The organism is Tardiphaga sp. OK246, assembly GCF_900188215.1.
Taxonomy (GTDB): domain Bacteria; phylum Pseudomonadota; class Alphaproteobacteria; order Rhizobiales; family Xanthobacteraceae; genus Tardiphaga; species Tardiphaga robiniae.
The window spans coordinates 284,573-508,208 of the sequence record NZ_FZOX01000001.1 but is presented as its reverse complement, the minus strand read 5'-3'; the positions used below and the strand labels follow the sequence as shown (position 1 = coordinate 508,208).

Annotated in this window: 219 protein-coding genes, 1 pseudogene and 1 riboswitch (1 of these 221 only partly in view); of the genes and pseudogenes, 121 read left to right on the top strand and 99 right to left on the bottom strand. The window is 62.3% G+C overall.

What is annotated here, in order from left to right; all coding sequences use genetic code 11:
• Positions 1–250: the final stretch of an aldo/keto reductase gene (locus CHC01_RS02455; protein ID WP_089262129.1), read on the top strand. It extends 569 nt beyond the left edge of the window; 250 of the gene's 819 nt are visible here — the last part of the coding sequence; its start codon lies beyond the left edge, outside the window; the stop codon is at positions 248–250.
• Between the two features lie 66 nt (positions 251–316).
• On the opposite strand, the gene nikR is transcribed toward CHC01_RS02455, so the two are convergent.
• Positions 317–754, bottom strand: coding sequence for a nickel-responsive transcriptional regulator NikR (nikR, locus tag CHC01_RS02450; protein WP_089262127.1), 438 nt, complete (start codon positions 752–754; stop codon positions 317–319).
• A gap of 96 nt (positions 755–850) precedes the next feature.
• Between nikR and CHC01_RS02445 the strand changes: the two genes are divergently transcribed.
• Both CHC01_RS02445 and CHC01_RS02440 read left to right on the top strand, forming a co-directional pair.
• Positions 851–3,148, top strand: coding sequence for a TonB-dependent receptor (locus CHC01_RS02445; protein WP_089262125.1), 2,298 nt, complete (start codon positions 851–853; stop codon positions 3,146–3,148).
• A gap of 92 nt (positions 3,149–3,240) precedes the next feature.
• Complete coding sequence (locus CHC01_RS02440; protein WP_176454473.1) at positions 3,241–4,392, top strand: lactonase family protein; 1,152 nt, start codon at positions 3,241–3,243, stop codon at positions 4,390–4,392.
• Positions 4,393–4,457: 65 nt separating this feature from the next.
• On the opposite strand, the gene CHC01_RS02435 is transcribed toward CHC01_RS02440, so the two are convergent.
• The 6 genes from CHC01_RS02435 to CHC01_RS02410 all read right to left on the bottom strand — a co-directional run bounded on the left by CHC01_RS02435 (position 4,458) and on the right by CHC01_RS02410 (position 11,708).
• Positions 4,458–5,393 (bottom strand): MBL fold metallo-hydrolase, encoded by a 936-nt coding sequence (locus tag CHC01_RS02435; protein ID WP_089262123.1) that lies wholly within the window; start codon positions 5,391–5,393, stop codon positions 4,458–4,460.
• A gap of 269 nt (positions 5,394–5,662) precedes the next feature.
• Entirely contained in the window at positions 5,663–6,562 is a 900-nt protein-coding gene (locus CHC01_RS02430; protein ID WP_089262121.1) for an NAD(P)/FAD-dependent oxidoreductase, read from the bottom strand.
• A complete protein-coding gene (locus tag CHC01_RS02425; RefSeq protein ID WP_089262119.1) occupies positions 6,559–7,026 on the bottom strand; it encodes an Rrf2 family transcriptional regulator in 468 nt (155 codons plus the stop codon). Before CHC01_RS02425 ends, CHC01_RS02430 begins: the two co-directional genes overlap by 4 nt.
• 250 nt (positions 7,027–7,276) lie before the next feature.
• The gene (locus tag CHC01_RS02420) at positions 7,277–8,491 is read right to left on the bottom strand and encodes an acyl-CoA dehydrogenase (protein ID WP_089262117.1); all 1,215 of its coding nucleotides are present in this window, start codon (positions 8,489–8,491) and stop codon (positions 7,277–7,279) included.
• A gap of 124 nt (positions 8,492–8,615) precedes the next feature.
• The gene (gene ribB, locus CHC01_RS02415; RefSeq protein WP_089263618.1) at positions 8,616–9,707 is read right to left on the bottom strand and encodes a 3,4-dihydroxy-2-butanone-4-phosphate synthase; all 1,092 of its coding nucleotides are present in this window, start codon (positions 9,705–9,707) and stop codon (positions 8,616–8,618) included.
• 273 nt (positions 9,708–9,980) lie between these two features.
• Positions 9,981–11,708 carry a cation:proton antiporter gene (locus tag CHC01_RS02410; RefSeq protein ID WP_089262115.1) on the bottom strand — a complete coding sequence of 576 codons (1,728 nt, stop codon included), beginning with the start codon at positions 11,706–11,708 and terminating at the stop codon, positions 9,981–9,983.
• Between the two features lie 154 nt (positions 11,709–11,862).
• Between CHC01_RS02410 and CHC01_RS02405 the strand changes: the two are divergent.
• Positions 11,863–13,103, top strand: a pseudogene (locus tag CHC01_RS02405) (aminotransferase-like domain-containing protein).
• Between the two features lie 25 nt (positions 13,104–13,128).
• Here the strand turns inward: CHC01_RS02405 and CHC01_RS02400 are convergent.
• Positions 13,129–13,974, bottom strand: coding sequence for a DUF1499 domain-containing protein (locus tag CHC01_RS02400; RefSeq protein ID WP_089262113.1), 846 nt, complete (start codon positions 13,972–13,974; stop codon positions 13,129–13,131).
• A gap of 276 nt (positions 13,975–14,250) precedes the next feature.
• Between CHC01_RS02400 and CHC01_RS02395 the strand changes: the two genes are divergently transcribed.
• Positions 14,251–15,861, top strand: a complete 1,611-nt coding sequence (locus tag CHC01_RS02395; RefSeq protein WP_089262111.1) for an acyl-CoA synthetase — start codon at positions 14,251–14,253, stop codon at positions 15,859–15,861.
• A 234-nt stretch (positions 15,862–16,095) separates the two neighbouring features.
• Here the strand turns inward: CHC01_RS02395 and CHC01_RS02390 are convergent, their stop codons facing one another.
• Positions 16,096–16,617, bottom strand: a complete 522-nt coding sequence (locus CHC01_RS02390) for an SRPBCC family protein (protein ID WP_502695612.1) — start codon at positions 16,615–16,617, stop codon at positions 16,096–16,098.
• Positions 16,618–16,834: 217 nt separating this feature from the next.
• Here CHC01_RS02390 and CHC01_RS02385 point away from each other — a divergent pair, with 217 nt between their 5' ends.
• Together CHC01_RS02385 and CHC01_RS02380 are read left to right on the top strand one after the other, a co-directional pair.
• Positions 16,835–17,452 (top strand): LysE family translocator, encoded by a 618-nt coding sequence (locus CHC01_RS02385; RefSeq protein ID WP_089262109.1) that lies wholly within the window; start codon positions 16,835–16,837, stop codon positions 17,450–17,452.
• A gap of 80 nt (positions 17,453–17,532) precedes the next feature.
• Positions 17,533–18,369 (top strand): DUF3592 domain-containing protein, encoded by an 837-nt coding sequence (locus CHC01_RS02380; RefSeq protein ID WP_244558185.1) that lies wholly within the window; start codon positions 17,533–17,535, stop codon positions 18,367–18,369.
• Between the two features lie 39 nt (positions 18,370–18,408).
• Here the strand turns inward: CHC01_RS02380 and CHC01_RS02375 are convergent, their stop codons facing one another.
• Positions 18,409–19,230, bottom strand: coding sequence for an N-formylglutamate amidohydrolase (locus CHC01_RS02375; protein ID WP_089262105.1), 822 nt, complete (start codon positions 19,228–19,230; stop codon positions 18,409–18,411).
• 97 nt (positions 19,231–19,327) lie between these two features.
• Here CHC01_RS02375 and CHC01_RS02370 point away from each other — a divergent pair, with 97 nt between their 5' ends.
• The gene (locus CHC01_RS02370) at positions 19,328–20,236 is read left to right on the top strand and encodes a transglutaminase family protein (protein ID WP_089263616.1); all 909 of its coding nucleotides are present in this window, start codon (positions 19,328–19,330) and stop codon (positions 20,234–20,236) included.
• 8 nt (positions 20,237–20,244) lie between these two features.
• The gene (locus CHC01_RS02365) at positions 20,245–20,640 is read left to right on the top strand and encodes a gamma-glutamylcyclotransferase family protein (protein ID WP_089262103.1); all 396 of its coding nucleotides are present in this window, start codon (positions 20,245–20,247) and stop codon (positions 20,638–20,640) included.
• On the opposite strand, the gene CHC01_RS02360 is transcribed toward CHC01_RS02365, so the two are convergent.
• The 4 genes from CHC01_RS02360 to CHC01_RS02345 all read right to left on the bottom strand — a co-directional run bounded on the left by CHC01_RS02360 (position 20,637) and on the right by CHC01_RS02345 (position 23,376).
• Positions 20,637–21,854, bottom strand: a complete 1,218-nt coding sequence (locus tag CHC01_RS02360; RefSeq protein ID WP_089263615.1) for an MFS transporter — start codon at positions 21,852–21,854, stop codon at positions 20,637–20,639. The two genes, CHC01_RS02365 and CHC01_RS02360, sit on opposite strands and share 4 nt — an antisense overlap.
• 277 nt (positions 21,855–22,131) lie before the next feature.
• Positions 22,132–22,452, bottom strand: a complete 321-nt coding sequence (locus CHC01_RS02355; protein ID WP_089262101.1) for a BrnA antitoxin family protein — start codon at positions 22,450–22,452, stop codon at positions 22,132–22,134.
• Positions 22,421–22,720 (bottom strand): BrnT family toxin, encoded by a 300-nt coding sequence (locus CHC01_RS33425; protein ID WP_089262099.1) that lies wholly within the window; start codon positions 22,718–22,720, stop codon positions 22,421–22,423. The genes CHC01_RS02355 and CHC01_RS33425 overlap by 32 nt, the downstream gene beginning before the upstream one ends.
• Positions 22,721–22,821: 101 nt before the next feature.
• Positions 22,822–23,376 (bottom strand): chlorite dismutase family protein, encoded by a 555-nt coding sequence (locus CHC01_RS02345; RefSeq protein WP_089262097.1) that lies wholly within the window; start codon positions 23,374–23,376, stop codon positions 22,822–22,824.
• A 380-nt stretch (positions 23,377–23,756) separates the two neighbouring features.
• Between CHC01_RS02345 and dnaG the strand changes: the two genes are divergently transcribed.
• Complete coding sequence (gene dnaG / locus CHC01_RS02340) at positions 23,757–25,787, top strand: DNA primase (protein WP_089262095.1); 2,031 nt, start codon at positions 23,757–23,759, stop codon at positions 25,785–25,787.
• Positions 25,788–26,067: 280 nt separating this feature from the next.
• Entirely contained in the window at positions 26,068–28,197 is a 2,130-nt protein-coding gene (gene rpoD / locus CHC01_RS02335) for an RNA polymerase sigma factor RpoD (protein ID WP_089262093.1), read from the top strand.
• A gap of 191 nt (positions 28,198–28,388) precedes the next feature.
• Here rpoD and CHC01_RS02330 read toward each other — a convergent pair whose 3' ends face one another.
• Positions 28,389–29,213, bottom strand: a complete 825-nt coding sequence (locus CHC01_RS02330) for a LytTR family DNA-binding domain-containing protein (RefSeq protein ID WP_089262091.1) — start codon at positions 29,211–29,213, stop codon at positions 28,389–28,391.
• A gap of 120 nt (positions 29,214–29,333) precedes the next feature.
• Between CHC01_RS02330 and CHC01_RS02325 the strand changes: the two genes are divergently transcribed.
• From CHC01_RS02325 to CHC01_RS02300, 6 genes are all read left to right on the top strand, one after another.
• Positions 29,334–30,305: an alpha/beta hydrolase family protein gene (locus tag CHC01_RS02325; RefSeq protein ID WP_089262089.1), complete on the top strand. Its 972-nt coding sequence runs from the start codon at positions 29,334–29,336 to the stop codon at positions 30,303–30,305.
• A gap of 195 nt (positions 30,306–30,500) precedes the next feature.
• The gene (gene ku, locus CHC01_RS02320; RefSeq protein WP_089262087.1) at positions 30,501–31,436 is read left to right on the top strand and encodes a non-homologous end joining protein Ku; all 936 of its coding nucleotides are present in this window, start codon (positions 30,501–30,503) and stop codon (positions 31,434–31,436) included.
• The gene (locus tag CHC01_RS02315) at positions 31,433–31,780 is read left to right on the top strand and encodes a hypothetical protein (protein ID WP_089262085.1); all 348 of its coding nucleotides are present in this window, start codon (positions 31,433–31,435) and stop codon (positions 31,778–31,780) included. Before ku ends, CHC01_RS02315 begins: the two co-directional genes overlap by 4 nt.
• A 382-nt stretch (positions 31,781–32,162) precedes the next feature.
• The gene (locus tag CHC01_RS02310; protein WP_089262083.1) at positions 32,163–32,573 is read left to right on the top strand and encodes a DUF4345 domain-containing protein; all 411 of its coding nucleotides are present in this window, start codon (positions 32,163–32,165) and stop codon (positions 32,571–32,573) included.
• A gap of 147 nt (positions 32,574–32,720) precedes the next feature.
• Entirely contained in the window at positions 32,721–34,367 is a 1,647-nt protein-coding gene (locus CHC01_RS02305) for an anti-phage phosphoesterase (RefSeq protein ID WP_141137022.1), read from the top strand.
• Positions 34,349–35,239: an HAD family hydrolase gene (locus tag CHC01_RS02300; RefSeq protein WP_089262079.1), complete on the top strand. Its 891-nt coding sequence runs from the start codon at positions 34,349–34,351 to the stop codon at positions 35,237–35,239. The genes CHC01_RS02305 and CHC01_RS02300 overlap by 19 nt, the downstream gene beginning before the upstream one ends.
• A gap of 109 nt (positions 35,240–35,348) precedes the next feature.
• On the opposite strand, the gene CHC01_RS02295 is transcribed toward CHC01_RS02300, so the two are convergent.
• Complete coding sequence (locus CHC01_RS02295; RefSeq protein ID WP_068733419.1) at positions 35,349–35,585, bottom strand: hypothetical protein; 237 nt, start codon at positions 35,583–35,585, stop codon at positions 35,349–35,351.
• A gap of 912 nt (positions 35,586–36,497) precedes the next feature.
• On the opposite strand from CHC01_RS02295, the gene CHC01_RS02290 reads away from it, so the two are divergent.
• Both CHC01_RS02290 and CHC01_RS02285 read left to right on the top strand, forming a co-directional pair.
• Positions 36,498–37,325: a lytic murein transglycosylase gene (locus tag CHC01_RS02290; protein ID WP_176454472.1), complete on the top strand. Its 828-nt coding sequence runs from the start codon at positions 36,498–36,500 to the stop codon at positions 37,323–37,325.
• Between the two features lie 272 nt (positions 37,326–37,597).
• Positions 37,598–38,827, top strand: a complete 1,230-nt coding sequence (locus CHC01_RS02285; protein ID WP_089262077.1) for a GGDEF domain-containing protein — start codon at positions 37,598–37,600, stop codon at positions 38,825–38,827.
• Positions 38,828–38,832: 5 nt separating this feature from the next.
• On the opposite strand, the gene CHC01_RS02280 is transcribed toward CHC01_RS02285, so the two are convergent.
• The gene (locus CHC01_RS02280; RefSeq protein ID WP_176454471.1) at positions 38,833–39,324 is read right to left on the bottom strand and encodes a PAS domain-containing protein; all 492 of its coding nucleotides are present in this window, start codon (positions 39,322–39,324) and stop codon (positions 38,833–38,835) included.
• A gap of 194 nt (positions 39,325–39,518) precedes the next feature.
• Between CHC01_RS02280 and CHC01_RS02275 the strand changes: the two genes are divergently transcribed.
• Complete coding sequence (locus tag CHC01_RS02275; protein WP_502695636.1) at positions 39,519–40,037, top strand: DUF4112 domain-containing protein; 519 nt, start codon at positions 39,519–39,521, stop codon at positions 40,035–40,037.
• Positions 40,038–40,075: 38 nt separating this feature from the next.
• Here the strand turns inward: CHC01_RS02275 and CHC01_RS02270 are convergent, their stop codons facing one another.
• The 6 genes from CHC01_RS02270 to CHC01_RS02245 form a co-directional block, all read right to left on the bottom strand.
• Positions 40,076–40,360 carry a hypothetical protein gene (locus CHC01_RS02270; RefSeq protein ID WP_068733430.1) on the bottom strand — a complete coding sequence of 95 codons (285 nt, stop codon included), beginning with the start codon at positions 40,358–40,360 and terminating at the stop codon, positions 40,076–40,078.
• A gap of 246 nt (positions 40,361–40,606) precedes the next feature.
• Complete coding sequence (locus tag CHC01_RS02265) at positions 40,607–40,987, bottom strand: hypothetical protein (protein WP_139285870.1); 381 nt, start codon at positions 40,985–40,987, stop codon at positions 40,607–40,609.
• 165 nt (positions 40,988–41,152) lie between these two features.
• Positions 41,153–41,566 (bottom strand): peptide-methionine (R)-S-oxide reductase MsrB, encoded by a 414-nt coding sequence (gene msrB, locus CHC01_RS02260; RefSeq protein ID WP_089262071.1) that lies wholly within the window; start codon positions 41,564–41,566, stop codon positions 41,153–41,155.
• Positions 41,567–41,607: 41 nt separating this feature from the next.
• Entirely contained in the window at positions 41,608–42,324 is a 717-nt protein-coding gene (gene msrA, locus CHC01_RS02255) for a peptide-methionine (S)-S-oxide reductase MsrA (RefSeq protein WP_089262069.1), read from the bottom strand.
• Positions 42,325–42,539: 215 nt separating this feature from the next.
• Positions 42,540–42,929, bottom strand: a complete 390-nt coding sequence (locus CHC01_RS02250) for a BA14K family protein (RefSeq protein ID WP_068733438.1) — start codon at positions 42,927–42,929, stop codon at positions 42,540–42,542.
• A gap of 117 nt (positions 42,930–43,046) precedes the next feature.
• On the bottom strand, positions 43,047–44,156 hold the full coding sequence (locus CHC01_RS02245) for an ATP-dependent DNA helicase (protein WP_068733440.1): 1,110 nt from the start codon (positions 44,154–44,156) through the stop codon (positions 43,047–43,049).
• 175 nt (positions 44,157–44,331) lie between these two features.
• Here CHC01_RS02245 and CHC01_RS02240 point away from each other — a divergent pair, with 175 nt between their 5' ends.
• Together CHC01_RS02240 and CHC01_RS02235 are read left to right on the top strand one after the other, a co-directional pair.
• Positions 44,332–44,718, top strand: a complete 387-nt coding sequence (locus CHC01_RS02240; protein WP_158596755.1) for a DUF4345 domain-containing protein — start codon at positions 44,332–44,334, stop codon at positions 44,716–44,718.
• Positions 44,715–44,897 carry a hypothetical protein gene (locus CHC01_RS02235; protein WP_089262065.1) on the top strand — a complete coding sequence of 61 codons (183 nt, stop codon included), beginning with the start codon at positions 44,715–44,717 and terminating at the stop codon, positions 44,895–44,897. The genes CHC01_RS02240 and CHC01_RS02235 overlap by 4 nt, the downstream gene beginning before the upstream one ends.
• Here the strand turns inward: CHC01_RS02235 and flbD are convergent, their stop codons facing one another.
• The 8 genes from flbD to CHC01_RS02195 form a co-directional block, all read right to left on the bottom strand.
• Positions 44,898–46,283, bottom strand: a complete 1,386-nt coding sequence (gene flbD, locus CHC01_RS02230) for a sigma-54-dependent transcriptional regulator FlbD (protein WP_068733445.1) — start codon at positions 46,281–46,283, stop codon at positions 44,898–44,900. It lies immediately after the preceding gene.
• 53 nt (positions 46,284–46,336) lie between these two features.
• Positions 46,337–46,681 carry a flagellar motor switch protein FliN gene (fliN, locus tag CHC01_RS02225; protein ID WP_089262063.1) on the bottom strand — a complete coding sequence of 115 codons (345 nt, stop codon included), beginning with the start codon at positions 46,679–46,681 and terminating at the stop codon, positions 46,337–46,339.
• Between the two features lie 21 nt (positions 46,682–46,702).
• A complete protein-coding gene (locus CHC01_RS02220; protein WP_089262061.1) occupies positions 46,703–47,323 on the bottom strand; it encodes a FliH/SctL family protein in 621 nt (206 codons plus the stop codon).
• The gene (fliG, locus tag CHC01_RS02215; protein ID WP_089262059.1) at positions 47,323–48,414 is read right to left on the bottom strand and encodes a flagellar motor switch protein FliG; all 1,092 of its coding nucleotides are present in this window, start codon (positions 48,412–48,414) and stop codon (positions 47,323–47,325) included. Before fliG ends, CHC01_RS02220 begins: the two co-directional genes overlap by 1 nt.
• A 5-nt stretch (positions 48,415–48,419) precedes the next feature.
• Positions 48,420–50,033, bottom strand: a complete 1,614-nt coding sequence (gene fliF / locus CHC01_RS02210; RefSeq protein ID WP_089263612.1) for a flagellar basal-body MS-ring/collar protein FliF — start codon at positions 50,031–50,033, stop codon at positions 48,420–48,422.
• A 171-nt stretch (positions 50,034–50,204) separates the two neighbouring features.
• Positions 50,205–50,480: a CtrA inhibitor SciP gene (gene sciP / locus CHC01_RS02205; protein ID WP_002714638.1), complete on the bottom strand. Its 276-nt coding sequence runs from the start codon at positions 50,478–50,480 to the stop codon at positions 50,205–50,207.
• Between the two features lie 146 nt (positions 50,481–50,626).
• A complete protein-coding gene (locus CHC01_RS02200) occupies positions 50,627–51,352 on the bottom strand; it encodes a flagellar hook assembly protein FlgD (RefSeq protein ID WP_089262057.1) in 726 nt (241 codons plus the stop codon).
• Between the two features lie 10 nt (positions 51,353–51,362).
• Positions 51,363–52,886, bottom strand: a complete 1,524-nt coding sequence (locus tag CHC01_RS02195; RefSeq protein WP_176454470.1) for a flagellar hook-length control protein FliK — start codon at positions 52,884–52,886, stop codon at positions 51,363–51,365.
• Between the two features lie 320 nt (positions 52,887–53,206).
• Between CHC01_RS02195 and mnmA the strand changes: the two genes are divergently transcribed.
• From mnmA to CHC01_RS02180, 3 genes are read left to right on the top strand one after another with little or no spacing between them, the layout of a single operon-like run.
• Complete coding sequence (gene mnmA / locus CHC01_RS02190) at positions 53,207–54,403, top strand: tRNA 2-thiouridine(34) synthase MnmA (RefSeq protein ID WP_089263611.1); 1,197 nt, start codon at positions 53,207–53,209, stop codon at positions 54,401–54,403.
• 17 nt (positions 54,404–54,420) lie between these two features.
• Positions 54,421–55,059 carry a class I SAM-dependent methyltransferase gene (locus CHC01_RS02185; protein ID WP_089262053.1) on the top strand — a complete coding sequence of 213 codons (639 nt, stop codon included), beginning with the start codon at positions 54,421–54,423 and terminating at the stop codon, positions 55,057–55,059.
• A 50-nt stretch (positions 55,060–55,109) separates the two neighbouring features.
• The gene (locus CHC01_RS02180; protein ID WP_089263610.1) at positions 55,110–55,481 is read left to right on the top strand and encodes a hypothetical protein; all 372 of its coding nucleotides are present in this window, start codon (positions 55,110–55,112) and stop codon (positions 55,479–55,481) included.
• A gap of 15 nt (positions 55,482–55,496) precedes the next feature.
• Here the strand turns inward: CHC01_RS02180 and CHC01_RS02175 are convergent, their stop codons facing one another.
• The 9 genes from CHC01_RS02175 to CHC01_RS02135 all read right to left on the bottom strand — a co-directional run bounded on the left by CHC01_RS02175 (position 55,497) and on the right by CHC01_RS02135 (position 65,083).
• Positions 55,497–57,356 carry a bifunctional sugar phosphate isomerase/epimerase/4-hydroxyphenylpyruvate dioxygenase family protein gene (locus tag CHC01_RS02175; protein WP_089262051.1) on the bottom strand — a complete coding sequence of 620 codons (1,860 nt, stop codon included), beginning with the start codon at positions 57,354–57,356 and terminating at the stop codon, positions 55,497–55,499.
• Positions 57,353–58,408 carry a Gfo/Idh/MocA family protein gene (locus CHC01_RS02170; RefSeq protein WP_089262049.1) on the bottom strand — a complete coding sequence of 352 codons (1,056 nt, stop codon included), beginning with the start codon at positions 58,406–58,408 and terminating at the stop codon, positions 57,353–57,355. Before CHC01_RS02170 ends, CHC01_RS02175 begins: the two co-directional genes overlap by 4 nt.
• Positions 58,405–59,145, bottom strand: a complete 741-nt coding sequence (locus tag CHC01_RS02165) for an ABC transporter ATP-binding protein (RefSeq protein WP_089262047.1) — start codon at positions 59,143–59,145, stop codon at positions 58,405–58,407. Before CHC01_RS02165 ends, CHC01_RS02170 begins: the two co-directional genes overlap by 4 nt.
• A 10-nt stretch (positions 59,146–59,155) precedes the next feature.
• Positions 59,156–59,899 (bottom strand): ABC transporter ATP-binding protein, encoded by a 744-nt coding sequence (locus tag CHC01_RS02160; RefSeq protein WP_089262045.1) that lies wholly within the window; start codon positions 59,897–59,899, stop codon positions 59,156–59,158.
• Positions 59,896–60,891 carry a branched-chain amino acid ABC transporter permease gene (locus CHC01_RS02155; RefSeq protein WP_089262043.1) on the bottom strand — a complete coding sequence of 332 codons (996 nt, stop codon included), beginning with the start codon at positions 60,889–60,891 and terminating at the stop codon, positions 59,896–59,898. Before CHC01_RS02155 ends, CHC01_RS02160 begins: the two co-directional genes overlap by 4 nt.
• Positions 60,888–61,763: a branched-chain amino acid ABC transporter permease gene (locus CHC01_RS02150; protein ID WP_068733471.1), complete on the bottom strand. Its 876-nt coding sequence runs from the start codon at positions 61,761–61,763 to the stop codon at positions 60,888–60,890. Before CHC01_RS02150 ends, CHC01_RS02155 begins: the two co-directional genes overlap by 4 nt.
• Positions 61,764–61,947: 184 nt before the next feature.
• Positions 61,948–63,090 (bottom strand): ABC transporter substrate-binding protein, encoded by a 1,143-nt coding sequence (locus tag CHC01_RS02145; RefSeq protein ID WP_089262041.1) that lies wholly within the window; start codon positions 63,088–63,090, stop codon positions 61,948–61,950.
• A gap of 60 nt (positions 63,091–63,150) precedes the next feature.
• The gene (locus CHC01_RS02140; RefSeq protein WP_089263609.1) at positions 63,151–64,041 is read right to left on the bottom strand and encodes a shikimate dehydrogenase; all 891 of its coding nucleotides are present in this window, start codon (positions 64,039–64,041) and stop codon (positions 63,151–63,153) included.
• Positions 64,042–64,144: 103 nt separating this feature from the next.
• Positions 64,145–65,083, bottom strand: a complete 939-nt coding sequence (locus tag CHC01_RS02135) for a LysR family transcriptional regulator (RefSeq protein WP_089262039.1) — start codon at positions 65,081–65,083, stop codon at positions 64,145–64,147.
• A gap of 264 nt (positions 65,084–65,347) precedes the next feature.
• On the opposite strand from CHC01_RS02135, the gene CHC01_RS02130 reads away from it, so the two are divergent.
• The gene (locus tag CHC01_RS02130) at positions 65,348–66,559 is read left to right on the top strand and encodes a glycosyltransferase (RefSeq protein ID WP_089262037.1); all 1,212 of its coding nucleotides are present in this window, start codon (positions 65,348–65,350) and stop codon (positions 66,557–66,559) included.
• A 10-nt stretch (positions 66,560–66,569) separates the two neighbouring features.
• Here CHC01_RS02130 and CHC01_RS02125 read toward each other — a convergent pair whose 3' ends face one another.
• Positions 66,570–66,992, bottom strand: coding sequence for a hypothetical protein (locus tag CHC01_RS02125; protein WP_089262035.1), 423 nt, complete (start codon positions 66,990–66,992; stop codon positions 66,570–66,572).
• A 95-nt stretch (positions 66,993–67,087) separates the two neighbouring features.
• On the bottom strand, positions 67,088–67,768 hold the full coding sequence (locus CHC01_RS02120) for a TetR/AcrR family transcriptional regulator (RefSeq protein WP_089262033.1): 681 nt from the start codon (positions 67,766–67,768) through the stop codon (positions 67,088–67,090).
• 199 nt (positions 67,769–67,967) lie between these two features.
• Between CHC01_RS02120 and CHC01_RS02115 the strand changes: the two genes are divergently transcribed.
• The 6 genes from CHC01_RS02115 to zigA all read left to right on the top strand — a co-directional run bounded on the left by CHC01_RS02115 (position 67,968) and on the right by zigA (position 78,009).
• Positions 67,968–69,176: an efflux RND transporter periplasmic adaptor subunit gene (locus CHC01_RS02115; RefSeq protein ID WP_089263608.1), complete on the top strand. Its 1,209-nt coding sequence runs from the start codon at positions 67,968–67,970 to the stop codon at positions 69,174–69,176.
• Positions 69,177–69,180: 4 nt separating this feature from the next.
• On the top strand, positions 69,181–72,333 hold the full coding sequence (locus tag CHC01_RS02110) for an efflux RND transporter permease subunit (protein ID WP_089262031.1): 3,153 nt from the start codon (positions 69,181–69,183) through the stop codon (positions 72,331–72,333).
• Positions 72,334–72,420: 87 nt separating this feature from the next.
• The gene (locus CHC01_RS02105; RefSeq protein WP_089263607.1) at positions 72,421–73,434 is read left to right on the top strand and encodes an NAD(P)H-dependent flavin oxidoreductase; all 1,014 of its coding nucleotides are present in this window, start codon (positions 72,421–72,423) and stop codon (positions 73,432–73,434) included.
• A gap of 219 nt (positions 73,435–73,653) precedes the next feature.
• Entirely contained in the window at positions 73,654–75,231 is a 1,578-nt protein-coding gene (gene ggt, locus CHC01_RS02100) for a gamma-glutamyltransferase (protein ID WP_089262029.1), read from the top strand.
• Positions 75,232–75,467: 236 nt separating this feature from the next.
• Positions 75,468–76,616 (top strand): GGDEF domain-containing protein, encoded by a 1,149-nt coding sequence (locus CHC01_RS02095; RefSeq protein WP_089262027.1) that lies wholly within the window; start codon positions 75,468–75,470, stop codon positions 76,614–76,616.
• Positions 76,617–76,797: 181 nt separating this feature from the next.
• Positions 76,798–78,009 (top strand): zinc metallochaperone GTPase ZigA, encoded by a 1,212-nt coding sequence (gene zigA, locus CHC01_RS02090; protein ID WP_089262025.1) that lies wholly within the window; start codon positions 76,798–76,800, stop codon positions 78,007–78,009.
• Positions 78,010–78,013: 4 nt separating this feature from the next.
• Here zigA and CHC01_RS02085 read toward each other — a convergent pair whose 3' ends face one another.
• From CHC01_RS02085 to CHC01_RS02075, 3 genes are all read right to left on the bottom strand, one after another.
• Positions 78,014–78,715, bottom strand: a complete 702-nt coding sequence (locus CHC01_RS02085) for a DUF1045 domain-containing protein (RefSeq protein ID WP_089263606.1) — start codon at positions 78,713–78,715, stop codon at positions 78,014–78,016.
• A gap of 80 nt (positions 78,716–78,795) precedes the next feature.
• Positions 78,796–79,983 (bottom strand): alpha-D-ribose 1-methylphosphonate 5-triphosphate diphosphatase, encoded by a 1,188-nt coding sequence (locus tag CHC01_RS02080; RefSeq protein ID WP_089262023.1) that lies wholly within the window; start codon positions 79,981–79,983, stop codon positions 78,796–78,798.
• Positions 79,980–80,630 carry an LbetaH domain-containing protein gene (locus tag CHC01_RS02075; RefSeq protein ID WP_089262021.1) on the bottom strand — a complete coding sequence of 217 codons (651 nt, stop codon included), beginning with the start codon at positions 80,628–80,630 and terminating at the stop codon, positions 79,980–79,982. The genes CHC01_RS02080 and CHC01_RS02075 overlap by 4 nt, the downstream gene beginning before the upstream one ends.
• 244 nt (positions 80,631–80,874) lie before the next feature.
• On the opposite strand from CHC01_RS02075, the gene phnC reads away from it, so the two are divergent.
• The 4 genes from phnC (at position 80,875) to phnE (CHC01_RS02055) (ending at position 84,546) form a co-directional block, all read left to right on the top strand.
• Positions 80,875–81,684, top strand: a complete 810-nt coding sequence (gene phnC, locus CHC01_RS02070) for a phosphonate ABC transporter ATP-binding protein (RefSeq protein WP_089262019.1) — start codon at positions 80,875–80,877, stop codon at positions 81,682–81,684.
• Between the two features lie 113 nt (positions 81,685–81,797).
• Positions 81,798–82,736, top strand: a complete 939-nt coding sequence (gene phnD / locus CHC01_RS02065; protein ID WP_089262017.1) for a phosphonate ABC transporter substrate-binding protein — start codon at positions 81,798–81,800, stop codon at positions 82,734–82,736.
• Positions 82,737–82,816: 80 nt separating this feature from the next.
• On the top strand, positions 82,817–83,701 hold the full coding sequence (gene phnE, locus CHC01_RS02060; RefSeq protein WP_089262015.1) for a phosphonate ABC transporter, permease protein PhnE: 885 nt from the start codon (positions 82,817–82,819) through the stop codon (positions 83,699–83,701).
• The gene (gene phnE, locus CHC01_RS02055) at positions 83,698–84,546 is read left to right on the top strand and encodes a phosphonate ABC transporter, permease protein PhnE (RefSeq protein WP_089262013.1); all 849 of its coding nucleotides are present in this window, start codon (positions 83,698–83,700) and stop codon (positions 84,544–84,546) included. Before phnE (CHC01_RS02060) ends, phnE (CHC01_RS02055) begins: the two co-directional genes overlap by 4 nt.
• Here the strand turns inward: phnE (CHC01_RS02055) and CHC01_RS02050 are convergent, their stop codons facing one another.
• Complete coding sequence (locus CHC01_RS02050) at positions 84,547–85,197, bottom strand: glutathione binding-like protein (RefSeq protein ID WP_089262011.1); 651 nt, start codon at positions 85,195–85,197, stop codon at positions 84,547–84,549. It lies immediately after the preceding gene.
• A gap of 99 nt (positions 85,198–85,296) precedes the next feature.
• Between CHC01_RS02050 and CHC01_RS02045 the strand changes: the two genes are divergently transcribed.
• From CHC01_RS02045 to CHC01_RS02015, 7 genes are all read left to right on the top strand, one after another.
• Entirely contained in the window at positions 85,297–85,959 is a 663-nt protein-coding gene (locus CHC01_RS02045; protein ID WP_089262009.1) for a TetR/AcrR family transcriptional regulator, read from the top strand.
• A gap of 90 nt (positions 85,960–86,049) precedes the next feature.
• Positions 86,050–86,415 (top strand): YciI family protein, encoded by a 366-nt coding sequence (locus CHC01_RS02040; protein ID WP_089262007.1) that lies wholly within the window; start codon positions 86,050–86,052, stop codon positions 86,413–86,415.
• Complete coding sequence (locus CHC01_RS02035; protein WP_089262005.1) at positions 86,412–87,746, top strand: RNA polymerase sigma factor; 1,335 nt, start codon at positions 86,412–86,414, stop codon at positions 87,744–87,746. The genes CHC01_RS02040 and CHC01_RS02035 overlap by 4 nt, the downstream gene beginning before the upstream one ends.
• A 171-nt stretch (positions 87,747–87,917) precedes the next feature.
• A complete protein-coding gene (locus CHC01_RS02030; RefSeq protein WP_089262003.1) occupies positions 87,918–88,319 on the top strand; it encodes a DoxX family protein in 402 nt (133 codons plus the stop codon).
• Positions 88,320–88,334: 15 nt separating this feature from the next.
• Positions 88,335–88,742 carry a VOC family protein gene (locus CHC01_RS02025; RefSeq protein WP_068733526.1) on the top strand — a complete coding sequence of 136 codons (408 nt, stop codon included), beginning with the start codon at positions 88,335–88,337 and terminating at the stop codon, positions 88,740–88,742.
• Positions 88,743–88,996: 254 nt separating this feature from the next.
• On the top strand, positions 88,997–90,196 hold the full coding sequence (locus CHC01_RS02020; RefSeq protein WP_089262001.1) for a multidrug effflux MFS transporter: 1,200 nt from the start codon (positions 88,997–88,999) through the stop codon (positions 90,194–90,196).
• A 40-nt stretch (positions 90,197–90,236) separates the two neighbouring features.
• Positions 90,237–90,719: an anthrone oxygenase family protein gene (locus tag CHC01_RS02015; protein WP_089261999.1), complete on the top strand. Its 483-nt coding sequence runs from the start codon at positions 90,237–90,239 to the stop codon at positions 90,717–90,719.
• 30 nt (positions 90,720–90,749) lie between these two features.
• On the opposite strand, the gene CHC01_RS02010 is transcribed toward CHC01_RS02015, so the two are convergent.
• The 3 genes from CHC01_RS02010 to CHC01_RS02000 form a co-directional block, all read right to left on the bottom strand.
• Positions 90,750–92,999, bottom strand: coding sequence for a TonB-dependent siderophore receptor (locus CHC01_RS02010; protein WP_089261997.1), 2,250 nt, complete (start codon positions 92,997–92,999; stop codon positions 90,750–90,752).
• 182 nt (positions 93,000–93,181) lie between these two features.
• Positions 93,182–93,985 carry an SDR family NAD(P)-dependent oxidoreductase gene (locus tag CHC01_RS02005; protein ID WP_089261995.1) on the bottom strand — a complete coding sequence of 268 codons (804 nt, stop codon included), beginning with the start codon at positions 93,983–93,985 and terminating at the stop codon, positions 93,182–93,184.
• 99 nt (positions 93,986–94,084) lie between these two features.
• Positions 94,085–96,259 carry a TonB-dependent siderophore receptor gene (locus CHC01_RS02000; protein WP_089261993.1) on the bottom strand — a complete coding sequence of 725 codons (2,175 nt, stop codon included), beginning with the start codon at positions 96,257–96,259 and terminating at the stop codon, positions 94,085–94,087.
• Positions 96,260–96,590: 331 nt separating this feature from the next.
• On the opposite strand from CHC01_RS02000, the gene CHC01_RS01995 reads away from it, so the two are divergent.
• On the top strand, positions 96,591–97,238 hold the full coding sequence (locus CHC01_RS01995; RefSeq protein WP_089261991.1) for a glutathione S-transferase family protein: 648 nt from the start codon (positions 96,591–96,593) through the stop codon (positions 97,236–97,238).
• Between the two features lie 5 nt (positions 97,239–97,243).
• Positions 97,244–97,609: a nuclear transport factor 2 family protein gene (locus CHC01_RS01990; protein ID WP_089261989.1), complete on the top strand. Its 366-nt coding sequence runs from the start codon at positions 97,244–97,246 to the stop codon at positions 97,607–97,609.
• A 99-nt stretch (positions 97,610–97,708) separates the two neighbouring features.
• Here CHC01_RS01990 and CHC01_RS01985 read toward each other — a convergent pair whose 3' ends face one another.
• Together CHC01_RS01985 and CHC01_RS01980 are read right to left on the bottom strand one after the other, a co-directional pair.
• Positions 97,709–98,470: a pirin family protein gene (locus CHC01_RS01985; RefSeq protein WP_089261987.1), complete on the bottom strand. Its 762-nt coding sequence runs from the start codon at positions 98,468–98,470 to the stop codon at positions 97,709–97,711.
• Positions 98,471–98,606: 136 nt separating this feature from the next.
• Positions 98,607–99,200 carry an isochorismatase family protein gene (locus CHC01_RS01980; RefSeq protein WP_089261985.1) on the bottom strand — a complete coding sequence of 198 codons (594 nt, stop codon included), beginning with the start codon at positions 99,198–99,200 and terminating at the stop codon, positions 98,607–98,609.
• Between the two features lie 76 nt (positions 99,201–99,276).
• Between CHC01_RS01980 and CHC01_RS01975 the strand changes: the two genes are divergently transcribed.
• The 16 genes from CHC01_RS01975 (at position 99,277) to CHC01_RS01900 (ending at position 116,848) form a co-directional block, all read left to right on the top strand.
• Positions 99,277–100,218: a LysR family transcriptional regulator gene (locus CHC01_RS01975; RefSeq protein WP_244558182.1), complete on the top strand. Its 942-nt coding sequence runs from the start codon at positions 99,277–99,279 to the stop codon at positions 100,216–100,218.
• Positions 100,219–100,476: 258 nt separating this feature from the next.
• Positions 100,477–100,893, top strand: coding sequence for a YciI family protein (locus tag CHC01_RS01970; protein WP_089261983.1), 417 nt, complete (start codon positions 100,477–100,479; stop codon positions 100,891–100,893).
• A gap of 27 nt (positions 100,894–100,920) precedes the next feature.
• Positions 100,921–101,346 carry a YciI family protein gene (locus CHC01_RS01965; RefSeq protein WP_089261981.1) on the top strand — a complete coding sequence of 142 codons (426 nt, stop codon included), beginning with the start codon at positions 100,921–100,923 and terminating at the stop codon, positions 101,344–101,346.
• Positions 101,347–101,509: 163 nt separating this feature from the next.
• The gene (locus CHC01_RS01960) at positions 101,510–102,214 is read left to right on the top strand and encodes a TetR/AcrR family transcriptional regulator (protein WP_089261979.1); all 705 of its coding nucleotides are present in this window, start codon (positions 101,510–101,512) and stop codon (positions 102,212–102,214) included.
• Positions 102,215–102,321: 107 nt separating this feature from the next.
• Entirely contained in the window at positions 102,322–102,801 is a 480-nt protein-coding gene (locus CHC01_RS01955; protein ID WP_089263604.1) for a DUF2852 domain-containing protein, read from the top strand.
• A gap of 388 nt (positions 102,802–103,189) precedes the next feature.
• Positions 103,190–103,903: a protein TolQ gene (gene tolQ, locus CHC01_RS01950; RefSeq protein WP_089261977.1), complete on the top strand. Its 714-nt coding sequence runs from the start codon at positions 103,190–103,192 to the stop codon at positions 103,901–103,903.
• A gap of 37 nt (positions 103,904–103,940) precedes the next feature.
• Positions 103,941–104,414, top strand: a complete 474-nt coding sequence (locus CHC01_RS01945; protein ID WP_068733551.1) for a biopolymer transporter ExbD — start codon at positions 103,941–103,943, stop codon at positions 104,412–104,414.
• A 46-nt stretch (positions 104,415–104,460) separates the two neighbouring features.
• Positions 104,461–105,498, top strand: coding sequence for a cell envelope integrity protein TolA (gene tolA, locus CHC01_RS01940; RefSeq protein ID WP_502695635.1), 1,038 nt, complete (start codon positions 104,461–104,463; stop codon positions 105,496–105,498).
• Positions 105,499–105,574: 76 nt separating this feature from the next.
• Positions 105,575–106,900, top strand: coding sequence for a Tol-Pal system beta propeller repeat protein TolB (gene tolB, locus CHC01_RS01935; RefSeq protein ID WP_068733785.1), 1,326 nt, complete (start codon positions 105,575–105,577; stop codon positions 106,898–106,900).
• Positions 106,901–107,086: 186 nt separating this feature from the next.
• Entirely contained in the window at positions 107,087–109,414 is a 2,328-nt protein-coding gene (locus tag CHC01_RS01930) for a putative bifunctional diguanylate cyclase/phosphodiesterase (RefSeq protein ID WP_089261975.1), read from the top strand.
• A gap of 161 nt (positions 109,415–109,575) precedes the next feature.
• Positions 109,576–110,316, top strand: a complete 741-nt coding sequence (locus CHC01_RS01925) for an N-acyl amino acid synthase FeeM domain-containing protein (protein WP_502695609.1) — start codon at positions 109,576–109,578, stop codon at positions 110,314–110,316.
• Positions 110,317–110,586: 270 nt separating this feature from the next.
• On the top strand, positions 110,587–111,081 hold the full coding sequence (pal, locus tag CHC01_RS01920; RefSeq protein WP_089261973.1) for a peptidoglycan-associated lipoprotein Pal: 495 nt from the start codon (positions 110,587–110,589) through the stop codon (positions 111,079–111,081).
• A gap of 162 nt (positions 111,082–111,243) precedes the next feature.
• A complete protein-coding gene (gene ybgF, locus CHC01_RS01915; RefSeq protein ID WP_089263601.1) occupies positions 111,244–112,257 on the top strand; it encodes a tol-pal system protein YbgF in 1,014 nt (337 codons plus the stop codon).
• Positions 112,258–112,304: 47 nt separating this feature from the next.
• On the top strand, positions 112,305–113,336 hold the full coding sequence (tilS, locus tag CHC01_RS01910; RefSeq protein ID WP_089261971.1) for a tRNA lysidine(34) synthetase TilS: 1,032 nt from the start codon (positions 112,305–112,307) through the stop codon (positions 113,334–113,336).
• 233 nt (positions 113,337–113,569) lie between these two features.
• Positions 113,570–115,486 (top strand): ATP-dependent zinc metalloprotease FtsH, encoded by a 1,917-nt coding sequence (ftsH, locus tag CHC01_RS01905; RefSeq protein ID WP_089261969.1) that lies wholly within the window; start codon positions 113,570–113,572, stop codon positions 115,484–115,486.
• A 165-nt stretch (positions 115,487–115,651) separates the two neighbouring features.
• Positions 115,652–116,848 carry a glycosyltransferase family 87 protein gene (locus CHC01_RS01900; RefSeq protein ID WP_176454469.1) on the top strand — a complete coding sequence of 399 codons (1,197 nt, stop codon included), beginning with the start codon at positions 115,652–115,654 and terminating at the stop codon, positions 116,846–116,848.
• Here CHC01_RS01900 and CHC01_RS01895 read toward each other — a convergent pair.
• On the bottom strand, positions 116,820–117,461 hold the full coding sequence (locus tag CHC01_RS01895; protein ID WP_089261965.1) for an HD domain-containing protein: 642 nt from the start codon (positions 117,459–117,461) through the stop codon (positions 116,820–116,822). The genes CHC01_RS01900 and CHC01_RS01895 overlap by 29 nt on opposite strands.
• Positions 117,462–117,633: 172 nt before the next feature.
• Between CHC01_RS01895 and CHC01_RS01890 the strand changes: the two genes are divergently transcribed.
• Entirely contained in the window at positions 117,634–118,593 is a 960-nt protein-coding gene (locus tag CHC01_RS01890) for a GlxA family transcriptional regulator (protein ID WP_089261963.1), read from the top strand.
• A 6-nt stretch (positions 118,594–118,599) separates the two neighbouring features.
• On the opposite strand, the gene CHC01_RS01885 is transcribed toward CHC01_RS01890, so the two are convergent.
• Positions 118,600–118,785: a hypothetical protein gene (locus CHC01_RS01885; RefSeq protein ID WP_141137021.1), complete on the bottom strand. Its 186-nt coding sequence runs from the start codon at positions 118,783–118,785 to the stop codon at positions 118,600–118,602.
• Between the two features lie 188 nt (positions 118,786–118,973).
• Positions 118,974–119,188: riboswitch (cobalamin riboswitch) on the top strand.
• A 119-nt stretch (positions 119,189–119,307) separates the two neighbouring features.
• On the opposite strand from CHC01_RS01885, the gene CHC01_RS01880 reads away from it, so the two are divergent.
• The 5 genes from CHC01_RS01880 to CHC01_RS01860 all read left to right on the top strand — a co-directional run bounded on the left by CHC01_RS01880 (position 119,308) and on the right by CHC01_RS01860 (position 125,525).
• Positions 119,308–122,238 carry a ribonucleoside-diphosphate reductase subunit alpha gene (locus CHC01_RS01880; protein WP_089261959.1) on the top strand — a complete coding sequence of 977 codons (2,931 nt, stop codon included), beginning with the start codon at positions 119,308–119,310 and terminating at the stop codon, positions 122,236–122,238.
• A gap of 140 nt (positions 122,239–122,378) precedes the next feature.
• Positions 122,379–123,503, top strand: coding sequence for a ribonucleotide-diphosphate reductase subunit beta (locus CHC01_RS01875; protein ID WP_089261957.1), 1,125 nt, complete (start codon positions 122,379–122,381; stop codon positions 123,501–123,503).
• A 112-nt stretch (positions 123,504–123,615) separates the two neighbouring features.
• Complete coding sequence (locus tag CHC01_RS01870) at positions 123,616–124,365, top strand: AzlC family ABC transporter permease (RefSeq protein WP_089261955.1); 750 nt, start codon at positions 123,616–123,618, stop codon at positions 124,363–124,365.
• On the top strand, positions 124,362–124,679 hold the full coding sequence (locus CHC01_RS01865) for an AzlD family protein (RefSeq protein ID WP_089261953.1): 318 nt from the start codon (positions 124,362–124,364) through the stop codon (positions 124,677–124,679). Before CHC01_RS01870 ends, CHC01_RS01865 begins: the two co-directional genes overlap by 4 nt.
• A 171-nt stretch (positions 124,680–124,850) precedes the next feature.
• On the top strand, positions 124,851–125,525 hold the full coding sequence (locus tag CHC01_RS01860; protein ID WP_089261951.1) for a TetR/AcrR family transcriptional regulator: 675 nt from the start codon (positions 124,851–124,853) through the stop codon (positions 125,523–125,525).
• A gap of 68 nt (positions 125,526–125,593) precedes the next feature.
• Here the strand turns inward: CHC01_RS01860 and cycA are convergent, their stop codons facing one another.
• On the bottom strand, positions 125,594–125,989 hold the full coding sequence (gene cycA / locus CHC01_RS01855; RefSeq protein WP_089261949.1) for a cytochrome c-550 CycA: 396 nt from the start codon (positions 125,987–125,989) through the stop codon (positions 125,594–125,596).
• A 203-nt stretch (positions 125,990–126,192) separates the two neighbouring features.
• Here cycA and CHC01_RS01850 point away from each other — a divergent pair, with 203 nt between their 5' ends.
• The 6 genes from CHC01_RS01850 to CHC01_RS01825 all read left to right on the top strand — a co-directional run bounded on the left by CHC01_RS01850 (position 126,193) and on the right by CHC01_RS01825 (position 133,186).
• Entirely contained in the window at positions 126,193–127,686 is a 1,494-nt protein-coding gene (locus tag CHC01_RS01850; RefSeq protein WP_089261947.1) for an FAD-linked oxidase C-terminal domain-containing protein, read from the top strand.
• Between the two features lie 208 nt (positions 127,687–127,894).
• Positions 127,895–129,133: an FAD-binding protein gene (locus CHC01_RS01845; protein ID WP_089261945.1), complete on the top strand. Its 1,239-nt coding sequence runs from the start codon at positions 127,895–127,897 to the stop codon at positions 129,131–129,133.
• 12 nt (positions 129,134–129,145) lie between these two features.
• A complete protein-coding gene (glcF, locus tag CHC01_RS01840) occupies positions 129,146–130,459 on the top strand; it encodes a glycolate oxidase subunit GlcF (protein ID WP_089261943.1) in 1,314 nt (437 codons plus the stop codon).
• Between the two features lie 100 nt (positions 130,460–130,559).
• Positions 130,560–131,153 carry a hypothetical protein gene (locus CHC01_RS01835; RefSeq protein ID WP_089261941.1) on the top strand — a complete coding sequence of 198 codons (594 nt, stop codon included), beginning with the start codon at positions 130,560–130,562 and terminating at the stop codon, positions 131,151–131,153.
• 465 nt (positions 131,154–131,618) lie between these two features.
• The gene (locus tag CHC01_RS01830) at positions 131,619–132,605 is read left to right on the top strand and encodes a TorF family putative porin (protein ID WP_089261939.1); all 987 of its coding nucleotides are present in this window, start codon (positions 131,619–131,621) and stop codon (positions 132,603–132,605) included.
• Positions 132,606–132,673: 68 nt separating this feature from the next.
• A complete protein-coding gene (locus tag CHC01_RS01825; RefSeq protein WP_089261937.1) occupies positions 132,674–133,186 on the top strand; it encodes an HPP family protein in 513 nt (170 codons plus the stop codon).
• Between the two features lie 18 nt (positions 133,187–133,204).
• On the opposite strand, the gene CHC01_RS01820 is transcribed toward CHC01_RS01825, so the two are convergent.
• Positions 133,205–134,950 (bottom strand): ABC transporter ATP-binding protein/permease, encoded by a 1,746-nt coding sequence (locus CHC01_RS01820; protein ID WP_089261935.1) that lies wholly within the window; start codon positions 134,948–134,950, stop codon positions 133,205–133,207.
• A 277-nt stretch (positions 134,951–135,227) separates the two neighbouring features.
• Here CHC01_RS01820 and CHC01_RS01815 point away from each other — a divergent pair, with 277 nt between their 5' ends.
• Positions 135,228–136,895: an L-lactate permease gene (locus CHC01_RS01815; protein WP_089261934.1), complete on the top strand. Its 1,668-nt coding sequence runs from the start codon at positions 135,228–135,230 to the stop codon at positions 136,893–136,895.
• Between the two features lie 168 nt (positions 136,896–137,063).
• The gene (locus CHC01_RS01810) at positions 137,064–137,459 is read left to right on the top strand and encodes an META domain-containing protein (protein ID WP_176454513.1); all 396 of its coding nucleotides are present in this window, start codon (positions 137,064–137,066) and stop codon (positions 137,457–137,459) included.
• Between the two features lie 135 nt (positions 137,460–137,594).
• Here the strand turns inward: CHC01_RS01810 and CHC01_RS01805 are convergent, their stop codons facing one another.
• From CHC01_RS01805 to CHC01_RS01795, 3 genes are all read right to left on the bottom strand, one after another.
• A complete protein-coding gene (locus tag CHC01_RS01805) occupies positions 137,595–138,803 on the bottom strand; it encodes a hypothetical protein (protein WP_089261932.1) in 1,209 nt (402 codons plus the stop codon).
• A 201-nt stretch (positions 138,804–139,004) separates the two neighbouring features.
• Complete coding sequence (groL, locus tag CHC01_RS01800) at positions 139,005–140,651, bottom strand: chaperonin GroEL (protein WP_089261930.1); 1,647 nt, start codon at positions 140,649–140,651, stop codon at positions 139,005–139,007.
• A 155-nt stretch (positions 140,652–140,806) separates the two neighbouring features.
• Entirely contained in the window at positions 140,807–141,103 is a 297-nt protein-coding gene (locus CHC01_RS01795) for a co-chaperone GroES (RefSeq protein WP_089261928.1), read from the bottom strand.
• A gap of 311 nt (positions 141,104–141,414) precedes the next feature.
• On the opposite strand from CHC01_RS01795, the gene CHC01_RS01790 reads away from it, so the two are divergent.
• Entirely contained in the window at positions 141,415–141,942 is a 528-nt protein-coding gene (locus tag CHC01_RS01790) for a hypothetical protein (RefSeq protein WP_068733601.1), read from the top strand.
• A gap of 47 nt (positions 141,943–141,989) precedes the next feature.
• The gene (locus CHC01_RS01785; RefSeq protein ID WP_089261926.1) at positions 141,990–143,198 is read left to right on the top strand and encodes an MFS transporter; all 1,209 of its coding nucleotides are present in this window, start codon (positions 141,990–141,992) and stop codon (positions 143,196–143,198) included.
• 29 nt (positions 143,199–143,227) lie between these two features.
• On the opposite strand, the gene CHC01_RS01780 is transcribed toward CHC01_RS01785, so the two are convergent.
• Entirely contained in the window at positions 143,228–144,001 is a 774-nt protein-coding gene (locus CHC01_RS01780; protein ID WP_089261924.1) for a protein phosphatase CheZ, read from the bottom strand.
• 296 nt (positions 144,002–144,297) lie between these two features.
• Between CHC01_RS01780 and CHC01_RS01775 the strand changes: the two genes are divergently transcribed.
• On the top strand, positions 144,298–145,089 hold the full coding sequence (locus CHC01_RS01775) for a L,D-transpeptidase (RefSeq protein ID WP_089261922.1): 792 nt from the start codon (positions 144,298–144,300) through the stop codon (positions 145,087–145,089).
• Positions 145,090–145,345: 256 nt separating this feature from the next.
• On the opposite strand, the gene CHC01_RS01770 is transcribed toward CHC01_RS01775, so the two are convergent.
• Both CHC01_RS01770 and CHC01_RS01765 read right to left on the bottom strand, forming a co-directional pair.
• On the bottom strand, positions 145,346–146,152 hold the full coding sequence (locus tag CHC01_RS01770; RefSeq protein WP_089263599.1) for a DUF2076 domain-containing protein: 807 nt from the start codon (positions 146,150–146,152) through the stop codon (positions 145,346–145,348).
• 136 nt (positions 146,153–146,288) lie between these two features.
• A complete protein-coding gene (locus tag CHC01_RS01765) occupies positions 146,289–147,194 on the bottom strand; it encodes a LysR family transcriptional regulator (protein WP_089261920.1) in 906 nt (301 codons plus the stop codon).
• Positions 147,195–147,329: 135 nt separating this feature from the next.
• Between CHC01_RS01765 and CHC01_RS01760 the strand changes: the two genes are divergently transcribed.
• Positions 147,330–148,403: a tartrate dehydrogenase gene (locus CHC01_RS01760; RefSeq protein WP_089261919.1), complete on the top strand. Its 1,074-nt coding sequence runs from the start codon at positions 147,330–147,332 to the stop codon at positions 148,401–148,403.
• Between the two features lie 74 nt (positions 148,404–148,477).
• On the top strand, positions 148,478–149,446 hold the full coding sequence (locus CHC01_RS01755) for a tripartite tricarboxylate transporter substrate-binding protein (RefSeq protein WP_089261917.1): 969 nt from the start codon (positions 148,478–148,480) through the stop codon (positions 149,444–149,446).
• On the opposite strand, the gene CHC01_RS01750 is transcribed toward CHC01_RS01755, so the two are convergent.
• The 5 genes from CHC01_RS01750 to CHC01_RS01730 all read right to left on the bottom strand — a co-directional run bounded on the left by CHC01_RS01750 (position 149,443) and on the right by CHC01_RS01730 (position 154,440).
• Complete coding sequence (locus CHC01_RS01750; protein WP_089261915.1) at positions 149,443–150,288, bottom strand: ChbG/HpnK family deacetylase; 846 nt, start codon at positions 150,286–150,288, stop codon at positions 149,443–149,445. The genes CHC01_RS01755 and CHC01_RS01750 overlap by 4 nt on opposite strands.
• Entirely contained in the window at positions 150,285–151,331 is a 1,047-nt protein-coding gene (locus CHC01_RS01745; RefSeq protein ID WP_089261913.1) for a glycosyltransferase family 2 protein, read from the bottom strand. The genes CHC01_RS01750 and CHC01_RS01745 overlap by 4 nt, the downstream gene beginning before the upstream one ends.
• A 90-nt stretch (positions 151,332–151,421) precedes the next feature.
• The gene (gene hisG, locus CHC01_RS01740; protein WP_068733618.1) at positions 151,422–152,399 is read right to left on the bottom strand and encodes an ATP phosphoribosyltransferase; all 978 of its coding nucleotides are present in this window, start codon (positions 152,397–152,399) and stop codon (positions 151,422–151,424) included.
• Complete coding sequence (locus CHC01_RS01735; RefSeq protein ID WP_089261911.1) at positions 152,396–153,562, bottom strand: ATP phosphoribosyltransferase regulatory subunit; 1,167 nt, start codon at positions 153,560–153,562, stop codon at positions 152,396–152,398. The genes hisG and CHC01_RS01735 overlap by 4 nt, the downstream gene beginning before the upstream one ends.
• Before the next feature lie 113 nt (positions 153,563–153,675).
• A complete protein-coding gene (locus tag CHC01_RS01730) occupies positions 153,676–154,440 on the bottom strand; it encodes a 16S rRNA (uracil(1498)-N(3))-methyltransferase (protein WP_089261909.1) in 765 nt (254 codons plus the stop codon).
• Positions 154,441–154,645: 205 nt separating this feature from the next.
• Here CHC01_RS01730 and CHC01_RS01725 point away from each other — a divergent pair, with 205 nt between their 5' ends.
• The 7 genes from CHC01_RS01725 (at position 154,646) to CHC01_RS01695 (ending at position 161,131) form a co-directional block, all read left to right on the top strand.
• Positions 154,646–155,353: a hypothetical protein gene (locus CHC01_RS01725; RefSeq protein WP_244528406.1), complete on the top strand. Its 708-nt coding sequence runs from the start codon at positions 154,646–154,648 to the stop codon at positions 155,351–155,353.
• A gap of 25 nt (positions 155,354–155,378) precedes the next feature.
• On the top strand, positions 155,379–156,311 hold the full coding sequence (gene ubiA, locus CHC01_RS01720) for a 4-hydroxybenzoate octaprenyltransferase (protein WP_089261907.1): 933 nt from the start codon (positions 155,379–155,381) through the stop codon (positions 156,309–156,311).
• 33 nt (positions 156,312–156,344) lie between these two features.
• Positions 156,345–157,283 (top strand): LysR substrate-binding domain-containing protein, encoded by a 939-nt coding sequence (locus CHC01_RS01715; RefSeq protein WP_089261905.1) that lies wholly within the window; start codon positions 156,345–156,347, stop codon positions 157,281–157,283.
• A 147-nt stretch (positions 157,284–157,430) separates the two neighbouring features.
• Positions 157,431–157,973, top strand: coding sequence for a thiamine pyrophosphate-binding protein (locus CHC01_RS01710; RefSeq protein WP_089261903.1), 543 nt, complete (start codon positions 157,431–157,433; stop codon positions 157,971–157,973).
• Positions 157,961–158,557: a thiamine pyrophosphate-dependent enzyme gene (locus CHC01_RS01705; RefSeq protein WP_089261901.1), complete on the top strand. Its 597-nt coding sequence runs from the start codon at positions 157,961–157,963 to the stop codon at positions 158,555–158,557. The genes CHC01_RS01710 and CHC01_RS01705 overlap by 13 nt, the downstream gene beginning before the upstream one ends.
• Before the next feature lie 115 nt (positions 158,558–158,672).
• Positions 158,673–159,668, top strand: a complete 996-nt coding sequence (locus CHC01_RS01700; protein ID WP_089261899.1) for a Bug family tripartite tricarboxylate transporter substrate binding protein — start codon at positions 158,673–158,675, stop codon at positions 159,666–159,668.
• Positions 159,669–159,688: 20 nt separating this feature from the next.
• Complete coding sequence (locus tag CHC01_RS01695) at positions 159,689–161,131, top strand: FAD-binding oxidoreductase (RefSeq protein ID WP_244558181.1); 1,443 nt, start codon at positions 159,689–159,691, stop codon at positions 161,129–161,131.
• A 28-nt stretch (positions 161,132–161,159) separates the two neighbouring features.
• On the opposite strand, the gene CHC01_RS01690 is transcribed toward CHC01_RS01695, so the two are convergent.
• Positions 161,160–161,684 carry a DUF6101 family protein gene (locus CHC01_RS01690; protein WP_089261897.1) on the bottom strand — a complete coding sequence of 175 codons (525 nt, stop codon included), beginning with the start codon at positions 161,682–161,684 and terminating at the stop codon, positions 161,160–161,162.
• 284 nt (positions 161,685–161,968) lie between these two features.
• Here CHC01_RS01690 and CHC01_RS01685 point away from each other — a divergent pair, with 284 nt between their 5' ends.
• The 6 genes from CHC01_RS01685 to lpxK all read left to right on the top strand — a co-directional run bounded on the left by CHC01_RS01685 (position 161,969) and on the right by lpxK (position 167,482).
• Positions 161,969–163,369: a TldD/PmbA family protein gene (locus CHC01_RS01685; RefSeq protein WP_089263596.1), complete on the top strand. Its 1,401-nt coding sequence runs from the start codon at positions 161,969–161,971 to the stop codon at positions 163,367–163,369.
• Positions 163,356–164,165, top strand: coding sequence for a 3'(2'),5'-bisphosphate nucleotidase CysQ (locus CHC01_RS01680; RefSeq protein WP_089261895.1), 810 nt, complete (start codon positions 163,356–163,358; stop codon positions 164,163–164,165). The genes CHC01_RS01685 and CHC01_RS01680 overlap by 14 nt, the downstream gene beginning before the upstream one ends.
• A gap of 61 nt (positions 164,166–164,226) precedes the next feature.
• Entirely contained in the window at positions 164,227–164,472 is a 246-nt protein-coding gene (locus tag CHC01_RS01675; RefSeq protein ID WP_068733639.1) for a DUF4170 domain-containing protein, read from the top strand.
• Positions 164,469–165,182, top strand: coding sequence for a lysophospholipid acyltransferase family protein (locus CHC01_RS01670; protein WP_089261893.1), 714 nt, complete (start codon positions 164,469–164,471; stop codon positions 165,180–165,182). The genes CHC01_RS01675 and CHC01_RS01670 overlap by 4 nt, the downstream gene beginning before the upstream one ends.
• Positions 165,175–166,479 (top strand): 3-deoxy-D-manno-octulosonic acid transferase, encoded by a 1,305-nt coding sequence (locus CHC01_RS01665; protein WP_089263595.1) that lies wholly within the window; start codon positions 165,175–165,177, stop codon positions 166,477–166,479. Before CHC01_RS01670 ends, CHC01_RS01665 begins: the two co-directional genes overlap by 8 nt.
• Positions 166,472–167,482, top strand: coding sequence for a tetraacyldisaccharide 4'-kinase (gene lpxK, locus CHC01_RS01660; RefSeq protein ID WP_089261891.1), 1,011 nt, complete (start codon positions 166,472–166,474; stop codon positions 167,480–167,482). Before CHC01_RS01665 ends, lpxK begins: the two co-directional genes overlap by 8 nt.
• A 49-nt stretch (positions 167,483–167,531) precedes the next feature.
• Here the strand turns inward: lpxK and CHC01_RS01655 are convergent, their stop codons facing one another.
• Both CHC01_RS01655 and xseA read right to left on the bottom strand, forming a co-directional pair.
• Entirely contained in the window at positions 167,532–167,759 is a 228-nt protein-coding gene (locus CHC01_RS01655) for a DUF2093 domain-containing protein (protein WP_089261889.1), read from the bottom strand.
• Positions 167,760–167,880: 121 nt separating this feature from the next.
• Positions 167,881–169,479: an exodeoxyribonuclease VII large subunit gene (gene xseA, locus CHC01_RS01650; RefSeq protein WP_089261887.1), complete on the bottom strand. Its 1,599-nt coding sequence runs from the start codon at positions 169,477–169,479 to the stop codon at positions 167,881–167,883.
• A 122-nt stretch (positions 169,480–169,601) separates the two neighbouring features.
• On the opposite strand from xseA, the gene CHC01_RS01645 reads away from it, so the two are divergent.
• From CHC01_RS01645 to CHC01_RS01620, 6 genes are all read left to right on the top strand, one after another.
• A complete protein-coding gene (locus tag CHC01_RS01645) occupies positions 169,602–170,588 on the top strand; it encodes an alpha/beta hydrolase (RefSeq protein WP_089261885.1) in 987 nt (328 codons plus the stop codon).
• A gap of 4 nt (positions 170,589–170,592) precedes the next feature.
• Positions 170,593–171,144 (top strand): hypothetical protein, encoded by a 552-nt coding sequence (locus CHC01_RS01640; protein ID WP_244558180.1) that lies wholly within the window; start codon positions 170,593–170,595, stop codon positions 171,142–171,144.
• A 1-nt stretch (position 171,145) separates the two neighbouring features.
• Positions 171,146–171,448: a winged helix-turn-helix domain-containing protein gene (locus CHC01_RS01635; RefSeq protein ID WP_089261883.1), complete on the top strand. Its 303-nt coding sequence runs from the start codon at positions 171,146–171,148 to the stop codon at positions 171,446–171,448.
• A 21-nt stretch (positions 171,449–171,469) separates the two neighbouring features.
• Entirely contained in the window at positions 171,470–171,973 is a 504-nt protein-coding gene (locus CHC01_RS01630) for a DUF6622 family protein (protein WP_089261881.1), read from the top strand.
• Between the two features lie 103 nt (positions 171,974–172,076).
• The gene (gene purD / locus CHC01_RS01625; protein ID WP_089261879.1) at positions 172,077–173,360 is read left to right on the top strand and encodes a phosphoribosylamine--glycine ligase; all 1,284 of its coding nucleotides are present in this window, start codon (positions 172,077–172,079) and stop codon (positions 173,358–173,360) included.
• Positions 173,361–173,428: 68 nt separating this feature from the next.
• The gene (locus CHC01_RS01620) at positions 173,429–173,683 is read left to right on the top strand and encodes a DUF6894 family protein (RefSeq protein ID WP_089261877.1); all 255 of its coding nucleotides are present in this window, start codon (positions 173,429–173,431) and stop codon (positions 173,681–173,683) included.
• On the opposite strand, the gene CHC01_RS01615 is transcribed toward CHC01_RS01620, so the two are convergent.
• Positions 173,654–174,100, bottom strand: coding sequence for a nucleoside deaminase (locus CHC01_RS01615; RefSeq protein WP_176454468.1), 447 nt, complete (start codon positions 174,098–174,100; stop codon positions 173,654–173,656). The genes CHC01_RS01620 and CHC01_RS01615 overlap by 30 nt on opposite strands.
• A 160-nt stretch (positions 174,101–174,260) precedes the next feature.
• Between CHC01_RS01615 and CHC01_RS01610 the strand changes: the two genes are divergently transcribed.
• From CHC01_RS01610 to CHC01_RS01600, 3 genes are all read left to right on the top strand, one after another.
• Entirely contained in the window at positions 174,261–176,618 is a 2,358-nt protein-coding gene (locus tag CHC01_RS01610) for a pseudouridine synthase (protein WP_089261873.1), read from the top strand.
• A 209-nt stretch (positions 176,619–176,827) separates the two neighbouring features.
• The gene (gene rsmD, locus CHC01_RS01605) at positions 176,828–177,382 is read left to right on the top strand and encodes a 16S rRNA (guanine(966)-N(2))-methyltransferase RsmD (RefSeq protein ID WP_089261871.1); all 555 of its coding nucleotides are present in this window, start codon (positions 176,828–176,830) and stop codon (positions 177,380–177,382) included.
• Positions 177,383–177,405: 23 nt separating this feature from the next.
• Positions 177,406–177,795, top strand: coding sequence for a VOC family protein (locus CHC01_RS01600; protein WP_089261869.1), 390 nt, complete (start codon positions 177,406–177,408; stop codon positions 177,793–177,795).
• A gap of 111 nt (positions 177,796–177,906) precedes the next feature.
• On the opposite strand, the gene mutL is transcribed toward CHC01_RS01600, so the two are convergent.
• The 3 genes from mutL to arfB form a co-directional block, all read right to left on the bottom strand.
• The gene (gene mutL, locus CHC01_RS01595) at positions 177,907–179,727 is read right to left on the bottom strand and encodes a DNA mismatch repair endonuclease MutL (RefSeq protein WP_089261867.1); all 1,821 of its coding nucleotides are present in this window, start codon (positions 179,725–179,727) and stop codon (positions 177,907–177,909) included.
• 169 nt (positions 179,728–179,896) lie between these two features.
• Positions 179,897–180,292 carry a VOC family protein gene (locus CHC01_RS01590; RefSeq protein WP_089261865.1) on the bottom strand — a complete coding sequence of 132 codons (396 nt, stop codon included), beginning with the start codon at positions 180,290–180,292 and terminating at the stop codon, positions 179,897–179,899.
• A 48-nt stretch (positions 180,293–180,340) separates the two neighbouring features.
• The gene (gene arfB, locus CHC01_RS01585; RefSeq protein WP_089263593.1) at positions 180,341–180,757 is read right to left on the bottom strand and encodes an alternative ribosome rescue aminoacyl-tRNA hydrolase ArfB; all 417 of its coding nucleotides are present in this window, start codon (positions 180,755–180,757) and stop codon (positions 180,341–180,343) included.
• Between the two features lie 154 nt (positions 180,758–180,911).
• Between arfB and CHC01_RS01580 the strand changes: the two genes are divergently transcribed.
• Entirely contained in the window at positions 180,912–181,595 is a 684-nt protein-coding gene (locus CHC01_RS01580) for an ROK family protein (protein WP_089261863.1), read from the top strand.
• Here CHC01_RS01580 and CHC01_RS01575 read toward each other — a convergent pair.
• The 8 genes from CHC01_RS01575 to CHC01_RS01540 form a co-directional block, all read right to left on the bottom strand.
• Complete coding sequence (locus CHC01_RS01575; RefSeq protein ID WP_089261861.1) at positions 181,592–182,494, bottom strand: ketopantoate reductase family protein; 903 nt, start codon at positions 182,492–182,494, stop codon at positions 181,592–181,594. The two genes, CHC01_RS01580 and CHC01_RS01575, sit on opposite strands and share 4 nt — an antisense overlap.
• A 9-nt stretch (positions 182,495–182,503) precedes the next feature.
• Complete coding sequence (locus tag CHC01_RS01570; protein WP_502695634.1) at positions 182,504–183,838, bottom strand: M16 family metallopeptidase; 1,335 nt, start codon at positions 183,836–183,838, stop codon at positions 182,504–182,506.
• 29 nt (positions 183,839–183,867) lie between these two features.
• Complete coding sequence (locus tag CHC01_RS01565; RefSeq protein WP_089261857.1) at positions 183,868–185,265, bottom strand: M16 family metallopeptidase; 1,398 nt, start codon at positions 185,263–185,265, stop codon at positions 183,868–183,870.
• A gap of 144 nt (positions 185,266–185,409) precedes the next feature.
• Complete coding sequence (locus CHC01_RS01560; protein WP_089263592.1) at positions 185,410–186,123, bottom strand: hypothetical protein; 714 nt, start codon at positions 186,121–186,123, stop codon at positions 185,410–185,412.
• 100 nt (positions 186,124–186,223) lie between these two features.
• Positions 186,224–186,745: a signal peptidase II gene (lspA, locus tag CHC01_RS01555; RefSeq protein ID WP_089261855.1), complete on the bottom strand. Its 522-nt coding sequence runs from the start codon at positions 186,743–186,745 to the stop codon at positions 186,224–186,226.
• Positions 186,718–189,750 (bottom strand): isoleucine--tRNA ligase, encoded by a 3,033-nt coding sequence (gene ileS / locus CHC01_RS01550; RefSeq protein ID WP_089261853.1) that lies wholly within the window; start codon positions 189,748–189,750, stop codon positions 186,718–186,720. Before ileS ends, lspA begins: the two co-directional genes overlap by 28 nt.
• A gap of 179 nt (positions 189,751–189,929) precedes the next feature.
• On the bottom strand, positions 189,930–190,490 hold the full coding sequence (locus CHC01_RS01545) for a sugar O-acetyltransferase (protein WP_089261851.1): 561 nt from the start codon (positions 190,488–190,490) through the stop codon (positions 189,930–189,932).
• Entirely contained in the window at positions 190,487–191,458 is a 972-nt protein-coding gene (locus CHC01_RS01540; protein WP_089261849.1) for a bifunctional riboflavin kinase/FAD synthetase, read from the bottom strand. Before CHC01_RS01540 ends, CHC01_RS01545 begins: the two co-directional genes overlap by 4 nt.
• A 260-nt stretch (positions 191,459–191,718) precedes the next feature.
• Between CHC01_RS01540 and CHC01_RS01535 the strand changes: the two genes are divergently transcribed.
• Positions 191,719–192,114, top strand: coding sequence for a response regulator (locus CHC01_RS01535; RefSeq protein ID WP_089263591.1), 396 nt, complete (start codon positions 191,719–191,721; stop codon positions 192,112–192,114).
• Positions 192,115–193,212: 1,098 nt separating this feature from the next.
• Here CHC01_RS01535 and CHC01_RS01530 read toward each other — a convergent pair.
• From CHC01_RS01530 to CHC01_RS01515, 4 genes are all read right to left on the bottom strand, one after another.
• Positions 193,213–194,067 (bottom strand): TIGR01459 family HAD-type hydrolase, encoded by an 855-nt coding sequence (locus tag CHC01_RS01530; RefSeq protein ID WP_089261847.1) that lies wholly within the window; start codon positions 194,065–194,067, stop codon positions 193,213–193,215.
• Positions 194,068–194,081: 14 nt separating this feature from the next.
• Positions 194,082–195,551 (bottom strand): EAL domain-containing protein, encoded by a 1,470-nt coding sequence (locus CHC01_RS01525; RefSeq protein WP_089261845.1) that lies wholly within the window; start codon positions 195,549–195,551, stop codon positions 194,082–194,084.
• Between the two features lie 153 nt (positions 195,552–195,704).
• On the bottom strand, positions 195,705–196,832 hold the full coding sequence (locus CHC01_RS01520) for a YihY/virulence factor BrkB family protein (RefSeq protein WP_089261843.1): 1,128 nt from the start codon (positions 196,830–196,832) through the stop codon (positions 195,705–195,707).
• Positions 196,832–197,425, bottom strand: a complete 594-nt coding sequence (locus CHC01_RS01515; protein ID WP_089261841.1) for a hypothetical protein — start codon at positions 197,423–197,425, stop codon at positions 196,832–196,834. The genes CHC01_RS01520 and CHC01_RS01515 overlap by 1 nt, the downstream gene beginning before the upstream one ends.
• A 185-nt stretch (positions 197,426–197,610) precedes the next feature.
• Here CHC01_RS01515 and hisS point away from each other — a divergent pair, with 185 nt between their 5' ends.
• Both hisS and CHC01_RS01505 read left to right on the top strand, forming a co-directional pair.
• Positions 197,611–199,119: a histidine--tRNA ligase gene (hisS, locus tag CHC01_RS01510; RefSeq protein ID WP_089261839.1), complete on the top strand. Its 1,509-nt coding sequence runs from the start codon at positions 197,611–197,613 to the stop codon at positions 199,117–199,119.
• A gap of 130 nt (positions 199,120–199,249) precedes the next feature.
• Complete coding sequence (locus tag CHC01_RS01505; protein WP_068731140.1) at positions 199,250–199,453, top strand: tautomerase family protein; 204 nt, start codon at positions 199,250–199,252, stop codon at positions 199,451–199,453.
• A 4-nt stretch (positions 199,454–199,457) separates the two neighbouring features.
• On the opposite strand, the gene CHC01_RS01500 is transcribed toward CHC01_RS01505, so the two are convergent.
• The 3 genes from CHC01_RS01500 to CHC01_RS01490 all read right to left on the bottom strand — a co-directional run bounded on the left by CHC01_RS01500 (position 199,458) and on the right by CHC01_RS01490 (position 201,252).
• Positions 199,458–200,249, bottom strand: a complete 792-nt coding sequence (locus CHC01_RS01500; protein WP_089261837.1) for a thioesterase family protein — start codon at positions 200,247–200,249, stop codon at positions 199,458–199,460.
• Between the two features lie 116 nt (positions 200,250–200,365).
• The gene (locus tag CHC01_RS01495; protein WP_089261835.1) at positions 200,366–200,911 is read right to left on the bottom strand and encodes a DUF3617 domain-containing protein; all 546 of its coding nucleotides are present in this window, start codon (positions 200,909–200,911) and stop codon (positions 200,366–200,368) included.
• 47 nt (positions 200,912–200,958) lie between these two features.
• On the bottom strand, positions 200,959–201,252 hold the full coding sequence (locus tag CHC01_RS01490) for a hypothetical protein (protein WP_089263590.1): 294 nt from the start codon (positions 201,250–201,252) through the stop codon (positions 200,959–200,961).
• Between the two features lie 167 nt (positions 201,253–201,419).
• Between CHC01_RS01490 and CHC01_RS01485 the strand changes: the two genes are divergently transcribed.
• The 4 genes from CHC01_RS01485 (at position 201,420) to CHC01_RS01470 (ending at position 204,025) form a co-directional block, all read left to right on the top strand.
• Positions 201,420–201,890 (top strand): hypothetical protein, encoded by a 471-nt coding sequence (locus CHC01_RS01485; protein ID WP_089261833.1) that lies wholly within the window; start codon positions 201,420–201,422, stop codon positions 201,888–201,890.
• A gap of 86 nt (positions 201,891–201,976) precedes the next feature.
• Positions 201,977–202,663 (top strand): ribonuclease T2 family protein, encoded by a 687-nt coding sequence (locus CHC01_RS01480; protein ID WP_089261831.1) that lies wholly within the window; start codon positions 201,977–201,979, stop codon positions 202,661–202,663.
• A gap of 32 nt (positions 202,664–202,695) precedes the next feature.
• A complete protein-coding gene (locus CHC01_RS01475; protein WP_089261829.1) occupies positions 202,696–203,556 on the top strand; it encodes a 23S rRNA (adenine(2030)-N(6))-methyltransferase RlmJ in 861 nt (286 codons plus the stop codon).
• A 253-nt stretch (positions 203,557–203,809) separates the two neighbouring features.
• Positions 203,810–204,025, top strand: a complete 216-nt coding sequence (locus tag CHC01_RS01470) for a cold-shock protein (RefSeq protein ID WP_068731145.1) — start codon at positions 203,810–203,812, stop codon at positions 204,023–204,025.
• A gap of 151 nt (positions 204,026–204,176) precedes the next feature.
• Here CHC01_RS01470 and CHC01_RS01465 read toward each other — a convergent pair whose 3' ends face one another.
• Positions 204,177–204,797 (bottom strand): outer membrane protein, encoded by a 621-nt coding sequence (locus CHC01_RS01465; RefSeq protein ID WP_068731146.1) that lies wholly within the window; start codon positions 204,795–204,797, stop codon positions 204,177–204,179.
• Between the two features lie 320 nt (positions 204,798–205,117).
• Here CHC01_RS01465 and uvrC point away from each other — a divergent pair, with 320 nt between their 5' ends.
• The 6 genes from uvrC (at position 205,118) to CHC01_RS01435 (ending at position 211,279) form a co-directional block, all read left to right on the top strand.
• Positions 205,118–207,211 carry an excinuclease ABC subunit UvrC gene (gene uvrC / locus CHC01_RS01460; protein WP_089261827.1) on the top strand — a complete coding sequence of 698 codons (2,094 nt, stop codon included), beginning with the start codon at positions 205,118–205,120 and terminating at the stop codon, positions 207,209–207,211.
• Between the two features lie 121 nt (positions 207,212–207,332).
• A complete protein-coding gene (gene pgsA / locus CHC01_RS01455; protein WP_089261825.1) occupies positions 207,333–207,944 on the top strand; it encodes a CDP-diacylglycerol--glycerol-3-phosphate 3-phosphatidyltransferase in 612 nt (203 codons plus the stop codon).
• Positions 207,941–208,192: a molybdopterin converting factor subunit 1 gene (moaD, locus tag CHC01_RS01450; RefSeq protein ID WP_068731149.1), complete on the top strand. Its 252-nt coding sequence runs from the start codon at positions 207,941–207,943 to the stop codon at positions 208,190–208,192. Before pgsA ends, moaD begins: the two co-directional genes overlap by 4 nt.
• Before the next feature lie 24 nt (positions 208,193–208,216).
• Complete coding sequence (locus tag CHC01_RS01445; RefSeq protein WP_089261823.1) at positions 208,217–208,699, top strand: molybdenum cofactor biosynthesis protein MoaE; 483 nt, start codon at positions 208,217–208,219, stop codon at positions 208,697–208,699.
• Positions 208,699–209,736: a 50S ribosomal protein L3 N(5)-glutamine methyltransferase gene (gene prmB / locus CHC01_RS01440; RefSeq protein WP_089261821.1), complete on the top strand. Its 1,038-nt coding sequence runs from the start codon at positions 208,699–208,701 to the stop codon at positions 209,734–209,736. The genes CHC01_RS01445 and prmB overlap by 1 nt, the downstream gene beginning before the upstream one ends.
• Positions 209,737–209,881: 145 nt before the next feature.
• Positions 209,882–211,279, top strand: coding sequence for an MATE family efflux transporter (locus tag CHC01_RS01435; RefSeq protein WP_089261819.1), 1,398 nt, complete (start codon positions 209,882–209,884; stop codon positions 211,277–211,279).
• 60 nt (positions 211,280–211,339) lie between these two features.
• Here CHC01_RS01435 and CHC01_RS01430 read toward each other — a convergent pair whose 3' ends face one another.
• The gene (locus tag CHC01_RS01430) at positions 211,340–212,452 is read right to left on the bottom strand and encodes a branched-chain amino acid aminotransferase (protein WP_089261817.1); all 1,113 of its coding nucleotides are present in this window, start codon (positions 212,450–212,452) and stop codon (positions 211,340–211,342) included.
• A 237-nt stretch (positions 212,453–212,689) separates the two neighbouring features.
• Between CHC01_RS01430 and CHC01_RS01425 the strand changes: the two genes are divergently transcribed.
• The 3 genes from CHC01_RS01425 to CHC01_RS01415 are packed head-to-tail and all read left to right on the top strand — an operon-like array spanning position 212,690 to position 215,385.
• Positions 212,690–213,256: a MarR family winged helix-turn-helix transcriptional regulator gene (locus tag CHC01_RS01425; protein ID WP_089261815.1), complete on the top strand. Its 567-nt coding sequence runs from the start codon at positions 212,690–212,692 to the stop codon at positions 213,254–213,256.
• Entirely contained in the window at positions 213,253–213,978 is a 726-nt protein-coding gene (locus tag CHC01_RS01420) for a response regulator (protein ID WP_089261813.1), read from the top strand. Before CHC01_RS01425 ends, CHC01_RS01420 begins: the two co-directional genes overlap by 4 nt.
• Positions 213,979–213,996: 18 nt before the next feature.
• Positions 213,997–215,385 (top strand): ATP-binding protein, encoded by a 1,389-nt coding sequence (locus CHC01_RS01415; RefSeq protein WP_089261811.1) that lies wholly within the window; start codon positions 213,997–213,999, stop codon positions 215,383–215,385.
• 10 nt (positions 215,386–215,395) lie between these two features.
• Here the strand turns inward: CHC01_RS01415 and CHC01_RS32200 are convergent, their stop codons facing one another.
• The 4 genes from CHC01_RS32200 to CHC01_RS01400 all read right to left on the bottom strand — a co-directional run bounded on the left by CHC01_RS32200 (position 215,396) and on the right by CHC01_RS01400 (position 217,555).
• The gene (locus tag CHC01_RS32200; protein ID WP_176454467.1) at positions 215,396–215,551 is read right to left on the bottom strand and encodes a hypothetical protein; all 156 of its coding nucleotides are present in this window, start codon (positions 215,549–215,551) and stop codon (positions 215,396–215,398) included.
• A 171-nt stretch (positions 215,552–215,722) separates the two neighbouring features.
• Positions 215,723–216,556, bottom strand: a complete 834-nt coding sequence (proC, locus tag CHC01_RS01410) for a pyrroline-5-carboxylate reductase (RefSeq protein ID WP_089261809.1) — start codon at positions 216,554–216,556, stop codon at positions 215,723–215,725.
• A gap of 70 nt (positions 216,557–216,626) precedes the next feature.
• The gene (locus tag CHC01_RS01405; RefSeq protein WP_089261807.1) at positions 216,627–217,058 is read right to left on the bottom strand and encodes a GNAT family N-acetyltransferase; all 432 of its coding nucleotides are present in this window, start codon (positions 217,056–217,058) and stop codon (positions 216,627–216,629) included.
• Entirely contained in the window at positions 217,055–217,555 is a 501-nt protein-coding gene (locus CHC01_RS01400) for a type III secretion system chaperone family protein (RefSeq protein WP_089261805.1), read from the bottom strand. Before CHC01_RS01400 ends, CHC01_RS01405 begins: the two co-directional genes overlap by 4 nt.
• Before the next feature lie 422 nt (positions 217,556–217,977).
• On the opposite strand from CHC01_RS01400, the gene CHC01_RS01395 reads away from it, so the two are divergent.
• Complete coding sequence (locus tag CHC01_RS01395) at positions 217,978–218,490, top strand: 6,7-dimethyl-8-ribityllumazine synthase (RefSeq protein WP_089261803.1); 513 nt, start codon at positions 217,978–217,980, stop codon at positions 218,488–218,490.
• 11 nt (positions 218,491–218,501) lie between these two features.
• On the opposite strand, the gene CHC01_RS01390 is transcribed toward CHC01_RS01395, so the two are convergent.
• The 5 genes from CHC01_RS01390 to lgt all read right to left on the bottom strand — a co-directional run bounded on the left by CHC01_RS01390 (position 218,502) and on the right by lgt (position 223,170).
• Positions 218,502–219,455 carry a ribose-phosphate pyrophosphokinase gene (locus CHC01_RS01390; protein ID WP_089263589.1) on the bottom strand — a complete coding sequence of 318 codons (954 nt, stop codon included), beginning with the start codon at positions 219,453–219,455 and terminating at the stop codon, positions 218,502–218,504.
• Between the two features lie 166 nt (positions 219,456–219,621).
• Positions 219,622–220,230: a hypothetical protein gene (locus CHC01_RS01385; protein ID WP_089261801.1), complete on the bottom strand. Its 609-nt coding sequence runs from the start codon at positions 220,228–220,230 to the stop codon at positions 219,622–219,624.
• 198 nt (positions 220,231–220,428) lie between these two features.
• Entirely contained in the window at positions 220,429–221,196 is a 768-nt protein-coding gene (pgeF, locus tag CHC01_RS01380) for a peptidoglycan editing factor PgeF (RefSeq protein ID WP_089261799.1), read from the bottom strand.
• Positions 221,193–222,317 (bottom strand): class I SAM-dependent methyltransferase, encoded by a 1,125-nt coding sequence (locus CHC01_RS01375; RefSeq protein WP_089261797.1) that lies wholly within the window; start codon positions 222,315–222,317, stop codon positions 221,193–221,195. Before CHC01_RS01375 ends, pgeF begins: the two co-directional genes overlap by 4 nt.
• 1 nt (position 222,318) lies before the next feature.
• Positions 222,319–223,170: a prolipoprotein diacylglyceryl transferase gene (lgt, locus tag CHC01_RS01370; RefSeq protein ID WP_089261795.1), complete on the bottom strand. Its 852-nt coding sequence runs from the start codon at positions 223,168–223,170 to the stop codon at positions 222,319–222,321.
• A 176-nt stretch (positions 223,171–223,346) separates the two neighbouring features.
• Here lgt and CHC01_RS01365 point away from each other — a divergent pair, with 176 nt between their 5' ends.
• Complete coding sequence (locus CHC01_RS01365; RefSeq protein ID WP_089261793.1) at positions 223,347–223,598, top strand: accessory factor UbiK family protein; 252 nt, start codon at positions 223,347–223,349, stop codon at positions 223,596–223,598.
• The last annotated feature ends 38 nt before the right edge of the window (positions 223,599–223,636 follow it).

Genomic DNA, 223,636 nt, shown 5'->3' with positions numbered 1-223,636 from the left:
GCTTGCGGACAACGATGTGATGAAAAAGATCGCCGCCAAGCACGGCGTGTCAGCGGCGCAGGTGGCGCTGAAGTGGTTGCTCGATCAGGATGGTGTCGCAGCGATCCCCAAGGCGTCGCGCAAGGAAAGCCAGCAGGCCAATCTCGATGCACTGAAGGTGACGCTGGACGACGACGACCGCAGGGCGATCGCGGCGCTGCCGAAGACGCAGCGGCTGGTCAATCCAGGCTTCGCGCCGGATTGGGATTGATTTGTCTCCCCCTCTCCCACCTAGCGAAGCTGCGCTTCGCGGGGGAGAGGGGGAGATGCGCACGGGCTACTTGTGCGAATGGGGCTTCTTCCCCTCCGCCTTCTTCCCCGTCGGCATCATCACCACGCGGCCATACTTCACGCCGCGCTCCGCAATGATGTGATCGGCGAAATGCTGTACTTCGCTGCCGGAGCCGCGCAGCGCGGTCACTTCCATGCAGTTATCGCCGTCGAGATGCACATGCAGCGTCGCCAGCGAGAGGTCGTGGTGATGATGATAGGTGTCGACCAGCCGGCGTGAGAGATCGCGCTGGGCGTGGTCATAGACATAGACCAGGGCGGCGACGCATTCGCCGGCCTTGCCCTTCTCCTGCGCCGCCTGCTGCATGCCGGCACGGGCGAAATCGCGGATCGCTTCGGAGCGGTTCTGATAGCCGTGTTCGGCGATCATCGCATCCAGTTCTTCCATCAGGTCGTCGTCGAGCGTGATCGTAATGCGCTGCATCGGTCCTCTCAAGAAGTATGACGAATCTTTGACTTTGTCATACTTGGCATGTCAGTGTGTTCCGGTTGAACCCAGCATAGCCCGGCCGACTGACCGATGCATCGCTCTCTCTTTTCATCGGCCGGACTCTCGCTGGCTTCGTTGCTTGCAGTCGTCACGCCCTCAGCCGCGCAGCCGGCGACGGTGTTGTCCCCGGTCGAAGTCGAGGCACCGCCGCGGCATGCAGCCAAGCCACGCGTAACGCGCGCCGGGAATGAGGCGGGCCGCCCGGCGGCACGCCATGTTGCCGCACCGACCTTGGGTGGCGGCGGCATGAGTGTCACGCCCGGCGCCAGTGCAGCGCAGGCGCCGGTCGCCTCTGCCAGCGAGAAGACTGTCAGCGGCACCGAGGTCAATGCGCGGCCGCTGTCGCGTCCCGCCGAAGCGCTGGAAGTTGCGCCCGGCCTGATCATCACGCAGCATTCCGGCGATGGCAAAGCCAACCAGTATTTCCTGCGCGGCGTGAATCTGGATCACGGCACCGATCTCGCCATCTCCATCGACGGCATGCCGGTGAACATGCGGACCCATGGTCACGGCCAAGGCTATGCCGATACCAACTTCCTCATCCCCGAACTGATCAGTTCGGTGAATGTCCGCAAGGGACCGTATTTCGCCGATGAAGGCGACTTCTCGTCCGTCGGTGTGATGCATGTCAGCCTGATCGGCAGCGTTGCGCGCACCATGGCGTCGATCACATCAGGAAGTTTCGGTTACAACCGCGCCTTCGGCGTGACGTCGGGCAAAGTCGGCGAAGGCACGCTGCTGGTGGCCGCCGAGGCCAATATCTATAACGGCCCGTGGGACAATCCCGACAAGCTCCAGAAGCTGAATGGCGTGATCCGCTACAGCCAAGGCACGGCCGACAACGGTTTGTCGCTGACCGGCATGGCCTATGGCAACAAGTGGAATTCCACCGATCAGGTGCCGCTGCGGGCGATCACTTCCGGCGCGATCGGCCGTTATGGCGCGCTCGATCCCAGCGATGGTGGCAATTCGGAGCGTTTCTCGCTGTCCGGCCGTCTCCGGCAAACCGATCTCGACAGCGCAACCAAACTCGATTTCTACGTCGTCAAGAGCAAGCTCAATCTGTGGAACAACTTCACGTTCTTCCTGAGCGATCCGGTCAATGGTGATCAGTTTCACCAGTATGACGACCGCGTGCTCGGCGGCATCAACGCCTCGCATACATTCAAGCACAATATCGCGGGCTTCCGCAACGAAACCGAAGTCGGCATCCAGAGCCGTTACGACGATATCAATGTCAGCCTCGGCAACACCGTCAGGCGGCAACATCTCTCCACCACGCGTAGCGACGGCGTGAAGGAAGGCAGTGTCGGCGTGTTCGTCCAGAACACCACATTCTGGACTGACTGGCTGCGCACCAATATCGGCTGGCGCGGCGACTATTACGACACCACGGTCAATTCGTTCTTCAATCCCGCCAATTCCGGCAGCGCCACGGCCACCATCGGTAGCCCCAAAGTCGGTCTCGTGCTCGGTCCTTTCGCCAGGACCGAACTGTTCCTGAATGCCGGCGAGGGTTTTCACAGCAATGATGCGCGCGGCGTCACCATCAGGGAATCGCCGAGCGACAGTTCGCCGGTCGATAGCTCGTCGTTCCTGGTGAAGACCAAGGGCGCCGAGATCGGATTGCGCACCAAACTCATTCCAGGGCTGACCAGCTCGATCGCGCTCTTCATGCTGGATTCGGCCTCCGAAATCCTGTTCGTCGGTGATGCCGGTGATACCGAAGCCAGCCGTCCCAGCCGCCGTGTCGGCTTCGAATGGACCAATGACTACAAGCCGACATCATGGCTGAGTCTTGAAGCCGACCTCGCAATGACCCGCGCGCGCTTTCGCGGCAGCAATGCCGATCAGGCGGCAGCCTACGCGGAGCTCGATGGCTATCCGGCCTCGCAGATCGGCAACGCGCCCGGCAATTTCATTCCCGGCGCGCCCAACATGATCGCCTCGGCTGGCATCAGGCTTGGCGAGGCCACCGGCTGGTTTGGTGCCTTGCGCTATCGCTATTTCGGTCCACGTCCCCTGACGGAAGACGCGGCCTTCATCTCGCCAGCCACGGGTCTGCTCAACGGGCAGGTTGGTTACCGCTTCGATAATGGCTGGCGCATCCAGCTCGATGCCTTCAACATGCTCGACAGCAAGTCTGACCAGATCACCTATGCCTATGGCTCGCTGCTGAAATCGGATTCGCTATTCGCCATGTGCTTCCCGGCGGGCGGCGGCGCGCCGACAGCGCCTGCCGCGGTGTGCCAGACCGGCATCATGGATCGCGTGCTGCATCCGGTCGAACCGCTGGCCTTGCGGGTGACGGTGGCCGGCCGGTTCTGATCTCGCGGTTCCGACTTTGCCGCAGCGCAGCTTGCCTATTCCAGGAGGCGGTAGCATCATCCCTCCCAATGAAAAGAGGCAGGGAGGTGTTGATGCTCGCACGGGTTCGTTCCGTTTCGCGCCGTTGGCTATTCACGCGTGCCAGCGCCGGTTTGAAGGCGCTGCTGGCGATCGTCTCGCTCCCGTTAGCAACAGGGTTCATCATGTCATCGGCCAGCGCCGCCACCTACGTCTATGTCGGCAATGCCGACAGCCAGAACATCAGCGTTCTCGAATTGAAGGCGAATGGCAGTCTCGCTGTGATCGATACCGTGGCGGTGCCGGGACCGGCAAAGCCCGGCGGCTCGCTGCCGCTGGCCATCAGTCCCGAGAAGCACCGGCTCTATGCCGGTTTGCGCAACGAGCCCTATACGGCGGTGACCTTCGATATCGATGCCAAAACTGGAAAACTGAAACTTGTCGGACCCGGGCCGCTGGCGGATTCCATGGCCTATATCGCGGTCGATCGCACCGGGCGATTTCTGCTCAGCGCGTCCTATGGCGGCAACAAGGTGACGGTGAATGCCATCGGGCCGAATGGCGTGATCGCGCCGGCACAGCAGATCGTCGCCACCGAACCGAACGCGCATTGCATCATCGTCGATCCCACCAATCGCTATGTGCTGCATACGAGCCTCGGCGGCGACGTGATCTATCAGCAGAAATTCGATGCCAGGGCCGGAAAGCTGACGCCGAACGATCCGCCGACCGTCAGCGTAAAAGCCAAGGGCGGTCCGCGCCATCTGGTATTCTCGCCGGACAAGAAGTTCGTCTATCTGCTCAACGAGCTCGATGCAGCGATCTATGTGTTTCCGTGGGACGCTGCGACCGGGACGCTGAAGAAGGAAAGGCAGGTCGCCTCAGCGTTGCCAAAGGGGTTCGACGGCAAGCCCTGGGCGGCGGATATCCATCTGACGCCGGACGGCAAGTTTCTCTATGCGTCGGAGCGCACCAGCAACACGATCGCGGCGTTTCGTATCGATCCCAAAACCGGTGCTCTGACGTCACTCGGCTCGACCGCCACCGAGAAACAGCCGCGCGGATTCAACATCGATCCGTCGGGCCGCTATCTGCTGGCGGTCGGTCAGCTCTCGAACAGCATGACGGCCTATGCCATCGACAAGGCGACGGGGGCGCTGACCAAGCTGAACGAAACAGCGGTGGGCAAGAATCCGAACTGGGTCGAGATCGTGAACCTGCCGTAAGGACTGTCTCACTTCGAGCCGACGCACCGGCCTCTCGCTCCCTCTCCCCGCAATGCGGGGAGAGGTTAAGCAGCCATCCGATAACTCCCACTGATGACCGGGTCGCCGTCCGTCAGCACCAGGCCGCGGGCGACGAGATCTTCCAGATGCGCCAGCACGGAATAGCCGGCGGCACCCGTCAGGCGGGGATCGAGCCCGATATAGATCGCGCGCACAATGGTCGGGATATCCGCTTCGCCCTTGCCGAGACGATGCAGGATCGAGGCTTCGCGGGCGCGACGATGGCGAATGAGAAAGCGGACATAGCGCTGCGCATCGGGAATATCGGGGCCGTGGCCGGAGAAATACAGGTCCTCGTCGCGCGCCGCAAGTTTGTCCAATGAGGCCATGTAGTCGATCATCGAGCCATCGGGCGGCGCGACGATGGAGGTCGACCAGCCCATCACGTGATCGGCGACAAAGAGATATTTTTTCTCGCGCCAGGCAAAGGCCATGTGGTTGGCGGTATGGCCCGGCGTGGCCACGCCTTCCAGCGTCCAGCCGTCGCCCTCGATCACGTCGCCGTCGGCGACCAGCACGTCCGGCTTGAAGTCGCGGTCGGCGCCTGACTCCGGCGAGTGTTTTTCGCTCTCGAAGCGCGGCCGCGAGGCGCGGTGCGGCCCTTCGGCATAGACCGTGGCTGATGTGGCAGCCTTGAGCGCCGCCGTGTTCGGCGAATGATCGCTATGGGTATGGGTGACGAAAATATGCGTCACGGTCTCGCCCTTCACGGCATCGAGCAGCGCCTGCAGATGGGCGTCGTTGGCCGGGCCGGGATCGATGATCGCGACCTTGCCGGTGCCGATGATATAGCTGTTGGTTCCGGTAAAGGTGAAAGGCGAGGGGTTGTTGCAGAGAACCCGGCGCACGTTTGGGCGGACCTGATCGACGACGCCGGGCTTGAGCGGATAATCGCGATTGAACGGAACGTCGTCGTTGGCGCCGTTATCCTTGTCGCTCATGGTCGGTCCTTCCCAGCATGTTCTTCGCCTGTGATGACTAGCAAGGGGAGCGGGGAAAGCAAACGGCGGCGCGTCGCGGCTGATATGCGGCGGGCATCGCACGCCTGTCATTCCGGGGGCGAACCGACGCCGCAGGCGGCGGGGCGGAACCCGGAATCCCGATGTGTTCATCACTTCTATGGTGCGGGTGGAGAGAAGTGCCGATCACTGCAAGATTCCGGGTTCGCGTCCGGCAAGAGCCGGCCACGCCCCGGAATGACGAGTGTGTGCTACGCGTGCCCTGTCCCGAACATCAGCGACCGATGCGCGCCGACCCCGGCCATCGCGCCATCGCCCACCGCAAGCGCCACGGAGCCCGTCGCGCGCGCCATGTCACCGCAGGCGAACACGCCGGGCACCGTGGTTTCCTTGAACATGTCGGTCTGTAGGAACGGTCCCATCGGCCCGTCTTCCAGGGCACAGCCAAGCTGTGCGCCGAGCGGCGACGCCGGACTGGTGCGCGTCAGCGTGAACATGCCATCGAGCGGAATGATGCGGCCATCCGTGAGTTCGACCTCGATGGATGCGCCTGACAATTGCCTGATCGGTTCACGCTCGATGGTGACGCCGCGCTGCATCAGTTGCATGAGCTGGTCCGCGTCCGGTGTGAACGCGCCGTTGAGGAACAGCGTCGTCGATCCCCAGTCCGGCAGCATCAGGGCGTGATGCATTGACATGTCGGACGATGCCAGCACACCGATACGGCCCTGATCCAATTCATAGCCGTGGCAATACGGGCAGTGAAACACATGCTTGCCCCAGCGCTCGGCAAGACCGGGGACATCCGGCAGCGTATCGACCACGCCGGCGGCGAGGATGATGCGCCTGGCTTGATAGCGCGCGTCGCTCTCGGCGCTGACAGTGAAGTCGTTCACGACGCCCGAGCCATCTGTGGCCGTCGCATCGACCCATTCGACAGTGGGGTATTTCATCAATTGCGCGCGGGCGTCCGCAGCGATCGCGCCGGGCGCGCGGCCGTCCTGACCGAGAAAGCCGTGGGAGTGTTCAGCGAAGCGATTACGGCGCTGGCCGGAATCCATCACCAGGACCTTGCGGCGCGCCCGCGCCAATTGCAGCGCTGCGGAGAGGCCGGCATAGCTGCCGCCGATGACGATGGCATCGAAACTCATTTTGTCTTCCTTGAAATCTTGCTCTGAATTTTGCTGCGATGATCCTCCGCCCGCGCGTGAAAATCCGCGGCGAGCTGCGCCAGCGTGACATCCGCAAGGCGGCCGATCAGAACTGCCTCCGCTTCCGCGAAGGCCGATGTGAGCGAGTGATTGACGGCCTGCTCGACGAGGCAGGTCGGGCTTTCCAGATGAATACCCATCGCCATCAGGCTGGGCTTGCCCAGCGCGTCGTAGATGTCCTTCAGCGTCACGGTTGCGAGGTCGCGCGCGATCTCCCAGCCGCCGCCATGGCCCTTTTCGGAGCGCACCAGGCCAACGTCGCGCAGCCCCGCCATGGTGCGGCGGACCACCACGGCGTTGGTGGTCATGCACGTGGCTAGTTCGGCCGAGGTCATCGGGCGGTTCTGCTCGGCCATGTGCAGCAGCGCATGCAGCGTGGCCGAGAGGCGGTTGTCTCGTCTCATGTAACTTATGATGATACATGAAAAGGCAAGCGTCAACCCTCTGTCATTCCGGGGCGGGGCCGACGCCGCAGGCGGCGGGACCGAGCCCGGAATCTCGACATGGGAGTCTCCGTAGCCAAACACTCCGGGATTCCAGGTTCGCGTCCGGCAAGAGCCGGCCACGCCCCGGAATGACGGAAGTATGGCCAAATAAAAAATGCCCGGCGCGAGGCCGGGCATTTCGAAGCTTTGAAATCTGAAGCGTAGGCGCTTAACCGAAGGCCTGGATACCCGTGATCGCACGTCCCAAGATCAGCGCGTGCACGTCGTGGGTGCCTTCATAGGTGTTCACGGTCTCCAGGTTCTGCGCATGGCGCATCACATGGTATTCGGCCTGGATGCCGTTGCCGCCGTGCATGTCGCGGGCCATGCGGGCGATATCCAGCGACTTGCCGCAATTGTTGCGCTTGACCACCGAGATCATGTCCGGGTGGAAATTGCCTTCGTCCATCAGGCGGCCGACGCGCAAGCTACCCTGCAGGCCGAGCGAGATCTCGGTCAGCATGTCGGCGAGCTTCTTCTGCACCAGCTGGGTGGCTGCGAGCGGGCGGTTGAACTGCTTGCGGTCCAGCGTGTACTGGCGGGCGCGTGCCATGCAGTCCTCGGCGGCGCCGAGCACGCCCCAGGAGATGCCGTAGCGGGCGCGGTTGAGGCAGCCGAACGGACCCTTCAGGCCCGACACGTTGGGCAGCAGATTCTCTTCCGGCACGATCACGCCGTCCATGACGATTTCGCCGGTGATCGAGGCGCGCAGCGACAGCTTGCCGCCGATCTTCGGAGCCGTGAGACCCTTCATGCCCTTCTCGAGGATGAAGCCACGGATCTGGTTGTCATGCGCGGCGGACTTCGCCCAGACCACGAACACGTCGGCGATCGGGGCGTTCGAGATCCACATCTTGGAGCCCGAGAGCTTGTAGCCGTCCGACACCTTTTCGGCGCGGGTCTTCATGCCGCCGGGATCGGAGCCGGCATCGGGTTCTGTGAGGCCGAAGCAGCCGACCCACTCGCCGGTGGCGAGCTTGGGCAGGTATTTCTTGCGCTGGTTCTCGTCGCCGTAAGCATAGATCGGATACATCACCAGCGACGACTGCACCGAGTTCATCGAGCGGTAGCCGGAGTCGACGCGCTCGATCTCGCGGGCGACGAGGCCGTAGGCGACATAGCTGGCATTGGCGCAGCCATAATCTTCCGGCAGCGTGATGCCGATCAGGCCGAGCTCGCCCATCTCGTTGAAGATTTCGCGGTCGGTATGCTCATTGAGATAAGCGTCGTTGACGCGCGGCAGCAGCTTGTCCTGGGCGTAAGCGCGCGCGGTGTCGCGGATCATGCGCTCGTCTTCGGTGAGCTGGTCATCGAGCAGGAACGCATCGTCCCACTGGAAACTTGCAGCGGCCGGCTTGTCCTTTGCCTTGGGGGCAACGCTCATCGAAATCCCTTTCACATCATGGCTGAGTAATGCGCATTGGCTGCGCGTGTTCTGGTCGCAAGCGCTGTTTCGCTCAACAGGGTGCCGTCTCAGGCGGCACCCGCGCATTGCGTGCTACGGCATTTTAGGTCTTTGAACTATCGCCATCAAGCTGTTCGTTGCAGGCGATCTCGATGCCGAAACCCGACAGGCCCTTATAGTCATGGGTCGACGAGGTCAGGTGGCGGATCGAGGTGACGCCGAGATCGCGCAGGATCTGTGCACCGACGCCGATTTCACGCCACTGCCGGTTGCGGTCGGCTTCCGCCGACTTCGGCGCATCGAGCGGCTCGACGGGCACGCCCGCGGCACCGTCGCGCAGATAAACCAGCACGCCGCTGCCGTTCTTCTTGAAGCGTTCCAGCACGGGCTGCATCTTGGCCGGGCCGAAAAACACGTCGCGCACGATGTTGGGCTTGTGGAAGCGCGTCAGCACGTTCTTGCCGTCGCCGACGCTGCCGTAAACGAAGGCAACATGGTGGATCGGATCGAAGGGCGAGCGATAGGAATAGCCGTGCAGCGGGCCGATCGGACTGTCGGTGGTGAAGGTCGAGACGCGCTCGATCAGCTTCTCGCGGGCCTGACGATAGGCGATCATGTCAGCGATCGTGACATGCTTGAGCTTGTGCTTGGCCGCGAAGTCGACGACCTGCTGGCCCTTCATCACCGAGCCATCGTCGTTCATCAATTCGCTGATGACGCCGACGGGCGCGAGATTGGCCAGCTTGCAGAGATCGACGGCGGCTTCGGTATGGCCGGAGCGCATCAGTACGCCGCCCTCCCTAGCGATCAGCGGGAAGATATGACCGGGACGGGCGAAGTCATTGGCGCCGGCATTCGGATTGGCCAGCGCGCGGCAGCACGAGGCACGCTCATCGGCCGAAATGCCGGTACCGCCATCGGGCTTGTAGTCGATGGAGACGGTAAAGGCGGTGGTGTGGTTGCTATCGTTGTTGACGACCATCGGATCGAGCCGCAGCCGGCGGGCATCCTCGGTGGTGATCGGCGCGCAGACGATGCCGGAGGTATGCCGGATGATGAAGGCCATCTTCTCGGCGGTACAGAACGATGCGGCGACGATGAGGTCGCCTTCACCCTCGCGGTCGTCATCGTCGGTCACCACGACCATTTCGCCGGCGGCAAAGGCTTGCAGAACGTCTGAAATCGGGTCGGCCATAAAATTCGCCTCGGATGCACTCTTGCTCTGTGTGAAGTCCATATGGCGCAGAGCGGGGGGCGGTGCAACCCGCGGAAATGGGGGGCGGTATGCGGGTTCGCAGAGCGGAATGGGGAGTTTGCCTTCTCCCCGCCTGCGGGGAGAAGGTGGCCCGAGCTTGCGAAGCATGATCGGGTCGGATGAGGGGGACGTTCCACGAACTGATGAGTGGATGGAAAGTCCCCCTCACCCGCCGCGAAGACGCGGCGACCTCTCCCCGCAAGCGGGGAGAGGTCAAGGCAGCACTTCCCGCCGCTCCGCCAGCTGCGCGTCCATTTCGGCGCGTTTATCGTCCAGCAGGCCCTGATCGGCGGCCTCGATCACCTCATACAGCGCATGGGCGTCGCTGAGCCGGGGCACGGTGACGTAGTCGGCGCCGGCGGCGTAAATATCGCTCACGTCGCCGAGCACGTCCGCCGTGGAGATGATCTTGGCGGTCGGGTTGATCGAGCGGACATGGCGGACCAGCTTCTCGTTATTCGCGCCCTTCAGGAGCGAGTCCGGCACGCTGAGGATGATGATCTCGGCCTTGCCGACGCCGGCATGCACCAGCGTGTCGACATTGCTGATGTCGCCATAGATCACGTGCTGGCCGCGCCCGACCAAAGTGCGGAAGACGTTCGGATTGAAGTCGACGACGCTGATCTGGTCGAGCAGCGACGCGTTCTGGCGCTCGATCTCGGCGAGCAGGGCGGACGCGGTGCGGAAGAAGCCGAGAATGACGATGCGGCGGGCGTCGCCATGGCCCTCGGCATGATCGCCCTCGCGGCCCTGGCCGTGATCGAGGTCGCGCAGCCCGATGCGCTTCATCGGGCCGATCAAGAGGCGCGTGATCTGGTCGCTGCGCATCATCGCGAAGGTGGAGAGCACCGCGAGGATCACGAAGGCGAAGGACGCCGCGCTGGAGGTCTGCGTTGTGATATGGCCGGCGGCAATTCCCGTTTGCAGCACCACCAGCGAGAATTCGCTGATCTGCGCCAGATTGAGCGCCGGCAACAGGCTGGCGCGCAGGCCCTGCTTCATCAGATACAGCGGCGTGAAGGTCGTGAGCATGCGGCTGATCACGGTGAACACGGCGATGATCAGGGCGAGGCCGATGGTCGCGCCGTTCGGGATCGGGATCGTCATGCCGACGGCGACGAAGAACAGCGTGATGAAGAAGTCCCGCAGCGTCGTCACCTTGGCAGTGACGTCGAGCGCGTAGGGGAAGGTTGATAGCGATACGCCAGCGACCAGCGAGCCCATCTCGCGCGACAGATGCAGCCGCTCGGCGATTTCGCCGATCAGGAAGCACCAGGCCAGAGCGCCCAAGAGCACCAGTTCCGGCCGTCGCGCGATCTGGTGGAACAGCGCCGGCAGCACATAGCGGCTCAGGATCAGCGCAGTGGCGACCAGCACGCCGACGCGGGCGATCGACAGCGCGACAACGCTGACCTGCAAATAGGCAAGGCTCGGCTGCACCGCCAGAAACAGAATCGCGAAGATATCCTGCAGCACCAGGATGCCGAGCGTGATGCGGCCGGGCAGGGTGTCGAGCTCGCGCTTCTCATAGAGTACCTTGACGATGACCACCGTCGAGGACAGCGCGCAGGCGACGCTGAGATACAGCGCGTCGAACCCGCCGCCGCCGAGCTTGAGCCCGAGCGCCATGAAGAAGGCCGCGCCGAGCACGCAGCCTGCGATCAATTGGCCGCCCGCGGCGAACAGAATGACCTTGCCGGCGCGGATGATCTTCTTCAGGTCGATCTCGAGACCGATCATGAACAGCATGAAGATCAGGCCGAGTTCGGAGATCGTGCTGATGGATTCGTCTGACTTGACCCAGCCGATGCCGAATGGCCCAATGATGAAGCCGGCAATCAGATAAGCAAGAATCAGTGGCTGACGGGTGAAATGCGCAATAAGCCCGATGCCCCACGCAAACAGGATACACAGCGTGATATCGCGGATTAAGTCGTGCATGCCCCTGCCGGAAAAGCCTTACATTTCGGCGGCACTCTAATGGTGCGCCGCGTGAGGGCAAAGGGGTAATATCCGGCATTCGGCGCGCGATACACGCGGGGGGCGGTCCAACGAGGCAGCCTTCATCATAAAAAGCTTCAGGGAGACGACGTTCATGACCACTGCACGGTTCGACTACGCGCCATTGCTGCCTCCGGGCCTGCCCGCGGCTGCGGCAAAATGGACCGGTCTCGCCAAATACAGCTTCGTCGGCGGGAACAACGATATGGACCAGGTGCCGGTAGAGGGCCTGACTGCTGCCGCCAATGCCGTCATGCTGCGCGAGGGACGCACGCTGGCAACCTACGGTCTGGCGAGCGGTCCGCAGGGCTATCTGCCGCTGCGCACCTTCATCGCCGGCAAGCTGAAGCGCGACGCAAGCATCGATTGTACGGCTGATGATATCCTGGTCGTCTCCGGCTCGCTGCAGGCGCTCGACCTCGTCAATCTCAGCCTGCTGGCCAAGGGCGACACCGTCATCATCGAGCGCGATTGCTATCAAGGCTCCATCAACCGGCTCACCCGTCTCGGCGTCAATATCGTCGGCATCCCCTTAGATGACGACGGCATGCGGATGGACGCGCTGGCCTCAGCATTGGAAGATCTGAAGGCGAAGGGCATCCGGCCGAAATATATCTATACGATCCCGACCGTGCAGAACCCGACCGCCACCATCATGCCGGAAAGCCGTCGCCGCGAGCTGCTGGCGCTGTCGGCCAGATATGGCGTTCCATCTTGGAGGACGATTGCTATGCCGATCTGATCTGGAACGGCGAGCGTCCGCCGGCGATTCACGCGATGGATACAAGCGGCAGCGTGATCCATATCGGCTCGTTCTCCAAGTCGATCGCGCCCGCGCTCCGCGTCGGCTACATCGTCGCGCCCTGGGAAATCATGTCACGCATGCTGGCGCTGAAGACCGATGCCGGCTCCGGCGCACTGGAGCAGATGGTCCTCGCCGAATATTGCGTGCCGCATTTCGCTACCCATGTGCCGAAGGCGACGCGCGGGTTGCGCGCCAAGCTGGAGACGCTGATGGACGCGCTCAACGAGCAGTTCGGCACGGCGGCGGAATTCGACGAACCCAAAGGTGGCATCTTCCTGTGGGTGAAACTGCCCGCCAATGTCGATGCGATGAAGCTCTATCAGGCCGCGCTCAAGGCCGGCGTGTCGATCAATCCCGGCCCGGAGTGGTCTGTCGACAAGGCCTATGCGCACAGCCACATTCGCATCTGCTTTGCCAGCCCCACGCATGACGAAATCCGCGAAGGGATCGCGGTCCTCGCTGATGTCTGCCGGCAGGAGTTCGGTGTACCAGAGCGGATCGCCAATGTGGAGAAACGTGCGCGGGGGTGAGTGCTTGTCGGGGAGGGGCGGGAGCCTACTTCTTCGCGCCCTTTGCCGCAGCCTTCGCCGGCGTCGCGGCCTTCTTGGGCGCCGGCGCGCTGTCGACGGCGGTGTTGATGTCGTCGATCAGCTTGGTGATGCGCGCGGCGTTGCTGCCGAGATCGCCTTCGAAATAGCGTGACGACGAGCGAATATCGACGCGCGAGCCTTCGCCGTCGGGTGTGAAGCGGATCGAGACGTCCTCGCGAAAACCCATGATAGGGGTGCGCGCCACCGCCTCGATACGGCCAATGCGGCGCGGCGGCTGCGGCGGGCGCTCGTCGATGACGATCCACTTGCGCTTTTCGACCAAAGCGCGCGTCACGTCATAGGCGCGTTGCACCGGCACCTCCAGCTCCACCGGCTCGATATCCGGATAGGCCGTGCGCTGCTGCTCCGCGGAGTAGAGGCCGGAATAGACGGCTGAATTGGTGCCGTCGCCGGTCCGCAGCCGCGCCAGCGCCTCGAAGCGCGGCGGGTCGACCGGGTCGGTGGTGATGTCGTGGATCTTCGGCAATTTGCGATACTGGTAGGCGAGGTAGCCGGGATAGGCGAGGATCACCACGTCGAGCATCAGCGCCACCATGATCACGCTCATGCCGCGCGAGCCGTTCTGCCAGATCGCTGCAAAGCCCGCGAGCGCCACCAGGATCGAGAGGCCGGCGAATCCCAACGCGCCGAAGAAGGTCATCAGCGCCGGTTTTACTTCAAGGAACCCGAAGCGGACGATGATGATCGAGGTGAGGGCTGCAATGGCGGCGAAAACCGCGAGGCGCCGTGCCCACAGCGCCAGGCTGGATACTGGCTCCGACTGGTAAGCGGCCGAAAACCTGCGTGCCATGGGGAATTTCTGCCGGATTGAGCTTGCGAAGGCGCTGAGAGCGCCGGATTCCGAATAGGGTGCTTGAGACCATGCCGGGCCGGGAATTTCAAGGCACTTTGGCGGACGGCGGCTATCGTTTAGAGTTCTTTTGCCTTGAACTTCATAATGGATCCACAAGCGATCCCTCATCCTGAGGAGCGGTCTCTTCGACCGCGTCTCGAAGGATGCGCAAAACAATCATGGTTCGAGACGCGCGCAAGAGCGCGCTCCTCTCCATGAGGGCAGGGAGTGCCGATGCTGGTCGAAACCACGGATTATGAGACGCTCGCCCGCAATTTCCGCTGGGATGTGCCGGAGCGATTCAACATCGCGACGGTGGCCTGCGACCGTCATGCCGACGGTAGCGGGCGGCTGGCGCTGATCTATGTGGACGAGGACCGCGGCACGCATCGTTTCTCCTTCGACGAGATGCAGGCTTTCTCGCGCAGCTTCGCCAATGTGCTAAAGGCGGATGGCCTGCAGCGCGGCGACCGCATTGCGGTGTTTTTGTCGCAATCGGTGGAATTGCCGGTGGCGCATCTCGCGGCGTTCCGGTCCGGGCTGGTGTCGGTGCCGCTGTTCACGCTGTTCGGCGAGGACGCGTTGGAATTCCGCCTTGCCAATTCCGGGGCCAAGGCCATCGTCACCGACGCGAGCGGCTGGGACAAGTTGTCGAAAATCCGCGAGCGGCTGCCTCATTTACAAGATATCTACGTCACGGACAGTGCACCGCATGCCGGCGCCAAATCGTTCTGGTCGGCGATCGAGGCGGCGTCCGAAGACTTCACCACGGTCGATACGTCCTGCGACGATCCCGCCATCATCATCTACACCTCGGGCACCACGGGAAATCCCAAGGGCGCGCTGCATGCCCATCGCGTGCTGCTCGGCCATCTGCCCAATGTGGAGATGGTGCACGGCTTCTTTCCGAAGCCGGGCGACGTCTACTGGACGCCGGCCGACTGGGCCTGGATCGGCGGGCTGTTCGATGCGCTGTTTCCGGCCTGGTATCACGGCGTGCCGATCGTTGGCTATCGCGCCAGGAAATTCGAACCTGACGCCGCGATGCAGCTGATGGCCGATCACAAGATACGCAATGTGTTCCTGCCGCCGACGGCGCTGAAGCTGATGCGGCAGGCAAACGTGAAACATGATGGCGTGAAGCTGCGTAGCATGCTCACCGGCGGCGAGTCGCTCGGTTCTGAATTGCTCGACTGGGTGCGCAATACGTTCGGTATCGATGCCCATGAAATCTACGGCCAGACCGAATGCAATCTGGTGGTCGGCAACAATGCCGATCTGTTTCCGATCCGCCCGGGCTCCATGGGCAAGCCGACGCCGGGTTTCGATGTGCGTATCGTCAATGAGCAGGGCGAAGAACTGCCGCGCGGCGAGCGGGGCATTGTCGGCATCAGGCAGCCCAATCCCTGCACCATGCTCGGCTACTGGCAGAATCCCGAAGGCACCGCGAAGAAATTCGCCGGCGAGTTTCTTCTGACGGGCGATCTCGGCATCCAGGATGATGACGGTTACTTCTGGTACGTCTCGCGCGAAGACGACGTGATCACCTCGGCCGGCTATCGCATCGGTCCATCGGAGATCGAGCATACGCTGCTGAAGCATCCCGCGGTCGCACTGTCGGCGGTGGTCGGTATTCCCGATCCAATCCGCACCGAAGCCGTGAAAGCCTGGATCGTATTGCGGCCTGGTTTTGAACCCAGCGACGCACTGGCGCGCGAGCTGCAGGACTTCGTCAAATCGCACCTCGCCGCCCATGAATATCCGCGCCATGTGCAGTTTGCGGAGTCACTGCCGATGACAGCGACGGGCAAGGTACTCAGGCGGGAATTGCGGGCGCTGGGGTAGGGCGCTCTTTCTTAACCTCTCCCCGCATTGCGGGGAGAGGTCGCCGCGTCTTCGCGGCGGGTGAGGGGCAGGGCACGCGGCTTGTATCAATCACGCAACTCTCGGATCTGCCGACTCGCGAGAGAGAAACTCTGCGCCGTCGACGTGCCCTTGCCCCTCACCCCACCCCTCTCCCCGCCTAGCGAAGCTTCGCTTCGCACGGGTGCGGGGAGAGGGAGCGACAGCGCGTGCCGCTCACATCCCCGGCACCTTGATCCCCATCTCCTTCAGCGCCGCCAGCAACTTCAGCGGCGGCTCCATCTGGATCGCGGGGACCTTGCCTGTTTCCAACAAACTCTTCAGGCTGGAAAGGATAGCCGGCCAGCCTGCGCGTCCGCCGGAGAGAATGTCGTCGCTCAACACACGATCATGCGCCTGCGTCATCGTCAGCTTCACCGTCTCGCCTGATGGCGCGAGATCATAGGTGACGAGCGTCGAGCCGAGCGCTTCGACAAGTCCGGGCCAGTTCACGTCCCATGTGATGACAAGTTTGCGTGGCGGATCGTGTTCGATCACCTCGCCCGAAACATGCAATGATCCATCCGGCGCGAGCACCTTGAACGCGCCGCCGACGTTTCCCTCAAGCTGCACCGCGAAGCCGGAGAAATACTGCCGGCTGAACTCCGCCGAGGTCAGCGCCTGCCAGACTTTTTCGGGCGTGGCGGCGATATAGATCGTGTAGACGATCGCGGGCCGGAACCTGTTGATATCGATCATGGCCGTTGCTCCATGCGTGCAGTGACAGGCAACCAGATGGCGCCCTGCCGGGCAAGTGTGTTTTGCTGCGAGCAACACGAATGCTAGTGTTAAGACAACACACCGTCGTCATGCCCGGCCTTGTGCCGGGCATCCACGTCTTAGCCTGCAGTAAAGGCGTGGATGGCCGGGACAAGCCCGGCCATGACGTAGATAAAATCGGAATAGGAGCGTGCCGATGTCGCTGCAAGTCTATCTCGCCTTTGTCGCTGCCTGCATCGCGCTGGCGTTGCTGCCCGGTCCGAACGTCACGCTGGTGATCGCCAACGGGCTGCGCTACGGCACGCGCGCGGCGATGATCAGCATCGCCGGCACGCAAGCAGGGCTTGCCGTGGTCATCGGCATCGTCGCGCTTGGGCTGGCGACGCTGATGGCCACCATGGGCTATTGGTTCGACTGGGTGCGCTTTGCCGGTGCCGCCTATCTGGCGTGGCTCGGCATCAAGATGGTCCGCGCGCCGGTCGAGGGTATCGATGCGGATACGCCGCCGGCGCCGCCGCGTGGCGGCTTCTTCCTGCAGGGCATGATGGTGCTGCTCAGCAATCCGAAAGTGCTGGTGTTCTTCGGCGCCTTCATTCCGCAATTCGTTGATATGGAGAAGAACCACATCCTGCAGGTCGGAATCCTTGGTGCGACTTTCATGGTGACGGCCGCGCTCACCGATATCGTCTACGCGGTGGCCGCGGGCCGCGCGCGACAATTCTTCTCGGCGCGGCGGACGCGGTTGCTGTCGCGCATCTCCGGCGGCTTCATGATCGGCGGCGGGGTCTGGCTGGCGCTGACACGAGCCCGCTGAATCTTTTGTCGCGCTGAACCTTTCTCTGCATGGCCACGTCAAACCTCGGGGCGCGCCGCGCCGTGCCATGAGGTTTCGCCGTGCCCGACATTCCCTGGTTCGTTTATGCCATGCTGCTGGCGCCGTTCGGCCTGATCCTGGTCGCTGCCGGCTATAAATATCTGCAGGTCCGCGCTGCCAGCGACTGGCCGTCCACCTTCGGCAAGGTGATCGTCTCGACCTCCGAAGTACGAGACGTCAAGGTCGCCGAGACAATCGCGCGCTATCCGGTCGGTACCGCGGTGATGGTCTACTACAACCCGCGGCACCCGCGCGACGCCGTGCTCGATCGCGAGATGCCGAAGGGTATCGGCGGCTGTCTTGGCATCGCTGCCGTCATCGTGTTGGCGATCGTGGTTGGCGGCATCTTTGGTGGCGCCCGCATCAACGAATTCATCGCAGAGCATCTTGCCGATCCGAAGCGATCGCCGATTGTGACGGCGCTCTGCGGGTTCGGCTTCCTCGTTGCCTTGTTCGGCCTGGCGCTACACCGGCAGGGATCTCTGGCCAAGAAGTGGCTGGTGGTGCCCGGCATCGTCAAACTGGGTGCGCCCGAGACCTATGTGAGCCGTGACAGCGACACCGGTCGCAGCGGGCCGGTGATGCAGACCCGGAACGTGCAATACAACTATCGTTTCAAGCACGTCGCCTACATCGGATCCGCCGGGAGCCTGAGCACGAGCAACCCGAACCCGCCGCAATGGCAGTTGCGGCTGTTCGGGATGGACTACAAGAACGGTGACGCGGTGAAGGTCTTCGTCAATCCGGACAATCCGTCTGACTCGACGCTGAGCCCTGGTGGCCGCGCGGCGTATTTCCTGTGGGCGGTTGCGGCGGGATTTGTAGTGGTGGCTTATTTCATCGGGACGCACGGCTAGGCACCTCACGCCGCGCGGGTGCATTGGCAGCATCAAGAGCTAGAGATGCGATGCGCGCGGCGTGATCAGCGTCGCCTCGATCTCCGTAAAAATGCGCGTCAGCCGCTCCGCCCACTCCGTCTGGCCGCTTGGGTCGGTGATCAGATCCTGCCGGATCTCGATCCCGGTATTCATCAGGCCGCGTTTCTCGCCATGGACGGGAATCGTGTAGTCGGTGGCATCCGAGACCGCATAGGGTTCGTTGTCGCCCACCACCAGGTCGGCTTCGGCGCGCAGATGATGCAGCAGCAATGGCGGCAGCCTGGTGTCGTGCTGATACAGCGTACCGATATGCCAGGGCCGCTGAATGCCGGCATAAACAGGCGTGAAACTGTGCAACGACACCAGCACCGTCGGCTGGCCCTTCGCCAGCCTTGCATCGATCACCTCATGGATGCGCCGGTGATACGGATCGAAGATCAGCTCACGCCGCCGCGCCTTGATGTCCTGTGTGAGACCGTCATTGCCGGGCACGGTGGTGGCTTCGCTCATCAGCGGGATCGCGCTGACGGCCTCGGGCGGCCGGTTGCAGTCGATCACGAGCCGCGAATAGCGCTGCGCCACCAGATGCGCACCCAGCGCCTTGGCCATCTGCTCGGCGACCCCGGCAATGCCGATGTCCCAGGCGATATGGCGGACGAGCTCGCTCTCGGGCAGGCCGAGATCACCCAGCATCTCGGGAATGAGCCGACCATAGTGATCGCAGGTGAAGAGAAAAGGGGATGTCCCGGCGGTATTGAGTTCCAGAACGGGCGGAACCTCCTGGGGACCGAGACGTAGGGATGTGTCGTGATCGCGGTCCCGAGAATTTTCCAACGACATTTTCCCTGCATTGCCTAACGAAGCGGCATCCCGGCCTGTGATTCTGCAGGCTTCCGTATAAATTACACGAGACAAATCACGCATGAACGAACCATTGATGCCTTTGCTCACGATTCATCACAAGACCGAATATCGCTACGCCCATCCGGTCGAATTCGGTGAACACCGGATCATGCTGCGGCCGCGCGATGGCCACGATCTGCGCATGCTCAATGGCAAGCTCGAGATCACGCCCGAGCCGGCGTCGCTGCGCTGGATCCACGACGTGTTTGGCAACTCCGTTGCCATCGCCACCTTTGATGAGCGCGCACGCAAGCTCACTTTCGTGTCGACTGCGACCATCGAACATCTGCCGTCGAACGAGTTCGCGCTGACCGCCGACGACCAGGCCTATTTCTATCCGTTCCTTTACGAGGCCGAAGAGCTGCCCGACCTGCAGGAGTTCATCCGGCCGCAATATGGCGACCCCGACGGTGAGCTGGCGACCTGGGCACGCGGATTTCTCGATCCGCAGGGCCGTACGCCGACCTTCAATATTCTGTCCGGCATGACGCTCGGCATCCGCAAGCAGTTTGCCTATCGCAAGCGCTACGAACACGGCACCCAGCATCCGCTCGACACGCTGCAGACCAAATCCGGCACCTGCCGCGACTTTACGCTGTTCATGATCGAGGCGCTGCGCCGGCTCGGCATCGCCGCGCGTTTCGTGTCGGGCTATCTGTTCATCCATGGCGACCGCGATCACAACTATGTCGGCGGCGGTTCGACCCATGCCTGGGTGCAGGTCTATCTGCCGGCCGCAGGCTGGATCGAATTCGATCCGACCAATGGCATCATCGGCAGTAAGGATCTCATTCGCGTCGCCGTGGCGCGCGATCCGCGTCAGGCGGTGCCACTGCACGGCACCTATATGGGCTCGGCCGATGCGTTTCTCGGCATGGATGTGAGTATCAATGTGGTCTCCGCGGGCGATGATGTCGCCGCTGCACTGGCCGAGAAAGTCTAGCCGCCGTCATGCCCGATCGCGTCTTCGTCTATGGCACATTGATGCGCGGTTTCGATCATCCGATGTCGAAGCTGCTCTCGTCCGGCGCCGATTTTCTCGGCGAAGCCTCCTGCCGCGGCAGGCTGTACATGGTCGCGCATTATCCCGGCCTGCTGCATTCCGACGATGCCAATGATGTCGTGTTTGGCGAGCTGTTTCGGCTGCGCAAGCCGGTTGAGCTGATGGCCGCGCTCGACGATTATGAGAGCGTGGGGCCCGGCCATCCGCAGCCGAATCTGTATTTGCGCGAGCGGATCGCTGTGACGCTCGCCGATGGCAGCGTGAGCGAAGCCTGGACCTATATCTACAACAAGCCGGTCGATGAAACGAAGCGCATCACGTCGGGCCGCTTCTTGGCGCCTTAGGCAACCTTCTTCCGGCTCGCCACTTCCAGCCCGAACAAAGCCAGCGCAATCAGCGATGCGCCGATGCCGATCAGCGCGATCATCGACGTGCCGCCTGATGCCACGGCAAATCCACTGAAGCCCGAGCCAATCGCGCCGCCGAAGAAGGCGCAGGCAAGAAACAGTGCGTTGAGCCGGCTGCGGATGTTGCCGGCGAGGGCATAGATCGCGCGCTGCCCGGCCACGACATTGCCCTGCGTGCCGGCATCGATCAGGATGCCCGCGATCACGAACAGCGTCACGGCCGTCGCGCCGCCGGTGTGGCCGCCGATCCAGGTCAGCACAAAGCTCACCAGCACCAGCAGCATCGCGGTGACGGTGACAAGATCGCCGCGGCCGCGATCGGCGAGGCGTCCGGCGAGCGGCGCCACCAATGCGCCGCCGGCGCCCGACAGCAGGAAGGCGGACATGGCGATATGGCCGAACGAAAATGGCGGCTGGTCCAGCACCAGCGGCATCGCCGTCCAGAACAGGCTGAAGGACCCATAGAGCAGGCATTGATAGGCCGAGCGCTGCTGCAGCACCCGCGTGGTCAGCATCAGGTCCCACAGCGAGTGGATCAGCGTCGCATAGGTCAGCTCATGCTTCGGTTGCCGGCGCGGCAGCGCGATCACCATCAATACGAATACGCCGCACATCAGCACCGCGGACATCACGAACACGGCGCGCCAGCCGAACGAGCCGGCCACCATGGTGGCCAGCGGCCGCGACAGCAGGATGCCGAACAGCAGCCCGCTCATCACGGTGCCGACGATCTGCCCGCGCCGTTCCTCCGGCGCCAGATGCGCCACCACCGGCAAGATCATCTGCGTACCCACGGCGGCGATACCGAGCAGCAAGGTCGAGGCGATGAAGATCGCTGCAGTGGGTGCGGCTGCGGCGATCAGCAAGCTCACGATCAGGCTGCCAAGCGTAATCAGGATCAGCCGTTTGTTCTCGACGAGATCGCCGAGCGGCACCAGGAACAGCAGGCCCAGCACATAGCCGAACATCACCATGGTGAGCATGATGCCGGCCGACGACAGGTCGAGCCCGAAGCTCTCGCTGATCGGCCCCACCAGCGGCTGCGCGTAATAGATATTGGCGACGGTGACGCCGCAGGCGACGGCAAAGGAAAAAATCAGCCAGCCGCCGGGACCGGAGTCGCGGGCGGGATGTTCGGACGATGAGGACATGGAGGCTTTCAGGCGGGCGGGGCGGTAGGAGAGATATGGCGCATGTGATGCCATGCCAGAAGTGCGGCGTCTTGAATGGGAGCCATGCAGGTTGGATGTTCGGGCAGGGCTGGAGACCGCTATGGCCCGGCGCTCGAGGGAAAAGGGGCGGGGAGAGGCGCGCGGAACGGTCTTTTTGAGCAATTCCTCGTCATTGCGAGGAGCGTAGCGACGAAGCAATCCAGAAAGCCAAAGGCAAGAACTGGATTGCTTCGCTTCGCTCGCAATGACAGGCGAACTATACGCGTTTCTTGGTCTTCGGCTTGGCCTTTTGCAGCATGTAAGACCGCAGCACCGCATTTATCCGGCCCTGATAGCCGTCGCCCTCGCTCTTGAAGAAATCCAGCACGTCTTCGTCGATGCGGATGGAGATGGCCTTCTTCTTGGCGGGCATGACGACGACGCCATCCGACCAGTCGATATCGAGAGGCACGGCGTCGGGATCATTGCGAACCGCTTCTTCGATCTGTTCGTCGGTCAGTGCGTCGAGTGCGGCCCAATCGGTCCTGCCTCGAATAGGTTCGTATCTAGAGACGATCGTAATATTTTCTTCGCTCATCTTTTCGCGCGCGGCGCGCCGAGATGATGTGGCAGAATGTGCCGCGGATCGTGCACGCGACGGCGACTTCTCGCCCTTCGAGATAGCCGAAGATTTGGTACCTGATTTCGCCATGACGATCCGATCTCCGGACGAAAATGTAGCCGTCAAAGATTTGTCGAACGTGAGCAAAGTCGATCTTGTGATCGATCAGATTGCTTTCGCGCTTGGCCGGATTCCAGCCGAACTCGGAAATGCCGACGAACAAATCCGCAAGGTTCTCTGTCATCGCAAAGCCCCGATCAACGCCAGCAACTATAGGGTGCTGAACGGGGAGTTTGCTACGCAAGAGTTAGGTGTAGTTGTATATACGATTGTATATGCGGCTGGTCAAGCCACCTTCACCACCCGCACATCCACCTCGCGTTCCACATAGCCCCATTCTTCCGTCTCGCGCAGGCCGCCGACGAGATCCTCGAATTCCTGTGCGTGCTCCGGCGCGTATTCGAACCAGGTGAGGAAATCGAAGGGCTCGCCGAGATCGCGCGAATGGTAGAGCTGGCGGGCGATGGCGGGCAGGTATTTCAGGCTGTCGGCGATGTGGCGGGATTTGTCTTCGAAGATGCGGCGGCGCTCGTTCTGGGTCATGTCCCACCACGCCGCGTTCTTCCGGATCGGGATCAGCGCGCCATGGGTTGCCTCAGGTCGGCCGAGCCCGGCCTGTGCCGCAACCAGCGCGATCTTCTCGTTGCGCTCGACATAGCGGACATGACTGGCGACGCCGGCGAGGCGCCATGATGTCTGCGAGGGCAGCAGCGGCAGCGAGATGGCGTCGGCATGGGTGATGGACAGCGCCGCAACGGGTTTGAGCGTCTCGCCGTTGACGGGCGAGATCGAGATCACCTGCCATGCACCGGTATTTCCGCCGCGGAATGTCGTGAACATGGAATATGAGAGCGTGGAACCGGTGCGAGTTCAAGCAAATTGACACAAACTCGTCATTCCGGGGCGCGCGCGGCGACAGCCGCACGCGAACCTCAGCCATTCCAATTATCCCGAGATGTTGATCGTCGCTCGCTTCCCGGTGTCCAGTCGCGATGAACACACCGGGATTCCGGGTTCGCCCGCGCAAAAGATGCGCGCGCCCCGGAATGACGAGCTTTATTTTCGCCTGTGAATAGCGGGCGCAAGAACCGCAGGTTCAAATCTGCTCCCGGAAAACCTATATCCATGGTCGGCTGGGCCAAGGCTCATGGGCTAAAGCCCAAAAGGCTCACATCCGAGCCCGCAACACTTACCTAACCCGATCGCACGATAACTGCCCCATGCGCTTCACGCCCCAATTCCTCGACGATCTGCGCGCCCGGCTTCCGGTTTCGGAAGTCGTGAGCAAGCGCGTCAAGTTGAAGAAGGCCGGGCGGGAGTGGAAGGGGCTGTCGCCGTTCCAGCAGGAGAAGTCGCCGTCGTTTTTCGTCAATGACGAGAAAGGATTTTACCACGACTTCTCGTCGGGCAAGCATGGCGACATCATCAATTTCGTGATGGAGACCGACGGCGCCAGTTTCGTCGAGGCGGTGGAGCGGCTGGCGCAGATGGCGGGCGTGGCGCTCCCGGCGGCGACGCCGGATGCCGCGCGCCACGAGCAGCGTCGCAAGACGCTGTATGACGTCATGGATCTCGCCGCGAAATTCTTCGCCGACACGCTGGTGGGGCGCGAAGGCGCCCGTGCGCGCGGCTATCTCGCCGATCGCGGCATCACGCCCGCGGTGCAGCTCCAGTTCCGCATGGGCTTCGCATCCGAAGATCGTTTCGCGCTGAAGGAATATCTCGGCGCCGCCGGCGTGCCCGTGCCCGACATGGTCGAAGCGGGATTGCTGATCGGCGGCGAGGACATCCCGGTGCCCTATGATCGTTTCCGCGATCGCGTGATGTTTCCGATTTCGGACGTGCGCGGACGCATCATCGCCTTTGGCGGCCGTGCGCTGAAGAAGGATGCGCCGGCAAAATATCTGAACTCGCCGGAAACGCCGCTGTTTCACAAGGGCGACAATCTGTACAACCTGCCGATGGCGCGAAAGGCGGCCCATGACGGCGCGCCGCTGGTGGTGGTCGAAGGCTATGTCGACGTCATCGCCATGGTCGGTGTCGGCTTTCCCGGTGCCGTCGCGCCGCTCGGCACGGCGCTGACCGAGAACCAGTTGCAGTTGCTCTGGAAGATGGCCGACGAGCCGATCCTGTGTTTCGACGGCGACAAGGCCGGGCAGAAGGCGGCATGGCGCGCGGCGGAGCTGGCGCTGCCGCATCTCAAGCCCGGCAAGAGTTTGCGTTTTGCGCTGCTGCCCGAAGGGCAGGACCCCGACGACCTCGCACGCTCCGGCGGCCGCGCGGCGATCGAGGATGTGATGGCGGCGGCGGGCACGCTGTCGGATCTGATCTGGGCGCGCGAGATCGCCGGCGGCACCTTCGCGACGCCGGAGCGCCGTGCGGCGCTGGAGGCGCGCATCAACGAATTGTCGAACGGCATCCGCGACGATGTCGTGAAGAAATACTACCGCCAGGACATGACCGAGCGGCTGCAGCGCGCCTTCGGCACCGGCCCAAAAAACTACGGCGGTAACTATGGCGGTAACAACGGTGGCCGCGGCGGCTTCCAGCAGGGTGGTGGAGGCGGCGGTTTTGCGCGCAGTCCGCGTCCGTTTACCCCCGGTCCAGCCGGGCGAATCAGTGGCGGCGGGCGGGGCGGGGCCAATGCCGGGCCTCAAACCATCCAGCGCGGGCCCTATCAGGTGGTCAGTCCACAGCTTGCGACGTCGTCGATCATGCGCGGCCAGCGCAGCGCCATTTCCCGGCGCGAGGCGCTGATCGTGCAGTCGCTGATCAACCATCCCTGGCTGCTGCATGACCGGCTGGAGGAGGTGGCGGCGCTGGAACTCGCCCATCCCGAGATGCACCGGCTGCGTGCCGGGATTATCGCGGCCTTCGCCCATGAGCATCATCACGGCGATGAGGCCGAGCAAAGTGAACAAATGCGTTCAGATCTGGTTAAAGCTGGATATTCCGAGCAATTACAACACGTTGAGCAGGCGGTTACCACTCAGGCGGTGTGGGCGGCGCGGCCCGGTGCGGCCCGCGAGGATGTTCTTTCCACCTGGACGCAGCTCGTTGCCTTGCATCGCCAGTGGCACTCATTACTTAGGGAGCTTAAAGACGCGGAGCTTGCTCTGGGCGCAGAAGCGAGCGAAACGAACTACGGCTGGTTGCGCGATGTGAAGGCCCGGTTGGCTGAGGTCGACGGGATCGAGGCGCTGATCGAGGGGTTCGGAGAATCCTCGGGGCGGTTCCAGCGCAGTTCGTAAGACAACTTTGCTGCGGATGGTGCCCGGGCAAACCGCGAAAAGACTCGCCAAACCCATGGTTTGGCTGCAAAAACAGGGTTAATCCGGGCTTAAGGCTCTCCACGTTAAGGGTCTGGGCTTAAGTAGTGAAAACCGCGAAGACGACGTCGGGGGTGGCGATGGATATGCGCCGCCCTTTGTGCGTCAAGCGGTGACGATGATTGGATCGGGGCGCTTGCGCCCCCTGGATTGATAGTGGGGCGGTGACGCCCCCGGCGTGAGCGCGTTTCAGGAGCATTGAATGGCCACCAAGGCAAAGACGCTGCAGACCAAGGACAAGGAAAAAGACGACAAGGCAGCTGACACGCCGGAGAAGGACTCCGCAGACGCGCCGTCACCTTTGCTCGACCTGTCCGACGCTGCCGTCAAGAAGATGATCAAGCAGGCCAAGAAGCGCGGCTTCGTGACCTTCGATCAGCTCAACGACGTCTTGCCATCCGATACCACCTCTCCTGAACAGATCGAAGACATCATGTCGATGCTCTCCGACATGGGCATCAACGTTTCCGAAAACGAAGACAGCGACGGCGAGGAAGAGAGCAAGGACGAGGACGACGATACCGACAACGAACTCGTCGAAGTCACGCAGAAGGCCGTCACCGAAGTCAAGAAGTCGGAGCCCGGCGAGCGCACCGACGATCCCGTCCGCATGTATCTGCGCGAGATGGGCACCGTCGAGCTGCTGTCGCGCGAAGGCGAAATCGCCATTGCGAAGCGCATCGAGGCCGGCCGCGAGGCGATGATCGCAGGTCTCTGCGAGAGCCCGCTGACCTTCCAGGCCATCATCATCTGGCGCGATGAACTCAACGAAGGAAAGATCTTCCTTCGCGACATCATCGATCTCGAAGCGACTTACGCTGGCCCCGACGCCAAGAACAACATGAACCCGGCGCTGATCGCCCCGCCCACGGGCGATGGCGAAGCAGTGGCCGAGGGCGCCGAAGCCGTTGCGGCTCCGCCTGCGGCCCCGCCGTCCGCCACGCCGTTCCGTCCGGCTCCGCCGCGTTCGGCGCCTGCTGCAGCTCCCGCCGGCGAAAGCACGTCGGAAGGCGCTGCTGACGGCGACATGGACGACGACGAGTTCGAGAACCAGATGTCGCTCGCCGCCATCGAGGCCGAGCTGAAGCCGAAGGTGGTCGAGACCTTCGACAAGATTGCCGACAGCTACAAGAAGCTGCGCAAGCTGCAGGAACAGGACATCGCGAACCAGCTCGAGAGCGCCTCGCAGGGCCCCTCGCTGTCGCCGTCGCAGGAGCGCAAGTACAAGAAGCTCAAGGACGAGATCATCGTCGAGGTGAAGTCGCTGCGCCTCAACCAGGCGCGTATCGATTCACTCGTCGAGCAGCTCTACGACATCAACAAGCGCCTCGTGTCGTTCGAAGGCCGCCTGCTACGCCTCGGCGACAGCCACGGCGTCGCGCGCGAGGACTTCCTGCGCAACTATCAGGGCTCGGAGCTCGATCCGCGCTGGCTCAACCGCGTCTCGAAGCTCTCGGCCAAGGGCTGGAAGAACTTCGTCGCCATCGAGAAGGACCGCATCAAGGAACTGCGCGGCGAAATCCAGCAGCTCGCAGCCCTCACGGGTCTTGAGATCGGCGAATTCCGCAAGATCGTGCACGGCGTGCAGAAGGGCGAGCGCGAAGCCCGTCAGGCCAAGAAGGAGATGGTGGAAGCCAATCTCCGTCTCGTGATCTCGATCGCCAAGAAGTATACCAATCGCGGCCTGCAGTTCCTGGATCTGATCCAGGAAGGCAATATCGGCCTGATGAAGGCCGTCGACAAATTCGAATACCGCCGCGGCTACAAGTTCTCGACCTATGCGACCTGGTGGATCCGGCAGGCGATCACGCGTTCGATCGCCGACCAGGCCCGCACCATCCGCATTCCCGTGCACATGATCGAGACGATCAACAAGATCGTGCGCACCAGCCGCCAGATGCTCAACGAGATCGGCCGCGAACCGACCCCGGAAGAGCTCGCCGAAAAGCTCGGCATGCCGCTGGAGAAAGTTCGAAAAGTTCTCAAGATCGCCAAGGAGCCGCTGTCGCTCGAAACCCCCGTGGGTGACGAGGAAGACTCGCATCTCGGCGATTTCATCGAGGACAAGAACGCGATCCTGCCGATCGATGCGGCGATCCAGTCCAACCTGCGCGAAACCACCACGCGCGTTTTGGCCTCGCTCACCCCGCGCGAAGAGCGCGTGCTGCGCATGCGCTTCGGCATCGGCATGAACACCGACCACACGTTGGAAGAAGTCGGCCAGCAGTTCTCGGTGACTCGCGAACGTATCCGCCAGATCGAAGCCAAGGCGCTGCGCAAGCTGAAGCACCCGTCGCGCAGCCGCAAGCTGCGGTCGTTCCTGGATAACTAACGGTCGCTGTCGATCATTCGATCCTTCTGATGATGCCCGGCCTCGCGCCGGGCATTTTCGTGTGTGCGTGCCGTGCTTTTTAAGCGCTCGTTGCCAGGGTACGTGGCTGCAAATATGTTCATGATTTGTTCTTTCCGTCAAGAGGCTTTGTGTCGCGCGTGTCCTTCACCCGCCGCGGAGCGGATGACGGATTACGTGTCGCCCATCGGTCCTGCGCGCGCTGGTTCGACGCCGCGCTTGTCCGGCGCGGTCTCTGTCGTGAGCCAGCCGGCCTCGCGCACCATGGCCACGGCCGAGCGGGAGACAGGGGCGGTGATCCCGTTGACGAGTTGCAGGCGCAGATTGCGGCCCTCGGTCACGGCGCGCACAACGGCCTTCCGCGCGACCCACCACGACCGGTGCACCTGCAGACCGTCAGCGGTGCCGAGAGCCGTCATGGCCTGATTGAGCGTTGCCAGCACCAACCGGGAGTGGCCGGCGATATGGTGGACGCGGACATAGTGATCTTCCATCTGCAGGCAAAGCACCGCGAAGGGCGGCGCACCGAGCAGGCCGAAAGCCGTTGGCGGCGCGTCGTCGGCTTCCTTGGCTTGCTGCCGCTTGTGTCGTCGCGCCTGAAGCAACAGGGTGAAGCCGAGCACGACAGGCAGGGTGGTGATCAGTCCTTGCACATACCAGTCGAGCGGGCCCAGCCTTCTCAGGAACGGCCATATCGATACGCCGATCCACGCGGTCCAGATCTGAAATGGGACGGTCAGGATGGCGACGCCGAGGACGATCGCCGTCCACGTCATCCACGGCCTCAACTGGAATCGCAGCACCACGCGGATCAGGGACCCATACAGCAGGATTCCCGACCAGAAGCAGGCAAGCTGAAACGCCACGCGCTGCCATGCCGGTCCATTCAGATAGCTGCCGAATGGTCCGATCAGGCCGAGGAAGATGGCGCAGACGGTCGCGATCGCCAGGTCGATGGCCCAATCCCGCAGAAAATGACGTTGCCAAGCGTTGCTCATGACGTCTCATCGCAGCGGTTCGCCCACCGGCGAACCCGTTCGCCCATTGGCGAACAACGGCTGGCGCAGGGCGGCGCCCTTTGCAGAACTCGCGTGTCATCCCAATCCGCAGGAGGTTCCATGCGCAGCATCATCGCACAGGTTTTCGTCGCATTCATCGCTATCGCCGCCGCCAGCCAGGCCGACGCTGCGGTCGGCTTCCAGCATTTCAGCATCAGTGATCCACAAGGGCCACCCATCGAGGTCGGCGTTTGGTATCCCACCGGCGCTGCGCCGAAGCTGCAGGCGCTTGAGTCCGATCAACAGATGGTTGCCCGCGATGCGGCACTCGCGGGCGACCGCCTGCCGCTGGTGGTGATATCCCATGGTCACGGGGGCTCCTATGCCGGGCATCTCGACACCGCCATGGCCCTGGCCAATGCAGGTTTCGTCGTCGCCGCCCTCACGCATAACGGCGATAGCTGGCGCGACCCGGGCAACCCCACCGCGATCTGGGAACGGCCGCGCCAATTCAAGCTGGTCACGGATTATATGCTGGACGCATGGGGTGACCATGGGCGTATCGATGCGACGCGCGTCGGCGCGTTCGGCTTCTCGGCCGGCGGATTCACGGTGCTCGCGGTGGCCGGTGGCGAGCCGGACCTGCGGACTCTCGGGGATCACTGCAGGGCGCATCCTGCTTTCGAAGATTGCCAGATCGTCGAACGGCACCCGCTTCCGCTGGATGCCGATATCGTCTGGGCCCACGATCCGCGCATCAAGGCGGTCGTCTCCGCGGCGCCCGCCCTTGGGTTTGCCTTCGGTCGCAAGGGCCTGGCGGCGGTCCGTCAGCCGGTCCAGCTTTGGCGGGCCGAGGATGACCAGGTCCTGCCACATCCCTATTATGCAGAGGCCGTCCGCCTCGCTTTGCCGACGTTGCCCGAGGCGCATGTCGTGGCGAATGCCGGGCACTACGATTTCTTGACGCCATGCTCCGCGCAACTGGCAACACGCGTGCCGGCGATCTGCACCAGCAGACCGGGGTTCGACCGCGTTGCATTTCATGAGCGCTTCGATCGCGACATCGTCGCGTTCTTTACGCGGGCGCTGTAGTCGCGGCCTGGATTTGGTTCGCCCGACAGCTCTCTTGATCGAGATGGGCGCGCACACCTGCGGTGCGCGTCGGCGGCCTCGGTCGCGTGCTGTTCGAAGGTCGGCCTGCCCGAACTGGTTCCGGCACCGGGAACAAATCGGGCGGGTCCCGCTTGAGTCGGGATTGTGTCGCGTCGTGTGAGTTGGAGTATTGCCATGGCCCCGCGTGCCAATTGGAAGGGCTTTTTGCGCCTGTCCCTCGTGAGCTGTCCGGTCGCGCTGTTTCCCGCCACGTCGGATTCCGAGAAGATCAGCTTCAACCAGATCAACCGCAACACCGGCCATCGCATCAAATATCTCAAGGTCGATGCGGATACCGGCGAAGAGGTGGCGGCGGACGACATCATGAAGGGCTTCAAGGTCGATACCGATACCTATGTCGAGGTGTCGAAAGACGAACTCGACAACATCGCGCTGGACTCCACCCGAACCATCGAGATCGACGAATTCGTGCCGAAGGCCGATATCGACCCGCGCTACGCCATCCGTCCTTACTACCTCGTGCCCGACGGCAAGATCGGCCATGACGCCTATGCGGTGATCCGCGAGACCATCCGCGACATGGGCAAGGTGGCCATCGGCCGGCTCGTGCTCACCAATCGCGAGCACATCATCGCGCTGGAGCCGCTGAAGAACGGGCTGATGGGCACGCTGCTGCGCTATCCCTATGAGGTGCGCGACGAGGCGGAGTATTTCGACGACATCCAGGACGTCAAGGTCACCAAGGACATGCTCGATCTGGCGCGGCATATCGTGGAGCAGAAGGCCGCCGAATTCGAGCCCGGCAAATTCGAGGATCGCTACGAGTCCGCGCTGGTCGATCTCGTCAACCAGAAGCGCAGCGGTGTCGCCCTCAAGCCGCATGGCAAGGCGCGGCCCGGCACCAATGTGGTCGATCTGATGACCGCCCTGCAGCAGAGCCTCAAGGGCGGCGGCGCCGCGCCGAAGCCAAAGGCGAAGAAGGCGCCGAAGCGCGCCACCGGCCAGAAGGAAATGCTGCTGCCGATCACCGGCAAGAAGGAGCCCGCGCCGGCGAAGAAGGCGGCGCGGCCGGTGGCCAAAGGGGTGACCAAGGGCAGGAGGGCGGGATGACGCGCGCCTGGACCCCGTCGCTGGTGCCGGATGCCGGTGAGCAGACCGTCTATCTCGTGCTGGATTGTTTCGACCGCGCCGGCTGCGCCTGGCGCGAGGCCGATGTCGCGGCGACCGATCTCGAAACCGTCATCGCCGATCTGATGTCCGGCCAGTACAACGATCCGCAGCGCGTGATCGCCTTCAACACCGCCGAACGCTGGGCCGACGACGTGTCGGAAGACGTCGCCCGCGAGATCCGCCGCCGCGCCGATCGCAATTACGAGGACGTCACCTCGTCGCTCGACGACTTCGTCCAGCGCCACGCCGGCCGCGAGCAGCAGCTCACGCTCAGGCTGGCGTGACAAGGGCCTGACATACTTTTCTACGACGAGCGGGTGACCGAATAAAAAGGCGGGCCGCAAGGTCCGCCTTTTTATCGTGCGCGCTCTTAACCTCTCCCCGCAATGCGGGGAGAGGTCGACCGGCGAAGCCGGTCGGGTGAGGGGCCGTCACCAACGCAGCCGCAATCACCACCTTTCGGGTCGCACTGTCTCGAACCGGGAGAATGTCCGCATCCCGCCTGGCACAGTTCGCGGTGCGCGGGAGCGGGAAGAGGGGGCGCCCACGTGCTGTCGCCCACGTTGATAACTCCGCCACACCCTTTGATTGTGCCCCGCCCCGCGCTAGCGTCACGCATTGCCCGATCAATTGTCTTGAAGCACATTTTCACCCGAGGACATTGCCATGACGTCGCTCGCCCCGATGCTGCTCAGCCAGCGCGTTGCCCAGGTCTGCCTGTTTCTGGTCGGCGCCATCGCCATCTTCGGCGGCGCGCTGCAGATGGTTCTCGGCCAGCCCGAGACCGCGCCGCGGCTCGACAACGTCCATCGCTTCATGGGGGGCATCTATCTGATGTCGGGCGTCATGGGCCTGTGGGCGGCATCGACCATTCGCGAGCACAACACGCTGGTTGTCCTGATGGCGGCGACGGTGTTCGTCGGCGGCCTCGGCCGCGTGCTGTCGATCTCAAAGGTCGGCCTGCCCGAACCGCACGCATTGTGGATCACCTATCTCGTGCCGGAACTGGTGATCCCGTGGATCATCATCGCGGCGCAGGTGATGACGAACAGGCAGATGGCGGGTGGGGCGGGGTGAGATGCCTCACGCTCCGTCCGCAGTGTCCCTCTCTCCGCGCAGCGAAGCTCGGTGCACGCTGGCTGCTTGGAACTACCATTTCGTGTTCAAAAGCAAAAATGCAGTATAGGAATACTCTTATAATTCGTGCTGGAGGAGACAAAACTTATGTCTGAAATTCGCTATCTGTTTCGCTTTCGCGACTTGGTTGCCTCAACCATCGAGGAGCATCAACGCGTGATCAAGGAGCAGGGGGCCTGTTGGTGGGGATGGTGGAAGAGGCCCTCCGAAGATAGCCGCAGCGATATCTGGAATGAGTTGGAGAAGATAACTTCGACCGGAGAAAGCGTCGAAGTGGGTCTCTTCGACTCTGGCGGCGGGAAGATATATCGAGCGAAAGTTACTGGCGTTGTTAGGCCGACTGAATCAAGCGCAGAAAATACGATCAAGCTTTTAGGCGACGAGCTAAAGCTTGTTCCCCCCTACTATCGGGACAGCCCGTTCAGTCGAGCGTGGATGAAAATTACTGAAATCGAAGGAGAGCCCATCGAGTTTTTCGGGCTGTTTTCATTTGCCGAGGCGCCCAAGCTTCCAAATTATGCCGGTACCACGCTTGATCGGTTTAAGGGCAAGAGAATTTCTGGCGCTGAAGAATTGCGCGGTATGGATACAACCATCTGGCGTATTCGGTCGTCATTGCCCACGGACTCTTCAGAGCAGATTTTGCTAACCGTACAAGCAATTTCAGAACCTATATCCGCGGAAGTCATAAGCTGTAAAAGCGATAAGATACTCCATCTTACAGATATTCACTTCGCTGCGGGGAAAAATCGTGAACAGCACGTTTGGCGCTACGATAGTGAGTTGGAGAGTGCTCGGCCAACAATGGTCCACGCAGTTACATCGGAACTTAACGACAAGAAAATCGGCCTGGTTATCATCAGTGGAGACTTTACCTTCATTGGTAGTGACGAGGAATTTGAGGAAGCCAGAACATCAATTTCTCATCTTCTAGGTATACTCGATCTGAGTACTGACCATCTCATTCTTGTTCCAGGAAACCACGATATCCAATGGACGACGAATGAGGTTTATGATCACAACGCTATTGTGGTCGAAGCGCCACCTAGAGCTAAGAGTAATTACGAGAAGTTCTATCGAGCTTTGATGCGGCATGATCCGAGTAAGCATTTGGCGATGGGACGACGCTTTGCTGTGCCCTGTGGAATAACGCTAGAAGTCTGTGCGTTGAATTCAAGCTCTCTTGAGACGGGTAGTCACTTTTTAGCCGGAATGGGGCGAATCGAAGAAGGGGCGTTCGCTGATGTAGCAAAGGGAATTGGCTGGGGAGCCTCTCGAACATTAGCTCTGCGGCTTCTGGTCATTCATCATCACCTCGCTCTGACTGAAGACCTTGAAGCAGCCGATGGTTATGGCAAGGGGTATGGATTGGCGGTAGACGCAGTACGAATTCAGCGTTTGGCTGCGCGCAAAGGTGTTCATTTGGCTTTGCATGGACATAAACATCGCTCGTTTATTTGGCGATCAACCATTTATGAACTGCCAGAGCATACCCAAACGCAATATCGTCTTGGCGAATTGTCTATTATTGGAGGCGGCAGCGTCGGGTCTCGGGAGACGGATGGCTTCTCCAATTATTTCAATGTTATATCATTAGATACTGGTGTTGTTCGCCTTGAGATATTTCGGTCGATGAATCGGGGGAGTTTTGGCCTTATTCAGGAATGGAGTGCTCAGTTGTCGATTGAAGGAGGGGAAGGCTTGAGACTGGGAGAATGGGAGAAGGTTCGCTAATGGAGCGCAAGCCAATATCGTTGGTCATTACAGATTTGGATAATACAATCTATGATTGGATGACGGCGTTCGTTCCTGCGTTCTACGCGATGGTAAGAGTTGCTGCGCCATTGATTGGGGTTTCAGAGGATGAGCTTCTCGATGATCTGAGAAGTGTCCATCAAAAGCATGGTGACTCCGAGCATCCGTTCGCGCTACTCGAAACTCGAGCCGTGCAAGAACGAATGTTTGGGAGTACGCGGACTGATCTTCTCAAACACTTGGATCCAGCATTTCACGAATTCAATCGTGTTAGAAAGAAGAACCTTCATCTGTACGACGGTGTTCTGAAAACGCTATCGGTCATATCTCAAACCGGCGTTCCGATAATCGCTTACACAGATGCTCGTGTTGTAAATTGTCTTTTTCGACTGAAAAAGCTTGGCATTAGACAGCTTTTTTCTCAGCTTTTCGCTCCCTCTCATTTCGCAAACGAATTGCGAGTGGATGAGTTTGAAGAAGGGTTTGTCCAGTTGCTGCCTCCAACTGATAGAAAGCCGAATCCTCAAACCTTGATTGATATCTGCGCTAGATATTCGGTGCGTCCTTCTGAAGCCTTATATATTGGCGACAGCATTGTAAGAGACGTCTACATGGCCAAGACAGCTGGTTTGCAATCTGCGTGGGCGAAATTTGGCGCAACCTACGAGGCCTCACTCTGGCCTTTGCTTGTTCGTGTTACACATTGGACCAATGCCGATGTGGAGCGTGAGGAGAAATTGAGAGAGCAGTCTCGAGGAACGCAAGCAGATACAGTGTTGAATTGTTTTTCGGAGCTGCTTGAGTTTTACGAATTTGTTCCGAGGTTTAGCGCATTAGCGCGTCCTGTATAGGGATACTCTTCGCCTGCGAAGTTATCCAACGGAGCTGAGGCGCCCATCGCAAAAACGGGTCGGAACATGTCCCACCGTTTCACCTCAAACATCGCCAAATCGAAGCTTACTACTTCTTCTTCGCGCCGACGCGCTCGACGCTCTTGATTTCCAGCGCCGGACGGCCGGACTTCTCGGCGATCTCGCGGTCCTGCTCGGCGATGGCGGCCTTGGCCGGCTCATCGCCGTCGAGTCCGCCCAGCAATTCGGAGGGGACGCGGCGATTGGAGCGCTGCGAGCCGTCTTCATAGAAGACGTTGAAGAAGGCGAATTCGCCTTTGGGATTGGTACCGGGTTTCTTGGCCATGGCGGTTAAGTGGGGGATGGCGCAGGCGAAGTCAAAGCCTTAGCGCGCAAAGCGTGCATGCATCTGTGGGCAAAAGCGGGCAGTGGTTACCGGCGGGACGCGCCGCCCGGCCCGCGATTAAAAGTTCATGGTTTGTTCTTGACGTTTCAGGAATAAGGATTATTGTCCCCTCCGTCCTGCCCCACCGAGAGGGGCGATCGCGATCGTCACGTTCGCGGGGTGGGATGCGGTGGACGCCGGAGATGCGGCGTCACGCGGTTCATGGGGGAACGTCTGTCTTCGGGCAGGACGGATCTGCGCCAGCACTGCCACTGGCAAGGAGACGGCCGATCTTGGGATGGAAAGACTCCCTGGACAGTGTGACGGACGACCAAGTCAAAACGCGTTCGGCTTACTCGCTTGAGGCTACCCTGTCCCTCCGCCCTGGGACATTAATTTTGGTGATGGGACCGTTCGCCATGGCAGATGTGCAAGCAACCGAAAAAACACCGTATGCGGAACGTCGGGCACTTGCTCGGCGCCTCCGAAAGTCCTGATGCACTCACAATTGCGGAAGACCGCATTCGCATCAGGCCCACGGGTGCAACGGGCACCTGGCGTTCCGCACGCCCTCTCTCAGGAGGGTGGGAATGCGACAGACGACGGCGCCCCCGCGCCGCAAACAATGGGGGTGATGACGCATGTCTGAAGATCCCACGCACGTCATTCCGGGGTGCGGCCGGCGCTTGCCGGACGCGAGCCCGGAATCCCGACATGGGAGGCTCAGATAGCGCTAGGCCATGTCGGGATTCCGGGTTCACGCTTGCCGCCTTCGGCGTCGCGCGCGCCCCGGAATGACGAGAACAAGGCGCGCCGTTGTTCGGACACACCGGTCATGCCACACTCCGGTATCGCCAACCCAACAGGTTTTTCATGACCAATCGTATCACCGCCATTGCCATTGCCGCTGTGTCCTTCGTCTCGGTTGCGCTGACGGCCACATCCTCGCAGGCCGCCAAATGCGGCGGCGACTTCCAGGGTTTTATCGCGGCCATGTCGCAGGAGGCCGCCGCCGCCGGCGTGTCGCAGGGCGTGATTGCGCAGGCCTTTGCCGGCGTGACGCAGGACCCCGCGGTGCTGTCGTTCGATCGCCGCCAGCGCGGCACCTTCAACAAGAGTTTCGAGCAATATGTCTCGACCCGCGTCGGCCAGGGCCGCATCTCCATGGGCCTGCAGATGATGCAGCGTCACGCCTCGCTGCTGTCGCGCATCGAGCAACGCTTCGGCGTGCCGCCTGAAATCGTGGTGGCGATCTGGGGCCTCGAGTCGGATTTCGGCAAGGGCGACATCGGCAAGATGCCGGTGATCCGCACGCTCTCCACCATGGCGCATGACTGCCGCCGCACCGAGCTGTTTCAGGGCGAGCTGATCGCGGCGCTGAAGATCCTGCAGCGCGGCGACCTGCCACAGCGCGACCTGATCGGCGCCTATGCCGGCGAGCTCGGCCAGACGCAATTCCTGCCGTCGAGCTACATCAAATACGGCGTCGATTTCGACGGCAACGGCCATGTGGATCTGCGCCATTCGGTGCCGGATGTGCTGGCCTCGACCGCGAACCTGCTCAAGACCGCGGGCTTCAAAGGCGGCCAGCCCTACGGCGAGGGCACGGCGAATTTCGAGGCAATGCGCGAGTGGAACAGGGCCACGATCTATCGCAAGACCATCGGCTATTTCGCCGATCGGCTGGCGGCCGGCCGATAGGTCACGGCACGATAGGGAGGGCGCGCGCGTTTTAAACTTTTGTTAAGCCGCGCGGCCGCCGGGCGAACGTGGGGAACCCCGATGGTGAAAGTCGGATTAACTCATTCCCTTTCACTCTTTCAAAACCACACTGGGGATTATCCGCCGCGAGTCAGATTCCGTTAAGCGTCGCCGACGCATTTTACCACCTGCTGGGAACGAGTGGTGAGAGTGATGGCGGGGATCGACAGCAGCGCGCAGAAGCGCGACGCACAACGTGGCGGGTGCCGCCGATGTTGAACGTCGGCACGCTGTTCACGGTGTTCACCGTCAACTTTTTGGCCCTCGGTGTGGTCTGGGCCTATGTGGCCACCAGCTATCCCAATCTGCACGCCGCGCGTTACTGGACCGCCGCCGCGTTCGCCGCGGCGCTCGGCAACAGCATCTCGGTGCTGCGCGGCGTCGGCGTCGATCCGCTGATCGCCATCGTGCTGGGCAACGGCCTGCTGCTGCTGGCCACCAGCCTCGCCGCCATCGGCATGAATCAGTTTTACGGCCGCCCGGCGGGCTGGCGCGCGCAAGCCGTCATCATCGCCACCAGCCTGGCCGGCCTGCTGCTGTTCACGCTGTGGCACGACAACATGACGATGCGCGTACTGATCTATTCCGCCGGACAGTCGGTCACCGTTGTCATGACCGTGCCGCTGTTGTTGTCGCGCAAGGATGGCGGCGGCAATGCCGGCGCCCGTCTCGCCGGCTGGCTCGCCATCACGCTCGTTGCTGCGCATGCCGTGCGCTCGGCCGCGGCGCTGGCGAATATCGGCGGCAATATGACCTTTGCCGATTTCAACAATCTCCAGGCCATGATGGTGCTGGTGCTGGTGTTCCTGGCGATGTCGTGGAATTTCGGATTCCTCCTGATGGCCATCGATCGCCTGCGCGGCGAAGTCGCCGAACTTGCATTGGTCGACGATCTCACCGGCGTCGCCAATCGCCGTCACCTGGTGCAGCGCCTCACCGAGGAATGCGCGCTGGCGCGTCGCACGCAAAAGCCGTTCGCGCTGCTGGCGATCGATCTCGACGGCTTCAAGGAAATCAATGACGGCCACGGCCACGCCGCCGGCGACGATTGCCTGCGTCACTTCACGCTGATGACCCAGAGCAAACTCCGCCCCGGCGATCTGCTCGCGCGTTCGGGCGGTGACGAGTTCAGCATCATCCTGCCGGCGACGACGCTACATGAAGCGGCAAACATCGCGCGCCGCATTCTGGATGTGTGCCGCATCGACGCCGCAGGCTGTGCGCCCGGCGAGATTCCGATTGCGGCGTCCATCGGCGTGGCGCAGTGGCACCCGCAGGTCGGGCAGTATCCGGAGCGACTGATCGCGGCTGCCGACCAGGCGCTCTATGCCGCCAAGAACGACGGCAAGAACCGCTTCGCCCTCTGCGATCTCGAAGCGCCGTCGATGGTGCCGGCTCTCAACATGGACGAAGCCATCGACCGCGCCCGCAAGCTGGCCTGATCGCCTCAGTTCATCGTCTTGTCGTGGGTGATGTCGATGATCGCGCCGGGCAGGCGGACGGGGCGGCCATGTCCGTCCAGCGTGCAACTGCCGCGCGCGAGAACCCAACTGATCCGGTCGTTCTTGATCAGCCGACACTCGCACTCAAAGATGCCGCCTGATCGCATCGCGGCCGCGACCGCCGCGTGCACCCGGTCAACGTCATCGGGATGGACTGCTGCGAGATAGGCCATGTTCGGCAGACCGCGCGCGGCCGTTTCGGGATCGACATTGAAGAAGCGGGCAGCCCCGGCATCGAGATAGTTGCGGTCGTTGCTGATGTCCCAGTCCCAGAAACCGGCGATCAGTTCACGGGCGGCGAGCCGGCGCGGCATCGGCATCTCGAACGCGTCGTCCTCGGCCGTGGTCTGGTAGGCCTCTGCTGCCGCGAGCCGCAGGATGTAGGAGAGAAATTCGTGCTTCCGCTCCCGGGCGAAGCTTGCAATATCGAGGCACACGTCACCCAAGGGTCGTCGCATCGCTCATCCCCACCCGTTCCCGGCGCGGGCAGAATATAGCGGGCTCCCTGCAATTCAACCGGTGGTTGGAGAATTTCTGCGCGGCAAATATGGGGATCGCGGTGGATCGCCCGATGAGGCGTGACGCGATGCCGCTTGCAGAGTTGGCGCCTGTCCCCCATGTCATGGCCATGATGAGCACAGGTCAATCAACCACTTACGACGCCGGCCGCCCGCGCAAACCGGCGTCCGCGCATGGTCCGATCATCGATCAGGATGGTTTTGAGGTTCGGCCCGAGCAACTTCGGCCGGATCTGCAGGGCTTTCGGTTCGACTTCGGAGCGGGCGCCAATCCGTTTGCCAATCTCACGCGCGAGCAACGGCTGGCGCGGCTGGATGCGCTGGCGAAACTGCTCGACGTCGCCTTCATCGTGCCGGGCACGAAGATCCGCTACGGCATCGATGGTCTGATCGGCTTGATTCCGATCGTGGGCGACATCATCACCACGGCGATCTCGCTATGGGTGGTGCGCGAGGCACGGGCGCTCGGTGCGCCGTGGCATCTCACGGCGCGCATGCTGGGCAATGTTGCGGTGGACGGTGCTGTCGGCATCGTGCCGTTTATCGGCGATGCGTTCGACGTGATGTTCCGGGCCAATGTCCGCAACGTCAGAATGCTGCACAAGTGGCTCGAAAAACAGCCCAGACTCTAGTTCAGAGTCCGGGCTGCGATCGTCTCAATTCGTAAAGCTCAAGCAGCGTCGGCGTCGTCGGTCGCCGGCTCTTCGGCGCGCACGCGGCGCTCGAGCGGGAAGTCCTGGCTCTCATAGAGCGAGCGAATGCCGCTCTGGTCAAAACGGGCTTCCTCGACCTGCAGATAGGCGCCGTTCAGCGAGTCAGCCGGCAGCTCCTCGATCGCGAATTGGACGGCGGCGGCGGCCGTATCGAAACGACGATAGGCGAAACCGGCACGCTTTTTCTTGCGGATCGCGGCGGGGAAGAGTTCGGCTGCGGTGTTGTAGCTGAAAGCTGCCATGGTCGGGGACCTCATGTGAATACGCAACGAAACGACGCTTCATTCGCAATGCAGCCGATCCGGCGGCGCGCGGAACATCATTTCAGGACAGACCCCAATATAAGCACGTTTTGGCCGATTGCGACACCTGCGATACAGCATGATGAATCGCCGGCCGCGGGCGGTATTGCCGTAATAGCTTTGTGATTTAAAGAGCTTAGCGCGCGCTTAAGGCATGGGCAGCGGCGCGCGCGGCGCAATATTTGCCTATTGTCCGGTCACGTCCGGCAGCGGCACGATTTTCAGGGGGGTGGTATAGGGCTCGACCCGCAGTGCCTCAGTCGACATAAGCCCCACTTGCCGCAAAGGCGCCTGCTCCAGCGCCCCGGCCTCAGCCTTGCGCACGGCGTATTGCCAGGCCGTCAGCGTACCCTTCTGGACCAAATGCTTGGCGACACCGCCGGCGTTCTTGGCTTCGAAAGTGGAGAGCTGGTCATCGTTAATGCCGATGATGATCTCGTCCTTGGCCGTGATCACCTTGAACAGCGACACCTTGTCGGTCGCCAGTGCGGGGTGGGACACCAAGCTTTCGAGAATGAGACCCGCAAGGGCAATGCCGAGCAACAAACGGTTTGAACGGGTAGACATCTTGGTACTTTCTTATTCTTCTTCGCAAACGTGCATGCCGCTGAGGCATGTTCAAGTAACAGGCAATAGGCGAAGCCGCTTACGGACAAGTATTGGACAGAAATGCCCCGCGAGACTTCGATGAGTCGCACGGGGCACTGAAACAGTTCGATACCGGATACGTATTTATTTAGGCTGAAGTTTCAAGGCCGCGGAGTTGATGCAATAGCGCAATCCCGTGGGGCCGGGGCCGTCGTCAAACACATGTCCGAGATGACCATTGCACTTGGAGCACAGCACTTCCGTGCGGATCATGCCGTGGGTCACATCGCGTTCTTCGTCGATATGACTTTCTCGTGAGGGCTTCGTGAAGCTCGGCCAGCCGCAGCCGGAATCGAACTTGGCATCGGACTCGAACAGTGTCTGGCCACAGCCGGCGCAGACGAAGGTGCCCGGCGTGTGGTCATGTTCGTACTCGCCGGTGAACGGACGCTCCGTCGCCTTTTCGCGCAGTACCGCATACTGCATCGGAGTCAGTTCGCGGCGCCATTCGGCTTCGCTCTTTTCGACCTTGCCGGGTGTCGTCTTCGTATCGGTCATTCTTTCTCCTTCCCGATTGGCCGTGGCTGCGAGCGCTCAGGTCAGTTTGTGACCTTCGACGCGCTCACCAGCGTCGGCTTCTCGATATAGTTCTGGGCAAAGATCTTCTTCAGGTTCTCGACCTTCGGAATATCGTTATAGGCAATATAGGGCTGGTTCGGGTGCAGCGTCAGGTAGTCCTGATGATAAGCTTCCGCCGGATAGAAGGCTTCGAGCATTCCGAGCTTGGTGACGATCGGCTTCTTGTAGACCTTCGCAGCGTTGAGCTGGGCGATATAGGCTTCCGCCACTTTCTTCTGCTCCGGCGTCGTCGCGAAAATTTCCGACCGATATTGCGTACCCGAATCCGGGCCCTGGCGATTCAGCTGGGTCGGGTCGTGTGCCACCGAGAAATAGATCTGCAGGATCTTGCCGTAGCTGATCTTTTGCGGGTCGTATTTGATCTCGACCGCTTCGGCGTGTCCGGTCGAGCCGGTGCTCACCGCTGTGTAATTGGCCGAGCTCTTCGAGCCGCCGGCATAGCCGGACACGGCGTTGACGACGCCTGCCGTGTGCTGGAATACGCCCTGGACGCCCCAGAAGCACCCACCCGCAATCACCGCAGTCTGAATGCCGGTCGCGGCCGGCGTGTCCGCAGCGGGTGCGGGAATGATGACAGCCTCTTCGGCAGCAAAAGTGGGGGCCACGATGGCGGTTGAAATCGCCAATGCGCCGGCAAAGGCGCAGAGCGAGAGGCGGCTGAACAGGGAGCGGCGCATAGCAGGTCCTCTTGGATGATCGATGGCCGGATATCGGCAGTCTAGACCGGAGCCCGCGGTTCGCAATCGGCATTTCCGGGCGGCGTATCGGAGATACGGAGAAGGATCTCGCTTGTTACGCGATACCGGACACGAGTTCGTGAGGATCTGGATGGCAGGAAAAAGCCGCGGAACATGCGTCCCGCGGCTTTCTGATTGACTATGACGCTAACCGCTTATGGGCAGGGATAGCGATTGCCGTCGTTGTTCAGATAAGTGCCTGACGCCGGATCGTAGGAACGATAGCGCTGCGAGCAATAGGCTGCGTTCTGCTGGGCTGCCGCGTTGGCCTGGCTGGCCGCAATCGCGCCGCCGATGATGGCGCCAGCTGCGAGGCCGCCGACGACGGCGCCAGCGCTGGGTCCGCGGCGATAGTAGCCAGGACCGTAGCCGTAGCGTGGGCCATAACCGTAGCGGCGATAATACTGCACGTTCTCGGTGGCCGAGGGTACGGCACTGGCGAGGCTGGGCTGACTCAGCAGTGGCGCTGATGTTGCCGGCGCCGAAAACGCCAGCGCGCTTGCGCCGATCATCGTAGCCATCGTCAAGATTTTCGCGGGATGCATATCGAGCTCCTTATTAAGCGTAAGTGGCCGAAACGTTCGGGCGGGCATCTTGTTCCACGATGCCTAGGAGCGAGACGCGTCAGATCAGCGCATGCGATTGATTGCAAAATACGCGCGTTAAACCACGATGCTCAAGCGCTTCGCGGCGCGGGTAATGCCGGTGTAGAGCCAGCGGGCGCGGCTCTCCTGAAATGCAAAGCTCTCGTCGAACAGAACGACGTCGTCCCATTGCGAGCCCTGGCTTTTGTGCACGGTCAGCACGTAGCCATAGTCGAATTCGTCGTAAGGCTTGCGTTGCTCCCACGGCAGCGTCTCAACACCGCCCGAGAAACAGTCCGCGCGCACAGATACCTTGGTGACCTTGCCGCCAAAATCCTCATCCGGCGAAATTCGCATGGTGATGATCTGCGACTTCGAGGCAGCGCGCGCCTTCACGCGCCACAGACCGCCGTTGAACAGCACCTTCTTGCGGTTGTTGCGCAGGCAGACCAGCTTGTCATTGGCCACCGGCAGCAGGTCCTCGATGCCAAGTTTCTGCCGGACACGCATATTGTAGGCGCGGCGCGTGTTGTTGCGGCCAACCAGTACCTGATCGGCGGACATCACGCGATCCGGATCGAGTGCCTTGCGCGACACGATTTCGCTCAGGCCATATTGCCCGGGCTGCAGCGACCGCCCCTCGCGGACATCCATCGACATGCGCACGATCGGATCGTGCTCGGCCTGGCGATGCACTTCGGTCAGCATCACGTCGGGCTCGGTCTCGGTGAAGAAGCCGCCACCCTGGATCGGCGGCAACTGCGCGGGATCGCCGAGCACCAGCAGAGGGCAATCGAATGACAGCAGGTCGCGGCCAAGCTCGGCGTCGACCATCGAACATTCGTCGATCACGATCAGCTTGGCCTTGGAGGCTGGCGCGTCGTCCCACAGTTCGAAATTCGGCTGCTCCTCGCCGCTCTCACGGGCGCGATAGATCAGTGAGTGAATCGTGGAGGCGCCGTCGCAGCCCTTGTTGCGCATCACCAGCGCCGCCTTACCGGTAAAGGCTGCGAATTTCACCTCGCCGTCCACATTGTCGGCGACGTGCCGCGCCAATGTCGTCTTGCCGGTACCGGCAAAGCCGAACAGCCGGAACACCTGCGGTGTGCCGTTGCGGCCTGGCTTCGCCTTCAGCCAGTCGTCGACGGCTTTCAGCGCGGCATCTTGATGCGGGGTAAAGGTCGGCATTGCGTCTCTGGAAAGCGGTGCGCAGCCATTTTGCCGCGACTCAGCGGGGGAAAGCTAACCATTCAGGCGTCTGACGCAAGCCGGAGACCCCCAAGTTGTCTGCGCCAACGTGGCCGGTTGCTCATTGTCGTTCCATGACGCAGTTATTAGGCTGCTTGAGCCCAGGGAGCCCATTTTGGAACGCAGACTGCTTCAGATCGCACTGGCGATTGTCGGCCTCGTGGCCATCCTGTTCGGCCTGACCGGCGTGCTGTTCGGCACCAGCCTCTCAGGCGTCAGGCTCGGCGTGACGATGGAAGGCTATGTGCGCTTCATCAAAGGCGTGCTGGTGGCGGTCGGGCTGATCTACTGGTCGGCGATCCCGCAGATCGAAAAACGCTTTGAGCGGATTTCGATCGTAACCTTCATTCTCGTGTTTGGTGCGGCTGCGCGTTTGCTAGCGGTGCTCAGTCATGGCTTTCCGACCGTGGGATTGCTGATCAGCCTGATCGGCGAACTGGTGGTCGTCCCGATGATCTGGCTGTGGCTTCGCCATCTCGTGCGGCGGGGTGCGGTCGCATGAAGCGGATCGGCATTGGGATCGTCTATGTGATCGGCGCGATTTCGATCGGTTATCTCGCGCTTTACGCCTATGCGATGTTCACCCGGCAGGAGTTGACGCCGGGCGATCCGATCAAGATTTTTCGCAAGCAGGACGCGCCGAGCTATTCGCGGGGCGCGTCGTTGTCGTTCTTCGCGTAATTACATCGCGCCCATGGCAGCACGATAGTCGCCGGCGCCTGCTCCGGCCGGTGTGATCGGCAACCCGCCATCGGCATATTCGTTGAGCTTGTTGCGCAGCGTGCGGATCGAGATGCCAAGAATGTTGGCCGCATGGGTGCGGTTGCCGAGGCAGTGCTTCAGCGTCTCCAGGATCAGATCGCGCTCGACATCGGCTACGGTACGGCCGACCAGTGCGCGGGTCACGGTTTCCGCCGCCATGGTTGCATGCGCCACGGCCGGCGGGGTCTTGGCGAGATCGAGACGATCGCCATCCGGGGTCAGGATGGCATCCGCGCCGATCTCGTCGCCGTTGGCCATCAGCACCGAACGGTGGATCGTGTTTTCGAGTTCACGGACGTTGCCCTGCCAGCGATTGGCGGTGAGTACGCGCCGCGCCTCGGCGGAGATAGGACGCACCGGCACGCCATTGGCGTCGGCATATTTCTTGGCGAAATGTTGCGCCAGTTCGAGAATGTCGGCCGGGCGATCGCGCAGCGGCGGGATCTTCAGGTTCACGACGTTGAGGCGGAACAGCAGATCTTCGCGGAACGTGCCTTCGCGTACGGCGTCGGACAGGTTGCGGTTCGAGGTTGCGATGATGCGAATGTCCACCGGCACCGGCTTGGTGCCGCCGACGCGGTCGATGACGCGCTCCTGAATGGCGCGCAGCAGCTTCGACTGCAGCCGCACGTCCATTTCCGAGATTTCGTCCAGCAAGAGCGTGCCGCCGGTGGCTTCCTCGAACTTGCCGATGCGGCGTGCGATCGCGCCAGTGAAGGCACCCTTCTCGTGGCCGAACAGTTCGGACTCCAGGAGATGCTCGGGGATTGCAGCGCAGTTGATTGATATGAACGGCTTCTTGGCGCGGTTGGAGCGGGTATGGACATAGCGCGCCAGCACTTCCTTGCCGGTGCCGGATTCGCCCGTGATCATCACTGACGCATCGGAGCCGGCGATCTGCTGCGCCAGCTTGACCACCTTGCCCATCATTTCGTCGCGATAGATCAGGTCGCGGCTGTCATTGGCGACGGCGGCCAGAACGGCGGCGATCAGTTCCGGATCCGGCGGCAGGGGGATGTATTCTTTGGCGCCGGCATGGATCGCGGCGACCGCAGCGCGGGCATCGGTGGTGATGCCGCAGGCGACGATCGGTACATGGATGTGTTCGGCTTCCAACCGCATCACGAGGTCGCGGATGTCGAGGGCGACATCCACCAGCAGGAGGTCTGCGCCCTTGCCGCCGCGCAACACGCCCATCGCCTGATCATGGCCTTCGGCATGAACCACGGAGGCGCCGTTATCCATGGCGATCTTGGTGGCGGTGGTGAGTTGGCCCTTGAGGGTACCAACGATGAGAAGCCGCATGGTGATCTCCTGTTATATCCTGGTCGCGCCCTTGAGGCGCCGTTTATCCCGAATTAGCTGCGTTCAGCCTTGATGATTTCAGTCATGGTGACGCCGAGCTTTTCTTCGACGAGAACGACTTCGCCGCGCGCTACCAGGCGGTTGTTCACGTAGATGTCGATCGCTTCGCCAACGCGGCGGTCGAGTTCGAGCACTGTGCCGGGCCCGAGCTTCAGCAATTCGCCCACACCCATCTTGGAGCGGCCGAGCACGGCCGAGACCTGGACTGGAACGTCGAAGACCGCTTCGAGATCGGCGGCAATGCGCGTGACCTGTTCTTCGTCAGCATAGCCCACGTCCCCCATTGCGCCGGGATCGGTGGCATTGAGATCGGGAAGCGGCACCTGTGGATCGCTCATATTCTAGTCCTCACAGCCCTGTCAGGCCTGATTGCGCGACGCCATGTAGCGTCCGACGAGTTCGTTGATCTTGGCGTCGATGGTTGCGCGCTCCAGCACGACGCCGCCATCCGCCCATTCGATTTTGCAGTCGCCGTTCTCGATATCCGGCTCGGCGAGGATGACGAGGCGACCGGCGAAGCCGCTTTGTTTGGCCTGTTTCTCGATGCGTTCGCGTGCTTCGTCATAGAGCTTGTCGTTGATGCGCACCACGAGATGCGGCGTCGACACCAGATTCTTGAAACAGTCGTGGACCAGGGCCATGACTTCGGTGAGCGGCTCAACGGCGATCAATTCACTGCAGAGTTTGCGTGCCACCGACACCGCGACATCGACAGCTTCGGTTTCCATCTTTTCTTCGATGGCCCCGAAGCGCGACGAGATTGAGGAGATCGCAACGCCGATCTGTTCCAGCGCCAATGCGGCGCGACGGTCGCTTTCGGCCTTCGCCTCGCGCTGGGCCGCATCGAAGCCTGCGCGATAGGCCTGGGCCTCGGCGTTGGCGACCTTCTCCGCGATCTCGGCCGGCGTGATCGCGGGCGCACGCGTCTTGTCGGGCGCGGCGAAGTCCATATCGAACAGAAATTTTGCAGGGGCGGCCATCAATACACCAGCTCGTCGTCGGCGCGGTTCTTGGTCAGCACGATTTCGCCCTTGGCGGCGAGATCCTTGGCCAAATTCACCAGCAGTGCCTGTGCCTCGTCGACATCGCGCAGACGGACCGGGCCGAGCGCGGCCATATCGTCGGTCAGCATCTTGGCGGCGCGGGACGACATGTTGCCCATGAAGAAGGCGCGCACTTCCTCGTTGGCGCTCTTCAGTGCGATACCCAGCTTGTCCTTGTCGATGCTGCGCATCAGGGTCTGTGCCGAGCCGGCATCGAGCTTGATGAGGTCGTCGAAGGTAAACATCAGTGCCTTGATGCGCTCGGCCGCCTCGCGATTGTCTTCTTCCAGCGAGGTGATGAATCGCGTTTCGGTCTGGCGGTCGAAGTTATTGAAGATTTCCGCCATGACTTCGTGCGCGTCGCGACGACGGGTCTGCGAGAGGTTCGACATGAATTCGACGCGCAGCGTCTGTTCCACGCGCTCGATGACTTCTTTCTGGACCGCTTCCATCTTGAGCATGCGGTTGATGACGTCGAGCGCGAGATCCTCGGGCAGGATGCCGAGCACGCGCGCTGCATGCTCCGGCTTCAGCTTCGACAGCACCACGGCGACGGTCTGCGGATATTCGTTCTTCAGGTAGTTCGCGAGAACCTCTTCCTGCACGTTGGAGAGTTTTTCCCACATGTTGCGGCCGGCGGGGCCGCGGATTTCTTCCATGATACCGCTGACGCGCTCGGACGGCAGATACTGGGTCAGCAGACGCTCGGTGGCATCGAAAGTGCCCATCAGGGCGCCGGAGGCGGACATCCGTGACACGAATTCGAGCAGCAGATCTTCGACAGTCTCCGGCTCGATGGTGCCGAGCGACGACATGTGAAGTGAAAGCTCGCGCACTTCGTCGTCGTCGAGCTGCGCCCACACTTTGCCGCCATACTGCTCGCCCAGCGCCAGCATCAGGATGGCTGCACGCTTCGGGCCGCTCAGCGGCTTCGCTGGCGCACGGCCACCCTGGCGCTGTGCGAGCGATGCTACGACGCTGGCGATGTCGCTGCTGTTATCGCCGGTGGTTTGCGGAACGGATGCCATTCAGATCACGCCGGTTCCTGCAGCCATGCGCGAACAATGGCTGCGGTTTCGTTGGGGTTACGATCGGCCAGTTCGCCCACGCGATGCACGGATTGCGCGTGGACCTGACCCTGGATGGTGGCGACGTCGATCATGTTGGGGCCGCTGGCGGGAATGACGGTCTGTCCGTCAGCGCTGAGAGCGACACCGTCGGGAAGAACGAGAGCGTTGGCTGCAGGGAGCGCCGGCACGGGCTCAGAGGCGAGGACGCGGCGGACCAGCGGGCGGATGACCATGAACATCACGACCAGGCCGAGCAGCATCATGACCGCGAGTTCGATGACGTGCATCACGTCATCCTTGGTGAATTGCATCATGCCGAGCAGACCGGTCGGCTCCGGCGTCGGAACGACAGTTGGGCCCTCGGCGAATTTCAGGTTGACGACCTCGACCTGATCGCCGCGCTTCTGGTCGAAGCCAATGGCCGAACGGACCAGCGCTGCGATGCGATCGAGTTCTTCCTTGGGGCGCTGGGCGTAGACCTGCTCGCCCTTCTCGTTCTTGCTGTAGCTGCCGTCGACCAGTACCGCGACCGAGATGCGATTGACACGGCCTGCTTCGGTCACTTCGGTCTTGGTGACGCGGGAGATTTCGTAATTGTTGGTTTCTTCCGACTTCTTGCTTTGGTCCTTCGCCGTCCCCGTGTTGCCGGCCGCCTGATTGCCTGGCAGTTCGTTGTTGACGGTGACTTGGCCATCCCGCTCGCCGACGGCAGAGGATTCTTCGCGGCTCTGGCTGGAGCGCAAGACCCGGCCTTCCGGGTCGAATTTGTCGGAGGTCTGCGTGACCTTGTTGTAGTCGAAGTCGGCTGTGAGCTGGACCCGGGCCCGGCCTGCGCCCACCACCGAGGAAACGATCGCTTCGACCTGGCTCCGCATCCGCTTTTCGAAGCCGGCGCGGCGTTCGTCGCCGGTGGCGCCTTCCATGGTCGCGTCAGCGGCGCCGTCGGCGAGCAGTTGTCCCGCTTCGTCGACGATCGAAACCCGAGCCGGCTTCAGGCCGTTGACGGCCGAGGCGACGACATGGCGGATCGCCCGGACCTGCTGCGGGTCGAGGGCGCCGCGGACGCGGACGACGATCGAGGCCGAAGGCTCGGGAGCTTCGCGGGAGAACAGAGGGCGTTCCGGCAGGACGAGGTGAACGCGGGCGAACTGTACCCGGTCGATCGCCCGGATCGTTCGCGCCAATTCGCCTTCGAGGGCGCGTAAGTGATTGATATTTTGGACAAAGCTTGTTGTTCCGAGAGCGTCCGACTTGTCGAAGATCTCGTAGCCGACGCCGCCACCCTTGGGCAGGCCGCCTTCGGCCAGCTTCATGCGCAGGCGAGTCACCTTGTCCTTCGGCACCATGATGGCGGCACCGTCGTTCTTCAGCTCATAGGGGATGGCCTGGCGTTCCAGGTCCTTGATGATCGCCGAGGAGTCCTCGACGCTCAGGTCCGTGAACAGGGTGGTCATCTGCGGCGTGGTGACCCGCATGATGACGAAAGCAAAGAAGCCGATGAGTGCGGCGGTCACCGCAACCATCGCCATCAGGCGCGCCGCGCCGAGACCCTTAAGGAAACTTAGAAGACTCTGCACGAACCAGCCCCTGAGATTCGGCCTCAAAGACCGACTGGGCAAATTTTGCCGGGGTATGGTTTCGATATGGTTAACGGCGGTTAACGGGTGGCAAAAATATGGCCAAATGACGAAAACCGGCTTCCCATGAGGGAGCCGGTTTTCATCGAATTGGAGATATTAACGATTCGTTTACTGACGATACTGCTGGATCCGGGTGGTCCGCAGTCCTGCCAGACCGTGCTGGTCGATCGAGAACTGCCAGGAGAGGAATTCGTCGACTGTCAGCGTATAGCGGCTGCAGGCTTCCTCAAGAGACAGAAGGCCACCGCGGACGGCGGCGACAACTTCGGCTTTGCGGCGGATGACCCACCGTTTGGTTCCGGGCGCGGGCAGATCCGCAATTGTTAACGGACTGCCGTCAGGCCCGATGACGTATTTGACCCTCGGGCGATGGGGTTCTGTCATGGCGTACTCACAAACTCTCAACCACTGAACTCACTTCAACAATCTACGCCCAGCGACTTAAAATTTGCCTAAGCCTACAACTCCAATGCGAATAGAACTGGATTTGGTTCGAAATAATCGTCCCGAGGAGATGATGCGGCGCAGCGTCAGGTTGTCTGTGTGGTTGGCGTCGAGGGAGTCGTTGGCGCCGTCGTCGGACGCACCACACGCTTGATCTTGTCGACGGTATAGTTGGTGCCGTTGATCGAGAGCAGGGCGGGGCTCGCTGACAGATCGACGGAATCGACAACGCCCTGGACTTCCGTGGAGATGGCGACGTCGCGACCGTTGTCGTCCTTGCCCGTTGCCGTCAGCGTATAGGCTCCTTCGGGATACTGAACGCCGTCATTGCCTTTGCCATCCCATACGAAAGTGCCGTTGCCGGACTTCAACGTATACTTGCCGGTGTAGACAACGTTGCCAGCTGAATTCGTAATGTTGACGGTGGCTGTAGAGTCTTTGTCGGCGAGCAGATTCCATGTCGCCGACGTCTTGAATTGCGCCGTGCTGCCATCGACAGCGACGTTGTTGCCGACATAGATGAGCGCCTGCGTCGCTTCTGTAGCTTTGCCGAGATCGACCAGGGCTTTCAACTGATCGTTCGACTTGAGCTGCTGTTCGACACCCGCGAACTGCACCAGCTGCTGCGTGAACTGGTTGGTATCGAGCGGATCGAGCGGGTTCTGGTTCTGCAGCTGCGTCGTCAGCAGCGTCAGAAAGGTCTGGAAATTATCGGCAATGCCGGTGGTCGTCGAGCCGGAGCTGCTGCTCGAGTTCGATACCGGCGTGGTACCGGATACGACAGGGGGTGGAGTCGTTGCGTCAACTGCCATGGTTCGCTCCTCAAATACTGATGTCGACGCCGCTGCTGGATCCCAGCATGCGGCCATAACCGCGGCCCGCAGCGATCGCAGGCACGGACTCGTCTTCGTGGATCACAAGGCGCTGGGCGTTGCGGCCCGAATTCTCGCCACTGTTCTGTTGCTGGCCTTGCGACTGATCGCGCAGGCTGAATTGTAGTCCGCTGTCGTTGGTCTTGAGGCCGGCCTGTTCGAGTGCGCGCTGCAGTTGCGGTGCATCCTGGCGCAACATGGTCAGGGTTTCCGGCTTCTCGACGGTGAGATGCGAGGTGACATTGCCATGCTTGTCGACTTCGAGGCGGACATCGATACGGCCAAGCTCAGCAGGGTCGAGCCGGATGTCGAAGCTGCTCTTGCCCGATTTGGCGTTCTGGGCGATCTCGACAGCGACGCCGTTCAAAGGCACGGGAGCGTTGGTCGCGATCGTGGCGGTCAATTGCGGGCTCGCAGCTGCAATCGGCGTCGGTGTGGTCTGCAACGGTTGCTGCTGCAAGCTATTGGTGGTCGGCGCAGCTACATCCGGTATTGCAGCCTGGGCGGTGTGTTCGGTACGACGCTCATGGGCAGCGCCAGCCGCAGGCTTTGCAGCTTCCGGTGCAACGGCGGTCGGGTCGGTTGCTACGCCATCGACGGGTTTGTCGCCCGGCTTGGCGTCCTTGCCGACTGTTGCCGCTGCGGCCGCGTCGACTGGCTGCGTGGACGTCGTCGTGGCCGCCTTCGTCTTGTCTTCTGATTTGACCTCAGGCGTTGATCCCGTTGTGGCATCGGCTGCGCTGGTCTTCTTCGTGCCGGCTTTGCCGCCCGCGGGCGTCGCGGATGCGATTAGTGCCGCGAAATTCGCTTCGGCTTCCGGGGGCGTCGTTGCAGGCGCCGCTTCGGTATCAGCCGTTGCAGCTTCGGTCACTGCCGTCTGGGCTTTCAAAACGGCTGCAGCGATGGCGAGAGGCTGTGCAACGCCGGTGGTTTCTGGCGCTGTCGGAGCTACTGCAACATCGGTCGTGGCCACGGGCACGGGGATCGCAACGGCGACGGCGGCGACCGCGACGGGCTTCTCGGTTGAGCCCGTTGCATCGACATCGGTCGTTGCGGTCTTGTCGGTATCCTTGGACGAGGCGTCCTTGGTGTCGGTCTTGTCGCCCGTCTTCGCGTCGGCCTTGGAATCGGCCTTCGTGTCGCTCGGGTCGCTCTTCTTTGCCTTGCGGGAGTCCTGCGCGGCATCGGCTGCCTGGGTGTCGCGGTCACGTGCATTGGCGGCCGCGTTGTCGGCGCGATCGTCGGACTGCCGTGTGCGGTCATTGCTCGAGGAGCGCGTGTCGTCGCGCCGTGCGGGTGCTGGCAGATCAGGCTGGGCTGCCGCGGCGCGGTCGCTATTGGCGCTGGCAACGGTGTTGCTGTCGACCAGCGAGCCGAAGCTGTCGGCATCCGACCGCTGATCGTCGCGGGACGAATTCGATCGTGCGTTCTGAAACGAGACGTTTGAGACGATATCGGACGTGACGCTAACCACGGGCGGCCTTTCCAGAAGAGTTCTATCCTCCTTTCAGCAAGGACCGGGCCACCTCTCGTTTTATAAAAATATCTATATAAATCAGTATGTTGTAATTCGGATGGAACCTCCGTGGGGACCGTCGCGGCATTATCTTTTCTGCCCGGCGGCAAGAATTGCCGTTTCCGGCGAGGCGCCGTGATTGATTGAGCGCAAGGCGGCCTATATTAAAGTGCCATATCCCAACCCATTGTCGGACCGACCTTAAGTTCCGGGATTTGGCTCCGTTTTCCTGATCGCGACGGTTTGCAGCCAGCGCGGTCGCATCAGTGACCGAAACCATGCTCAACAGTCTCGATCTCGAAGGCCGTCCGCAGGACACCAGGGTCGTGGTCGCCATGTCCGGCGGCGTCGACTCCTCGGCGACGGCTGCGCTGTTGAAGTCGCAGGGCTACGACGTCGTCGGTATTACTCTGCAACTCTACGATCACGGCGCCGCCACCCATCGCAAGGGCGCCTGCTGCGCCGGCCGTGACATCCATGATGCCCGCGACGTGGCCGAGCGGATCGGGATACCGCATTATGTGCTGGATTACGAAAGCCGGTTCCGCGAGTCCGTCATCGACAATTTCGCCGCGAGCTATGCCTCCGGCGAAACGCCGGTGCCGTGCATCGAATGCAATCGTTCGGTCAAGTTCCGCGATCTGCTGGCGACCGCGCGCGATCTCGGCGCGCAGGCGCTGGCGACCGGGCATTACGTGGCCTCACGCCGCCTTGCTGACGGCTCGCGTGCTATGGTCTGCGCTGCCGATGCCGATCGCGACCAGAGCTATTTCCTGTTCGCGACTACGCAGGAACAGCTCGATTATCTCCGCTTTCCGCTCGGCGACATGAGCAAGCCGCAGACCCGCGAACTGGCCCGGCAGTTCGATCTGTCGGTCGCCGACAAGCAGGACAGCCAGGACATCTGTTTCGTGCCGTCCGGCCGCTACACCGACGTGATCGAGCGTCTGAAGCCGAATGCGCTCGAGCCGGGCGAGATCGTTGATATGGATGGCCATGTCATCGGCCGCCACGATGGCATTATCCATTTCACCATCGGCCAGCGCCGCGGCCTCGGTATCGCAGCGAGCGCGCCGCTCTATGTGATCAAGCTCGATGCCGTCACCCGGCGCGTGGTGGTCGGCCCGCGCGAGGCCTTGCGGATGCACCGCATTGTGCTGCGCGACGTCAACTGGATCGGCGGCGGCACGCTCGATCGCGCCGTTGGCAATGGCCTCGAGCTGTTCGTCAAGGTTCGCTCGACCCGTGGACCACAGCCAGCCTGGTTGCGTGCTGTGAATGGCGGCTACGAGATCGAACTGGTCGGCGGCGAGGAGGGCGTGTCGCCCGGTCAGGCCTGTGTGTTCTACGACGCGCCGGACGGGCAGGCCCGCGTGCTCGGCGGCGGCTTCATCAAGAGCGCTGCGGCGAAAAGCCCTGTCAGCACCTCCCCCCGCGATGCTAATGTCCCCGCCGTCGCAGCGATGCGTGTGTAAGAGTTCAGGGTAGGGGCATGGCTGGCGATATCGACCGCGCGGGGGTCGCGAAGGCTTACGGGCGCTGGGCGCCGATTTACGATCTCGTTTTTGGCAAGGTGTTCGATAGCGGTCGGCAATCGACCATCATCGAGGCCGATCGCATCGGCGGTCGCATCCTTGATGTCGGTGTCGGCACAGGTCTGTCGCTGGTCGATTACGCCCGCACCACGAAGATTTGCGGCGTCGATATTTCCGAGCCGATGCTGCGCAAGGCGCATGAGCGCGTCCGCACCCACAACCTCACCAATGTCGAAACGCTGGCGGTTATGGATGCGAAGAATCTCGCATTCCCCGACAATCATTTCGATGCCGTGGTGGCGCAATATGTCATCACAGCCGTACCCGATCCGGAAGCGACGCTGGACGATTTCATCCGTGTGTTGAAACCAGGCGGCGAGCTCATTCTCGTCAATCACATCGGCGCCGAAAGCGGTCCGCGCAAGATTTTCGAACTGGCCTTTGCGCCACTGGCGCGCCGACTCGGCTGGCGACCGGAATTTCCGTGGAAGCGGCTGGTGGACTGGGCAACGGTCCATGGCGGGATCACGCTGGCCGAGCGGCGGCCGATGCCGCCGATGGGGCATTTTTCGCTGATCCGCTACATTAAATCCTGACTGTGGAGCGCGGGACCGGAACCTCCGTTCGCGCCCGCGGTTGGCTCCGGATGCAGATCAAACAGTCGCTTGTCATCGCAGGTCTAGTCATCGCCGGTTCCAGCGCCGCCTTCGCGCAGGCGCCGCCGACGCCTGCCACACCTCCCGCACAGACCGCGCCGCCATCGGCCGAGCGCGCAAATGCCAATTGTGCACCCACACAAACGACCCCGCAGGGGACGATTGCTCCGAGCGGTACGACGACCGGCCAGAGCCCGGAGCCGTTGGGCGATAAACTCGCGAAATCAGATGGCGTTCTGTGCCCGCCGAGCAATGTCGATCCCGCGATGCGGGCACGCGGGCCGAATTCAGATAGTAGCAATACGCCGGTGATTCCCCCGCCCGGCAGTCCCGGTGGCGATCAAAGCGTTCGGCCGAAGTAAGCCTTAACGAGTTCGTCAGGCGCGCGGCACGGACACAGGCCGCGCGTCACGCGTTTGAGCTGCGAGACGGATACCGGCGTTAGCCGCACCAAATCCCTGATAGTTGCGGCGCTCGACAATCTCGAAGAAGAAGCGCTCATCGAAGCTCGGCGTGTAGATCTGGAAGAATTCGCCGTCGCCTTCGCGATCATACAGGATCTGGTTGTCGCGTAGCGCAGCCATCAGCTCGGCATCGAGCCCATATTTGGCTTCCACGTCATCGTAATAATTGTCGGGAATGCGCAGGAATTTGGCGCCGCGTTTGCGCATATCGGCCACAGCAGCAAAGATATTGTCGCACAAGAACGCGATATGTTGCACGCCGGAACCGAAGAACTCCGAGATGAAGCGGTTCGACAGCGTACGCGTTGCGGATGATCCGTTCAGGATGACGCGCAGCGACTGATTGGCTGATATCAGCGCCTGGCTTTGCACGAGGCCGACCGGGTCCGGAATTTCCATCTGCGGCAGGCGCTGCAGGTCGAGAATGCCGGTGTAAAATAGAAGCCACGACAGCATCTCGTCATAGGGCATCGATTGCGAGATGTGATCCACGACGGAAAGATGATCTGAACCGGCATTGCTCCGCAGCGGCTCGAAATCTACGTCCCAGTTCTTGCCGGCCGCTTCCAGGAAGTAGAGCAGACTGCCGCCGACGCCGTGGATCGCCGGAATTTCCAGTTCGCCCGGTCCGACCGGCTGATAGAATGTCCGCGCCTGCAAGGCTTCCGCGCGCGCCATGGCCTGCTTGGTATTGCCGACGTCCAGTGCGATGGCGCACACGCCGGGGCCATGCGTTACGTAATGCGAATGCGCGAAACCGTCCGGCTCTGAATTGATCACGAGTTCGATGGCGCCTTGCGACCAGCGTTCGACGTCCTTGCTGCGATGGGCGCCAGTCTTGTGAAAGCCAAGTTGGCTGAGCAGCGTCGCAAGGTCTGTCGCCTTGGTCTCATTGACGGCGAATTCGATGAAGCCGACGCCGCGGGTGGATGTCTTTGGTTGCAGGGCGTCGGCCGGTGTCTTTGCCAGTTGATCCTGCAACAGGATCAGTGAGCGCAATCCGTCAGTGGCTGTGCGAACGGCGGAGCCTGCGCGGAACTGGTCGTTGAAAATCTCGAGGGACCACGCGCCGCTATAGCCGGTGGCTTGCACCGCTTCCATGAACTCAGCCACGGGCAGGTCGCCCTGACCGGGGAAGCAGCGGAAGTGCCGGCTCCAGGACAAGACATCGAGGCCCAGCTTCGGCGCGTCGGCGAGTTGCACCAGAAAGATTTTATCGGCCGGGATGGATGCAATGGCGCTGACGGGAAATGCCGGAGCCAGTGCATGGAAGCTGTCGAGGATCACGCCGATGGATGGGTGATTGGCGCGGCGCACGATCTCCCAGGCATCGCGATAGTCGTTGACATGAGCGCCCCATGCGAGCGCTTCGAAGCCGACACGCATGCCATGCTGCGCGGCGAGGTCCCCAAGCTCGCGAAAATCCGCTGCGGCTCGGTCGATACCGCCAAGCGAGGCCGGCGAGATATTGCTGCAGATCAGCACCAAGTCCGTCTGCAACTCTTTCATCAGGTCGAACTTGCGCGCCGCGCGCGCGAAGTTTCGGCTACGCTGCGGCTCCGGCATGCCTTCGAAGTCGCGGAAGGGCTGGAAAGCGCAGATGGTCAGGCCGAGGTCCCGGCACATCTGGCCGACATCTCGCGGGCTTCCGTTGAAAGAGAGAAGGTCCGCTTCAAAGATCTCGACCTCGTCGAAGCCGGCAGCAGCGATGGCGCGGAGTTTTTCGTCCAGTGCGCCTGACAGCGAGACGGTGGCGATTGAGAGCTTGGTCATGCAGCCTGCTCCACGATCTGGCCGGGCGAGACGCGCATGCCGGTGCGCGCTGCTTGCTGTACGGCTTCAACAACAGCGAGCGTACCCATGGCATCCTCGACGGTAATAAAGGGCGCTTCGCGACGGGCGATGACGGCGAGGAAATGCCGGAGCTGTTCGGCCAGTGGATCGTCATTCGCCGCGACAAGATCGGTGCGGGCGAGCGGCGTGAACCAGCCGCTGGCATCGGGATAGGACCACAGCTCCATGGTCGGCACGGAGAGCGAGCCCTTGGTGCCGGCAAACAGATAGCAGGGCTGGTTTTCGCGGGCGTAGGCGGTGTTTTCGCCGGACGACAATTCCCAGCTCCATGGCGCCGGTGTGGCATCGGACACCGTCACCGTGCCGAGCGCGCCATTGGCGAATCTCAGCAGCAGCGCCGCAGTATCTTCGACCGCGAAGCCGCGCGCTTTGTTCGAGGTCAGTGCCTGCACGTGGACGATCTCGCCGCAGATGAAGCGTAGATTGTCGAGGTCATGCACCAGGTTGATCAGGACCGGACCGCCACCCGGCTCGCGTCGCCAGGCGACGTCGAAATAATCGTCGGGCTTCTTCAGCAGCCACAGCCCGACCACGGCGGTGAGTTGACCGATCTGCCCGGCAACAATCGCGTCAGGTATCGCCTTGATGCGTGGATTGTGACGGCGATGATGGCCGACCAGCACCGGCACGCCGGAACGCCTAGTAGCCCGAAGCAACTCCTGCGCGGCCATCACGGTGTCGGTGACCGGCTTTTCCACCAGCGCCGGGATGCCGTGTTCGATGCAGTCCAGCGCCATCGCCAGATGCAGCGCGTTCGGGGAAGCGATAATCAGGCCGTCGGGCTGCGCTTCTTCAAGCAGTTCGCGATGGTCGGCATACCAGTCGATGCCGCGCGCCGACGCGAATGCTTTCGCTTCGGGCGAGGGGGCGGCGATCCCCGCGACGACGCAATCCCTTGAGGCCTCGATCAGCTCGACATGCCTGCGGCCGATCGCGCCTGCGCCCGCCACGCCGATCTGCATCGTGTTCATGCCGCGGTCTCCGTCATGGCGCCGCCGAGGAACAACTGTCCGATGCGCGGATCGTTGAGCACACGGTCGGCCTTGTCCATCAAGCGGGTCTGGCCGAGTTCGAGCACGATGCCGAAATCGGAAATCTCCAGGGCCGAGCGTGCATTCTGCTCGATCATCAGGATCGAGACGCCGCGGTCACGCAACTCCTTCAGGATGTTGAAGGTCTGCAACACCATCAGCGGCGAGAGCCCAATGGAAGGTTCATCGATCAGCACCAGCTGCGGATTGAGCAGCAGGCCGCGAGCGATTTCGAGCTGTTTCTGCTCGCCGCCGGATAGCGTCGAGGCCTGTTGCTTCGCCTTGGTACGCAGTACGGGGAATTTGTCGAGAGCGGCCTCGATACGGGCCGGCAGATCGGTGATGTCGCGGCCGGCGGCGACGGCACCAAGCTCGATATTGTGACGGACCGTGAGTTCCGGAAAGATATTGCGGCCCTGCGGGACATAGCAGATGCCTGCCGTCAGCAGTGCGCGCTGGCTGAGACCGGTGACGTCCTTGCCCTTGAATACGACTTTGCCTTCGCGCAGCTTCAGCAGACCGAAGATCGCCTTGAACACCGTGGACTTGCCGGCGCCGTTTGGCCCGATGACGGTGGTGATCGACCCAGCCGGCACCGAGAAGGTGGTGCCATTCAAGATCGTCATCTTGCCGTAGCCGCCGACAAGGTTCTGAACGTCCAGGATTGCATCGCTCATGGCACTATCCTCAATGTCCCAGATAGGCTTCGATCACGGCAGGATTGGCGCGGATTTCGTCCGGTCGCCCCACCGCAAGAACCTTGCCTTCGGCCATCACCATCACGCGTGTGCAGAGCGACATCACGAATTCCATGTTGTGCTCGATGACAACGAAAGTGGCGCGCTTCTCCCGGTTGATCGCCGCGAGGCGATCCTTGAGATCCGCGAGCATGGTCAGGTTGACGCCGCCGGCAGGCTCGTCGAGCAGCACGAGGCGCGGTCCGCCCATGAAGGCCATCGCGGCATCGAGCAGTTTCTGCTGGCCATAAGAGAGGCCGCCCGCGGGCTCATCGGCGAGATGGTCGAGCTTGAAGAAGCCGATCATCTGGTTGGCCGCCTCTGTCAGTCCGGCATCGGATGGGCCGAGCAGGCGCGACAGCATGTTACCCTGGTGTTCCTGACCGGCAAGGATCAGGTTTTCGCGCACCGACAGCTTCGGGAATACCTGCAGCAATTGAAACGTGCGGCTGACACCGAGGCCGTTCAGCTCTGACGGCCGCATGCCGGTGACCACCTTGCCGTCGACCTTCACTTCGCCGGCGCTTGGCGTGAGCTGGCCGAGGATGCAGTTGAACAAAGTGGACTTGCCGCAGCCGTTCGGGCCGATCAGGCCGAGGATTTCCCCTTCCTGCACATCGAACGAGACGCCGTTGACGGCGGTGATGCCGCCAAAGCTCTTACGGATATTGCTGACTTCGAGAACCGCGGTCATGGCGCCGTTTCCAGTTTCGCTTTGGCGACCGCACGCAATGCGGAGGCTGCCTTGGTGCGGCGTTCGGAGATGTAACGATCGAGAATGCCGAGAATGCCGGTGGGTGAGTAGATTAGCAGCAGGATCACCGCGATGGCATAGAGCATCAGATAGTAGCCCTGCGTGAAGCGCAGCCATTCAGGCAGCAACACGGCAATCATCGCGCCGAGGAACGGCCCAAAGAAGAAACCGGAGCCGCCGACGATCACCATCATCAAGAGATCGAGCGACAGCGACAGGTGGAACGGCACGGGATCGACATATTGGGTCAGCGGCGCATAGAGCGTGCCCGCGACACCGCCGAGTGCGGAACCAATTGCAAAGGCCATCAGCGTATAGCGCCGTGTGTCGATGCCGAGCGAGAGCGCACGAACGGGATTTTCGCGCAGCGCAATGAAAGCGCGGCCCCAGGGCGAGCGGATCAGCCACCAGACGGCGAGCGAGACGATGCCGAGCGAACCGAGACAGACATAATAGAACGGCAGTGGTCGCCGCGTCGGATAGCCGAAGATCTCGGGGCGCGGGATGTTGCTGATGCCGTAGATGCCTTTGGTCAGCCAATCCTCGTTCCGAAACACGAGAAAAGCGAGCGTCGAAAAGGCGAGGGTGACAAAAGCCAGATAGTGATGCTGTACGCGGAGCGCGGGGTAACCGAGAATCCAGCCGATGGCGAAGCACAGCACGATGGCAACGCCGAGCGCTCCGATGAGCGGCAGACCATTCGATGTCATGATCGCAGCCGTATAAGCGCCGATGCCGACAAAGGCGCCCTGCGCCAGCGAGACCTGTCCTGCATAGCCCAGCGTCAGGTTAAGCCCCATGGCGGCGATGGTCATCACCGCCCACTGGCTCAGGATGAACAGACCGTAGCGGTTGAAGTTCATCGGGACGATGATCAGCGCGGCAATGACAACGATGCCGAAGCCGATCTTGAGGGTCTTCGCCGCGGTCATACGGTGCGCTCCTCGGGCCGGCCGAGCATGCCCTGTGGCCGAAACAGAATGATCGCGATCAGCAGAACCAATGGCACGGCGGCGCGATACTGGGTGGAGACATAGGCGGCTGACAGATTGTCGACGACGCCGATCAGCAGGCCGCCGGCGATGGCGCCGCGGACCTGGTTGAAGCCGCCGACAATGGCGGCGATGAACGCTGCCTGGCCGAGCACTTCGCCGTTGGAAAATTTGGCGAGATAGATCGGCGTGATGAGGAGCGAGGCCAGCGCGACCAGAAACGCGTTGATCAGGAAGGTCAGCAGGATCATGCGTTCAACGGGCACGCCAATGATGCGCGCAACGGTCGGGTTCTGCGCGGCGGCCTGCATCTGGTGACCGATGGAGGTGCGGTTCAGCAGCGTTGTCAGGCCGAGCACGGCGAGAATCGCCAGCACCAGCACGCCAATGCTCTGCAGGGCAACGACGCGGCCGAAAATCGTGATGTCACCGCCCGGGATGATCGATGGAAAGGGAGAGGCTTCGGCACTCCAGAATTGCTTGGCGGCTTCCTTGATGCCGATGGCCAGGGCCATGGTCGCAATCGCCAGCGGCAGCACGCCATGGCGCAGCATTGGATCGACCAGCAACATCTTGAAGCCGAGGCCCAGCAGCAGCAGCGACAGCGCGATGCCAATCAGGATCGCCAGCCAGAACGGTGCACCGGCATGCATCACCGCCAGCATCAGGAAGGCCGGTAGCATGACGAATTCGCCCTGCGCGAAATTGATGGTCTGCGAGGTCTGCCACAGCAGCGTGAAGCCGACGGCGACGATCGCGTAGATCGCCCCGGTGGCAAGACCTGCGATGAGGAGATCGAGAAGGTTGGACATGTGGTTCTCCAAATGGCCGGCAGCTAAAGCACCGGCCGCGCGCTCCCTCGCCCCGCTTGCGGGGAGAAGGCTGGGGTGAGGGGGTCTTGCAAGTAAAACACTCGCTCCCCCTCACCCGAAGCCTCACTTTCCGCTCGGCTCCGACCTCTCCCCGCAAGCGGGGAGAGGTTAAGTACGCGAGGCCTCAGTTGCCGAGCTTTGGCAGCACCTGCTTGACGACCTGCTTGCCCTCGACGATCTCGACCAGGAAACCCTGTCGATCGATATCGCCATTGGCGTCGAAGGTCGCGTCCATCAGGATGCCCGGCTCCTTGGCGGCGGTGATGGTGAAGCCGTGCAGGGCATCGGCGAAGCCCTTGGAATCGACCTTGCCCATCTTCTCGGTGGTGGCCTTGATCATGTAGATCGCGAGCCAGCCCTTGAGGCCGTTATGGTCTGGGACGTAGTTGTACTTCTTCACGAACTTGTCGCGGAACGCCTTGATCAGTTCGACCGGCGCGTCGGTGGTGAGGCCGACATGGCCGCGCGCGCCATTGGCCGCGTCGCCGGCGAGTTCGACGACCTTCTGTCCGACCAGCGTGGTTTCGCCGACCAGCGGCACAGTGATGCCCTGGCGTTTCAACTCCTTGAGTATGCGCGCGCTCTCTTCTTCGTTGACATAGACGAACACCGCGTCCGGCGCCGCCGACTTGATCTTGCTGACATCGGCCGCGAAATCGGCCTGGCCGGCTTCGGTGGAGAGATCGGCCGCGACCTTGATATTGTACTTGGCGAATTCCTTGCTGATGGAATCGCGCCCGCCTTTGCCGAAGTCATTGTTAACCCAAACGATGGCGACCGACTTCGCCTTCAATTCGTCGTTGATGTATTTGGCGACCTTGGGCATGGACGACTGCTGGCCAAACGACGTCCGGAACAGAAACTTGTTGCCGGTTGTCGTGAGTTCAGCGGCTTCGCCGCCCATGATTTGTGCGATGCCGGCTTCGGCGGCGAGCGGCGCGGTGACCTTCACCGAACCGGAATAGCCGGGCCCGAGCAGCACATAAGGCTCGGCGTCCAGTGCCTTCTGAACCTGGGCGCGGGCGACACCGGGGTTGGACTGCGAGTCTGCATGGGTCACTTCCAGCTTGCGGCCGAGTACACCGCCCTTGGAATTGATTTCTTCGATCGCGAGATCGATGCCGTTCTTCCAGTTGGTGCCGACGGTGGCGCCACCGCCGGACAATTCGGCGACATTGGCGAGTTTAATAGGGGCTCCGGACTGCGCGATGGCAGCACCGGTCAATACAGTCGCGAGCAGGGCGCTCGCCAAAAACACTGGCTTCATGGAATCCTCCTGTTGCTATTGTTGTGTTTGTGGGTGCGGCCTTATGAGCGGCCGCTTCATTCAGGCTGCGTTTGGTGTCGGGTACCTTTTGACCATGACGGCGTCGAAAGCAATTCCCATTTCAGTCGGTGAAGGCGCAAATCCTGTAAACAACTCAAAGGCATCGGCGGCCTGGTAGATCGCCAGATCGCGGCCGGTCATGACCGGCGCGCCTTTGGCCTTGGCCGCGTTGAGCAGCGGCGTCCACAGCGGGGAATACACGGCATCCGCAACCCACGCTTCCGCATGCAGCAGCGCATCGGGCACTGGCGTGCCGCGGTTGGGCAACATGCCGATGGGTGTGCCGTTGACGATGCCGACCGCGCCGCGAACCGCGTCATCGACGCTGTCCGCCACGCGGATGCTTTGCCGGTTGTGGAGCAGGGAAACGAGATGCTGGGCCTTGGCCGTGTCCGTATCGAAAATCCGGATCTCCGAAACGCCGAGATCAGCCAGCGCAAAGGCGATGGCCTTGCCGACGCCGCCGGTGCCGATGACCGCGACCGGGCCGTGGTTGGAATTGGCGACCAGTTGCCTGGCGGCCCGTGCAAAGCCCGTGGTGTCGGTGTTGTGGCCAGTCAGCCTGCCGTCGCGGACCACGACCGTGTTGACGGCGCCGATGGCCTTGGCCCCGGGTGAGAGCTCGTCGAGCAGATCGACCACGGCTTCCTTATAGGGGAAGGTCACGTTTATGCCGGCAAAACCGAGGCGACGGACGCCGTCCAGAACGGCGCGCAAATCGCCGCGGTCGGCACCGGCGATTTCGATCAGCTGATAGTGACAGCGGGCGCCCATGGCCTCGGCGGCCCGCTCGTGCATCGCCGGTGACGCTGAATGCGCGATCGGCGCGCCGAGCAGGCCGGTGAGGAAACGTTGGCCCGTCGCCGGGGTATGGGGCGTCGAAGAGGTCATGAACGGATGGCCAATACTGTCAGTCATCATCAGAACGGGACAGAAGATAGCGCGGCGGCGATCTAACACAATTACCCTGTTATATAACAAACATAACATAATGTTATTTTTTACGGACGCGCGAGCCCGGCTTTGCAGCGGCAGTTTTGTGAGAGCCGACTGCGCGCATCTCGGTGCGCAGGCAGTCGATGAAATGCTCGATATGCAGTGACAGCGGCGCGCCGCGTTTCACGGCGACATAGGTATCGAACCGGGTGGGTTCGACGATGCGGATCACCTCGACGCCGGGATAGCCGCCATGGGCCACCGTGAACTGGTCGATGACCGCGATGCCCAACCCTGCCTTCACCAGGGCGCAGACCGTGGTGCCAAATCTCGCCCGGATGGTGATGTCGTATTTGAGTTTATTGCGGGCGAAGATCTCAGCCATGATCCGACCGTAGGGATCATTTGGATCGATGCCGATGAGGGGATACTGGATGATCTCCTTGGCCGACACCTGCTTGCGACCTGCGAGTTCGTGTCCCTCTGGTACGATGCAGAACAATTCGCCGGATGCCAGCGGCATGAAGTCGAGCCCGGGATGTTCGAGCCGATAGCTCATGGCGACGCAGTCGCCGCGACCGAGCAGCAGATAGTCGATCGCCTCCTCAAGCTTGAGAATGTTGATGTCGATCCGCAGGCCGGGATAACGCCGCCGCACCTGCTCGATGGCGCGAGGCACCATCACCTGCGAGATACTGGGAACCGATCCGATGCGCAGTTCCGACAGCGTTCCATGGCCGATTTTGGAGATGATCTCGGTGAGATCGTCGACTTTCTTGTAAACACCGTTGATCTGCTCGAAAATATTCTGCGCTTCAGGGGTCGGGAAGTAGCGTCCGTTCTGGCGCTGGAAGAAGCGGATGCCGAGCGACTTCTCGGTGTATTTGACCAGGCGGCTGATGCCGGGCGCGGACACATTCAGGAGCTTGGCAGCGCCGCCAATGGTGCCCGTCACCATGACGGCGCGGATCACTTCAACCTGGCGTAACGTCATCATGCGCAAAAACTCTCGTTATGCTGAATGGCGCGGATGGTGCGCCAGAATGCGCGCTCGTCTGCCCTGGATGGACATGGTACCGACCGCGTCCTGCGAACCGGGTAACATCTTCCCCAGAGATTATCAGAACACATCTGAATTGATTCAATTTTTACCGACAGTTCGCAATCGAATTAACGCAAGTTGTAGGAGTGGATTGTAGAAGGGGCGCATTGGTCTATTTTCAGGTCAGCCCACATTCGTCGTTTCCGCCGTTGAGGTCCTATGCGCGTCGCTGTCGTCCACGATTGGCTCTACACGCTGGGCGGTGCCGAGCAGGTGCTGCGCGAGATATTGCAGTGCTATCCGGAAGCGGACGTGTTCACGCTGTTCGATGTGCTGACGCCGGAAGATCGCGCCAAGATTGGCTTCAAGAAGGCGCGTACCAGCTTCCTGCAGAAGATGCCGTTCATCCGCAAACGTCATCGGTCATATTTGCCACTTATGCCGATCGCGATCGAGCAGTTCGATCTGTCGGGCTACGACCTGGTTATTTCCAGCAGTTATGCAGTGGCCAAGGGCGTGATCACCGGCCCGAACCAGCTTCACGTGTCCTATGTACATTCGCCGATGCGTTATGCGTGGGATCTGCAGCACGCTTATCTGAATGAAAGCGGTTACACCGCTGGCATCAAGAGCGCGTTGGCGCGAGCACTGCTGCACCGCATCCGGATCTGGGACGTGCGCACGGCCCATGGGCCGGACGCCATGCTGGCGAATTCCAATTTCGTCGCCAAGCGGATCAAGAAGGTCTATGGCCGGGACGCCAAGGTCATCTACCCGCCGGTGACCATGTCGAAGCTGCCGCCCGATCTGCCGGTCGGGGACCACTTCCTCGCGGCAAGTCGTCTGGTGCCCTACAAGAAGATCGAAGCCGTGATCCAGGCCTTTGCCGAACTGCCGGATCAGAAGCTGATCGTCGCAGGCGACGGGCCGGATGCGGAGCGGCTGAAGGCGATCGCCGGCCCGAACGTGACGTTTGTCGGCTTTGTCAGTGATGAGAAGCTGCGCGAATTGATGGCGACCGCGCGTGCCTTCGTCTTTGCCGCCGAGGAGGACTTCGGGATTATCGTTGTCGAAGCGGAATCCGAGGGTGCGCCGGTTCTGGCGTTCGGCCGGGGCGGCGCGCGCGAGACGGTTTCGGCCTCTCCTGAATTGCGCACCGGCATGTTTTTCGATTCCAACGAGCCGAAAGCGATTGCGGAATGCGTTCGTGCCTTCGTGGCGAATGAAAGCTCATTTTCGCGTGCCGACTGCCGGATGCAAGCGGAGAAATTCTCGGCCGAGCGTTTCCGCAACGAACTGATGTCATTCGTGAACGATCACATGCGGACATTCAGCGGTGAGCGGCGGCGCAATCGCGATGGCAGTTCGCCGGATGCGGCGGGCTTCAAGCGGCGTTGGAGCGATGCCAAGGATTCCGCCCGAAGCGAATAGGCGTCTGCCGTTACGATGACGCCCGCGACGCGGGGCCTTTGTAATCCGGAAACCGCGACAGCATGGCGGTCTTCAGGAACTTGAAGTGCGAGATGCTGACTGCAAGGTCGCGCAACCGGCGCTGGCCGTTTGAAATTTCGGTCTCGAACAGGTCCAGGTGATCGCTGTCGAGCTTCTCCCGGGTCAGATACTCATCGTCCCCATTGCCGAAGGTTACAGCCGCGCGCGCCAGCACATCGTCGACGCGGCGGGTGAGGCCGGCCTGCTCGGCTTCGGCATTGCTGAGTGCGCTATCGAGGGCCGAAAGGACGTAATCCAGCCGCTCGCGATCAGTTTCGGCATCGCGTTCAGCCGAACGCGCTCTGAACTCACGCTCGCCGACAAGGCTGCGAAGATAGTTCTGGGCACGAGCCCGCAGGAACATCTGGAACATGCCGTATCCGGTCCAAGCGCGCGCGGCGGTATGCCGCGCAATGGCGCAGCTTGGCCGATTATGGTGATCAATCGGTTAAGAAATCGGATACCTGATCAGGCAGGCTTGCAGAACATCGCGATCGCCAACTCGATCCGCGTGTTGAGCATGCGCCGGTTGAGGCGATAGCTGTTATCCGCCATCAGCCTGAAGTGATCATTGGCGAACACGATTCCGAGCAGCATTTCGGAGACCTGCTTGATGGGCTGATCGCGCAGCTCGGACCGGAGCGTCACGCGCTTAAGGGCCTCTACCACGTCCTTGGCGCCCAGTTCGAAGATGACCTCGGCGAAGATGCCGGCGATATCCGGGGAGAGCAGGCGCTCGCTGATGATCAGCCGATGCAGTGCTATTTCGTCGGGTGCCAGCGCGACATCGACGATGTGCTTCAGGGATAACCTTAACCGGTCGATCGGCGTGCCCTTGGTTTCTACGTGACTGAAACGAACCTGCGGCAGGCTGCGCAGCAGCATCGCGCGGAACAGCTCGCTCTTGCTGGCGAACATCTTGTAGAGCGTTTTCTTCGACATGCCGGCGGCGCCAGCGATGTCATCCATGGTGGTCGCCGCGAAGCCCTTCAACGTGAAGGTGGCTTTGGCCACCGTGAGCAGATGCTCGGTGCGTTCGTCGGATGGTGAAGCCGAAGTGCTCGATGCGGCAGGACCCGCCGGCGGCAGACGCGTTGCCTGCGACAAAGTGCCATCGCGATTCTTCCTCGCACTTGCTGGTGCAACCATTGCGCATCGATCCTGTTAACCGAGGCCGTCTCACAAACGCTTGAGCAGCGACTTCCCCCGCAGTATAGCGCTTGACTTCCCGAAAGGAAACTACCAAGTTTCCTGTACGGAAACCGAAGAGTTTCCACATATTTCCAACGGCGACGTCGTCCGCGATTTGCGTGGATGCCGGACGCCGTTTTGCATTGGTGAACTGATGATGAGTTTTGGATTTGTGCGCCCTTTCGCCCTGGTTGGCCTGCTGGCGCTCGCGGGATGTGGCGAAGCGAAGAAGGAAGCTGCGACTCCGCCGGCGCCTGAAGTTGGCGTCCTGGTTCTGAAGACGCGGGAGGCGCCGGTCTCCACCGTGCTTCCCGGCCGGGTCAATGCCTATCAGGTCTCGGAAGTGCGGCCGCAGGTTACGGGAATCCTGCAGAAGCGAAACTTTGTCGAAGGTTCGGAAGTGAAAGCAGGCGATCTTCTCTATGAGATCGACCCGGTTCAATATCAGGCTGCGCTCGAAAGCGCGGAGGCTGCGGTTCTGAAGGCGCAAGCCAATCTCGTGAGCGTGCGGCTCAAGGCCGAGCGCAAGACGCAGTTGCTCAAGACCAATGCCGCCAGTCAGCAGGATGTCGACGATGCCGTCGCCACCTTCAAGCAGGGCGAAGCCGATCTGAAGGCTGCCGAGGCCAATCGTGATACCGCAGCGATCGCGCTCGACCGCACGAAGGTGACCGCCTCGATCTCAGGTCGCATCGGAAAGTCGTCGATCACGCCGGGGGCCTTGGTCACCGCGAGCCAGGCCAGTGCGTTGACTACGATCCAGCAACTCGATCCGATCTATGTGGATCTCGATCAATCGACCTCGGAAATGGAGCGGCTGCGCTCGCAGCTTCAGAGCGGCCGGTTGAAGCAGCCGGATGGCCAAGTCCAGATCGAGCTGTTGCTGGAGAACAGCAAGACTTACGACCAGAAGGGCAAATACAGCTTCACCGATTCCAGCGTGAATGAGGCGACCGGTTCGGTCAGCACCCGAGCCATCTTCGCAAATCCAAACCGGGCGCTATTGCCTGGCATGTATGTGCGTGCGCGCGTTGTGGCCGGTGTCGATCCCACTGCGATCATGATCCCGCAGCGTGCGGTGTCGCGTAATCCGCTCGGGCAAGCGACCGCCATGTTCGTCGACAAGGACGGCAAGGTCGAGCAGCGCATTATCGAAGTCGCTCAGGCGGTCGGCAACAACTGGCTGGTCGAGCGCGGCGCTGCCTCGGGCGATCGCGTGATCATCGACGGATTGCAGAAGGTCAAGCCGGGCGCCAATGCGCGGACCGTCGAGGTGACCGTCGATCCCGCCACCGGCCTGACTCTGAATCCGGGCAAGCAGGCTGACGCGGGCCCCGACGCTGCGCCCGTAGCCCGTAAGGAATAACGGTATGTCGCATTTCTTTATCAAACGCCCGATCTTCGCCTGGGTCCTTGCGATCCTGATCATGTTCGGTGGCCTGCTGGCCATTCTCGGGCTGCCGATCGCCCAGTATCCGCAAATCGCACCCACGGTGATCACGATCTCCGCGACCTATCCGGGCGCCAATGCCCAGACGGCAGAGAATTCGGTGACCAAGGTCATCGAGCAGAACATGACCGGCGTCGACTATCTGCAATATATGTCGTCCTACTCGACCTCGACCGGCACCGTGCAGATCTCGATCACCTTCAGCAACGACGCCAATCCCGACATCGCGCAGGTGCAGGTGCAGAACAAGCTGCAGCTTGCGATGCCGCTTCTGCCGCAGGTCGTGCAGCAGCAGGGCCTGCGCGTGGTGAAGTCGTCGTCGAGCTTCCTGATGGTTCTCGGCTTCGTCTCCGAGGACGGCAGCATGACCGCCAGCGACATCGCGGATTATGTGGCGAGTTCGATCAATGAACCGATCAGCCGCGTCTCGGGCGTCGGTCAGGTACAGTTGTTCGGCGCTGAATATGCGATGCGGATCTGGCTCGATGCTGACAAGCTCGCCAAATACAATCTGATGCCGGGTGATGTCACCGCGGCGATCCAGGCACAGAATACCCAGGTGACGGCCGGTCAGCTTGGGGGGCTCCCCGCGGTGGATGGTCAGCAGCTCAACGCAACGATCACGTCGCAGAGCCGCCTGCAAACCATCGAGCAATTCAACGACGTCATCCTGCGGACCAGCACGTCTGGCCAGACGGTCCGTATCAAGGATGTCGCTCGCGTCGAACTCGGCTCCAAGAGTTATGACGCCGTCGCGCGCTACAATGGCAAGCCGGCGGCGGGTATGGGCATCAGTCTGGCGACTGGCGCCAATGCGGTGGCGACGTCGGAGGGCGTGAAGGCACGCATCAATCAGCTCACGGTGAATATGCCGCCCGGGCTGAAGGTGATCTATCCCTATGACACGACGCCATTCGTGAAATTGTCGATCGAGAAGGTCGTGCACACGCTGTTCGAGGCGATCGTGCTGGTCTTTATCGTGATGTTTGTATTCCTGCAGAGCTGGCGGGCGACCATCATCCCGACGATTGCCGTGCCGGTGGTTCTGCTCGGCACCTTCGGCGTACTGTCGATTGCCGGATATTCCATCAACACGCTGACCATGTTCGCGATGGTGCTCGCCATCGGCCTGCTTGTCGACGACGCCATCGTCGTGGTGGAGAACGTCGAACGCGTGATGGAGGAAGAGAACCTGTCGCCGCGCGAGGCGACCGAGAAGTCGATGCACGAGATCACCGGTGCACTGGTCGGCATCGGTGTCGTGCTGTCAGCGGTGTTCATTCCGATGGCCTTTTTCAGCGGCTCTGTCGGCATCATCTATCGGCAATTCGCACTCACCATCGTGTCGGCCATGGTGCTATCGGTGCTGGTGGCGATGATCCTGACGCCGGCGTTGTGCGCGACGATTCTGAAAAAGCCCGAGAAGAGTCATGGCCAGAAGCGCGGTTTCTTCGGCTGGTTCAATCGCACTTTCGATCGCACTGCGAGTGGCTATGAAAAGACCACGGGCGCTGTGGTACGGCGGCCCGCCGCTGCCTTGATCGCTTTCGTCGCCGTTGTCGCCGGCATGGTGCTGCTATTCGTCCGGTTGCCGAGCTCGTTCCTTCCCGACGAAGACCAAGGCACGCTCATCTCACTGATCCAGCTGCCGGTGGGCGCCACCGCCGGCCGCACGCTCGATGTGATCAAGCAGGTCGAGCATCAATTCATGGAGAATGAGAAGGACACCGTGCAGGGCGTGTTCGCCGTGCGTGGTTTCAGCTTCGCCGGGCAGGGCCAGAATGTCGGTCTCGCATTCATCAGCCTGAAGCCGTTTGCGGAACGTGCGGATCACGCGAAGTCGGCACAGGCCATCGCCGGACGCGCGATGGCAGTCTTCTCGAAGATTCGTGATGCGATGGCCTTCACCGTGTTGCCGCCGTCGCTGCCGGGCTTCGGCAATGCCAGTGGCTTCGATTTCTATCTGCAGGACTCCGGCGGTGCCGGCCACGAGGAGCTGCTAAAGACCCGCAATCAATTGCTCGGACAGCTTGCAGGCGACAAGCGTGTCGCGCAGTCGCGGCCGAACGGACAGGATGATACGCCGCAATTCAATCTCGATATCGATCAGCCGAAAGCCACGGCGCTTGGCATCAACCTGACCGACCTCAACACGACGCTGTCGGCGGCGTGGGGCGGCTCTTATGTCAACGACTTCATCGACCGCGGCCGCGTGAAACAGGTCTACGTGCAGGGCGACGCGCCGTTCCGGATGGGGACGACCGATATCGGAAGATGGTATGTGCGCAACGGGTCGGGCTCGATGGTGCCGTTCACAGCTTTCGCGAGCGAGAGATGGAGCTACGGCTCGCCGCGCCTCGAGCGTTACAATGGCGTGGCGGCCGTGCAGATCCAGGGACAGGCGGCACCCGGCACCAGTTCGGGCACCGCGATGACAGCGGTCGATGAGCAGGTGAAGAAACTGCCGGCCGGCTATACGCATGAATGGACCGGACTGTCGTTTCAGGAGCGGCTGACCGGCAGCCAGACGCTTTATCTCTATGCGATTTCGGTTCTGATCGTGTTCCTCTGCCTCGCGGCCCTCTATGAGAGCTGGTCGATTCCCTTCGCCGTGATGCTGTCCGTGCCGATCGGCATCCTTGGAGCGCTGGCGGCGGCCACGATGTTCGGGCAGGCCAACGATGTCTATTTCCAGGTCGGTCTACTCACGACGATAGGCCTGTCCGCGAAAAACGCGATTCTGATCGTGGAGTTTGCTATCGAGCAACAAGCGGCGGGCAAGTCGCTGGTCGAGGCGACGTTGCACGCTGCACGGCAGCGTCTGCGCCCGATCCTGATGACTTCGTTGGCCTTTGTTCTCGGCGTGCTGCCCCTGGCGATGGCGACCGGCGCAGGTTCGGCCAGCCAGAATGCCATCGGCATCGGCGTCGCGGGCGGTATGGTCACCGCGACGGCGCTCGGCATCTTCTTCGTGCCGGTGCTTTATGTGTTGGTGCAGCGCCTGTTTCCGGGCCGCAAGAAGGACGAGAAGGGCCACGCACAGGAGCACGCAGTGGCATCGCCCGCGGAGTAGCCGCGTCATGCCGGACATTCCGCCCGGCTTATAGCGGTCACCGGGGAATTCCGGCTATCCTCCCGAAAAATGAGAGGGATGGAAAAGATGCCGCTGTCTTCGGGCGACCGCCACGGGATCGACGACCTCAGCGGCAAAGCGAGTGCCGCGCGGTTTGCGGAAACAATTCGGCCGCGGCTGTCGGTGCCTTTGGTCGCAGCGCCGATGTTTCGCGTGTCAGGCCCGGAACTCGTCATTGCCGCGTGCAAGGCTGGCGTGATCGGTTCGTTTCCAACGGCCAATTGCCGAACCGACGATGAACTCGATAGCTGGATAGCACGCATTCTCGGTGCGCTTGGGCCGGACGACGCGCCGTTTTGTCCGAATCTCATCATCCGCCGCGAGAGCTTGCAGGATGATCTGGCGACGGTGATCCGGCATGGCTGCGAGATGGTGATCACCAGCGTCGGACCGCCGGATGCGGTCGTCGGCCCGCTGCATGAGGCAGGCTGTATGGTGTTTGCCGATGTAGCTTCGATCCGGCATGCGAAGAAAGCCATTGCAGCGGGAGTCGATGGGCTCGTCTTGCTGACGGCGGGTGCCGGCGGGCAGACCGGCTGGGTCAACGGTTTTTCGTTCGTACGTGCGGTTCGCTCGTTCTGGGAGGGGCCGGTCGTGCTGGCCGGCGGTGTGTCGGACGGGCAGGCGGTGTTTGCCGCCGAGGTGCTCGGCTGCGATCTCAGCTATATGGGTACCAAGTTCATTGCCACCGAGGAGAGCATGGCAGTGGACGAGTACAAGCGGATGCTCGTCACGTCCGAGCTCGACGATGTCCTGCTGTCACGGGCTTTCACCGGCCTGGAAACCAATACGCTGGTTCCCTCGATTGTCGCCGCGGGCCTTGATCCGAAAGATCTGCCGACCGACATGACCAAAGAACGCGCCGATGCGCTCTATGGCCGGCAGGCGACGTCCGGGGTCAAGCGATGGCGCGACGTCTGGAGCGCAGGCCACTCTGTCTCTGGTGTTGCTGCAATCGAGCCCGTAGCGACGCTGGTCGCCCGCACGCGCGATGAATATGAGACGGCACGCTCAGCGCCGCGCCGTTCACTCGGGAACTAGCTCGTCATATGCACGGCTGGGTTGCGGCGCGATATCGTATTCGCGGTAGCGGCTGCCAGTCTCATTGTTGTCATAACGGCTACCACGCTGCCGATTCACACGCTAAACCACACGCCATCCCCGCGCGCCTGGGGGCCGATCTGCTCGGCGCTCGACCGCATCTCTCCCGCCTCGTCGCGCGATCTGCGCCAGGCGGCTTCGTACCGATAGAGGACTCTCATGCGTGATTTCATGGCCGTTGCCCGTTCCGTCGCCGTTGCCGAGCACGGGATGGCCGCAACCTCGCATCCGCTGGCGACGCAGGCTGCAGTGGAGATGCTGAAATCAGGCGGCAATGCCATCGATGCGGCGCTGGCGGCGGTCGCCGTGCAATGCGTGGCCGATCCTGCGATGACGGGCATCGGCGGGGATTGTTTCGCCCTCTATTCGCCGAAGGGCGGCGCGCCGATCGCGCTGAACGGCTCCGGCCGTACGCCGGCCAAGATCGATTCCGAGAAATATGCGGCGTCCGGTGACCGCGACATTCCCGAGACCTGTGTCGAGACCGTCACCGTGCCCGGCGCCATCGATGCCTGGTGCACGCTGAGCAAGGATCACGGCTCGAAGCCGCTGGCCGACGTGTTTGCCGCCGCCATCGACGCCGCCGAGAATGGCTTCCTCATCACGCCGCGCGTGTCCGCCGACTGGGCCAAATGGCGCCGCAAGCTGGAACTGCATCCCGACGCGACCGCGCAGTACCTGCCGGGCGGCCATGCCCCCGCGATCGGCGACAAGCGCGTCCAGCCGGCGCTCGCTGCCACGCTGCGCCGGGTCGCGCGCGAGGGCCGTAACGGCTTCTACCAAGGCCAGGTGGCCGACGACATTATCACCACGCTGCGTGCCGTTGGCGGCGCGCACGAGGCCGATGATTTCAACGAGCAGCGCTCCGACTATGTGACGCCGATCTCGGCCAATCATCACGGCTATGATGTCGCCGAATGCCCGCCGAACGGCCAGGGGCTCGCCGCACTGATGATCCTGCGCGTGCTGGCCGGCTACGACATGGCCAATCTGAGTGATGCCGACCGCATCCATGTGCTCGCCGAGGCGACCAAGGCAGCCTATCGCACCCGCGATGCCTATTTTTGCGATCCGGCCTATGGCCAGGTCGATGTCGAGCGCTTCCTGTCGGACAAGTTCATCGGTGACCTCCGCGCCAAGATCGACATGAAGCACGCTTCGCCGGAAGAGCATTGGGACTCGGTCATCCACAAGGACACCGTCTATCTGACCGTGGTTGACCGCGATCTCAACGCCGTGTCCCTGATCAATTCGCTGTTCGGCCCGTTCGGCAGCGGCATCTATGCAAAGAAGTCCGGCGTGCTGCTGCATCACCGCGGCTGGAGTTTCCGCGCCAAGCCCGGCCATGTGAATTCACTCGGCCCGCGCAAGCGTCCGATGCACACGATCATCCCGGGCATGCTGATGAAAAACGGTCGCGCGGTCATGCCGTTCGGCGTGATGGGTGGCCATTATCAGGCCACCGGCCATGCCCAGTTCATATCCGATGTGATCGACCGCAAGATGGACATCCAGGCCGCTGCCGAGGCGCCGCGCTCGTTCGCGACCAACAATCTGCTGCAGCTTGAAAAGACCATACCGGAAGCGGTGCGCAACGATCTGGCCGCCCGCGGCCATACGCTGCAGATGATGGATACCGGCATCGGCGGCTGCCAGGCGATCCAGATTGATTACGAGCGCGGCGTGCTGCTCGGCGCCTCGGACCACCGCAAGGATGGTCTCGCGCTCGGCTTCTGATTGATCAGGACAAGGCGCGATGGCGAGCTTCAGGTCCCGTCGCGCCGTGACTGGTCCGGAGTTCGCCAGTCTTCTACCCGATAAGCTCGAATTCTCTGCATCCAGCGGAAGAGGCTCTGCGCCTGACGGACAAGCGTGCGATTGGTAACTGCCGGTTAACTCAGTTAGATTTTGAGCGAGTTCGCCGATGAAAATTTCAGACTTTGGCGGTATCGGGTGCTTCGGGGAGAAGCGACGTGGTCAAATTCTGGAGATCAATTTTCGTAGGCGTTCCGGACCATGTCCGGATCGAACTCATCGACATGCTCTTCCAGACGCGTGTGCCGCTCTCTATCGCCGGCTTCACACTGGCCATCGTCTCGTGTCACGTCGCCATTAGTTCTGCAAATCCATGGTTCTACGGGTTGAGTGCAGCCGGAGTGATCGTCACGATCTTCCGCGTGGCCACCGAGGGCGTCTATCATCGCAGCAAAGGTCAACGCAGCTTCACCATCGCCGCGGCCGAGCGATGGGAGCGGCTTTACGCGTGGAGCAGCTACGTCTTTGCAGGATTGATCGGCCTGCTTGGCGCAGCGACTTTCTGGGCGAAGAATCCGGCTCATCAACTCCTGGCGACCGCGTTGGTGTTCGGCTATGCGGCCGGCATCGTCTGTCGGATTTCCGTCCGGCCGGGGATCGCATTGCCTGCCTTGATGCTGGTCGCCTTGCCGACGGCATTCGCGGCGCTCGCCCGCGTCGATAGCAATCTGGCTTTCTATGCGGTGATCCTGATCGCGTTCCTGCTCGGCAGCTTCGAGACCGTGCGTTTTATCTATCGGCAGAATATCGAGCAGATCTCGCTCAAGCACGAATTCTCGACCCTCGCGCGGCACGATGCGCTGACGGGCCTGGCCAATCGGCTTGGCTTTCAGGAGCGCCTCGCGATCATCGCCGCGCGCGCCAGGGCGGTGGGCTGTCTCATTGCCGTTCACAGCGTCGACCTCGATCGGTTCAAGGAGGTCAACGACGTGCATGGCCATCCCGTAGGCGATGCGCTGCTGCAGGCGGTCGCGAGCCGGCTCAGCGGAATTTTGCGCGACGGCGACTTCGCGGTGCGCATGGGCGGTGACGAATTCGTTGTGGTGCAATCCGTCGTCGGCAATCGCGAGGAGGCAATGTTGCTGGGCCGCCGCATCATTCGGACGCTCTCGGAGCCGTTCATCATCGATGGCCTGGAACTGACCGTTGGCGCCAGTGTCGGTATAGCCATCGGCCGCGAGGGTGACGATCCCTGCGATCTCACACCTGCTGCCGACAGGGCACTTTACGCCTCGAAAGCCAGCGGCCGAAACCGCGTGACCTTTGCCAAGCCGGTGGATGCCGAGACAATCGCGCGGGCAGGCTAACGTCGAGGCAATGAGCGTGGGCTGACCCGCGCCAGATGAATTTCCGGCACATCAGAAAAGCTGACAGCGCACCAACGGGATCGGTGGGCGCGGGGTTGACAGGCATGAAGATTGTAATGTTATAACATTACAAATAAGAAGAGCCTGATGTCCCGTACCCTCAAAAGACTGTTCGATCTCGATGCAAAAACTCCCCGTCACAGTCTTGTCCGGCTTCCTCGGGGCTGGAAAGACAACTTTGCTGAACCATGTGCTGAACAACCGTCACGGCCTGAAGGTGGCGGTGATTGTGAACGACATGAGCGAGGTGAACATCGATGCGGCCCTGGTTCGCGATGGCGGTGCCAACCTGTCGCGGACGGATGAGAAGCTGGTCGAGATGACCAATGGCTGCATCTGCTGCACGCTGCGCGACGATCTGCTCAAGGAAGTGCGGGCGCTCGCCGAAAGCCGGCGGTTCGATTACCTGCTGATCGAATCCACCGGAATTGCAGAGCCGCTGCCGGTGGCCGCGACCTTCGATTTCCGCGACGAGAACGGCGACAGCCTCTCCGACGTGGCGCAGCTCGATACCATGGTGACCGTCGTCGATGCGGTGAACCTGCTGAAGGACTATTCCTCCACCGACTTCCTGCAGGACCGCGGCGAGGCCCTCGACGGTGACAAGCGGACGCTGGTGGATCTGCTGGTGGAGCAGATCGAATTCGCGGATGTCGTGGTGCTCAACAAGGTCAATGACGCCACGCTTGAGCAATGCAACAGCGCGCGCAAGATCATCTGTGCGCTCAATCCCGATGCCGATATCATCGAGGCAAACTTTGCCGATGTGCCGTTCGACCGCGTGCTCGATACCGGCCGTTTTGATTTTGAAAAGGCGCAGCAGCATCCGCTCTGGCACAAGGAGCTCTATGGTTTTGCCGACCACGTGCCCGAGACTGAAGAATATGGCGTGACGAACTTCGTCTATCGCGCGCGACGGCCGTTCGATCCCATGAAGTTTCAGGCCTTCCTGCGCGAGAGCTGGGCCGGCGTGATCCGCAGCAAGGGGCATTTCTGGCTGGCGACGCGGCCGCAATGGGTCGGGGAGCTCAGCCAGGCCGGTGCCATCGTGCGCACCGAGGGCATGGGATTCTGGTGGGCCAATGTCCCCGTCGATCGCTGGCCGGACGATCCTTATTGGCGGCAGTCGCTGAAGAAGAACTGGAACGAGATCTATGGCGACCGGCGACAGGAGATCGTCTTCATCGGTTCCGACATGGATGAAAGCGATATCCGTCGTCGGCTCGATGCCTGTCTCGTGCCTGGCAAGCCCGGCATGGATATCGCCGGTTGGGCCAAGCTCGCCGATCCGTTTCCGGCCTGGAAACGGGCCGACGAGATGGCATCCTCGTGACGCGTCAAGTCGCCGTCAGCGGCGCGTGACGCAGCACCTGGAAGCGCGACGTCGCAGATGTCTGGTGGAACAGGCCGATGCGGTCGATCCGCAGTGAGGTGAGATCAAGTGTCGCGAACCGCTGCTGCAGCATCGCCAGTACCGCGGCGCTGCGCTCGGGTGCAAGCCGTCCGGTCAGCGTCATGTGAAAGCGGAAGTCGTCGCGCACATAGGGATAGCCGAAACGATCCAGCTGCTCGACCTGCCGCGGCGTCAGGTTCTCCGGTTTGCGGCGCGCGCGATCGTTGGGCGTCATCGGTGCGCGGAACACCTCGAATCCCTCAACGCAGGCCTGAGCCAGTGTGGAAAGTTCAGCAGAGGGGGCATCCGGCACCACAGCCGTGAAGCCGCTGATGATACGAACCACCGGCGAGATTTCCGGGATGGCGCGGGGCATTCGCGCGAAGTCATCGAAGGCTGCGATCAGGTCGGCTTCGGTGGCTTCCGCCGCCAGCGAAAATGGTGCCTTCAGCGTGGCGTGAAAGCCGTATTTGCGTGGGTCCTTGATAACAGCCGGCCAGTCCGGCGCTTGCATGATGAGATCGCCGGGCACCAGCACGTCATTGCCGGTGAAGGGATCATAACCGAGTATTTTAGCGCCGAAGCGGGAGAGGGCACTGTCGGCATCGGGGGCGTAATAGATAGCGTAGCGCGGGAATTCACTCATGGCCGCACCATAGAGCATGATCCCGAAAAGTGGATGCCGGTTTTCGGGAACGATCATGCTCAAGTAAGAGAGGAGCCGCGTTACGCCGCGGCAATAGCTTTGCGTTGCATGGCACGCGCCGGCTGCAGGCGCGTGGCATCGGTGAGATGCACGAGCTTGCCCTGTGCGATCACGGCGACGATGCGGGGACGCATTGCGATGCTGTCATCGACGAGCAGCAAATCAGCGCGGCGCCCGCCCGCGATCTCGCCGCGGTCGGTGAGCCCGGCAGCCTTGGCCGGTGCGGACGAGATCAGCGCCCAGGCCTGCGGCAGCGACAGAATGCCATCATGGAGCAGCCGGAACGCGGCCAGCAATTGCGCGGGATAGTAATAGTCCGACGCCAGCACCGAGCAGAGGCCCTTGGCGATCATGTCGGACGCCTTGGTCCAGCCGGTATGGCTGCCGCCGCGCACCACATTGGGCGCGCCGAACACGATGAAGTCGCCAGCATCGGCGGCGGCTTGTGCGGTTTCCACGTTGATCGGGAATTCGGCGATATTGACGCCGAGCTTGCGGAAGTCGTCGCGCATCGCAGGGGTTGCGTCATCATGCGAGAGCGTCGGCACGCCGGCAGCGTTCGCCGCTTTGGCGAGGCGGGCAATCGAGGCAGGCACATCATCGGTGCGCGACAGCACGCGTTCGACCAGTTGATCGAAGGCCTCGCTCGTGAGGCCGGTGCGTTCGACCATCCGCGCGCGCTTCGCCGGCTTCGAGATTCCGGCGATGTCCATATGATCGTTGAAGGCGAGCAGATCGATGCGGCCGGCCTGCAGCCAGCCGACGATCTCATCTTCGGCGTCGAGATTGAACGTTTCCTGCCGCAGATGGAAGCGGGTGTCGGAGGCGAGCTTCGGCCGCAGCGTCTCGATGGCATCCAGCAGCTTGCGGGCGTTCTCCGCGCCGCGCAGGCCCGGCTCCCAGGACCATGTGGTGCCATGAAACACTGTGGTGATGCCATTGGCGATGGCCTGTCGATCGCTGTCAATCAAGGCAACATCGACCGGGAAGTCGACGCCGGGGCGCGGCATCAACTGCCGCTCGAAGGCGTCGCCATGCAGATCGACGATCCCCGGCAGCACCAGCAGATCGGAGGCATCGAGGCCGAGCACGCCATGGGGCGCATCCGATCCGATGTCCGCAATCACGCCATCCCCAATCTGCAGCGAAGTCTCGGCGATGTCCTGGCCGAGCAAAGTGCGTCCGCCGTCGATGAAAAGTCCAGTCATGTCACTGCCATCTGTCTGGGCGCCTTGACGCCTTTATACTTGCTCAGGAAATCCTCGACCGGGAGCTTGCGGAAATCCGGTAGCGCCTGTCGTAGCATCTCGTGGTCCCAGTTCCACCAGGCGAGGTCCATCAGCCCGTCTTCCACGGCTTCCGAAAATCGTCGCCGCACCGGCCGCGCCGGATTGCCGGCGACGATCGTATAGGGGGCGACGTCCTTGGTCACGATGGCCCCGGCGGCGATCACCGCGCCGGTGCCGATATTGCGGCCGGGCAGCACGATGGCGCCATGGCCGAGCCACACATCGTGGCCGATGGTGCAGTGATGTTCGCGTCGCCAGGCAAAGAAGTCGGCGTCGTCGCTTTCGCCGGGGAAGTAGGCACTGGCGCGATAGGTGAAGTGCGCCTGTGTCGCCCGGTGCATCGGGTGATTGCCGGGATTGATCCGGATCATCGCCGCGATTGAGCAGAACTTGCCGATCGTCGTGTAGGTGATCTGGCCGTCATTCACGACATATGAATAGTCGCCCATCGTCACTTCATTGAGGATCGTGCGCGCGCCGACTTCGGTATAGGCGCCGAGCTCGGTATCGACGAGTTTCGCGGTGGGATCGACCGCTGGCGTGAGCGAGAGTTGTTTTCCGGCCATGTGACGCTCGTGCGACGGAAGAGGAATCGGTGGGTGATATATTGAATCGGTGGGTGATATATTAGAGTGTGCGCTGGCGCGCGGGCACCTCTTCGGTCGGTTTCGTGACGGTGTCGTGACGTTCACATGAATTCGGGCGTCCTTTTCCCGCAACGACGATAACCCGTATGCGCAGGGCACATGTCACATCATTGTTAAACGCGGGCGTTACCGGTGGCGATGTCTATTGTCATTGGAGTGCCTCATGCTGGTGGTGGATAAGCTGACGTGCCGTTTCGGCGCCAAGGCTGCCGTCGATAATGCGTCGTTCGAGATCAAGCCGGGCGCATTCGTCGGCGTGATCGGCCGTTCCGGTGCCGGCAAGTCGACCATGCTGCGCATGATCAATCGCCTGTGCGAGCCGACCGAAGGCCGTATCGTATTTGATGGCGTGGATGTCACCGCGCTCAAGGGCCGCGATCTGCGCAAGTGGCGCGCGCGCTCGGCGATGATCTTCCAGCAGTTCAATCTCGTCGGTCGTCTCGACGTGCTGACCAATGTGCTGATGGGCCGTCTGGCCGAGATGCCGCAGTGGCGCTCGCTGACCCAGATGTGGCCCGAGGACGACCGTGCGCTGGCGATGTCGGCTCTGGAACAGTTCGACATGGCGCAATATGCTTCGCAACGCGCCGATCAGCTCTCCGGCGGTCAGCAGCAGCGTGTCGCCATCGCCCGTGCACTGGTGCAGCAGCCCGACATTATTCTCGCGGATGAGCCGATCGCCTCGCTCGATCCGCGCAACACCCGCATCGTCATGGATGCGCTGCTGCGGATCAACAAGCACTTCGGCATCACCGTGATGTGCAACCTGCATTCGCTCGATCTGGCGCGCACCTATTGCGATCGCCTGATCGGCATGTCCGCTGGCCGCGTCGTGTTCGATGGCGCGCCGTCCGCGCTCACCGAGCATATCGCCCGTGAACTCTACGATCTCGAAGCCGATGAGGTGATGGGATCGGCGCATATGCCGACGCCTGTCCGCGTTCCCGAATACGGTGTTGCTGCCGTCGCGTGATTGCAGTGCGTTGAAATTATAGCGGTGACGTCATCGTAACGATGCCATCGCCGCGATAGACGCGTCTTCTACCAAGAAAAAACGTTTCACCTCAGATCAAAACAGGGACTGTCATGATCAACCGTCGCTCCATTCTGCTCAGCGCCGCGGCGCTGGCTTTCGCCGCCACCTCGGCCTCGGCCCAGGATTACAAGGCCAAGTATCCGGAACTGACCTTCGCCATCATCCCGGCAGAAAACGCCTCGGGCGTCACCGAGCGCTGGGCGCCCTTCGTCGCCTATCTGTCGAAAGAACTCGGCGTGAAGGTCAATTTGCGCATCGCCAATGACTACGCAGCCGTCATCGAAGGCCAGCGCTCCGGCAACATCCATATGGCCAGCTATGGTTCGGCCTCGTTCGCGCGCGCCCGCCTCACCGGCGTGAAGACCGATGCCTTTGCCAACGACATCAACATCGATGGCTCGACGGGCTATTACTCGGTGTTCTTCGTCAAGGCGAACAGCGCTTACAAGACCATCGATAATCTGAAGGGCAAGAACCTCGGTCTGGTCGATCCGAATTCGACCTCCGGCAACAACGTGCCGCGCTTCGAGCTGGACAAGATGGGCATCTCCGATGCCGACACCTATTTCAGCAAGGTCGTGTTCACCGGCAGCCACGAAAATGCGCTGCTGGCGCTGTCGCAGGGCACGGTGGATGTCGCCGCCAACCAGTGGACCAACGACAACGACTCGACGCTGCAGCAGATGCTGACCAAGGGCATGCTGAAGAATGCCGACGGCACGCCGATGAAGAAGGAAGACTTCCGCATCATTCACAAGTCGGCCCCGATCATCAACGGCCCCTATGCCTATAGCTCCGACCTGCCGGAAGAGCTGAAGGTCGCCATCGCCAAGGCCTTCGTCGATGCACCGACCAAGGACAAGGCGGCTTTTGATCGCCTGTCGGACGGCCAGAAGAAGGGCTTCCACGCCGCGACCACCAAGGATTGGGACGCGACCATCGACCTGATCAAGTTCGTGGACGCGCTTCGCAAGAAGAAGGCGTCCTGATCGCCAGACGATTGAAGGGAGCCGGATCAGAAATGGTCCGGCTCCTTTTCTGTGTTTGATCCCAGATAGGCCCGCACATCATGTCCGCCGCCGTTTCCATCCTTCCAGCTCCGCAGCTCGCTGTGCTGAACGACGCCTATCGCAAGGCGGTGGCGCGTCGTCGGTTGCGCACGCTGTTCGTTGTGGCGGCCTGCTTTGCAGCGCTGTTCGTCGCGGCGCTGGGCGCCGAGGTCAATCTCAGGACTTTTGTGGAGAAGATCGGAAATTTCGGCAGTTATTTCGATCGTATCTTCACGCTTGAGGCCGGCGCCCGGGTCTGGACCGACGTCAATGAATGGTTCTGGGGCTGGAAGAAGTGGCTGTCGCTGCTCGGCGAGACCGTGCTGATCAGCTATGTCGGCACGCTGATCGGTGCTGTGCTGGCCTTCGGGCTCAATTTTCTCGCGGCCGAGAACACTGCGCCCTCAGTGCCGCTGCGCTTTGCCGTGCGCCGCTTCATGGAATTCTGCCGGACCGTGCCGGATATCGTGTTCGCGCTGATCTTCGTCATCGCCTTTGGCCTTGGCCCGATGGCCGGCGTGTTGGCCATTGCGATCCACTGCGTTGGGGCGCTCGGCAAGCTCTATGGCGAGATCGTCGAGAATATCGACATGAAGCCGGTGGAAGGAATTCGCTCGACCGGAGCGGGCTGGATCGACTGCATGCGCTTTGCGGTGCTGCCGCAGGTCGCGGCCGGATTTGCGAGCTACACGCTGCTGCGCTTCGAGATCAATGTGCGTGGTGCCTCCGTGATGGGCTTCGTCGGCGCCGGCGGCATCGGCCAGGAACTCGTCGTTGCTGTCAGAAAGTTCTACTATTCCGACGTCAGTGCGATTCTGCTGATGATCATCGTTACCGTGTTTATCATCGATATCGGCACCGGCTGGCTGCGCGGCCGTCTGTTCGGCAAGGAAGCCAGATCATGAGCAGGCAGCCTGACGTCAATACCCCCGCGTTGCGCGGGCGCTATCCCGATGTCTTCAACCGCCCGATGGCGTCGCGCGCCGGTGTGCCCGCCATCCTGGTCGCGGCGCTGGCATTGTTCATCTTTGGGCTCAATGAACTCGATTTCTCGCCGGCGCGGATGTGGACCGGCCTGCGCGAACTCGGCTGGATCACCATGATGATGATCCCGCCGAATCCCGGTTCGTCGCTGCCTGCCTATCTGCAGGCGATGGGCGAGACGCTGTCGATCGCCTTGCTGGGCACGACTTTGGCCGCGGTGTTCGCGCTGCCGGTCAGCCTGCTGGCCGCGCGTAACGTCATTCCGTCGGCCTGGCTGCGCTTTCCGGTCAGGCGGTTTCTGGATTCGATCCGCGGTGTCGATACGCTGATCTGGGCACTGGTCTGGATCAATGTCGTCGGTCTCGGCCCGTTTGCCGGCGTGCTGGCGATCGCGATTTCGGATTTCGGCGCGTTCGGCAAATTGTTTTCGGAGGCTATTGAGGCTGCCGACAAGAAACAGGTCGAAGGCATCCGCGCCTCCGGTGGCAGCGCGCTGCATGAGATTCGCTTCGGCCTGATGCCGCAGGTGCTGCCGGTGATTGCCGGTCAGGTGCTGTATTTCATCGAGTCCAACACCCGCTCCGCCACCATCATCGGTATCGTTGGCGCGGGCGGCATCGGTCTTCAGCTCGCCGAGCAGATCCGCGTGCTGGAATGGCAGAAGGTCTCGTTTCTGATCCTGATGATCCTGGTCGCGGTGGCGGCAATCGACTGGATTTCCAGCCGACTGCGCTTTGCCATCATCGGCCGCCGCGCGGTGGCGTGATCACGCCGCCGCTTTGTGGCGCTCCTGTTCGGCCTTGAACAGTTCGAACTCTTCGGCAACCGCGCGCACGATGCTCGGCCGCTCGCGCAGGCGCTTGTGATAGGCCTTGATCGCCGGCCAGTTGTTCAGATCGATCTCCGGCAACACCATCGTCCAGTTCAGCACCGTGACAAGATAGGCGTCGGCGACGCTGAACCTGTCGAGCAGGAAGTTGCGTCCGGTGAGATGGTTTTCCAGATAGGTCAGCCGCGACAACCCGCTTTGTAGTGCATAGGCCTTCATCTCCGGGGGCGCCTTCTTGGCCAGCAGCGGCACGAACAGGCCCTTGTGCAGCTCGGTGCCGATGAAACACAGCCACTGCTGCAGCCGGCTGCGGTCGAGGCCCGAACCCGCGGCGATGGGGGAGTGCGGAAACCAGTCGGCGACATGCTGCAGGATCGCAGCATTCTCGGTGAGGATGACGCCATCGTCGGTGCGCAGCGTCGGCACCAGACCGAGCGGATTCACGTCGCGGAAATCCGAACCGTCGTTGCGCACCTCCTTGTTCAGTGGATCGACCTCGAAGAACCGGGCATCGGCGCCGGCTTCGGCCTCATACAGCGCGATGCGGGTGGCCATCGAACAGGCCATCGGGGAGAAATACAGATCCATGGAAGCCTCCTTGAGATAGCGGACTATTACGACCTGTCCGCCGGTTGATTTTCGTACCGTCTCGCATAATATAACTCTGGTCAAGGAATTTAATGCGAAATGGTACAAAAAAAGAAAAAGCCCGTCGTCGTGGCGAAGCCGGAGGTGCCCACCGAGCCGAAGCGCCGCGGCCGGCCACGCGCCTATGAGCCCGACGTGGCGATCGGGCAGGCGCTGGCGTTGTTTCGCAAAGGCGGTTATGCGGCGACGTCGCTCGACGATCTCAGCGAAGTGACCGGCATGAACCGGCCGTCGCTCTACGGCGCCTTCGGCGACAAGCGCGCGCTCTATATCAAGAGCTACCAGCGCTATCGCGACGACTACACCGTCCGGGTCATCGCGATCTTCAAGGCCGATATCGACATCCGGGAGCGGCTGCGCCGGTTCTTCGATGCGGCACTCGACATCTACACCACAGGCGATACCGCGCCGCGCGGCTGTTTTGCTGTCATGACGGTGGCGTCCGACGCTATCGCCGATCCGGAGATCGGCGCGATGATGCGCGAAAATTTTGTCGAGCTCGATGACGCCTTTGGCTGGTGTTTCAAGACCGCCGTCGCGCGCGGCGAATTGCCGGAGACGATCGATGTTCCCACGCTGTCGCAGATGGCGTCTGCGATACTGAATATGCTCTCGATCCGGTCCCGTGCCGGTGTTCCGCGCGCAGAGCTGGAGGCGTTCGTGCAGAAGGCGGTCGGCCTGTTATGCCGGTCCTCCGCATGACGTGTTCCACGTCGCCGCGCTCCCAACAATAATTTCCGCTAACCTGTCGGGATCGCACGATGTCGACCGTCTTTCATCCAAGGAGACCCCATGCTTTACGCCATCCTCTGCTACCATGATGAAGCCGTTGTCGGCGGCTGGTCGAAGGACGAAGACGACGCCGTGATGGCGAGGCTTGCCGTTGTGCACGGCAAGCTCGCGCAGCAGGGCCGGCTCGGTCCCGTGGCGCGACTGCTGCCGACCACCGCGGCGACAACGTTGCGTAAGGACGAGCCGCCGGTGGTGCTGGACGGCCCATTCGCTGAAACCAAGGAACAGTTGCTCGGCTTCTATGTGGTCGAGGCAGAAAATCTCGACGGCGCGCTGGAGATTGCGCAGGACCTCGGCCGCGCCAATCCCGGCGGCGCCTATGAAATTCGCCCGATCGGCGTCTTCCACGGAGCGTTCCAGCCATGACCGATGTCGCCTGGATCGATGCGGCGCTGACCTCGGCGCGTCCCCAGGCGCTTGGCGCGCTGCTGCGCTATTTCCGCAACCTTGATACCGCGGAGGAGGCGTTCCAGAACGCCTGCCTGCGCGCGCTGAAGACTTGGCCGCAAAATGGGCCGCCGCGCGATGCCGCGGCCTGGTTGATCATGGTCGGTCGCAACGTCGCTATCGACGATATCCGCCGTGGCGCGAAGCAGCAGCCGCTGCCGGAGGACGACCACGCGATATCCGATCTGGATGATGCCGAGAGCGAACTCGCCGAGCGTCTCGATGGCTCGCATTATCGCGACGACATTCTGCGGCTGCTGTTCATCTGCTGCCATCCGCAACTCCCGGCGACACAGCAGATTGCGCTGGCACTGCGGATCGTCTCGGGCCTGACGGTGAAGCAGATCGCCCGCGCCTTTCTTGTCTCGGACGCTGCGATGGAACAGCGCATTACCCGCGCCAAATCTTCCGTCGCCAAGGCCAACGTGCCGTTCGAGACGCCGGGCGCGCCGGAGCGCAGCGAGCGTCTCGCCGCCGTGGCCGCCATGCTCTATCTGATCTTCAACGAGGGCTATTCGGCGTCAGGCGAAAGTATCGATCTGCGCGCGCCGTTGTGCGAGGAGGCGATCCGCCTGGGACGATTGCTGCTCAAGCTGTTTCCGGCCGAGCCGGAGATCATGGGCCTCGCAGCGCTCATGCTGCTGCAATATGCCCGTTCGGCGGCGCGCTTCGATGCCAATGGCGCGCTGGTGCTGCTCGACGATCAGGACCGCACGCTGTGGAACGGCAAAATGATCGCCGAAGGCCTCGCCTTGATCGACAAGGCGATGCGCCATCGCCGCACCGGCGCCTACCAGATCCAGGCGGCCATTGCCGCGTTGCATGCCCGCGCGGCGAAACCGGAACACACCGACTGGGCACAGATCGACCTGCTTTATGGCTCGCTGGAAATCCTGCAGCCGTCGCCGGTGATCACGCTCAACCGCTCGGTGGCGGTTTCGAAAGTGCGCGGTCCCGAAGCCGCGCTGGAGATGATCGCGCCATTGGCCGCAAAGCTCTCGAACTATTTCCACTTTTTCGGCGTGCAAGGCGCATATCTGATGCAACTCGGCCGCAACGATGAAGCGCGAGAAAGCTTCAACCGCGCCATCGCGCTGGCCAATACGTCGGCGGAGGCCGATCACATCCGGATGCATCTCGATCGGCTGATGCTGGAGAGCAAGCCGCCGAACAGTAGCCGCAAACGAAAGACGGGCGAGACGCTTTCTGCTCCCTCCCCCCTTGCGGGGGAGGGCCGGGGAGGGGGGTAACCACAAGCGATGGCGTGTGTGGCACCCCCCTCCCGGCGCTGCGCGCCACCCTCCCCCGCAAGGGGGGAGGGAAGAAAACACACCGCGAATAATTTCTATGGCGGTGTCGGATTACGTCGATGCCGCTCGTCTTTGAGACATCGGCAGCTATTCGAACCACAGGACCATTTCATGCCCGTTTCCCGTACCGCGCTTTGGATCGGCCGCATTCTCAGCGGCCTCGTCATTCTCTTTCTTGTGATGGATGGCGGGATCAAGCTGGTGCCGATCAAGGAGGTTACCGAGACCATGCAGCAGCTCGGCTATAGCGGCAGTATGGCGCAGGCGCGCGGCCTTGGCGTTCTCACGCTGCTCTGCGCATTGCTGTACGCGATCCCGCGCACGTCCGTTTTCGGCGCCATTCTGCTCACCGGGCTTCTCGGCGGCGCGATGGCGACGCATCTGCGCGTCGACAGCCCGCTGTTCACGCATCTGTTGTTTGGCTTTTACATCGGCGTGATGGCATGGGGTGGGCTGTACCTGCGCGATCCCGCCATGCGCGCGATGATCCCGATCCGAAACCAGAGTTTTTAACCGGAGGAAAGAGCGATGCAGGTCAATCCCTATCTTCACTACAACGGCAATTGCGAAGAGGCCCTCAATTTCTATGTGAAGGCAATCGGGGCCAAGATCGACGTCATCATGCATGTGGAAGGCTCGCCCGCGGCGGAACAGATGCCGCCGTCGATGGCCAAGAAGGTTCTGCATGGCCAGATCTCGGTCGATGGCGAGGTCATCATGGCCTCGGACGCGCCGCCGGATTATTTTGAGAAGATGCAGGGCATGTCGGTCTGTCTGCAGATTCAGGATCCTGCAGACGGCGCCAAGGTCTTCGCGGCATTGTCCGAGGGCGGCACCATCAAGATGCCGTTCGGCGCCACGTTCTGGTCAAAGGGATTTGGCATGTGTGTCGATAAATTCGGCGCGCCCTGGATGATCAACTGCGCGATGGAGTGATTGGGCAACGTACGCTCTGTCTAACCTCTCCCCGCACTTGCGCGGGGAGAGGTCGCCGCGTCTTCGCGGCGGGTGAGGGGCGGGGCGCGATGCCAACCGCTTGATTGGCGTGTAGAGCTCGCTTCCGCTACAAGGCGCCCCGTCAGATCATTGGTGTTGTGAGAGGCTGTGCCTTGCTCCTCATCCCAGCCGGCGTGTCACGATCAGCGATCGAAGATGCGTCGCGGCCACGTTGAACAAGAAAAGAAAATCCCATGTCCGCCTTTACCCGCAACGCCGTCGTGCTCGGCCTGCTCTCCGCCGTCGGTCCCTTCGCCATCGACATGTATCTGCCGGCGCTGCCTGCGATCACCGCCGATTTGCACACCACGACCTCGGCAACGCAGATGACGCTGATTGCGTTCTTCATCGCCTTCGGCCTGTGCCAGATCGCCTATGGTCCGCTATCCGACGTCTATGGCCGCAAGGCGCCGCTCTATGCGGGGCTGACGCTGTTCATCGCCGGGTCGATCGGTTGCGCGCTGGCACCGGGTGTAGCCTGGCTGATTGCGTTCCGCTTTGTCCAGGGTCTCGGCGCCGCCGCCATGGGCGTGATCCCGCGCGCCATCATTCGCGATCTGCACACCGGCCCTGAGGCGACGAAACTGATGGCGCTGGTGATGCTGGTATTCTCGGTATCGCCGATTCTCGCGCCGCTCGGCGGCAGCGCGTTGATCGTGCCGTTCGGCTGGCGTGCGGTGTTCGTCGCAACGACCATCGCAGCCGTCATTGCTCTTGTGCTGGTGGCCTCGCTGCTGCCGGAGACGCGCCCCGCGCATGAGCGCATCTCGGGCAGTGTGCGCAATGTGCTCGGCAGCTTCGGCGAGCTGCTACGCGACTGGCACTTTCTCGGGCTCACCTTCATCGGTGGCCTCGGCATGGCGAGCTTCTTCGCGTTTCTTGCGACATCGTCCTTTGTCTATATCGGGCACTACGGCCTGACGCCGACGCAATACAGCCTGGCTTTCTCGGTCAATGCCATCGGCTTCATTGGCGCCTCGCAATTCGCGGGCTATCTCGGTGGCCGCTTCGGCATGGGCCGCGTGGTGATGGCGGCGGTGTCGGCCTATGCGTTTTTCGCAGTCGTGCTGCTGGCGCTCACGCTGGCCGGTTTCACCAGCCTTGCCGTACTGATTCCGCTGCTGTTCGTGTCCTTCGCCTTCCTCGGTCTGGTGATCCCGTCCACCATGGTTCTGTCGCTGGAGAACCACGGCCCCATCGCCGGCATCGCCTCCGCCTTGGGCGGTACGCTGCAGATGGTCACCGGTGGTCTGATGATCGGCGTGTCCGGGCTGTTCTTCGACGGCACCTCGCTGCCGATGGTGGCGACCATCGCCTGCACGGCGGTTGGTGCGCTTGCCGTCAGTATCGCCACGCTACGACCGCGCGAACTTTCGCCGCAGCTCGCGGAGTAGTAAAACTGCTAGGCTGAGCGCCGACAGGGTCGAGGTGAGGATGGAACGAATGTCGTTCGGCCTGACATTTGCGGCAGCGATAGGCTCCGGCCTGATGGCCGGGTTGTTCTTCGTGTTCTCGGTCACGGTGATGACCGCGCTCGGCAAGCTGCCAGCGCCGGCCGGTATTGCCGCGATGCAGTCGATCAACAGCACCATTCTCAGCCCGCTGTTCCTCACCGCTTTCATGGGCACGGTGCTGCTCTGCGTCATTATCGCTGTGATCGCGGTACTGAACTGGTCGCATCCGGCGTCACCCTATCTCGTCACGGGTGCGCTGCTCTATACCGTCGGTACCTTCCTCGTCACCGTTGTCTTCAACGTGCCGCTGAACGACGCGCTCGCTGCCGCACCCGCCGACAGCGCCGAGACTGCAAGTCTGTGGACGCGCTATCTGTCGGTCTGGACCGGCTGGAACCACGTGCGCACGGCGGCATCCACCGGCGCGCTGGCCTTTTTCATGCTGGGTCTGCGCGTTCTCTAGAGCGTTTTTGAGCGAAGCGGGTGCCGGGCCTCAGAATCGATACGTCGCGGTGCTCAGCAGCGTGCGGCCCATGCCGTAGAAGCAGTCGCCGAACGACAGACAGGTGGCGATGTTGCGTGTGTCGGCAATATTGGTCGCATTGAACTGCAGCCGCCACGGGCCGTTGTCCCAGCGCACCATGGCGTCGAACAGCGTGTAGTCCGGCGTGCGTAGCACGTCGATGCCGTCCCAGGATTCGCCGATGTAACGCACGCCGGCGCCGACGGTGACGTCGGGCAGGCCGAGCGAGGCCAGACGATATTTGCCCCACAATGAGGCCTGCTGCTGTGGCACGCTGGCTACGCGCTTGCCGGCATTGTCACCGGACTCGATCCGCGCGTCGGTATAGGCATAGGCGCCGATCAGGTCGAGATTGGGTGTGACGCTGGTCAGCACTTCCAGTTCGGCGCCCTTGATCCGCACCTGGCCGGTCTGGATCGAGAAGATCGGATTGGACGGGTCGCCGGACAGCCGGTTCTTCTCGGTGGTGTCGTAAAATCCGACATTGATCGCTGTGCCGGCGAACGGATTGTACTTAACGCCGACCTCATACTGCTCGCCGCGAACCGGCTTGCAGAACGTGGCGCAGGTGCCGGCGCCGAAAATCGGATTGAACGATTGCGCCCAGGACACATAGGGCGTCACGCCGAACGGCAATTCGTACATCAGCGCGGCGCGGCCGGTGGTGGCCCTGTCGTTCTGGGTGGGCAGTCCCTCGATACTATAGCTGACATAGTCCTGCCGCACGCCGAGCAGCGCCAGCCATGGTCCCAGCCGCATCTGGTCCTGCGCATAGAAGCCGGTCTGGCCCTGCTGTGCCTGCCGATCGTCGGTCAGCGAGGCTGAGAAACTGCTATAGACCGGCGCATACAGGTCGAACGGCCGCGGATCGAGGCCGGTGCCGCTGCGGGTTTTCTCGTGCAGGCCGAGATAGTCGATGCCCACCAGCACCTTGTGCGACACGGCGCCAGTCTGCAGCTTGATTTCGGCATTGCTGTCGGAGGTGAAGGCGTCCTTCGCGGCCTGACGGGCGTAGTAGATTCGCTGTACGGTACGCCGGCCGGCATCCAGGAATGGATTGGTCGGGTTGGAATACAGGTCCGGATACATGATGGCGTAATCGCCGTCGGTGTGGCTGTAGCGGAAGCTCTGCTTGATCTTCAGCACATCGCCGAAGCTCTGCTCGTAGAGGCTGGTGACGCCGCCGGTGGTGATGTTGTAGCGATCGTAATTCGGCTCGCCCGCAAAGCGGTTGACCGGGATGAAGCCGTTGGGGCCGGGCTTCAGCACGCCCTCGATGGGCAGGAAGGCGCTGAACGAGCTGGAACTGTCCTTCTGGTAGTTGCCGAGCACGGTCCAGGAGATGTCGTTGGTCGGGCGCCAGGTCAACGACGGCGCCAGCAGGATGCGGTCGTTCGGCACGTAGTCGACCTGCGAGTTGGAGTCGCGTAGCACGCCGACGAAGCGATACAGCCACTCGCCGTCCTTGGTCAGCTTGCCGGTGGAGTCCATCTGCAATTGCTTGCGGTCGAAGGAACCATATTGCACGCCGATCTCGTTACGGGATTCGGCCTGCGGGCGCTTCGATACTTCGTTGAGCACGCCGCCGGTGGACGAGCCGCCATACAGCACGGACGATGGCCCGCGCAGTACCTCGATGCGCTCCAGCGCATAGGGATCGCGGCGCCATTCCAGCACCTGGCTAAGCCGCGAGCCCTGCATGCCGTCGAGATAGCGGCTCGGCTCCTGGCCGCGGATCAATGTGTAGTCGCCGCGGGCATCGCCGCCGAACGGATCGGCGGTCACGCCGGGCACATAGCGCAGGGTTTCCTGGACAGACAGGCCGCCCTGGTCGGTGATGCGATCGGCGGTCACGACCGAGATCGACTGCGGCGTTTCGCGGAGTGGCGTGTCGGTCTTGGTGCCGCCCATGCCGCGATTGGCGAGATAGCCCTGCACCGGCCCGGTGGCAGTTTCCGCACGAACGCCGGAAGCCGCGGCGGCAGCAGCAACTGGCGCATTGTTGCGCGCAGCAGCCTGGCGCGTTGCACGCGCGCGTGCCGTCGATGGGCGGGTCGCGCGTGCACGCGCGGCCTGTCGAACGGGTTGATCCACCACCACGGCTGGCAACGCTGTGCTGCCTTGCGGCGATTGCGCCTGCGATGGCGTCGTGATCAGCGCCAGCATCGGCAGTGCCGTCCCGACCAGCCATCCCAGATGTGTGGAAGATTTGAATGTCATTTGCCCGCACCCCATTACCAAGTGATGCAGGCGACTTATCACGCAGCGACGCAGCCGAAAGACGTCCGGGGCGTCATACAATTAGTCTGGAATTAGTATCTCTCTAAGGTGGCAAAGCTGCGCGATCGAATCGGCAGCCGTGCAATTGGATGATGCTGCGCGTCATCCGGGCCCGACCTTCGCTAACCGTTGATGCCCTCGCGCCGCAGCGTCGGCAGGCCGATGCCTGTGGCGTCGAAACCGCCGTCGACCGCCAGCATCTGGCCGGTGATATAGCTCGACCGGTCGCTGCACAGGAAGAAGATGGCGTCGGCGAGTTCGTCCTCGCCGCCGTAGCGATTGAGCGGAATCGCATCGTGATAATCGGCGCGGATCGCCGGCGTATGCACGGCCTTGGCCATCGCGGTTTCCACCGGGCCCGGCGCCACCGCATTGACGCGAATGCCGAGCAGCGCGAGCTCGACAGCGGACTGCTTGGTGAAGTGAATGATGCCGGCCTTGCTGGTGCCGTAGGCGACGCGCAGCGTGGACGCGCGTAGCGCCGAGATCGAGGCGATGTTGACGATGGCGCCGCCGCCATGCTCGCGCATCAAGGGGGCCGCCGCCTTGGTGCACAGGAACGGGCCGGTGAGGTTCACGGCCATGATGCGTTCCCACTCCTCCAGCGTCGTCTCGAGCAGAGGCTTGAAATTCGCAATGCCGGCATTGTTGACCAGCGCATCGAGCCGGCCGAAGCGGGCCTGCGTGGCGGCAAAGGCCTTGTCGACAGCAGCGGCGTCGGAGACGTCCGTATGCAGCGCCAGCGTGTTGTCGGGATCGTTCAGCGCCTTGACGCTGGCATCGAGCAGCTCGCCCTCGATATCCAGCAGCGCCACGCGATAGCCCTCGCCGAGAAAGCGCTTGGCCACGGCCAGGCCAATGCCGCGTGCGGCGCCGGTGACGAGTGCCACCTTGCGAATCTGTTCCTTGCCGTCAGCCTTGGTCATGTCCTGCCCTGTCGTCTTGATCGTTGCAGGGCTGTTTAGAGAACGTGAGCGGCCGGGACAAGCCCGGCCACTCTTCGATCAGGTGACGATGTGCGGAGTTCAGAACCGATAGGTTGCGGAGCCCAGCACCGTCCGTCCCATGCCCGGAAAGCAATCGCCACGGGCAAGGCAGGTGGTCATGTGGCGCTTGTCGGCGAGGTTGGTGGCGTTGATCTGCAGCCGCCACGGACCGGTCTCGTATTTGATCATGGCATCGAACAGCGTGTAATCCGGCGTCTGCAGCGTGTCGGTGCCATCCCAGGAAACGCCAATGTAGCGCACACCGCTGCCGATGGTGACCTCTTGCAGGCCGAGCGCGGACAGCCGATAGGTGCCCCAGAGCGAGGCCTGCTGTTCCGGCACGATCTCGACGTGCTTGCCGGTATTGTCGCCGCTCTCGACCTTGGCATCGAGATAGGTATAGGCGCCGATCAGGTTGAGATCCGGCGTGACCTTGGTGATGACTTCAAGCTCGGCGCCGCGGATGCGAACCTGGCCAGTCTGGATTGACAAGTTCGCGTTGTCCGGATCGGCAGCGAGCCTGTTCTTCTCGACGGTGTCGAAGATCGCGCCGTTGATCGCAGTTCCGGGGAACGGATTGTACTTGAAACCGACCTCATAGATTTCGCCGCGCTGTGCCTTGCAGATATCGGCACAGACATTGGCGCCGAACACCGGATTGAACGACGTCGCATAGGTCACATAGGGATTGAAGCCAACCGGCGTTTCATACATCAGGCTGGCGCGTCCGGTGGTTGCGCGGGTGTCCTCGTCGGGGCTGCCGATGACGTAGTTGCCGACGAAATCCTGCCGGATGGCAAGAGTGGCGAGCCATGGACCATAACGCAACTGATCCTGCACATAGAGGCCCAACTGGTTTTGCCGGACGCGGGGATCGTCGAGCAGCGTCGGGGCTGCAGTCGTCGTATAGATCGGCGCATAGAGATCGAATGGCGTGAGGTCGTCGAACTGGCCGCTGCGGCTGCGTTCGTTGATCTCGCGATAGTCGGTGCCGACCAGCACCTTGTGACTGACCGGACCGGTGAAGAACTTGAACTGCAGATTGTTGTCCATCGTCAGCATATCGCGTGTCGTCTCATTGTTGGAGACGACACGCGCAACCGTCCGGCGTTCGGGATCAAGGAAGGGATCGGCCGAGAAGCTGTTCGAATAACCGGTGCGATAGATGCCCTCGACATGGGCGTAGCGCAGGTTCTGCGTGAACTTCACCGCATCGTTGAAGTGATGCTCGAAAATGCTGCCGATGGCGGCGGTTTCGGTCTGGTACAGATCGTAGCCGGGATAGCCGGCGAAGCGGGTGATCGGGATCAGGCCGTTGGGGCCAGGATAGAGCATGCCTTCATGCGGCAGGAAGCCGGTCCCCGTGCTGGTCTTGTCTTTTTGATAGAAGCCCTGAACGGTCCAGTTGGTGTTCGTGGTCGGCCGCCAGGTGAGCGACGGGGCGAGCAGGATGCGGTCGTCCGGCGTGAAATCGGTCTGCAGGTGACCGTCCCGGAACACGCCGACGAAGCGATACAACCATTCGCCGTCCTTGGTTAGTTTGCCCGTTGTGTCCAACTGGACCTGCTTGCGTCCGAAATTGTCGAACTGCACGCCAACCTCGTTGAAATTGACCGGCTGTGGCCGCTTCGAGATCAGGTTGATCAGGCCGGCCACCGAAGTGTCGCCATACAGCACGGAAGGCCCACGAAACACCTCGACGCGCTCCAGCATGTAGGGATCCTGCCGCCATTCGCTGAACTTGAAGGTGTTCACGACGCGGGTGCCGTCAAGGAAGATATTGGGGTCCTGACCGCGGATGCGCGGATAGTCGCCGCGCGAATCCATGCCATAGGCGTCGGCGAACACGCCGGGCACATAGCGCAGCGCTTCCTGGATGTTGGTGACGCCCTGATCAGTCATGCGATCGGCGGTCACGACCGAAATCGATTGCGCGGTTTCGCGTAGCGGCGTGTCGGTCTTCATGCCGGTGGTGCTCTGCCCGGCGAGATAACCCTGGACCGGACCCGTGCCGGATTCGAAAGCCGCAGCAGCCGGAGCGGCGGTCGCGGCCGGCGCCGTCGGCCCCCGCGCTGCAGTTCGACGGCTGGCGGCGGAGCGCGCCGCTTGTGACCGCTGCGGACGTGCCGGCGTGGCACGCGGTTTGGCCTGCTCGACAACGACGGGAGGAAGCTGGCTCTGCGCCTGCGCCGGAGCTTCGATCGCGAAGGTCATAAGAACTGCGATAGACGCTCCGAAGAGTCGCTGTGAGGTTTGAGAAATGGCCACGCTTACGCTCCTTAGCTAATTTTCAGCTAAGTCGGTAACGCGCGCGTGAAGCGGTGTGAACGGCAAATGGCCATTTCCACAGGTTGCCAGTTTAGTATCGTTCTACTTTTCGATCTCTGAATATGCCCAAGACCTGCATGGAAGGATTTTGGCTCGTCTGTAGCGAAAATGGGTCAGTAGTTGTCGGGATACGTAGAGCCCATTCGTCCTTGGTTGACGTCATTCGCCAGGCTCATGTAGCGGCGATGTATTTTATCCATCCCGACAGGAGGTTCCCTTGTCCCTCACCCTGCATTTCCATCCGCTGTCGTCCTATTGCTGGAAGGCGCTGGTCGCGCTGTACGAGAACGACACGCCGTTCACGCCGCATATAGTCAATCTCGGCGACGAAGCCGAGCGCGCGGCGCTGTTGAAACTGTGGCCGATCGGCAAATTCCCCGTGCTGGAAGATGATGAGCGCGGCGCGATCGTGCCGGAGTCCTCCATCGTCATCGAGTTTCTCGACCGGCATTTTCCCGGCCGCACGCGTTTCATCCCCGATGGCGACGCCGGCCTGCAGATGCGGTTACGCGACCGTTTCTATGATCTCTATGTTCATACGCCAGTGCAGAAAATCGTCGGCGACAGGCTGGTGCCGGCCGACAAGAAGGATCCGCATGGTGTGGCCATGGGGCGGGCGTTGCTCACCACATCCTACGGCATGATCGACAGGCAGATGGCGACGAACGCGTGGGCGATGGGCGCAGCGTTCACGCTCGCCGACTGTGCGGCTGCGCCGGCGCTCTATTACGCGAACAAGGTGCATCCGTTCGGAGACGCGCATCGCAACGTCGCGGCCTATCTTGGCCGGCTGCTGGCGCGTCCATCATTCGCGCGGGTGGTGAAGGAGGCGGAGCCATACGCGCACATGTTTCCGCAGGAGTAAGCATCATGAGTGCCGACAAGGCCGGGATCATTCGAGACCTGTTTGCAGCCTATCTGCGCAATGACCGCAAGGCCGTCGAAGATGCGTTCACGGACGACTTCACCTTTACGAGCCCGTTCGATGACGGGATCGACAAGGTGACCTATTTCGTCCGCTGCTGGCGTGTCGCCGACTGGATCGCGCAGCATGATCTCGAGCGTATCGCGGTCGATGGCGATACGGCTTTCGTGACCTATCGCTGCGTGGCGAAGGACGGCAGGAGCTTTCGCAACACCGAAGTCTTCGGCTTCGAGGGCGATCTCATCCGGTCGATCGATGTGTATTTCGGCGCGACATACAGGGATGGGGTATTCCAGAAGCAGGCGTCGTAAGGTCGCATGACCTCAGAAATAATCATGGTGATTGTGCATGCGAACAAGCACACCGAAGCCGGCGTGATGCAGGCCGGCGAGAGACTGCATCCATTCGGATCAGCCGCTGATCGTTCCTCCACGCGAGAACTTCGCGTTCCGATCAACGAGGAAAACAACGAGGTCCGTTTCCTGGACGGCGGTAACGTTCATCTCGGCCTGATCCGCGGCAAGCATCAGCGCGGTATGTGTTCCGACGTCGTGCTGTCCCGCAGATATTCTGCCCTGAAAAACATATAGCCAACGATCGAACCCGGGTTTGGACGGGAGGTCGATGCTTTGACCTGCCGATAGATGGGTATCGTACAAATAGACGGCCTGACGTACGAAGGTCGGCGCGCCCGATCCTTTCGGTCCGGTCAGCAACCGCCATTGATCGTTTCGCTTGATCTCATCGAGTTGGACAAATTGAACGATTGGCTCTTCGTCTGCGGCCTCAGGCCGAACGAAAATCTGCAGCATTTCGATCTGGTCGTCTCCGACAACTCGTTCTTCATGATGAAAACCGCGGCCTGCGTTCATCACCATCAACCGGTCGGGCGATATAAGTTCACTCTTTCCGGCGGAGTCGGTGTGCTGCATGCGGCCTGCGCGCATGTAGCTTATGATCTCGTCATTGCGATGCTCGTGCATCCTCACGACGAGGCCGGGTTGCAGCCGGGCGTGGTCGATAACGCCAAGCCCGCCGAAGCCTGCGTCGTTTGGCTGTCCCAGAGAGATGCCGGGATGGATGCGACGCAACTGGAATGGCCCTTGCGACCGCACCTGATGGCTTTCGGGCGAGACGACACCGATCCCTGTGATGGTTGGTGCTGAGGTCATGTTTTTTCTCCTTATCGCGTTTTCGAGCGAAGTGGATGCCGGTTCGCGTCAAGAAAACGCGTCAAACAAGAAGCTGGAGCCCGGTTCTGCTTCAATCAGAACCAATGAGGCTCCAGCTTCGGCGGGCGCGATGTCGTTACGGATTGATCGGCGGAAGCACCTCGGTGAACAGCAACTGGATGAGCTTTTGCCCATTGGGCGTGCCCCAGTTCTGAGCGAGCTCGGCGATCATCGTGTTGGTCGCTGTTAAAACAACGCCAGCATCCTGCATGCGCCGGCGGGACATATCCTCGGAGAGCTCGAATGGAGACCCGGAAGCGTCCATGACTGCCTGGACGCTGTAGCCTTCGGTCACCGCATTGATCGCCGGGAAGACAAGGCAGACATCGGTCGTGACGCCGGCCATGATCAGGTTCTTTCGTCCCGTCGCTTCCACCGCTGCCTTGAAGTTGACGTCTGTCCAGGCATTGACGATGCCTTCGCGCTTGACGCGCGCTTTGAAGGCGTCTGGCAGGATCTCCTGCAGCTCCGGCAACAGCGGCCCCTGCAGGCGATCTTCCTGGCTCGACGTCAGGACGGTCGGAATGTTCAGGATGCTCGCTGTTTTCGCCAGTGCCAGCGACATGCGCTTGGCCCGGGCGACGTCGATGTTCTTGATCAACTGCATCGTGCCGATCTGATGATCGATAAGCAGAAGCGCGGAATTTTCCGGCGTGAAGTAATTGGGCATGATCTGACCTCGTTTGGCTCAAAGAGCGTCATTGCTCGTCCATAAGTGTAGAAATGAAACAAAGCCCGCGGCAGACTTGAAAAATGACCTCATCATGTTTCATAAATGGAACATGACAGTCTTCGGAGATTTCGACGGTCCTGCGCTATTCACCCGCATCGTCCAGGCGGGAGGGCTCGCGGCGGCCGAGCGTGCGACGGGCATTCCGAAAGCGACGCTGTCCCGGCGACTGTCGGTGCTGGAAAATACCTTGAACGTCCGACTCGTCCGGCGGACGAAGAAGGGCGTCGTGCTCACAGAGCAGGGGCAGCAACTTTTCGAACGAAGCCGTGCGGCATTCTCGCTCGCCGAAGAGGCCGTAGCCGAGGTTCAGGATGAACGCGCCGCCCTGTCGGGCAACATTCGTCTTTCCTTGCCGCCCGATATCGCCACTGCAGTGCTTGCGCCTGTCTTGATCCGGTTCGGGGCAAGACATCCCGATGTCACGATCGAGATAACGCTTGCCGATCGCAGAGTGTCGCTGATTGAGGAAGGATATGATTTGGTGGTTCGGATGGGGCCGGTCGCGGACTCCGAACTCATCTTCAGGAGAATTGCCACCTTGCCGAGAGTGCTGGTCGCCAGTCCGGGCTTTTTATCGGCACACTCCGGTTTGAAAGAGCCGCAGGACCTCAGGGAAATTCCCGCACTTGCGATCCGTCGCGATCTGGTCGAATGGGACCTGCGAAACGACAAAGGCGTGACTGCGACTGTCCATCCCAAAATCGGTTTTGCGGCCAACCGGCAGACGATATTGGTGGACGCCGCAATTGCGGGCCTCGGGATTGCCAACCTGCCATTCTTTTTGGTTGAAGCCGCACTGACATCCGGTGCGCTTGTTCGCGTCCTGACGGGGTGGGAGCCATCTCCTGTCGAGATGACGGCGCTGTGGCAAAAGGATAGATTCAGCGGCCGCCTGATAAAGGCAATCGTGACCGAATTCGCAGATGCGCTGAAAGATGATCGGGCGTCGCGCTAGTCGATCATTCTGTTGAGCGATGATTGCGTTTCCGGGAGAGCCACACGGGCGGCCAGTTGTGATCCGGTAATTGTCGAAGCCTGGACCAGGCCGATTGGGCAGCGGCATAGCCCAACTTCGCAGCGGGATTGCCGCTGACCATGGTTGAAGGAAAAAATCCATTGGTCATGACGTCTGAAATAATTTCACCGGTCATGTCGGACTGGCAAAAGCTGCTTCGTCATCCTTGCAGTCGAACCTTCCAACGGAGAGAGACCGATGCGTTTCATGGTGATTGTGCACGCGAATAAGGACACCGAAGCCGGCGTGATGCCGACGACGGAACTGCTGACCGCGATGGGCAAGTTCAATGAAGAGATGTGCAATGCCGGCGTGATGCAGGCCGGCGAGGGGCTGCATCCGACCTCAAAGGGCGCGCGCATCGCCTTTACCGGCAGTGAGCCAGTGGTGAAGCAGGGGCCGTTCGATGTGACGCGCGATCTGATTGCGGGCTTCTGGCTGATCGACGTCGCCTCGAAGGACGAGGCGATCGCGTGGATGAAGCGCGCGCCGTTTGCGGCCGGCGACGAGATCGAGATCCGTCAGGTGTTTGCGGCCGAGGATTTCGGCGACGCCCTCACGCCCGAATTGCGCGAGAAGGAAGAGCGTCTGCGCGCGCAAGCCGCGAAGAAATAAGCAAAGAGATCAACGAGGATAGTGACCATGCGATTCATGATGCTGATGATCCCCGGCGGCTATGAGACTGCGGCGCCGGGCACGGTGCCGGAGGACGTCGAACGCGTCGCCGCGATGATGGCCTATAACAAGGCGCTGATGGACGCCGGTGTGCTGATCACCTGCGACGGACTGCACCCGCCATCGATGGGCGCGCGGGTGTCCTTTCCATCCGGCAAGCCGGTGGTGACCGACGGGCCGTTTGCGGAATCCAAGGAAGTGCTCGGCGGCTACTGGATGATCGACGTCGCCTCGCGCGATGAGGCCATCGCCTGGGCCAGTCGCTGCCCGGCGACGCCCAACGAGGTGATCGAGATCCGCCAGGTGCAGGAAATGGCTGATTATCCGGAGGACGTGCAGGCCGTCGCCTCGGGATTTGAGGAGATGCAGACCACTGCGAAGCGGCTCGGCTGAGGCAAAATCACTGCGACGGGCATGAAACGGTCGTGTCGCAACACGGCCGCATGCCTGCCGCAGGATTTCCGCATGCGGCCGGCGTTGATTTGTTGAGGGAATTTGCGCCGGTCACACCGTTTTGGTGTGACCTTTTGGCCCGGCTCATGTTAAAGCCCTTCACATGAGCTGGCGCAAAGACAGCCGCGGCGAGCGCGGTTATCACCACGGAAATCTGAAAGAGGCCCTGCTGCAGGCGGCGCTGGGGCTGATTGCGGAGAAGGGGCCTGCGGGCTTCACCTTCGCCGATGCCGCGCGCACCGCCGGCGTCAGCGCCGCCGCGCCCTATCGCCATTTCCGCGATCGCGACGATCTTCTCGCTAGCATCGCGCAGCGTGGCTTCGAGCAGTTCGAGCTGGTGCTGACGGCGGCGTGGGATGATGGCCGTCCGAATACGGTCACGGCCTTCGAGCGGATCGGCAAGGCGTATCTCGCTTTCGCCCGCACTGAACCGGCCTTCTATTCGGCGATGTTCGAATCCGGAATCCCCGTAGATTCCAGTCCTGAACTGGCCGCGGCGGGAGAACGTGCCTTCGGTGTGATCCGTGCGGCGGCAGAACGTTTGGCCGCCTTGACGCCGCCCGGTGTGACGCGTCCGCCGGCGATGATGATGGCGCTGCATATCTGGTCGCTGGCGCACGGCGTGGCCTCGCTGTTCGGCCGCGGCGATGCCGCGCGGCGCAAATTGCCGATGTCGCCGGACGACCTGCTGGAGGCCGGTGCCCTGATTTATTTGCGCGGACTGGGCTTTCCAACCGACCAAAACGTCCACAAGTCCGACACATCTACAGCGCCCAAATCGGGTCCTTGGGGAACCGCCCCAAAATAATTCGCGGCGCTCCCCTTGCGGTCGCCTTGACAAAATCCGGCCGTGAGCTACGTATGTAAATGTTATTTACATTCACAAGCGGCATGGTGCCGCTGATGGAGAGGAAAATGGCCAACGCTGCAGATTACAATCGATGGGGTCCACCCGCCGATGATCGGGTGTCCTACCAGATGCGCTCACCATGGCACATCGTATTGATCGTGCTCGGTTTTATCATCTGGTGGCCGGTTGGCCTCGCACTTCTCTTCTTCACACTCGGGAGCAGAAAAATGGGTTGCTGGGATCGTAACGGCCGTTTCGAGAACAAGATGGAGCGGATGCAGTACAAGATGGAGCGCATGCGCAACCGCATGGAGCGCTCAGGCTTCGGGTCGGGCTTCGGCTTCGGCCCGCCGACCTCGGGCAACCGCGCCTTCGACGAATATCGCGTCGAAACCCTGCGCCGCCTCGAGGAAGAACAGCACGAATTCAAGAACTTCCTCGATCGTCTGCGTCACGCCAAGGACAAGGAAGAGTTCGACCAGTTCATGGCGCAACACCGTCCAAAGCCGACCCCGCCATCGGATAACAATCAGCCGCAGGGCTAACAGCCCGGAACTGATAGGCGTCAGGCGGTAGCGCCCCCTTCGCCCGATGCCGACATCGCCGCCCGTCTGATCATTCAGGCGGGCGGTTTTGCTTTGTCACGGGCCCTTCACGAACAAGCGAATACCGCTTCATTTCTCGGCCAAAACACGCTTTGGTAACTCCGCATTAACCATGACTGGCGTCTGGTAAAAGCCGCAGAAACGCGTGCAAGCCCTTGTTTTGACATGTTGGCAGGGAATTTAGGGCCCGGCTTCGGACAAGCCCTCCATGCGACACAACAAGAACATTGCACTGGCGTTCCGCGCCGCGCGCGATGCGTGGCCGCGGCACCAGCGATGAGCAAGTCGCTGGCAAATTGAGGATTTTTGCGTTGAGAGGATACCGTTCATGAATCCGGCCGATGTGGCGCAGTCAGCCCTGCCGCTGGCTTCATCCGACGTTTCGCTGATCGCGCTGTTCCTGCAGGCCCACTGGATCGTGAAAGCGGTCATGCTGGGACTGCTGGGCTGTTCGGTGTGGGTCTGGGCGATCGCGATCGACAAGATGTTCCTGTATGCGCGCACACGCCGCGCCATGGACCGGTTCGAGCAGGCCTTCTGGTCCGGCGAGTCCATCGAGGATCTGTACCGCGCGCTCTCTGCCAAGCCGACGCAGTCGATGGCGGCGTGTTTCGTCGCAGCCATGCGCGAATGGAAGCGGTCGTTCGAAAGCCAGGCGCGCTCCTTCACCGGCTTGCAGATGCGCATCGACAAGGTGATGAACGTCTCCATCGCCCGCGAGGTCGAGCGCCTCGAGCGCCGCCTTCTGGTGCTGGCGACGGTCGGTTCGGCCGGCCCCTTCGTCGGCCTGTTCGGCACCGTCTGGGGCATCATGTCGAGCTTCCAGGCGATTGCCGCCTCGAAGAACACGTCGCTCGCCGTGGTCGCGCCTGGTATCGCCGAAGCGCTGTTCGCCACGGCCATCGGCCTTATCGCCGCCATCCCGGCGACTATTTTCTACAACAAATTCACGTCAGAAGTGAACAAACAGGCCCAGCGCCTGGAGGGGTTTGCCGACGAGTTTTCAGCGATCCTGTCGCGCCAGATCGACGAGCGCGTCTGATGGGTGACGAATTGAACCTTGAAGTGAGCACCCTGTCATGGGGATGAATGTGGGGTCGGGCGGTGGTGGCGGAAGTCGGCGCGGGCGCCGGCGTGCTGCCGTCATGGCCGAGATCAACGTCACCCCGATGGTCGACGTCATGCTCGTGTTGATGATCATCTTCATGGTGTCGGCGCCGCTGATGACCTCGACCATCGATATCGACCTGCCGATCGCGAGCGGCGGCAAGTCGATATCGCAGAATGCTCCGCCGCTCACCGTGTCGGTGAAGCGCACCGGCGGTGGCTGTAATTCGGCGGTCGAAATGTATGTCGGCGACGCCCTGGTGCCGGTGAGTGAGCTCGACGCCAAGATCAAGGCGATCCGGGCGACGCGTTCGGAGACAGACAACACCGTGTTTCTCCGTGGTGACAAGGACGTCTGTTACACGGACATGATGAAATTGCTCGGCACTGTTCGCTCTGCCGGATTCAAGGCCAATATCGTGATCCTGCCGGAGCAGGGGACGTAAGCTCGTGGAACAGCCGGTTGATCTGGGCAGGAGCAGGATTGGAAATCTGATCGTGAAGGTCGACAAGACACTCATCGCATCGGTAGCCCTGCACGTCATCGTGATCGGGTGGGGACTTCTCACGTTCTCTTCCAAGGCATTGGAAGTGATGCCGGAGGATTCCGTCGGGGTCGACATCAGCGTCGAAAGCCAGTCCATGGTCGGTCAAAAGACCGGCAAGAAGGAAAATCCGAAGCCGAAAGTGGAGAAGGTCGCCGAGGCCAAGCCGCCGGTCGAGGATACCGTCGGCAAGATCGACGACAAGAAGCCGCCGGTGATCACCGAGACGGCGCCGAAGGAACAGCCGAAGACTGACGAGAAAGCGACGGCCGAAGCGGCGAAGGCGGAGGCTGCGGCAAAAGCCGAGGCTGCAGCGAAAGCCGCGGCCGATGCCAAGGCAAAGGCAGAAGCCAAAGCGGCGGCGGTTGCCGACGCCAAGGCAGAGGCTGAAGCGAAGGCCGAGGCTGACGCCAAGGCGCAGGCAGAAGCCAAGGCGAAGGCCGAAGCGCAAGCCAAGGCTAAAGCAGAAGCCAAAGCGAAGGCTGAGGCCAAAGCCAAGGCTGATGCCGAAGCGAAAGCCAAGGCCGAAGCACAGGCCAAGGCAACAGAGGCCAAGAAGGCCGAGCGCGTGTTCGATCAGTCAAAGATCGCGGCGCTGATCGACAAGCGCGATCCGACCCGGAATTCGGTGACGGGGTCCGACCTCAATCCGAACGAGGCTCTGGGTTTGGCGAAAGGCAATGCGAGCAACAACGTCGCCACTTGGGGCGCAATGTTCAAGTCGCAGGTCGAGCGCTGCTGGAAGAAGCCCTATGGCGGCATCGAAGCGCAGATGACCGAGTCGATTTTCAGCGTCAAGCTGAGGCGTGATGGGTCGTTGGAGACGACGCCGGTTGCCATCAGCAATCCATCGACGCCGTATTTCCGCGTCTATCAGGAGAGCGCACTGCGTGCGATCATCGAATGCGCGCCGTATAAACTGCCTACGGCGTTTTTTGACGAGTGGAAGTTTTTCGAACCCGTTTTCACCGAACGACGGTCATGAGCACGTCACTCCTGGTGACGATCACGAATACCGAGCAAAGCCCGCAATAATGACCGACAAGAATGGATTGCCCCCGATGTTGTTTCGCCCGAGCCGCCGACAGATCATCACAGGAATGGCGGCGACAGGTCTGCTGATGGGCACCAGTGCGCGAACCGCCTTCGGGCAGGCGCGCGTGCAGATCACGGAAGGCAATGTCGCGCCGCTGCCGATCGCGATCCCGAACTTCTCCGCCGGCACCGGTGCGGATAACGAAGTCAGCGTCGGCGTCTCCCAGGTCATCACCAACAATCTGAAGCGCAGCGGCCTGTTCGCGCCGATCGATCCGGCGGCCTTCGTCGAGAAGGCCATCAATATCGACGCGCCGCCGAACTTCGTGAACTGGAAGACCGTCAATGCACAGGCGCTAGTCACTGGCCGCATGACCCGGCAGGGCGATGGTCGCCTGAAGGCCGAATTCCGGCTGTGGGACGTCGCCACCGGTCAGCAATTGGCTGGCCAGCAATATTTCACCTCGCCGGAATACTGGCGTCGTATCGCCCATATCATTTCCGACCAAATCTATGAGCGCCTGACCGGCGAGAAGGGCTATTTCGATAGCCGCGTGGTCTTCGTTGACGAAACGGGCTCCAAGGAGCGCCGCGTCAAGCGACTGGCGCTGATGGATCAGGACGGCGCCAATGTGCGTTACCTGACGCGCGGGGCGGATCTGGTGCTGACGCCGCGGTTCTCGCCGTCGACGCAAGAGATCACCTATATGGAATTCGGTCAGGGTGATCCCAAGGTCTATCTCTTCAATATCGAGACAGGCCAGCGCGAGGTTGTCGGCAACTTCCCGGGCATGTCGTTCTCGCCGCGTTTCTCGCCGGATGGCCAGCGTGTCATCATGAGCCTGCAGCAGGGCGGCAATTCCAACCTGTTCGTCATGGATCTGCGGTCGAAGTCGACGACGCGACTCACCGACACGCCGGCAATCGACACCTCGCCGTCCTACTCACCGGATGGCTCGAAGATCTGCTTCGAATCGGATCGCGGCGGTAAGCCGCAGATCTATACGATGGCGGCAACCGGCGGCGGTGCCCAGCGCATCTCGTTCGGCGAAGGCAGCTATTCGACCCCGGTCTGGTCGCCGCGCGGCGACTATATCGCCTTCACCAAGCAGGGCGGCGGGCAGTTCTCGATCGGCATCATGAAGCCCGACGGGTCCGGCGAACGGCTGCTGACGTCCGGCTATCATAATGAGGGTCCGACCTTCGCGCCCAATGGCCGCGTGATCATGTTCTTCCGCGATACGGGCGGGGGCCCGTCCCTGTTTACGGTCGACGTGTCCGGCCGCAACGAGCTCAAGGTCCCGACCCCCGGCTTCGCGTCCGATCCGGCCTGGTCGCCGTTGCTATCGTAAACAAACGATTGGCGGCGACGGGCGGATTACCGGCTATTCCCGGCAAACTTTGCCCACCGCGCTGAAATCACGAGCAGATTTGCTGTTTATGCGAATGCGTAAACAGTTCGCTAACGATGTTCCCTCAGAAAGACTTCATCAGGACCCGGTACCAATGTGCGCCTGAACAGGACGCATTTACGCCCGATGCAGCTCGCCGACCACAACCGGACGAACAGCAAATCGATGTCGCCGTCGATCTACACGGCGCTCGTCGATTCCTTGTTCGAAAACCCGATTCCGATGCTGGCCGGTGCGGTCTGCGCCGGGACCGGCGCAGTCATGACTGCGGTGAAGACCGGCAACCCTTTGCTGTGGCCATGCGCCGCCCTGATCATCGTCATTGGCGCTTTGCGGGCCCTTCAGCTTAGCCGCTATGAAAAGCGCGAGACCGCGCTGACGCCTGACGAGGCGATCCGCTGGGAATTCAATTACATGGTTGGCGGCTCGCTCTATGCAGCCGCGTTGGGCCTGTGGTGTTGGGTTGTTTTGCTTGGCAGCGATGATCCGGTCGCGCATATGCTGGGTACGGCAGTGACCGTCGCCTATATCGCGGCCGGCGCCGGCCGAACCTATGGCCGTCCGAAGATCGCGCAGTTGCAGGTGCTTCTGGCGTGCGGTCCGATGGCGCTGGCACTGATTATCCACGGTGACTTCTACTATATCGGCTTTGCGTTTCTGAACGTCCTGTTCTTTGTCGGCCTGCGCCGGATCACGCTTCGTCTGCATGACGTCTACGTCAAGGCGCTGCTGGCCACCGAGCGGGTCGGCTCCATCGCCGGCCAGTTCGATACGGCGCTGAACAATATGCCCAACGGCCTGTGCATGTTCGGCGCCGATGGTCGGTTGGCGGTGCTCAACAATCGCTTTACCGCGATGATGGAGATTTCAGAGGATCTCGTGCAGCGCGGCGTGACCGCTCGCGAAGTCGTCTCGCTCTGCGTCAATGCGGGGACGGTGTCGTCGGCCAGTGCGATGACCATCATCACCGAGATTGAAAGCTCGAAGGCGGCCGAAATCACGACCCTTGATCATGCCCACGAGAGCGAACGCGCATTGTCGTGGAAGTTTCAGCCGATGGTCGGCGGCGGCACGGTCGTTCTGCTTGAAGATATTACCGAGCGCCGCAATTCCGAAGCGCGTATCAGCCACATGGCGCGTTTCGACGAATTGACGGGGCTGCCGAACCGGGTCAGTTTCCGGAACGAAATCGGCCGCATGCTGAAGAGCTCGGACCAATCCACGCTGTCGGCCCTGCTGTTCGTCGATCTGGATCAGTTCAAGCAGGTCAACGATACGCTTGGTCATCCATGCGGCGATCAGCTGTTGTGCATGGTCGCTGATCGGCTGCGCGAAATGTTGCGCGCGGATGACTTCGTGGCTCGTTTTGGCGGTGACGAATTTGTTGTGTTCCAACGTGCCATCAAGACAAATCATGATGCAGCCGATCTGGCGCGTCGCATCGTCGAACGGCTCAGTGAGCGCTATGAGGTCGACAATCATCAGGTCGAGATCGGCGCCAGCGTCGGCATCGCCTTGACGGAACCCGACGTCAGCGCTGACAACCTTTTGAAGAACGCCGATATGGCGTTGTATCGTGCGAAGGCCTCCGGCCGTGGCACCTTCTGCTTCTTCCGCGACGAGATGGCCCAGACGGTCGAGGCGCGCCGCGTGCTCGAACTGGATCTGCGCCAGGCGCTCGCCAATGAAGAATTCGAGATTTACTACCAGCCGCTGGTCAATCTGAAGTCGGGACGCATCTCGACCTGCGAAGCGCTGCTGCGCTGGAATCATCCTGTCCGCGGCACTGTTTCGCCGGTCGACATCATTCCCGTCGCAGAAGACATGGGCCTGATCGTCGATCTTGGCCGTTGGATTTTGCGCAAGGCCTGTATCGAATGCATGAAGTGGCCGGACGCGGTCAGCGTCGCCGTCAACTTCTCGTCGCAGCAGTTTCATCAGCGCGACGTGTTGAGCGAGGTACGCTACGCCCTCGATGTGTCCGGGCTGCCGGCACGTCGTCTCGAGATCGAGATTACCGAATCGTCGCTGCTGCGTAATACGCAGTGGACTCACGATGCCCTCGCGCAGCTTCACGCAGCAGGTTGCCGGATTTCGCTCGACGATTTCGGTACCGGCTATTCGAGCCTGAGCTATCTGCACAATTTCCCGCTGCAGAAGGTGAAGATCGATCGCTCATTCCTCGAAGGGATCGATACGGACCGTCCGTTGACGCTGCTGCGCGGCGTCGCGCGCCTCAGTGCCGATCTGGGAATGACGGTCGTCGTCGAAGGCATCGAGACCAACGAGCAACTCGAGCTGATCAGTGCCGACGGCACGATCAGCGAGGCCCAGGGTTATCTGTTCAGCCGCCCGGTGCCTGCGACCCGGATCAGGCAGCTCCTGGACGCGTCCCACGGACGCCGCGTGATCGAGCCCGGCGCCAATGTAGAGGCCACGCGCGCGCCGGCCTGACCAGCCGCGGGCCACACTCTCGAATTTCCATTTCCATTCGTTTCGCACGCCGAATAGGCCAAAAGGGTTAACCACATTGTGGCAGAACCTTTGACAACTTTTAAGAAAGCTTTAACCTTTCCTTACTCGCGTAGTCATGGCGTTGGTGCGTAGGAGACGGAATGATGGCTTCGGCCGATCAAGCGACTGAAGCTTCGAAGCGCAGCGATATTCTCGACCGGGTTGACTACCGTCTTGCCGAAACCGAAGCGGAGAAAGAGGCGATCTATAGCCTGCGCTATAGAGCCTATCTCCATGAGGGGGCCATCGAGCCTCGGGCGGATCGCCGTCTCGCCGACCGTTTTGATGATTTGCCGAATTCATGGACTTTCGGGATATTCGTTGATGGCGAGCTCGCCAGTTCGCTGCGCGTCAGCGTAGCGACGCCGGACAATCCGGAAACGCCTGCCGTCGATGCATTCGGAGACCTGTTGCGTCCCGAGCTGGACAAAGGGAAGATCATCGTCGACCCGAACCGCTTCGTGGCCGACCCGAACAACCGCACCAAGTTTCCTGAACTGCCCTACATGACGGTTCGGCTGGGCTATGTCGCCTGCGGCTATTTCAAAGCCGATATCGGGACGGCGACGGTGCGCGCCGAGCATCGCGCGTTCTATCGCAAGGTTTTCCTGCAGACGCCGATGTGCGAGCCGCGGCCCTATCCAACGCTGACCAAGCCGCTATGCCTGATGGCGGCCGACTACGCCGCGGTGCGCGAACGCATTTTTATGCGCTACCCACATTTCCGCTCGAGTCTGTTCGAGCAGCGGGCTCTGTTCGAGCGCAGGAGCGAGCCCCTGGCGCCGGATCTCCATTCATCCGAGTTCCATATCGCCCAGGCCGCGGTGTTGCCCCGCACCTGAGGGTGAAGGGGGCGACAGTCCCGTCGTCGGTCATTGCTGACTTTCTCAGCAGTCCCTGCAGCGGGATTCTGCCTAAAACCAGCTGCTTTCTCAGAACCTTCACCGTCGCGCCACATTTGCCAACCATTAACCACGTCGTTGCTTTTTCGCGGCCTGTGGCTTTTGATCGGTTTTGGCAACACCTCATCAAGGTTGACGGAACGTTCGCTTAACCAACGCCCTGTAGACCGAATGACAGTTGGGTAAAGCGTGAGCGTGGAGGCTCCGGGAATGAAGCATCAGATGCGTATCCTCCAGGGATTAAAACTGGCTGCAGTGCTGGCCGTGGCGCTGTCGATGGGCGCCTGCGCCAACAAGAATGGTTTGGGTGCCGATGGCGCGATGGCCAATGCCGCCACGCCGGGCAGCCAGCAGGACTTCGTCGTCAATGTCGGCGATCGCGTGTTCTTCGAGAGCGATCAGACCGAACTGTCGCCGCAGGCGATCGCGACCCTGGACAAGCAGGCGCAGTGGCTGCAGCAGTACAGCCGCTACTCCTTCACCATCGAAGGTCATGCGGACGAGCGCGGCACCCGCGAATACAACATTGCGCTCGGCGCCCGCCGTGCCCAGTCGGTTCGCACCTTCCTGGCCTCGCGCGGGATCGATGCCAGCCGGATGCGCACCATCTCCTACGGCAAGGAACGCCCGGTCGCGGTGTGTAACGACATCTCGTGCTGGTCGCAGAACCGCCGTGCGGTCACCGTGCTGAACGCCGGCGCGTAAGCGACGTCTGGTATCAAACAGAACGGCGTCTGCCCCGGGCAGGCGCCGTTTTTGTTTTCAACGGGCGCCTTTGTCGCTGTCGAAAGTCACATTTTTGGCGTAGTGAAATCCTCATCGTGATGCGCGCCGATGGGGCGCGAAACCGGTCATTTTCAGGCTCAAATGTCATCCAGATCTCATTCGCTCGCCGGCGCTGCACTCGTCTCCATGCTGCTCGTCACGGCTTCGCCGGTTTGGGCGCAGTTGTTCGGTCAACCGGCTCCCCGTCAGCAGGGCTACGGCCAGCAGTCGGGCGACGACGATGCCGATCAGGGCTTGCAGATCGAGCGGTTGCAGAACCAGCTGCGGCAGCTCACCGGCCAGAACGAGGAGCTGCAGTTCCGCAATCGGCAGCTTGAGGATCAGCTCAGGCAGTTGCAGGCGGGCGGCGCCCCAGCGGGCGCAGGAGGCCGTCCCAATGTCGCTGCCGCGCCGGTCCAGCAGCCGCCGATGCAGCAGGCTCCGGTGCAGCAGCCGGGCTACAACCAGCAACAGCCGCAGATCGCGGCACCCGCACCAATTGCTCAGGATCCCGCGCCGGCTCCTCGCGCTGGCCGTCGCAACGATGCGTTCGATCCCAATGCAAACCCCAATGCGCCGGGCGTGCCGCGCGCGCTGGGTGGCGGGCAGCAGCCGATGCCCGCAAACGCACCGGTCGGTGCACAGGGCGGTCGTGGGGCCGGCGAGCCGCTCCCGCTGGGCAATGCCGCCCCGAGCGGAGCAGCACCAGCACTGACGACCTTACCGCCGGGCGCGACCCCGAAGGACGAGTTCGATCTCGGCATCGGCTATATGCAGCGTCGTGATTACGCGCTGGCCGAAGAGACCATGCGCAACTTCGCCCAGAAATATCCCGGCGATCCAATGATTGCGGATTCGCAGTATTGGCTCGGCGAGAGCTTCTTCCAGCGTCAGAAATATCGCGATGCCGCCGAGATATTCCTGGGCGTGACCACGAAATACGACACTTCCGCCAAGGCGCCCGATGCGTTGCTGCGGCTCGGCCAGTCGCTGGCCGCGCTGAAGGAAAAGGAAGCGGCCTGTGCCGCCTTCGGTGAAGTGACACGGAAATATCCCCGTGCCTCGGCCGGCGTGAAACAGGGCGTGGACCGCGAGCAAAAACGCGTTAAGTGCTAGGTGATCGACCCGGACAATGAGCCGGGTCGCAACCGGTTCTGACGCGCATGTCCGACGACGACCAGTCGCCGATTTCGGCCCAGATGGCGAAACAGCTATTCGCTGACTGGGCGTCCGCGCCAGCATTGGTCCTTGCCGTGTCCGGCGGTCCTGATTCCGTCGCCCTGATGTGGCTCGCCGCGCGTTGGCGGCGTGCGCTCAAACGCGGCCCCGACCTTATTGCGGTGACCATCGACCATGGCTTACGACCTGAAGCGGCCCGCGAGGCCCGCGACGTGAAACGGCTCGCGGCATCTCTCGATATTCCTCACCGCACTCTCCGTTGGACTGGTGCCAAGCCGAAAACCGGACTGCCTGCCGCGGCCCGCGAGGCGCGCTATCTGCTGCTGGCCAAGGCCGCGCGCAGCGTCGGAGCATTCCATGTACTGACTGCCCATACCCGCGACGATCAGGCTGAGACCCTCCTCATGCGGATGGCGCGCGGCAGCGGCATTGCCGGCCTCGCGGGCATGGCGCGGCTGACCGAGCGTGACGGCATCCAGCTCGCGCGTCCCTTTTTGCACATCGCGAAGGCGCAGCTTGTTACTACGCTGACCAAAGCGAAAATCGACTTCGCGACCGATCCCAGTAATTCCGACCCAAGCTACACCCGCCCGCGGCTGCGGGCGCTGATGCCGGCGCTGGCGTCCGAGGGCTTCGATTCGCGCAACCTCGCCCGGCTGGCGACGCGGCTCCGGCGTGCCGATGCTGCGCTGGAACTGATGGTCGACGGGGCAGAGCGGTTTCTGGCGCTGCACAGCCCGGGCAGGGTGCCCGAAGCCATCGATGCGGGAGCATTTGCGGGGCTGGCTGAGGAAATTCGCGTTCGGTTGTTGCTGCGGATGATCGATCAGGTCGGGCACGAAGGGCCGGCCGAGCTCGGCAAGGTCGAAATGCTTGTATTCGCCATGGTTCAGGCCACGCGATCGGGCGGGAAAGGTACTCTGCTGAAGCAGACGCTCGCCGGTGCCATGATCACGCTGACGCAGGACCGCCTGAGAATCGTTCCGGCGCCGCCCAGGCGTCGCCGCGCCGATTGAGTGCAAAGACCTACCTGTGGCCCCACAGTACCTTAACCACCGTGGGAAAACCCTGTCAGCACTGCCATTATTTGAACCGGAAATGCGCGTAGATGCGTTAAATAGTCCATCCCAGTTCCCTTGGCAGCGCCCTCGGTCGCACCTAGATTGTATCCGACCGACCCAGGGTGAACCCTTGTGGCGACCCACAAGGGAATAAGGCCGCGATTTCGCGCGGCGACGAAGGAAGATCGATGAACGCGAACCTGCGCAATTTTGCCCTCTGGGTCATTATCGTTTTGTTGCTGCTGGCGCTGTTCACGCTTTTCCAGAATCCTGGTCAGCGCACCGCCTCGCAGGACATTTCGTTCTCGCAGCTCCTCACCGAAGTTGATCAAAATCACGTCCGCGATGTCGTAATCCAGGGGCCTGAAATTCACGGCACCTTCACCAACGGCTCCAGCTTCCAGACCTATGCCCCGAGCGACCCGACCCTGATCAAGCGTCTGTATGACGCCAAGGTCTCGATCACCGCGAAGGCTCCGGGCGACAACGTGCCGTGGTTCGTGTCGCTGCTCGTCTCATGGCTGCCGTTCATCGCGCTGATCGGCGTGTGGATCTTCCTGTCGCGCCAGATGCAGGGCGGCGCCGGCAAGGCGATGGGCTTCGGCAAGTCGCGCGCCAAGATGCTGACGGAAGCGCATGGCCGCGTCACCTTCGAGGACGTCGCCGGCGTCGACGAGGCCAAGCAGGATCTGCAGGAAATCGTCGAATTCCTGCGCGACCCCGGCAAGTATCAGCGCCTCGGCGGACGTATCCCGCGCGGCGTGCTGCTGGTTGGCCCTCCCGGCACCGGTAAGACGCTGATCGCGCGTGCGGTCGCGGGCGAAGCCAATGTGCCGTTCTTCACCATTTCGGGTTCGGACTTCGTCGAAATGTTCGTCGGCGTCGGCGCATCCCGTGTGCGTGACATGTTCGAGCAGGCCAAGAAGAATGCGCCCTGCATCATCTTCATCGACGAAATCGACGCCGTCGGTCGTCATCGTGGCGCCGGTCTCGGCGGCGGCAATGACGAGCGCGAACAGACCCTCAATCAGTTGCTGGTCGAGATGGACGGCTTCGAGGCCAATGAAGGCGTGATCCTGATCGCCGCCACCAACCGTCCGGACGTGCTGGATCCCGCGCTGCTGCGTCCCGGCCGTTTCGACCGTCAGGTCGTGGTGCCAAATCCGGACGTTGTCGGTCGCGAGCAGATCCTCAAGGTCCATGTCCGCAAGGTGCCGCTGGCGCCGGATATCAATCTCAAGACGATCGCACGCGGCACGCCCGGTTTCTCCGGCGCGGACCTGATGAACCTCGTCAACGAGGCCGCACTGACTGCCGCGCGCCGTAACAAGCGCATGGTGACGCAGAGCGAGTTCGAAGAGGCCAAGGATAAGGTGATGATGGGCGCCGAGCGCAAGTCGCTGGTGATGTCCGAGGAAGAGAAGATGCTGACGGCCTATCACGAAGGCGGTCACGCCATCGTCGGCCTCAACGTCATCGCCACCGACCCGATCCACAAGGCGACTATCATTCCGCGCGGCCGTGCGCTCGGCATGGTCATGCAGCTGCCGGAACGGGACAAGATGTCGATGTCCCTGGAGCAGATGACCTCGCGCCTCGCCATCATGATGGGTGGCCGCGTTGCTGAAGAATTGATCTTCGGCCGCAACAAGGTCACCTCGGGTGCGTCCTCCGATATCGAGCAGGCCACGCGGCTGGCTCGCATGATGGTGACGCGCTGGGGCCTGTCGGAAGAACTCGGTACGGTGTCGTATGGCGAGAACAACGACGAGGTCTTCCTCGGCATGCAGATGAACCGCACCCAGGCGGTCTCGGAATCCACAGCGCAGAAGATCGACTCCGAAGTGAAGCGTCTGGTCGCTGAAGGCTATGACGAAGCGACCAAGATCCTCACCGAGAAGCGCGATGACCTCGAAACGCTGGCCAAGGGCTTGCTGGAATTCGAAACCCTCTCGGGCGACGAGATCACGGATTTGCTGAACGGCAAGAAGCCGAACCGCGAGTCGGTGCTGGAGCCGTCGGGCCCGCGTACCTCGGCTGTGCCTCCCGCTGGCAAGCCGCGCCCGCGTCCGGACGGTGGCCTGGAGCCGCAGCCGCAGGCGTAAAGTCGACACACGTAAACATGCAAAACGCGGCCGAAAGGCCGCGTTTTTTGTTATCTGTAGCTCGAATGGAGCGAGGCCCGACGCGGGGACCACGTCCCACTTAAACCTTCCTCAAACTTCCATCGGCACTGTCGCCCGGCGCCCTTGATGCGCATTGGGGACCCTATGCCAGCGCCGCTCACGATGACTTCGACACCCGAGCGTGGCCCTGTTCCGCCGGCGCTGCTGATCGTCTGCACGATCCTGACGATGCTGCATCTCGCCTTCTTCCCGACCTTCTACGGTCGCGGCTGGATCTATGAAGACGGCCTCGGCTCGCCCACCGATTTCGTCAATGTGTGGTCTGCCGGGCGATTGGTGCTCGATGGTCATCCGGCTTGGGCTTATGACTGGGACATCCAGAAAAAGGTCCAGATTGCGGTTCTCGGTCAGAGCTATCCCGGCAATTTCGCCTGGCATTATCCGCCGCCGTTCCTGTTCATCGCGGCACTGCTCGCAAAGCTGCCTTATGCTGTAGCTTTTGCCGGCTGGGCTGCGGTCAGCTTCGTGCCGTATCTGGCGGCGATGCGTGCGATCGTCGGTCGTCCCTTCGGCCTTTTACTGGCTGCGGCTTTTCCGGTGGTGATGACCAACGGCCTTGTCGGGCAGAATGGATTTCTGACCGCGGCGCTGATCGGCGGGATGCTGGTGCTGCTGCCGACCCGGCCGATCCTGTCGGGGATCTGTCTGGGCCTGCTCAGCTACAAGCCGCAGTACGGATTTCTGTTTCCGCTGATGCTGATCGCGGCGTCACAATGGAAGGCGTTTGTCAGCGCAGGTATCACAACAGTGCTGCTGGCCGCGGTGTCGTGGCTCGCTTTCGGCACCGAGAGCTGGCAGGCCTTTATCCACTGGATGCCGATGTTCTCGCAGGCCTTCCTTACCGAAGGCCGCGCGCCATGGGGCAAGATGCAGAGCATCTTCGCACTGGTGCGCTATTTCGACGGCAGCGAGCCGCTGGCCTGGACGTTCCAGTGGATCATGATTGGTGCCGTCGTAGCGGTGCTGGTGCCGTTGTGGCGCAGCAGCGTGCGCTATGAACTGAAAGCCGCTGCGCTGGCAGTCGGCGCCTTGCTCACGACGCCCTACCTTTTCCTGTACGACGTGATGGTGCTTGCGATTGCCATCGGCTTCATCGCCCGTATCGGTCTCGCGGAAGGCTTTCGCCGTCACGAACTGCCGGTGCTCGGTCTCGCTGCTGCGCTGCTGATCGCCTATCCATTTCTCGGCGCTCCCACGGGCTTTGGCGCAACGCTGCTGGTGGCAGCGTTGATCGCCATGCGCGTGCGGGAGTCTATTCGCTCCACGCCGAGTTCAGGATGATGCTGCAGAAATTCCCGCGTTTGTAGGTGGGGTCGCGGAGGTCGAGCACGTCAGCCTTGACGTTGCCGAAGGTGGTCTCCGGCTTGTGGATCGTCCCTGCAGCGAACGCATCGATGATCCCGTTCTTGAAGTCATGGTCGCGCGGATGGCAGGCACACACTTCGTGGCGCTGATGTGCCGTGAAGGCGTCGTACTCAAGACCCAGCACATCCATCTCGACACCAGCCGTGACGAGCGCCACCACGGGCCGCTTGTGCTTGGGAATGCCCGGTGTCGTGTGAAGCGCGATGGCGTCCCAGACATCGTCGATGTCGCGCTCATCGATCCTGTGGCTGCGCAGAAAGTCCGCCGCAGCATTCGCGCCATCGACTTCGAAACGTTCATCCTTGCTCGCATAGGGCGCCTGTAAGCCCATGTCGTGAAACATCGCGCCGACATAAAGTAACTCGGAATCGACTTTGAGACCCTTGCGCTGTCCGGCGAGCGCGCCGAACAGGAAAACCCGATTGGAATGATGATACAGAAGATCGCTTTCGGTGTCGCGCACCAGCTGATCGACCTGGCGAGCGAGGGCGCTGTCAGGGACTTTGATGCCGGCAATGGTCTTGCTCATGAGATGCTCCTTGCGGGGGTGTTGTGATGCATCCGTTGTCGCCGGCGGGCGGTGTCCTCGCAATCGCGCCGCGCCCTGCAAAGCTGCCATTCGCCCGTGATTTCCCGCCGCAAGACGACTATCTATTCAGAATGACTTGGGCCTGTCCTCGCCGTCGGAATGAAGCATCACCATGAAGACCGTTGCTCTTGCGATCTTTCCGGGCGTCCAGTCGCTGGACGTAGCCGGTCCGCTTGATGTGTTCATGGAGGCCAATGGCTTCGTTGCACCGGGCGACGGCTACGACATTACACTTGTCGCTGCAGACTGCGCGCCGCTGCGTGCATCGAACGGTTTGCGGATATCCGCCGATCTGGCGTTCAGTGATGCGAACAAGCCCTGGGATCTGGTGCTGGTGGCCGGCGGGCCAGGGCTGCCGACGGCGGAGGCGGATCCGCAGCTCACAGAGTGGCTTGCCAATGCGGCGCTCCAGGCGGGGCGTTATGGTTCGGTGTGCACCGGGGCATTCGCGCTCGGCCATGCAGGCTTGCTCGACGACAAGACGGTGACGACGCACTGGCAGAATGCGCCGCTATTGGCGTTGCGTTTCCCCAAAGCGCATGTGGAGTTCGATCGCATCTATAGCCGCGATGGCGCGCTGGTGACGTCGGCCGGCGTCACCGCAGGGATCGATCTCGGTCTCGCACTGGTCCAGGAAGATCATGGCGCGGATGTTGCGCTGGCCGTAGCCAAGCGTCTGGTTGTGGTGGCGCAGCGCCAGGGTGGCCAGTCGCAATTCAGTCCCTATCTGGTACCGCCGGCCGAGCCGGATTCACCGATTGCGCGAGTCCATGCTCATGTGATGGCCCATCTGCGTGACGCGCACAGCGTGGATGAACTGGCCGATGTGGCGGGCATGAGCGCCCGCACCTTTGCGCGGACATTCAAGCAGGAAACAAAGATGACGCCGGCAGATTTTGTCGAGGGCGCCCGGATCGACACGGCGCGTAACCGTCTCGAAGGCAGCGATCTGCCGCTCAAGGTGGTGGCTTATGAATCCGGTTTCACCACCGCCGAACATATGCGTCAGGTCTTCGTGCGACGGCTGGGTCTGACGCCCAGCCAGTATCGGGCCAGCTTTCGCGCGGTCTGATTCTGCTCAGGCGAGTTGCAGTGAAGAAACCGGATCGCTCGCAGGAAAGCTGTCCATCAGCGCTTCGTTCAGCATCTCGTCGAGTCGGCGCCGGGCGATCTGCTCCGTCGTCTCGAACGCCGTGAGCGCGCCTGCGTGCTCCACGAAAGCGTTGAACTCGGTTCTCTCAGTGCTCGTTGCCAGGTTCCGCATGGCATCCTCCATCGATTGATGTGGCTCTTCTGCGCCTCACGGTCCTTTCGGACAACGAATCGCATCGTGCAGAAACCGCCAACGATCCCGCGGTTTCCGCCACGCAAGCGGTTGTCCACTGAACCAACAGCCCTACCGAATTTGTTGCGTTCGGCTCAATGCCCGCTTGACACTTCGCCGCGGGTCACACCAAATGTAGACGTCACGGTCCGCCCTGTCGCAAGACTTGGTGGCTAAGAGGGAAGCCGGTAAAGACGCTGTTTTGCGTCATATTCCGGCGCTGCCCCCGCAACTGTAAGCAGTGAGTCTGTTTCGATTGAAGTCACTGATGCGCAAGCATCGGGAAGGCTGAAACAGACATTGACCTGCGAGCCAGGAGACCTGCCGCGACACCAGAACGTCCATGGGCGGGGTGTCCCAGCGGTCGCTTGCAGGCAATGCCGGCGGATCTCCGCCGTGTATTTTGCAGCGTCCTTTCGGCCCCAGCCCCCATTGCTTGATGCATCACACGGGGTCTTGCCGATGCCTACTTCATCTTCTGTTTTGTCCAACGGACGCGATGCGGCTCATGCGCCGCTGATTCAACTGTCGCCGGAAACGCTCGCTGCGCCTGCGCGCGAACCCTCGATGCAGATCATCCGGCGCAACGGCACGGTGTCGTCCTTCGACGGCAGCAAGATTTCCGTCGCGATGACCAAAGCCTTTCTGGCCGTCGAGGGCCACACGGCAGCGGCGTCGCGCCGCGTCCATGAGGCGGTGGAACAACTGACCGGCGAAGTCGTGGCTGCATTGACGCGCCGCGTCGGTGAAGGCCGGACCTTCCATATCGAGGACGTCCAGGATCAGGTCGAACTGGCGCTGATGCGCAGCGAGCACCACAAGGTGGCCCGCGCCTATGTGCTGTACCGCGAGGAGCGCGCTCGCACCCGCGCCGAGGAACTGGCCGCCAAGCCCGCGCTGGTTTCCACCGCACCGGTGCTGCACGTCACGCTCGCCAACGGCACGCGCGCCCCGCTCGATTCGGCGCGTCTCGCGCTGATCGTCAACGAGGCCTGCGCCGGCCTTGATGGCGTCGATGCCGCCCCGGTGCTCGAGGAAACCCGCCGCAATCTCTATGACGGCATCACGCTGGATGAACTGGCACTGGCTGGCATCATGGCCGCGCGCACGCTGGTGGAGCAGGAGCCGAACTACACCTTTGTCAGCGCCCGCCTGCTGCTCGATAAACTGCGCACGGAAGTCCTGTCCTTCGTTCATGGCAGCCCGACCCACGCGTCGCAGGCTGACATGACCACGCGCTACGCCGAATATTTCGGCGCCTATATCAAGACCGGCATTGCGGCCGAGCTGCTCGATCCCGAACTCGCGCGCTTCGATCTCAAGCGAATCGCTGCCGCGCTGAGGCCGGAAGGCGATCTCCAGTTCCAGTTCCTGGGCCTGCAAACGCTCTATGACCGCTACTTCCTGCATGTGCAGGGCAATCGCATCGAACTGCCGCAGGCCTTCTTCATGCGCGTTGCCATGGGCCTCGCGCTGCGCGAGATCGACCGCGAAGCCCGCGCGATCGAATTCTACAACCTGCTGTCGTCGTTCGACTTCATGGCCTCGACGCCGACACTGTTCAATTCCGGCACGCTGCGGCCGCAGCTGTCGTCCTGCTTCCTCACGACGGTGGCCGACGATCTCGACGGCATCTTTAAGTCGGTGAAGGACAACGCACTGCTGGCGAAATATTCCGGCGGTCTCGGCAATGACTGGACGCGCGTGCGCGGTCTCGGCGCGCATATCAAGGGTACCAATGGCGAGAGCCAGGGCGTGGTGCCATTCCTGAAGGTCGCCAACGATACGGCCATCGCCGTCAATCAGGGCGGCAAGCGCAAGGGCGCGGTCTGCGCCTATCTCGAGACCTGGCACATCGACATCGAAGAATTCCTCGATCTCCGCAAGAACACCGGCGACGACCGCCGCCGCACGCACGATATGAACACCGCCAACTGGGTGCCAGACCTGTTCATGCAGCGCGTCGAGGCCGATGGCGAATGGACGCTGTTCTCGCCCGACGAAACGCCGGAGCTGCACGACCTCTATGGCAAGCCCTTTGCCGAGCGCTATGCGGCCTATGAGGAGAAGGCTGCGCGCGGCGAGATCCGCGTGTTCAAGAAGGTGCGCGCAACTGACTTGTGGCGCCGCATGCTGACCATGGTGTTCGAGACCGGCCATCCCTGGATCACCTTCAAGGATCCCTGCAATCTGCGCTCGCCGCAGCAGCATGCTGGCGTGATCCATTCATCGAATCTCTGCACGGAGATCACGCTGAATACGTCCGATGATGAGGTCGCGGTCTGCAATCTCGGCTCGGTCAACCTGCTCAATCATATCGGCAAGGATGGTCTCGACCACGCGCAGCTCAAGCGTACCGTGACCACGGCGATGCGGATGCTCGACAATGTCATCGACATCAATTTCTACACCATCCCGGAAGCGCGCCGCTCGAACCTCAAGCATCGTCCGGTGGGTCTGGGTCTGATGGGCTTCCAGGATGCACTGCAGGCGCAGGGTATCGCGATGGCGTCGGATGCGGCCGTGGCGTTTGCCGACACCAGCATGGAAGCGATTGCCTTCCATTCGATCTCGGCATCGGTGGATCTTGCCGCCGAGCGCGGCCGCTATCCGTCCTTCGACGGATCGCTGTGGAGCCGCGGCATCCTGCCGATCGACTCCATCGAGATACTTGCGGAGGCCCGCGGTGGTGTGCAGATGGATCGCTCGACCACGCTCGACTGGAACGGCCTGCGTGACCGCGTGAAGTCCACCGGCATGCGCAATTCCAACGTGATGGCGATCGCGCCGACAGCGACGATCTCCAATATCTGCGGCGTCGCGCAGTCGATCGAGCCGGCCTATCAGAACCTCTATGTCAAATCGAACATGTCAGGCGATTTCACAGTGGTGAATGCCTTCCTTGTGCGCGATCTGAAAAAGAGGGGCCTGTGGGACGAGGTGATGGTCTCGGACCTGAAATATTTCGACGGCAGCGTCGGATCGATCGACCGTGTACCTGACGATCTCAAGGCGCTGTATGCGACCTCGTTCGAGATCGACAGTGCATGGTTGATCGAAGCGGCCTCGCGCCGTCAGAAGTGGATCGATCAGGCGCAGTCGCTCAACCTCTACATCGCCAATCCCTCAGGCAAGAAGCTCGATCAGCTCTATCGCCTGGCCTGGACGCTGGGGTTGAAGACGACCTACTACCTGCGCTCGCGCAGCGCCACGCATGTGGAGAAGTCAACGCTGAAGGGGACCGATGGCAAGCTCAACGCAGTCTCGGCGACGGTCGCGACAGCTAAGACGGCGGGTGCGCCGATCCTGGTTCAGTCCTCCGTCACTGCGCTGGAGTTGAATGTCGCGATGGCATGCTCGATCGACAACCCCGAATGCGAGGCGTGCCAGTAAGGGCAGCGTTCTCTCCGCCGTCATTGCGAGGAGCGCAGCGACGAAGCAATCCAGTTCTTTCCGCGCTCGCGGCCTTCTGGATTGCTTCGCTTCGCTCGCAATGACGACCGATCAAACTCAGCTATTTCCAGGAACACCCCATGCTCGACTGGTCCGATACCTCATCCGCTCCCAAAACCCCCGCCTTCATCCCGATCCCGCAATCTCCGGCCGACGCCACCGGCCTCGGCACCATCGATCGCTCCGGCGGCCGCGTCTCGGTGGACGAGAAGCGCATGATTAACTGCCGCGCCGACGTCAATCAGCTGCTGCCGCTGAAATACAAGTGGGCGTGGGAGAAGTATCTCGCCGGCTGCAACAATCACTGGATGCCGACCGAAGTCTCGATGCAGGCGGACATCGCGCTGTGGAAGTCGCGCGACGGCCTGACCGAAGACGAACGCCGCGCCATCAAGCGCAATCTCGGCTTCTTCGCTGCGTCAGAGAGCCTTGTCGCCAACAATATCGTGCTGGCGATCTATCGCCACCTCACCAATCCGGAATGTCGGCAATATTTGTTGCGGCAGTCGTTCGAGGAGGCGGTGCATACGCACACCTTCCAGTACATCGTCGAGAGTCTCGGCCTCGATGAGGGCGAGCTGTTCAACATGTATCGCGAGGTGCCGTCGATCACCGAGAAGGCCGCCTGGGCGCTCAAGCACACCCAGCATCTCGACGATCCCGACTTCAAGACCGGCACGCCTGAGACCGATCAGGCCTTCATGCGTGACCTCGTGGCGTTCTACGTGATCTTCGAGGGCATGTGGTTCTACACGGGTTTCGCGCAGATCCTGTCGCTCGGCCGCCGCAACAAGATGGTCGGCATCGCCGAACAATATCAATACATCCTGCGCGATGAATCGATTCATCTGAACTTCGGCATCGATGTCATCAACCAGATCAAGATCGAGAATCCGCATCTCTGGACCAAGGCGTTCCAGGAGGAAATCCGCGACATGATCCGCACCGCGGCCGAGCTCGAGGCGGCCTACGGGCGGGACACCATGCCGCGCGGCTTCCTTGGACTGAATGCGGCGCTGTGCGAAACCTATATGCATTTCATTGCCAACCGTCGCTGCGCCCAGATCGGCCTCGCGCCGGTGTTCGTTGAGACGGAAAATCCGTTCCCGTGGATGTCGGAAGCCATGGATCTGAAGAAGGAGAAGAACTTCTTCGAGACCCGGGTGATCGAGTACCAGAATGGCGGCGCGTTGAATTGGGAGTAGTCTTTGGTCTCATATCCGCCGCTGCATGGCGCATATGAATCCGCATCGCTTGACCTGATCGCGTGATGCCCGCAGGCATGATCTCGCCTTTCGGCATCACGCGGATCAGTCGATGCACGCCACCCACATCCCTAAAGCACCAGCCTATTGGTCGAAGGTCGCCATCGTGCCTGGCATCATTGCCATCGGACCGATGCTGCCCGGCACGCTGGCCTTCGGCATGGCGTTCGGTGCGCTGTGTGCGCAGAAGAACCTCACGCTTGCCGAAGTCGAAGTGATGATGGCGACGGTCTATGGCGGCTTGTCACAGTTTGTTGCGGTGCAGTCATGGCCTGATGTTTTGACGCCGGGCGCGATCGCGACGCTGGCGCTGCTGACGCTTACGGTGAACATCCGCTTCTTCCTGATGAGCGCGACACTGCGCCCGTGGTTCGGCACGTTGCCCGCATGGCAGGCCTATCCGTCGATGCTGCTCGTGACCGACGGCGGCTGGCTCGCCGCGATGCGCTATCGCGATCATGGCGGGGCCGATGCGTCGTTCTATCTCGGCGGTGGCATCGTGCTGTATTTCACCTGGCTGTTCTCGGCCATCCCGGGCTTCCTGCTGGCCGAACAACTCACTGACCCGAGAAAGTATGGTGTCGATCTGGTGATGCCGGCCTTCTATGCCGCGATGCTGGTGCCCGCATGGAAGGGCCCCCGCCGTGCCATCCCTTGGGTCGTGTCGGGCGTCGTTGCCCTCGCGGTGCATTGGTTGGTGCCGGGCTGGTGGTTCATCATCGCCGGCGCGCTATCGGGAGCGATCAGTGCCGGGCTCATGGACGAACCCGAACCGCAACATCCGGCGGGCGTGTCCGCATGACGGAATTTTTGCGCAGCGATGTGATGGTCGCTTTTGCTGTCATGACGGCGGTCACAGTGGCCTCGCGCCTCGGAGGCTACTGGCTGATGGGCTACGTCAATGTCACGCCGCGGGTTCGCCGGATGCTCGACGCATTGCCGGGCTCGATCATCGTCGCCGCCGCGCTGCCCGTGGCCGTCAATGGCGGGCCGGTGGTGGTTTTCGCAATTCTGGCTGCGATGGCCGTGACCATCATCCGCCGCAACGACTTCATTGCTGTCATCACCGGCATGGCGGTAGCCGCGGCCGCCCGGGCGCTCGGTTTTGGCGGCTAGATCTACCCGAAAAGTTGAATCCCGCTATGCGCAAAACACCTTGTCAACGAGTCTGAACTAGTGTTCAGTTCTTATCGCGAGCACCTCGAAGTTCGCTCAAAACCTTGAAGTTACGCACCTTATTTGTGACAGCCGTCAGGTTGGCCAAGGGGTGCCGGGGATGAGACGCTCATGGTTTACCGACGGACCCATCAAGTCGTGAAGCGGCTTGCGGCGCGGCGCAGCGCCATTCTGGCGGCGGCACGCGAAACCTGTGCCGAAGGTGGCATGGCGGCGGTTCAGATTGCGCCGGTTGCGGTTCGCGCCAATGTCGCGGCGGGCACGGTTTATCGGTATTTCCCGTCTAAGGCCGACCTGATTTCCGAACTCATCGCTGACGTCTCGCGCGACGAACTCGCCGCGATCCGCCGGGCTGCGGATGCCGCGCCGGGTCCGTCATCGGCGCTCGCCGCTGCGGTGACCACGGTCGCCGTGCACGTCGTTTCTCACCGCAAATTGTCGTGGGGCATCCTGGCCGAACCGGTCGAGGTCGATGTGACGGAGTCGCGACTGGCCAGCCGCCGCGAGATCGCCGGCGAGATCGAATCCCGCATTTCGGCCGCTATTCGCGCCGGTCATTTGCCGGCGCAGGATACGGCGCTGGCAGCCGCTGCACTGCTCGGCGCGTTACATGAAGCGCTGGTCGGGCCGATGGCGCCTGACAATCTCGAAGATCAGGCCAAGCTGCGCGACGCGGTGCAGACCGTCACGCTGCTGGCGCTGCGCGCCGTCGGCGTGATGGATGCCCGCGCCCGCGGGCTTGTGGTGCAGGCCGTGTTGCCGACCAAGATGGCGGCCGGCGCCTAGCGCGTTTTCAAGCGCAGTGGGCACCGGTTCGCATCAAGAAAACGCGCCAAACCAAAAGGCTTCAGCGCTTACGGCTTGATTTTGCCGTCCTTGTCGAACTGCGCGAGGAAGGCCCAGAGGTCATTCACCTCGGATTCCTTCTTGATGCCGGCAAAGGCCATCTTGGTGCCCGGGATCTTGGCCTTCGGGTCTTTAATGTATTCCTTGAACGTCGCTTCATCCCAGGTGATGCCGGAATTCTTGTTGGCGTCCGAGTAGGAATAGCCCTCGGCGGTTCCAGATTTGCGGCCGTTCAACCCGTTGAGTTCCGGACCGACCTTGTTCTTGGCGTTGTCGCCGACAGCGTGGCAGGCGAGGCACTTGTTAAAGGAGGATTTCCCGGCGGCGACGTCCTGTGCAAGTGCGAAGGAGGAGGCGGTCGAGGCGGCAAGAACGATCAGGGCGCCGAAAGTGACAGACTTCATGGATGGCTCTTTTTGTTGGTTGGCTTTCCAGCTTAGTTTGTTGCACACGCTCCGAGTAGTCCACAAGTGCGATGGCGGCTGCCGCGCGTTCCGGCACCATGCGACGCGTCATGCTTTGGTAAGCTACCCAAAGCCACACGGACGTGGTTGATTCATGGCAAAGCAGCCGAGTGATCGCTGCGATCTTCGGGAGTGCGCGTTCAATGACCATCATGATGCCGGCGGCGGATCAGGCTGTCCTCGCAAGGCGCGAGGCCATTGTCGCTGCGCTGCACAAGCTGGTGCCGGGCGAGGGCGTGATCTCAAGCGCTGCGGAAATGCTGCCCTATGAATCGGATGGGCTGATGGCCTATCGCCAGCCGCCGATGGTCGTCGTGTTGCCCGATACGACCGAACAGGTCTCCAAAGTTCTGAAATATTGTCACGAGAACGGCATCAAGGTGGTGCCGCGCGGTTCGGGCACGTCGCTGTCCGGTGGCGCGCTGCCGTTGGCCGACGCGGTACTGCTTGGTCTCGGCAAGTTCAAGCGCGTGCGCGAGATCGATTTCGACAACCGCGCCGTCGTCGTCGAGCCCGGCGTCACCAATCTCGCCATCAGCCAGGCGGTAGCGCATGCCGGCTTTTACTACGCGCCGGATCCGTCGTCTCAGATCGCCTGTTCGATCGGTGGCAATGTCGCGGAGAATTCCGGCGGCGTGCACAGCCTCAAATACGGCATGACCACGAACAATCTGCTCGGCTGCGAGATTGTATTGATGTCGGGCGAAGTCATTCGCGTTGGCGGCAAGACCGCAGAGACATCGGGCTACGACCTGATGGGGATCATCACCGGCTCCGAAGGTCTGCTGGGTGTCATCACCGAAATCACCGTGCGCATCCTCCAGAAGCCGGAAACGGCGCGTGCGTTGATGATCGGCTTTGCCGAGGTCGAGCAGGCCGGCCAATGCGTTGCCGATGTCATCAGCGCCGGCATCATCCCCGGCGGCATGGAGATGATGGACAAGCCGGCGATCCATGCGGCCGAAGCCTTCGTCCATGCGGGCTATCCGCTCGACGTCGAAGCGCTGCTCATCATCGAGCTCGATGGGCCCGGTGTCGAGGTCGACGAACTCATCAAGCGCGTCGAGAAGATCGCGCTCGGCTGCGGCTCCACGACGTGTCAGATCTCGACCTCCGAGCAGGAACGCCTGCTATTCTGGTCCGGCCGCAAGGCGGCCTTCCCTGCCGTCGGTCGTATCTCACCGGATTATCTCTGCATGGACGGCACCATTCCTCGCGCGGCCTTGCCGCTGGTGCTGCGCCGCATGAAGGAGATGTCAGCCAAATACGGTCTTGGCGTCGCCAACGTGTTTCACGCGGGCGATGGCAATCTGCATCCGTTGATCCTGTACGATGCGAACAAGCCCGGCGAGTTGCAGCTCGCGGAAGACTTCGGCGCAGATATTCTGAGGCTGTGCGTCGAGGTCGGCGGCGTGCTGACCGGCGAGCACGGCGTCGGCATCGAGAAGCGCGATCTGATGCCGGAGATGTTCAGCGAGGTCGATCTCAATCAGCAGCAGCGTATCAAATGCGCCTTCGACTCGCAGGGTCTGCTCAATCCCGGCAAGGTGTTTCCGACGCTGCATCGCTGCGCCGAACTTGGCCGTGTACATGTGCATGGCGGCAAGCTGGCGTTTCCCGATCTGCCGCGGTTTTGATGATGAGAACTGTGAAGTTAGTAGTGCCATCTGCTTTTGCAGCACGCGCGGACAAAGTGCTCCCTCCCCCCTCCGCGCGAAGCAAAGCTTCGCTAGGGGGGAGGGCCGGGGAGGGGGGTAACCCCGGGCTCCGGCGTGTGTGGCTACCCCCCTCCCTAACCCTCCCCCGCAAGGGGGGAGGGAATCTACAGCGTGTAGGGCATCTATCGTGGACATTTTGAAAGTACGCGACGCTCAGGACGTCGAGCAGGCGGTGCGCGCGGCAATTGCAAGCGAGCAGCCGCTGGAAGTCATCGGTCATGGCAGCAAGCGCATGGTCGGCCAGCCGGTTGCGACCAATGCGGTGCTCGATCTGTCGGCGCTGAATGCGGTGACGTCCTATGAGCCGAACGAATTGATCCTCACCGTACAGGCCGGCGCGCCGATGGCCGACGTGCTGTCGCTGATCGATTCCAAGAATCAGCAGTTTTCGTTCGAGCCGATGAACACGTCGCAGCTCCTGGGCACGCCGGATATCGGCACCATCGGCGGCATGATCTCGGCCGGGCTCGCCGGGCCACGGCGCATTCAGGCCGGCGGTGCGCGCGATCATTTGCTCGGCGTGCATGCGGTTTCCGGCTTCGGCGACAGCTACAAGGCCGGCGGCCGGGTGGTGAAGAATGTCACCGGCTACGATGTCTGCAAGCTGCTCGCCGGCGCGTGGGGCACGCTGTCCGTGATGACGGAGGTGACCCTCAAGGTCATGCCGCGGGCAGAGAGCGAACGCACCCTGGTGCTGCGCGGGCTCGATGATATCGCAGCGAACAAGGCGATGACCGCGGCGTTGGGGTCGCCCTTCGATGTCTCAGGTGCCGCGCATCTGCCGGGCTCGGCGTTACGCACCACGCAGGGGACGCTTGGCGAAATCGCGTCGCCCGACCAGTCGGTCACGCTGATCCGCCTTGAAGGCATCACCGCGTCAGCGTCGCAGCGCGCGGTGTCACTGAGTACGACGCTGAAGTCATTCGGCGTGGCCGAGATACTTGAAGACGCTCAGTCCGCGGCACTGTGGGCGGGTATCCGAGATGTGACGCCATTCGCAGCCAGCGGGCCCCGCGCGATGTGGCCGGTATGGCGCATCGTGACGCCGCCGGCATCCGGCGGTGCGCTTGGCCAAGCTATCGCCAAGGGCTCGCAAGGCGAGGTCATCTATGACTGGGGCGGCGGGTTGATCTGGGCGGCACTACCGCCATCGGCCGATGCGCAGGCAGCGCAACTCCGCAAGCTGGTCAATGCAGCCGGTGGCCATGCGACGCTGATCCGCGCGCCGGAAGATGTGCGCCGTGCCGTCGATGTGTTTCACCCGCAGCCCAAAGGCATCGCGGCGCTCGGCGAGCGTGTGCGTCACAGTTTCGATCCGAAGACCATTCTCAATCGCGGCCGGATGTCGCGTGGCCTTGGTACTTGAAAGACTTGCGACATGAAAACCGAATTCACCCCGACCCAGCTGGCCGATCCGGATATTGCCGAGGCTGACAAGATCCTGCGCAAATGCGTGCATTGCGGATTCTGCACGGCGACCTGTCCGACCTATGTGCTGCTCGGCGACGAACTCGATAGTCCGCGCGGCCGCATCTACCTGATCAAGGAGATGCTGGAAAAGGATCAGAAGCCGACGCAGGAGGTGGTCAAGCATGTCGATCGTTGCCTCTCATGCCTCGCCTGCATGACGACCTGCCCGTCCGGCGTGAACTACATGCATCTGGTCGATCAGGCGCGGGTCAAGATCGAGAAGGACTACACCCGGCCGCTCTCCGAGCGGTTGCTGCGTGACGTGCTGGCCTGGGTGCTGCCGCGTCCCGGCCTGTTTCGCCTGAGCATGACCATGGCCCGGCTGGCGCGGCCGCTGGCGGCGCTGTTGCCCTCGACCAGCAAGCAATCCAACCCGAACCTGCTTAGCCGCGTGAAGGCGATGCTGACGATGGCGCCGAAGCAGCTCCCCGCCGCCGGTCCATTGGGTGGCAGCGTCTTTCCCGCCATCGGCGCTCGTCGTGGACGGGTCGCACTCCTGCAGGGCTGCGCCCAGCAGGTGCTGGCGCCGCGGATCAACCAGGCCGCCATCAGCCTTTTGACCCGCCATGGCGTCGAGGTCGTGCTGGTCCGGGACGAACAGTGCTGCGGTGCGCTGACCCATCATCTCGGCCGCGACGGGGATGCGCTGGCGCGGGCCAGGGCCAATATCGGCGTCTGGCTCGGGGAGGCGGACCGGGGCGGTCTCGACGCCATCCTGGTCACGGCGTCCGGCTGTGGAACCGTTATCAAGGACTATGGCTACATGCTGCGCGAGGATCCGGAGTTTGCCGCGCCGGCCGCCAAGGTCTCTGCGCTGGCCAAGGATATCAGCGAGTATGTCAGCGCCATGGATCTGCCGAAGCCTGACAAACAAAGCGACCTTGTCGTCGCCTATCACTCGGCGTGTTCGCTGCAGCATGGGCAGAAAATCACACAGGCTCCCAAAGAATTGCTTTCCAAGAATGGATTCGTGGTGAAAGATATCCCAGAGAGCCATTTGTGTTGCGGTTCGGCGGGGACGTACAACATTCTCCAGCCTGATATTGCGAGCCGGTTGCGCGATCGAAAGGTCGCCAACATCGCGATGGTCAAGCCGGATATCATCGCTGCCGGCAACATCGGCTGCATGGTTCAGATCGCCGGAGGGACGTCAGTCCCGGTCGTACATACGATTGAGCTACTCGATTGGGCGACAGGCGGTCCCAGGCCAGGATTGAACTGATCTAATTGTGACAACGGCCCCGCGTTAAACTGGCCCCGCGCTGGCGCGGAAGACTTGAAACGCCGGTCCCTTTTGGATCGGCGCCAACAGGAGGACCACGATGGCTAAAGGCAAGAAGTCGAAGAAGGACAAGAAAAAGCAGAAGAAGCTTTTGACGGCGGCGAAACCCGCGAAGAAGTCCTCCAAGAAGTCAGTCAAGAAATCCGCGAAGAAGGCTGTGAAGAAAGCGGCCAAGAAGGCTGCGAAGAAATCAGCCAAGAAGACGGTGAAGAAGGCGGCCAAGAAAGCCACCAAGAAGACCGTCAAGAAGGCCGCGAAGAAGTCTGCCAAGAAGGCGCCGAAGAAAGCTCCCGCCAAGAAGGCAGTGAAGAAGGCTGCGCCGAAAAAGGCCGCCAAGAAAGCAACACCGAAGAAAGCTGCCAAGAAGTCCGTGAAGGTTCCTTCTACGCTGTTGTCAAGCACGGCGCCCGCGCCCGCTGTAACAGAAGCTCCAGCGCCGGTCGCGCTGCCGCCGAAGCCGCCGCGCAAGCCCCGTGCTCCCAAGCCCAAGCCGGTCGCACCGGCAATCGCTGAGACACCGAGCTGGGCGACGCCGGAGCCTGATCCGTCACCGGTCGAAGGGCATTCTTCAGGCGAGACGACGGCAATCGAATCTCCTGGCGATACGTCGCCCGATCACGACGAAACCAGATAGTCGAACCGGATTAAGTCCGCGTTCCTGACTCGCCAATAAACTCCGGAAAACCGCAGCGCTCGCCGCTGCGGTTTTTGCTTGGTCAGCCTCTGCCGCGCATGCGTATTTCAACCGATGCCGGGTGTCCTGAATTTGCAGGCGATTCGAGTGATCGTCGGCCCGGAGGCTCTGACGGGCAGCTGTTAACCGCTCCACGGACGGCAATCCACAATTCCCAGTCAGTGGTAATTCCCCGTGGTGGTATTTTCGGGCTGGAATCCCTCCAAAAACGTTGTGCTTTTGCAACACCGCGCCACAACCTCTCACGGAAACGTCAGAACGCCTATTTAGGCGGCACTTGCTCGTTTTTTTTCCTTCACCACTGCGGCTTTGCGCCTCAAAGTTGCGTTCAGTCGATGAATTTCGCGGTCTCGCCGTCTTTCAGACACGGAACTGCCTCTGGTTTCAAAAGTGATGGGGAATGTCATGAAGAAAATTGTTGTCGCCTCTGCTGCGGTGCTCGCCATGGGGATGAGCTCGGCTTCCGCAGCCGATCTGGGCGCGAAGATGTACAAGAAGGCGCCGCCGATCGTGGCGGCCTACGATCCTTGGGACATCGCTTTCGGCGCTGCCGTCATGAGCAACTACGTGTTCCGCGGTATCACCCAGTCGAACGGCAACAAGGGTTCGGTCGCAGCTTATTTCGAACCGCGCTACAACATCACCAAGGACGTCCAGATCTACGCTGGTGTCTCCGGTGAGAGCATCGCCTTCCCGAACCGCGCGTCGATGGAACTCGATGGCTACTTCGGTATCCGCCCGACCTGGGGCGCAGCAGCGTTCGACTTCGGCTTCTTCTATTACGGCTATCCGGGCGGTCAGTGCTTCAACACCCCCGCCTTCTGCGGTGGCGATCTCTCCGCTGTCGCGCTGCCCAACGGCAGCGTCGCCAAGAAGAACGCAAGCTTCTACGAAGGCTATGCCAAGCTCAACTACACCTTCAACGACTACTTCTCGCTGGGCGGCAACGCGTTCTACTCGCCGAACTTCCTGAACACCGGCGCCGAAGGTACCTATGCTTCGATCACCGGTAAGGTGATCGCGCCGTCGACCTGGTTCGGTTCGACCGGCATCGGCTCCTACGTTTCGGGCGAGTTCGGTCGCCAGTGGCTCGGCACTTCGGATTCCTTCTACGGTACCGTCGCCTTCCCGAACGGCATCAAGTACGCCGACTACAACACCTGGAACATCGGCATCGGCTTCACCTACAAGGTCTTCACGCTTGACCTGCGCTACTCGGACACCAACCTGTCCAAGGGTGATTGCAACGCCTTCACTTCGGACTTCACGGCTCCTGCCGCCGGCACCAACTTCACCGCGATCAACCCGTCGGGCGCTGGCTCGAGCTGGTGCGGCGCCACCGGCATCGTCAAGCTGTCGGCTGACCTGACCGCGATGACCAACCTGAAGTAAGAACTTCGACTGAGATCGAAGGGGCGGCAGAGCAATCTGCCGCCCCTTTTCTTTTGGGATAGAGCTCCATGAATCGGGACTGGTTGCGGCGCGCAGCGAAGACGATCCGTCGCAACAATCATCGCAATGCGCTGGCTGGTGCCGTTGCCGGGCTGGGGGCCGGGATTGCCATCGGTGTGATGGAGTTCTTCTCGGCCGTTGCGCATTATCCGCTGGTCATCATCCCCTTTGCGACCTCGATCGTCCTCGTGATCGGCTCACCCGAAGCCGAGCCGGCGCAGCCGCGCGCGCTGGTAGGCGGACACATCGTCGCGACGCTGGTAGGGCTCGCGGTGCTCAAGCTGACCGGCCCCCATGCCTGGGCCGCCGCCATGGCAGTCGGCCTCGCTGTGCTGGCGATGTATGTCACCGGCACATTCCACCCGCCCGCCGGGATCAACCCGCTGCTGGTCGTGTCTCACGCCCTACCGTGGACGTTCCTGCTCGCGCCGGTGCTGGTCGGCGCGCTGCTGCTCGCGAGTTTCACGTTTGTCTGGCATCGCTATGCGGCAGGCCGCGACTGGCCGCGGCACTGGCTTTAGCGGGGGGCGTGTCACGCCTCAGGCAGTTTCCGTCCTGGCCTTTGCATCTCCCAGCGCGAAGTGATCGCCGGACCGCGTTAGCGACACCTTGCGCTGATGCAAGTCATCGAGCGTGTTGCGGTGGCCGATCGAAACGATGGTCGTGCCAGGCAGCTTGTCTTCCAGCAGCCGATAAAGTGCTTCTTCCGAGGGCTCGTCGAGCGACGCAGTAGCCTCGTCAAGGAAGAGGTATTGCGGCTTTTGCAGCAGCGCGCGGGCAACGCCGAGGCGCTGCTGTTCACCGAGCGACAGCATGCGATTCCAGTGACCATCTTCGTCAAGCCGGGTCGCCAGCGCGGGCAGACCCACGGACCTGACGGCATCGGCGATCTCGCGTGGGCTGAATGCGTCGGTGCCCGCGGGATAGGCCACCGCCTCCTGCAGCGTGCCGACCGGGAAGTACGGCCGCTGCGGCAGCATCATGATCCCCGCATCCGCAGGAATTGAGATCTTGCCTTTGCCGAACGGCCAGATGCCGGCGATGGCACGGAATAGCGTGGATTTTCCGGCGCCCGATGGGCCGGTAAATAACGTGCGTTCGCCGCGGTGGAAGCTGAAGCTTGGTGTTTCAACCATGGCGGCGCCGTTGGGAAGTGCGAGCGTGAGGCCGGTCAGTGCGATGTCGCTGCTGCCGGTCTCTGCGACGTGAACGATACCGGCCTTTGTCGTCTGCGCTTGCGCATTGGCGATGGCGTGTTCGAAGCCATCGAGGCGCATCACGCCAGACTGCCATTCCGCCAGCGTGCGATAGGCCGTGACGAAGAATGAAAGCGCACCCTGCACGGTGCCGAATGCATCCGTGGTCTGCATCACGACGCCAAGCTGGACCTTTTCCGCGAAATAGGCTGGCGCGACGAGAACAAAAGGCAGGATGATCGCGATCTGCTGATAGCTGACCGTGAAGGATGTCAGCTTCTTGGTGCGGCGCATGATGTCGATCCAGTTGCCGACGACCAGCTGGAAGCGGGTCGAGAGTCGCTGGCGCTCGACCGGCTCGCCGCGCAGGAGAGCGATTTGCTCGGCATTTTCGCGCGCACGCACCAGATTGAAGCGGAAGTCCGCTTCATAGCGCTGCTGCTGGAAATTCAGTGCCATCAATGGCGCGCCGATATAGTGCGTCAGCGCGGTGCCGATCACGGCATAGACGAGCGCGCCCCAGACGAGATAGCCGGGGATCGGGATATCCCGACCGAACACATGCAGCGGCGCCGCGTCGGACAGGCCCCACAGGATGATCACGAAGGAGAACAGCGTGACGACCGAACTCAACAGGCCGATGCCGATGTCGAGCGTCTTCTCCACGAACAGCTTCACGTCTTCGGCGATGCGCTGATCCGGGTTGTCGGCAGCGTCGCCCTGCAGCTGCATGCGATAGTGGTTGGCGTCGGCGAGCCAGTTGCCGAGATAGCGCTCGGTCATCCAGCGCCGCCAGCGGATCTGGAGCCACTGGTTGAGGTAGAGCTGATAGACCTTGAGTGCGATGTTGATCGCGGCAAGCACGCTGAAGTAAGCGAGCTGATAGGTGAAGACGTCGAGGTTTCTGTCCTGCAGTGCGTTGTAGAAGGTGTTGTTCCAGCGATTGAACAAAACGCTGAGACCAACCACCGCCAGCTCGATGGCGATCACCGCCGTGAGGAGGCCGAGTCCCGCCCATTTGTCCTCGGAACGAAAATAAGGAACCGCGATCCGCCAGACGGTCGCGAGCGTGGAGCGGATGTTATTCACAGGTCGTCTCCGGGAGGAGGGCTCTAAGCCCTTAAGATCAAAAATGAATTCCAGCGTTTAGACTAAAGTAGCTGGTTTGATGGCCTGCGGCACCTTGTCGCGAAACTGTGATTCACCCTAGCATGACGAAAAGCGAGGCATGGGGGCCTCGCATTCGCGTAGCCTATGGGCGCTATCGGCTTTGACCGATCGTGGATGCCCTCGCAAGTGAACAATCAGCAATTTGCCGATCGATAACGATCGCGCCGCTGCAATAATATAAAGGGGGAAAACGGCCATGTGGAATCAGGTCTACAATCCATTCAATAGCTCGACGATCTCGACGCTTGTGGCCGCGATACCGGTGGTCGTCCTGCTGGTGCTGATCGCCACCAACAAGGTCAAGGCACATATCGCTGCGATCATTGCGCTGGTGCTCGCCAATCTTGTGGCGATCTACGCATTCACGATGCCCGCCAATATGTCGCTTCGCGCATCGGCGCTCGGCGTCGTCACCGGCTTCTTCCCGATCGGCTGGATCGTTCTCAACGTCATCTTCATGTATCGCCTCACGGTCGATAGCGGCCGCTTCGAGGTACTGCAACGCGCCATCGGCGGCGTCACTAATGACCGCCGCCTGCAGATCCTGCTGATCGCGTTTTCGTTCGGCGCGTTCTTCGAAGGCGCGTCGGGGTTCGGTACGCCGGTCGCCGTCACCGGCGCCGTGCTGATCGGTCTCGGCTTCTCGCCGCTGGCTGCGTCCGGCCTGTCTCTGATCGCCAATACTGCGCCTGTTGCCTATGGCGCACTCGGCACGCCGATCCAGGGCCTCGCCACCGTCACCGGCTTCGACCCCTTCATCCTGGGCGCGATGGTCGGCCGGCAGTTGCCGATCTTCTCCATGATCGTCCCGTTCTGGGTGGTCTGGGCCTTTGCCGGCTGGAAGGGCATGAAGGAAGTCTGGCCTGCCATCCTCGTTACCGCGCTCTCCTTCGCGATCCCGCAATTCGTGATCTCGAACTTCATCAATCCGTGGATCGTCGACATCGGCGCCTCGCTGATCTCGATGGGCGCGTTGATCCTGTTCCTGAAGGTCTGGCAGCCCAAGACGATCTGGACCTCGGCTGCGCTGCGCCAGCACGACGATTCCGCGTCGACCGTGCCGCCGGTGAAACCGATGAGCACGGAGAAGCTGACCTCGGCTCAGGTCTGGAGCGCGCTGACGCCATGGATCATCCTCTGCGTCATCCTGCTGGTCTGGGGCACCAACTGGTTCAAGGGGATCGTCAACCCGATCTTCTCCTGGAATTTTCCAGTGCCTGAACTGCACAACATGATCAACAAGGTGCCGCCGGTGGCCGCCAAGCCGACGCCGGAAGGCGCGGTGTTCGCGTTCACTTACGTTTCCTATACCGGCAGCGGCATGTTGCTGGCTGCGATCATCTCCGGCTTCATCATGGGCTTTTCGCCTGCGAAGATGATTGTGGAATATGGCCGCACCATCAAGATCTGTGCCTACTCGCTGATCACCATCTCGGCGATGCTGGCCATCGGCACGCTCACGCGTCTGTCGGGTGTCGACGCGACGCTCGGTCTGGCCTTCGCTGCCACCGGCGTGCTGTACCCGTTCTTCGGCACACTGCTTGGCTGGCTCGGCGTGGCGCTCACCGGTTCGGATACCGCATCGAACGTGCTGTTTGGCAACCTGCAGAGGATCACGTCCGAACAGCTCGGTCTGTCGCCGATCCTTATGAGCGCGGCGAACTCGTCCGGCGGCGTGATGGGCAAGATGATCGACGCGCAATCGATCGTTGTGGCCTCCACCGCAACCAACTGGTTCGGGCATGAGGGCACGATCCTGCGCTTCGTGTTCTGGCACTCGATCGTGCTGGCCTGCATGGTCGGCCTGTTCGTGATGCTACAGGCCTATGTCTATCCGTTCACGTTGATGGTCCTGGCGCCGTAGGGTGCACGCAACGAACCAATGACGAATCCCCGCGGCTGCAAGGCCGCGGGGATTTTTCGTTGTCGCGCCATATTGTTTCCCGACGGTTCTGGTCAACCATCGCGGCCGCGCGTAGAACCGCGGCCATTGTCGCCATCCACGATCACGCCGAGAATTCTTATGACTGCCATGACCACTTTGCTGCGGGCCGCTATTGCCGGTGCGGCGTTTCTGATTGTCGTCCCTGCGCATGCCGCCGAAGAGTTTCCATTCGGCATGGAAATGACTCTGGATGCACAGCGTCAGCCCGGCTCGAAGCGGATTCCCAATCTGGAAATCGGCGAGGCCGGCGAGGCGCGGGTGGAGTTGTGGTGCAAGGGCGGCAAGGGGCAGTTCTCGGTCGCTGGCAACACCGTCGTCTTCGTCGCCGGCGCGATGGAGAGCCGCAGTTGCTCGGACGCACAGGCCGCGATGGACGATCAGTTGATCGCCGATCTCGGCGGGGCCACCAACTGGCAGCGGCGCGGTGATGCAGTGACGTTCGTCGGGCCGAAGTCGCTGCGGTTTCGGCTGAATACGAACTAGAGCGGCTCGCGTAGGATGGGTAGAGCGCAGCGAAACCCATCGCTTTCGACGATTTTGGTTGATGGGTTTCGCGAAGGCGCTCTACCCATCCTACGCTTCGGCATTGCTAACGACGGCTGAGCAGAATGCTGTCACTCACTTCCAGTTCGAATTATCTGCATCCCAACGCTGTGCCTTGAACTCCGCCGCGACAGCTGCAACCGCGCCGTTGTCGTCGCGCGGATCGCTCTCTTCATCGGCCGTCGGCGAATCCGCGAGAGCCAGCTTCGCACCCGAGTTCTCATCCGCGGTCGTTACTGACGGCGTGCTGACCCAAAGGATCAGCTTATCCGTCGTGCCGGGCTTGTCGGGAGCGATGATCGCGTTGACCTCGACCGTCTCCGTCAATTCGAGCGCGGGCAGAACCTGACTCGGGCGCTTGAAGGTCAGCTTGAGCTTTCCGGTCTCATCATCCCATGAGCTGGCCGCAGGTTTGCCCGACATGGTCCTGGCGAGCACATTCGCCAGCGCCGTAGCAACCTTGTCGCGATTGATCTTGTCGCCATCGCGCCAGTCGGTGGCCGCAAAGCGTACGGTACGATCCATGTCGATAGCGCCCGTGGTCCAGCCGACATTGACGACGCCGGGATAGGTCTTGGTTTTGGCGACGAAAGCCGCAGCGCGTTCCGGATCGATGGCGAGGCTGATGACCTGCTCGCCGGCGCGGAGCGCATCGCACGACACGGTCAGACTGTTCAACGCGACTTCGACATTCTGCCCGCGCAGCGTGCGGACGAAATCGAGTGCGGCTTCGAGCTTGATCTTCACCGCGATCGCTTCGGGTGACACTTCGGTGAAATCCTTCGGCGCGGGCGCGATATTGTCGTCGGTGGACTGATTGTCCTGGAATTCCTTCTCGCTCTGATCGGAATTGTCCGAGGAGGTCACGTTGTTGTTGGTCTGACCGACCGAGATCTGTCCCTTGAATTCGAATGTGTCTCCCGTCGGCCGGCGGTTCAGCTTGATGGTCACCGGCAGCTTGTCGACCTGGGTCTGCGTTGCGCCGGTCAACGTCGAACCGCTGACCGTGAGATTGGCGACGAAGCGATCCTTGCGGTCGCTGCCCTTCTCGGCGGGATAGCAGACATCAAGCGTCGCGGCCGTGACGGCCTTGCCCTGCCGCGTCTCCCGGAGGATCACGTCGGCATTGCCGTTCATGACGCCGTCGATCGAGGTGAAATAGCGCGTCTCGGGGCCTGCCGGCTGGCTCTTCGGCGCGGCTTTCACCTGCGCGAAAGCGTGGTGGACGGTCCCAACCGAGGCGGTGACCGTAAGGCCGAGCAGACAAAGATGAAGCGCGCGCATTTCAAAAGTCCCTGGACGTTATCGACGTGTCTCCGGGCGGATTTATCTGATTCCGCCCATGCGAGATTAATCACGGGATTGAATCAGAACCGCGACCAAGGCGAAAGGCCATAAGTCGCAAGCACGATGCGTGGCAGGCAAAAAAGAAGGCCGCCCGGAGGCGGCCTTCGATCACAATGCAGTTGAGCGTGAAAGCAGGGCTTAGAAGCCCATTCCGCCCATGCCACCCATACCGCCGCCACCGCCCGGCATCGCCGGTGCAGCTTCCTTCGGCAGTTCGGCGACCATGGCTTCGGTGGTGACCAGCAGCCCGGCCACCGAGGCCGCGTCCTGCAGTGCAGTACGCACCACCTTGGCCGGATCGATGATGCCCTTGGCGACCATGTCGACATAGGTTTCGGTCTGCGCGTCGAAGCCGAAGGTCTCGGACTTCTCGTCCAGGATCTTGCCGACCACGATCGAACCTTCAACGCCGGCGTTTTCGGCGATCTGGCGGATTGGAGCTTCCAGCGCCTTCAGCACGATGTTGATACCGGCCTGCACATCGGCGTTCTCGTTGGTGAGACGGCCGACGGCCTTCTTGGCACGCAGCAGCGCAGTGCCGCCACCGGGGACGATGCCTTCCTGAACGGCCGCGCGGGTCGCGTTCAGCGCGTCATCCACGCGATCCTTCTTTTCCTTCACTTCGACTTCGGTCGCGCCGCCGACGCGGATGACGGCAACGCCGCCAGCCAGCTTGGCCAGACGCTCCTGCAGCTTCTCACGATCATAGTCCGAGGTGGTTTCCTCGATCTGTGCCTTGATCTGATTGACGCGGGCCTCGATCGCCGGCTTCTTGCCAGCGCCGTTGACGACGGTGGTGTTTTCCTTGTCGATCACGACCTTCTTGGCGCGGCCGAGCATGGCGAGCGTGACGCTTTCCAGCTTCATGCCGAGATCTTCCGAGACGAGCTGACCGCCGGTCAGGATTGCAAGGTCTTCCAGCATCGCCTTGCGGCGATCGCCGAAGCCCGGTGCCTTGACGGCAGCAACCTTGAGGCCGCCGCGCAGGCGGTTGACGACGAGGGTGGCGAGGGCTTCGCCTTCGACGTCTTCAGCAATGATCAGGAGCGGCTTGCCCGACTGCACCACGGCTTCGAGCACCGGCAGCATGGCCTGCAGGCTGGAGATCTTCTTCTCGACGAGCAGGACGTACACGTCCTCGAGCTCGGCGGTCATCTTCTCGGCATTGGTGACGAAGTAGGGCGACAGATAGCCGCGATCGAACTTCATGCCCTCGACGATGTCGACTTCGGTCTCGAGCGACTTGTTCTCTTCAACCGTGATGACGCCTTCGTTGCCGACCTTCTGCATTGCCTGAGCGATCATCTTGCCGATGGCAGCGTCGCCGTTGGCGGAGATGGTACCGACCTGGGCGACTTCGGCCGAAGACGCAACCGGCTTGGCGCGCTTGGTGATGTCCTTGATGACGGCGGCGACGGCGATATCGATGCCGCGCTTGAGGTCCATCGGGTTCATGCCGGCAGCAACCGACTTGGCGCCTTCACGGACGATGGCCTGGGCCAGCACGGTGGCGGTGGTGGTGCCGTCGCCTGCGGTGTCGTTGGTCTTCGAGGCGACTTCGCGCAGCATCTGCGCGCCCATGTTCTCGAACTTGTCCTCGAGCTCGATCTCCTTGGCGACGGTGACGCCGTCCTTGGTGATACGCGGAGCGCCGAACGACTTCTCGATCACGACATTGCGGCCCTTCGGACCGAGCGTGACCTTGACGGCGTTGGCGAGAATGTCGACGCCGCGCAGCATGCGATCGCGCGCGTCTCCGGAGAATTTAACGTCTTTGGCTGCCATGTGATGGTGCTCCAAGTGATGGGAATTTGAAACTAAAACGCTGTCATGGCCGGGCTTGACCCGGCCATCCACGCCTTGCCGAGCTTGCGGCCTAGACGTGGATCACCGGGACAAGCCCGGTGACGACGGCGTGTGGGGAGGCTGAAGCGAGTCGCTTAGGCGATCACGCCCATGATGTCCGACTCCTTCATGATGAGGAGTTCTTCGCCGTCGAGTTTGATCTCGGTGCCCGACCACTTGCCGAACAGAACCTTGTCGCCGACCTTGATGTCGATCGGGATCAGCTTGCCGGCTTCGTCGCGGCCACCGGGGCCGACGCCGACGACTTCGCCTTCAGACGGCTTTTCCTTGGCGCTGTCCGGGATGATGATGCCGCCCTTGGTCTTCTCGTCGGCGACGATGCGCTTGACGACGACGCGGTCGTGCAGCGGGCGGAATTTGGTCTTGGCCATGGGAGTGTCCCTTTAGGGTTTGCGATTTCGTTGCCATCTCGGAGGCGGGCGGGAATCCAGCCGGAACGCTCAAGGCGGCCGGCTCATTCCCTTAGCAATCGCGCTCCGGGAGTGCTAATTGAGCGTCCGGGAAATATGGCCAGACGCTTTTTGAGTCAAGCGAGGCCTTAAGGCCTTGGTGAGGCCAATATAGGATGATCTGGAAACCATAATGGAGAGTCGGCGTAATTCTGCCGACCTCATTGCGCCGTCAGGTGTTTTGCGCTTGGCTGCCGGGACGGGCAGCCGGGGAATTTGCTCTAGGGGATAATATGATCAGGTCACGCTACGCCCGCACGGTTGCCCATCTGGCGATCGTTTCAACTTTGGCGCTGTCATTGGGCGGGTGCGGCACGTCTGGTGGATTGGGCGGGTTCAGCTTTGGGAACTCGCAGCCGACACCGCCGCCGGAGCCCCCGCCGGCGCCGGAACTGCCAGCCTCGATCCGCTCGGAAGAACTCGTCGGCCGCTGGGGTCTGGCGTCCTACATGAATCCCAACGATCGCGTTCGCACAGAGAATGCCGCGCGCGGCCAGTGCAAGCAGCCCTATATCATCGGCCAGGGCGCCACCGGCGGGGTCATCATGCATCTTGCCGACGAGGCGACGCCGCAGGAACTGCGCCTCAAGGGCTCGCCGAGCGGCAAGAACTATATCGGCCCGCCCGGTCCCGCCGGTGGTGAGAAGGATCGCGAGATCGTCTCCTTCGACGGTCGGATTCTCGTCACACGCTTCATCGACAAGGACGCTGCGGTTCGCTACGGCAACATGGTCTATGTCCGTTGCGCACCCAAGGCCTGACCTGAGGCGTAAGGCGGATCCCGCCACTCCCTTGAAGACGTGAGCCCATGCACCGATTGCGCGACCTTGTTTTCGGACCGGGCCGCGCGGTCCTTGTGCTGGCATTCACCCAGATCCTGACCTGGGGCATCCTGATCTATCCACCGGTGCTGACCATGCCACATGTCACGGCGGCGCATGGCTGGTCGCTGGCCTTCGGCATGGCGGGCTTTTCGCTGGGGCTGATCGTATCGGGACTGCTGTCGCCGGTGGTTGGTGGATTGATCGACCGCCACGGCGGCAATGTCGTCATGGCATCGGGCGCGTTGGCCGGTGCCTTGGGTCTCGCTCTATTTTCAGTCGCCGATCATCCCGCGACCTATCTGGCCTGCTGGCTGTTGCTCGGCGCTGCAATGTCGGCGTCGCTCTACGATCCCGCCTTCGCCACGCTGACGCGCATCTTCGGTGCCTCGGCGCGGCGGCAGATCACCTTCGTGACCTTTGCAGGCGGCTTCGCCTCGACGGTCGGCTGGCCGGCGACCCATCTTCTGCTTGAGGCTGTCGGCTGGCGCGGGACGTATCTGACCTTCGCAGCAATCTTCGCCTTTGTCGTTGCGCCGCTTCATGCTTTTGCATTGCCGCGCCACGTCGCCGTCGTGCCGCTGCCCGTGGCGGATGCCGTTGTCGTCCCCCAACAGGCAACCCAGCGCCCGGAAGGCTGGCCGTTCATCCTGCTGGCGGCGGCTTTTTCGCTTTACAGCTTCATTCTGTCGGGCGTGACCTCGAACCTGCTGGCGCTGCTGGAGCGCGGCGGGCTCAGTGCTGCAACGGCGGTGACCATCGGTGCGATGTTCGGACCGGCGCAAGTGGCATCGCGGCTGGCAGACTTCATGCTGGCGGGGCGCACCCATCCGCTGTGGATCGCGCGCGGGGCGGTGGTGCTGGTGGTGTCGGCCTTCGCGATGCTGGCCTTTGCGGGAATTTCGTTTCCGCTGGCGGCCTTGTTCGCTATCGGCTTCGGCGCGGCCAATGGCGTCATGACCATCGCGCGCGGTGCGCTGCCGCTTCTGATGTTCGGTCCGGTCGGATATGGCCGCGTCATCGGCCGCATCGCGCGGCCGGCTTTGTTCGTGCAGGCCTTCGCGCCATTCGTGGTGGCTTCCGCAGTCGAGACGCTGTCCGACCGCATGGTGCTGCTGCTTGGGACCGTGCTGGCACTCGCGGTGCTGCTCTGTTTCGTGATGATAAAAACGCCGGGCATTGCTGCCCGGCGTTAAACGATCTCTAACTGTGGTCGAAAATTATCTTAGCCGAACAGCGCGTCGATATCGTCCTGCGAAGCATGGCCGACGTCGCCGTCCAGTTTCGGACCATTCAGCAGCTTGTCGTCTTCGCTACGGTCGTCGACCTTGGCCGGCGCATGCGCCTTGATCTCATCGACGCCACCCCAGATGTCCATCATCGCAGTAATGCGGTTTTCGATGAACTTCATCGTGGTCATCACCTTGCTGATGCGCTGGCCGGTGAGGTCCTGGAAGTTACAGGCTTCGAAGATCGCGACGACGTTATCGCCGATCTCTTCCAGCATCTGCTTCTGCTGATCGGGTGAGGTCACCTTGCCGAGCGCTGTCGATGCATTATCGATGGCTTCGGCTGCGGCGAGAATCTGCTGCGTGGCTTCTTCGGTGCCGCCGACGACGGCGCCAAGTTCACCGTTGACCTTCGCCATTTCGTCGCCTTCGAAGCTCTTGCCGTGAAGAACTGCGATTTCCATCTTGGTGCGGGTAATGGCGTCGTGGATCAGATCGAGTTCGATCTTGAGCTTTTCGCACTGCTCGATCTGAGCGCGATAGGTTGCCAGCAGCGCCTGCGCTTCCGCAACCTGCTGATCGGCGGCGGCGCCGACCTGATCTGTCACGGCGTTACGGGCCGGCGCTCCCATCTGCGCGCGGATCGCGCGGAGCTCAGCCATGATTTCGCGATGCATCGGCATAGGCTCGCTGCTGCCCACCACTTCATTGGGCATAGGCGCGGTACCGAAAACTTCTTCAATGCGAAATCGCTTGCGACGAACAGACATCAGGTCCCCCAACGTTCAATCAATCCCCCGTTCGTATACCCATGAGTTTAACGTGAAGTTCACGCGGGAACATCGCACCTATCACCGATAATCGCTGCGCAAACTGTTAGTTAACCATGGGGCTTTCGCGTTCATTCAAAATAAACGCTACCAAATAGAACTGCGCCGTTTGACGACGTGGTGAATCCAAACGGCGATTGTGTTTACCAAACCGAGGCGATTTTAACCTTAAGTCGGAGTGTGCAAAGCGCTTCTCAGGTGAGAACGCGCACGACGAAACAGTGCAGAGTACGTCGATGTTCAAAAAGTTCTCTCTCACGCTTCTTGCCAGCGCATCTTTCATCGCAGCTGGATCGCATCAGACGCTTGCGGTGGAAGCCGCGGCGCAATTCGCCGAGCCTCCGGTGGTCTATGCGCAGCAGCCGCAGCGCCCGATGCAGCGCACGGCCTATGCCGAACGCTCGCGCATGGGCGGCGGCTTCATCGAGTTTCTGTTCAGCGATGGTCCGGCGCAGCAGGGCCAGCGTTATCAGCAACAGCCGGACTACTCTTACGAGCAGCGGCGTTCGCTGCTGCCGCCGATGGATCCGCAACAGCGCGTCTATCAGCAGGAAGAGACGGCAGATGCCGCACGCCCCGCGCTCGATCCCAAGTATCAGCCGCAGCTGGTCGAGTATCAGGGCAGCGAAAGCGCCGGAACCATCGTTGTCGATACGCCGAACAAGTTCCTGTTCCTGGTACAAGGTGGCGGCAAGGCGATGCGCTATGGCATCGGCGTCGGCCGGCCGGGCTTCACCTGGTCCGGCGTAAAGACGATCACCGCGAAGAAGGAATGGCCGTCGTGGACGCCGCCGAAGGAAATGCTGGCGCGCCGTCCTGACCTGCCGCGTTACATGGAAGGCGGTCCGGAGAATCCGCTCGGCGCGCGCGCGATGTATCTCGGTTCGACCCTGTATCGTATTCACGGCTCCAACGAGCCATGGACGATCGGCACCAACGTTTCCTCAGGCTGCATCCGCATGCGCAACGAGGACGTCATCGATCTCTATGGCCGCGTCGGCGTCGGCGCCCGGGTCGTCGTGATCTGATCTTACTTAACCTCTCCCCGCTGTGCGGGGAGAGGTCGGCGCGCAGCGCCGGGTGAGGGGCGGGGCATGCGCTCTCATCACGAAGGGACTGTCGAATCCCACCGTTACGCGGCCGGCCATCTTTTGCTGCTAAAATCCGATCCGATAGTTGAGCGACCGAGGCTCATATCGCGCGATGCCCCTCACCCGTCCGGCTTCGCCGGCCGACCTCTCCCCGTAAAAAACGGGGAGAGGTTAAGGCTGCGTCGCCCGACAATTATGCCAAATCGCTGTCGTCGGAATCCATGTCCATGGCGTCGTAATCACCGTCGTCCTGGTCTTGATCCTGGTCCTGATCGGCATCGGCCTGCGCCTGATCGAAGGATCCGGCGCGGGAGCCGCTGGACGAACCGATATCATTGACGCCGGCCTGATTGCCGAGGTTGCCGCCGGAGGAATCCGAACCGGAGCTCCATGGGCTCTTGCTCTCGCTGGCATTGGCGGCGTCACCGAAACCTTGCTGATGGCTGCCGCCCATCATCGAACGGATGCTGCCGAGCAAGAGTGACCCGCCGACCACGCCGGCTGCTGCCGCAGCCGCTGTACCCAGGAACGAACCGCCACCACCAGCTTGCGGTTGTTGCTGGCCGAACTGGCCTGGTCCCGGACCCTGGCCGTATCCACCCTGACCATAGCCACCCTGCGGTTGTGGCTGGCCGATGACCTGCCCGGTGTTCCAGGCAGGACGGCTCGGCTCGGGCGGGCGAACGCTCGGCACGGAGCCACGCGGTTGGTTCGGGCTCTGGCCCTGACCGAACAGGGCATCCCGCATCGAATCGAGGAAACCGCCCTGAGCAGCCTGTTCGGGGGCGCCGTTGCCTTCCAGTTGCTGGATGCGCTCATGGGCGCGCTTCAGCGCTTCGTCCTGCAGCAATACGGTCTGCACCAGCGCATAGACCGCATTGGGTGCGCGGCGCTGGCCCTGCGCAATGGCGTCGAGCGCGTCTGGATCGCGTGGCGCGCCTTCGACCTTGCTGAGCCGGTCAAAGAGATCATCAACCAGTTGGCGTTCTTGCGGTGTCATGGCGTCCTCTGTCTTCAAAGCGCGCTTGCTTTGCGCGCTGGAGATGTAGTGACGCTTTGTGTCGCAATAAGTGCCGCCTGGATTAAATTTAGTTATGCGACAAAACGACCGGCAGGCCTTGTCGTGCTTCCTCTTGTCATGCTTCCTGCGCGTAGCGCGCCAGATTGGCCTTCAGCATGTCGAGAATCTGATCCCGTGCCGGATCGCGGGTCCCTCTGACCCAGGCTGCGGCGAGTGGCAGCCGGTTCATGGCCGACATGCCCAGCGGCACATAGCGAACGCCGCGCGCGGGCATGCGAGACGTCCAGCGCGGCACGATCGCCAGCCCGATCTCGGCGGCAACGAGATTGACGATGGTCTGCTTCTCGTCGGCGATCTGAACCACATTGGCCTGCAGTTCATCTTCCGCAAACAGCTTCATCGTCAGGTCGTGACTATGCGGCCGTGACCGCCGCTCCGGCACGATCAGCGGCTCGTCGGCGATGTCTGCAATCGTCAGATGCGTGCGCGATGCCAGCGGATGGCGCTCGGAGACAGCCACGACGGCTGTCTCGTGAAACAGAAACATGAATTCCAGCCGCTTGTCGGCACTCTCGGGCGGCCGGACAAAAGCGAGATCGAGCCGGCCCGACAGCAGGCGCGGCAGCAGCCGGATCGTCTTGTCCTCATCCAGCTTGATGGCAAGGTCAGGGGCGCGTTCGCGAAGATCGTGAAGCAGCGCCGGCAGAAGCCCGGCGGCGGCGCTGTCGATTGCGCCGACCCGGATCGTGGCCGCACGGGCACGCACGCGTGCGCGGAAGGACGACGCGATCTGATCCGCGCGGGCGAGCAGGTCGCGTGCCTGTTTCAGAAACTCGACGCCGTCATCGGTGAGGGCGACGCTGCGCGTCGTGCGCGTCAGCAGGCGTGTGCCGAGATCGTCCTCAAGGAGGCGGATGTAGCGGCCGAGTGCCGACGGCATCATCTCGAGCCGCTGCGCCGCGCGGCCGAAATGCAGTTCGTCCGCCGCCGTTACGAAACAGCGCAACTGGTGCAGATCCATCAAGCCTCCCGATGGCGCCCTTCGGCCGCCTCGGAAGTCATTATATCATTTATTTATATAAACAACCTCGATTGAGCCGGGCGCTGCCCGCCTGCAGGGTGGGGAGAGCCAGTTCAACCCAGCAGAGACCTCACCATGCGCGAATATTCCATCGCGGCCATCCCGGCCGACGGGATCGGACCCGAAGTCATCGCCGCCGGTACACGCGTGCTGGAAGCGCTGCAAAAGCGCATCGGCGACGTGACTTTCAATGTCGAGACGTTCGACTGGGGCTCGGCCTATTACCGCAAGCACGGCGTGATGATGCCGGCCGATGGCCTGCCGAAGCTGAAGAAGTTCGACGCGATCTATTTCGGTGCGGTGGGGGCGCCCGATGTGCCCGATCACATCACGCTGTGGGGCCTGCGGCTGCCGATCTGCCAAGGCTTCGACCAATACGCCAATGTGCGCCCGACCAAGATCCTGCCCGGCATCACCTCGCCACTGCGCGGTGTCGAAACTGGCGATCTCGACTGGGTGATCGTGCGCGAGAATTCCGAAGGCGAATATGCCGGCTGCGGCGGCCGCGTGCATCGCGGGCTGCCGGAGGAAGTCGGTACCGAAGTCTCGGTGTTCACCCGGGTCGGCGTGGTCAGGATCATGCGCTACGCGTTCAAGCTCGCGCAGTCACGTCCGCGCAAGCTGCTCACCGTGGTCACCAAGTCGAACGCGCAGCGCCACGGCATGGTGATGTGGGACGAGATCGCTGACGAAGTGTCGAAGGACTTCCCTGACGTCACCTGGGACAAGATGCTGGTCGACGCCATGACCGTGCGTATGACGCTGAAGCCGCAGAGCCTCGACACCATCGTCGCCACCAATCTTCACGCCGACATTCTCTCCGACCTCGCCGGCGCACTGGCCGGCAGCCTCGGCGTCGCGCCGACGGCGAATATCGATCCGGAGCGCCGTTTTCCCTCAATGTTCGAGCCGATCCACGGCTCGGCCTTCGACATCACCGGCAAGGGCATCGCCAATCCTGTCGCCAGTTTCTGGACCGCTGCGCAGATGCTCGATCATCTTGGTGAGCCGGATGCATCGGCGCGGTTGATGCGTGCGGTGGAAAAGGTCTGCGAAGCCGGCATTATCACGCCCGATGTCGGCGGCAAGGCCACGACGAAAGAAGTGACCGACGCCGTGGTAGACGCGATCCATAGTTCGAACGTCTGACGCGATTTCCGAACGCCCCGGTCTCACCGGGGCGTTCGATTTCAATAATCAAAACAATATTCAGGGAGGATCTCATGAAAGTCACAGCTACACTTGCGTTTGCGATTACGCTGGCAAGCTCCGCTGCCTTCGCACAGGGCTATCCCAACAGGCCGATCACCATGCTGGTGCCGTTCGCGGCCGGCGGTGCCACCGACACCGTTGCGCGCGTCACCGCTGCGACAATGTCGAAGATCCTCGGCCAGACCATCATCATTGAAAATGCCACAGGCGCCGGCGGCACCATTGCCGCCGCACGCGCGGCTCGCGCCGAGCCGGACGGCTACACGATCCTGATCCATCACATCGGAATTTCTACGGCTGCGACGCTGTATCGCAAACTGCCTTACGATACCAAGACCGCCTTCGCGCCGATCGGCCTCGTCACCAATGCGCCGATGACCATCATCTCCAGGCCGAACCTGCCGCCGAACACGCTCGCCGAGCTGATCACCTATATCAAGGCCAACGGCGACAAGATGACATTCGGCAATGCCGGCCTCGGCGCCGCCTCGCAGCTCTGTGGCCTGATGTTCATGAATGCCATCGACAAGCAGATCCTGTCGGTGCCCTACAAGGGCAACGGCCCGGTGATGAACGATCTGATCGCCGGCCAGATCGATCTCACTTGTGACCAGACCACCAACACCACCGGCCCGATCGCGGCGAAACTTGTGAAGAGCTACGCGATCACGACGAAGACGCGTTTGTCGTCCATGCCGGACCTGCCCACCGCGGATGAAGCCGGCCTGAAGGGTTTTGAGGCGGGCGCCTGGCATGGCATCTACGCGCCAAAGGGAACTCCTGACGATATCGTGCAGAAACTGGCGAAGGTGCTGCAGGATTCGTTGCGCGATCCCGAACTGATCAAGCGCTTCAACGACATCAACACCGATCCGGTGCCGCAGGATCAGGCGACGCCGCAGGCATTGAAGAAGCAGCTCGATAGCGAGGTCGATCGCTGGGCGCCGATCATCAAGGCGAGTGGACAGTTTGCCGACTAGCGCGCCAGCGTGACGTTGTTTGTCGCCAGCAACTGCACGAAGGCATCGCTTGCCAGATATTGATATTCGCGCTCGCGCTGGTCGGTGAACGGGTCGAGGTCGATCAGGATCTCATCGACATGACCCGGGTGGCACATCACGAGTCCGCCATCCGGAAGGTCGTTGAGGAAACCGGCCATGAGCGTGCCGAAGTCGGCATGCTTGGTGAAGTCATAGGCGCCGGCAAATCCCGGATTGAACGTCACGCCGGCGCGCGTCGCACGTCGGCGGAACGTGGCGCTGAGCGTGTCGAGCAGCAGCGCCTTCGGATTATCGAGGCGTTGGCCTAACGGCAGCACACGGCCGGATTGGCGGACCCAGGCCGTCGGCGCATTTTTCCTCACCGCAGCGAGGAGCGCATCGCGCACCTGCGGGAAGGTCTGTACGTGCTGGTGCCCGTCGACATAGTCGGGGGCGCGCCCGAACAGGGCCACAAACTTCGCGATCTGCGTAGTCAGCTCGGTCTCGATCGCCTCGCGATCGAGTTTTCGCAACAGGCTGAAGCGCAGCATCTTGCCAAGCGGCAGGAACAGCTCGTCGAGCAGCGGCCGGTAGTGCATCGTCAGCGGATGAAACGGGGCGGTCAGTGTCGCGTGCAGCCCGATCTCGCAATTCGGATTCTTGGCGACGGCGTCCTGCAACGCACTCACGTCATCGCGCGAAATTGCAGGACCGACCACCATCACAGATGTGGCGTTGAGGCGTCCGAGCGCAATGAGTTCGCGGATGCCCCGATTGACGCCGGGGCTGATGCCGTAATCGTCGGCGCAGAGTGTGATGCGGCGCAGGGCTGCGCCGGTCATTCGGCAGCGGTCCGGTCGGTGGTTTGCGTCACACTATCGGGGGTGTTGCGCTTCACGCTGTGTTCGGCGACGAAATAGATCGGCCGCGCCTTCAGTTCGGACAGGATCTTGCCGATATATTCGCCGAGCACGCCGATCATGATCAGCTGCACGCCGCCGAGGGTCATCAGGCCGACGACCAGCGATGGATAGCCCGGTACCGATTTGCCGGAGACCCATGTCTCCCACAGGATCGACAGACCGAACAGGAACGCGCCGAAGGCGAGCAGAAGACCGAGCAGGCTGGCGAAACGCAGCGGAGCCACCGAGAACGAGGTCAGGCCTTCGATCGACAGGCCGATCAACTGCTTCGGATTGAACGAGGTCACGCCGTGCTCGCGTGCCGCCGGTTCGTAGTCGACGCGGAGCTGGCGGAAGCCGATCCAGGTCGCCAGTCCCTTGAAGAACCGGTTGCGCTCCGGCAACTGGCGCAACGCCGCAGCCGCACGCGGTGACAGCAGACGGAAGTCGCCGGCATCTTCCGGGATCTTCTGCCGCGCGCCCCAGTTGATCAGCGCATAGAAGCCGCGCACGGCCTGGCGGCGCAGGAAGGACTCGTTGTCGCGATGGGCCTTGGCGGTATAGACGACGTCATAACCTTCGACGATCCAGTGCCGCACCAGCTGTTCGACCAGTGACGGCGGATGTTGGCCGTCGCCATCCATGAACAGAACCGCGCCCTTGGTGACATGGTCGAGCCCTGCCATCAGCGCGGCTTCCTTGCCGAAATTGCGCGACAGTGACACGACCTGAACGTCGAGCGACGTGGCTTGCAGGCTGCGCGCAACCGCCAGCGTGCCATCGGCGCTGCCGTCATCGATATAGACGACTTCGCAGGCGAGGCCGTGGCGTTCTTTCAGTGTCGTCGCGAGCGTCGCCAGCCGCTCATGAAACAGAGCAAGGCCGGGCGCCTCGTTGTAAACAGGCACAACGATCGACAGGCCTTGTGCCGCGGCGGTCGCGGCATCGGTCGACAGGCTCGATACGTCGCTGCCCAGCATCATCGATCAGATTCCGATATCCAAAATACGCTCATGAATCATATGGTAATCAGCCAGTGCGTCCGCCAGCAAGGCGAAACGCCGCGCTGCGCGTTACTGCCGCAAGAACGCCTCAAGTTTGGCGAACAGCGGATTCTCGCGATCCATCACATAGTCGAGCGAGGCGACCGAGACGGTATCTGCGCCGTTGGCACGCAGGAAGCTGCTCAGCGCGTAAAGCTGCGCCGGCGGGCAGTGCAGCGTGATCATGCCCGACGAGGTCGGGCCGCCGAACGGCGACACCACGCCGAAGCGGTTGTGTGCCTCGGTGAGGAGCGCCTGATTGCAGCCGGCGAAGCGGGTGCGCACTTCCTTGTATTTGCTGGCGCGGGCGCGCGCGGCAATGTGGTCGAGAATGATGCGCGCAGTTTCCAGAGACTGCGCCGACCAGTCGGCGGCGCGCGAGGCGACGAGATTGGCCTGGCTGCGCAGGATGACGCCGTCATCGAGTACCTTGAGACCATTGGCGACGAGGGTCGCGCCGGTGGTGGTGATATCGACGATCAGTTCGGCCGTGCCGGTGGCCGGTGCGCCTTCGGTGGCGCCGGCGCTTTCGACGATGCGATAGTCGACCACGCCGTGCGACGCGAAGAAGTTGCGCGTCAGGTTGATATACTTCGTGGCGACGCGCATGCGGCGATTGTGCTGCGCGCGGAAGCCGGTGGTAACGTCATCGAGATCGGCCATGGTGCGGACGTCGATCCAGGCCTGAGGCACGGCAACGACCACATTGGCGCTGCCAAAGCCCAGGCCATCGATCAAAGCGACCTTCTTGTCGGCGTCGGGGATGCTCTCGCGCAGCAGATCTTCGCCGGTGATGCCGAGATGCACGGCGCCGCGCGCCAGGTTCGAGGCGATCTCGCTGGCCGAGAGATAGGCGATTTCGACATTGTCGAATCCGGCAATGGTGCCGCGGTAATCGCGCACGCCGCCCGGCTTCGCCAACGTCAGACCGGCGCGGGTGAAGAAGGCTTCGGCGTTTTCCTGCAGCCGGCCCTTGGAGGGAACGGCAAGGACGAATGGTGCGGTCATGACGCGCTCCCGGAAACCAGCGCCGAGGACGCGTTGTGAGTGAGGGCTTCGATCCAGATCGAGAAGCCGACCGCAGGGATCGGCGTAGCGGAGCCGAGCTGCGTCAGCAGTCCGTCATACCGGCCGCCGGCGACCAGCGGCTCGGTGCCATTGCCCTTGCGGTGCAGCTCGAATTCGAAGCCGGTGTAGTAGTCGACGCCGCGGCCGAACGACGTCGAGAAACGCGTCTTGGTGGTATCGATACCGCGCGCCGCCATGAAGCCGATGCGGCTTTCAAATTCGTCGATGGCGGCCGTGATATTGAGTTTGGCATCGGAGGCGAGCTTGCGCAGTTGCTGCAGGGCATCGTCGGGATCGCCTGATATCGCGAGGAAGCGCTTGATCAGCACCAGCGCATCGCGCGGCAGTGCGCCGCCTTTCAGCGTCGACTGTTCGAGGAAGCGATCGGCGATTTCCGCCACCGAACGGCCGCCGACATTGGTGGCGCCGGCGATCGACATCAGGTCGGTGACCAGTGCCAGCGCTGCCTTGCGGTCGGAGCCCGCGAGAGCAGCGAGCACGCCTTCATATTCGTTGCGGACCGGCGACTCTGCGAGGGTCAGCCGGTCGAGATCGTGGGTCAGGCTGATCTTGCGGTTGAAGTCTTTCATCAGCCGGCGCTTCCACACCGGATAGAGGTCGAGCGCCTCGATCAGCGCCGCGAACAGTGCGACATCGCCGGTGCGGATCTCGATTTCGCTGAGGCCAAAGGCGGCCGTCGCCTCGAGGCCGAGCGCCAGCATTTCGGCATCGGCGGCTGCGCGGTCCTGACGGCCGAAGGATTCGATGCCGGCTTGCTGGAATTCGCTGGGCGTGCCCTGCCGATAGCGGAACACCGGGCCGAGATAGCTGAAGCCGGCGGGCTGGCCTGCCTGCGATGAGGCGAGATAGTCGCGCGCCACGGGGATCGTGAGATCCGGCCGCAGGCACAGCTCTTCGCCCGACGCGTCGGTCGTCAGATACAGGCTCTTGCGGATGTCTTCGCCGGACATATCGAGGAACGGATCGGCCGGCTGCAGGATCGCCGGCTCGGCATGGGCGTAGCCGGCCTCGGCAAACGACAACAGCAGCGCATCCGCCCAGGCGGCGGATCCGGTCGCGCGAGGGGCGGCGGGTTTGGTCATCTCGAAGTCCAGCAATCTCAACAGAGTGGTCGTTGGCGCAGCCCATAGCATGGCGGTTGCGACGTTTCGACCACCATCACCCGGTGGCCTTAATGTCGGGTCATGGCAGCGGGCTATTTGCCTACTTGGTTACCATTCCAGTCACCAAGGGCCGTCTGCACCAGTGCCAGCGCAGCCACCGCCGCCGTATCGGCGCGCATGATCCGCGGACCCAGTGCCAGCCGGAGAATATTGGCCTGTTTCAGCAGCAAAGCCCGTTCCTCGTCGGCAAAGCCGCCTTCCGGGCCGATCAGCACATCGATTCCGGCTGAGGCGGCCTCCCGGGCGCCAGTCAGCGCGGCCATGGGATCTGCCACTTCCGCGGCCTCGTCGCAGAAGATCAGCAGCCGTTTGGCCTCCCGCTGGTCGAGATACTTGGGCAGGTTCAGCGGCTCGGCGACGCTGGCCACGCTCAGAATTCCGCATTGTTCGGCCGCCTCGACCACGTTGGCGCGCATCCGCTCGGTATTCACCCGGCTGGCCTGCGTAAAGCGCGTCATCACCGGCTGCAGTGCCGCCGCGCCCATTTCGATGGCCTTCTGGACCATGTAGTCCAGCCGGGCGTGTTTCAGCGGGGCGAATACATAGGTCACGTCGGGCAAGCGGTCCTGCGGCCGGACCTGGGTCAGCAGGGTCAGGCGGTCTGCCCGCTTGCCGCCGGAAATGGCGGCCTGCCATTCGCCGTCCTTGCCGTTGAACACCAGCACCGAGGCGCCGGAGCCCAGCCGCAGCACATTGCCGAGGTAATTGCTCTGGTTGCGGTCGAGCGAAATGGTTGCGTCGGCTGCAAAAGGCGCATCGACAAACAGGCGGGGACTGCGGAAATCGGCTTGCGGCATCGTTCATGTTCCATTCAGAGGGCGAGCTTTAGCCCAACTGCGACGAATTATCATGCGAGAACGCGGGTTTGCGCCGCGCTGCCGCCCGAATCCGCGTGCTGTTGGTGGGTTGTTAAGGCTTGGCAGGAATCGTAGAAAGTCCTGAATCAGGATGGGCTTCGCCCCCGATCGATCGGGGCACTGAGCTGCCGGAGGAATATCTGTGATCATCCGTCGTTTGATTGTGCCGCTGTCCATGGCCGTGTTCGCCATGCAGGCTATCGAAGTTCATGCCCAGGGCGCGTTTCCCGCGCCGCTGCCGGGCAACAGCTCGGCCGCGCCTGCGAGTTCGTCGCCGTTCCCGCCGGTGAACGGTGCGCCTGCCAGCGCATCGCCATTTCCGCCGGTCAATGGTGCGGCCACTGCGCCCAGCGCGTTTCCCTCCAACGGCGCTGCGCCGATCGGTGGTGGCGGCTTTGGCGCTCCTCCGCAGCAACAGGCGGGGCCGCCCGGCGGCGAAGATTGCATGAAGGGCTTTCTGCCCCTGCGCCAGGACGCCGAAAAGAAGGGCGCTGCCATCAAGGCTGCGAGCGAGCGTCGCGCGCCTCCGGACGAGGCCTGCAAGCTGATCACCTCTTTCTCGCAGACCGAAGTCAAGATGATCAAATACATCGAGGCGAATGCGCAGAAGTGCGGCATTCCGCCCAATGTCGGCGAACAGATGAAGACCGGCCACAAGAACACTGAAGGCATGCGGCAGAAGGTCTGCAGCGTCGCGCAGCAGCAACGGGGTGGCGGTGGTGGCGGCCCGGTGGCAGCGCCGCGTCTGAGCGACGTGCTGGGCTCCTCAGCGTCGCTGCCGGAAGCGAACAATGCGCGCAAGAGCGGCGGCACCACCTTCGATACGCTGAACGGCAACGTGCTCACCCGATGATCGGGTGGCAGATCATTCTGTTCCGATGAGCGACGCGGCCGCCCGCGTTGCGGATGCGACCGGCAACTGGGTCGATCGCTCGGCGCCGTTGTGGTCGCGGCCCTATCTGCGGCTGTCGCGCTTCGATCGTCCGATCGGCTCATGGCTATTGCTGATGCCGTGCTGGTGGTCGGCGGCGCTCGCCTCCGGCATGGCGCACGATATCCATCAATTGCCCAAGATGATCGCGCTGTTCTTCATCGGTGCTTTTGTCATGCGCGGCGCCGGCTGCACCTGGAACGACATCACCGATCGTGACCTCGATGCGAAGGTGGAGCGCACGCGCTCGCGGCCGATTCCGGCCGGGCAGGTCACGGCGAAACAGGCTTTTGCATTTCTGGTGCTGCAGGCCCTCATCGGCCTTGTGGTGCTGCTGCAGTTCAACACCTTCGCCATTGCCACCGGCATCGCCTCGCTTGGCATCGTTGCCGCCTATCCCTTCATGAAGCGCATCACCTACTGGCCACAGAGCGTGCTGGGCCTCGCCTTCTCGTGGGGCGCGCTGATGGGCTTTGCTGTCGTGTTCGGCCGCATCGATGCAACAGCGCTGGCTTTGTACGCGGGTTCGATCTGCTGGGTGATCGCCTATGACACGCTCTACGCTCATCAAGACACCGAGGACGACGCGCTGATCGGAGTGAAGTCCACCGCGCTGCTGTTTGGGGAACGCACGCAGGCCGCGCTGACGCTGTTCTACGGGCTTGCCGTGTTGCTGATCGGCGCGGCGCTAGCACTGGCTGGCGCGCGCTGGCCGGCATGGCTCGGCCTCGCGGCGTTCGCGGCGCACTTGGCCTGGCAGGTCACCCGCATCGATATCAGCGACTCCGCATTATGCCTGCGGCTGTTTAAGTCCAACCGTGACGCGGGGCTGCTGCTGTTTGCAGGATTGCTGGTGGATGCCATCATGCGGGCGGCGTAATCGCGCCTTCCCAGGCATTGGTGGACCGCAGAGATGGACGTCGCGCAGCTCAAGACACTCATCCACGTGGCCGAACTGGGAAGCCTGAGCAAGGCCGCCGATCGCCTTCGCATCGCGCAGCCGGCCTTGAGCCGGCAGATCAGATTACTTGAAAAGGAACTTGGCGCCGCGCTGTTCGAGCGGCACGGGCGCGGCATGGTTATCACGGAGATCGGCCGCGAAGTTCTCAACCACGCCACCCGCGTGATGACCGAGCTTGACGCTATTCGCAATGTCACATCCGAAGAGAGCGCGTCGTTCAAGGGGCTCGTCTCCATCGGCACGACGCCGACCGTGGCCGAGATCGTCACCGTTCCCCTGGTGAAGAAGATCAAGGAGGTGCATCCGCAGCTCTCAATCCGGCTGTCATCGGCCTTCACGGGCCATCTGCTCGACTGGCTGCAACGCGGCGAACTGGAGCTCGCCGTGTCCTACGATCCGCAGCCGCTGCGTTCACTGCGCATCGTGCCGGTGATGATGGAGAACCTGCTGTTCGTCAGCGCCGGCAGCAAGGGATTGCGCATGGATCGTCCCGTTCCGTTCGCGGCACTGGCCCATGAAGAACTGGTTCTGCCGAGCCTCCGCCATGGCTTGCGCGGAATCATGGAGGAATGCGCGCGACAAGCCGGCATCCAGTTACGTGGCAGTGTCGAAGCGGACTCCTTCGGTGCGATGATCGATCTGGTGCGCAACGGTGTTGGCTCCACTGCTTTGCCGCTCGCGCCGATCCATGCGCTGGTCGAGAGCGGCGTGCTCTGTGCGGCGCCGCTGGTCGATCCCACACCAGCGCGCAAGCTGGTGCTGGCCTATCCGGCAGACCGTTCGGTCAGCGCGGCGGCGCGCTTCGTCGGCGATACATTCACGGAGATCGCGGCCGATCTCGTCGCCCGGAATATCTGGGTTGGACACATGATCGATCCCAGGAAAACGTAGCTGCGTCGCACCATTCGCGCGCTGTCGAGTGCTGCAACGCCAGAGATCAAATCTCGGCATATCTCTTCGAGCAAATCGGTATGCGTCGGGCCGTCTGCTTTGGGCTAAGCGTGAGTCAGCGCTATGCTGCAAGCAACGGAGACTGGAATGTCAGATGCAGGGCCCACGCCCGGTTCACAGGTGGATTGGCGGCACGATGTGTTCCGCATCCTGAAGGAGGCCGACGTCAAGCACATCGTCTATGTGCCCGATGCCGGCCACTCCACGGCGATCCGTCTCGCCGACGAAGACAATGCGATCAATTCCGTGGTGCTGACCACCGAGGAGGAAGGCATCGGCTATCTCGCAGGTGCCTGGCTCGGCGGCGAGCGCGGTGCGCTGCTGATGCAGTCGAGCGGCGTCGGCAACTGCATCAATACGCTGGCACTGCAGGCTTGCACGCGCTTTCCGCTGCTGATGGTCGTGACCATGCGCGGCGACTGGGCGGAGTTCAATGCGTGGCAGAATCCGATGGGGCAGGCGACGGAGAAGGCGCTCAACCTGATGGGCGTGCTGACTTGGCGCGCCGATGAGCCGCAGGATGTAGCACCGCTGTTGCATGGTGCCGCGTCGATGGCATTCAATGGCGATGCGGCCTGCGCATTGCTCCTGGGGCAGCGTTTGATCGGAGAGAAGCAGTGGGTCAAGTAAACGCAACCGGCGCGCTCGATCGCCGCGAGGTCGTGCAGAAGCTGCTGGCCGGCCGCAAGGATCTGCTCGTGGTCACCGGCCTCGGCTCACCGTCTTATGACGTGATGGCTGCCGGCGACCACGACAACAACTACTATCTCTGGGCGGCGATGGGCAGCGCCGCCATGGTCGGGCTTGGGTTGGCGGCGGCGAAGCCCGACCATTCGGTGCTGGTCATCACCGGCGATGGCGAGATGCTGATGGGCATGGGCGGGCTTGCCACCATTGCCACGCGCAAACCTGCCAATCTCACCATCGCCATCCTCGACAACGGGCATTTCGGCGAGACCGGCATGCAGGTCAGCCATGCCGGGCTCGGCGTCAATCTCGATCGCGTGGCGCAAGCCTGCGGTTTCGGTTGGACGCGTGAGATCCGCGACATGGCTGGCGTCGATGATCTGCGCGGTCGGCTGTCGTCGCGCGATGGCGTCAAGCTCGCGACGATCAAAGTGAAAGCGGAAAACCCGCCGCGCGTGCTGCCGCCGCGTGATGGTGTCTATGTGAAGAACCGATTCCGCGCAGCGCTCGGACACGCGCCGCTCTGAACCAACGGAAGGGCGCCCATCGAAATAGATGCGGCGCCCTTTTGACGATCGCTGGAAGACCCAATGCTGGAAAACCAGTGTGGGCAACAAAAACATCATCAAGGGTAGGGAAACAATGGCGAGCAAGATCACACGCCGCACGTTCTGCCGCTCGGCAGCCGTCACGGCGTCCAGCATGATGATTCCAGGTACCAGTGTCTGGGCGCAGGCAGACCTGCCGAAAAGCCCGATCACGCTGGTCGTGCCTTTCGCAGCTGGCGGGGCCACCGACATTGTCAGCCGGCATGTGGCCAAGAAGGTCTCCGATCAGATCGGGCAGACCATCCTCATTGAAAATGTCGGCGGGGCAGGAGGTGTTGTCGGTGCCACGCGGGTCGCGCGTGCGAAACCCGACGGGCTGACGCTGCTGATGGGCACTATCTCTACCCACACCATCAATCCTCTGATGGCGAAGGTGCCGCCTTACGATCCGGTCAAGGATTTCACGGCGATCTCGATGCTGGTGACGGTGCCCAATGTGTTGATGGTGTCCAAGCAGGTGAAGGCGACCACCGTCGGCGAACTCATCGCGCTGCTCAAGGCCGATCCGACCAAATATAGTTACGGGTCGTCCGGCGTGGGTACGCCGCCGAATCTGTCGGGCGAGCTCTTTAAAGTACAGGCCGGCGTGAAGATGGAGCACGTGCCCTATCGCGGCGGTGCGCCGGCCATGAACGACCTGATGGGCGGACAGATCCCGGTTCTGTTCGACGTGCTCAGCGGCGCGGCACCGTTCATCAAGGCGGGCTCGATCCGCACGCTGGCCGTTACGACCAAGAAGCGGTCGCCGTCCTTCCCTGATATCCCGACCGTTGCCGAGTCCGGCTTGCCTGATTACGAGACCTACACTTGGAACGCGGTGTTCGGCCCACCCGGCATGGCGCCGGCGCTGGCCGAGCGGTTGAGTTCAGAGTTCCGCAAGGCCGTGGCGGATCCGGACGTGGCGAAGCAGTTGCGTGAGCTGAGCGGCGATCCGGTGGGCTCGACCGGCGCCGAGCTCGAGGCGCAGGTCAAAGCCGAGGGCGTGAAGTGGGGCCCGATCATCCAGGCCGCCGGTCTGAAGGCTGAGTAGCTCTGCGGAAGGATAGCGTGTTGACGTCTCTGAAAGCTGATCCTGCTGCATTTCTTGCTGCCGTGGCCGCAGTCGTTGGCGGCAAATATGTGCGTACTGGTGCGGATGCCGATTCCTATCAGCAAGACTGGCGCGCCCGTTATCGCGGGGCTGCTGTCGCTGTAGCCCTGCCGGGAAGTACGGAGGAAGTTGCGGCACTGATGGGCGTCTGCCGCAGCTTCGGTGTGGCGGTCGTGCCGCAAGCCGGCAATACCGGGCTCACCGGCGGTGCCATTGCGCCGGATGGACCGGACTGCCTGATCGTCAATGTCTCGCGGCTCAATCGCGTGCGCAATGTCGATCCGCTCAACAATGCGGTGACGCTGGAAGCCGGCTGCATTCTGGCGGATGTGCGTGCACTGGCAGACCAGCACGACCGGCAATTTCCCGTGCTGCTCGGTAGCGTCGGCAGTTGCGAGGTCGGCGGGCTGATCTCCACCAATGCCGGCGGCACGGGTGTGCTGCGTTACGGCAATATGCGCGAACAGGTGCTCGGACTGGAAGTGGTGCTGGCAGACGGTCGGATCTGGAATGGCCTCAAGGCGCTGCGCAAGGACAATACCGGCTACGATCTGAAGCAGCTCTTCATCGGAGCCGAGGGTACGCTCGGCATCGTCACCGCCGCTGTGCTGAAACTGTATCCGAAGCTCGCCGTCTCGGCGACGGCGATGGTGTCGATGGATCAGGTCGGCCAGGCGGTTGAACTATTGCAGTATCTCCAGCGCACGACGGGCGGTCGTGTCGAGGCCTTTGAACTGATGTCGCAGAGCCAGTTACAGATCGTGCTGCGTCATGGTTCTGCGAGCGGCAGTCCGATGGCGGGCGAAGCCCCGTGGTATGTGCTGCTCGAACTGGCCGACAGCGCCGCGGACTGGAATGCCGTGGAAAGCCTCGAGACCGCACTGGCCGCAGCGATGGAGGACGGGCTCATCGGTGATGCGGTGATCGCAACCGATCAGGCCAAGGCCGATCGGATCTGGAACCTGCGGCACACGATTTCTGAATCCAACAAGCGCGAAGGCTTCACCGTGTCGAACGATACGTCGGTGCCGATCTCGGCGCTGCCGGAATTCATCGACCGCGTCACGCGTCGGCTGCTGCGCGAGCTGCCGAATGCGCAGGTCGCGCATTGCGGCCATGTCGGCGACGGCAATGTGCATGTGATCGTCGTGTTTCCCTACGACATCGGCGATGCGCAGGTGCGCGAGGCTGCGGCGCACGAGGCTAACACCATTGTGCATCAGGAAAGCGTCGCCTGTGGCGGCAGTATCAGCGCCGAGCACGGCATCGGCCGCATGCATATCGACCGGCTTCCGCTCTACACGTCGGAGGTCGAGCTCGATCTGATGCGGCGCGTGAAACTCGCACTCGATCCCGACCGGATGATGAATCCGGTCAAGGTGTTGCGACTGCCGGGAGAGTAAGACGGCAGGAGGCTCCTGCCCTGTCTTCTTAGTGTCGCGCGATGATTTCGCGCTCATCCTTGTAGACACCGGCTTCACCGAGCAATCCGCCCGGACGACGACGTACCAGGAATTTCGGGCGGCGCTCGCGAATCGCGTTGCGGCGACGGCGGCGCTGCGACGGTTCGTAAGTCTTCTCTTCCGGCAATTGCGGAAGCGCGAAGATCTCGCTCCACATCAGCCAGGCCATGTCGATTTCTTCGCGATCCGAACTGACCAGCAACGGAATCGACAGCGAGGGATCGCGATGCGCGAGCATCAGCATCTTGCCGTCGTCGAGACCGCGCAAGGTGACGCCGAGGAAATCGCTGACGCGCACATTGATCGCCATACGCATGCCGCTGACGGCACGATGCAGGACGACGCGGGTGCGATGCAGTTCGATATGGCGGATCGCTCCGTCGGCGCGGGTATCATGCGCCTCGAAACGAACCGGAAGTGAATGGGGATCGAGCCGCAATGCGCTGCCCGATCCCGGGGCATGGGCCCCACCTGTCGCTGTTTGATGCCTCACGGCTTTTTATCTCCCCGCCGGAATTATGTTCCCGGTCGATGGGGAGACCTTGCCAGAGCCGGTTCGGAATCGGCTTAAAAAGGCTGGTTAATCGAATCCGACTGCCCTTCATGATTGACAGAAGCTTGGCAGGCATGATTGACGAACCGTTGCGAGAGCCCTGAAATTCTTTCCTTTTCGGCGCGGCAAATGCTTGAAGTCCCTGCGAAATAAGCACATCTCTAACAGCGGCCATCGCCGCTTCGGACCTGTTGAAATCGTCTCTCAATGTTGGGATTTTGTTCGTGAACTCTTCACCAAACGCGTCGTCGTCTGTCTCCACGAAATCCGACAATTCCGATCTGCTCGATCAGTCCGTACTCTCCACGCTGGCGCAGCGTCTCGTCGAGGCTGCCAGGAAGGCCGGTGCGGATGCCGCGGATGCGGTTGCGGTGCGCGGCGTGTCGCATGGCGTCGAAGTGCGTGATGGGAAGGTCGAAGCCTCCGAGCGTTCGGAAGGCGACGATATGGGATTGCGCGTGTTCGTCGGTCGCCGTCAGGCGGTGATCTCCACCAATGACATGTCCGGCGATAATGTCGCGCAACTGGCCGAACGTGCTGTCGCGATGGCGCGCGTCGCACCTGATGATCAATATGTCGGCCTTGCGGACCCAGTGCTGCTTGCGCGCGACTTTGCCAATCTCGATCTGCTCGATCCCGTCGTGCCATCGGTCACAGAGCTCGAACGCCGCGCAGTGGAAGCCGAAGCGGCGGCGCTCGCGGTGAAGGGCGTGACCAAGTCGGGCGGTGCATCGGCCTCGACCGGCATCGGCGGCATGGTGCTGGTGACCTCCACTGGTTTCCACGGTTCCTATCTGCGCTCCAGCCAGGGCGTCTCGATGACGGCCATCGTCGGCGACGGCACCAAGATGGAGCGCGACTACGCTTTCACCTCGGCGCTGCATGCGTCTGATCTCGACTCTCCATCGAGTGTCGGCAAACTCGCGGGCGAGCGCACGGTGGCGCGGGCCAATCCGCGCAAGGTGCCGACCTGCAAGGTGCCGGTGGTGTACGATCCGCGCGTCTCGAACTCGCTGGTCGGTCACGTCATCGGTGCCGCCAATGGCGCGTCCGTCGCGCGCAAGACAACCTTCCTCAAGGACAGTCTCGGCAAGCAGCTCTTCAGCAGCAATATCCGCATCATCGACGATCCGCTGCGCGTGCGCGGTCTGCGCTCGCAGTCCTTCGATGCCGAAGGCGTTGCGACGAAGCAGCAGGCCATCATCGACGGCGGCGTGCTCACCACCTGGCTATTGGATTGCGCGACCGCGCGGGAACTCGGCATGACCACGACAGGTCACGCGCATCGCGGCGTGTCGTCGTCACCATCGCCCGGCGCGTATAACCTGCATATGGAAGCGGGCGACGTGAGCCCCGAAGACCTGATCGCCGATATCAAGGAAGGCTTTTACGTCACCGATCTGATCGGCTCGGGCGTCAATGGCGTGACCGGCGACTACAGCCGCGGCGCCGGCGGATTCTGGATCGAGAACGGCAAGCTCACTTACGCCGTCAGCGAGATCACCATCGCCGGTCATCTGTTCGAGATTTTCAAGTCGGTGATCCCGGCCAACGACCTTACGTTCAAATACGGCGTCAACGCGCCGACCGTGCGCGTCGAGGGACTGACGATTGCCGGACGCTGATCTCGACACCGACAAACGGCTCGCGCACGATGTTGCCCTGATGGCGGACACGGTGCGGGCGGCCGGCGAGCTCGGCCTCGCAATGTTCGGTACAGAACTTAGGAAATGGACCAAGGGCGAATCCTCGCCCGTCTCCGAAGCGGATATCGCCGTCAACGATCTGATCGAGAAGCGGCTTCGCGCCGCGACGCCCGATTACGGCTGGCTCTCGGAGGAGAGCGCCGATGACGAATCCCGCCTCGGTAAGCGACTGACCTGGATCATCGATCCCATCGACGGCACCCGCAGCTATCTCGCCGGTCGCGAGGATTGGTGTGTCTGTGTCGCGCTGGTCGAGGATGCACGGCCGGTGATGGCCGCGGTATTTGCGCCATCCACAGATGAATTTTTCCTGGCGATCAAAGGGCAGGGCACCACCTGCAACGGCGTTCCGGTTCGGGCCACGACCGGTTCCGCAATGGACTTTTCACGCGTGGCGGGCCCGAAACCTCTGGTCGAGCGGATGGTCCATCCCAGACAGGATATCACCCTTTATCCGCGAATCGGCTCACTGGCGCTGCGATTGTGCTGGATCGCCAATGGTCGGCTGGATGCGGCCTTTGCCGGGGGGCAGAGCCGGGACTGGGATCTGGCCGCCGCAGATTTGATCGTGCACGAAGCGAATGGTAGGATGACCGAGCTTTCGGGCGATCCCATCCTCTATAATCGCCGGGAAGTCACGCACGGGTTGCTGGTGGCAGCGGGGGCCGATCGCCATGCTTACATCGTCGAGCAATTCCAGAACCGCCGGGTTTAACCGGCTGCACCACTATCTTTGACTTATCGGATCGCAGCCGGTCGCTGCAGGAACAGGATTCATGTCTGACACACCACAGCAACTGCTTCATCTGGTCATCGGGGGCGAACTGACCAACCTGAAAGAGACGACGTTCAAGGATCTCAGCCAGGTTGAAGTCGTCGGCGTCTATCCGAATTACGCGACGGCATTTGTCGCCTGGAAGGCCAAGGCGCAGCAGACCGTCGACAACGCCCACATGCGCTACTTCATCGTCCATCTCCATCGGCTGCTCGATCCGGGTCAAGACGCGAAGCCGACCGCTTGAAACGACTGCTCCGAAACACGCTGCGCAGCAGCTGGGTTCAGCGCGCCGCGGGGTTTCTCGCGGCCGAATTTTTGCGTCTGGTCTGGAAGACCAACACCTTCACCTTCGATCCCGTCGATGTCTATGACATTGTCGAGCCGCAGATGCCGGTCATTCTGGCGTTCTGGCATGGCCAGCATTTCATGACGCCGTTCATCCGGCAGAAGGACTATCGCGGCGCGGTGCTGATCTCGAAGCATCGCGACGGGGAGTTCAATGCGCTGGCTGCCGAGCGCCTTGGCATCGCCACCGTCCGCGGCTCCGGCGATCACGGCGGCGCGTTCCACCGCAAGGGCGGTGTCGGTGCGTTCAAGGAAATGGTGCGGGTGCTGGAGCGCGGTATCAATATGGCGCTGACCGCCGACGTGCCGAAGCGCTCGCGTGTCGCCGGCATGGGCATCATCATGCTGGCGCGCGAAAGCGGCCGGCCGATCATGCCGTTTGCCATGGCCACCAGCCGCTACGTCCAGCTCAACAATTGGGACCGCACCACGATCAATCTGCCTTTCGGTCGCGGCGTGCTGGTCGGCGGTGAACCGCTGAGCGTTCCTGCCGATGCCGACGCTGCCACGATGGAGGCGCTGCGCCTGCAGCTCGAAGCCACGCTGAACGAGGCCACGCAGCGTGCCTATGACGCGGTAGGTCGGCCGGAAGGTGCGCGTCGTGCCTAACGCGCTGCCGATCACGCTGCGCGCCTATCGCAGATTGTCGGCGGCGCTGACGCCGCTTGCGCCGGTCCTGATCAGGCAACGGCTGAAGAAGAACAAGGAAGATCCCACGCGCCTAGACGAGCGTCGCGGCATCTCGCAGATCGAGCGCCCCGCCGGGCCGCTGGTCTGGATTCACGGCGCCAGCGTCGGCGAAGTGCTGGCGGCGGCAGCGCTGATCGAGCGGCTGCGCGCGCTGGGCATGCGCATCCTGCTGACGTCGGGCACGGTCACCTCGGCCGAGATCATCGCCAAGCGATTCCCGACCGATATCATCCATCAATACATTCCCTATGACTCACCGCGCTTCGTGGCGCGCTTCCTCGATCACTGGAAGCCGAGCCTGGCACTATTCATCGAGAGCGATCTCTGGCCGAACCTCATCATTTCCGCGGCCAAGCGTCGGCTGCCGATGGTCCTCATCAATGCGCGCATGTCGCAGCGCTCATTTCCGCGCTGGCAGAAATTTTCGGCGACCATCAGCGCCTTGCTCGGCCGCTTCGAGATTTGCCTGGCGCAGTCCGAAACCGACGCCGAGCGCTTCAGCGCATTGGGGTCGCGCAGCGTCGTCGTCACGGGCAATCTGAAGCTCGACGTGCAGGCGCCGCCGGGCGACGCCGTGAAGCTGGACAAGCTCATGGCGGTAACGCGCGGTCGCCCCATCATCGTCGCATCGTCGACGCATCCCGGCGAAGAGGAGATCATCCTCGAGACCCACAAGACGCTGACCAGTTTCTTCCCGAAATTGCTGACGGTCATCGTGCCGCGCCACGCCCATCGCGGAGCGGATATCGCGCAGATGATCACGGTGGCAGGTGCGCAGGTTGCCTTGCGCTCGCGCGAGGAGTTGCCGCATGCAGGCACTGATATCTATGTCGCCGACACCATGGGCGAGCTCGGCCTGTTCTATCGCCTGTCACCGGTGGTGTTCATCGGCGGCTCGCTGGTGCCGCATGGTGGGCAGAATCCGATTGAAGCCGTGAAGCTCGGTGCGTCCGTGGTGCATGGCCCGCACGTCTTCAATTTCACCGACGTCTATGAGGCGCTGGATGGCGCCGGCGGTGCAAAGCTCGCCGACTCCTCCGAGCAATTGGTGAAACAGCTCGGCCAGATGCTCGGCAACGAGGCAGCGCGCGATGCTGCGATCGAGTCTGGGCGTCGCGTGGTTGAACGGCTTGGCGGTGCGCTCGATCGCACGCTGCATGCGCTGGAGCCTTATCTGATGCAGCTCCGGCTCGAAGCGGGAGCGCAGGATGCGTGAGCCGGCGTTCTGGCGGCCGCCATCGACATGGTTGTCGCGTCTGCTGATGCCGCTTGGCGCCATCTATGGCGAAGTCGCAGGCAGCCGCATGGCGCGCAAGGGCGTCGATGTCGGCATTCCCGTTCTCTGCGTCGGCAATTATCACGTCGGCGGTGCCGGCAAGACACCGACGACATTGGCATTGGTACACGTGCTGCGCGATCTCGGCGAGACGCCGGTGGTGCTCAGCCGCGGCTATGGCGGCAAGTTGCGCGGCCCGGTGAAAGTCGATCCGTCCAGGCACGTGGCGGCAGATGTTGGCGACGAACCGCTGATGATGGCACGGCAGGTGGCGGTGGTGATCTCCGGGGATCGCGTCGCGGGCGCCGCACTGGCGCGCTCGACCGGCGCCAGCGTGATCGTGATGGATGACGGCTTCCAGAATCCTGCGATCGCCAAGGACGCGTCGTTCATTGTGATCGACAGCAATCGCGGTCTCGGCAACGGCCGTGTGCTGCCCGCGGGACCTTTGCGCGCGCCGCTCGATCTGCAGATCGCACGCACCGATGCGCTCATCGTGATTGGCGATGGTGTTGCGGCGACGGGCGTGGCGGCGCTGGTCGCGGGCCGGGGCGGTCCGGTGTTGACGGCGCGCCTCGTGCCGGACGAGACGTCAGTAGTGGCTCTGCGCGGCAAGCGCGTGCTGGCCTTTGCGGGAATCGGCGATCCCCAACGCTTCTTCCGGACATTGCGTCATGCAGATGTGGACGTGGCTGTGGAGAAGGCCTTCGCCGATCACCACCCGTATGCGCCCGGTGAGATCGATGCGCTGGCCCTGCAAGCGAAGCGCGATGGCTTGACGCTGGTGACGACGGAAAAGGATGTCGTCAAACTCAGCAGCATGCCGGCCGTAGCGGAGATCGTGCCATTCGCCGTCACGCTGGCCTTTGAAGACAAGGCGGCGCTGCAGGCTTTCGTGATCGAACGGCTCAATCAGGCAAGAGTGAAGACGCTCAGAACGTAAGGTGGGCAAAGCGAAGCGTACTCACCCTACGGAATGACCGATACGAGCTTTACTTCTGACCCTTCACCGCGTCCGGATAATGCCGCGCCAGCACGGCATTCGGCACCGCATAGGCTTCCTGACGATCGACGCTCCAGTATTTCAACTCGTCCAGCGGAATGCGCTCGCCTGTGATGGCGCAAGTCACATAGGTGCCGGGTGACACCACGCGGAAATCGCCGTCGAGATATTGCAACTGGGCTTCGCCGTGGCCCGAGGGGCCAAATTTGTTCAGCACGGCTGGTCTCCTGGATCGTCACTAAGTCATCTTGCCGGATTGGTCACCGGCCCTGAATGTCGTCATCTCGTAGCATAAATAGGGCCGCGGCGTCGCCCAATAAAGGCGGCCCGCGTAACCTCTAGAACAGGCTGCCCTGATCGATTTTCGTCGCCTTTTTCGGCGCGGCCGGCGACGCAGGCTTTGCTTCACGCAGAGCGGCCGGGCGGTCGCCATCGGCCGTCACACCCACACGTCCGTCGGCGAATTCGATGCTCAGGCGGGCGCCGGCTCCGATATTGGCGGCGGCATGCAGCGCCGCGCCTTGCTCGTCGCGCACCAGCGCAAAGCCGCGGGCCAGCACGCTGCGATAGGAGAGGGCACCGAGCAACTGGCTCGATGCCTGCACGCGCGCCTGCTGGCGCTGCATCAGTGTCGTCAATGCACGGCGCGCGCGTTCGGCAAGGCGCAGAGCGCGCTCCCGATCGCGCGTGATGGCATTGCGCTGCGCCTGCGCATTGGCGAGCTTGGAGGCCTTCAATCGTGCTTCAAGGCCAGTGAAACGATCGCGGCGCTGCCGCAGCAGGGCACGCGCGGAGAGGCTCAGGCGTTCACCCGATACCGTCAGTCGCTGCGTGGCGTGGGCGATCTGTGCGCGCAGCACGCGCAGCGTCAGCCCGGCGCTGGCCTGCGCGAAGCGGCGATGATGCGCGTGTGTATTGGCCTTCAACGCACGCGGGAGCGATGCGGCTGCGCCATCGAGACGCTGGCGCGGAATGGCGAGCAATTCGCTGAGATCCGGCAGGGCACGCGCCGCGGCGCGTAGTTCGTTGCGGCGGGATTCCTGCCCGCGCTGCCAGCACAGCATCATGCGGCGCTCGAAGCCGGATATCTCCACCATCAGTTCGGCGCGCACGGGCACAGCCATTTCGGCAGCGGCTGTCGGCGTCGGCGCGCGCTTGTCGGCGGCGAAATCGATCAGCGTGATATCGGTCTCGTGGCCCACGGCAGAGATCAGCGGGATCATGCTCTCGGCGGCGGCACGCACCACGATTTCTTCGTTGAACGACCACAGGTCTTCCAGCGAGCCGCCGCCGCGCGCGACGATCAACAGATCCGGCCGTGGAATGGCGCCGCCTTCCGGCAGCGCATTGAAGCCATGGATCGCGGCCGCGACCTGCTCGGCCGAACCTTCGCCCTGAACCTTGACGGGCCAGACCAGCACGCGGCGCGGGAAGCGGTCTTCCAGCCGGTGCAGGATGTCGCGGATGACAGCGCCGGTCGGCGACGTCACCACGCCGATCACCTCCGGCAGCCATGGCAGCAGCTGCTTGCGCGCTTCGTCGAACAGGCCCTCGGCGCCAAGCTTGCGCTTGCGTTCTTCCATCAGCGCCATCAGCGCGCCGACGCCGGCGGGCTCGATGGCCTCGATGACGATCTGGTATTTCGACGAGCCTGGATAGGTGGTCAGCTTGCCGGTGGCGATGACCTCAAGGCCTTCCTGCGGCTTGAACCGCATCCGGCCATGGACGCCCTTCCAGATCACCGCCTCGATCTTGGCGCTCTCGTCCTTGAGCGAGAAATAGCAGTGGCCGGAGGAATGCGGCCCGCGAAAGCCTGAGATTTCGCCGCGCACCCGCACGTTCCCGTAAGTGTCTTCCACCGTCCGTTTCAGGGCTGAGGACAGCTCGGAGACGGTGAATTCGGGGGAATTGGTGAGCGGGGCGGCGGCTTTGGACATCGAATCTCGGCTTTCAGGATCGTCGCAAAGTAGGGATGTCGGTTGCAAAACGCCAATCAGATATTGATTTACAGATAACTCTGTTATACAGAGTTATCTGTATTCAGAGAATGGCGGGTATTATGGCGTCGATATTGATCTTCGCGGTTCGTGGCATCATTTGGCTCCTTGCTGCAGCGGGCCTGGTCGCCCTGGTGCTGGCCGGCATGATTGCGGTGCCGGTCTCCAGGCCCAAGGCACTGGCCTCCATTGCGGACACGGCGCGCAGTGCGTATCGCGGGGACGTGCCGCCACTGCAGTATTTCCAGGCGAGAGACGGCTCGAATCTGGCCTACCGGCGCTACACGCCATCCGGACCGTCCGTGAACCGTGCCGCACTCCTCATTCATGGCTCGTCGGGATCCTGCATAGCGGTGCACGCCCTAGCGAAAGCGCTTGCCGCGCGGGGCGTCGAAAGCATCGCTCCCGACATGCGCGGCCATGGCGCGTCGGGGACCCGCGGCGATATCGCTTATCTCGGGCAGCTCGACGATGATCTCGCAGATCTCGTCGGCCACTTGCGCGGGCAGGGGCTGGCGTCGCCACTGACGCTCGCAGGGCATTCGTCGGGCGGCGGGTTTGCGCTGCGCGTGGCGGGGTCCGTCAATCAGGGGCTTTTCGCACGCACCGTTCTGCTGTCACCCTATCTCGGCCTGAAGTCGCCATCCACACGCGAGAACGCAGGTGGATGGGCCAGTCCGAATGTGCCGCGCATCATCGCGCTCAGCCTACTGCAATCGTTCGGCGTGACATGCTGTTCGCAGCTCCCGGTGGTTGCCTTTGCCGTGCAACCAGGGTCGACACGCATTCTGACGTCCGAATATTCATTTCGGCTGCTGCAGAATTTCGGCACGCATCGCGACTACCGCCTGGATCTCGATCCGGCGAATGGGCCCATATCGGTCATCGCCGGGCGCAATGACGAGCTGATGTTCGCCGACAAATATCGCGAGGCGATGCAGTCGAAAGCCAATATCGACGTGCGCGTCCTCGACGACGCAAATCACATGGACGTCGTCAGCACGGCAAGTTTCGTCGCCGTCGTCGCCGACGATATCGCAACGAGGTGACATCGTGATCAACAGCCAGGAAGCCAGTGCTGTGTTGATGGAGATCGAGAGCCTCAGTCGGCTGGTCCGGCAGTCGGTGTTCTATCGGCACGCCAGCACGATGCTCATTCTATGGGGCGTTGCGACTTTTATCGGTTATCTGCTCTCGTTCTTCGCGCCTGCTGCGGCCCCCGTCATCTGGGCGGTCGTCATTGTCGCGGGTGTCATCTGCGCGATCATCATCGGGGCCCTCAACAAGAAGCGCGAAGGCGTCAGCACCTTCGATGCCCGCGCAACGGCAGCGTTTATCGCGTTCGTGGCTTTTGGCTGTCTGTGGAGCATCGTTTTCGGGAACATGGCGCCGCGGCAGATAGGCGCGTTCTGGACGACTTACTTCATGTTGCCTTACGTGATGACAGGGTTCTGGTTCGGCCGCGTCTTTGTCGTGATCGGCATGAGCGTGATCGCGCTGACGCTGCTCGGTTACTTCCTGGCCGGACCGTGGTTCACGCTCTGGATGGCTGTCGTCAATGGCGGCGGCCTGTTGCTCGGTGGCCTCTGGATGCGGCGCAGCTGACATGGCCGAACTCGACGACATCATCCATCAGCCTCTGCGGCTCAAGATCATGGCAGCGCTGAACGCTCTGCATCCGGCACAGGGGCTGGATTTCCCGCGATTGAAGAAACTGACCGGCGCCACCGATGGCAATCTCGGCGCTCATATCGAGACACTGGCGAAAGCCGGTTATGTCAGCGTCGAAAAGGCCTTTGTCGGCAAGAAGCCGCAGACGACGGTGACGGCCACCGCGACCGGGCGTGGCGCCTTCGCGCGGCACGTCGCCACCTTGCGTGAGATCATCGCAACTGCGGAAGGCAAGTAGAGCAAAGCCTGGGAGATTGTCATGGACATCGCGTGGCGCATTCTGACCAACACGCCGATCTGGGTGTTCGCGTTGCTCGCACTGCTGATCTGGCTCGGAAGCCTGTCGCTCCGGCCGCGAAAGACGCCGCTGCGCCGTTTGCTGATCGTTCCGATGGTGTTTCTCCTGATGGGGTTGTCGCGGCTGATCTTTGCCGGCGGCCAATTGCATCTGATCGGGGCATGGCTGGCAGCGGCAATCGTGATGGCGGCCGTCGCTCTGTGGATCGGTCCCGGCGAGACGACGGTCGATCGGCAGGACGGCACCATTCTGCGCCCTGGGAGTTGGCTGCCCCTGATCCGCAACCTGTCGGTCTTCCTCCTGCAATATGCCGTGGCGGTCGCAACCGCGATGAAGCTGGGTTCGGGTGCTGCCGTCCCGCTGATCGGCCAATTGGTGTCCGGGGCGTGCGCCGGCTATTTCCTTGGCTGGACGGTGGGCTTGATCCGCCGCTATCGCGCGGAAACACATGTCGCCGTCGCTTGACGGGTTGGCCGCCTGGCCGGTTGATTACTCAGACCACTGATTGCTGTGCCGACGCGCCGTGCTAAACGATGGGCGTGTTTGATTGCAATTGGTCTGGCTCGTTATGAACATTCTCCTCCTCGGTTCCGGTGGTCGCGAACACGCGCTGGCGTGGAAACTCGCCGCGTCTCCGTTGCTAACCAAACTCTGGTGCGCGCCAGGTAATGCCGGCATCGCCCGGGAGGCCGAATGCGTGGCGGTGGATATCACCGACCATGCGGCCGTGATTGATTTCTGCAAGGTGAACAAGGTCGATTTCGTCGTGGTCGGCCCGGATGCCCCGATAGCGGCGGGCATCGTCGACGATCTTGCTGCCGTCGGCATCAAGGCATTCGGACCCAGTAAAGCCGCCGGCCAACTGGAAAGCTCGAAGAGCTTCACCAAGGAACTGTGCCGGGCCAACAACATCCCGACTGCGGCCTACGGCCATTTCCATGATGCAGAGTCTGCCAAGGCCTATATCCGGACCCAGGGCGCACCGATCGTGGTCAAGGCCGATGGCCTCGCCGCTGGCAAGGGCGTTGTGGTGGCGATGTCTGAAGCCGAGGCGCTGGACGCGGTCGACATGATGTTCGATGGCGGCTTCGGCGAGGCCGGTGCGGAAGTCGTGATCGAGGAGTTCATGCAGGGCGAGGAAGCCTCGTTCTTCGCGCTGTGCGATGGCGAGCACGCGTTGGCGCTGGCAACTGCGCAGGACCACAAGCGCGCCTTCGACGGCGACAAGGGCCCGAACACCGGTGGCATGGGCGCCTATTCGCCGGCGCCTGTTATGACCGAGGCGCTCTGCGCGCAGGTGATGAACGAGATGATCATGCCGACCCTGCGCGCGCTCAGCGCCATGGGGACGCCCTATAAGGGCGTGATCTATGCCGGCGTCATGGTGACCGAGCAGGGGCCGAAACTCGTCGAATACAATGCCCGGTTCGGCGATCCGGAGTGTCAGGTGCTGATGGTCCGTATGATGTCGGATCTACTGCCGGCGCTGATTGCCTGCTGTGACGGGCAGCTCAAGAATTTCGATCTGCGCTGGTTCCCGGATCCGGCGCTGACGGTGGTGATGGCCACGAAGGGCTATCCCGGCGACTACGACAAGGGCACGCGCATCGCCGGCTTGGACCGGGCCGAGAAGATCGAGGGTGTCGAGATTTTCCATGCCGGGACCAAGGCATCCGGCGACTGGATTCTCGCCAATGGCGGCCGCGTCCTCAACGTGACGGCCTCCGCCAAGACCGTTGCTGAGGCCCAGCGCCGCGCCTATGAGGCCATCGGCCTGATCAACTGGCCGGAAGGTTTCTGTCGCCGCGATATCGGCTGGCAGGCGGTGGCGCGGGAGCGCAAGGGCAAATAACGGTATTCAGGGGTTCCTCTTGGGGAACCGAAGGTTGTATGGCGCGTTGATGGGGCTGTGAGGTACCCATGGCGCACTATTATTTCGACCTCAAGAACGGCACGACACAGCGCGACCATGCTGGTCGGGAGCTGCGCAGTGACGCCGAAGCGATTGCACAGGCTTATGTGATCGCCGACGAAGTCAGCGCCCGGCCGGCGATGCATCAGGACCATGAGCGCCACATCTGCGTCATCCACGAAGACGGGCACGAAGTGACCCGCGTTCCCGTTGACTTGGCTGTCAGCAAAGCCTCAGCGCCGCGCTCTAAAAAACTCTCGTAACAGCGCGGCGGACTGGGTTTCGCCCACGGACGGATAGACTTCCGGCGCGTGGTGGCAGGTCGGCGAAGCGAAGAAGCGCACGCCGGAATCGACCCCGCCGCCCTTGGGATCAGCCGCGCCGTAATACAGCCGCCGGATCCGGGCGAAGGAGATTGCGCCCGCGCACATGGTGCAGGGCTCCAGGGTCACATACAGGTCGCAGTCGACCAGCCGCTCGCTGCCGAGCTTGGCGGCGGCCTCCCGGATCGCCAGGACTTCGGCATGGGCGGTCGGGTCGCGGTCCCGGAGGGTGCGGTTGCCGGCTGTGGCGATCACCTCGTTATTCCCGACGATGACGCAGCCGATGGGGACTTCACCGGCATTTCCGGCGCTTTCGGCCGCTTTCAGCGCCAGATCCATGAAAGAAGGTGCGGTCAACGGCTCGTTTCCTGCGCAAAACTCTGCTACGGAGTTGCATTCAGCAAAAGTGGATACTGGTTTTGCGTGAGAATGCGCCCCAATGAGCGCGCATTTTCGGCCCGCGAACCGTTTCCGCACCGCTCAACCCAATTCAGCTTCCGCTGCAGTGAGACCCTTCATGCCCCGCGACAACGACAAAAACAACGGCCCCTCGAGCGGCCGGCCACCCGGTGGCAAAGGCGGAGCCGGCAAGGGCCGCTCCGGCGCCGCACGTGGACCCGACAAGAAATTCGCCAAGCGCGACGGCACATATGCCCCGAAGCCGCCCGGTGCTGGTGGCGGCGAGAAGCGATCTTTCGGTGGCAAGCCTTCTGGCGGCAAATCTTTTGGCGCCAAGCCCTACGCCGGCAAACGCGATGACGACCGCGCGCCGCGCCGCGATCGTGACGATGCGCGTCCGGCTCGCTTCAACCGCGACGACCGTCCCGCGCGCAGCGGCGGTGGTGATCGCCCCGATCGCGGTCCGCGCAAGGATTTCGGTGACCGCGAGAAGCGGCCCTATGCACCGCGCGCCGGTGGCGGCGACAAACGTCCCTACAGCCCGCGCGGAGAGGCACCGCGCGGCGACCGTCCGAATTTCAACAGGGATGACCGCGCCCCGCGTGGCGACCGCGGCGATGCGCGTCCGGCCGGACGTTTCTCCGACAAGAAGTTCGGTGACAAGAAGCCATATGCATCGCGTGATGGTGGTGGCGAGAAGCGCCCCTATACGCCGCGTGGCGAAGGTTTCCGCGGTGGCGATGGTGACCGTCCGCGTCCGCGCTTCGATCGGCCGCAAGGCGATCGCAACGATCGGCCACAGCGTGATCGCAACGAGCGCCCGCAGGGCGACCGCCCCTACAGCCCGCGCCCGTCGCGTGATGGCGATCGTCCGTTCAGCCCGCGTCCTTCGCGTGACGGAGATCGTCCGCGCGGCGACCGGCCGTTCAGCGCCGAGAAGAAGTTTGGCGGCGACAAGAAATTCTCCCGCGGTGCGCCGGATCGCGGCGGCCCGCGCAAGAGCTTTGGCGATCGCAACGATCGTCCCGATCGCAACGATCGTCCCGATCGCGGTGATCGTGGCGGGCGTGATTTCGAGCGCGGCCCTGATCGCAGCGAGCAGAAGCCTTGGCAGAAGCGCGAAGGCGGGTCGGATGATCGCGGCAGCCGCAGCGCGCGTCCGCCGCGGGATGGCGCGCGCAATTTCGATCGGCCGAAATTCGACAGGCCAAAATTCGAGCGTTCGCGCGACGACCGGCCGGAGCGTAGCGACAGTGAGCGTCCGCGTTTCTCGCGTCCGCGTGAAGATCGCCCGAGCTTCGATCGCCCGCGCGAGCCGCGTGGCCGCACCGACTGGCAGGAGCATGGCCGGAGCGAGCGTCGTGACGATGATGATCGTCCGCGTCGTGAGAACGAGGACGAGAGCAAGATTTTCGCCAAGCGTCCTGCATTCGGCGGTCGCGGTGAATATCGCGAGCGCGATCCGGAAGCGCGCCGCCCGGCGCGCGTTCCCGCGGCCAAGAAGGCCGGCGAGCGTATCGCCAAGGTCGTGTCGCGCGCGGGCCTGTGCTCGCGCCGCGATGCCGAGGAATGGGTCACGCAGGGCCGCGTCGCCGTCAACGGCCGCGTCATCAACTCGCCGGCGCTCGATGTCTCGACCAACGACGTCATCACCGTCGACGGCAAGCCGTTGCCGGCGCCGGAGCGCACGCGCCTGTTCCTGTATCACAAGCCGCGCGGCCTGATGACGACCCATGCCGATCCCGAGGGACGGCCGACGGTGTTCGATCATCTGCCCGAAGGCCTGCCGCGTCTGATTTCGATCGGCCGGCTCGATTTCAATACCGAGGGCCTGTTGCTGCTGACCAATGACGGCGGCCTTGCGCGGACGCTGGAACTGCCGGAAACCGGCTGGCTGCGCCGTTATCGCGTGCGTGCCCATGGCGAAGTTACGCAGGCACAGCTCAACGAGCTCAAGAACGGCGTCGAGGTCGATGGCGTCAAATATGGCTCGATCGATGCGACGCTGGAGCGCGATAAGAGCGCCAATGTCTGGATCGTGTTCGCGATCCGCGAAGGCAAAAATCGCGAAGTACGTAACGTGCTGGCGCATCTGGGCCTCGAGGTGAACCGGCTGATCCGCATCTCCTACGGTCCGTTCCAGCTCGGCGAGATCGAGGAAGGCGAGGTTGACGAGGTGAAGACCCGCGTGCTGCGCGAGCAGCTCGGTGAGAAGATAGCGGATGCCTCGGGCGCCGATTTCGGTCGGCAACTGCCGAGCAAAGGCGATGTGTCGCTCGACCCGGTGATCGTCAAGAAGCCGGTGCTGAAGCGCTCGACGGTGGAAGACCGCAAGGGCCGTCGCATTCTGGTGCAGCGCGCTGGCTCGGAAGAGTCGCGTGCCCGCAACGAGGACGCGGCCACCTTCGGTGGCCCGCCGAAGAAGCCGAAGCGCGGCTATCACGGCAAGCGCGATCTGAAGCCGCGGGACGCGTAAGAGAAGTCAAAGAGAAGTACGATGTGCATCGCGACGGCAGTTGTGCTCCCTCCCCCCTTGCGGGGGAGGGTCGGGGAGGGGGGTAACCCGGAGCTCCGGCGTTTGTGGCTCACCCCCCTCCCGGCGCTTCGCGCCACCCTCCCCCGCAAGGGGGGAGGGGACCACGCTACACCTGCGGTGGCTTTGCCACTTTTCAAACGAGGCATCTGATGCGTGTCGTCGGTGGCCGGCTGAAAGGCCGCAACATCGCGTCGCCCACGACGCAGGCGATCCGTCCCACGGCGGATCGATTGCGCGAGTCGTTGTTCAACATCCTGATCCACGCCTACGAGAGTCCGATCCAGGACGCGCGCGTGCTCGATCTGTTTGCCGGCACCGGCGCGCTGGGCATCGAGGCCGTATCGCGCGGCGCAAAGTTCACGCTGTTCGTCGATAACGGGTCCGAGGCGCGCGCGCTGCTCCGCAACAATGTCGAGGCGCTCGGTCTCGGCGGCGTCACCAAAGTGTATCGCCGCGACGCCGCCGATCTCGGCCCCGCCCATCCGGTCGAACCGTTCTCGCTGGTGTTCCTCGATCCGCCCTATCGCATGAAGCTTGCCGAAAAGGCGCTGGCCTCGCTGCGCGATGGTGGCTGGCTGACGCCGGGCGCTCTGCTGGTGGTGGAAGAGGCGAAGGATGCTGCTTTCGCAGCGCCCGACGGGTTTGAAGAACTCGAGCGCCGCGCCTATGACGATACCGAGTTTACGTTTCTGCGATTTTTGTAAAAAGACTTCAAAAGGAGCCGCCGATGTCTGCGATCGAATACACTTGGGATCATGTCCATATCCGCACGCCGGACACCGAAGCGACCGCGCAGTGGTTTGCCGATATGCTCGGCGCCGAGATCCTGCGTGCCCCTGGCCGCATCGATATCAGGCTTGGCGGCGGCATGATCTTCCTCGCCCCCGTGACGCCGGAGATGGGCGTCAACCCGCCGCCGGTCACGCCCTATCAGGGCCTCGATCATTTCGGCCTGAAGGTGAAGGACATCGATGCCGTGGCCGCTTCGCTGAAGGCCAAGGGCGTCGAGTTCACCAAGGAGCCCCATACGCTGAAGCCCGGCCTGCGCATCTGCTTCATCCGCGCGCCGCAGGGCGTGTCGATCGAGCTGCTCGAGCGCGATCCGAAATATACGTGAGTCGAGCACCAGCCCGTCCACGTCATTGCGAGGAGCGAAGCGACGCGGCAATCCAGTCTTCGCTTGCGGCTCTGGATTGCTTCGCTGCGCTCGCAATGACGGCTGAGGGGTCTATCGTCGCCCGAACAGCTTCTCGATATCGCTGAGCTTCAGCTCGACATAAGTCGGCCGGCCGTGATTGCACTGGCCGGAATTTGGCGTGTCTTCCATTTCGCGCAGCAGGGCGTTCATTTCCTCGGGCCGCAGGCGGCGGCCTGAGCGCACCGAGCCGTGGCAGGCCATGGTCGCGGCCACATGCAGCAGCCGGCGCTCCAGCGGCAGCGCCTCGTCCCATTCGGCCATATGTTCGGCGAGATCGCGCAGCAGCGACGCGGCATTGGTCTTGCCGAGCAGCGACGGTGTCTCGCGCACGGCAATGGCGCCGGGGCCGAAACTGTCGATGGCGAGGCCATAGCTTGCGAGTTCCTCGGCGCGATCGAACAGTTTCTCCACGATGGCCTCGTCCATTTCGACGATCTCGGGGATCAGCAGGATCTGTCGCTGCACGCCATTGGCGGCCAGTGATGCCTTCAGCCGCTCATAGACGATACGTTCATGCGCGGCGTGCTGATCGACCACGATCATGCCGTCGCGGGTCTGCGCGATGATGTAGTTCTCATGCACCTGCGCACGCGCGGCACCGAGCGGCCGGTCGACCAGATCGGTCTGCGGCGTCTCTTCAAAACGCACATCGGCCGTGGGCGTGCCGACATCGAATGCCGCCTGGCTGCGTTCGGCAAACGCCGCCGAACCATCGAAGCCCGGCATTGGATTGACCGGATAGGCCGGCGAGCGCTGCCAGTCCCAGTTCGCATTCGGGCGCGGCGCAAAATTCGGGGCGAAGTTGGGGCGGAACGAGTCCAGCACGGCGCCGTCGCTATTGGCCGCGGTGCGGCGTCCTTCGCGGGCGAGGCCTTCTTTCAGGGCATGCACGATCAGCCCGCGCACCAGCCCGGCATTGCGGAAACGCACTTCGGTCTTGGCCGGATGCACATTGGCATCGACCTCCGTTGGGTCGAGCGTGACGAACAGCGCGACGATCGGATGGCGGTCGCGGGGCAGATAATCGGAATAGGCTGCGCGCACCGCACCGATGATCAGCTTGTCGCGGACCGGACGGCCATTGACGAACAGATACTGTCCAAGCGCATTGGCGCGGGTCAGCGATGGCGCCGCAGCAAAACCTTCAACCACCACGCCTTCGCGCTCGCTGCGCACTTCAATGGCACTGAGACGAAACTCAGGCCCGAGAATGTCGCCAAGCCGCGTCAACTGTCCGGCCGGCCCGGGCAGGGCAGCCGCCCATGTCACCGGCGCGCGTTCTTCGCCGGCCATGGTGAAGGCGATATCCGGCCGTGCCATTGCGAGGCGGCGCACGACTTCGCGGATCGCTTCGGCTTCGGTGCGGTCGGTCTTGAGAAATTTCAGCCGGGCAGGCGTCGCGTAGAACAGATCGCTGACCTCGACGCGGGTGCCCTGCGACAGCGCCGCGGGTGCGATCGGCGATTTCTCGCCGCCATCGACGGTACGCGACCAGGCATGCGGTTCCGACGCGTGGCGTGTGGTGATGCTCAGTCGTGCCACAGAGCCGATGGAGGGCAACGCCTCGCCGCGAAAGCCAAGCGTGCGGATCTGCAGCAGGTCCTCGTCATCGAGCTTCGAGGTGGCGTGGCGGTCTACGGCAAGCGTGAGGTCGCCATGGGTCATGCCACCGCCGTCATCGGTGATGGCGATCTTCCTTCGCCCGCCGCCATCGGTGAAGATCTCGACCCGGGAGGCGCCGGCATCGATGGCATTCTCCACCAGTTCCTTCACCACGCTGGCCGGCCGCTCCACCACTTCGCCGGCGGCGATGCGGTTGACGATGGTTTCTGGCAGCTGGCGAACGGGCATGGATCTCGGGGCGCGGTGATGGGTCGGGGATATGTAGGGAACCTGAAGCGCCATTCTATGGCCCCGGGCGCCTGATGTCCCCGCCGCAGCCCGCTTTTCCCCGGTTCTGGCTTTTTGTTTTGACGCGTTTTCTTGACGCGAACCGGTATCCACTTCGGTCGAAAACGCGTTAAGCGAATCGGCCGCCCTTCTGGATCACCTCGATCTTGTAGCCGTCGGGGTCGGTGGCGAAAAAGAACTGCGCCAGCGTGCGGCCCTCATGTTTGAAATCGCGCAGCGGACCGGGCGCAAGCTTCTCGCCCTCGAAGCGGGCATGTTCCGCGGCCACGTCGTCCACGACAACCGCGAGATGGCCGTAACCGTCACCCAGCACATAGGGCTCGGTACGGTCGAAATTCACCGTCAATTCGAGCTCGAACGGCGAGGAGGGATGGCGCAGATAGATCAGCGCAAAGTCGGGAAATGCGATGCGCTCGGCAATCTCGAGGCCAAAAGCGCGCTTGTAGAAGTCCAATGACCGCGCTTCGTCGAGCACGCGGATCATCGAATGAACGGGTTTGGCCATCGGGAAATTCCTGGAAAAAGTGGTCTGGCTTGTTGTGTGGGGCGCGGCTCAGTCGTCGAAGCGGCCGCCGCGGCCGGCCTTGACGTCGCTGCGGCGCTTCTTGCCGTCGAGGCGGCGCATTTTTGAGCCGAGCGTCGGCTTGGTGGCCCGCCGCGGCGCCTGCCGGAAGGCGGCTTCCTGCATCAGTTCGACCAGCCGCTCGATGGCGTCGGCCTTGTTGCGCTCCTGGGTGCGGAAGCGCTGGGCGTGGATCACGATCACGCCGTCCTTGGTCATGCGCTGGCCGGCGAGGGTGCGTAGGCGGATCGCGGTGTCCTCCGGCAGCGCCAGCTTGCGGCTGTCGAAGCGCAATTGCGCGGCGGTGGAGACCTTGTTGACGTTCTGCCCGCCAGGTCCGGACGCGCGGACGAAGACGATATCGATGTCGTCTTCGTCGATGGCGATGGAGCGGGTGATCCGGAGCAGCATTCTGTCTCCGTAGCACAGGATACCGCGTTTTGCTTGGTGCCCCGTGCGCTTGATCGCAGATCGCAAAGATATGCCCGGGACATAGCGGCAATGCTGGAACTGGCGCCCTGCCGAGGCTTATCGTTGCACCATCAGTCAATCCGGACGTCTCATGACCAAGACCCCCCGCAATATTCTCACCATCGATATCGGCGGTACCCATGTGAAGGTGATGACCAGCCGTGAAGGGATCAAACGCGAATTCGAATCCGGTCCGGACCTGTCCGCGAAGGAAATGGTGCGCAAGGTCAAGGCGCTGACCAAAGACTGGCGCTATGACGTCGTCTCAGCCGGCTATCCCGGCCCGGTGGCCGGCAATCGTCCGCTCAAGGAGCCACACAATCTCGGCACGGGCTGGAAGGGTTTCGATTTCGAACGGGCATTCCGCAAGCCCACGAAGCTTGTGAACGACGCCATGATGCAAGCGGTCGGCAGCTATGATGGCGGCCGGATGCTGTTTCTCGGCCTCGGCACCGGACTGGGTGCGGCCATGATCATCGATGGTCTGTCCGAGCCGATGGAGCTCGGTCATCTGCCCTATCGTCACAAGACATTCGAGGATTATGTCGGCGCAGCCGGCCTGAAGCAGCTGGGCAAGAAGAAGTGGCGGCAGCGCGTGGCTGATGTCGTTGCTGATCTGACGGCTGCGCTGGAGCCCGACTATACGGTGCTCGGCGGTGGCAATGTGGAGATGCTCGACAAACTCCCGCACAAGACCCGGCGCGGCGACAACGCGAATGCGTTCAAAGGCGGCTTCCGGCTCTGGGGTCCACCGAAGCCAGTGAAGCGCCGCTAGGACCGCCGCGATCCGCTGCGTTCGACCAGCTTCACCATGACCTGCAGCGCATGGTTCGTCGGCGTCGGAATCCCATGCTCCAGGCCCTTGCGGACAATGAAGCCGTTGAGGAAGTCGATTTCCGATGGCTTGCCACGCGCGAGATCCTGCGATGTCGACGATTGCTGAAGCGGCATGCTGGCGGCGAGGGCGAGGGTCTTGTCCAGGAGGTCGGCGGGCAGCGACACGCCGCAAGCGCGCGCCACCGCCATGCATTCCACGACGGCATTGGTGACGATGTCAGGCACGCCCTGGACCTTGAACATCTCGCCATAGGCGATGCCGGCCACCGCGGAGAGCGCGTTATAGGCGCAGTTGTTGATGAGCTTGGACCACTGCACCGCGTCGATATCGCCGGCGACGGCGGTCGGCACGCCGGCGTCGGACAGCAGCTTCGCCAGCCTTTCGCTCTCGGGCGAGGCGCCGATGATCAACTCGCCGCGGCCATTGTGCTTCACATGACCGGCACCCGGCATCTCCGAGGCCACATAGACGGCTGCGGCGATCACCGGCTGGCTGAGGATGGCGCGCAGGCGCTCGGGATTGTCGACGCCGTTCTGCAGGCTCAGCACGATGGAATTGGCTTTGAGCACAGGTTTGAGCGCAGCCGCTGAACTGTCCGTATCGCCGGACTTCACGGCGAACAGTACGAGATCCGGTGGCGCGAGATCGGCGATCTGCGTCACCGCCTTCGCCGGAATGAAACCGTCGAACTCGGCGCTCTCGAACCGAAGGCCGTTTGCATTGATGGCATCGACATGGATCTGGCGTCCGACCAATGTCACGTCATGGCCGGCGCGCAGCAGCTTGGCGCCATAGTAGCAGCCAACCGCGCCGGCACCGATCACTGCGATCCGCATGTCGGCGCCTCAGTTGGCCTTCGGCGCCGGGGCCACCGGCGCTGCGGCCGCCTGCGGCGCGCGTCCGACGACGACGGTCAGCAGGCCATCCGCCCACAGCTTCTTGGCTGCAGCCTTGGCTTGGTCCAGCGTCACGGCATCGACCACGGCATTGCGCTTCTCGATGTAATCGATCGGCAGCTTGTCGAGCTGGTATTGCAACAGCGCGCCGGCCAGTTTCGATGAGGTGTCGAGCGCCAGCATCTGCGAACCCTTGAGATAGGATTTGGCCTCATCCAGCTCGCGCTGGGTCGGACCCTGCTCGGCCATGCGTTTCACTTCGCTGGTCACGGTATCGACCGTCTCGGTGGCGCGGTCGGCGCGAGTCGCGGTGCTGCCGATATAGATGCCGGAATGCTGCATCCACAGCAGCGAGCCACTGACGGAATAGACCAGGCCGCGCTTCTCGCGCACTTCGTGATACAGCCGCGACGATAGCGTGCCGCCGCCGAGGATGTGATTGACGATATAGGCAGCCATGAAGTTCGGATCGTCGCGTTTGACGCCCGGGCTGCCGAAGGTGATGACCGTCTGCGGCACGTCCAGCGTCACGGATTCCTTCTGCGGCGGCTTGGCCGCTGTGACTTCCGGGATCGGCGTCAGTGTCGCCTTGGCGGGCAGGCCACCGAAGGTCTTGTCCAGCAATGTCGCGAGCGTGTCGGGGTCGACGTCGCCGACCACGGCAATCTTCAGCGTGTCCTTCGCGACGATACGTTGCTTGTAGGCCCTGATGTCATCGACATTGATGGTCGGCACGTCGGTCAGGCTGCCATTGGACGGCCGGCTATAGGGATGGTCGCCGAATGCCACCTGCAGAAACTTGCGCGTCGCCAGCGAATTCGGGTTCGAAGTTTCGCGGCGCAGGCCGGACATGATCTGCGCGCGGATGCGCTCGACATCGGGAGCGTCGAAGCGTGGCGACGTCAAAGCGAGGCGGGCGAGGTCGAATGCTTCGTCACGATGCTCTTTCAGCATGCGCAGCGAGCCACGCAGGTAATCGCGCTGGGCGTTGAAGTTGAGCTCGATGGCGCGGCGTTCCATGCGATCGCGGAAGGTCGTGGAATCGAGATCGCCCGCGCCTTCGTCCATCAGGCTGGCCACCATGTTGGCGGTGCCGGATTTATCCTTCGGATCCTGCGCCGCACCGCCGCCGAACGCATATTCCATGGCGATCAGGGGAACGGTTGCATCCTGCACGAACCAGGCTTCGATGCCGCCTGGCGTCACGAGCCGCTGCACCTTGGCGGCTGCGAAAGATGGCGTCACCGTCAGGGTGACAAGTGAGAAGGCGGTGGCGACGGCAATGCCGAGGCGGCCGGCGTTGAAGATGATGCTCACGACCGCTTCTCCTCGCGCTTCGGCGCAGATGTATCCTTGATCAGATAGCCGGTGACCGAGCGCTTCTTGTCGAGCCAGGTCTGCGCGGCTGCGCGCACCTGTTCGGCGGTGACCGCCTTGATGCGGTCGGGCCAGCTACGGATGTCCTCGACGCTGAGGCCCGTGGTGAGTGCCGCGCCGTACCAGCGCGCCAGTGAGGCCTGGCTGTCCTGCGCATAGGTGGCTTCGGCGACGAGCTGCGTCTTGACGCGTTCGAGGTCGGCAGCCGGCACCGGGTTGGTTGCGAGGTCGGCGATCACGGCGTCGATGGTCTTTTCGATATCGGCGAATTCGGTGCCCGGCTTCGGCGAGGCTGAAATCATGAACTGTGCGCTGTCGAGCGCGGTACCCTGATAGCTGGCACCGGCATTGATCGCGAGCTGTTTGTCGATGACGAGGGCGCGGTAGAGATATGAGTTCGCGCCGCCGCCGATCAACTGGCCGAGCACATCGAGCGCCTGGCTCTCGCCGGCCGCAGCAGTGGTGGCCGATGGCACCAGATAGTAGCGGCGCAGGCTTGTCTGTTCGACACGCGGATCGGAGAGCGTGACCGTGCGCGGCGCGGCGGGCGTCGGCTCCTGTGGGCGCATGCGGCGTTCGGGGATCGCCGGCTGTGCCGGGACCACGCCATAGGTGCGCTCTACCATCGGGCGGATCTCCGCCGGGTCGACATCGCCCGCGATGATCAGCGTCGCATTGTTGGGGGCGTAGAAGCGCTTGTAGAAGGCGAGCGCATCCTCGCGGTCCAGCTTCTCGATCTCCTGATGCCAACCGATGATCGGGCGGCCATAGGGATGGTTGAGATAGAGCGCGGCCATGATCTGCTCGGACAGCCTTGCATCCGGGCTGTTGGCGACGCGCATGTTGTATTCTTCCAGCACGACGTCGCGCTCGGGCAGCACGTTCTCGTCCTTCAGCACGAGGCCCGTCATGCGATCGGCCTCGAATTCCATCATCTTGCCGAGCTGGTCCTTGCTGATGCGCTGATAGTAGCCGGTATAGTCGGTCGAGGTGAAAGCGTTCTCCTCGCCGCCGACGCGCTGCACGGTCTGCGAGAATTCACCGACCGGATGTTTCGCGGTGCCCTTGAACATCAGATGTTCGAGGAAATGCGCGAGGCCGGATTTGCCGGGCGTCTCGTCGGCCGAGCCGACCTTGTACCAGATCATCTGCGTCACGACGGGCGTGCGGTGATCCTCGATCACGACGACCTGCATGCCGTTATCGAGCTTGAACGTGGTTGGCGGCTTCGCCGTCACCGTCTGCGCGCGGGCGCCCGATATGGCGAGGGCGGGAGCCAGCAGCAAAGCGACGACTGCGACGGATCGTACGGCAAGTCGGAATGAAGAGGTCATGGCGGGGCTAACAGCTCCAAAGCATGGGGGAAGAAAGCAAAGAGAAAGGCATGACCAAGCCATCGCGCGGGACACATCCGCGCGTGCAGGCTGATCGCAGTGAAAGGACGTCTTTGGAATGGCAGCGCAAAGGGAGCGCTGCGATCAGAACTTACCCGTCATCGGGTTGATGTTGTAATCGTTCTTCATGGTTTCCTTCGGCCCGGTGCCATAGGCATAGCCCGAGGCAGGCGTCTGGTAACCGGCCGGCGGCTGGGTCAGCGACTCGCGTGTCGGCTCGCCCTTGAACTCGGCGGTCTCACCCTTGTTGCTGCCGAACATGTTCTTGAACAGGCCGCCTTCATAGCCGAGCTGTTTCGGGCTCAGCACGATGTTCTTGTTCGGATCGCCGGGCGAGGAATTGTCCACGGCGGACGATGCACCACGTGCGCGCTTCGGCGCCATTTCGCGCGGGGTCAACGGACGCGCGGCTTCCAGCACTTCTTCCGGACGTCCGGTCTTGGCGTTGGCGGCGGCTGCGCGGCGCTGCTGTACATCCGGATCCTTCGGCCAGTTGGCGACAGGCGCGGGGCCCTTGGCATCCGGTGGCGGCAGGTCGATCTTCGGCGGGACCACCAGCGGCGACCGCTCGCGATAATCGATCCCGGTGTTTTCCATGTTGGTACCGCCGAGACCGGTCATGATCTGCTTGATGACCTTCTGCTCGAACGGCTGGTCTTCTTCCTCGGCATCCTGGGCGCGTGCGGCGCCTGCGGACATTACGAGACCAACGCTAAGGGCAACGGCGGTGAGGCGCAGGGCGCGCATCCAGGCGCCCGATGAAGTGTGCAGAGCCCAACCGGTTTCGGTCTCGCGCATCGTGTTCATCCTGTTCAAATATCTGGCGGATCGGCAAGAATCCGAAAAAACCTGCTGCGGTTCCGCTGGTATCGCCCTTGGCCTTGCGTATCGGCTGGGATCAGGGCGCTTTTGCGGCGGGTACCGTGAAGAAAGAGTCATACAGCAGGGCCGCTACACCGGCAACAATGGCGACATCGGCAAGGTTAAACACGTACCAGTTGTAGGTCTTGCCGGCGATTTCGACGTGCAGGAGGGCGAAATCGACCACGGCGCCATAGGCGAACCGGTCGATGGCATTGCCGATCGCGCCCCCGATGATCAGTCCCAGCCCGATCGTGGCCAGTCTGGTCTCGGATTTCGCCATCCAGACGGCCAGCGCCACCACCGCGATCGCCTTGATGGCCACCAGCACGACCTGACCGGTGGGGCCGGAATCGGAGAACCAGCCGTAGCTGATGCCGGTATTCCAGGCCAGGACGAGATCGAAGAACGGCGTGATCCTGACCAGGCCGCGATGGCCGAGATCGAAGCCATAGAGCAGCCACAGCTTCGTCGCCTGATCGATGATCAGGACGGCGATGGCTGCGATCAGCCCGGAGCGGACGGCTGGTTTCAAACAGCCACTCCCAGCGCCTTCCATTCCCGCAGCGCCTGCGCATCGCGCGGGGTGACGTCGGGATACTCCTTGTCCTCACCGACCGTCGGCAGGATCTTCCACGACCGCGCACATTTGGTGCCGACAGCCTTTTCGACCACAACGGCTACGCCGGGCACGTCGTTCAGCGCGAAGGCGCCTGCGGGCGCTTCGGCATTGGTCAGCATCGCATTCGAGGTGATGCAGATTTCGGCCAGATCGACGTCGGCCAGAATGGCGAAGATCGCCTTGTCGGTGACATGGATCAGCGGCGAGGCTTCCAGCGACGAGCCGATATTCTTGGCGGCACGCTCGACTTCAAGCGCGCCGGTGACAACGCGGCGCACATTGCGGATGGTCTCCCACTTCGCGGCGAGCGCCTCGTTACGCCATGCCGGCAGCGTCTTCTGGAACGGTTCGAGATGCACCGACACGGAGCTGCTGCCGTAGCGCGACAGCCACGCTTCCTCGGCGGTGAAGCTCAGAATGGGTGCGAACCAGGTCACAATCGAGCGGAACAGGTAGTCGATCACGGTCAGCGACGCCTTGCGTGTCACCGACGACGGCGCGTCGCAATACAGCGTGTCCTTGCGGATGTCGAAGTAGAACGCCGACAGTTCGGTGTTCATGAAGGCGGCGAGCGTGGCTACCACCGTCTTGTAGTCGAAATCGATATAGGCCTGCCGCACAACACCGTCGACTTCGGCGAGACGATGCAGCATCAGCCGCTCGAGCTCCGGCATATCGTCGGCCTTGATGCGATCCTCGTCGCGGAAATGCGCGAGGCTGCCGAGCATCCAGCGCACGCTGTTGCGCAGCTTGCGATAGGTCTCGATGGTGTTCTTGATGATCTCCGCGCCGATGCGCTGGTCGTCGGCGTAATCGGTGGCGCAGACCCACAGGCGCAGGATGTCGGCGCCGGAGTCCTTGATGATCTTCTGCGGCTCGATGGTGTTGCCGATCGATTTCGACATCTTGCGGCCGTTCTCGTCGAGCGTGAAGCCGTGGGTCAGCACGACGTCGAACGGTGCGCGGCCGCGGGTGCCGCTGCTCTCCAGCAGTGACGATTGGAACCAGCCGCGGTGCTGGTCGGAGCCTTCCAGATACATGACGGTGTCCGCGCCGCCCTGCGCCTTGCGCTTGATGCCGGCAAGGCCGGGGAAGTGCACGGGGTCTTCGAGCACGAAAGCGTGTGTGGAGCCTGAGTCGAACCAGACGTCGCAGATGTCGTCGACCTTCTTCCACTCCTCATTGGCAAGCGAGCCGAGGAAATGTTCGCGCGCGCCTTCGGCATACCAGGCGTCGGCGCCTTCCTTCTCGAACGCGTCGGCAATGCGCTTGTTGACGGCCTCGTCCTGCAGGATCTCGGCAGAGCCGTCGCCTTTCTCGCGCACGAACACCGCGATCGGCACGCCCCAGGCGCGCTGGCGCGAGATCACCCAGTCGGGCTTGGTGTTGATCATGCCGTTGATGCGGTTCTGGCCGGTGGCCGGTACCCATTGTGTGACCTTGATGGCTTCGAGGGCACGGTGACGCAGCGTGTCGCCGGGCTTCGCCTTGCCGTCGTCCGCCATAGCTCCCGGCTTGCCGGGAGCGTTCACTTCCAAAATGTCCTTGTCCATCGCGATGAACCACTGCGGCGTGTTGCGATAGATCACCGGCTTCTTCGAGCGCCAGGAATGTGGATATTGATGCTTCAGGCGCGCACGCGCCACCAGCATGCCGCGCTCGACCAGCGCCTTGATGACGGCCTCGTTGGCGTCGCCCTTCTCGCCCTTGTCGTTGATTACGCGCGTGCCGGCGAAGCCCGGCGCCTGTTCGGTCAGCGCGCCGTTCTCGTCGACCGTGTAGGGGATCGTGGTGGCGATGCCGCGCTCGGTGAGCTGGCGGCCATTCGACGTCCAGATATCGAAGTCGTCGCGGCCGTGGCTTGGCGCGGTATGCACGAAGCCGGTGCCGGTATCGTCGGTGACGTGATCGCCGTCGAGCAGCGGTACGATGAAGTCATAGCCGCCGGCGAGACCCTTGAGCGGATGACGGCATTCCAGATCCTCGAGGATATCGGACGACAGCTCGCTGCTCTTCTTCCAGGACGTCACGCGCGCCTGCTTGAACACGCTTTCGGCCAGCGCGTCGGCGAGGATCAGCAGGTCGCCGGTCTTCAGCCAGTTATCCTCCGGCGCCTCGGTGACTTCATAGAGGCCGTAAGAGATCTTGCTGGAGAACGAGATGGCGCGATTGGCCGGCAGCGTCCATGGCGTGGTGGTCCAGATCACCACCGCGGCCTTGGCGAGCCGGCCGAATTCGGCGGCCACGGGGAATTTCACCCATACCGCATCCGACGTGTAGTCCTCGTATTCGACTTCGGCTTCGGCCAGCGCGGTCTTCTCGACCACGCTCCACATCACAGGCTTCGATCCGCGATACAGCGTGCCATTGGCCGCGAACTTCATCAGCTCGCGGGCGATCTGCGCTTCGGCGAAATAGTCCATGGTGGCGTAGCGGCCGGCCCAGTCGCCGATGATGCCGAGTCGCTTGAATTCCTCGCGCTGGATGTCGAGCCACTTGTTGGCATAGGCGCGGCATTCCTGGCGGAACGCGATCATCGCCGCGCCGTCCTTGAAGTTCGGCTTGACCTTGCCCTTGGAGCGGTAGTTCTCTTCCTCGATCTTCCACTCGATCGGCAGGCCGTGACAGTCCCAGCCCGGCACGTAGTTGCTGTCGAAGCCCAGCATCTGCTGGCTCTTGGTCACCACGTCCTTCAGGATCTTGTTGAGCGCATGCCCGATATGGATGTTGCCATTGGCATAGGGCGGCCCGTCATGCAGCACGAATTTCGGCTTGCCCTTCGCGGTCTCGCGGAGCTTGCCGTAGAGGTCGATCTCGTTCCACCGCGCCAGCATTTTCGGCTCGCTGGTCGGCAGGCCGGCGCGCATTGGAAATTCGGTCTGCGGCAAATAGAGGGTCTTGGAATAGTCGTGGGCGTCAGATTTGGCGGGCTTGTCGGACATAATGGCTCTGGCTTGCTCGAATGGCGCTGAAACGCGTGAAAACGCGATGAAACTGGACGGTCCCGGTCTTGCGCCGAGCAAAGCTCAGGCGGAAGCCGGGCCGATAATGCTTATGATGGGGCGCCGTGCAGACATCCGGCACTCAATAGCAGCCGGGGAGACGATCGCAAAGGGTCGGATTAGCCCCGTTTGCCAATCGACCGGGCCGGATTGCCGGCCACGGTGGCGCCGTTCGGAACGTCCCGGGTCACCACGCTGCCGGCTCCGATCACGGCGCCGTCACCGATGGTGACGCCGGGCACGATAATGGCCCCGCCGCCGATCCAGACATCGGCGCCGATTTTGACCGGCCGGCCGAATTCCAGTCCGCTGCGGCGGGTCTCGGCGTCCCGGGGATGGTCGGCAGCGTAGATCTGCACAGCCGGGCCGATCTGGGTGCGGTCGCCGATGGAGACCGCGACGATATCCAGGATCACGCAATTAAAATTCAGGAAAACGTTGTCGCCGAGATGGATGTTGTAGCCGTAGTCGCAGAAGAACGGCGGCCGGATGACGCAGTCGGCGCCGACTTTGCCAAAATGCTCGGCGAGCAGTGTCCGTCGTTCGGCCACAGGCCGGTCCAGCTGCGCGTTGTATTTCGCGAGCCAGGCCTTGTTGGCCTTCTCGTCAGCGACCAGCTCGGGGCTGCCGGGACGATAGAGTTCGCCCGCCAGCATTTTCTGCTTTTCGGTCCTGGTCAGTCGATGTCTCCCAGTTTCGGAAACGCATCCGGCGCAGCCGCCAGCGCGGCCCGCGCTTTGGCGCTGTCGTCGTCCATCTGGCGGATCAGGGGTTCGATGCCCTCGAATTTCATTTCATCGCGGATGAAGGCAATGAAGGCGACGTCCAGTGCCTTGCCGTAAAGGTCGCCCTTGAAGTCGAACAGGAAGACTTCGAGCAAAGGCGCGCCGTTATCGAAGGTCGGGCGGCGGCCAAAGGATGCAACGCCGTCGAAGCGCTCGTTTCCGCGGCCAACCCGCACGGCGTAGATGCCGTGCTTGAGGCCGCAATTGTTATTCAGGCGGATATTGGCGGTGGGATAGCCAAGGTCGCGGCCGAGCTTTTTGCCGTGGATCACTTCGCCGGTGATGAACCACGGCCCGTTCAGCATCTCCGTGGCCTCGGTCACCTGGCCCTCAGCCAAGGCCATGCGGATGGCCGTCGAAGACACCGGGCGCTCATCGATATCGACATGCGGCTGGATGTCGACCTCGATGCCGAGGCGCGGCGCTTCGTTGGCCAGCAGGCTGGGCGAACCGACGCGGCCTTTGCCGAAATGAAAGTCGTAGCCGACGGCGATGCCGCTGATGCCGAGACGCTCAATGAGATCGTGGTGAATGAAGTCTTGCGCCGTGGTGCTGGCGCGTCCCTTGTCGAAGGTCATGACGACGGCGCCGGCCAGGCCGGTTCCTGCCAGCAGGCGCAGCTTGGCGGCTTCGTCAGAGAGCCGGAACTGCGGTGTGTTCGGGCTGAAGAAACTGCGCGGATGCGGCTCGAAGGTCACCGCCAAAGCGCTTGTTTTATGCAATTCCGCCATGCGTAACGCAGCACCGATGACGGCGCGGTGGCCGAGATGGACACCGTCGAAATTACCCATTGCCACGACGCATCCGCGCGGGATGGCATTGGCAGGCGTTGTGTCGCGGATCACGCTGAAAGCAGTCGTCATGATTGGATTCGTTGGTGGTTTTGGCGGGTGAGGGACCGTGGCGCGCCCACCACGTCGAAGTCAAGCGAAGGTAAAATCGGCTTTCTTCTCGAATTTGACGAATTTCGCGCCATGGGGCGGTTAACTGGAAATTTAACCCACCCTGCTAATTCTGGCTCCGGGCCGCGGACAGCAATACTCGCCAATCCCGGTTGGAACGGTTTGCCTGACGGCAAATATCATTTTTTGCATTTGCGTATCGTGCCTCAGGGGGAATGAAGATGGCGGTTGATTTGTCGATGACGGTGCTGGTGGTGGACGATTACAACACCATGATCCGCATCATTCGCAATCTTCTGAAGCAGCTTGGTTTCGAACACATCGACGATGCCAGCGATGGTTCGATGGCGCTGGAAAAGATGCGTACCAAGAAGTATGGCCTGGTGATTTCCGACTGGAACATGGAGCCGATGACGGGCTACGACCTGCTCAAGGAAGTCCGCGCCGACCCGAACCTGTCGCAGACCCCTTTCATCATGATCACGGCAGAATCCAAGACCGAGAACGTGATTGCCGCCAAGAAGGCCGGCGTGAACAACTACATCGTCAAGCCGTTCAACGCGGCGACGCTGAAGACCAAGATCGAAGCCGTGTTCCCGGACACCGTGCCGGCGTAAGCCGCGCAGCTTCGCTCAGAGCTTTTGAGTTTCGCAATGCCCGGCCTCGTGCCGGGCATTTTCATGTCTGCACTGACGCAAGTCCGGATGCGTCGCGCGGCTGATGATCGTCCCCCCTCGTCATTCCGGGGCGCAAAGGACCGCGAAGCGGGCCGGCGCGAACCCGGAATCCCGGAGTGTTTGGCTCTACGGAGACTCCAACGTTGAGATTCCGGGTTCGGTCCCGTCGCCTGCGGCGTCGGTCCCGCCCCGGAATGACGAGTGTGGGACGGCAAGACAGCGCCCAAACATTTTTTCCTATCTGTCGTTGACAATATCCTTGCATGGACTATATTCCCTGCGTCCTGCCCCACCGAGAGGGGCGATCGCGATCGTTACGTTCGCGGGGTGGGATGCGGTGGACGCCGGAGATGCGGCGTCACGCGGTTCATGGGGGACGTCTGTCTTCGGGCAGGACGGATCTGCGCCAGCACTGCCACTGGCAAGGAGACGGCCGACCTTCGGATGGAAAGACTCCCTGGACAGTGTGACGGACGACCAAGTCAAAACGCGTTCGGCCCAGTCGCTTGAGGCTACCCTGTCCCTCCGCCCTGGGACATTAATTTTGGTGATGGGACCGTTCGCCATGGCAGATGTGCAAGCAACCGAAAAAACACCGCATGCGGAACGCCGGGCAATCGCTCAGCGCCTCCGAAAGTCCTGATGCACACTAACCTGCGGAAGACCGCATTCGCATCAGGCCCAAGGGTGCAACGGGCACCCGGCGTTCCGCACGCCCTCTCACAAGAGGGTGGGAATGCAAGCGACGACGGCGCCCCCGCGCCGCAAACAATGGGGGTGATGACGCATGTCTGAAGAGCAGTGGCTGTTTGACAGTTGAATCTGCGATGGCGCGACGTGGACGCGCCGCACCCACAGGTGTCATCCCCGGGCTTGACCCGGGGATCCAGCTTGGCCCGCACACCGTCGCACAAGACAAGGTGGATGGCCGGGTCAAGCCCGGCCATGACGTGGGGAGAGGCCTGGGATTATTGCGAAGCGCGCTTCGCGCTGTCCGGCCATGACGACCGAGAGCGTCATCCCATTCTATGTTTCAGCTCACCACTTCAATTCGCGCATCAGCGCTTTCGGTGGATGGCCGAACAGTTCCTTCACTTCCGCGGCGCCCATCTGTTCGATGCCTTCGAAATCGCCCGCATGGATGCCGCGGGTGACGAACAGCAGGTCGATGCCATAGGCGTGAGCGCCGGCGAGATCGGTGCGCACGGAATCGCCGATCGCCAGCACGCGATCCAGCGCCGTGTCCTTGCCGCGCTTCGCCTTGGCCAGCGCCATGGCCTGATCGTAGATCGGCCGATGCGGCTTGCCGTAGAAGATCACCTCGCCGCCCATCTCGCGATAGAGTTCAGCGACCGCGCCAGCGCAATAGATCAAGCGGTCGCCGCGCTCGACGATGATGTCGGGATTGGCGCATACGAGCGTCAGCTTGAGCGCCAGCGCCTGGCTCATCATGTCGCGATAGTCGTCAGCGGATTCGGTCTCGTCGTCGAACAATCCGCTGCAGACGATGTAGTCGGCCTGTTCGAGCTGGGTGAGCTTCACATCGAGGCCGCGATGGATTGAACTGTCGCGATCCGGCCCGATCAGATACATCGCCTGACCCGGCCGGCCCGCGACGAAATTGCGCGTGAGGTCGCCGGACGAGACGATGGCGTCATAGGTGTCGTCAGCGACGCCGAGCTTGCGGAGCTGCCGCTGCACGGAGTCGGCCGGGCGCGGCGCATTGGTGATCATGATCACCGTGCCGCCCTTGGCGCGAAACGTATGCAACGCCTCGCAGGCTTCGGGGAAAGATTCGAGGCCGTTATGGACGACGCCCCAGATATCGCTGAGGACGACGTCGACATGTCCGGTGAGGTCGCGCAAGCGCTCGACGAAACGCAGTGTGGTCATGAATTGAGGGCCGATCAGTTCGGGCCGGTGGCGCGGCGTGCCAGCGCGGCATTGCCGGTGGAGCGCGGCGGCTCAGGCCGCGGAGGCGTGGTTGGGGCGGATCTCACTGGGCCATTGGGGTCCGTAGATGCCCTGGCGGGTTCCTTGATAGCGGGATTTGGCGCACCGCCATTGGCCGGCGTTTCCGGCCGGAGCGGGCGGGGCGCCGCGAACAGGAAGCCTTGCCCGAACCGGACGTCGAAGTCGAGCAGGTCGACCACGGCCCGTTCGCCCTCGATTCGCTCGGCGATCAGGTCGATTCCGAACCGGCCGAGCAGGTCGGAGAGATCGGCGGGGTGAATGTCGGAATTCGACGTCTGCTTGGGGTCGAGCAGGAGTGCTGCCGGTACCTTGATAAAGCGCACGCCGCGATCGGCGAGGTCGCGGGGCTCGATCCGCAAATCCGTGACGTGATCGATGGAGAAGCGGTAGCCGCGCTGGGCGAGGGCGGCGAGATGCTCGCTTTCGATCGGGCCGAGATTGCGGAACACGTTCTGCTTGAATTCCAGCACGAAGGACGGTGCCAGCGCGCGGTTGGCTTCGAGGAAGTCGATGCATTGCGCAAAGGTCTCGGCATTCGACAGGGTCGCGCCAGCCATGTTGCAGAACACGCCGACATCCTTGTTGCGCACCATCAGGCGGCGCAGCACCTGCATGCAGCGCAGCAGCACGATGTGGTCGATCTGGCCCATCAGGCCCGCGGCTTCTGCGGGGCCGATGAACTCGTCGGCGGTGATCACCTGATCCTTGTCGTCGCGCAGCCGCGTCATCGCCTCGTAGAAGCGCACCTTGCGCTGCGGCAGCGTGACCATCGGCTGCAGATAGATGTCGATACGGTTGTCGGCGATGGCACTCTTCACCATGGCGGTGAACTGCGCATTGTCGCGCGCTGGCGCTGCCTCCGGCTTGACGATGATCGCAGGTGCCGTCGGTGTCACGGTGTCCTCGGCGACTTCGACGGCGAGCGGCACATCGGCAGCGGTCACGGGTTTGACCGGTGGCGATGGCGGCGCGATGGCGGCAGACGCGGTCGCTGGCAGCGCGGTCAGCATGTCCTCGTGGGTAGCGACCGATGTGGCGAGTTGCTTCACCAGCGCGCCCAATTCGCCGATCTCGCCGGCGACGGTCTGGATACGGTCCTGATTGGCTGTGCCAGCGGATGCGATCTTGCTCTCGACCACGGCGAGGCGGCGGCCGAATTCGGCGACCTGCCGGGCAAGATCGGCGGTGCCACGCGACAGATCAGTGATCTGGCCAGTGGATTCGGTGCGGTCTTTGATGCGCATCGACACCGCGTTGTAGAGGATCATCACGGTCAGCGCTGTCAGTGCGACGATGGCCGATTCGTAGCCGCTGATGCCGGCGATCGCATACAGCACCAGGCCAAGCGAAGCTGAGACCAGCACCATGCAAATGCCGACAAAAATCGTGGAGATGCGGATCATAACGCGCGCAACATCCTCAAATCCAAACTCCTGCACGGCACGATAAAGGTCCGGCCGCGAGCGCTCCCGGCGCTAAGTACCCGGCCAACCTTAGCATTATTGTTGATTCGGAAAGCAGGGCTGGGAGAACTTGCCCACCGGTGCTTTTGCACCTCAGGTGCTGGCGCGGCCGAGCGTATCGGCCATGGCGGCGCCACGTGCGCCCATCGGTCGTCCCGGTCCGACGGTGGTATCCACGGCGGTCTGGTGCTCGATCTCGGAATTCAGCTCGGCCCCGCACAGAACGATGATTGCCGACATCCACATCCACATCATCAGGCCGATGGCGGCGCCGAGCGAGCCGTAAGTGACGCTGTAATTGCCGAAATTAGACAGGTACCAGGACAGCAGCGCCGAGCCGGCAAGCCAGAGCAGGGCTGCAGCGAGGGTGCCGATGCTGAGCCATTCCCAGCGCGCGCCGGGGCGGCTCGGACCGAAGCGGTAGAGAATGCCAAGCGCCAGCACGACCACCAGCAGCAGAAGCGGCCAGCGGGAGAGGCTGATGATCGTCTTGCTGTCGGTCGCGAGACCGATCCGGTCCAGCGTCAGCGGCAGCGCAACGACGGCGCTCACCATGAGAAGGAGCGCGGCGATGGCACCAGCGGTGAAAGTGAGCGAGAGCATATTGAGCTTGATGAAGCTGCGTTTCTCGCGCTCGCCATAGACGACATTGAGCGCATCGATCACGGCCTTTACGCCGGCATTGGCGCTCCACAGCGCCAGCGCAAGGCCGAATAGGAAGGTGAGGCCGAGTTTGGCCTGGCCATTGGCGAGTACGCGCGCGATCTGGTCCTGCACGATCTGGAACGAGCCATCCGGCAGCATCAGCGCCAGCGTCTGCAGATTGTCCGAAATCGTGGAAGCATCGGCAAACAGGCCATAGCAGGAGACCAGTGCGGTGATTGCCGGAAACACGGCGAGTAGGCCGAAGAACACGACCCCGGCCGCTATCGCCAGCAGCCGATCCTCGTTGATCTGCTCGTAGGTGCGCCACAGCACGTCCTTCCAGCCCGTCCATGGAATCTGCAGCGGGCTGGACGAATGGCGGCCGCGTCCGGACTGAGCGAGTTCGCGGGTGAATGTCGCTGGTGGCGGGACGTCGGTGTCGCCGATCGGTTGCGGCTCATCTGCCACGGACCTCTCGGTATTGCGTGTCGAGAAAAAGCTCTGCAACGCGAGCACGGCAAAGGTTGTCGCTGCGACAAGCAGCAGACTGTCCGTGTCGGATCGGCGGACGGCCATCAGGCGTTCGCTTTGCTCGCGGGTCTGCGGGCAGGGGCTGGCTGCGCAAGGCTGCGGCGCCGGGCGAAAGCCCAGCCGGCAAGCGTCGCGGCGAGCACCAGTCCGGCTTTCACCGGGCCGCTGCTCTGCGGGGGCTGTGCAGCGCGTGTGCTCGGCCTGAATTCGTTCGGCGCGGGCGCGCGATGCGGTGCGGCCGACGTGACCTGCTCATGCTTGCCGGGGCTCGCATTGATCGCGACGCGCAAACGGCTGCCGAGACTGGGAAACTGTTTCGAGGGACGTTTCAGCCGGCTTGCCGCAAGGACAGCGAAGAGGACAGCGAGCACCAGCAGCAATCCGCCGGTTGCGCCAAAGGCCTGAAACAGCCCGTAGCGCAGTTCGACCCAGCGAAACAGCGCGGCAGCGCCGACGAGCAAGGTGGCAATCAGAAAGACGCCTGCGGCAGCATAAAGTCCGGCAGCAACCGCGTAAGACACCGCGATGCCCTGGGTCTGCTCACTGCGGTCACGGACATAGGACGACGTGGCGCGCTTGACCTGATTGAGCTTGAGCGCGAGCCCTGTTCGCACCAGGGCGCTTGCGAGCGGTGGCATATGGAAAGCCTCGTTCTGCGCCGGCAGATGTCTGAAATGGTATCGCGGCCGGCATATGAAAATGAACGGGGAGGCATGACGAAGGTTCCGCCGTGGCGAACCTTGTGGCGTCGCGCATGGCCAACCTCAGGTGATCGCGGGGCCGAACGCTTGCCGGTTCCTGCCTGCGCTGGTACCACGCCGCTATGAGCGAAAAGTCTGAAAAGCCCAAAAAACCCCAGAAACTGCGCGCGCGTCTGCCGCGTGGCCTTGGCGACCGCGGACCGGCCGATATCGCCGCGACCCGGCGCATGACCGACACCATCCGCGAGGTCTATGAACGCTACGGCTTCGAGCCGGTCGAGACCCCGACCATGGAATTCACCGATGCGCTCGGCAAATTCCTGCCCGATCAGGACCGGCCGAACGAGGGCGTGTTCTCGTTCCAGGACGATGACGAGCAGTGGATCTCGCTGCGCTACGACCTGACCGCGCCATTGGCGCGCTACGTCGCCGAGCATTGGGACGCGCTGCCGAAGCCCTATCGCAGCTACCGTGCAGGTTATGTCTATCGCAACGAGAAGCCGGGGCCCGGCCGCTTCCGCCAGTTCATGCAGTTCGATGCGGACACCGTCGGCTCCGGCTCGCCGGCGGCGGATGCCGAGATGTGCATGATGGCGGCCGATGCGATGGAAGCGCTCGGCATTCCGCGCGGCAGCTATGTGGTGCGCGTCAACAATCGCAAGGTGCTCGACGGCGTGATGGAGAGCATCGGTCTCGGCGGCGACGAGAACGCCGGGCGACGCCTCACGGTGCTGCGCGCCATCGACAAGATGGACAAGTTTCCGCTCGACGAGATCAGGAAGCTGCTCGGCCCCGGCCGCTGGGATGGCGGCGAAGAAGGCAAGGGTGATTTTACCAAAGGTGCGGGACTCTCGCCGGACGATTCTGAGACAGTACTGCGCAGTCTCGACGCAGCGAGCGAGCCGACTGCGAAGCTCGATAGCTCCGATGCATACAAGCAGGGACGCGCCGAGCTTGCCGAGATCGAAAAGCTAATCACTGCGGCGGGCTATCAAACCGATCGCATCAAGATCGATCCGTCTGTCGTGCGTGGCCTCGAATACTATACCGGCCCCGTCTACGAAGTTGAGCTCACACTTGAAACCAAAGACGAGAAGGGGCGTCCCGTGCGCTTCGGTTCGGTCGGCGGCGGTGGTCGCTATGACGGTCTCGTGTCGCGTTTCCGCGGCGAGCTTGTTCCGGCCACCGGTTTCTCCATCGGCGTCTCGCGCCTGCAGGCCGCGCTGACGCTGCTCGGCAAGATCGACACCACGCCGGATTTCGGCCCGGTCGTCGTCACCGTGTTTGATCGCGACCGTGTCGCCGATTATCAGAAGATGGTTGCGAGCCTGCGCAATGCCGGCATCCGCGCCGAACTCTATCTCGGCAATCCCAAGAGCATGGGCAACCAGCTGAAATATGCCGACCGGCGCAATTCACCCTGTGTGATCATTCAAGGCTCCGACGAAAAGGCGACCGGCGAAGTGATGCTGAAGGATCTGATCCTCGGTGCCGGACTGTCGGATCTGGAAGGTGACCGCGACGCCTATCTGCAGAAGCAGGCAGAGGCGCAGACCAAGATCGCGGAAACCGATCTCGTCAGTGCGGTCCGCAAGATTCTCGACAAGCACGGCGTGAAGTGGAGCTCATAACCATCAGTTGATCGTCATGCCCGGGCTTGTCCCGGGCATCCACGTCTTGTTTGATGCGGTTGATACGAAGTCGTGGATGGCCGGGACAAGCCCGGCCATGACGAGAGTGAAATCATAAAAGGAGACATCAATGCCTGAGATCACGATCAACCTGGCGGCAGGCCGTACCGACGAGCAGAAGAAGGGCATGATGCTCGACATCACCCAGGCGCTGGTGAAGAATCTCGGCGTCACCGCCGATGCCGTCGTCATCCAGATTAACGAAGCGCCGCTCAACAACAAGATGAAGGGTGGCCAGACTTTCGTCGAGCGCGCCGCCGCCGCGAAGAAGTAAGCGTCTATCCAAACACTGCAATATTCTGACGGCTGGCCATGATGGGCCGGCCGTTTCGATTCCACAGCGTCATCGCCTGGCTGGAATAACCGCCGGCGATCTGCTCGGCGACATTGCGGATCAGCCACCAGCCGTCGTCGGTGGTGATCTCGTCGGTGAGCATGTCGATCGACCAAGTCATCGTGCTGATCGGCGAGGGCGTTGTGGATCGGACGGAAGCTGCCGGTGGCGGCGCGTCGGCTAAGGCCAGTAACGCCACCAGCGATGGCTGGATGCCGGGCTCGCGGTGGCGCAGCCACAGCATCATCTGCGGATCCTCGCTGCCGCTGAACGGCATCGAGCCCCCCATATGCCGGCCTTCGATATGCTCCAGGAAACGTAGCGTCGGCGGCGCACGGCGAAAGAAGTCCGGGCAGTCCTCCGGTGTTTTCAGTTCTGGCGTCCCGGTAACCACATGGGCAAAAGCCGATTCACGCGCGGCGCCGAAGCAGAACATGGCGCGGGTCGCGAGGCCTGCTTCGCCGACAAGATCGACACTGGCGAACAAGGTCGATTTGCCCTTGCGCAGAACGCTGGCGCGCAACTGCAATGGACCGGGGGCCGGGCCGACGAAGGCGATCTGCGCCGAGCGAAGCGGCGGCACGGCGCCGAATTCATTGAGCGCAGCCTGCATGCACAGTGCCGCGGCCAGACCGCCATAGACGGTACGGCCCTGTAGCCAGTCGTCGCTGACGCTGACGGCCCAGCCGTCGCCGGAGCGGGTCATGGACGACATCAGTGCGGTGAATTCAGTCATGGAGCTGCCCTTTGGAGTTTCCTGTCGCCGGCGTTGCGCACGCCATTGGGATGATTACCATCATCTATAGCGGAGAACGCAGCGGTGGAAAACATCGAGTCAGCGGGCCTGCGGCTCTATTGCGGCCGGTGCATGCCCTTCATCTTCTCCATGTCCTTGACATTCATCTTCATGCCGCCGGGCATCATGATGTCGCCGGGCTTCTGGTCCGGCTTGCAGGCGCCGAGCCATTTTGCTTCCAGCTGCGTGGTGCTGTCGCCAGCGTTGGCCTTGGCGCCGCCCGAGCTCTGCGAGGTGATCTTCATCGTATAGGCGGAATTGAAATCGCCGGTGATCTCGGCATGCGATGTACTGGTGGTGCCGCCGATATTGCAGACCGAATCCGTGACATAGCCCGTCGCGGTCTTCTTCATCTCGTTCTTCGAACACATGTCCTTCGCCATCGGCGAGAAGGTCGTGTTCATGAACTTGTCGGTGGTCTCGTCCGTGCAATGCTGCATCGTCATGCCGGGCATCCCGGCGCTGCCCTGCATCTTCATTTCCCAGAGCCCAGCCTTGCGTGCCGGTAACTCGATGGGATCGGCGATGGCGGGGATTGCCCACAACATCGCAGTCCCGCTCAAAACGGAAACATTCAACAGTGAAACATAGCGTCGCATCATGCTTGGTTCTCCCCAAGCCGATGAGACGCTGTGTCGCGTAAAAAGGTTCAGTAGCGAACGCGGAGCGGCCGATCCGAGGCGCCATAGGGCACCCAGCGGCAGGCGAACGAGACGTAGGCGCCATATTCCTGCGGTGCGCTCAGGAATTTCACGACCTTGCCGTAACGCGCGCAATGATCGATCGCCAGGGCGCGAATGTCGGTCTGGCTGATCAGGGATGTGGAGATGATGCCGCCGGTGTCATTGCCCTTGAATGGCGGCACCCAGTCGGCCTGGGCCGCGCTGCTCATGATCGCACCGCTCAGACCTGCAGCCAAAATCGCCAACCGAATCATTCGCATCACCGTCTCCATCGTCATTATGGGCACCTTAGAGGGCATCGGCGACACTGAAAAGAACGCCGTCCAGGTTCTGACAGAGTTGTGCGCTGGGTGTGGCCGCGATGCACTTGACCCTGCACGGGCTTCGCGGCACGTTCCGGGAACAATCATCAGACGGCGGATTCCCCATGCGCGACCTCATTTCATCCTGGAAGAAAGCCGTCCTGGCTGCCGTTACCGGCGCCGTTCTCGGGCTTATGACCCTGGCTCCGGGCGCACAGGCTGCGAACCTGCTCGAGCTGAATTTCTGGCTGTCGGGGCCGAACTACGAGGGCCGTCTGGCGGATTGCGAAGCTGGTCTCTCGACGATTTCGTCGCAGTTCCAGGACAAGGAAAGCACCTTCTGGAATTCGGCGCTGCAGATCACCGGCTTCAGCCGTGTCCATGAGACGGCCTTCCGCCCCTGGACCTCCGACAACATTCCGCGCCGCTACTGCACCGCCGACGCGATGCTGACCGATGGCAAGACGCGCCAGGTGCATTACTCGATCATCGAGGATGGCGGCTTTGCCGGCTACGGCCAGGGCGTGGAATGGTGCGTCGTCGGTCTCGACCGCGACTGGGCCTATAACCCGCGTTGCCGGGCGGCGAAGCACTAAGCTTCGTTTGCGGATCCAACCCATTTTGTTCTTGAATTGTTCTTGATGCCTGATTAGGTTTGCCCTTCTCAGGGGTGGGGCGCGTCATGTTTCAGGCATTTCGACTTGTCATTTCGCTTGGGTTTCTCGCGCTCGCGGCGCTGAGCGTCGATCCGGCCTCAGCACAGGACCGCCGGCAGAACGCGCCGGGCGAATTCGATTTTTACGTGCTGTCGCTGTCGTGGTCGCCGAGTTTCTGCGAGGCGGCCCAGGAGCGCAGCGGCAACAACCGCTCAGCCCAGATGCAATGCGGCGGCCGGCCTTACTCTTTCGTGGTTCATGGCCTGTGGCCGCAATATGACCGCGGCTTCCCGAATTACTGCGAGCGTCCGGCCCCGCGGCTGGCGCGCAATATCATGCAGTCGATGCTCGACCTGATGCCGGCGCCCGGCCTGATCTTCAATGAATGGGACAAGCACGGCACCTGCTCCGGCCTCGGCCAGCGCGCCTATTTCGAAGCCATCCGCAAGGCGCGCGCCGGCGTCAAAATTCCCGACGAATTTCTCGATCTGCAGCAGGCCAAGACGATTGCGCCGGACGCAATCGAGGAAGCCTTCATCAAGGTCAATCCGGGCCTCAGCAATTCGGCCATCGCCGTGACCTGCGATCGTAACCGCCTGACCGAGGTCCGGGTCTGCATGAGCAAGGATCTCCAGTTCCGCGCCTGCGAGGAGATCGATCGCCGCGCCTGCCGCCGCGACCAGGTGGTGATGCCGCCGATGCGAGGCGGCTAGCTCAACCGGCATTCCTAGCGTACTGCTGGCGCATGAATTATCGACACGCCTTTCACGCCGGCAACTTTGCCGATGTCATCAAGCATATCGTGCTGGTCCGCATCCTGACGCATCTGCAGGAGAAGCCGGCGCCGTTCCGCGTCATCGACAGTCATGCCGGCGCCGGGCTCTATGACCTGACCGGCGATGAAGCCACGCGCTCCGGCGAATGGACCACCGGCATCGCGCGCGCCCTGCAGGCGCGGTTCAGCGAAGCCAGTGCGCCGCTGGTCGCGCCCTATCTCGACATCGTCCGGTCATTCAATGCGCCGCGCGAACTCAAGGCCTATCCCGGCTCGCCGCTGATCGCGCGCGCCTTGATGCGGCCGCAGGACAGCATGGTGTGCTGCGAGGTCGAGCCCACGGCGCGCAAGAAGCTGATCTCAGCGCTGCGCAGGGACGAGCAGGCGCGCGTGGTCGATATCGATGGCTGGATAGGTCTGCCGGCCTATGTGCCGCCGAAGGAACGACGCGGCGTGGTGCTGATCGATCCGCCCTATGAAGACAAGAACGAATTCGCGCGGATGGCTGCGGTGTTCGAGCAGGTCTATGCCAAATGGGCGACCGGCATTTACATGCTGTGGTATCCCGCCAAGAGCCGCCGCGCCACCGATGAGCTGGCGCAGCACGTCGCCGCGACGGCCGCTGCATCCGCTACACCTGGTAAATGCCTGCGCCTCGAATTCAGCGTTGCACCGCAAACGGCGGATGGTCCGCTGACCTCGACGGGACTTTTGATCGTCAATCCGCCGTGGAAGCTTGCTGCCGAGCTCAAGGAAATCCTGCCGCAGCTCGAGAAGCCGCTTGGCCTTGGCGGCGCCGGACGCTTCCGGCTCGAGACGGCCAAACCCTGACGTCGCACGGCCTGCGCTGAACTACGCAAACTCCAACTATCAAACGGCGCCGCCAAAAACGGTAGTCAATCCCGGCGGAACCGTATTAAGCTGCTGGCATTATGACTGGCTTTACGTTCCGCTTCCGCGAATGGTTGCGGCGGAGTGACGTGGCCCAAATCGATATTGAAACAAGGCCTAGCTTCCGTGGAGTGAATGTCCGGTCGGTCGCAGCGCGAAAGCGCCGCGGCGGAGCATTGCGGGGAGGGACCCGATGGGCATGAGCGGTACGGTCAAGTTTTTCAATGGCGAGCGTGGCTACGGCTTCATCAAGCCGGACGATGGCGGACGGGACGTGTTTGTGCACATTACCGCAGTCGAGCGCGCTGGCCTGAAGGACCTGATCGAAGGACAGCGGATCACCTTCGAGGTCGAGCCCGACAAGAAGGGCAAGGGCCCCAAAGCGGTCAATCTGGTCATCACGGGATAGCGGCGGATCCAGCTTGGGAGTGGGCCATAAAAAAATCCCGGCCGCAGCGCGGCCGGGAGTGAATGGCGATGGTTTCTTGTACTTGGAGTCGACGTATCTGGAGACGAAGTACTTGAGTAGAGGTCCGGACGCGAGGCGTCCGGAGCCGGACTTAGAAGTGATAGTTCACGCCGATACGCACGGTGCCGAAGCTGAGCGCGCTGTCGGTGCCGGTGAGCGTGTAGGTGTTCTTGGACAGATCGACATAGAGATATTCGATCTTGGCGGTCCAGTTCTGGTAGATGCCGACTTCGGCGCCGACGCCGGCGGTCCAGCCGACCGAAGTCTGGGACTGCTGCAGGCCGTTCAGCTCGGCTTCCAGGCTGCCGAAGGAGAGACCGGCGGTGCCGTAGAGCAATACGTTGTTGAAGGCGTAGCCGATGCGGCCGCGCGCCGTGCCGAACCAGGGGTTCGAGAACTTGTAGGTGGCGAAGCGGTCATCCGCGCCGGTGCCCTGCAGATCGCCTTCGAGACCGAACACGATGTTGCCGCTCTGCCAGTTGTAGCCGCCCGTCACGCCGCCGGCGATGCCCGAGGGCTTCGCGCCGGTATTGGAGACGCTGCCCCATTCGTAACCGAGAGTGGCGCCGAGATACGGGCCGGCCCAGCTATAGGCGTTGAGCGGCTGGGCAACGGTATAGGGGGCGCGCGACCGGTAAGGCATGTCCGCCGCATGTGCTGTTGTCGCACCTGCAGCCACGAGGGCGACTGCCGCGAACGCAAACTTACTCATCTCAACTCTCCAAAATACGCGTTACTGCCGGCCCATGGGAGCGCGCTCGGGATTCTGCCGAACGAAGCCTTAGGGTTACGGAATTCCATCTTTTATCGAGACGATTTATCGAGAGTTTTAGATTAAGCGGTCCTTAACGGGCTGCTGCGGCGCCGTATTGGCGTTAAAAGAGTCTTACTTTTGGCAATCGGCGAATTTCCTGGGGCCGGCGGCCAAAATCCTGTGGCCTGCCGCGAGCAGCCGGAAAACCGGCCGTTGCGAGGGCATTTCCGGTCGCACGAATGCTGGCGATGACCCGCTGCAGCGCTTAAATTGACCTCATGATTCAAGACCCCACCGAGCCGCTGCACGAGACATCATCCGAGCCCGCAGCAGAGCCAGGTTCCGACAGCCCTAGTTCCGGGCAGGACACCCAGGCCACCTTGCAGGCACCACCCGACATCGAACCGGAACCCGCGGCGGCCGACGACGAGGAAGACGGCGCGCTCCCGGATACTGGCGATGACGATTCCGGCGACGTGGTTGCCGAAGGCCCGCTGGCGCTCGGCCGCGCGGCCATCGAACATGCCGTACGCCATGCTCCGACATCGCCCGGCGTCTACCGGATGCTGAATGCGGCCAACGACGTGCTGTATGTCGGCAAGGCCAAGAACGTGAAGAAGCGGTTGTCGTCCTATGCAAGGCCAACCGGGCAGGTGATGCGCATCGCACGCATGATCGCGGCTACGGTGGTGGTGGAGATCATCTCGACGGCGACCGAGACCGAAGCACTGTTGCTCGAGGCCAATCTCATCAAGCAACTGCGTCCGCGATTCAACGTGCAGCTCCGCGACGACAAGTCCTTCCCGTATATTCTGATCTCGGGCGATCACTGGGCGCCGCAGATATTGAAGCATCGCGGCGCGCAGTCGCGGCCCGGCCGCTATTTCGGTCCATTCGCGTCGGTGGGCGCGGTCAACCGCACCATCACGGCACTGCAGCGCGCGTTTCTGATGCGGTCGTGCACGGATTCCTTTTTCGAGAGCCGCACGCGCCCGTGTCTGCTGTATCAAATCCGCCGCTGCTCTGGCCCCTGCACCGGCGAGATCGATTTTCCCGGCTATACCGAACTGGTGCGTGAGGCGAAGGACTTCCTGTCCGGCCGCAGCCGCGCAGTGAAGCAGCTATTGGCTGGTGAAATGGAGAAGGCGTCGGACGAGCTCGCTTTCGAGCGCGCCGCGCTGTATCGCGACCGCCTTGCGGCACTCTCGGCGATCCAGTCCCAGCAGGGTATTAATCCGCGCACGGTGGAAGAGGCCGACGTCTTCGCCATCCATCAGGAAGGCGGTTATTCCTGCGTCGAGGTGTTCTTCTTCCGCACCGGCCAGAACTGGGGCAATCGCGCCTATTTCCCGAAGGCCGAAAAATCATACACACCGGAGGAAGTGCTCGGCTCGTTCCTGGCGCAGTTCTACGAGGACAAGCCGCCGCCGAAGATGGTGTTGCTGTCGCATGCCATCGAGGAAAGCGAACTGCTGGCCAGCGCGCTTGGCGTCAAGGCAGGCTTCAAGGTCGAGGTGCTGACACCGCAGCGCGGCGAAAAGAAGGAGCTGGTCGTCCATGCACTGACCAATGCCCGCGAGGCGCTTGGCCGCAAGCTCGCCGACACGGCGACGCAGACGCGTCTGCTGGAAGGCATGTCGAAGATGGCGGGCATGGCCACCGTGCCGAAGCGCATCGAAGTCTATGACAATAGCCATATCCAGGGGACAAACGCAGTCGGTGCCATGATCGTGGCGGGGCCGGATGGCTTCATCAAGAACCAGTACCGCAAGTTCAACATCAAGTCGGAAGGGCTCACGCCCGGTGACGACTACGGGATGATGAAGGAGGTGCTGCAGCGCCGTTTCAAGCGTCTGCTGGTGCCGCCGGTTGAGGGCGAGGTGGTCAAGCCAAAGGACGATGACGTGCCGCTATGGCCCGATCTCGTCATCATCGATGGCGGCCGCGGCCAGCTTAATGCGGTCAAGGAGATCTTCGACGAGCTGAAACTGACCGATGTGACCCTGATGGCGGTGGCCAAGGGGCCGGATCGCGACGCCGGCCGCGAGACCATGTTCATTCCCGGCCGCGAGGCTATCAAGCTGGAGCCGCGGGATCCCGTTCTGTATTTTATCCAGCGGCTGCGCGACGAGGCGCATCGGTTCGTCATCGGATCGCACCGCACACTGCGCAAGAAGGACATCCGTGAGGCCGGACTGCAGGAAATCCCGGGGATCGGCCCAACCCGCAAGCGGGCACTCCTGCACCATTTCGGAACGCTGAAAGAGATCGAGCGGGCCTCCGTAGGCGACCTCGGCAAGGTTCCGGGCATCTCGGCCGAGAGCGCCCGCAAGATTTTCGACTTTTTTCACCCCCAGCCGGTGGCCAGATGACCGCAAAGATGGACGAGACGTAATCTGGCTGTCGCATGCCTTGAGGCAGTTTTGCGGTAAACTAAGCCGCGCCGCTTCGCTGGCGGTTGACCTCTGCGCTCTGGCAGTATTGGTAAGACGGATGACAGTGACCACGAGACGGGCCGCGAATTCCGCGATGTCCCTGCCAAATATCCTGACCATGGCCCGCATTGCCGCCATTCCGGTGGTGGTCGGCTGCATCTATTCGCAGTCGATCATGGATGGCCCGCTATGGCTGCGCTGGGTCGCGCTGGCCGTCTTTATCGGCGCCGCGGTCACGGATTTTCTCGATGGCTATTACGCCCGGATCTGGAATCAGCAGTCGGCCTTCGGCCGGATGCTTGATCCGATCGCCGACAAGCTGCTGGTGGCCTCTTGCCTGCTGATGCTGGCGGCCGACGGCATCATCCATGGCTGGACCCTGTGGGCCGCCATCGTGATCCTGTGCCGCGAAATTCTGGTCTCGGGTCTACGTGAATATCTCGCCGCACTCCGTGTCAGCGTCCCGGTCTCCAGAGTGGCGAAGTGGAAGACGACGGCCCAGTTGATCGCCATCGGCTTCCTGCTGGCCGGTGAGGCCGGCGATCAGGTGATCCCGATCACGACACAGCTCGGCCTGTTGCTGCTCTGGATTTCCGCGCTCGTCACCATTTATACGGGCTACGACTATTTCAGGGCTGGCATTCACCACCTCATTGCGGAGGATGCATGAAGGTCGTCTACTTCGCCTGGGTGCGCGAGCGCATCGGCAAGGCCGAAGAGACTGTCGAGCCGCCAGCAGCCGTGCGCACCGTCGGCGATCTGATCGGATGGCTGAGCACGCGCGGCGACGAATATGCGTATGCGTTCGAAACACCGAAAGTGATCCGCGCCGCCATCGACCATACCCATGTGCGGCCCGACACCGTCATCGCTGGCGCCCGCGAGATTGCATTCTTCCCGCCGATGACCGGCGGCTGATTTACCAACGACTGCGTTGATCTCATGACCTCCAACGTGACCATCCGCATTCAGGATGCCGATTTCGACGTTTCCAGCGAAATCGCGGCGCTGACGGCAAGCCGTACGGACATCGGCGCGGTCGTTACGTTCAGTGGTATCTGCCGTGGCGGCCAAGAAAACTTAAGTGGCAGCGGCGACGCAACCACGGCGCTGACGCTGGAGCATTATCCCGGCATGGCCGAGGCAGAGATTGCGCGTCATGCCGATGAGGCGATGAACCGCTGGCCGCTCACGGGATTGACGATCGTTCACCGCGTCGGCCGCATCCTGCCCGGCGAGAATATCATGGTGGTGCTGACCGCGTCGGCCCACCGCCAAGCGGCGTTTCAGGCCGCCGAGTTTCTGATGGATTACCTCAAGGCGCATGCTCCGTTCTGGAAGCGCGAGGAAACCGCCGGTGGCAGCAGCTGGATTGCTGCGAACACCGACGATGACGACGCCGCGGCGCGCTGGGATAAAAACTGATGGCAAAGAAGACTGTGAAGACAACCGCGAAGAAGGTGGTCAGGAAATCTGCGAGCAAGGCTCCTGCAAAGGCAAAGACTTCCGTGAAGAAGATCGCGACTGTGACCCTGCCGAAGGTGGCGCCGGGCGAGCTTGCGACATTGCTCGATTATGTGCGCTACGCCACCAGCCGTTTCATCGAAGCCCGGCTCTCTTTTGCGCACGGCACCACCGATCCCGTGGCCGAAGCCGCCTTCATCGTCTGCGAAGTCCTGCATCTGCATCCCGACCAGTTCGAGAGTTTCGCCATGGCGCGGGTAACTGCGGCTGAAGGCAAGCAGATCCTCGACATCATTCATCGCCGCGTGACGACGCGCAAACCGGCGGCCTATCTGCTCAACAAGATCTATATGCGCGGCCTGCCGTTCTATGTGGACGAGCGCACCATTGTGCCGCGTTCCTTTATCGGCGAATTGCTGGATTCGCATTTCAGCGGTGACGACGGCGAAGGCGGATCGCTGATCGACGATCCCATGGAGATCGAAAGCGTGCTGGATCTTTGCACAGGTTCTGGCTGCATCGCGATCCTGGCCAGCCAGTCGTTCCCCAACGCGCAGGTTGATGCCGTCGATCTGTCGCCCGCGGCACTCGCCGTCGCTATGCGCAACGTCATTGACTTCGGTCTCGACGAGCGACTGACGCTTTACAAGGGCGATCTGTTCGAACCGCTCGGCGATACCCGTTACGATCTCATCATCACCAATCCGCCTTATGTCGACGCGCAGGGCATGGCGGATTTGCCGGATGAATGCCTGGCCGAACCGGCCATGGCTTTCGATGGCGGCGATGACGGGCTCGACATCGTCAGGAAGATCATTGAACAGGCTGGCGATCATCTGAATCCACATGGCGGTTTGTTGTGTGAAATCGGTCGCGGCCGCGCCAATGTCGATGAAGCCTTTCCCGATCTGCCGTTGATCTGGCTGGACACCGAAGACTCCGAGGGCGAGGTGTTCTGGGTGTCGGCTGCTGCGCTGCAAGGTCGCGGCGCCGGCTAGTTCGGCATCTGGCCAAACAAGCCCGTAGCGTTTATCACGGCACCTTCACGCGCATTTTGATGTGTGAATGTCCGACATCGTTGTCGGGCGGATTTTGACGCGACAGCCCTTGCAGCCGCGTCACTCAAATCGAGTGAAGGATCCCATGCTGCTGGCTGTCGATCAGAAAGCGCCAACGCGCAATCTGTGGCTCGCCGAATTGCGAGCGACGCTGGCGCTCGGCTGGCCGCTGATCCTGACCAATCTGGCACAGATCGCACTCACCACGACCGACGTAATCATTCTCGGCCGCGTGAGCGCGGAGGCTTTGGCTGCGTCGGCGCTGGGCGTGAATCTCTATTTCGCGTTTCTGATTTTCGCCATCGGCCTCGTCACTGCGACATCGCCGATGATGGCGGAAGCGATTGGTCGCAAGCTGCATGCGGTGCGAGATGTCCGGCGAACATTCCGGCAGGGTTTGTGGACGGCGCTGATCGTCTCGGTGCCGGCATGGATCGTTCTCTGGCAGACCGAAGCGATCCTGTTGCTGTTCGGTCAGGAGGCGCAGGCCGCTGCCGATGCGCAGACCTTCATGCATATGTTGCAATGGGGTTTCCTGCCCGCGCTCGGGTTCATTGTGCTGCGCTCCTTTGTCGCTGCCGTGCAACGTCCGCTCTGGGCACTGCTGGTGACGGGCGTCACCGTTCTGTTCAATGCTGCTGCCAACTGGGTTCTGGTGTTCGGCCATCTCGGATTCCCGGAGATGGGTCTGCGCGGTTCCGGCCTTGCGACCACGCTGTCGAACGTCTTTCTGTTCGCTGTCTTTGCGCTCGTCGTCGGATGGCATCCGAAGTTCCGGCGTTATCATTTGTTCGGCAACTGGTGGCGCGCCGATTGGCCACGTCTCGCAAAGCTATGGCGCATCGGTCTGCCGATCGGCGCAACGCTTGCATTCGAAATTACCGTCTTCAATGCGGCGGTGTTCCTGATGGGGCAGTTTGGAACGGCCGCCATCGCGGCGCATGCGATTGCGATCCAGATCGCATCGATCTCGTTCATGGTGCCAATGGGACTAAGCCAGGCGGCAACTGTCCGCGTTGGATTGGCCAAAGGCGCCGTGGATCGCGATGGCATCACGCGAGCAGGATGGACTGCATTTGGCCTTGCGGTGGCATTCATGGCGTCGATGAGCATGTTGTTGCTGGCTGCGCCGCGTCTCCTGATTGGCGCCTTCATCGATCTGAGCAATCCCGCCAATGCCGTCGTCATCGACACGGCAATGTCGTTTCTGTTTTGTGCGGCGGTGTTCCAGATTGCGGACGGCGCGCAGTCGGTCGCAGCAGGGATGCTGCGCGGATTGCAGGATACGCGGGTGCCGATGATCTTTGCCGCATTAGGCTATTGGGGCTTCGGCATGGGTCTCAGCCTGCTGTTCGCATTCAAGCTGGGCTTCGGCGGCGTCGGCATCTGGATTGGGCTGGCAGCGGGTCTCGCGGTCGTTGCACCGGTCATGCTCTGGCGTTGGACCCGGCGCGAGCAACTCGGCCTCGTACCGGCGGCTTAACAAACAAAAATGCCGCAGCCTCGAAAGGCTGCGGCATTTGTCGCCTTGAAGCGCCTGCGCTTACAGAACCTTGCGGATCCAGTTGTGCGGGTCTGGCGCGCGGCCGTACTGAATGTCGACCAGCTGTTTGCGCAGCCCCATCGTGACCGGACCAGCCGCGCCGCCATTGATGGTAAAATCGCCGCTCGCAGAGCGCACCTGGCCGATCGGCGAGATGACCGCCGCCGTGCCGCAGGCAAAGGCCTCTTTCAGCTTGCCGCTGGCAGCATCGGCACGCCACTGGTCGAGCGTGTAGGCCTCTTCGCGCACCTGCGTGCCCTTGTCCTTCGCCAATGCGATGATCGAATCGCGCGTGATGCCTGGCAGGATCGTGCCGAGCGGCGGTGTTAGCAGCGAGCCGTCCTCGAACACGAAGAAAATGTTCATGCCGCCAAGTTCTTCGATGTAGCGGCGTTCGACCGCATCGAGGAACACGACCTGATCGCAGCCGTGATCGCTGGCTTCCGCCTGCGCGCGCAGGCTCGCGGCGTAGTTGCCACCGCATTTGACGGCGCCGGTGCCGCCGATCGCGGCGCGTGTGTAGTTCTCCGACACCCAAATCGACACCGGGGCGGGGCCGCCCTTGAAATAGGAGCCGACCGGCGAGGCGATGACGGCAAAGATGTATTCCGCGGACGGCTTCACGCCGAGGAAAATCTCGCTCGCGACCATGAATGGGCGCAGGTAGAGGCTGCCTTCACCTGATGGAATCCAGGCGCGGTCGATGCGCACGAGTTGCTCGATCGCTTCGATAAACACGGGCTCGGGCAGCGGGGCCATGGCCATGCGATCGGCCGAATTCCGGAAACGCTTGGCATTGGCATCGGGGCGGAACAGATTCACGCCGCCATCTTCACGCACATAGGCCTTGAGCCCTTCGAAAATCTCCTGGGCGTAATGCAGGACGGCTGCTGCGGGATCGAGCGGGAAATTCGCGCGGGATTCGATGCGCGCGCCATGCCAGCCGTCGGTCTGATTATAGCGGACGATGGCCATGTGATCGGTGAAAACCCGGCCGAAGCCCGGATCCTTGAGCTTTGCTGCGCGGTCCGCCTCGGACACTGCGTTCGCCGCGGGCTGAATGTCGAATTTCAGCAAAGCTGCGCCATCGATTTTATCAAACGAAACTCCCATGGACCTCACTCCTGCTTACGGCGCAGCTCCTGGGGGCGGCAGCGTCGATGTTGTTCTACGTCAAGCAGACCCACGGCAAAAGCGTTTCCGGCCCCGGGGGATGACCGAGGACAGGCTTTAGCGCCATGCCGAAGTCCGGTATGGTTCTCAGATCGGCCCTATTGGGCCATGCGGCGAGAGTTCTAATGTTTCGTCGCGATGGTCAGTTTTGTAAGATTGAACCCAAGATATGTCAATATGGTTGACGTAAATTCCAAGGACGCGGCGTCACGATCGCTTGAGACGATCCAGCGGCAATCGAGCGGCGATCCTGCGAAACCGCCCCGCTGGGACATCATCGAGCTGTTGTTCTTTGCCTATCGCGACTTTGTGGGCGATCCCGACGATGTGCTCGATCAGTTCGGTTTCGGGCGCGCCCATCACCGGGTCGTACACTTTGTGCATCGCTATCCCGGCCTGAAGGTTGCCGATCTGCTCGATGTCTTGCGTATTACAAAGCAGTCGCTGGGCCGTGTCCTCAAGCAATTGCTCGATGAAGGGTATATCGTTCAGAAATCCGGCGAGGCCGATCGGCGGCAACGGCTTCTTTTCGCCACGGCCAAGGGTGAAGCTCTCGTTGCGCAGCTCGCGGGTTTGCAGACCGATCGTATCAACCGCGCGCTCAAGGATTTTACGCCGGTCGAAATTGAAGCGATCGGCAGGTTTCTCTCGGCGATGATCGACCGCAATGATCCCGACAAGGTGCTGCAGGTCATCTTGGGCCAGGCATCCGCCAAAACTGACGGCAGGACAAACAAGACATGATGTTAGCTCAGGCCGCCAAACGTATGCCGGTGCCATTGGCCGACGATGCGCCGCATCTGTTGCTGGTCGATGACGACCGCCGTATTCGCGATCTCCTCTCGCGCTTTCTCTCGGGCGAAGGCTACCGCGTCACCACGGCGCCGAGCGCCAAGGAAGCGCGCGCCAAGCTGCTCGGTCTGCATTTCGATCTCCTGATCCTCGATGTGATGATGCCAGGCGAGACCGGCTTCGAGCTCGCGCGTTTCATTCGGACGTCCTCGGCCGTGCCGATCATCATGTTGACGGCGCGGCACGAGGCGGAAAGCCGGATCGAGGGATTGCAGATCGGCGCCGACGACTATGTGGCCAAGCCGTTCGAGCCGCGCGAACTGGTGCTGCGCATCGCAAACATCCTGAAGCGTAGTGCGCCGGTGCCGGTCGAGCGCGCGGAGTCGCTGCAATTCGGGCCTTATGTGTATCACCTCGCGCGTGGCGAACTACGCCAGGGCGACGAGATCATCCATCTCACCGACCGCGAGCGTGACATGCTGCGCGTGCTCGCCGCAGCGCCCGGCGAGACCGTGCCGCGCGGTGAACTCACCGGCGGCGGTGGCACCGTGAACGAGCGTGCGGTGGACGTGCAGATCAATCGCCTGCGTCGCAAGATCGAGACCGATCCGGCCAATCCGCTCTTCCTGCAGGCCGTGCGTGGCATCGGCTATCGCCTCGTCGCGTCGCCATAGTTCGATGAAGTTTGCACGATGACCACGCTCGACACTGGCATCACCATCCTCCGCTCTGCGGCGGGCCGCGTCTCTGCGGCGCACAGTCTGATGGGCCGGCGCTTCAAGAGCGTGATGCCCACGGGGCTCTATGCCCGCACGCTGCTGATCATGATCGTGCCGATGGTGCTGCTGCAGTCGGTGGTCGCCTTCGTGTTCATGGAGCGGCACTGGAACACGGTGACGCGGCGCCTGTCGCAGGCCGTGGTGCAGGACATCGCAACGCTGATCGACGTCTACAAGGTTTATCCGCAGGATAAGGACCGCACGCAGATCAAAGCCATCGCTCAGCAGCGCCTTGGCCTCGTGGTGGATTTCCTGCCGCTCGGCGACATGCCACCGCCCGGTCCGAAGCCGTTCTTCTCGCTGCTCGATCAGGCGCTGTCGGTCCAGATCGGTCGGCAGATCACGCGGCCGTTCTGGATCGACACCGTTGGCCGCTCCAATCTCGTGGAAATCCGCATCCAACTCGATGATGCCGTGATGCGCATCTTCGCCCAGCGTAGTGCTGCTTACGCGTCGAATTCGGAAATCTTCCTGTTCTGGATGGTGGGGACGTCCTCGATCCTGCTGATCGTCGCGATCCTGTTCCTGCGAAACCAGATCCGCCCAATCCTCAAACTCGCTGATGCCGCTGAAAGTTTCGGCAAAGGCCGCGAAGCGCCGAATTTCCGGCCGCGCGGCGCACGCGAGGTCCGTCGTGCCGCCAATGCCTTCATCGAGATGAAGGCGCGTATCGAACGCGCAATGGAGCAGCGCACGGCCATGCTGGCCGGCGTCTCGCATGATCTACGCACCATCCTGACGCGCTTCAAGCTCGAACTGGCGCTGATCGAGGACGGTCCGGAAGTCGATGGCATGCGCAAGGATATCGATGAGATGTCGGGCATGCTCGAGGCCTATCTCGCCTTTGCGCGCGGCGACAGCGGCGAGCAGGCGCAGCCGACAGACATGGCTGCGGCGCTGGAAGAATTGCGCAGCGATGCCGAGCGCAACGGCCATAAGGCGACGGTCACGTTCCACGGCCTGCCGATAGTCACGGTGAAGCCAGCCGCGTTCAAGCGTTGCCTCGGCAATCTCGTCTCCAACGCCGCGCGCCATGCCAATGACATCGCCATCACTGGGCACCGCGATCATCGCTATCTCACGGTCACGGTGGACGACGACGGCCCCGGTATTCCCGCCGATATGCGTGAAGAAGTGTTCAAACCGTTCCTGCGGCTCGACGATGCGCGCAATCAGGACGAAGGCGGCACAGGCCTCGGCCTCGCTATCGCCCGCGATATCGCGCGCTCCCATGGCGGCGATATCACGCTGGCCGAGAGTCCGATGGGCGGATTGAGGGCGGTGGTGCGGGTGCCGGTTTAGCTATCGGCATTCAGAATGGCTCGTTCGACTCCGCCTTGAAATCGGAAGCCAAGCCGAAGATTTTGTTTGCGACCTGCTGGCTCGCAAGCCTGAGTTCGGGCTGTGGTCCAAGACCCATGTGGTGGCTGGCAATTTCCTCGGCAGATCGGTGTTTGTCAATCAGCATGACATACGCTTCGTCTGCGTACGAATCATACTCGTCTGTCGCACTAATAGAAGTGTTAACGCCAATTGGATCCCACTCGCGCCAAAGAATTTCTCGGACGCGGGCCCGATTTCTACGGGATCGATATTTATCCCGACCATGCGACATAGGCAGTTCCGATCAAATCCTGCGTTACTTCGCCAGTTCCTTCGACCGCGCCGTTGCCGCAGCAATTGCGCGAGTCAGTAACGGCTCGAAGCCGTCATCGGCCATCAACACGGCGAGCGCCGCTGCAGTGGTCCCGCCGGGCGAGGTGACATTCTTGCGCAGCGTTGCCGCGTCGAGATCGGACTGGCGCAGCAATTCGCCTGAGCCGGATACGGTTTCACGTGCAAGTTTCATCGCGAGTTCAGGCGGAAGACCTGCAGCGATGCCGGCGCGGGCCATTTCTTCGGCCAGCAGGAACACATAAGCAGGACCCGAGCCGGAGACGGCCGTCACAGCATCGATCAGGCTCTCGTCCTCGACCCACTCCACCGATCCGGTGGCGCGCAACAGCGCGTCGGTCAGGCCGCGTTGCTCCGGCGATACGTCGCTCGCGGCAACCGCCACGGTGATGCCGCGGCCGATCGCGGCCGGCGTATTCGGCATCGCGCGAACCACCTTGCCGCCGCAGGCCTTGGCGATGCCGGCGACGGTTGTGCCCGCCATGATCGAGACCACGAGGGATGATCTCGCGATTGTGCGCAGTGTCGGCCCGACCTCGGCGAACATCTGCGGTTTCACGGCGAGGACCAGTGCGGCGACGGCGCCGATGTCCTTCACATCCGGATTGAGGCGGACGCCTTTGGCTGCGAGCGCCTTGATCTCGTCGGAGACATACGGATCGATCACGATGGCGCGTTTGGGATCGAGGCCGCCGGCGATCCAGCCCGTCAGCATTGCGCCGCCCATCTTGCCGGCGCCGGCCAGCACGATATGGCCGTCGATATCGTTGAGCGCGCGTGAGGTCGTGGAGGAGGTCATCGCAAAATCCCGGCTGTCAGAACGGCCGGGACCATAACATTGCGGGGCAGGCCGCACAGCCCGAACGGACCTAGACGAAGCTTTTTTTCAGGAAGTAGCGCGGACCGCCGCGCGGATAGTCCGGGATTTCGCCAAACACTTCATAGCCCTGCTTCTCGTAGAAGCTCCGCGCCTGAAACCAGTAGGTATCGAGCCACAGACCGATGCAGCCGCGTTCACGCGCGATCTCTTCCGCCTTGGCGAGGACCTTCGAGCCGATGTCCTGGCCGCGAAACTGCTCGGGCACGACGAACAGTTTGACGAAACACCAGTTGAACGCGGTCTTGCCCCAGATGCCGCCGATCGGCTCGCCGGTCGCAGGATCGTGGATCAGGATCGAGAGCGGCTGGTGATTGTTGGGGCCAACGGTCTTGGTATTGTAGGCCAGCAACGCATTTGCGACCACCAGCCGTTCGGCCTCGCCGGGCGCATCCGGCACGGTGATGACCGGCGCGTCGGTCATGCTTCGCCGGCAGTGTCGAACATCGCAGCAGACATCGCTTCGGCTGCGGTCTTGCCGGCCCACACCACGAACTGCAATGCCGGATAGTAGCGCTCGCAGGAATGGATCGCCGATACCAGCATCGCTTCGCACTGCGCGGTCGTTGCGGTGAGGCCATCGGGCAGCACCAGTGCCTGCCGGTACATCACCATGCCTGAGTGAGTCCAGATATCGAAATGACCGACCCACATCTGTTCGTTGATCGCGGCGATCAGGCGCTGCACTTCCGCGCGGCGAGCGGGTGGAATCTTCATGTCGAAGGCGCAAGCCAGATGCAGGGCCTCGATCTCGTTCATCCAGGTGAAGGAGAGCTGGTAATCGATCCAGTCACCTTTAGAAACAATTGTGACTTCGTCTTCGCCGGAGCGCTCGAAGGCCCAGTTATGATCGGCGGCAATATCCTCGACAACGGCGAGCGGGTTGAGCCGTGAATCGATAGTACCTTCGAGAAGTGACATGCCGTCGCGACCTTGCTCTTGAAATGTGATGATGCAAACAGCTGGCCGGTACGCGAAAATGTCGGAGCGTCGCTGCAGGCTGCAAGTTCTATTCGTCCAGACCTTGCGAGTTTGAAGTGATGTGATTTGCTGAATCTGCGCAACGGCACCACGAATCCATCCACAGACAAACCGGCCCTCATCCACAGGTCATCTCGCCGCAATGAGAACAAACCGGAATCGGATTCCCGGATTGCGAGTCTGTGCGGTGCGCCCTCGCGCGCCGCGAGTCCGGTTGGGGTGGTAACTATTGATTCCGCCGCGGGGCCCGAAAGCTTTCCCGGCCTCGCAGGAGTCCTGTTGGGGCCCGATACAGCCTGTGGACGGCCTTGCTGGGCTGGTTCGGTTTCGGCATAGTTTGGCCGTAACGAAAGTATCAGGCCATGAACGACACCACCTCCGAGTCATCCGCAGTCCAGCATCCGCGCTTTGCCAAGCCGCAACGCGTCGCCTTCGTGCAGTCGTCCTGGCATCGCGACATCGTTGCACCGTGTTGGGAATCGTTTCTGAGCGAGATCGAGGCGCGTCATATCGGCCCGTCGCAGGTCGATCTGTTCGAAGTGCCTGGCTCGTTCGAGATCCCCCTGCATGTGCAGGTTCTCGCCAAGACGCGGCGCTACACGGCCATCGTCGCGGCCGGCCTCGTGATCGACAGCGGCACCCGCGGCTTCGTGGCGGACACGGTCATCCGTGCGCTCATGGATGTGCAGCTACGCACCGAGATCCCGGTGTTCTCGGCCGTGACGGCGCCGGAGGATTTTCACGAGACGGAAGAGCGGGCGGCATTCTTCCGCAAGCACTTTGCGGAGAGCGGCCTCAAGGTCGCGGCAGCCTGCGCCGAGACGCTACTCAGTCTGGAGCGTCTGCGCGGTCAGGTCGCGGCCGGGATCGTGTAGAGGCGCGAGCCTTAGTCGAACAGGCTCGATACCGACTCTTCCGATGCGGTGCGGCCGATCGCTTCGGCGATCAGCGAGGCAACCGAGAGCACGCGGATGTTCGGCGATTTGCTGACGGCTTCCGTGGGCTGGATCGAGTCCGTGATCACCAATTCCTTGAGCTTGGAATTGGCGATGCGCGCGGCGGCGCCGCCGGACAGAACGCCATGGGTGAGGTAGGCGGAGACGTCCTTGGCACCGTATTTGAGTAGCGCATCGGCGGCGTTCACCAGCGTGCCGCCGGAGTCGACGATGTCGTCGATCAGGATGCAGGTGTAGCCGGCGACGTCGCCAATCACGTTCATCACTTCGGATTCACCGGGGCGTTCGCGGCGCTTGTCGACGATGGCGAGCGGCGCGTTGATGCGTTTGGCAAGGCCGCGGGCACGGGCGACGCCGCCGACGTCGGGCGAAACCACCATCACATTGGCGAGATCGAACTTCTCCTTGATGTCGCGAACCATCAGCGGCGCGGCATAGAGGTTGTCGGTCGGGATATCGAAGAAGCCCTGGATCTGGCCGGCATGCAGGTCGAGTGTCATGACGCGGTCGGCGCCGGCATGGGTGATCATGTTGGCCACCAGCTTGGCCGAGATCGGGGTGCGGCCACCGGCCTTGCGGTCCTGGCGAGCGTAGCCGAAATAGGGGATCACCGCGGTGATGCGGCGCGCGGAAGCGCGGCGCAGCGCATCAGTGATGATCAGCAGTTCCATCAGATGGTCGTTGGTCGGGAACGACGTGGATTGAAGAATGAAGACGTCGGAGCCGCGGACGTTTTCCTGGATCTCGACGAAGATTTCCATATCGGCGAAGCGCCGGACGCTGGCCTTGGTCAGCGGGATATTCAGCGAGGTCGCGATTTCCTGCGCGAGGACAGGATTGGAATTACCGGCGACCAGTTTGATCGAACCGTTCTTGGCCGACATCGACGCGTCTCCCCGCGGCTTGGTGGATACAACGTTCAGCATATCGGATTACCCACAAGAACTCGTCTAGCTGAGCGAGGTGATATCAAGGACGGCCGTCCGCTGGCAACCCGTGGGCCGCTGTTTTCCTGCGTAAAAACGGGCCTCTGCTTAACGTGAACTGAAGTCAGCGCGTCTCGGCAAATGCGGTGGCCTGCACGGGCAATTCATCGGTACTGGCGATGGCAGGTCCGTTGCCACTTGGCGCAGGCGGCTGCTCGCCGGGCGTGGTGCCGTTGATCATGCCATTGAGGCCGGTGAGCCCCGCTTGCGCGATCCGCCGCAAGACAAGGTCGTCGGCAGTAGCCCAGGCGTCGCGGCCGCCTTTGCCGGCCTGTTCCTCGCCGCTCAGGCGCAGAGCACGGTTCTGGTCGCGGTCATAGACATCCCACACCCAGGCGATCGAGGTCTGGCCGCCGCGAACCTGGGCCGAGAGGTAGCTGCGGACCCGAAAAGCCGCGCTGTCCTTGCGCGATACAACCGCAAGGTTGCGCAGGCGCGCTTCACTATCCAGAAGGTTGACCATGCGGTCGAAGACCTGCGGCGGCGGCCCGTCGATGGATTCGAACGCGATCGTCGGGCCGGAGGTGGTGGAAAGGCTGGCCTGCGCGTTCATGGCGCCGCCCGAATTGGGGACATTGGCGCAGCCGGCAAGCCCAAACGCTACGGTCAGCAACAGCGCAGCCTGGATCAGGCGCGGTCTGGCTCGATCGGTCGTAAGGGCAGAAAATCGCATAGGGCGTCCCGACTTCCGTCCGTTTGCCGCAAGCGGCGCCGGACAGGTCGAGCGATATCGTTAAAATGCGTTAAGGTCTAGGGCAGCGCGGCCACAGGTCTTTCCAGGGTGACCGAAACGGTCACCGCGCCCCGACAATTCGCGTTCAGTTTGAGGCAGTTCGGACGCGTTAAGGATAACGGCGCGTCAACGCGCGAGTTACCGCTCAAGCACGATGGCGTGGATCTGGCGTCCGTAATCCGGCTCGTTCCGATGCACCGACCGGCGATAGCTGAACAGGTTGCTGTCGGGATAGGTGTCGATGCCGGTGTCATCGATAATGGCAATGCCGGCGCGCTCCAGCCGCATCCGAATGAAGCCGCCGAGATCGAACATGGCATGACCGGCGCGGGTTGAGGGAATGAAGAACCGGGCGAAGCCAGCATCGGACTGCGTGAAGCGCTCAACGAATTCGGCCCCGACCTCATAGCTTGGCTGGCGGATCAGCGGACCGATCGCGACCACGATGTCGGAGCGGTCGGCGCCGAGTTTTTCCATCTCCGCGATGGTGGCCTCGAGCACGCCGGTGAAGGCGCCCTTCCAGCCGGCATGAGCGGCACCGATGACGCGAGCCTTGGGATCGGCAAACAGCACCGGTCCGCAATCGGCCGTCGTGACGCCGAGCGCCAGGCCCTCGACCTTCGTCACCATGGCATCGACGCGCGGCCGTGAATCGCCGTTCCACGGCGCCTTGGCGACAGCGACATCGGGTGAGTGCACCTGATAGGCGGTGAGGAAGTGCAGGGGATCGACGCCCATCCCCGCTGCCATGCGCCGGCGGTTCTCCGCCACATGCGCGGGATCGTCGTTCGATCCGAGTCCGCCATTGAGGCCGGCATAGATGCCTTCGGAGACGCCGCCGTCGCGCGTGAAGAACGCGTGGCGCAGGCCGGGAATGGCTGACAGCAAAGGTGATGTGAAAGTCATGATGTCGGGGCCTCGACGCCGGTGTCGTCGCTCAGCGCCACCAGCGTGTCGATATTGGGATCGGAGATGCCGACCACCTTGAACATCGAGCCCATGCCGCCGCGGCCGCTGTCGATCAGGCGTTTCAGTGCGCCCGAGACGGTTTCGGAAACTTCCGGCGTGGCCTTGGCCATCAGGGTCAGCGCGCGCGTCTCGATGCCGAGGCGCTTGAGGAATTCGCCCTGCGTCACCGGCCCGTGCACGCGTGCGCCGACATCCTCCGCCGCGCGGCCGAGCGCCTGGAAATCCACATGCGCGGTGATATCGGCCTGGCCGGGATTCTTCAGCGGATCGGCATAGCTGTGCTGCGCGATAGCCTGCAGGGTGTCGCCGGCATCGCTACGGACATGACCGTAATCGATGATCAGAGCTGCGCCGCCTTCGTCGCGGACGCGGCTGGCAATCTTCATCATTTCGGTATCGGGGCGCCATTCGAACACCGCGCCGACAGGGGCTGCACGCACCAGCGGTGGCAGCAGCACATCGAAACGCGGCAGCGGATCGGTTGACGCGCTGAACATCAGCTGGCCGTTGCTGTCGATATCCACCATGCGCTCGTGCCAGCCGCCTTCGCGCTTCACGGCCTGATGGATAGGCAACACGTCGAAATATTCATTGGCGAGGATGATCGATGGGCCCGCGGGGACGGTTTCGATACTGTCATGCCAGGTGATGTTGCGGGTGCCGGATAACGTCGCCTTCTGCTTCTCGCGCAGCACCGGATTGATTTCGACGAGATGCACGTTGAGCGCCTGATACAGCGGCGGCAGCACGCGTAGGGCGCGGAGCGCGTCGGCCATCATGGTGCCGCGTCCGGGACCAAGCTCGATCAGATGCACAAAAGGCGGCGCGCCCATGGCTCGCCAGACCGAAGCCGACCACAGGCCGAGCAGCTCGCCGAACATCTGGCTGACTTCGGGCGACGTGGTGAAGTCGCCCTCGCGACCGAGCGGATCGCGCGAAATGTAGTAGCCGTGTTGCGGATGGGTCAGGCACAGCTGCATGTAGCGCCACACCGGCATGGGTCCGGTGGACTTGATCAGGCGCTTGATTTCATCCTGCAGCGGCGATTGGTCGGTCACATCAGGCCTTCTTGCCTGGGCTCAATTCGAGCGATGCCTGCGGCTTTCGCCAGGCGCGCACCATCAAAACGAGTCCCACAAATATCATCGGCACGGAGAGCAGCATGCCCATGGTGAGCCCACCCCACAGAAATCCGAGTTGCGGGTCCGGCTCGCGGAAGAATTCTCCCGTAATACGCGCCAGCGCATAAAAAAAGATGAAGGCGCCGAGGATCAGGCCAGGCCGCTTCAGCGCACCGGCCCGGATCATCAGGGCGAGAATGAGAAACAGCCCGATGCCTTCGAGGCCGGCCTCATAGAGCTGGCTGGGATGGCGCGGCAGCGGCCCGCCATTGGGGAACACCATCGCCCAAGGCACGCTCGCATCGGCGTGGCGGCCCCACAATTCACTGTTAATGAAATTGGCGAGGCGTCCGAGCAGCAGGCCGATCGGGCCGACCGCGCAGGTGATGTCGCCGAGCGACAGGATCGACAGGCCACGCTTCCAGCAGAACAGAAACACGGCAAAGACGCAGCCCATGAAGCCGCCATGGAACGACATGCCGCCCTTCCAGAGCTCGAAGATCTCGGCGGGGTGGGCGATGAAGAAATCGAGATTGTAGAACAGCACATAGCCCGTGCGGCCACCGACAATGATGCCGATCGTCACCCAGAGGATGAAGTCGTCGAAATCCAGCAGGGAGATCGGTGAGGGGCCGCCCCACAGTTTCGTGCTCTTGATCAGCGCGCGCGCATAGATCCAGCCGAGCACGATGCCGCCGATATAGGCCAGCGCGTACCAGCGAATGACGATGGGGCCGAGCGCGATGGCGACCGGATCGAAAACGGGGAAGGCGATGGTCAGGAATGGCATGTGGTGGGCTTACGGCTCCCGATGGCGCCAGTAAAGCATTGGCATGTGACGAATTAAGGGACTTCTGCAGTTGTGAACGCCAAAAGCAGGCGATACTTGAACTGCGCGGTCGGGATCGCCATTGTCGATCTACAACTTAATCCCGCGTGTTTGTTCATCCGACCGGAGTTCTTGCCATGACCCAGACCAACAATCGGTTCTTCGACGAGATCGGCCGCCTGATGAATGATGCCGCCGGCGCGGCTCAGGGCGTCAAGCGCGAGGTCGATACGGTTGTGCGCAACCAGGCTGAGAAGATCCTGCGCGACCTCGATATCGTGAAGCGTGAGGAGTTCGAGGCGGTCAAGGATATGGCCAGGCTCGCCCGCGAGGAGAACGAGGCGCTGAAGGCTCGGATCGCAGCGCTGGAAGCCAAGCTCGGCGGCTGAGTGGAAGCCTGCGGTGGCCTGCACGGCGCGCCAGACAT

Excerpts from the sequence above, each read along its gene's own strand:
- nikR (WP_089262127.1), bottom strand. The coding sequence starts at position 754 with ATGCAGCGCATTACGATCACGCTCGACGACGACCTGATGGAAGAACTG.
- CHC01_RS02445 (WP_089262125.1), top strand. The coding sequence starts at position 851 with ATGCATCGCTCTCTCTTTTCATCGGCCGGACTCTCGCTGGCTTCGTTG.
- CHC01_RS02440 (WP_176454473.1), top strand. The coding sequence starts at position 3,241 with ATGCTCGCACGGGTTCGTTCCGTTTCGCGCCGTTGGCTATTCACGCGT.
- CHC01_RS02435 (WP_089262123.1), bottom strand. The coding sequence starts at position 5,393 with ATGAGCGACAAGGATAACGGCGCCAACGACGACGTTCCGTTCAATCGC.
- CHC01_RS02430 (WP_089262121.1), bottom strand. The coding sequence starts at position 6,562 with ATGAGTTTCGATGCCATCGTCATCGGCGGCAGCTATGCCGGCCTCTCC.
- CHC01_RS02425 (WP_089262119.1), bottom strand. The coding sequence starts at position 7,026 with ATGAGACGAGACAACCGCCTCTCGGCCACGCTGCATGCGCTGCTGCAC.
- CHC01_RS02420 (WP_089262117.1), bottom strand. The coding sequence starts at position 8,491 with ATGAGCGTTGCCCCCAAGGCAAAGGACAAGCCGGCCGCTGCAAGTTTC.
- ribB (WP_089263618.1), bottom strand. The coding sequence starts at position 9,707 with ATGGCCGACCCGATTTCAGACGTTCTGCAAGCCTTTGCCGCCGGCGAA.
- CHC01_RS02410 (WP_089262115.1), bottom strand. The coding sequence starts at position 11,708 with ATGCACGACTTAATCCGCGATATCACGCTGTGTATCCTGTTTGCGTGG.
- CHC01_RS02400 (WP_089262113.1), bottom strand. The coding sequence starts at position 13,974 with ATGGCACGCAGGTTTTCGGCCGCTTACCAGTCGGAGCCAGTATCCAGC.
- CHC01_RS02395 (WP_089262111.1), top strand. The coding sequence starts at position 14,251 with ATGCTGGTCGAAACCACGGATTATGAGACGCTCGCCCGCAATTTCCGC.
- CHC01_RS02390 (WP_502695612.1), bottom strand. The coding sequence starts at position 16,617 with ATGATCGATATCAACAGGTTCCGGCCCGCGATCGTCTACACGATCTAT.
- CHC01_RS02385 (WP_089262109.1), top strand. The coding sequence starts at position 16,835 with ATGTCGCTGCAAGTCTATCTCGCCTTTGTCGCTGCCTGCATCGCGCTG.
- CHC01_RS02375 (WP_089262105.1), bottom strand. The coding sequence starts at position 19,230 with ATGTCGTTGGAAAATTCTCGGGACCGCGATCACGACACATCCCTACGT.
- CHC01_RS02370 (WP_089263616.1), top strand. The coding sequence starts at position 19,328 with ATGCCTTTGCTCACGATTCATCACAAGACCGAATATCGCTACGCCCAT.
- CHC01_RS02365 (WP_089262103.1), top strand. The coding sequence starts at position 20,245 with ATGCCCGATCGCGTCTTCGTCTATGGCACATTGATGCGCGGTTTCGAT.
- CHC01_RS02360 (WP_089263615.1), bottom strand. The coding sequence starts at position 21,854 with ATGTCCTCATCGTCCGAACATCCCGCCCGCGACTCCGGTCCCGGCGGC.
- CHC01_RS02355 (WP_089262101.1), bottom strand. The coding sequence starts at position 22,452 with ATGAGCGAAGAAAATATTACGATCGTCTCTAGATACGAACCTATTCGA.
- CHC01_RS33425 (WP_089262099.1), bottom strand. The coding sequence starts at position 22,720 with ATGACAGAGAACCTTGCGGATTTGTTCGTCGGCATTTCCGAGTTCGGC.
- CHC01_RS02345 (WP_089262097.1), bottom strand. The coding sequence starts at position 23,376 with ATGTTCACGACATTCCGCGGCGGAAATACCGGTGCATGGCAGGTGATC.
- dnaG (WP_089262095.1), top strand. The coding sequence starts at position 23,757 with ATGCGCTTCACGCCCCAATTCCTCGACGATCTGCGCGCCCGGCTTCCG.
- rpoD (WP_089262093.1), top strand. The coding sequence starts at position 26,068 with ATGGCCACCAAGGCAAAGACGCTGCAGACCAAGGACAAGGAAAAAGAC.
- CHC01_RS02330 (WP_089262091.1), bottom strand. The coding sequence starts at position 29,213 with ATGAGCAACGCTTGGCAACGTCATTTTCTGCGGGATTGGGCCATCGAC.
- CHC01_RS02325 (WP_089262089.1), top strand. The coding sequence starts at position 29,334 with ATGCGCAGCATCATCGCACAGGTTTTCGTCGCATTCATCGCTATCGCC.
- ku (WP_089262087.1), top strand. The coding sequence starts at position 30,501 with ATGGCCCCGCGTGCCAATTGGAAGGGCTTTTTGCGCCTGTCCCTCGTG.
- CHC01_RS02315 (WP_089262085.1), top strand. The coding sequence starts at position 31,433 with ATGACGCGCGCCTGGACCCCGTCGCTGGTGCCGGATGCCGGTGAGCAG.
- CHC01_RS02310 (WP_089262083.1), top strand. The coding sequence starts at position 32,163 with ATGACGTCGCTCGCCCCGATGCTGCTCAGCCAGCGCGTTGCCCAGGTC.
- CHC01_RS02305 (WP_141137022.1), top strand. The coding sequence starts at position 32,721 with ATGTCTGAAATTCGCTATCTGTTTCGCTTTCGCGACTTGGTTGCCTCA.
- CHC01_RS02300 (WP_089262079.1), top strand. The coding sequence starts at position 34,349 with ATGGGAGAAGGTTCGCTAATGGAGCGCAAGCCAATATCGTTGGTCATT.
- CHC01_RS02295 (WP_068733419.1), bottom strand. The coding sequence starts at position 35,585 with ATGGCCAAGAAACCCGGTACCAATCCCAAAGGCGAATTCGCCTTCTTC.
- CHC01_RS02290 (WP_176454472.1), top strand. The coding sequence starts at position 36,498 with ATGACCAATCGTATCACCGCCATTGCCATTGCCGCTGTGTCCTTCGTC.
- CHC01_RS02285 (WP_089262077.1), top strand. The coding sequence starts at position 37,598 with ATGTTGAACGTCGGCACGCTGTTCACGGTGTTCACCGTCAACTTTTTG.
- CHC01_RS02275 (WP_502695636.1), top strand. The coding sequence starts at position 39,519 with ATGAGCACAGGTCAATCAACCACTTACGACGCCGGCCGCCCGCGCAAA.
- CHC01_RS02270 (WP_068733430.1), bottom strand. The coding sequence starts at position 40,360 with ATGGCAGCTTTCAGCTACAACACCGCAGCCGAACTCTTCCCCGCCGCG.
- CHC01_RS02265 (WP_139285870.1), bottom strand. The coding sequence starts at position 40,987 with ATGTCTACCCGTTCAAACCGTTTGTTGCTCGGCATTGCCCTTGCGGGT.
- msrB (WP_089262071.1), bottom strand. The coding sequence starts at position 41,566 with ATGACCGATACGAAGACGACACCCGGCAAGGTCGAAAAGAGCGAAGCC.
- msrA (WP_089262069.1), bottom strand. The coding sequence starts at position 42,324 with ATGCGCCGCTCCCTGTTCAGCCGCCTCTCGCTCTGCGCCTTTGCCGGC.
- CHC01_RS02250 (WP_068733438.1), bottom strand. The coding sequence starts at position 42,929 with ATGCATCCCGCGAAAATCTTGACGATGGCTACGATGATCGGCGCAAGC.
- CHC01_RS02245 (WP_068733440.1), bottom strand. The coding sequence starts at position 44,156 with ATGCCGACCTTTACCCCGCATCAAGATGCCGCGCTGAAAGCCGTCGAC.
- CHC01_RS02235 (WP_089262065.1), top strand. The coding sequence starts at position 44,715 with ATGAAGCGGATCGGCATTGGGATCGTCTATGTGATCGGCGCGATTTCG.
- flbD (WP_068733445.1), bottom strand. The coding sequence starts at position 46,283 with ATGCGGCTTCTCATCGTTGGTACCCTCAAGGGCCAACTCACCACCGCC.
- fliN (WP_089262063.1), bottom strand. The coding sequence starts at position 46,681 with ATGAGCGATCCACAGGTGCCGCTTCCCGATCTCAATGCCACCGATCCC.
- CHC01_RS02220 (WP_089262061.1), bottom strand. The coding sequence starts at position 47,323 with ATGGCCGCCCCTGCAAAATTTCTGTTCGATATGGACTTCGCCGCGCCC.
- fliG (WP_089262059.1), bottom strand. The coding sequence starts at position 48,414 with ATGGCATCCGTTCCGCAAACCACCGGCGATAACAGCAGCGACATCGCC.
- sciP (WP_002714638.1), bottom strand. The coding sequence starts at position 50,480 with ATGACAGAACCCCATCGCCCGAGGGTCAAATACGTCATCGGGCCTGAC.
- CHC01_RS02200 (WP_089262057.1), bottom strand. The coding sequence starts at position 51,352 with ATGGCAGTTGACGCAACGACTCCACCCCCTGTCGTATCCGGTACCACG.
- mnmA (WP_089263611.1), top strand. The coding sequence starts at position 53,207 with ATGCTCAACAGTCTCGATCTCGAAGGCCGTCCGCAGGACACCAGGGTC.
- CHC01_RS02185 (WP_089262053.1), top strand. The coding sequence starts at position 54,421 with ATGGCTGGCGATATCGACCGCGCGGGGGTCGCGAAGGCTTACGGGCGC.
- CHC01_RS02180 (WP_089263610.1), top strand. The coding sequence starts at position 55,110 with ATGCAGATCAAACAGTCGCTTGTCATCGCAGGTCTAGTCATCGCCGGT.
- CHC01_RS02175 (WP_089262051.1), bottom strand. The coding sequence starts at position 57,356 with ATGACCAAGCTCTCAATCGCCACCGTCTCGCTGTCAGGCGCACTGGAC.
- CHC01_RS02170 (WP_089262049.1), bottom strand. The coding sequence starts at position 58,408 with ATGAACACGATGCAGATCGGCGTGGCGGGCGCAGGCGCGATCGGCCGC.
- CHC01_RS02165 (WP_089262047.1), bottom strand. The coding sequence starts at position 59,145 with ATGAGCGATGCAATCCTGGACGTTCAGAACCTTGTCGGCGGCTACGGC.
- CHC01_RS02160 (WP_089262045.1), bottom strand. The coding sequence starts at position 59,899 with ATGACCGCGGTTCTCGAAGTCAGCAATATCCGTAAGAGCTTTGGCGGC.
- CHC01_RS02155 (WP_089262043.1), bottom strand. The coding sequence starts at position 60,891 with ATGACCGCGGCGAAGACCCTCAAGATCGGCTTCGGCATCGTTGTCATT.
- CHC01_RS02150 (WP_068733471.1), bottom strand. The coding sequence starts at position 61,763 with ATGTCCAACCTTCTCGATCTCCTCATCGCAGGTCTTGCCACCGGGGCG.
- CHC01_RS02145 (WP_089262041.1), bottom strand. The coding sequence starts at position 63,090 with ATGAAGCCAGTGTTTTTGGCGAGCGCCCTGCTCGCGACTGTATTGACC.
- CHC01_RS02140 (WP_089263609.1), bottom strand. The coding sequence starts at position 64,041 with ATGACCTCTTCGACGCCCCATACCCCGGCGACGGGCCAACGTTTCCTC.
- CHC01_RS02135 (WP_089262039.1), bottom strand. The coding sequence starts at position 65,083 with ATGATGACGTTACGCCAGGTTGAAGTGATCCGCGCCGTCATGGTGACG.
- CHC01_RS02130 (WP_089262037.1), top strand. The coding sequence starts at position 65,348 with ATGCGCGTCGCTGTCGTCCACGATTGGCTCTACACGCTGGGCGGTGCC.
- CHC01_RS02125 (WP_089262035.1), bottom strand. The coding sequence starts at position 66,992 with ATGTTCCAGATGTTCCTGCGGGCTCGTGCCCAGAACTATCTTCGCAGC.
- CHC01_RS02120 (WP_089262033.1), bottom strand. The coding sequence starts at position 67,768 with ATGGTTGCACCAGCAAGTGCGAGGAAGAATCGCGATGGCACTTTGTCG.
- CHC01_RS02115 (WP_089263608.1), top strand. The coding sequence starts at position 67,968 with ATGAGTTTTGGATTTGTGCGCCCTTTCGCCCTGGTTGGCCTGCTGGCG.
- CHC01_RS02110 (WP_089262031.1), top strand. The coding sequence starts at position 69,181 with ATGTCGCATTTCTTTATCAAACGCCCGATCTTCGCCTGGGTCCTTGCG.
- CHC01_RS02105 (WP_089263607.1), top strand. The coding sequence starts at position 72,421 with ATGCCGCTGTCTTCGGGCGACCGCCACGGGATCGACGACCTCAGCGGC.
- ggt (WP_089262029.1), top strand. The coding sequence starts at position 73,654 with ATGCGTGATTTCATGGCCGTTGCCCGTTCCGTCGCCGTTGCCGAGCAC.
- zigA (WP_089262025.1), top strand. The coding sequence starts at position 76,798 with ATGCAAAAACTCCCCGTCACAGTCTTGTCCGGCTTCCTCGGGGCTGGA.
- CHC01_RS02085 (WP_089263606.1), bottom strand. The coding sequence starts at position 78,715 with ATGAGTGAATTCCCGCGCTACGCTATCTATTACGCCCCCGATGCCGAC.
- CHC01_RS02080 (WP_089262023.1), bottom strand. The coding sequence starts at position 79,983 with ATGACTGGACTTTTCATCGACGGCGGACGCACTTTGCTCGGCCAGGAC.
- CHC01_RS02075 (WP_089262021.1), bottom strand. The coding sequence starts at position 80,630 with ATGGCCGGAAAACAACTCTCGCTCACGCCAGCGGTCGATCCCACCGCG.
- phnC (WP_089262019.1), top strand. The coding sequence starts at position 80,875 with ATGCTGGTGGTGGATAAGCTGACGTGCCGTTTCGGCGCCAAGGCTGCC.
- phnD (WP_089262017.1), top strand. The coding sequence starts at position 81,798 with ATGATCAACCGTCGCTCCATTCTGCTCAGCGCCGCGGCGCTGGCTTTC.
- phnE (WP_089262015.1), top strand. The coding sequence starts at position 82,817 with ATGTCCGCCGCCGTTTCCATCCTTCCAGCTCCGCAGCTCGCTGTGCTG.
- phnE (WP_089262013.1), top strand. The coding sequence starts at position 83,698 with ATGAGCAGGCAGCCTGACGTCAATACCCCCGCGTTGCGCGGGCGCTAT.
- CHC01_RS02050 (WP_089262011.1), bottom strand. The coding sequence starts at position 85,197 with ATGGATCTGTATTTCTCCCCGATGGCCTGTTCGATGGCCACCCGCATC.
- CHC01_RS02045 (WP_089262009.1), top strand. The coding sequence starts at position 85,297 with ATGGTACAAAAAAAGAAAAAGCCCGTCGTCGTGGCGAAGCCGGAGGTG.
- CHC01_RS02040 (WP_089262007.1), top strand. The coding sequence starts at position 86,050 with ATGCTTTACGCCATCCTCTGCTACCATGATGAAGCCGTTGTCGGCGGC.
- CHC01_RS02035 (WP_089262005.1), top strand. The coding sequence starts at position 86,412 with ATGACCGATGTCGCCTGGATCGATGCGGCGCTGACCTCGGCGCGTCCC.
- CHC01_RS02030 (WP_089262003.1), top strand. The coding sequence starts at position 87,918 with ATGCCCGTTTCCCGTACCGCGCTTTGGATCGGCCGCATTCTCAGCGGC.
- CHC01_RS02025 (WP_068733526.1), top strand. The coding sequence starts at position 88,335 with ATGCAGGTCAATCCCTATCTTCACTACAACGGCAATTGCGAAGAGGCC.
- CHC01_RS02020 (WP_089262001.1), top strand. The coding sequence starts at position 88,997 with ATGTCCGCCTTTACCCGCAACGCCGTCGTGCTCGGCCTGCTCTCCGCC.
- CHC01_RS02015 (WP_089261999.1), top strand. The coding sequence starts at position 90,237 with ATGGAACGAATGTCGTTCGGCCTGACATTTGCGGCAGCGATAGGCTCC.
- CHC01_RS02010 (WP_089261997.1), bottom strand. The coding sequence starts at position 92,999 with ATGACATTCAAATCTTCCACACATCTGGGATGGCTGGTCGGGACGGCA.
- CHC01_RS02005 (WP_089261995.1), bottom strand. The coding sequence starts at position 93,985 with ATGACCAAGGCTGACGGCAAGGAACAGATTCGCAAGGTGGCACTCGTC.
- CHC01_RS02000 (WP_089261993.1), bottom strand. The coding sequence starts at position 96,259 with ATGACCTTCGCGATCGAAGCTCCGGCGCAGGCGCAGAGCCAGCTTCCT.
- CHC01_RS01990 (WP_089261989.1), top strand. The coding sequence starts at position 97,244 with ATGAGTGCCGACAAGGCCGGGATCATTCGAGACCTGTTTGCAGCCTAT.
- CHC01_RS01985 (WP_089261987.1), bottom strand. The coding sequence starts at position 98,470 with ATGACCTCAGCACCAACCATCACAGGGATCGGTGTCGTCTCGCCCGAA.
- CHC01_RS01980 (WP_089261985.1), bottom strand. The coding sequence starts at position 99,200 with ATGCCCAATTACTTCACGCCGGAAAATTCCGCGCTTCTGCTTATCGAT.
- CHC01_RS01970 (WP_089261983.1), top strand. The coding sequence starts at position 100,477 with ATGCGTTTCATGGTGATTGTGCACGCGAATAAGGACACCGAAGCCGGC.
- CHC01_RS01965 (WP_089261981.1), top strand. The coding sequence starts at position 100,921 with ATGCGATTCATGATGCTGATGATCCCCGGCGGCTATGAGACTGCGGCG.
- CHC01_RS01960 (WP_089261979.1), top strand. The coding sequence starts at position 101,510 with ATGAGCTGGCGCAAAGACAGCCGCGGCGAGCGCGGTTATCACCACGGA.
- CHC01_RS01955 (WP_089263604.1), top strand. The coding sequence starts at position 102,322 with ATGGCCAACGCTGCAGATTACAATCGATGGGGTCCACCCGCCGATGAT.
- tolQ (WP_089261977.1), top strand. The coding sequence starts at position 103,190 with ATGAATCCGGCCGATGTGGCGCAGTCAGCCCTGCCGCTGGCTTCATCC.
- CHC01_RS01945 (WP_068733551.1), top strand. The coding sequence starts at position 103,941 with ATGGGGATGAATGTGGGGTCGGGCGGTGGTGGCGGAAGTCGGCGCGGG.
- tolB (WP_068733785.1), top strand. The coding sequence starts at position 105,575 with ATGTTGTTTCGCCCGAGCCGCCGACAGATCATCACAGGAATGGCGGCG.
- CHC01_RS01930 (WP_089261975.1), top strand. The coding sequence starts at position 107,087 with ATGCAGCTCGCCGACCACAACCGGACGAACAGCAAATCGATGTCGCCG.
- CHC01_RS01925 (WP_502695609.1), top strand. The coding sequence starts at position 109,576 with ATGATGGCTTCGGCCGATCAAGCGACTGAAGCTTCGAAGCGCAGCGAT.
- pal (WP_089261973.1), top strand. The coding sequence starts at position 110,587 with ATGAAGCATCAGATGCGTATCCTCCAGGGATTAAAACTGGCTGCAGTG.
- ybgF (WP_089263601.1), top strand. The coding sequence starts at position 111,244 with ATGTCATCCAGATCTCATTCGCTCGCCGGCGCTGCACTCGTCTCCATG.
- tilS (WP_089261971.1), top strand. The coding sequence starts at position 112,305 with ATGTCCGACGACGACCAGTCGCCGATTTCGGCCCAGATGGCGAAACAG.
- ftsH (WP_089261969.1), top strand. The coding sequence starts at position 113,570 with ATGAACGCGAACCTGCGCAATTTTGCCCTCTGGGTCATTATCGTTTTG.
- CHC01_RS01900 (WP_176454469.1), top strand. The coding sequence starts at position 115,652 with ATGCCAGCGCCGCTCACGATGACTTCGACACCCGAGCGTGGCCCTGTT.
- CHC01_RS01895 (WP_089261965.1), bottom strand. The coding sequence starts at position 117,461 with ATGAGCAAGACCATTGCCGGCATCAAAGTCCCTGACAGCGCCCTCGCT.
- CHC01_RS01890 (WP_089261963.1), top strand. The coding sequence starts at position 117,634 with ATGAAGACCGTTGCTCTTGCGATCTTTCCGGGCGTCCAGTCGCTGGAC.
- CHC01_RS01885 (WP_141137021.1), bottom strand. The coding sequence starts at position 118,785 with ATGCGGAACCTGGCAACGAGCACTGAGAGAACCGAGTTCAACGCTTTC.
- CHC01_RS01880 (WP_089261959.1), top strand. The coding sequence starts at position 119,308 with ATGCCTACTTCATCTTCTGTTTTGTCCAACGGACGCGATGCGGCTCAT.
- CHC01_RS01875 (WP_089261957.1), top strand. The coding sequence starts at position 122,379 with ATGCTCGACTGGTCCGATACCTCATCCGCTCCCAAAACCCCCGCCTTC.
- CHC01_RS01870 (WP_089261955.1), top strand. The coding sequence starts at position 123,616 with ATGCACGCCACCCACATCCCTAAAGCACCAGCCTATTGGTCGAAGGTC.
- CHC01_RS01865 (WP_089261953.1), top strand. The coding sequence starts at position 124,362 with ATGACGGAATTTTTGCGCAGCGATGTGATGGTCGCTTTTGCTGTCATG.
- CHC01_RS01860 (WP_089261951.1), top strand. The coding sequence starts at position 124,851 with ATGGTTTACCGACGGACCCATCAAGTCGTGAAGCGGCTTGCGGCGCGG.
- cycA (WP_089261949.1), bottom strand. The coding sequence starts at position 125,989 with ATGAAGTCTGTCACTTTCGGCGCCCTGATCGTTCTTGCCGCCTCGACC.
- CHC01_RS01850 (WP_089261947.1), top strand. The coding sequence starts at position 126,193 with ATGACCATCATGATGCCGGCGGCGGATCAGGCTGTCCTCGCAAGGCGC.
- glcF (WP_089261943.1), top strand. The coding sequence starts at position 129,146 with ATGAAAACCGAATTCACCCCGACCCAGCTGGCCGATCCGGATATTGCC.
- CHC01_RS01835 (WP_089261941.1), top strand. The coding sequence starts at position 130,560 with ATGGCTAAAGGCAAGAAGTCGAAGAAGGACAAGAAAAAGCAGAAGAAG.
- CHC01_RS01830 (WP_089261939.1), top strand. The coding sequence starts at position 131,619 with ATGAAGAAAATTGTTGTCGCCTCTGCTGCGGTGCTCGCCATGGGGATG.
- CHC01_RS01825 (WP_089261937.1), top strand. The coding sequence starts at position 132,674 with ATGAATCGGGACTGGTTGCGGCGCGCAGCGAAGACGATCCGTCGCAAC.
- CHC01_RS01815 (WP_089261934.1), top strand. The coding sequence starts at position 135,228 with ATGTGGAATCAGGTCTACAATCCATTCAATAGCTCGACGATCTCGACG.
- CHC01_RS01810 (WP_176454513.1), top strand. The coding sequence starts at position 137,064 with ATGACCACTTTGCTGCGGGCCGCTATTGCCGGTGCGGCGTTTCTGATT.
- CHC01_RS01805 (WP_089261932.1), bottom strand. The coding sequence starts at position 138,803 with ATGCGCGCGCTTCATCTTTGTCTGCTCGGCCTTACGGTCACCGCCTCG.
- groL (WP_089261930.1), bottom strand. The coding sequence starts at position 140,651 with ATGGCAGCCAAAGACGTTAAATTCTCCGGAGACGCGCGCGATCGCATG.
- CHC01_RS01795 (WP_089261928.1), bottom strand. The coding sequence starts at position 141,103 with ATGGCCAAGACCAAATTCCGCCCGCTGCACGACCGCGTCGTCGTCAAG.
- CHC01_RS01790 (WP_068733601.1), top strand. The coding sequence starts at position 141,415 with ATGATCAGGTCACGCTACGCCCGCACGGTTGCCCATCTGGCGATCGTT.
- CHC01_RS01785 (WP_089261926.1), top strand. The coding sequence starts at position 141,990 with ATGCACCGATTGCGCGACCTTGTTTTCGGACCGGGCCGCGCGGTCCTT.
- CHC01_RS01780 (WP_089261924.1), bottom strand. The coding sequence starts at position 144,001 with ATGTCTGTTCGTCGCAAGCGATTTCGCATTGAAGAAGTTTTCGGTACC.
- CHC01_RS01775 (WP_089261922.1), top strand. The coding sequence starts at position 144,298 with ATGTTCAAAAAGTTCTCTCTCACGCTTCTTGCCAGCGCATCTTTCATC.
- CHC01_RS01770 (WP_089263599.1), bottom strand. The coding sequence starts at position 146,152 with ATGACACCGCAAGAACGCCAACTGGTTGATGATCTCTTTGACCGGCTC.
- CHC01_RS01765 (WP_089261920.1), bottom strand. The coding sequence starts at position 147,194 with ATGGATCTGCACCAGTTGCGCTGTTTCGTAACGGCGGCGGACGAACTG.
- CHC01_RS01760 (WP_089261919.1), top strand. The coding sequence starts at position 147,330 with ATGCGCGAATATTCCATCGCGGCCATCCCGGCCGACGGGATCGGACCC.
- CHC01_RS01755 (WP_089261917.1), top strand. The coding sequence starts at position 148,478 with ATGAAAGTCACAGCTACACTTGCGTTTGCGATTACGCTGGCAAGCTCC.
- CHC01_RS01750 (WP_089261915.1), bottom strand. The coding sequence starts at position 150,288 with ATGACCGGCGCAGCCCTGCGCCGCATCACACTCTGCGCCGACGATTAC.
- CHC01_RS01745 (WP_089261913.1), bottom strand. The coding sequence starts at position 151,331 with ATGATGCTGGGCAGCGACGTATCGAGCCTGTCGACCGATGCCGCGACC.
- hisG (WP_068733618.1), bottom strand. The coding sequence starts at position 152,399 with ATGACCGCACCATTCGTCCTTGCCGTTCCCTCCAAGGGCCGGCTGCAG.
- CHC01_RS01735 (WP_089261911.1), bottom strand. The coding sequence starts at position 153,562 with ATGACCAAACCCGCCGCCCCTCGCGCGACCGGATCCGCCGCCTGGGCG.
- CHC01_RS01730 (WP_089261909.1), bottom strand. The coding sequence starts at position 154,440 with ATGCCGCAAGCCGATTTCCGCAGTCCCCGCCTGTTTGTCGATGCGCCT.
- ubiA (WP_089261907.1), top strand. The coding sequence starts at position 155,379 with ATGAGCGACGCGGCCGCCCGCGTTGCGGATGCGACCGGCAACTGGGTC.
- CHC01_RS01715 (WP_089261905.1), top strand. The coding sequence starts at position 156,345 with ATGGACGTCGCGCAGCTCAAGACACTCATCCACGTGGCCGAACTGGGA.
- CHC01_RS01710 (WP_089261903.1), top strand. The coding sequence starts at position 157,431 with ATGTCAGATGCAGGGCCCACGCCCGGTTCACAGGTGGATTGGCGGCAC.
- CHC01_RS01700 (WP_089261899.1), top strand. The coding sequence starts at position 158,673 with ATGGCGAGCAAGATCACACGCCGCACGTTCTGCCGCTCGGCAGCCGTC.
- CHC01_RS01675 (WP_068733639.1), top strand. The coding sequence starts at position 164,227 with ATGTCTGACACACCACAGCAACTGCTTCATCTGGTCATCGGGGGCGAA.
- lpxK (WP_089261891.1), top strand. The coding sequence starts at position 166,472 with ATGCGTGAGCCGGCGTTCTGGCGGCCGCCATCGACATGGTTGTCGCGT.
- xseA (WP_089261887.1), bottom strand. The coding sequence starts at position 169,479 with ATGTCCAAAGCCGCCGCCCCGCTCACCAATTCCCCCGAATTCACCGTC.
- CHC01_RS01645 (WP_089261885.1), top strand. The coding sequence starts at position 169,602 with ATGGCGTCGATATTGATCTTCGCGGTTCGTGGCATCATTTGGCTCCTT.
- CHC01_RS01635 (WP_089261883.1), top strand. The coding sequence starts at position 171,146 with ATGGCCGAACTCGACGACATCATCCATCAGCCTCTGCGGCTCAAGATC.
- CHC01_RS01630 (WP_089261881.1), top strand. The coding sequence starts at position 171,470 with ATGGACATCGCGTGGCGCATTCTGACCAACACGCCGATCTGGGTGTTC.
- purD (WP_089261879.1), top strand. The coding sequence starts at position 172,077 with ATGAACATTCTCCTCCTCGGTTCCGGTGGTCGCGAACACGCGCTGGCG.
- CHC01_RS01620 (WP_089261877.1), top strand. The coding sequence starts at position 173,429 with ATGGCGCACTATTATTTCGACCTCAAGAACGGCACGACACAGCGCGAC.
- CHC01_RS01610 (WP_089261873.1), top strand. The coding sequence starts at position 174,261 with ATGCCCCGCGACAACGACAAAAACAACGGCCCCTCGAGCGGCCGGCCA.
- rsmD (WP_089261871.1), top strand. The coding sequence starts at position 176,828 with ATGCGTGTCGTCGGTGGCCGGCTGAAAGGCCGCAACATCGCGTCGCCC.
- CHC01_RS01600 (WP_089261869.1), top strand. The coding sequence starts at position 177,406 with ATGTCTGCGATCGAATACACTTGGGATCATGTCCATATCCGCACGCCG.
- mutL (WP_089261867.1), bottom strand. The coding sequence starts at position 179,727 with ATGCCCGTTCGCCAGCTGCCAGAAACCATCGTCAACCGCATCGCCGCC.
- CHC01_RS01590 (WP_089261865.1), bottom strand. The coding sequence starts at position 180,292 with ATGGCCAAACCCGTTCATTCGATGATCCGCGTGCTCGACGAAGCGCGG.
- CHC01_RS01580 (WP_089261863.1), top strand. The coding sequence starts at position 180,912 with ATGACCAAGACCCCCCGCAATATTCTCACCATCGATATCGGCGGTACC.
- CHC01_RS01575 (WP_089261861.1), bottom strand. The coding sequence starts at position 182,494 with ATGCGGATCGCAGTGATCGGTGCCGGCGCGGTTGGCTGCTACTATGGC.
- CHC01_RS01565 (WP_089261857.1), bottom strand. The coding sequence starts at position 185,265 with ATGACCTCTTCATTCCGACTTGCCGTACGATCCGTCGCAGTCGTCGCT.
- CHC01_RS01560 (WP_089263592.1), bottom strand. The coding sequence starts at position 186,123 with ATGCGCGAGACCGAAACCGGTTGGGCTCTGCACACTTCATCGGGCGCC.
- lspA (WP_089261855.1), bottom strand. The coding sequence starts at position 186,745 with ATGGAAGGCGCTGGGAGTGGCTGTTTGAAACCAGCCGTCCGCTCCGGG.
- ileS (WP_089261853.1), bottom strand. The coding sequence starts at position 189,750 with ATGTCCGACAAGCCCGCCAAATCTGACGCCCACGACTATTCCAAGACC.
- CHC01_RS01540 (WP_089261849.1), bottom strand. The coding sequence starts at position 191,458 with ATGACGACTGCTTTCAGCGTGATCCGCGACACAACGCCTGCCAATGCC.
- CHC01_RS01535 (WP_089263591.1), top strand. The coding sequence starts at position 191,719 with ATGGCGGTTGATTTGTCGATGACGGTGCTGGTGGTGGACGATTACAAC.
- CHC01_RS01530 (WP_089261847.1), bottom strand. The coding sequence starts at position 194,067 with ATGACCACACTGCGTTTCGTCGAGCGCTTGCGCGACCTCACCGGACAT.
- CHC01_RS01525 (WP_089261845.1), bottom strand. The coding sequence starts at position 195,551 with ATGATCCGCATCTCCACGATTTTTGTCGGCATTTGCATGGTGCTGGTC.
- CHC01_RS01520 (WP_089261843.1), bottom strand. The coding sequence starts at position 196,832 with ATGGCCGTCCGCCGATCCGACACGGACAGTCTGCTGCTTGTCGCAGCG.
- CHC01_RS01515 (WP_089261841.1), bottom strand. The coding sequence starts at position 197,425 with ATGCCACCGCTCGCAAGCGCCCTGGTGCGAACAGGGCTCGCGCTCAAG.
- hisS (WP_089261839.1), top strand. The coding sequence starts at position 197,611 with ATGAGCGAAAAGTCTGAAAAGCCCAAAAAACCCCAGAAACTGCGCGCG.
- CHC01_RS01505 (WP_068731140.1), top strand. The coding sequence starts at position 199,250 with ATGCCTGAGATCACGATCAACCTGGCGGCAGGCCGTACCGACGAGCAG.
- CHC01_RS01500 (WP_089261837.1), bottom strand. The coding sequence starts at position 200,249 with ATGACTGAATTCACCGCACTGATGTCGTCCATGACCCGCTCCGGCGAC.
- CHC01_RS01495 (WP_089261835.1), bottom strand. The coding sequence starts at position 200,911 with ATGATGCGACGCTATGTTTCACTGTTGAATGTTTCCGTTTTGAGCGGG.
- CHC01_RS01490 (WP_089263590.1), bottom strand. The coding sequence starts at position 201,252 with ATGCGAATGATTCGGTTGGCGATTTTGGCTGCAGGTCTGAGCGGTGCG.
- CHC01_RS01485 (WP_089261833.1), top strand. The coding sequence starts at position 201,420 with ATGCGCGACCTCATTTCATCCTGGAAGAAAGCCGTCCTGGCTGCCGTT.
- CHC01_RS01480 (WP_089261831.1), top strand. The coding sequence starts at position 201,977 with ATGTTTCAGGCATTTCGACTTGTCATTTCGCTTGGGTTTCTCGCGCTC.
- CHC01_RS01475 (WP_089261829.1), top strand. The coding sequence starts at position 202,696 with ATGAATTATCGACACGCCTTTCACGCCGGCAACTTTGCCGATGTCATC.
- CHC01_RS01470 (WP_068731145.1), top strand. The coding sequence starts at position 203,810 with ATGGGCATGAGCGGTACGGTCAAGTTTTTCAATGGCGAGCGTGGCTAC.
- CHC01_RS01465 (WP_068731146.1), bottom strand. The coding sequence starts at position 204,797 with ATGAGTAAGTTTGCGTTCGCGGCAGTCGCCCTCGTGGCTGCAGGTGCG.
- uvrC (WP_089261827.1), top strand. The coding sequence starts at position 205,118 with ATGATTCAAGACCCCACCGAGCCGCTGCACGAGACATCATCCGAGCCC.
- pgsA (WP_089261825.1), top strand. The coding sequence starts at position 207,333 with ATGACAGTGACCACGAGACGGGCCGCGAATTCCGCGATGTCCCTGCCA.
- moaD (WP_068731149.1), top strand. The coding sequence starts at position 207,941 with ATGAAGGTCGTCTACTTCGCCTGGGTGCGCGAGCGCATCGGCAAGGCC.
- CHC01_RS01445 (WP_089261823.1), top strand. The coding sequence starts at position 208,217 with ATGACCTCCAACGTGACCATCCGCATTCAGGATGCCGATTTCGACGTT.
- prmB (WP_089261821.1), top strand. The coding sequence starts at position 208,699 with ATGGCAAAGAAGACTGTGAAGACAACCGCGAAGAAGGTGGTCAGGAAA.
- CHC01_RS01435 (WP_089261819.1), top strand. The coding sequence starts at position 209,882 with ATGCTGCTGGCTGTCGATCAGAAAGCGCCAACGCGCAATCTGTGGCTC.
- CHC01_RS01430 (WP_089261817.1), bottom strand. The coding sequence starts at position 212,452 with ATGGGAGTTTCGTTTGATAAAATCGATGGCGCAGCTTTGCTGAAATTC.
- CHC01_RS01425 (WP_089261815.1), top strand. The coding sequence starts at position 212,690 with ATGGTTGACGTAAATTCCAAGGACGCGGCGTCACGATCGCTTGAGACG.
- CHC01_RS01420 (WP_089261813.1), top strand. The coding sequence starts at position 213,253 with ATGATGTTAGCTCAGGCCGCCAAACGTATGCCGGTGCCATTGGCCGAC.
- CHC01_RS01415 (WP_089261811.1), top strand. The coding sequence starts at position 213,997 with ATGACCACGCTCGACACTGGCATCACCATCCTCCGCTCTGCGGCGGGC.
- CHC01_RS32200 (WP_176454467.1), bottom strand. The coding sequence starts at position 215,551 with ATGCTGATTGACAAACACCGATCTGCCGAGGAAATTGCCAGCCACCAC.
- proC (WP_089261809.1), bottom strand. The coding sequence starts at position 216,556 with ATGACCTCCTCCACGACCTCACGCGCGCTCAACGATATCGACGGCCAT.
- CHC01_RS01405 (WP_089261807.1), bottom strand. The coding sequence starts at position 217,058 with ATGACCGACGCGCCGGTCATCACCGTGCCGGATGCGCCCGGCGAGGCC.
- CHC01_RS01400 (WP_089261805.1), bottom strand. The coding sequence starts at position 217,555 with ATGTCACTTCTCGAAGGTACTATCGATTCACGGCTCAACCCGCTCGCC.
- CHC01_RS01395 (WP_089261803.1), top strand. The coding sequence starts at position 217,978 with ATGAACGACACCACCTCCGAGTCATCCGCAGTCCAGCATCCGCGCTTT.
- CHC01_RS01390 (WP_089263589.1), bottom strand. The coding sequence starts at position 219,455 with ATGTCGGCCAAGAACGGTTCGATCAAACTGGTCGCCGGTAATTCCAAT.
- CHC01_RS01385 (WP_089261801.1), bottom strand. The coding sequence starts at position 220,230 with ATGCGATTTTCTGCCCTTACGACCGATCGAGCCAGACCGCGCCTGATC.
- pgeF (WP_089261799.1), bottom strand. The coding sequence starts at position 221,196 with ATGACTTTCACATCACCTTTGCTGTCAGCCATTCCCGGCCTGCGCCAC.
- lgt (WP_089261795.1), bottom strand. The coding sequence starts at position 223,170 with ATGCCATTCCTGACCATCGCCTTCCCCGTTTTCGATCCGGTCGCCATC.
- CHC01_RS01365 (WP_089261793.1), top strand. The coding sequence starts at position 223,347 with ATGACCCAGACCAACAATCGGTTCTTCGACGAGATCGGCCGCCTGATG.